218 protein-coding genes, 3 tRNA genes, 2 pseudogenes and 1 riboswitch (1 of these 224 running past the window's edge) are annotated in these 224657 nt (G+C 62.3%); of the genes and pseudogenes, 67 read left to right on the forward strand and 156 right to left on the reverse strand.

The window, feature by feature from the left end:
- The first annotated feature begins 259 nt into the window (after window positions 1-259).
- The 6 genes from ACH2CW_RS04835 (at window position 260) to ACH2CW_RS04860 (ending at window position 5623) form a co-directional block, all read left to right on the forward strand.
- Complete coding sequence (locus tag ACH2CW_RS04835) at window positions 260-1057, forward strand: phosphatase (protein WP_395056135.1); 798 nt, start codon at window positions 260-262, stop codon at window positions 1055-1057.
- Complete coding sequence (locus tag ACH2CW_RS04840) at window positions 1054-1959, forward strand: DMT family transporter (protein WP_395055711.1); 906 nt, start codon at window positions 1054-1056, stop codon at window positions 1957-1959. The genes ACH2CW_RS04835 and ACH2CW_RS04840 overlap by 4 nt, the downstream gene beginning before the upstream one ends.
- Window positions 1960-1974: 15 nt before the next feature.
- Window positions 1975-2610, forward strand: a complete 636-nt coding sequence (locus tag ACH2CW_RS04845) for an L-threonylcarbamoyladenylate synthase (protein WP_395055712.1) — start codon at window positions 1975-1977, stop codon at window positions 2608-2610.
- Between the two features lie 159 nt (window positions 2611-2769).
- Window positions 2770-3438, forward strand: coding sequence for a site-2 protease family protein (locus ACH2CW_RS04850; RefSeq protein ID WP_395055713.1), 669 nt, complete (start codon window positions 2770-2772; stop codon window positions 3436-3438).
- A 5-nt stretch (window positions 3439-3443) separates the two neighbouring features.
- Window positions 3444-4760 carry a tryptophan--tRNA ligase gene (locus ACH2CW_RS04855; RefSeq protein ID WP_395055714.1) on the forward strand — a complete coding sequence of 439 codons (1317 nt, stop codon included), beginning with the start codon at window positions 3444-3446 and terminating at the stop codon, window positions 4758-4760.
- Window positions 4761-5038: 278 nt separating this feature from the next.
- Window positions 5039-5623, forward strand: coding sequence for a LuxR C-terminal-related transcriptional regulator (locus ACH2CW_RS04860; RefSeq protein WP_395055715.1), 585 nt, complete (start codon window positions 5039-5041; stop codon window positions 5621-5623).
- Here the strand turns inward: ACH2CW_RS04860 and ACH2CW_RS04865 are convergent.
- The 17 genes from ACH2CW_RS04865 to ACH2CW_RS04945 form a co-directional block, all read right to left on the reverse strand.
- Window positions 5620-7041 carry a sensor histidine kinase gene (locus ACH2CW_RS04865; protein WP_395055716.1) on the reverse strand — a complete coding sequence of 474 codons (1422 nt, stop codon included), beginning with the start codon at window positions 7039-7041 and terminating at the stop codon, window positions 5620-5622. The two genes, ACH2CW_RS04860 and ACH2CW_RS04865, sit on opposite strands and share 4 nt — an antisense overlap.
- A gap of 932 nt (window positions 7042-7973) precedes the next feature.
- A complete protein-coding gene (locus tag ACH2CW_RS04870) occupies window positions 7974-8507 on the reverse strand; it encodes a hypothetical protein (protein ID WP_395055717.1) in 534 nt (177 codons plus the stop codon).
- Window positions 8508-8517: 10 nt separating this feature from the next.
- Window positions 8518-8799, reverse strand: a complete 282-nt coding sequence (locus ACH2CW_RS04875) for a hypothetical protein (RefSeq protein ID WP_395055718.1) — start codon at window positions 8797-8799, stop codon at window positions 8518-8520.
- 5 nt (window positions 8800-8804) lie between these two features.
- On the reverse strand, window positions 8805-9311 hold the full coding sequence (locus ACH2CW_RS04880; RefSeq protein WP_395055719.1) for a hypothetical protein: 507 nt from the start codon (window positions 9309-9311) through the stop codon (window positions 8805-8807).
- A 41-nt stretch (window positions 9312-9352) separates the two neighbouring features.
- Window positions 9353-9811 carry a hypothetical protein gene (locus ACH2CW_RS04885; RefSeq protein ID WP_395055720.1) on the reverse strand — a complete coding sequence of 153 codons (459 nt, stop codon included), beginning with the start codon at window positions 9809-9811 and terminating at the stop codon, window positions 9353-9355.
- Between the two features lie 28 nt (window positions 9812-9839).
- Window positions 9840-12737 (reverse strand): DUF927 domain-containing protein, encoded by a 2898-nt coding sequence (locus tag ACH2CW_RS04890; RefSeq protein WP_395055721.1) that lies wholly within the window; start codon window positions 12735-12737, stop codon window positions 9840-9842.
- A gap of 13 nt (window positions 12738-12750) precedes the next feature.
- Window positions 12751-13038: a hypothetical protein gene (locus ACH2CW_RS04895; protein ID WP_395055722.1), complete on the reverse strand. Its 288-nt coding sequence runs from the start codon at window positions 13036-13038 to the stop codon at window positions 12751-12753.
- 47 nt (window positions 13039-13085) lie between these two features.
- On the reverse strand, window positions 13086-13301 hold the full coding sequence (locus tag ACH2CW_RS04900; protein ID WP_395055723.1) for a helix-turn-helix transcriptional regulator: 216 nt from the start codon (window positions 13299-13301) through the stop codon (window positions 13086-13088).
- Window positions 13302-13546: 245 nt separating this feature from the next.
- Window positions 13547-14017: a hypothetical protein gene (locus ACH2CW_RS04905; RefSeq protein ID WP_395055724.1), complete on the reverse strand. Its 471-nt coding sequence runs from the start codon at window positions 14015-14017 to the stop codon at window positions 13547-13549.
- Between the two features lie 2 nt (window positions 14018-14019).
- On the reverse strand, window positions 14020-14331 hold the full coding sequence (locus tag ACH2CW_RS04910) for a hypothetical protein (protein ID WP_395055725.1): 312 nt from the start codon (window positions 14329-14331) through the stop codon (window positions 14020-14022).
- 2 nt (window positions 14332-14333) lie between these two features.
- Window positions 14334-14564: a hypothetical protein gene (locus ACH2CW_RS04915; RefSeq protein ID WP_395055726.1), complete on the reverse strand. Its 231-nt coding sequence runs from the start codon at window positions 14562-14564 to the stop codon at window positions 14334-14336.
- Window positions 14565-14879: 315 nt separating this feature from the next.
- Window positions 14880-15323 carry a hypothetical protein gene (locus ACH2CW_RS04920; RefSeq protein WP_395055727.1) on the reverse strand — a complete coding sequence of 148 codons (444 nt, stop codon included), beginning with the start codon at window positions 15321-15323 and terminating at the stop codon, window positions 14880-14882.
- Between the two features lie 777 nt (window positions 15324-16100).
- Window positions 16101-17324 carry a tyrosine-type recombinase/integrase gene (locus tag ACH2CW_RS04925; protein ID WP_395055728.1) on the reverse strand — a complete coding sequence of 408 codons (1224 nt, stop codon included), beginning with the start codon at window positions 17322-17324 and terminating at the stop codon, window positions 16101-16103.
- Window positions 17325-17508: 184 nt separating this feature from the next.
- Window positions 17509-17596, reverse strand: a tRNA-Ser gene (locus ACH2CW_RS04930).
- A 17-nt stretch (window positions 17597-17613) separates the two neighbouring features.
- Window positions 17614-18954, reverse strand: a complete 1341-nt coding sequence (serS, locus tag ACH2CW_RS04935) for a serine--tRNA ligase (RefSeq protein WP_395055729.1) — start codon at window positions 18952-18954, stop codon at window positions 17614-17616.
- A gap of 132 nt (window positions 18955-19086) precedes the next feature.
- Window positions 19087-20073, reverse strand: a complete 987-nt coding sequence (ispH, locus tag ACH2CW_RS04940; protein WP_395055730.1) for a 4-hydroxy-3-methylbut-2-enyl diphosphate reductase — start codon at window positions 20071-20073, stop codon at window positions 19087-19089.
- The gene (locus ACH2CW_RS04945) at window positions 20070-20543 is read right to left on the reverse strand and encodes a peptidylprolyl isomerase (RefSeq protein ID WP_395055731.1); all 474 of its coding nucleotides are present in this window, start codon (window positions 20541-20543) and stop codon (window positions 20070-20072) included. Before ACH2CW_RS04945 ends, ispH begins: the two co-directional genes overlap by 4 nt.
- A 138-nt stretch (window positions 20544-20681) precedes the next feature.
- Here ACH2CW_RS04945 and radC point away from each other — a divergent pair, with 138 nt between their 5' ends.
- Together radC and ACH2CW_RS04955 are read left to right on the forward strand one after the other, a co-directional pair.
- Entirely contained in the window at window positions 20682-21356 is a 675-nt protein-coding gene (gene radC / locus ACH2CW_RS04950) for a DNA repair protein RadC (protein WP_395055732.1), read from the forward strand.
- 5 nt (window positions 21357-21361) lie between these two features.
- Complete coding sequence (locus ACH2CW_RS04955; protein WP_395055733.1) at window positions 21362-22105, forward strand: Smr/MutS family protein; 744 nt, start codon at window positions 21362-21364, stop codon at window positions 22103-22105.
- Window positions 22106-22292: 187 nt separating this feature from the next.
- On the opposite strand, the gene ACH2CW_RS04960 is transcribed toward ACH2CW_RS04955, so the two are convergent.
- The 14 genes from ACH2CW_RS04960 to apbC form a co-directional block, all read right to left on the reverse strand.
- Window positions 22293-22709 (reverse strand): group II truncated hemoglobin, encoded by a 417-nt coding sequence (locus tag ACH2CW_RS04960; RefSeq protein ID WP_395055734.1) that lies wholly within the window; start codon window positions 22707-22709, stop codon window positions 22293-22295.
- Window positions 22710-22840: 131 nt separating this feature from the next.
- Window positions 22841-25387 carry an ABC transporter permease gene (locus ACH2CW_RS04965; RefSeq protein WP_395055735.1) on the reverse strand — a complete coding sequence of 849 codons (2547 nt, stop codon included), beginning with the start codon at window positions 25385-25387 and terminating at the stop codon, window positions 22841-22843.
- 58 nt (window positions 25388-25445) lie between these two features.
- On the reverse strand, window positions 25446-26327 hold the full coding sequence (locus tag ACH2CW_RS04970) for a formate dehydrogenase accessory sulfurtransferase FdhD (protein ID WP_395055736.1): 882 nt from the start codon (window positions 26325-26327) through the stop codon (window positions 25446-25448).
- 71 nt (window positions 26328-26398) lie between these two features.
- Complete coding sequence (locus ACH2CW_RS04975) at window positions 26399-26788, reverse strand: hypothetical protein (RefSeq protein ID WP_395056137.1); 390 nt, start codon at window positions 26786-26788, stop codon at window positions 26399-26401.
- A gap of 21 nt (window positions 26789-26809) precedes the next feature.
- Entirely contained in the window at window positions 26810-27994 is a 1185-nt protein-coding gene (locus tag ACH2CW_RS04980; protein ID WP_395055737.1) for a formate dehydrogenase subunit gamma, read from the reverse strand.
- Window positions 27995-28004: 10 nt separating this feature from the next.
- The gene (locus ACH2CW_RS04985; RefSeq protein ID WP_395055738.1) at window positions 28005-28235 is read right to left on the reverse strand and encodes a hypothetical protein; all 231 of its coding nucleotides are present in this window, start codon (window positions 28233-28235) and stop codon (window positions 28005-28007) included.
- Window positions 28232-28855, reverse strand: a complete 624-nt coding sequence (fdh3B, locus tag ACH2CW_RS04990) for a formate dehydrogenase FDH3 subunit beta (RefSeq protein ID WP_188707243.1) — start codon at window positions 28853-28855, stop codon at window positions 28232-28234. The genes ACH2CW_RS04985 and fdh3B overlap by 4 nt, the downstream gene beginning before the upstream one ends.
- Window positions 28856-28857: 2 nt before the next feature.
- Window positions 28858-31833 (reverse strand): formate dehydrogenase subunit alpha, encoded by a 2976-nt coding sequence (locus tag ACH2CW_RS04995; RefSeq protein WP_395055739.1) that lies wholly within the window; start codon window positions 31831-31833, stop codon window positions 28858-28860.
- 39 nt (window positions 31834-31872) lie between these two features.
- Window positions 31873-32079, reverse strand: a complete 207-nt coding sequence (locus tag ACH2CW_RS05000; RefSeq protein WP_395055740.1) for a formate dehydrogenase — start codon at window positions 32077-32079, stop codon at window positions 31873-31875.
- A 200-nt stretch (window positions 32080-32279) separates the two neighbouring features.
- Window positions 32280-32900: a molecular chaperone gene (locus tag ACH2CW_RS05005; protein ID WP_395055741.1), complete on the reverse strand. Its 621-nt coding sequence runs from the start codon at window positions 32898-32900 to the stop codon at window positions 32280-32282.
- Window positions 32901-32915: 15 nt separating this feature from the next.
- The gene (locus ACH2CW_RS05010) at window positions 32916-35054 is read right to left on the reverse strand and encodes a 4Fe-4S binding protein (protein ID WP_395055742.1); all 2139 of its coding nucleotides are present in this window, start codon (window positions 35052-35054) and stop codon (window positions 32916-32918) included.
- Complete coding sequence (locus tag ACH2CW_RS05015; RefSeq protein WP_395055743.1) at window positions 34984-35697, reverse strand: DUF3306 domain-containing protein; 714 nt, start codon at window positions 35695-35697, stop codon at window positions 34984-34986. The genes ACH2CW_RS05010 and ACH2CW_RS05015 overlap by 71 nt, the downstream gene beginning before the upstream one ends.
- Complete coding sequence (locus tag ACH2CW_RS05020; protein ID WP_395056139.1) at window positions 35690-36202, reverse strand: DUF3305 domain-containing protein; 513 nt, start codon at window positions 36200-36202, stop codon at window positions 35690-35692. Before ACH2CW_RS05020 ends, ACH2CW_RS05015 begins: the two co-directional genes overlap by 8 nt.
- A gap of 91 nt (window positions 36203-36293) precedes the next feature.
- The gene (apbC, locus tag ACH2CW_RS05025) at window positions 36294-37385 is read right to left on the reverse strand and encodes an iron-sulfur cluster carrier protein ApbC (RefSeq protein WP_395055744.1); all 1092 of its coding nucleotides are present in this window, start codon (window positions 37383-37385) and stop codon (window positions 36294-36296) included.
- 165 nt (window positions 37386-37550) lie between these two features.
- Here apbC and metG point away from each other — a divergent pair, with 165 nt between their 5' ends.
- Complete coding sequence (gene metG, locus ACH2CW_RS05030; protein ID WP_395055745.1) at window positions 37551-39638, forward strand: methionine--tRNA ligase; 2088 nt, start codon at window positions 37551-37553, stop codon at window positions 39636-39638.
- Window positions 39639-39645: 7 nt separating this feature from the next.
- Here the strand turns inward: metG and ACH2CW_RS05035 are convergent, their stop codons facing one another.
- Complete coding sequence (locus ACH2CW_RS05035) at window positions 39646-41406, reverse strand: 7TM diverse intracellular signaling domain-containing protein (RefSeq protein WP_395055746.1); 1761 nt, start codon at window positions 41404-41406, stop codon at window positions 39646-39648.
- 143 nt (window positions 41407-41549) lie between these two features.
- On the opposite strand from ACH2CW_RS05035, the gene ACH2CW_RS05040 reads away from it, so the two are divergent.
- Window positions 41550-43220, forward strand: a complete 1671-nt coding sequence (locus tag ACH2CW_RS05040) for a SulP family inorganic anion transporter (RefSeq protein ID WP_395055747.1) — start codon at window positions 41550-41552, stop codon at window positions 43218-43220.
- 73 nt (window positions 43221-43293) lie between these two features.
- Here the strand turns inward: ACH2CW_RS05040 and bamE are convergent, their stop codons facing one another.
- Window positions 43294-43818 (reverse strand): outer membrane protein assembly factor BamE, encoded by a 525-nt coding sequence (gene bamE, locus ACH2CW_RS05045; protein WP_395056141.1) that lies wholly within the window; start codon window positions 43816-43818, stop codon window positions 43294-43296.
- A 125-nt stretch (window positions 43819-43943) separates the two neighbouring features.
- Here bamE and ACH2CW_RS05050 point away from each other — a divergent pair, with 125 nt between their 5' ends.
- From ACH2CW_RS05050 to panC, 14 genes and pseudogenes are all read left to right on the forward strand, one after another.
- A complete protein-coding gene (locus ACH2CW_RS05050) occupies window positions 43944-44162 on the forward strand; it encodes a DUF3460 family protein (RefSeq protein ID WP_395055748.1) in 219 nt (72 codons plus the stop codon).
- 93 nt (window positions 44163-44255) lie between these two features.
- Window positions 44256-45128 (forward strand): segregation and condensation protein A, encoded by an 873-nt coding sequence (locus ACH2CW_RS05055; RefSeq protein WP_395055749.1) that lies wholly within the window; start codon window positions 44256-44258, stop codon window positions 45126-45128.
- 241 nt (window positions 45129-45369) lie between these two features.
- On the forward strand, window positions 45370-47121 hold the full coding sequence (locus ACH2CW_RS05060; RefSeq protein ID WP_395055750.1) for a ShlB/FhaC/HecB family hemolysin secretion/activation protein: 1752 nt from the start codon (window positions 45370-45372) through the stop codon (window positions 47119-47121).
- Between the two features lie 46 nt (window positions 47122-47167).
- Entirely contained in the window at window positions 47168-49366 is a 2199-nt protein-coding gene (locus tag ACH2CW_RS05065) for a filamentous hemagglutinin N-terminal domain-containing protein (protein WP_395055751.1), read from the forward strand.
- A 15-nt stretch (window positions 49367-49381) separates the two neighbouring features.
- The gene (locus ACH2CW_RS05070; protein WP_395055752.1) at window positions 49382-50179 is read left to right on the forward strand and encodes a hypothetical protein; all 798 of its coding nucleotides are present in this window, start codon (window positions 49382-49384) and stop codon (window positions 50177-50179) included.
- 69 nt (window positions 50180-50248) lie between these two features.
- Window positions 50249-50362, forward strand: a riboswitch (TPP riboswitch).
- Window positions 50363-50456: 94 nt separating this feature from the next.
- Window positions 50457-52358: a phosphomethylpyrimidine synthase ThiC gene (thiC, locus tag ACH2CW_RS05075; RefSeq protein WP_395055753.1), complete on the forward strand. Its 1902-nt coding sequence runs from the start codon at window positions 50457-50459 to the stop codon at window positions 52356-52358.
- A gap of 28 nt (window positions 52359-52386) precedes the next feature.
- On the forward strand, window positions 52387-53451 hold the full coding sequence (thiO, locus tag ACH2CW_RS05080) for a glycine oxidase ThiO (protein WP_395055754.1): 1065 nt from the start codon (window positions 52387-52389) through the stop codon (window positions 53449-53451).
- 125 nt (window positions 53452-53576) lie between these two features.
- Window positions 53577-53786: a sulfur carrier protein ThiS gene (thiS, locus tag ACH2CW_RS05085; RefSeq protein ID WP_395055755.1), complete on the forward strand. Its 210-nt coding sequence runs from the start codon at window positions 53577-53579 to the stop codon at window positions 53784-53786.
- A 2-nt stretch (window positions 53787-53788) separates the two neighbouring features.
- Window positions 53789-54571, forward strand: coding sequence for a thiazole synthase (locus ACH2CW_RS05090; RefSeq protein ID WP_395055756.1), 783 nt, complete (start codon window positions 53789-53791; stop codon window positions 54569-54571).
- Window positions 54572-54579: 8 nt separating this feature from the next.
- Complete coding sequence (locus tag ACH2CW_RS05095; protein ID WP_395055757.1) at window positions 54580-55767, forward strand: thiamine phosphate synthase; 1188 nt, start codon at window positions 54580-54582, stop codon at window positions 55765-55767.
- Between the two features lie 14 nt (window positions 55768-55781).
- Window positions 55782-56195: pseudogene (gene panD, locus ACH2CW_RS05100) on the forward strand (aspartate 1-decarboxylase).
- A gap of 11 nt (window positions 56196-56206) precedes the next feature.
- The gene (bioB, locus tag ACH2CW_RS05105) at window positions 56207-57223 is read left to right on the forward strand and encodes a biotin synthase BioB (RefSeq protein ID WP_395055758.1); all 1017 of its coding nucleotides are present in this window, start codon (window positions 56207-56209) and stop codon (window positions 57221-57223) included.
- Window positions 57220-58092 carry a 3-methyl-2-oxobutanoate hydroxymethyltransferase gene (panB, locus tag ACH2CW_RS05110; RefSeq protein ID WP_395055759.1) on the forward strand — a complete coding sequence of 291 codons (873 nt, stop codon included), beginning with the start codon at window positions 57220-57222 and terminating at the stop codon, window positions 58090-58092. The genes bioB and panB overlap by 4 nt, the downstream gene beginning before the upstream one ends.
- Before the next feature lie 65 nt (window positions 58093-58157).
- Window positions 58158-59003, forward strand: coding sequence for a pantoate--beta-alanine ligase (gene panC, locus ACH2CW_RS05115; RefSeq protein ID WP_395055760.1), 846 nt, complete (start codon window positions 58158-58160; stop codon window positions 59001-59003).
- A gap of 66 nt (window positions 59004-59069) precedes the next feature.
- Here the strand turns inward: panC and ACH2CW_RS05120 are convergent, their stop codons facing one another.
- From ACH2CW_RS05120 to ACH2CW_RS05170, 11 genes are all read right to left on the reverse strand, one after another.
- Complete coding sequence (locus ACH2CW_RS05120; RefSeq protein WP_395055761.1) at window positions 59070-59414, reverse strand: hypothetical protein; 345 nt, start codon at window positions 59412-59414, stop codon at window positions 59070-59072.
- Between the two features lie 19 nt (window positions 59415-59433).
- Window positions 59434-59862, reverse strand: coding sequence for a phage holin family protein (locus ACH2CW_RS05125; protein ID WP_395055762.1), 429 nt, complete (start codon window positions 59860-59862; stop codon window positions 59434-59436).
- A 27-nt stretch (window positions 59863-59889) separates the two neighbouring features.
- Window positions 59890-60192 (reverse strand): YqjD family protein, encoded by a 303-nt coding sequence (locus ACH2CW_RS05130; protein WP_395055763.1) that lies wholly within the window; start codon window positions 60190-60192, stop codon window positions 59890-59892.
- A gap of 126 nt (window positions 60193-60318) precedes the next feature.
- Complete coding sequence (locus ACH2CW_RS05135; protein WP_395055764.1) at window positions 60319-61092, reverse strand: type III pantothenate kinase; 774 nt, start codon at window positions 61090-61092, stop codon at window positions 60319-60321.
- A gap of 65 nt (window positions 61093-61157) precedes the next feature.
- A complete protein-coding gene (locus tag ACH2CW_RS05140) occupies window positions 61158-62600 on the reverse strand; it encodes an amidase (RefSeq protein WP_395055765.1) in 1443 nt (480 codons plus the stop codon).
- A gap of 28 nt (window positions 62601-62628) precedes the next feature.
- Window positions 62629-64128, reverse strand: coding sequence for a M81 family metallopeptidase (locus ACH2CW_RS05145; protein ID WP_395055766.1), 1500 nt, complete (start codon window positions 64126-64128; stop codon window positions 62629-62631).
- On the reverse strand, window positions 64125-65771 hold the full coding sequence (locus tag ACH2CW_RS05150; RefSeq protein ID WP_395055767.1) for a dipeptide ABC transporter ATP-binding protein: 1647 nt from the start codon (window positions 65769-65771) through the stop codon (window positions 64125-64127). The genes ACH2CW_RS05145 and ACH2CW_RS05150 overlap by 4 nt, the downstream gene beginning before the upstream one ends.
- Window positions 65768-66655 (reverse strand): ABC transporter permease, encoded by an 888-nt coding sequence (locus tag ACH2CW_RS05155; protein ID WP_395055768.1) that lies wholly within the window; start codon window positions 66653-66655, stop codon window positions 65768-65770. Before ACH2CW_RS05155 ends, ACH2CW_RS05150 begins: the two co-directional genes overlap by 4 nt.
- Complete coding sequence (locus ACH2CW_RS05160) at window positions 66655-67608, reverse strand: ABC transporter permease (RefSeq protein WP_395055769.1); 954 nt, start codon at window positions 67606-67608, stop codon at window positions 66655-66657. Before ACH2CW_RS05160 ends, ACH2CW_RS05155 begins: the two co-directional genes overlap by 1 nt.
- Window positions 67609-67725: 117 nt before the next feature.
- Window positions 67726-69309 (reverse strand): ABC transporter substrate-binding protein, encoded by a 1584-nt coding sequence (locus ACH2CW_RS05165; RefSeq protein WP_395055771.1) that lies wholly within the window; start codon window positions 69307-69309, stop codon window positions 67726-67728.
- Window positions 69310-69441: 132 nt separating this feature from the next.
- Window positions 69442-70107: a LuxR C-terminal-related transcriptional regulator gene (locus tag ACH2CW_RS05170; protein ID WP_395055773.1), complete on the reverse strand. Its 666-nt coding sequence runs from the start codon at window positions 70105-70107 to the stop codon at window positions 69442-69444.
- A 379-nt stretch (window positions 70108-70486) separates the two neighbouring features.
- Here ACH2CW_RS05170 and ACH2CW_RS05175 point away from each other — a divergent pair, with 379 nt between their 5' ends.
- Window positions 70487-71839, forward strand: a complete 1353-nt coding sequence (locus ACH2CW_RS05175) for a sensor histidine kinase (RefSeq protein ID WP_395055775.1) — start codon at window positions 70487-70489, stop codon at window positions 71837-71839.
- A 15-nt stretch (window positions 71840-71854) separates the two neighbouring features.
- Window positions 71855-72832, forward strand: coding sequence for a response regulator (locus ACH2CW_RS05180; RefSeq protein ID WP_395055777.1), 978 nt, complete (start codon window positions 71855-71857; stop codon window positions 72830-72832).
- Here ACH2CW_RS05180 and cqsA read toward each other — a convergent pair.
- From cqsA to ACH2CW_RS05200, 4 genes and pseudogenes are all read right to left on the reverse strand, one after another.
- A complete protein-coding gene (gene cqsA / locus ACH2CW_RS05185; RefSeq protein ID WP_395055779.1) occupies window positions 72829-74115 on the reverse strand; it encodes an alpha-hydroxyketone-type quorum-sensing autoinducer synthase in 1287 nt (428 codons plus the stop codon). The genes ACH2CW_RS05180 and cqsA overlap by 4 nt on opposite strands.
- Window positions 74116-74262: 147 nt before the next feature.
- Window positions 74263-75573 (reverse strand): acetylornithine deacetylase/succinyl-diaminopimelate desuccinylase family protein, encoded by a 1311-nt coding sequence (locus tag ACH2CW_RS05190; protein ID WP_395055781.1) that lies wholly within the window; start codon window positions 75571-75573, stop codon window positions 74263-74265.
- Window positions 75574-75806: 233 nt separating this feature from the next.
- On the reverse strand, window positions 75807-76253 hold the full coding sequence (locus ACH2CW_RS05195) for a rhodanese-like domain-containing protein (protein WP_395056143.1): 447 nt from the start codon (window positions 76251-76253) through the stop codon (window positions 75807-75809).
- A gap of 174 nt (window positions 76254-76427) precedes the next feature.
- Window positions 76428-76928, reverse strand: a pseudogene (locus tag ACH2CW_RS05200) (MBL fold metallo-hydrolase); the annotation flags it as partial.
- 426 nt (window positions 76929-77354) lie between these two features.
- On the opposite strand from ACH2CW_RS05200, the gene ACH2CW_RS05205 reads away from it, so the two are divergent.
- The 5 genes from ACH2CW_RS05205 to icmF all read left to right on the forward strand — a co-directional run bounded on the left by ACH2CW_RS05205 (window position 77355) and on the right by icmF (window position 85438).
- Window positions 77355-78476, forward strand: a complete 1122-nt coding sequence (locus ACH2CW_RS05205) for a TRAP transporter substrate-binding protein (RefSeq protein ID WP_395055783.1) — start codon at window positions 77355-77357, stop codon at window positions 78474-78476.
- Between the two features lie 82 nt (window positions 78477-78558).
- The gene (locus ACH2CW_RS05210; RefSeq protein WP_395055785.1) at window positions 78559-79179 is read left to right on the forward strand and encodes a TRAP transporter small permease subunit; all 621 of its coding nucleotides are present in this window, start codon (window positions 78559-78561) and stop codon (window positions 79177-79179) included.
- Window positions 79176-81146 carry a TRAP transporter large permease subunit gene (locus ACH2CW_RS05215; RefSeq protein ID WP_395055787.1) on the forward strand — a complete coding sequence of 657 codons (1971 nt, stop codon included), beginning with the start codon at window positions 79176-79178 and terminating at the stop codon, window positions 81144-81146. Before ACH2CW_RS05210 ends, ACH2CW_RS05215 begins: the two co-directional genes overlap by 4 nt.
- 134 nt (window positions 81147-81280) lie before the next feature.
- A complete protein-coding gene (locus tag ACH2CW_RS05220; protein WP_395055789.1) occupies window positions 81281-82123 on the forward strand; it encodes a PPK2 family polyphosphate kinase in 843 nt (280 codons plus the stop codon).
- A 21-nt stretch (window positions 82124-82144) separates the two neighbouring features.
- Window positions 82145-85438 (forward strand): fused isobutyryl-CoA mutase/GTPase IcmF, encoded by a 3294-nt coding sequence (gene icmF / locus ACH2CW_RS05225; RefSeq protein ID WP_395055791.1) that lies wholly within the window; start codon window positions 82145-82147, stop codon window positions 85436-85438.
- Window positions 85439-86025: 587 nt separating this feature from the next.
- Here icmF and ACH2CW_RS05230 read toward each other — a convergent pair.
- The 3 genes from ACH2CW_RS05230 to ACH2CW_RS05240 form a co-directional block, all read right to left on the reverse strand.
- Window positions 86026-86751: a sulfite exporter TauE/SafE family protein gene (locus ACH2CW_RS05230; protein ID WP_395055793.1), complete on the reverse strand. Its 726-nt coding sequence runs from the start codon at window positions 86749-86751 to the stop codon at window positions 86026-86028.
- 106 nt (window positions 86752-86857) lie between these two features.
- Window positions 86858-87022, reverse strand: coding sequence for a hypothetical protein (locus tag ACH2CW_RS05235; RefSeq protein ID WP_296920454.1), 165 nt, complete (start codon window positions 87020-87022; stop codon window positions 86858-86860).
- Between the two features lie 254 nt (window positions 87023-87276).
- Window positions 87277-88338: a DUF6352 family protein gene (locus tag ACH2CW_RS05240; RefSeq protein ID WP_395055795.1), complete on the reverse strand. Its 1062-nt coding sequence runs from the start codon at window positions 88336-88338 to the stop codon at window positions 87277-87279.
- A gap of 208 nt (window positions 88339-88546) precedes the next feature.
- Between ACH2CW_RS05240 and ACH2CW_RS05245 the strand changes: the two genes are divergently transcribed.
- On the forward strand, window positions 88547-89065 hold the full coding sequence (locus ACH2CW_RS05245) for a hypothetical protein (protein ID WP_395055797.1): 519 nt from the start codon (window positions 88547-88549) through the stop codon (window positions 89063-89065).
- Window positions 89066-89072: 7 nt separating this feature from the next.
- Here ACH2CW_RS05245 and ACH2CW_RS05250 read toward each other — a convergent pair whose 3' ends face one another.
- Window positions 89073-89984 carry a LysR substrate-binding domain-containing protein gene (locus ACH2CW_RS05250; protein ID WP_395055799.1) on the reverse strand — a complete coding sequence of 304 codons (912 nt, stop codon included), beginning with the start codon at window positions 89982-89984 and terminating at the stop codon, window positions 89073-89075.
- Window positions 89985-90156: 172 nt separating this feature from the next.
- Between ACH2CW_RS05250 and ACH2CW_RS05255 the strand changes: the two genes are divergently transcribed.
- The gene (locus tag ACH2CW_RS05255; RefSeq protein ID WP_395055801.1) at window positions 90157-91347 is read left to right on the forward strand and encodes an acyl-CoA dehydrogenase; all 1191 of its coding nucleotides are present in this window, start codon (window positions 90157-90159) and stop codon (window positions 91345-91347) included.
- 4 nt (window positions 91348-91351) lie between these two features.
- Window positions 91352-92563: a CaiB/BaiF CoA transferase family protein gene (locus ACH2CW_RS05260; protein ID WP_395055803.1), complete on the forward strand. Its 1212-nt coding sequence runs from the start codon at window positions 91352-91354 to the stop codon at window positions 92561-92563.
- A gap of 69 nt (window positions 92564-92632) precedes the next feature.
- Here the strand turns inward: ACH2CW_RS05260 and ACH2CW_RS05265 are convergent, their stop codons facing one another.
- The 11 genes from ACH2CW_RS05265 to ACH2CW_RS05315 all read right to left on the reverse strand — a co-directional run bounded on the left by ACH2CW_RS05265 (window position 92633) and on the right by ACH2CW_RS05315 (window position 105741).
- Window positions 92633-96448 carry a molybdopterin cofactor-binding domain-containing protein gene (locus ACH2CW_RS05265; protein WP_395055805.1) on the reverse strand — a complete coding sequence of 1272 codons (3816 nt, stop codon included), beginning with the start codon at window positions 96446-96448 and terminating at the stop codon, window positions 92633-92635.
- Window positions 96445-96936 (reverse strand): (2Fe-2S)-binding protein, encoded by a 492-nt coding sequence (locus ACH2CW_RS05270; protein WP_395055807.1) that lies wholly within the window; start codon window positions 96934-96936, stop codon window positions 96445-96447. Before ACH2CW_RS05270 ends, ACH2CW_RS05265 begins: the two co-directional genes overlap by 4 nt.
- Before the next feature lie 42 nt (window positions 96937-96978).
- Window positions 96979-97710 carry an ABC transporter ATP-binding protein gene (locus ACH2CW_RS05275; protein WP_395055809.1) on the reverse strand — a complete coding sequence of 244 codons (732 nt, stop codon included), beginning with the start codon at window positions 97708-97710 and terminating at the stop codon, window positions 96979-96981.
- Entirely contained in the window at window positions 97710-98498 is a 789-nt protein-coding gene (locus ACH2CW_RS05280; protein WP_395055811.1) for an ABC transporter ATP-binding protein, read from the reverse strand. Before ACH2CW_RS05280 ends, ACH2CW_RS05275 begins: the two co-directional genes overlap by 1 nt.
- Window positions 98495-100411, reverse strand: a complete 1917-nt coding sequence (locus tag ACH2CW_RS05285) for an ABC transporter permease (protein WP_395055813.1) — start codon at window positions 100409-100411, stop codon at window positions 98495-98497. The genes ACH2CW_RS05280 and ACH2CW_RS05285 overlap by 4 nt, the downstream gene beginning before the upstream one ends.
- 73 nt (window positions 100412-100484) lie before the next feature.
- Complete coding sequence (locus ACH2CW_RS05290; protein ID WP_395056145.1) at window positions 100485-101660, reverse strand: ABC transporter substrate-binding protein; 1176 nt, start codon at window positions 101658-101660, stop codon at window positions 100485-100487.
- Window positions 101661-101734: 74 nt separating this feature from the next.
- On the reverse strand, window positions 101735-102319 hold the full coding sequence (locus ACH2CW_RS05295) for an amino acid synthesis family protein (protein ID WP_395055815.1): 585 nt from the start codon (window positions 102317-102319) through the stop codon (window positions 101735-101737).
- Between the two features lie 37 nt (window positions 102320-102356).
- Window positions 102357-102998 carry an amino acid synthesis family protein gene (locus ACH2CW_RS05300; RefSeq protein WP_395055817.1) on the reverse strand — a complete coding sequence of 214 codons (642 nt, stop codon included), beginning with the start codon at window positions 102996-102998 and terminating at the stop codon, window positions 102357-102359.
- 22 nt (window positions 102999-103020) lie between these two features.
- The gene (locus tag ACH2CW_RS05305) at window positions 103021-103929 is read right to left on the reverse strand and encodes a UPF0280 family protein (protein WP_395055819.1); all 909 of its coding nucleotides are present in this window, start codon (window positions 103927-103929) and stop codon (window positions 103021-103023) included.
- A 17-nt stretch (window positions 103930-103946) separates the two neighbouring features.
- On the reverse strand, window positions 103947-105560 hold the full coding sequence (locus tag ACH2CW_RS05310; RefSeq protein ID WP_395055821.1) for a 6-hydroxynicotinate reductase: 1614 nt from the start codon (window positions 105558-105560) through the stop codon (window positions 103947-103949).
- 19 nt (window positions 105561-105579) lie between these two features.
- On the reverse strand, window positions 105580-105741 hold the full coding sequence (locus ACH2CW_RS05315) for a hypothetical protein (protein WP_395055823.1): 162 nt from the start codon (window positions 105739-105741) through the stop codon (window positions 105580-105582).
- A 273-nt stretch (window positions 105742-106014) separates the two neighbouring features.
- Here ACH2CW_RS05315 and ACH2CW_RS05320 point away from each other — a divergent pair, with 273 nt between their 5' ends.
- Genes ACH2CW_RS05320 through ACH2CW_RS05335 form a run of 4 tightly spaced genes read left to right on the forward strand, consistent with a single transcriptional unit; the run spans window position 106015 to window position 109388 of the window.
- Complete coding sequence (locus ACH2CW_RS05320) at window positions 106015-106788, forward strand: ferredoxin--NADP reductase (protein ID WP_395055825.1); 774 nt, start codon at window positions 106015-106017, stop codon at window positions 106786-106788.
- Between the two features lie 38 nt (window positions 106789-106826).
- Window positions 106827-107546: a TetR/AcrR family transcriptional regulator gene (locus ACH2CW_RS05325; RefSeq protein WP_395055827.1), complete on the forward strand. Its 720-nt coding sequence runs from the start codon at window positions 106827-106829 to the stop codon at window positions 107544-107546.
- 20 nt (window positions 107547-107566) lie between these two features.
- Complete coding sequence (locus ACH2CW_RS05330; protein ID WP_395055829.1) at window positions 107567-108763, forward strand: amidohydrolase family protein; 1197 nt, start codon at window positions 107567-107569, stop codon at window positions 108761-108763.
- 10 nt (window positions 108764-108773) lie between these two features.
- On the forward strand, window positions 108774-109388 hold the full coding sequence (locus ACH2CW_RS05335) for a 3'-5' exonuclease (protein WP_395055831.1): 615 nt from the start codon (window positions 108774-108776) through the stop codon (window positions 109386-109388).
- A 108-nt stretch (window positions 109389-109496) separates the two neighbouring features.
- Here the strand turns inward: ACH2CW_RS05335 and ACH2CW_RS05340 are convergent, their stop codons facing one another.
- From ACH2CW_RS05340 to ACH2CW_RS05350, 3 genes are all read right to left on the reverse strand, one after another.
- The gene (locus ACH2CW_RS05340; RefSeq protein ID WP_395055833.1) at window positions 109497-109979 is read right to left on the reverse strand and encodes an RcnB family protein; all 483 of its coding nucleotides are present in this window, start codon (window positions 109977-109979) and stop codon (window positions 109497-109499) included.
- Window positions 109980-110216: 237 nt separating this feature from the next.
- Complete coding sequence (locus tag ACH2CW_RS05345; protein ID WP_395055835.1) at window positions 110217-110522, reverse strand: hypothetical protein; 306 nt, start codon at window positions 110520-110522, stop codon at window positions 110217-110219.
- Complete coding sequence (locus tag ACH2CW_RS05350) at window positions 110519-110869, reverse strand: DUF6172 family protein (RefSeq protein ID WP_395055837.1); 351 nt, start codon at window positions 110867-110869, stop codon at window positions 110519-110521. The genes ACH2CW_RS05345 and ACH2CW_RS05350 overlap by 4 nt, the downstream gene beginning before the upstream one ends.
- Window positions 110870-111025: 156 nt before the next feature.
- Here ACH2CW_RS05350 and ACH2CW_RS05355 point away from each other — a divergent pair, with 156 nt between their 5' ends.
- On the forward strand, window positions 111026-112291 hold the full coding sequence (locus ACH2CW_RS05355; protein WP_395055839.1) for a DEAD/DEAH box helicase: 1266 nt from the start codon (window positions 111026-111028) through the stop codon (window positions 112289-112291).
- Window positions 112292-112299: 8 nt separating this feature from the next.
- Here the strand turns inward: ACH2CW_RS05355 and ACH2CW_RS05360 are convergent, their stop codons facing one another.
- Complete coding sequence (locus ACH2CW_RS05360; protein ID WP_395055840.1) at window positions 112300-112545, reverse strand: DUF6139 family protein; 246 nt, start codon at window positions 112543-112545, stop codon at window positions 112300-112302.
- Between the two features lie 311 nt (window positions 112546-112856).
- Between ACH2CW_RS05360 and ACH2CW_RS05365 the strand changes: the two genes are divergently transcribed.
- The 6 genes from ACH2CW_RS05365 (at window position 112857) to ACH2CW_RS05390 (ending at window position 118509) form a co-directional block, all read left to right on the forward strand.
- Window positions 112857-113621, forward strand: a complete 765-nt coding sequence (locus ACH2CW_RS05365; protein WP_395055842.1) for an SDR family oxidoreductase — start codon at window positions 112857-112859, stop codon at window positions 113619-113621.
- 170 nt (window positions 113622-113791) lie between these two features.
- Complete coding sequence (locus ACH2CW_RS05370) at window positions 113792-114565, forward strand: ABC transporter ATP-binding protein (RefSeq protein WP_395055844.1); 774 nt, start codon at window positions 113792-113794, stop codon at window positions 114563-114565.
- Window positions 114565-115269 carry an ABC transporter ATP-binding protein gene (locus ACH2CW_RS05375; protein ID WP_395055846.1) on the forward strand — a complete coding sequence of 235 codons (705 nt, stop codon included), beginning with the start codon at window positions 114565-114567 and terminating at the stop codon, window positions 115267-115269. The genes ACH2CW_RS05370 and ACH2CW_RS05375 overlap by 1 nt, the downstream gene beginning before the upstream one ends.
- A gap of 61 nt (window positions 115270-115330) precedes the next feature.
- Entirely contained in the window at window positions 115331-116524 is a 1194-nt protein-coding gene (locus ACH2CW_RS05380; protein ID WP_395055847.1) for an ABC transporter substrate-binding protein, read from the forward strand.
- A gap of 96 nt (window positions 116525-116620) precedes the next feature.
- On the forward strand, window positions 116621-117505 hold the full coding sequence (locus ACH2CW_RS05385) for a branched-chain amino acid ABC transporter permease (protein WP_395055849.1): 885 nt from the start codon (window positions 116621-116623) through the stop codon (window positions 117503-117505).
- Between the two features lie 41 nt (window positions 117506-117546).
- On the forward strand, window positions 117547-118509 hold the full coding sequence (locus tag ACH2CW_RS05390; RefSeq protein WP_395056147.1) for a branched-chain amino acid ABC transporter permease: 963 nt from the start codon (window positions 117547-117549) through the stop codon (window positions 118507-118509).
- Between the two features lie 138 nt (window positions 118510-118647).
- On the opposite strand, the gene ACH2CW_RS05395 is transcribed toward ACH2CW_RS05390, so the two are convergent.
- The 3 genes from ACH2CW_RS05395 to dbpA form a co-directional block, all read right to left on the reverse strand.
- Window positions 118648-119520 (reverse strand): transglutaminase family protein, encoded by an 873-nt coding sequence (locus ACH2CW_RS05395; RefSeq protein WP_395055851.1) that lies wholly within the window; start codon window positions 119518-119520, stop codon window positions 118648-118650.
- A gap of 318 nt (window positions 119521-119838) precedes the next feature.
- Window positions 119839-120576 (reverse strand): SDR family NAD(P)-dependent oxidoreductase, encoded by a 738-nt coding sequence (locus tag ACH2CW_RS05400; RefSeq protein ID WP_395055853.1) that lies wholly within the window; start codon window positions 120574-120576, stop codon window positions 119839-119841.
- Window positions 120573-122012, reverse strand: a complete 1440-nt coding sequence (gene dbpA, locus ACH2CW_RS05405) for an ATP-dependent RNA helicase DbpA (protein WP_395055855.1) — start codon at window positions 122010-122012, stop codon at window positions 120573-120575. Before dbpA ends, ACH2CW_RS05400 begins: the two co-directional genes overlap by 4 nt.
- Window positions 122013-122284: 272 nt before the next feature.
- Between dbpA and ACH2CW_RS05410 the strand changes: the two genes are divergently transcribed.
- The gene (locus ACH2CW_RS05410; RefSeq protein ID WP_395055857.1) at window positions 122285-123121 is read left to right on the forward strand and encodes a phosphatase PAP2 family protein; all 837 of its coding nucleotides are present in this window, start codon (window positions 122285-122287) and stop codon (window positions 123119-123121) included.
- Here ACH2CW_RS05410 and ACH2CW_RS05415 read toward each other — a convergent pair.
- From ACH2CW_RS05415 to ACH2CW_RS05425, 3 genes are read right to left on the reverse strand one after another with little or no spacing between them, the layout of a single operon-like run.
- Window positions 123094-124065, reverse strand: a complete 972-nt coding sequence (locus ACH2CW_RS05415; protein WP_395055859.1) for a pyridoxamine 5'-phosphate oxidase family protein — start codon at window positions 124063-124065, stop codon at window positions 123094-123096. The two genes, ACH2CW_RS05410 and ACH2CW_RS05415, sit on opposite strands and share 28 nt — an antisense overlap.
- Window positions 124066-124075: 10 nt before the next feature.
- On the reverse strand, window positions 124076-125299 hold the full coding sequence (locus tag ACH2CW_RS05420; RefSeq protein WP_395055861.1) for an MFS transporter: 1224 nt from the start codon (window positions 125297-125299) through the stop codon (window positions 124076-124078).
- A 32-nt stretch (window positions 125300-125331) separates the two neighbouring features.
- Window positions 125332-126198 (reverse strand): alpha/beta fold hydrolase, encoded by an 867-nt coding sequence (locus tag ACH2CW_RS05425; protein ID WP_395055863.1) that lies wholly within the window; start codon window positions 126196-126198, stop codon window positions 125332-125334.
- A 145-nt stretch (window positions 126199-126343) separates the two neighbouring features.
- Here ACH2CW_RS05425 and ACH2CW_RS05430 point away from each other — a divergent pair, with 145 nt between their 5' ends.
- Window positions 126344-127234, forward strand: coding sequence for a LysR family transcriptional regulator (locus tag ACH2CW_RS05430; RefSeq protein ID WP_395055865.1), 891 nt, complete (start codon window positions 126344-126346; stop codon window positions 127232-127234).
- A gap of 164 nt (window positions 127235-127398) precedes the next feature.
- Complete coding sequence (gorA, locus tag ACH2CW_RS05435) at window positions 127399-128787, forward strand: glutathione-disulfide reductase (protein ID WP_395055867.1); 1389 nt, start codon at window positions 127399-127401, stop codon at window positions 128785-128787.
- Here gorA and ACH2CW_RS05440 read toward each other — a convergent pair.
- From ACH2CW_RS05440 to phnG, 8 genes are all read right to left on the reverse strand, one after another.
- A complete protein-coding gene (locus tag ACH2CW_RS05440) occupies window positions 128784-129011 on the reverse strand; it encodes a hypothetical protein (RefSeq protein ID WP_395055869.1) in 228 nt (75 codons plus the stop codon). The genes gorA and ACH2CW_RS05440 overlap by 4 nt on opposite strands.
- 145 nt (window positions 129012-129156) lie before the next feature.
- Window positions 129157-130296, reverse strand: coding sequence for an alpha-D-ribose 1-methylphosphonate 5-triphosphate diphosphatase (locus ACH2CW_RS05445; protein ID WP_395055871.1), 1140 nt, complete (start codon window positions 130294-130296; stop codon window positions 129157-129159).
- Between the two features lie 13 nt (window positions 130297-130309).
- Window positions 130310-131008, reverse strand: coding sequence for a phosphonate C-P lyase system protein PhnL (phnL, locus tag ACH2CW_RS05450; RefSeq protein WP_395055873.1), 699 nt, complete (start codon window positions 131006-131008; stop codon window positions 130310-130312).
- Between the two features lie 32 nt (window positions 131009-131040).
- Window positions 131041-131820 carry a phosphonate C-P lyase system protein PhnK gene (phnK, locus tag ACH2CW_RS05455; RefSeq protein WP_395056149.1) on the reverse strand — a complete coding sequence of 260 codons (780 nt, stop codon included), beginning with the start codon at window positions 131818-131820 and terminating at the stop codon, window positions 131041-131043.
- Between the two features lie 44 nt (window positions 131821-131864).
- Window positions 131865-132770 (reverse strand): alpha-D-ribose 1-methylphosphonate 5-phosphate C-P-lyase PhnJ, encoded by a 906-nt coding sequence (locus ACH2CW_RS05460; RefSeq protein ID WP_395055875.1) that lies wholly within the window; start codon window positions 132768-132770, stop codon window positions 131865-131867.
- Window positions 132767-133912, reverse strand: coding sequence for a carbon-phosphorus lyase complex subunit PhnI (locus tag ACH2CW_RS05465; RefSeq protein WP_395055877.1), 1146 nt, complete (start codon window positions 133910-133912; stop codon window positions 132767-132769). The genes ACH2CW_RS05460 and ACH2CW_RS05465 overlap by 4 nt, the downstream gene beginning before the upstream one ends.
- Window positions 133913-133914: 2 nt before the next feature.
- The gene (gene phnH / locus ACH2CW_RS05470) at window positions 133915-134508 is read right to left on the reverse strand and encodes a phosphonate C-P lyase system protein PhnH (RefSeq protein WP_395055879.1); all 594 of its coding nucleotides are present in this window, start codon (window positions 134506-134508) and stop codon (window positions 133915-133917) included.
- Window positions 134505-134969, reverse strand: a complete 465-nt coding sequence (phnG, locus tag ACH2CW_RS05475) for a phosphonate C-P lyase system protein PhnG (protein ID WP_395055881.1) — start codon at window positions 134967-134969, stop codon at window positions 134505-134507. The genes phnH and phnG overlap by 4 nt, the downstream gene beginning before the upstream one ends.
- Window positions 134970-135066: 97 nt before the next feature.
- Between phnG and phnF the strand changes: the two genes are divergently transcribed.
- Genes phnF through phnN form a run of 3 tightly spaced genes read left to right on the forward strand, consistent with a single transcriptional unit; the run spans window position 135067 to window position 137098 of the window.
- Entirely contained in the window at window positions 135067-135837 is a 771-nt protein-coding gene (gene phnF / locus ACH2CW_RS05480; RefSeq protein ID WP_395055883.1) for a phosphonate metabolism transcriptional regulator PhnF, read from the forward strand.
- A complete protein-coding gene (locus tag ACH2CW_RS05485) occupies window positions 135834-136529 on the forward strand; it encodes a DUF1045 domain-containing protein (RefSeq protein ID WP_395055885.1) in 696 nt (231 codons plus the stop codon). The genes phnF and ACH2CW_RS05485 overlap by 4 nt, the downstream gene beginning before the upstream one ends.
- Entirely contained in the window at window positions 136526-137098 is a 573-nt protein-coding gene (phnN, locus tag ACH2CW_RS05490) for a phosphonate metabolism protein/1,5-bisphosphokinase (PRPP-forming) PhnN (protein ID WP_395055887.1), read from the forward strand. Before ACH2CW_RS05485 ends, phnN begins: the two co-directional genes overlap by 4 nt.
- On the opposite strand, the gene ACH2CW_RS05495 is transcribed toward phnN, so the two are convergent.
- The 4 genes from ACH2CW_RS05495 to phnC are packed head-to-tail and all read right to left on the reverse strand — an operon-like array spanning window position 137059 to window position 140316.
- Window positions 137059-137619, reverse strand: a complete 561-nt coding sequence (locus tag ACH2CW_RS05495; protein WP_395055889.1) for a phosphonate degradation HD-domain oxygenase — start codon at window positions 137617-137619, stop codon at window positions 137059-137061. The genes phnN and ACH2CW_RS05495 overlap by 40 nt on opposite strands.
- Window positions 137620-137629: 10 nt before the next feature.
- On the reverse strand, window positions 137630-138388 hold the full coding sequence (gene phnE / locus ACH2CW_RS05500; protein WP_395056151.1) for a phosphonate ABC transporter, permease protein PhnE: 759 nt from the start codon (window positions 138386-138388) through the stop codon (window positions 137630-137632).
- Window positions 138389-138447: 59 nt separating this feature from the next.
- Entirely contained in the window at window positions 138448-139413 is a 966-nt protein-coding gene (phnD, locus tag ACH2CW_RS05505; RefSeq protein ID WP_395055891.1) for a phosphonate ABC transporter substrate-binding protein, read from the reverse strand.
- A gap of 39 nt (window positions 139414-139452) precedes the next feature.
- On the reverse strand, window positions 139453-140316 hold the full coding sequence (gene phnC / locus ACH2CW_RS05510; RefSeq protein WP_395055893.1) for a phosphonate ABC transporter ATP-binding protein: 864 nt from the start codon (window positions 140314-140316) through the stop codon (window positions 139453-139455).
- Window positions 140317-140442: 126 nt separating this feature from the next.
- On the opposite strand from phnC, the gene ACH2CW_RS05515 reads away from it, so the two are divergent.
- Entirely contained in the window at window positions 140443-141942 is a 1500-nt protein-coding gene (locus ACH2CW_RS05515) for an AMP nucleosidase (protein WP_395056153.1), read from the forward strand.
- Window positions 141943-142031: 89 nt separating this feature from the next.
- On the opposite strand, the gene ACH2CW_RS05520 is transcribed toward ACH2CW_RS05515, so the two are convergent.
- The 10 genes from ACH2CW_RS05520 to purT form a co-directional block, all read right to left on the reverse strand.
- On the reverse strand, window positions 142032-143033 hold the full coding sequence (locus tag ACH2CW_RS05520) for a D-2-hydroxyacid dehydrogenase (RefSeq protein WP_395055895.1): 1002 nt from the start codon (window positions 143031-143033) through the stop codon (window positions 142032-142034).
- Window positions 143034-143037: 4 nt separating this feature from the next.
- The gene (locus ACH2CW_RS05525; RefSeq protein WP_395055897.1) at window positions 143038-144069 is read right to left on the reverse strand and encodes a Bug family tripartite tricarboxylate transporter substrate binding protein; all 1032 of its coding nucleotides are present in this window, start codon (window positions 144067-144069) and stop codon (window positions 143038-143040) included.
- A 50-nt stretch (window positions 144070-144119) separates the two neighbouring features.
- Window positions 144120-144908: a class II aldolase/adducin family protein gene (locus ACH2CW_RS05530; protein WP_395055899.1), complete on the reverse strand. Its 789-nt coding sequence runs from the start codon at window positions 144906-144908 to the stop codon at window positions 144120-144122.
- Window positions 144909-144935: 27 nt separating this feature from the next.
- Window positions 144936-146096, reverse strand: coding sequence for a tricarballylate utilization 4Fe-4S protein TcuB (gene tcuB / locus ACH2CW_RS05535; protein ID WP_395055901.1), 1161 nt, complete (start codon window positions 146094-146096; stop codon window positions 144936-144938).
- Complete coding sequence (tcuA, locus tag ACH2CW_RS05540; protein WP_395055903.1) at window positions 146083-147492, reverse strand: FAD-dependent tricarballylate dehydrogenase TcuA; 1410 nt, start codon at window positions 147490-147492, stop codon at window positions 146083-146085. The genes tcuB and tcuA overlap by 14 nt, the downstream gene beginning before the upstream one ends.
- Window positions 147493-147662: 170 nt before the next feature.
- Window positions 147663-148655 (reverse strand): Bug family tripartite tricarboxylate transporter substrate binding protein, encoded by a 993-nt coding sequence (locus ACH2CW_RS05545; protein ID WP_395055905.1) that lies wholly within the window; start codon window positions 148653-148655, stop codon window positions 147663-147665.
- A gap of 46 nt (window positions 148656-148701) precedes the next feature.
- A complete protein-coding gene (locus tag ACH2CW_RS05550) occupies window positions 148702-149457 on the reverse strand; it encodes an SDR family NAD(P)-dependent oxidoreductase (protein WP_395055907.1) in 756 nt (251 codons plus the stop codon).
- A gap of 116 nt (window positions 149458-149573) precedes the next feature.
- On the reverse strand, window positions 149574-150506 hold the full coding sequence (locus tag ACH2CW_RS05555) for a LysR substrate-binding domain-containing protein (RefSeq protein WP_395055909.1): 933 nt from the start codon (window positions 150504-150506) through the stop codon (window positions 149574-149576).
- Between the two features lie 78 nt (window positions 150507-150584).
- Window positions 150585-151652, reverse strand: coding sequence for a mechanosensitive ion channel family protein (locus tag ACH2CW_RS05560; RefSeq protein ID WP_395056155.1), 1068 nt, complete (start codon window positions 151650-151652; stop codon window positions 150585-150587).
- 34 nt (window positions 151653-151686) lie between these two features.
- On the reverse strand, window positions 151687-152913 hold the full coding sequence (gene purT / locus ACH2CW_RS05565) for a formate-dependent phosphoribosylglycinamide formyltransferase (protein ID WP_395055911.1): 1227 nt from the start codon (window positions 152911-152913) through the stop codon (window positions 151687-151689).
- 192 nt (window positions 152914-153105) lie between these two features.
- On the opposite strand from purT, the gene ACH2CW_RS05570 reads away from it, so the two are divergent.
- Window positions 153106-153933 carry a siderophore-interacting protein gene (locus tag ACH2CW_RS05570; protein ID WP_395055913.1) on the forward strand — a complete coding sequence of 276 codons (828 nt, stop codon included), beginning with the start codon at window positions 153106-153108 and terminating at the stop codon, window positions 153931-153933.
- An 18-nt stretch (window positions 153934-153951) separates the two neighbouring features.
- On the opposite strand, the gene ACH2CW_RS05575 is transcribed toward ACH2CW_RS05570, so the two are convergent.
- The gene (locus ACH2CW_RS05575) at window positions 153952-154242 is read right to left on the reverse strand and encodes a hypothetical protein (RefSeq protein WP_395055915.1); all 291 of its coding nucleotides are present in this window, start codon (window positions 154240-154242) and stop codon (window positions 153952-153954) included.
- Window positions 154243-154336: 94 nt separating this feature from the next.
- On the opposite strand from ACH2CW_RS05575, the gene hemA reads away from it, so the two are divergent.
- The 4 genes from hemA (at window position 154337) to grxD (ending at window position 158218) form a co-directional block, all read left to right on the forward strand.
- A complete protein-coding gene (hemA, locus tag ACH2CW_RS05580) occupies window positions 154337-155617 on the forward strand; it encodes a glutamyl-tRNA reductase (protein ID WP_395055917.1) in 1281 nt (426 codons plus the stop codon).
- A 101-nt stretch (window positions 155618-155718) separates the two neighbouring features.
- Window positions 155719-156837 carry a peptide chain release factor 1 gene (gene prfA / locus ACH2CW_RS05585; protein WP_395055919.1) on the forward strand — a complete coding sequence of 373 codons (1119 nt, stop codon included), beginning with the start codon at window positions 155719-155721 and terminating at the stop codon, window positions 156835-156837.
- Between the two features lie 78 nt (window positions 156838-156915).
- Window positions 156916-157794 carry a peptide chain release factor N(5)-glutamine methyltransferase gene (gene prmC / locus ACH2CW_RS05590; protein ID WP_395055921.1) on the forward strand — a complete coding sequence of 293 codons (879 nt, stop codon included), beginning with the start codon at window positions 156916-156918 and terminating at the stop codon, window positions 157792-157794.
- A gap of 103 nt (window positions 157795-157897) precedes the next feature.
- Window positions 157898-158218, forward strand: a complete 321-nt coding sequence (gene grxD / locus ACH2CW_RS05595; protein WP_395055923.1) for a Grx4 family monothiol glutaredoxin — start codon at window positions 157898-157900, stop codon at window positions 158216-158218.
- 40 nt (window positions 158219-158258) lie between these two features.
- Here grxD and ACH2CW_RS05600 read toward each other — a convergent pair whose 3' ends face one another.
- The 9 genes from ACH2CW_RS05600 to ACH2CW_RS05640 all read right to left on the reverse strand — a co-directional run bounded on the left by ACH2CW_RS05600 (window position 158259) and on the right by ACH2CW_RS05640 (window position 165311).
- Window positions 158259-158507, reverse strand: a complete 249-nt coding sequence (locus ACH2CW_RS05600) for a hypothetical protein (protein WP_395055925.1) — start codon at window positions 158505-158507, stop codon at window positions 158259-158261.
- A 55-nt stretch (window positions 158508-158562) separates the two neighbouring features.
- The gene (locus ACH2CW_RS05605; protein ID WP_395055927.1) at window positions 158563-158769 is read right to left on the reverse strand and encodes a DNA gyrase inhibitor YacG; all 207 of its coding nucleotides are present in this window, start codon (window positions 158767-158769) and stop codon (window positions 158563-158565) included.
- A gap of 28 nt (window positions 158770-158797) precedes the next feature.
- Window positions 158798-159553: a cell division protein ZapD gene (gene zapD / locus ACH2CW_RS05610; RefSeq protein ID WP_395055929.1), complete on the reverse strand. Its 756-nt coding sequence runs from the start codon at window positions 159551-159553 to the stop codon at window positions 158798-158800.
- A 34-nt stretch (window positions 159554-159587) separates the two neighbouring features.
- A complete protein-coding gene (gene coaE, locus ACH2CW_RS05615) occupies window positions 159588-160196 on the reverse strand; it encodes a dephospho-CoA kinase (RefSeq protein ID WP_395055931.1) in 609 nt (202 codons plus the stop codon).
- Between the two features lie 4 nt (window positions 160197-160200).
- Entirely contained in the window at window positions 160201-161061 is an 861-nt protein-coding gene (locus ACH2CW_RS05620; protein WP_395055933.1) for a prepilin peptidase, read from the reverse strand.
- Window positions 161061-162278: a type II secretion system F family protein gene (locus ACH2CW_RS05625; protein ID WP_395055935.1), complete on the reverse strand. Its 1218-nt coding sequence runs from the start codon at window positions 162276-162278 to the stop codon at window positions 161061-161063. The genes ACH2CW_RS05620 and ACH2CW_RS05625 overlap by 1 nt, the downstream gene beginning before the upstream one ends.
- An 82-nt stretch (window positions 162279-162360) precedes the next feature.
- Window positions 162361-164088 carry a type IV-A pilus assembly ATPase PilB gene (gene pilB / locus ACH2CW_RS05630; protein ID WP_395055937.1) on the reverse strand — a complete coding sequence of 576 codons (1728 nt, stop codon included), beginning with the start codon at window positions 164086-164088 and terminating at the stop codon, window positions 162361-162363.
- A 142-nt stretch (window positions 164089-164230) separates the two neighbouring features.
- Window positions 164231-164307: transfer RNA gene (locus tag ACH2CW_RS05635), tRNA-Pro, on the reverse strand.
- 20 nt (window positions 164308-164327) lie between these two features.
- The gene (locus ACH2CW_RS05640) at window positions 164328-165311 is read right to left on the reverse strand and encodes a polyprenyl synthetase family protein (RefSeq protein WP_395055939.1); all 984 of its coding nucleotides are present in this window, start codon (window positions 165309-165311) and stop codon (window positions 164328-164330) included.
- Between the two features lie 161 nt (window positions 165312-165472).
- On the opposite strand from ACH2CW_RS05640, the gene rplU reads away from it, so the two are divergent.
- The 4 genes from rplU (at window position 165473) to proB (ending at window position 168502) form a co-directional block, all read left to right on the forward strand.
- Window positions 165473-165784 (forward strand): 50S ribosomal protein L21, encoded by a 312-nt coding sequence (gene rplU / locus ACH2CW_RS05645; protein WP_077593996.1) that lies wholly within the window; start codon window positions 165473-165475, stop codon window positions 165782-165784.
- 27 nt (window positions 165785-165811) lie between these two features.
- Window positions 165812-166069 (forward strand): 50S ribosomal protein L27, encoded by a 258-nt coding sequence (rpmA, locus tag ACH2CW_RS05650; protein ID WP_188707393.1) that lies wholly within the window; start codon window positions 165812-165814, stop codon window positions 166067-166069.
- A 130-nt stretch (window positions 166070-166199) separates the two neighbouring features.
- The gene (gene cgtA / locus ACH2CW_RS05655) at window positions 166200-167282 is read left to right on the forward strand and encodes an Obg family GTPase CgtA (protein WP_395055942.1); all 1083 of its coding nucleotides are present in this window, start codon (window positions 166200-166202) and stop codon (window positions 167280-167282) included.
- 83 nt (window positions 167283-167365) lie between these two features.
- Window positions 167366-168502, forward strand: a complete 1137-nt coding sequence (proB, locus tag ACH2CW_RS05660; RefSeq protein ID WP_395055944.1) for a glutamate 5-kinase — start codon at window positions 167366-167368, stop codon at window positions 168500-168502.
- Here proB and ACH2CW_RS05665 read toward each other — a convergent pair.
- The gene (locus tag ACH2CW_RS05665; RefSeq protein ID WP_395055946.1) at window positions 168492-168995 is read right to left on the reverse strand and encodes a CNP1-like family protein; all 504 of its coding nucleotides are present in this window, start codon (window positions 168993-168995) and stop codon (window positions 168492-168494) included. The genes proB and ACH2CW_RS05665 overlap by 11 nt on opposite strands.
- The gene (locus ACH2CW_RS05670) at window positions 168985-169674 is read right to left on the reverse strand and encodes an RNA pyrophosphohydrolase (RefSeq protein WP_395055948.1); all 690 of its coding nucleotides are present in this window, start codon (window positions 169672-169674) and stop codon (window positions 168985-168987) included. The genes ACH2CW_RS05665 and ACH2CW_RS05670 overlap by 11 nt, the downstream gene beginning before the upstream one ends.
- A 114-nt stretch (window positions 169675-169788) precedes the next feature.
- Here ACH2CW_RS05670 and ACH2CW_RS05675 point away from each other — a divergent pair, with 114 nt between their 5' ends.
- Both ACH2CW_RS05675 and ACH2CW_RS05680 read left to right on the forward strand, forming a co-directional pair.
- Window positions 169789-171531, forward strand: coding sequence for a proline--tRNA ligase (locus ACH2CW_RS05675; RefSeq protein ID WP_395055950.1), 1743 nt, complete (start codon window positions 169789-169791; stop codon window positions 171529-171531).
- Window positions 171528-172169 (forward strand): lytic transglycosylase domain-containing protein, encoded by a 642-nt coding sequence (locus ACH2CW_RS05680; RefSeq protein ID WP_395055952.1) that lies wholly within the window; start codon window positions 171528-171530, stop codon window positions 172167-172169. The genes ACH2CW_RS05675 and ACH2CW_RS05680 overlap by 4 nt, the downstream gene beginning before the upstream one ends.
- Here the strand turns inward: ACH2CW_RS05680 and eutC are convergent.
- From eutC to ACH2CW_RS05715, 7 genes are all read right to left on the reverse strand, one after another.
- Window positions 172162-172992, reverse strand: a complete 831-nt coding sequence (eutC, locus tag ACH2CW_RS05685) for an ethanolamine ammonia-lyase subunit EutC (protein WP_395055954.1) — start codon at window positions 172990-172992, stop codon at window positions 172162-172164. The genes ACH2CW_RS05680 and eutC overlap by 8 nt on opposite strands.
- A gap of 13 nt (window positions 172993-173005) precedes the next feature.
- On the reverse strand, window positions 173006-174412 hold the full coding sequence (locus tag ACH2CW_RS05690) for an ethanolamine ammonia-lyase subunit EutB (protein WP_395055956.1): 1407 nt from the start codon (window positions 174410-174412) through the stop codon (window positions 173006-173008).
- 179 nt (window positions 174413-174591) lie between these two features.
- Window positions 174592-175062 (reverse strand): NUDIX domain-containing protein, encoded by a 471-nt coding sequence (locus tag ACH2CW_RS05695; protein ID WP_395055958.1) that lies wholly within the window; start codon window positions 175060-175062, stop codon window positions 174592-174594.
- Window positions 175059-176021, reverse strand: coding sequence for an ATP-binding protein (locus ACH2CW_RS05700; protein ID WP_395055959.1), 963 nt, complete (start codon window positions 176019-176021; stop codon window positions 175059-175061). The genes ACH2CW_RS05695 and ACH2CW_RS05700 overlap by 4 nt, the downstream gene beginning before the upstream one ends.
- Window positions 176022-176037: 16 nt before the next feature.
- A complete protein-coding gene (gene argJ, locus ACH2CW_RS05705; protein ID WP_395055961.1) occupies window positions 176038-177279 on the reverse strand; it encodes a bifunctional glutamate N-acetyltransferase/amino-acid acetyltransferase ArgJ in 1242 nt (413 codons plus the stop codon).
- A gap of 118 nt (window positions 177280-177397) precedes the next feature.
- Entirely contained in the window at window positions 177398-180163 is a 2766-nt protein-coding gene (gene secA, locus ACH2CW_RS05710) for a preprotein translocase subunit SecA (RefSeq protein ID WP_395055963.1), read from the reverse strand.
- 134 nt (window positions 180164-180297) lie between these two features.
- A complete protein-coding gene (locus ACH2CW_RS05715) occupies window positions 180298-181278 on the reverse strand; it encodes a M23 family metallopeptidase (protein WP_395055965.1) in 981 nt (326 codons plus the stop codon).
- Window positions 181279-181311: 33 nt separating this feature from the next.
- On the opposite strand from ACH2CW_RS05715, the gene ACH2CW_RS05720 reads away from it, so the two are divergent.
- A complete protein-coding gene (locus ACH2CW_RS05720) occupies window positions 181312-181629 on the forward strand; it encodes a hypothetical protein (protein WP_395055967.1) in 318 nt (105 codons plus the stop codon).
- A gap of 107 nt (window positions 181630-181736) precedes the next feature.
- Here the strand turns inward: ACH2CW_RS05720 and ACH2CW_RS05725 are convergent.
- The 6 genes from ACH2CW_RS05725 to petA form a co-directional block, all read right to left on the reverse strand.
- Window positions 181737-181812, reverse strand: a tRNA-Thr gene (locus tag ACH2CW_RS05725).
- Window positions 181813-181837: 25 nt separating this feature from the next.
- A complete protein-coding gene (locus ACH2CW_RS05730) occupies window positions 181838-182392 on the reverse strand; it encodes a ClpXP protease specificity-enhancing factor (protein ID WP_395055969.1) in 555 nt (184 codons plus the stop codon).
- A 45-nt stretch (window positions 182393-182437) separates the two neighbouring features.
- Window positions 182438-183049, reverse strand: coding sequence for a glutathione S-transferase N-terminal domain-containing protein (locus ACH2CW_RS05735; RefSeq protein ID WP_077594012.1), 612 nt, complete (start codon window positions 183047-183049; stop codon window positions 182438-182440).
- An 87-nt stretch (window positions 183050-183136) separates the two neighbouring features.
- Window positions 183137-183907 (reverse strand): cytochrome c1, encoded by a 771-nt coding sequence (locus ACH2CW_RS05740; RefSeq protein WP_395055971.1) that lies wholly within the window; start codon window positions 183905-183907, stop codon window positions 183137-183139.
- 19 nt (window positions 183908-183926) lie between these two features.
- On the reverse strand, window positions 183927-185327 hold the full coding sequence (locus tag ACH2CW_RS05745; RefSeq protein ID WP_395055973.1) for a cytochrome bc complex cytochrome b subunit: 1401 nt from the start codon (window positions 185325-185327) through the stop codon (window positions 183927-183929).
- Between the two features lie 76 nt (window positions 185328-185403).
- The gene (gene petA, locus ACH2CW_RS05750; protein WP_188707412.1) at window positions 185404-186027 is read right to left on the reverse strand and encodes a ubiquinol-cytochrome c reductase iron-sulfur subunit; all 624 of its coding nucleotides are present in this window, start codon (window positions 186025-186027) and stop codon (window positions 185404-185406) included.
- A 279-nt stretch (window positions 186028-186306) separates the two neighbouring features.
- On the opposite strand from petA, the gene mscL reads away from it, so the two are divergent.
- Entirely contained in the window at window positions 186307-186735 is a 429-nt protein-coding gene (mscL, locus tag ACH2CW_RS05755; protein WP_395055975.1) for a large conductance mechanosensitive channel protein MscL, read from the forward strand.
- Between the two features lie 184 nt (window positions 186736-186919).
- On the opposite strand, the gene pdxA is transcribed toward mscL, so the two are convergent.
- Complete coding sequence (gene pdxA / locus ACH2CW_RS05760) at window positions 186920-187966, reverse strand: 4-hydroxythreonine-4-phosphate dehydrogenase PdxA (RefSeq protein ID WP_395055977.1); 1047 nt, start codon at window positions 187964-187966, stop codon at window positions 186920-186922.
- Between the two features lie 219 nt (window positions 187967-188185).
- Here pdxA and ACH2CW_RS05765 point away from each other — a divergent pair, with 219 nt between their 5' ends.
- Window positions 188186-189478 carry a diguanylate cyclase domain-containing protein gene (locus ACH2CW_RS05765; RefSeq protein ID WP_395055979.1) on the forward strand — a complete coding sequence of 431 codons (1293 nt, stop codon included), beginning with the start codon at window positions 188186-188188 and terminating at the stop codon, window positions 189476-189478.
- A gap of 36 nt (window positions 189479-189514) precedes the next feature.
- Here the strand turns inward: ACH2CW_RS05765 and ACH2CW_RS05770 are convergent, their stop codons facing one another.
- Together ACH2CW_RS05770 and cysK are read right to left on the reverse strand one after the other, a co-directional pair.
- Complete coding sequence (locus ACH2CW_RS05770; RefSeq protein ID WP_395055981.1) at window positions 189515-190297, reverse strand: Nif3-like dinuclear metal center hexameric protein; 783 nt, start codon at window positions 190295-190297, stop codon at window positions 189515-189517.
- On the reverse strand, window positions 190294-191217 hold the full coding sequence (gene cysK / locus ACH2CW_RS05775; protein WP_395055983.1) for a cysteine synthase A: 924 nt from the start codon (window positions 191215-191217) through the stop codon (window positions 190294-190296). The genes ACH2CW_RS05770 and cysK overlap by 4 nt, the downstream gene beginning before the upstream one ends.
- Window positions 191218-191366: 149 nt before the next feature.
- Between cysK and ACH2CW_RS05780 the strand changes: the two genes are divergently transcribed.
- The gene (locus ACH2CW_RS05780; protein WP_395055985.1) at window positions 191367-192527 is read left to right on the forward strand and encodes a S1C family serine protease; all 1161 of its coding nucleotides are present in this window, start codon (window positions 191367-191369) and stop codon (window positions 192525-192527) included.
- A gap of 73 nt (window positions 192528-192600) precedes the next feature.
- On the opposite strand, the gene tatC is transcribed toward ACH2CW_RS05780, so the two are convergent.
- The 33 genes from tatC to pilQ form a co-directional block, all read right to left on the reverse strand.
- Window positions 192601-193395: a twin-arginine translocase subunit TatC gene (gene tatC, locus ACH2CW_RS05785; RefSeq protein ID WP_395055987.1), complete on the reverse strand. Its 795-nt coding sequence runs from the start codon at window positions 193393-193395 to the stop codon at window positions 192601-192603.
- 61 nt (window positions 193396-193456) lie between these two features.
- Window positions 193457-193936: a Sec-independent protein translocase protein TatB gene (tatB, locus tag ACH2CW_RS05790; RefSeq protein WP_395055989.1), complete on the reverse strand. Its 480-nt coding sequence runs from the start codon at window positions 193934-193936 to the stop codon at window positions 193457-193459.
- Window positions 193937-194021: 85 nt separating this feature from the next.
- Window positions 194022-194270: a Sec-independent protein translocase subunit TatA gene (tatA, locus tag ACH2CW_RS05795; RefSeq protein ID WP_395055991.1), complete on the reverse strand. Its 249-nt coding sequence runs from the start codon at window positions 194268-194270 to the stop codon at window positions 194022-194024.
- 281 nt (window positions 194271-194551) lie between these two features.
- Window positions 194552-194926, reverse strand: coding sequence for an HIT domain-containing protein (locus tag ACH2CW_RS05800; RefSeq protein WP_395055996.1), 375 nt, complete (start codon window positions 194924-194926; stop codon window positions 194552-194554).
- A 23-nt stretch (window positions 194927-194949) separates the two neighbouring features.
- Window positions 194950-195321 (reverse strand): DUF4870 family protein, encoded by a 372-nt coding sequence (locus ACH2CW_RS05805; RefSeq protein WP_395055998.1) that lies wholly within the window; start codon window positions 195319-195321, stop codon window positions 194950-194952.
- Window positions 195322-195352: 31 nt separating this feature from the next.
- Window positions 195353-195733 (reverse strand): phosphoribosyl-ATP diphosphatase, encoded by a 381-nt coding sequence (locus tag ACH2CW_RS05810; protein WP_395056000.1) that lies wholly within the window; start codon window positions 195731-195733, stop codon window positions 195353-195355.
- 4 nt (window positions 195734-195737) lie between these two features.
- Window positions 195738-196133 (reverse strand): phosphoribosyl-AMP cyclohydrolase, encoded by a 396-nt coding sequence (gene hisI / locus ACH2CW_RS05815; RefSeq protein ID WP_395056002.1) that lies wholly within the window; start codon window positions 196131-196133, stop codon window positions 195738-195740.
- A 132-nt stretch (window positions 196134-196265) separates the two neighbouring features.
- A complete protein-coding gene (hisF, locus tag ACH2CW_RS05820; RefSeq protein ID WP_395056004.1) occupies window positions 196266-197045 on the reverse strand; it encodes an imidazole glycerol phosphate synthase subunit HisF in 780 nt (259 codons plus the stop codon).
- 165 nt (window positions 197046-197210) lie between these two features.
- Window positions 197211-197951 carry a 1-(5-phosphoribosyl)-5-[(5-phosphoribosylamino)methylideneamino]imidazole-4-carboxamide isomerase gene (gene hisA, locus ACH2CW_RS05825; protein WP_395056006.1) on the reverse strand — a complete coding sequence of 247 codons (741 nt, stop codon included), beginning with the start codon at window positions 197949-197951 and terminating at the stop codon, window positions 197211-197213.
- A gap of 77 nt (window positions 197952-198028) precedes the next feature.
- Complete coding sequence (gene hisH, locus ACH2CW_RS05830; protein ID WP_395056008.1) at window positions 198029-198718, reverse strand: imidazole glycerol phosphate synthase subunit HisH; 690 nt, start codon at window positions 198716-198718, stop codon at window positions 198029-198031.
- A gap of 90 nt (window positions 198719-198808) precedes the next feature.
- Window positions 198809-199429 carry an imidazoleglycerol-phosphate dehydratase HisB gene (gene hisB / locus ACH2CW_RS05835; protein ID WP_395056010.1) on the reverse strand — a complete coding sequence of 207 codons (621 nt, stop codon included), beginning with the start codon at window positions 199427-199429 and terminating at the stop codon, window positions 198809-198811.
- A complete protein-coding gene (gene hisC / locus ACH2CW_RS05840) occupies window positions 199426-200496 on the reverse strand; it encodes a histidinol-phosphate transaminase (RefSeq protein ID WP_395056012.1) in 1071 nt (356 codons plus the stop codon). Before hisC ends, hisB begins: the two co-directional genes overlap by 4 nt.
- Before the next feature lie 116 nt (window positions 200497-200612).
- Window positions 200613-201932 (reverse strand): histidinol dehydrogenase, encoded by a 1320-nt coding sequence (gene hisD / locus ACH2CW_RS05845; RefSeq protein WP_395056014.1) that lies wholly within the window; start codon window positions 201930-201932, stop codon window positions 200613-200615.
- 7 nt (window positions 201933-201939) lie between these two features.
- Window positions 201940-202587, reverse strand: coding sequence for an ATP phosphoribosyltransferase (gene hisG, locus ACH2CW_RS05850; protein WP_395056016.1), 648 nt, complete (start codon window positions 202585-202587; stop codon window positions 201940-201942).
- Window positions 202584-203858, reverse strand: a complete 1275-nt coding sequence (gene murA / locus ACH2CW_RS05855) for a UDP-N-acetylglucosamine 1-carboxyvinyltransferase (RefSeq protein WP_395056018.1) — start codon at window positions 203856-203858, stop codon at window positions 202584-202586. The genes hisG and murA overlap by 4 nt, the downstream gene beginning before the upstream one ends.
- Before the next feature lie 4 nt (window positions 203859-203862).
- The gene (locus ACH2CW_RS05860; RefSeq protein WP_395056020.1) at window positions 203863-204108 is read right to left on the reverse strand and encodes a BolA family protein; all 246 of its coding nucleotides are present in this window, start codon (window positions 204106-204108) and stop codon (window positions 203863-203865) included.
- 18 nt (window positions 204109-204126) lie between these two features.
- Window positions 204127-204882 (reverse strand): ABC transporter permease, encoded by a 756-nt coding sequence (locus ACH2CW_RS05865; protein ID WP_395056022.1) that lies wholly within the window; start codon window positions 204880-204882, stop codon window positions 204127-204129.
- The gene (locus tag ACH2CW_RS05870) at window positions 204879-205808 is read right to left on the reverse strand and encodes an ABC transporter ATP-binding protein (RefSeq protein WP_395056024.1); all 930 of its coding nucleotides are present in this window, start codon (window positions 205806-205808) and stop codon (window positions 204879-204881) included. Before ACH2CW_RS05870 ends, ACH2CW_RS05865 begins: the two co-directional genes overlap by 4 nt.
- Window positions 205809-205890: 82 nt before the next feature.
- Window positions 205891-206160, reverse strand: a complete 270-nt coding sequence (locus tag ACH2CW_RS05875) for a lipid asymmetry maintenance protein MlaB (protein WP_395056025.1) — start codon at window positions 206158-206160, stop codon at window positions 205891-205893.
- A gap of 13 nt (window positions 206161-206173) precedes the next feature.
- Window positions 206174-206806, reverse strand: coding sequence for a phospholipid-binding protein MlaC (locus ACH2CW_RS05880; RefSeq protein ID WP_395056027.1), 633 nt, complete (start codon window positions 206804-206806; stop codon window positions 206174-206176).
- Window positions 206807-206944: 138 nt separating this feature from the next.
- A complete protein-coding gene (locus ACH2CW_RS05885) occupies window positions 206945-207694 on the reverse strand; it encodes a VacJ family lipoprotein (RefSeq protein ID WP_395056029.1) in 750 nt (249 codons plus the stop codon).
- Window positions 207691-208197 (reverse strand): outer membrane lipid asymmetry maintenance protein MlaD, encoded by a 507-nt coding sequence (gene mlaD, locus ACH2CW_RS05890; RefSeq protein WP_395056031.1) that lies wholly within the window; start codon window positions 208195-208197, stop codon window positions 207691-207693. Before mlaD ends, ACH2CW_RS05885 begins: the two co-directional genes overlap by 4 nt.
- 96 nt (window positions 208198-208293) lie before the next feature.
- Entirely contained in the window at window positions 208294-209079 is a 786-nt protein-coding gene (gene mlaE / locus ACH2CW_RS05895) for a lipid asymmetry maintenance ABC transporter permease subunit MlaE (RefSeq protein WP_395056033.1), read from the reverse strand.
- Window positions 209076-209924, reverse strand: a complete 849-nt coding sequence (locus ACH2CW_RS05900; protein ID WP_395056035.1) for an ABC transporter ATP-binding protein — start codon at window positions 209922-209924, stop codon at window positions 209076-209078. The genes mlaE and ACH2CW_RS05900 overlap by 4 nt, the downstream gene beginning before the upstream one ends.
- A gap of 544 nt (window positions 209925-210468) precedes the next feature.
- Window positions 210469-211947, reverse strand: coding sequence for a glutamate synthase subunit beta (locus ACH2CW_RS05905; protein WP_395056037.1), 1479 nt, complete (start codon window positions 211945-211947; stop codon window positions 210469-210471).
- 26 nt (window positions 211948-211973) lie between these two features.
- Window positions 211974-216764, reverse strand: coding sequence for a glutamate synthase-related protein (locus tag ACH2CW_RS05910; protein ID WP_395056039.1), 4791 nt, complete (start codon window positions 216762-216764; stop codon window positions 211974-211976).
- A 227-nt stretch (window positions 216765-216991) separates the two neighbouring features.
- Complete coding sequence (locus ACH2CW_RS05915) at window positions 216992-217690, reverse strand: REP-associated tyrosine transposase (RefSeq protein WP_395056041.1); 699 nt, start codon at window positions 217688-217690, stop codon at window positions 216992-216994.
- A gap of 68 nt (window positions 217691-217758) precedes the next feature.
- A complete protein-coding gene (locus tag ACH2CW_RS05920; protein WP_395056043.1) occupies window positions 217759-218907 on the reverse strand; it encodes an ABC transporter substrate-binding protein in 1149 nt (382 codons plus the stop codon).
- Window positions 218908-219091: 184 nt separating this feature from the next.
- Window positions 219092-220294 carry a CynX/NimT family MFS transporter gene (locus ACH2CW_RS05925; protein WP_395056045.1) on the reverse strand — a complete coding sequence of 401 codons (1203 nt, stop codon included), beginning with the start codon at window positions 220292-220294 and terminating at the stop codon, window positions 219092-219094.
- Between the two features lie 5 nt (window positions 220295-220299).
- On the reverse strand, window positions 220300-221511 hold the full coding sequence (locus ACH2CW_RS05930) for a deoxyguanosinetriphosphate triphosphohydrolase (RefSeq protein ID WP_395056047.1): 1212 nt from the start codon (window positions 221509-221511) through the stop codon (window positions 220300-220302).
- A 79-nt stretch (window positions 221512-221590) separates the two neighbouring features.
- Window positions 221591-222706 carry a 3-dehydroquinate synthase gene (gene aroB, locus ACH2CW_RS05935; RefSeq protein ID WP_395056049.1) on the reverse strand — a complete coding sequence of 372 codons (1116 nt, stop codon included), beginning with the start codon at window positions 222704-222706 and terminating at the stop codon, window positions 221591-221593.
- 49 nt (window positions 222707-222755) lie between these two features.
- Window positions 222756-223289 (reverse strand): shikimate kinase, encoded by a 534-nt coding sequence (locus ACH2CW_RS05940; RefSeq protein ID WP_395056051.1) that lies wholly within the window; start codon window positions 223287-223289, stop codon window positions 222756-222758.
- Window positions 223290-223447: 158 nt separating this feature from the next.
- Window positions 223448-224657: the 3' portion of a type IV pilus secretin PilQ gene (pilQ, locus tag ACH2CW_RS05945; RefSeq protein ID WP_395056053.1), read on the reverse strand. 938 nt of this gene lie beyond the right edge of the window; the window shows 1210 of its 2148 coding nt (coding positions 939-2148); its start codon lies off the right edge, out of view; it ends in the stop codon at window positions 223448-223450.

A 224657-nucleotide genomic window follows, 5' to 3' on the forward strand; every position in this document is an offset into this window, starting at 1 on the left:
TTATTCCGACTGTTGCACTTGGGGTTTGAATTCGCCGTGACTTTCTTTTGGCGAAGCAAAAGAAAGTTACTTGCCGCCGGGCAACCCCCGGCCAACAGGTGATGGCTAACCTAACGGTACGAAGAAGCAAAAGATGAATCCCGGATCAAGTCCGGGATGACAAGCAGCGAACAGGCATCCCGCCTAAAATGGGTCAGTGATCTCCAAAAACATCCTGAACGCCGACCTGCATTGCCACTCCGTGGTGTCCGACGGCACCATGACGCCGGAAGGGCTGGCCGAACGCGCCAAAAGCAACGGTGTCGAACTCTGGGCCCTGACCGACCATGACGAAGTCGGCGGCCAGCACCGCGCGGCTGCCGCCGCCAAAGCCCAGGGCCTGAACTACCTGACCGGTACCGAAATTTCTGTCACCTTTGCCAACGAGACCGTGCACATTGTCGGGCTCGGGTTTGACCCCGACGACGCGGCCATGAAGCAGGGCCTGTACGACACGCGCGGCGGCCGGGAGCAGCGCGCCATGGAAATGTCGGACGGCCTGGCCAAGGTGGGCATCAAGGGCGCGTATGAAGGCGCACTCAAGTTTGTGGGCAACCCGGAGCTGATCTCGCGCACCCACTTTGCCCGCTTTTTGGTGGAGTCCGGCGTCTGCCGGGAAACCTCCGAGGTATTCCGTAAATACCTGACCGAAGGCAAGCCCGGTTATGTGCCGCACCGCTGGGCCAATCTGCGGGATGCCATCCAGTGGATCACCAGCGCCAAAGGGGTGGCGGTGATTGCGCACCCGGGCCGCTACAAGTTCACGCCCAATGAGGAATACGCGCTGTTCACCGAGTTCAAAACCCACGGCGGCCAAGGCGTCGAAGTGGTCACCGGCAGCCACACCACGCAGGAGTATGTGAAATACGCCGAAACCGCCAAAGAGTTTGGCCTGGCCGCCTCGCGCGGCAGCGACTTCCACAGCCCCGATGAAAGCCACACCGATCTGGGCACCCTGCCCTTTCTGCCCGGCGACCTGACACCCGTCTGGGCGCTGCTGGAAGACCGTATCCAGTGAGCCGTACGCCGTCTGCGCTGGCGGGCATCGCGCTGGTGATCGCGGCGGTCGCCTGTTTTGCGACGCTGGACACCACCACCAAATTTGTCAGCGCCAGCGTGCCTCTCTTGATGGCGTTGTGGTTTCGCTACTTCTTCCAGGCGGTGGCCACCACCGCCGTGGTGTTGCCGCTGCGGGGTCTGAGCGTGCTGCGCACCGCACACCCGAAGTTCCAGTGCCTGCGCGGCCTGCTGCTGCTGATGAGCAGCCTGTTTGCCTTTTTGAGCCTCAAGTACATGCCGGTGGCCGAGTTCACCGCCATCGGCGCCATCGTGCCGCTGTTGATCACGCTGCTGGCGGCCACCGCACTCGGCGAAAAAGTTTCGGCCTTGCGCTGGTTGCTGGTCGTTGGCGGTTTTGTCGGCACGCTGACCATCATCCGGCCGGGCGGGGAGGACTTTACCTGGGCCCTGCTGCTGCCGCTGGGCATGGTGGCCACCAACACCGGCTTCCAGGTGCTGACCAGCAAACTGGCCAAAACCGAAGACCCGATCACCATGCACCTGTACACCGGCTGGGTCGGCACCGTGCTGGCCGCGCTGGCGCTGCCCTTTGTCTGGGTCTCGCTGCCCGCCTGGTCGCTGTGGGGCTGGCTGGTGCTGATGGGTGTGGCCGCCACGGTCGGGCACTTCTTGCTGATCCTCGGCTACATGCGTGCACCAGCCGCCACCCTGACGCCTTACCTTTATGCGCAGATTGCCTTTGCGATGGTCGGGGGCTGGATTGCTTTTTCGCACGTGCCGGACGGCTGGTCCCTGCTGGGCATGCTGCTGATTGCCATCTGCGGCGCGCTGGGGGCCTGGCTGACGGCGCGTGAAAGCCGCGCGCTCAAAGAGTTTCGGGTCCTGCCCGCCGAGTCCTGAACCAGCATCACCGCCATGGCCCAGTTTTTCGACATCCACCCCGAGAATCCGCAAGTGCGACTGCTCAGGCAGGCCGCAGCGCTGCTGGAGCGTGGCGCCATTGTGGCCGTGCCCACCGACTCCAGCTACGCGCTGGTCTGCCACCTGGACGACAAGACCGCCGCCGACAAGCTGCGCAGCATCCGCGGTGTGGATGACAAACACCACCTGACCCTGCTGTGCCGTGACCTCAGCGAACTGGCCAATTACGCGCGCGTCGACAACAAGCAGTTCCGCCTGATCAAGGCGGCCACGCCGGGGCCCTACACCTTCATTCTTGAAGCCAGCAAGGAAGTGCCGCGGCGCCTGAGCCACCCGTCGCGCAAGACCATCGGTCTGCGCGTGCCCGACCACAAAACCCTGCAGTGCCTGCTGGAGATTCACGGCGCGCCCCTGCTGGCCACCACGCTGATCCCGCGCGGGCAGACCGAACCGCTGAACGACGCGCAGGACATCCGCGCGCAGCTTGAGCATGAACTGGCCGCCGTGATCGACGCCGGCGCCTGCCCGCTGGCGCCGACCACGGTGATTGACCTGACCGCCATGGGCCAGGGCGGCGAGCCGGTCGTGGTGCGGCAGGGGCGCGGTGACCTGGCCACTGTGGGACTCTGAGTCGTCTTGTCATCCCGGACCCCGGATCAAGTCCGAGGCAGGCTCTGATCCGGGATCCATGCCACATGAACCACCACCTCAGGTCCGCGTCACATGGATTGCGGGTCAAGCCCGCAATGACAGGCCAGGCGTGGGGACCAGTCTGAGACAATTGCCAGCATGGACTTTGCCAATCTGATTCAGACCGTCGCCATCTACGCGCTTCCCGTGCTGTTTGCCATCACCGTGCACGAGGCCGCACACGGCTATGTGGCGCGCTACTTTGGCGACAACACCGCCTGGTCACTGGGTCGCGTCACCCTCAACCCGGTCAGACACATCGACCCGCTGGGCACCATCGCGATGCCACTGCTGCTGTATCTGGCCACCTCGGGCGCCTTTTTATTCGGATATGCCAAACCGGTGCCGGTCCAGTTTGGCAACCTGCGCAACCCCAAGCGCGACATGATCTGGGTGGCGCTGGCCGGACCGGGCGCCAACTTGATCCAGGCGGTGTTCTGGGGCATCGCTTTTTACCTGCTGCAGGGCGCTGCGGTAACGGAGCCATTTTTCATCAAGATGTGCCAGGCTGGCATCCTGGTCAACATCGTGATGATGGTTTTCAACCTGTTTCCCCTGCCGCCCCTGGACGGTGGCCGCGTGCTGGTCGGCCTGCTGCCCTGGCGCCAGGCCGAGCTGGTGTCGCGTATCGAGCCCTGGGGCTTTTTTGTGGTGATGGCGCTGGTGATCGCCGGTGTGTTGACCGACTGGTGGATGAAGCCCCTGATGACCTTGTCTTACGCCCTTCTTGAAATTGTGTTGATGCCGCTGGCCATGCTGGTTCGATGATGATCATGACAAACAAACAAAACTCCGCGCCACAGCGCTTCCTGACCGGCATCACCACCACTGGCACGCCGCACCTGGGCAACTATGTCGGCTCCATCCGGCCATCGGTTGCCGCGAGCCAAGGCGCCGGCGCGGAAAGCTTTTACTTTCTGGCCGACTACCATGCGCTGATCAAGTGCGACGAGCCGGCGCGCATTCAGCAGTCCACGCTTGAAATCGCCGCGAGCTGGCTGGCCGCCGGTCTGGACCCGGAGCGCGTGACCTTTTACCGGCAGTCGGACATTCCGGAGATTCCCGAACTGACCTGGCTGCTGACCTGCGTGACGGCCAAAGGCGTGCTCAATCGCGCGCATGCCTACAAGGCCTCGGTTGACAAAAACAACGCCGCCGGCAACGACCCGGACGCCGACGTCAGCGCCGGCCTCTTCATGTACCCGGTGCTGATGGGTGCGGACATTTTGATGTTCAAAGCGCACCAGGTGCCGGTCGGGCGCGACCAGATCCAGCACATCGAGATGGCGCGCGACATGGCGCAGCGTTTCAACCATCTCTACGGTGAACACTTTGTGCTTCCGCAGGCCTTGATCGAGGAATCGGTCGCCCTGCTGCCGGGACTGGACGGCCGCAAGATGAGCAAGAGTTATGACAACACCATCCCGCTGTTCACGCCGCGCGACCAGCTCAAGAAACTGATTGCCGGCATCGTGACCGATTCGCGCGCACCGGGCGAGCCCAAGGACACCGAAGGCTCGGCGCTGTTCCAGATCTACCAGGCCTTTGCCAGCGCGCCGGAAACGGCCGCGCTGCGCCAGGCCTTTGCCGAGGGCATCGCCTGGGGTGACGCGAAACAGACGCTGTTCGAACGTATTGACCAGGAAGTCGCGCCCATGCGCGCGCGTTACCAGGCCTTGATGCAGGACCCCGCGAAGATCGAGGCCAGTTTGCTGGCGGGCGCAGACAAGGCGCGACGGCTGGCCACACCGTTCATCCGCGAACTGCGTCAGGCCGTCGGCCTGCGAAAACTGGTGGCCGCGCCGGCAGCAGCCAAATCGAAAGCCACCAAAACCAGCGAGCCCGTCTTCAAACAATACCGCGAAGCCGACGGCAAATTTCACTTCAAGCTGCTCGATGGCCAAGGGCAGTTGTTGCTGCAGAGCTATGGCTTCGAGTCGCCCAAAGACGCCGGCAAAGCGATTGCGTTGCTGCAAGCTCAGGGGGAAGCTGCACTGCCGACCCTGCAGCAAAGTCTGCAGCCCGTGCCGGGGGTCACGGCCGACGCCATCGCGGCGGCGCTGCAGCAATGGAGTGCAGCCACGCCGTAAAACGACCGTCCGGGGCTTTTGCAGGCCACACGACACCGAATCGGGTTGCGCTTTCCATTGCACGGGGGATGCCGGTTCGGGCGAAGCACGGCGCTTTCCAGTTGGCGGGCATTTGAAACGCTACATGGAAGTATTAAGTATTACGACATCTTTTGACATAGTTCGGCTGTGAATGAATTCCGAACTTAATGTGCGCCCTTGGTGCACCAAGCCGACACTCAAAGGGTATGCTTACTTGTCAAGCCGAACTCACCCTGGCTCTCACCTCACAACAGCCCATGCGCATTTTTGTCATTGACGACCATCCCCTCATGCGGGAAGCCGTGGTCATGTTGATCCGCCGCCTGCACAGCAGGGCCAGCGTGATTGAGCTGGACCGGCTGGCCGCCGTCGGCCCGGCGGTGGAGCAACACGGCATCCCGGACTTTGTCTGCCTGGACCTCAAGCTGCCCGACACCCACGGTGTCTCCGGCGTGCGTGAGCTGCGCCACCAGTTTGCCGAAGTGCCCATCGTGGTGCTGTCTGCGGCGCCTGCTCAGGACTATCAGGCGTTGTCACTGGAAGCGGGCGCCGACATCTACATTGAAAAATCGGCCGGTGCCACCGAAATTTCCAGGGTCCTGAAAACCCTGCTGGACGACAGCCCCGACTCCGAAGGCGGCCCCGAACCCGAAAGGCTCTCCAAGCGCCAGAAACAGTTGCTGGTGATGCTGGACAAGGGCATGAGCAACCGCGACATTGCCGCCGAACTGCAAATCAGCGAACACACGGTCAAGGTGCATCTGTGGCGCCTGTTTCGCAGACTCAATGTCAAAAGCAGATCGCAAGCCAGTCACCTGGCCCGCACGCAGGGCCTGCTCTAAACCGGCTGAACAGATGGCTGCGGCACGCCCGCCGCGTCATCAAACGGTTGCAGCACCAGCCTGAACACCGTGCCTTTGCCGGGCCGGGAATGCATGGTCAGCGGGTGATTCAAGGACTCGCAAAGCCGCGAGACAATCGACAGGCCCAGACCGAAGCCCTCTTCCGTGCCGTTGTGCGCAGTCACCCGGTAAAACTCCTGAAAGATCGCCTGCTGGTGCTCAGGCGCCACCCCGACGCCCGTGTCCCAAATTTCGATGCACAGGCCACTGCGTCTGCGGCGCACGGCAATCAACACGCCGCCCCTGACCGTATGCCGTACGGCATTGGAAAGCAGGTTGCCCAGCAAACGCTTGAGCAACACCCTGTCCGATATCGCCCTGGCCTGCACCACACGGGTCCGCAGTTGCAGACCTTTTTCGCGAGCCATCGGGGCGTACTGCAGCTCCAGTTCGGCGACCACCTCCGACAGCTCCACCGCCTGCCAACCCACCTCGACGGCACCCGAATCCAGCTTGGCCAGGTCAAACAGGGAATTGAACAACTCATTGACTGCCCGCGTGGACTGCACAATTTTCGGCGTGATCTGCGCCACCAGTTCAGGCTCGGCCCGCAACCAGTCGGCATACAGGCTCAGGGCATGCACCGGTTGGCGCAAATCGTGCGCAGCACTGGCCATGAATCGGTTTTTGGTTTGCACCGCCTCCAGTGCCGTGCGGGTTTTTTCAGTCAGCGACGCGATCAGGATCTTGTTGGCGAACTGCAGCTCCAGCGTTTTGCGCTGCCCCTGGTGAAACCGCCTGCCCGCCATGCGTATGGCGCCCCAGTAAATCAGCACCAACACCACCAGGCTATAGGTTTGTACCGTTCCGGTGAACGGGCGCTCCAGCCCCACGCTGTAGATCACGGCCACCAGCGTGCTGCCCACCAGCCCATTGATGTAGCCCACAAAACAGCGCCAGGAGGCGGAAAAGGCACCCACCGCGAACCCGGCCATGCCGGCCAGCACCAGCAGGCAGATGAACTGGTCGTACACCGGCGCCTTGCGAAAGTAAAGAAACATGGAGGCGCCCCATATCGCGGCACTCATGGTCCAGGTCCAGCTGTAACGCACCATGAATTCGCGCAACCGCGCGGCGTCGGCATTGGCATAGGCGCGGTGATAGATGTTGATCACCCGGTAGCGCGCCAGCGTCATCACCACCGCCGCCAGTCCCCAGCACAACAGGGCGGTGTTGTTGACATCGTTATAGAGAATCGCCAGGAAGACCGGAATCACCATCGAGGCCGAATGCAAGGCCAGCCGGCCATTGCGCATGAAACTGCGCGTCAGCTTGACCTCTACCCAGTCGTCTCGCGCCACCAGATCCGGGTCGACATGCGGGCTGTCGCGGGAAGGAAGAAGGACAGCGGAAGTCATGGCCGCGAGTTTAGCCTTCGCTCCAATACCCATCAGCCTATTGAGCTTGCACCACCACTTTCGCCAGACGCAAAAAAGCCCCGGCTGGCGGGGCTTTCAGGGGCTTGTCGATACACGATGAGGTGATGTGAAGCCGGTTTTTGGCGGGAGGGTGTCGTACTAATCATTGGCCGCAACCCGCATGGATGCTGGAGGTCGTCATTGTATGGGTGGAAATATGCCCCCAAATGTGCCCCCACACGTAGCGAGCTGCCAAGCTGTCAACCTATCCACAAACCTTCTGTCCGCCGCCGTGCGCTGAGGGTCGTCAAGTCGAAAACCCGTCCAGAATGCGGCGCATGTCAACCTGTCTGTCAACATTTATTGAGCTGGTCGGCTAGCGCTTTTTCGCGCTCGTTTCGCCCCGTGTGGGAGGTGGCGCTCCAAGGACCCCGCTAGGGGCGGCCTCGGGGTGTCGATATTTTGACTGCGACAAGTGAGGACACTGCGACAACCGCATGGATAAAGGGTTTGCGTGTTCTCAGTGCATCCTGATTCACTGCGACAAGTGAAGACAAATTTTTCCAGCCTAGTCCATCGGAGTGCGGCGCTCCAAAACCGACCCAGCCAAGTGCAGCCGCTGAGTCTTTCGGGAGCGCCTCTTTGTTGGTGGAAGTTGGCATCATGTATGGCATTTTTCGCGCGAAAGAGACTCCGCCACGCCGCCACCCATGGCGGCCCGGCAATTAAAGTTGGCAGCGTCACATTGTCTTGCCCCTTGACGTAAAGGTTACCGTCGGCAAGAAGCGAATGCCTCGAGCTGCCCCGAGCGGCCCGGTGTGGCCGTGCGCCAGTCGATACCCATCAAGACCTAGAACTACCGTACTAAGTACACACGCCTATGGGCACCGACTCTCGGCATGTGGTTCGATTCACGTTGTGGCAGGGCTGTATCAGGCCACCAGATCGATGCTTACCCCGGCATCGGACGCAGCAGCGGTCATTTGTTTTTCGCTCTCAACCAGTTCAGCCAGGCGAGCGTCGATCTCATCGAGTTTCTTTTTGCGCTGAACAACAGAAAGCGCACCGCTAGGCCACTCCATTTGTTCAAGCACGCTGTCAAACGCCTTCACCATGGCATCACCCATCAGCGCGCAGATAGCTAGATCGACAGGCCCGTCTGCCGGCCCGTACACCCGCTTATGAACCAGGGGCAAGCGGGCGGCCAATTCCCCGAAGCGCTTAGGATCTTCAAGCGCCACACGATTAAGAGCCAGCTCGGTCACACCGGCAGAAATCGAAGCGCGATATGCAGCCGCTTGAGAGGTTACCCACTGGGCCATTGCAGCTCTCGCGTCGTCACGCGTAGTAGGGGCAAACAGCACGTCTTCACGCTGACGATGTAGCGCCTCAATCTCGGCTTGCAGCCGCTTCAGTGTGTCGCCATAGTTGGCCAGAGACTTTTTGAGAATTCCAAAATCAAACATATGAAGCCTTTTAAGTTGATGGGTACCGGCCAGCGCGTGGCCCGCGCCCGAGAAACTCTGTTTTTGGAATCGCCCGTTCGTTCACTTCTGCCATCCACGCGTCATGACGCTTCTGTGCAGCGAGATCAGACGCAACATGGGCAGCCCAGCAGTCGATGGCGGTACGCCCAACTGGTTCTGCAGCCTTCGCGCGAAACAAGGCCAGCGCCTCGCTATCTGGAAGTGAAATCATTGCGCCAGGTTGAAGTAGCAAGCCTGAAGCATGTACCGGAGAAAGAATTTTGAGTCGCATTTTCTCTATCCTTTCAGCTGGGCGGTGACGATACGAAAAGCCGTGTATGCGCGCTGGTTCTCATCAAACGCCATGCGCAGCGCAGGGTTCGAATCCCAATCCGCTTTCGCCTCGCGCTGAATTTTCAGACGGTCAAGGGTTGCGTCGCTAAAGTTTTCTGGCTGACGCATTGCCACCGCTGCCTTGGCCAGGTCCGCACCCGTGTATCGGCCATCGGCCTTCATGGCGCGAACTAGTGAGGCGTGGCCGGGACCAAGGTCGGCCGCAACTGCCTCGATACCGCGGAATCGCTCGCGCTCTTGTTCGGCACCCAGCGCCAAAGCTTCGGCATCTACCATTGCCTGCCCGTCGCTTTTTCCCGCCTGCTTGGCCTCCATGTAGTGATGGTCATAGCTGGCCATATAGGCCTGGTCATAACCGACAGATCGGTGCTCCTTTTCGTGTGCCGGGTCAGTCGTCAAAAGTTGTCGAAGTCTGGGCGATACAACGCCCGATAAATTCAGAGTTCCCATGTTTAACCTTAGATAGGACCACCAATCGTGGTAACTAAGAATCACGCATCGTGGAGGACACTTCCACTGCAATTGGCGTCCCGCAGCACTCTGTAAAACGTTTTGTATGACAACGATTGACCGCATCGGTTTTCGCGTGCGATATGAAATAGGGCAGCCCTGAGCTTGCTCGCTTCGGTGGGCGGCTCTCCAATATCTCGCCACTCCCTCCAGGGCCCACGCGATAGAAAATTATTGAACTCTCTTTCCAGCTCTTTTGCCTGCGCGAATTCACTCGACGCGGGCATCTGAGCAGCAGCTTTTGCAATCCAAAAATTGCGTAACATGCGCTTTCTTTCTGCCTCAGTGCTGGGCAGGTGCAAGCAACGTTCAAGCGATTTGGTACAGCCACCGCGCAGCCATGCCTCAAGGCCATTGCGCAGCCACCGCGCCTCGCTTTCACCATCGCGGCCGCCAGCGCAGCGTGTGGCAAATTCGATAGCCTGTAGTTCACTGGTCATGGCCTGCTGTTGAGTCGATTCGAATCGCTCAAACATCAAGATTGAAAATGGCCGGCGTGATGCGGTAGCACGTCGCGTGCCCCACGCCAGGCAGGCGCGGCCTGCAGTCGAACGGTCGGCCAGCGTCAGGGATAAGGCAGCCATGATCTAGCAGCACACGGCACACCGCCTGGTATTCGAATCCTTGGCACACTTCCACCCTGAAGGCTTCGGCCAGAATAAAGTATTCATGGCTCAGACGCTCACCGTCAATGGGTAGCATTTTTTCGCCGAATTCCTGCCCGAATTGGCCATTTGTTTTTATCGGCTCGCCATTGGCATTCAACAGGCGCCGCACACCGGCCCGTTGCAAGGTCTTGGGTGCATGATCGTCGCTGCCTCTGTGCCACATGGCAAACCGGCCTTCACCATGCGTTTCCAGAAAGCGCCGCACTTGCCGCAGCATGGCAACCACCTCACCATTGCCAATGCCACCACGCGCCGCCAGCCACGCATTGAAACAGGCACGGGCTGCCCGCTCACTCTCGCCGACTGGCCAGCCCGTCAGGCCTGCCGCTGTGGCCAGCTCGCCTGCCGCACCCACCAGGGCAAACCGTGCGCCCACCCGCTCAACCTGCCCGCTTGCGGCTTCGGGGATCAATTGCAAAGCCAGCGCGTCCGATGCGGCACGCGTGCTGGCCTTGAGCGTCTCTGCATGGGCCGACAACCACGCCAGCCAAGCGCGGCCTGCCGCACCGTAAACCGCTTGCGCCTGGTACGTGATGTGCTTGGCAAATGCTGCGCCGCCCTCATGCCCGTGCAAATTCTCAAAAGCTCCCATGCCCGCGCCAGCATCTGCCGGAATGTCGGCCATGCGCACTTCCTGCCCAGTGCGCGTGCGCTTCATGCCCTCTGCCATATGGTCGGCAAGGCCAAGCTCACCAGCACTCAGGAAGAGCAGCCGCCAAGCCTGCCGGGCACGTGGCGTGCCGTTGCGAGTAGCTCGGGCCTTGCCCTGTTCATTGGCCAGCATATAAGCGCATTCGCCCGCCGTCTTGGGGTCGATCTGCGCCAGCTCGTCAAGGATAAGCAGGCAGTCGCTGTGCTGTGCCGCCGTCGCCTCCAGGGCGTTGTCGGTACTTCGCCAGCGCTGCAGGTAGCTCGCGCCCCCGTACACGCTCGCGGCCAGCTTCAATGCTGTCGTCTTGCCGCTTGAACTGTCGCCCCGGTAATGAAAGCCACCGCTTTCCATGCCAGCGGGGCGTAGCAGCGGCCCCGCAAAGGCGCAGGCCACTGCAAACACCAGACGCGAATTACCAGCACACACCGCCCCCACGCGGTCGCGCCACGCCTCGGCTGTCCCCTTGCTTCGAAAAGTGTTTTCCACGGCGTTATCAGTCTGAAAAACGATGCGCTCTGCATCGTCTCCGATGGTTTCCCGGGGCAGCACAAAGGCGTGGCCATGCCAGCCGATGCGGTCGGTGCAGCTTGCAAATTCATCGGGCGTGCGCGTCTGTATGTACTGCGTGAGCAGGTTGCGTGCGCGTGGTGTCGTGGCAATGCGCAGCCCCATGTTCAAAAGCGTGGCACGGTATTCTCCGCCATCACCAGACAACATTCGGGCGGGCATGGCCCATTGCTTCGGGTTGCCCAGCGGGTCGGCAAAAGTCAACAGGTAACCCCAGCCACCGCCGTCCTGGTCACGGGTCAGGGCCTCCACATTCAAGCGGCTGCATATCCACTCGGGGGGCTTGCGCTTGCCGTCCTGGTCAATACCCTCGTGCCATACGCCATGGTCGTTCACTGCGAACACATCAAAAGCGCGGCCATTGTCAGCGTCTGCAGCGCTGGGGGCTTGGCGGGCCGTCCGGCTGGGCTTGCCCGTCCTGTCAGTTTGCGCAGCGTGAGCGGGTGGCTGGCCTGCCTGGTGTGCATCAATGGCGGTTTGGATGATTGCCCGCACGGCATCAAGCCCCGCCGCCTGGTGCAGGTCGTTAAAGTCGCTGCCATTGTCAGGCAGAGGCTCTGGAAATACAGCAAGCCCCCGCACCGCACGGGCCGCCGCCGTGGCCTTGTCTCGTCCGGGGTTGTTGCCCGTTCGTGCAAACGTCTGCACATCATCATCACCGCACAGAACCAGCAGTGCAGAGGGATAAAGCTTGCGCAGGGCCTTGGCCACGTGTGGCAGGTTGCCCGCATCAAAGGCTACAGCGGTCGGGTAGCCCGTGGCCTCATGCACGCTCGCGGCTGTTGCGTAGCCCTCTGCCACCAGCATCACAGCAGGCTCAGTAGCGTCGGCGGCCACATCACCTACCGTGTGCCAAAGACCTGACTTACGCCCGCCCTTCAAAAACAGCTTGTCGGGGCCATCGTCTGCAGGCGTGGCAGGCGCAATGCGTTGCAGGTTGCACAGGCTGCCCGCCGCATCACGCAAGGGCACCAGCAGCCAGCCGGCAGCCGCAAAGCGCACGCCGTGAGGCTGCACGCCCTTGCGGGTCAGGTAGGGGCTGTCGCCTGTCTCGCCGGCCATTTCCCACAGCGCCGCCGCTTCACTGGCTGCGTCGGCGTGTGCCGCTTCAATGCGGGCCTGTTCGTTCCGCTGACTTTCCGCCCTGTCACGCTCACGGCGGGCCAGCACCTTTGGGTCAGGCTTCGCAGCGGTTTGCGCCCCCTTCGGTAACTCGAATCCGTGTTCTTTTGCCAGGTGCAGCAGCGTGCCAATGCCCACGCCGCCGCCCGCCTTGATGCTTCGCCAAGTGCTGCGCGTGGCCTTTGTGTCGGAGCCTTCGGCTGACGCGCTCCAGTCGGAGAACAGGTCTAACCCCGTGCCGTCTGGGAATTCGCTTTTGATCGCCATGCCCAGCCGCGCCCAGTCATCGCGGGGTAGGTTGGCCGGTATGTATGCCAGAGCTGCACGGATCAGCTCGGGCGTGACGTTGTTTTGCATGCAGGCGTTCTATTCAATGCGCTGGCGTATGCCCAAAACTAGTGGTACTGCCACCCAGCCCGGTGATCAGTGGGCGGGCCGTAGCGGGGCTGTCGAACACTTCAAATCGCGCCAGGCCAATCGAGCAGCGCAGCCAGTACGTGCGGCCTTCATACTCAAACTTCGTCGGTGTGGCCACTGCTACGGCCTCTTTTGCCGCACCCAGCAAGGCTGCAAGCGCCGGCGTTTCATCTGCATCACGCAGCGTGGCGGTCGGCCCTTCGCGGGTTTGCCGGGCTTCAGCCTGAATGTGACTGTGCACGTTGTCTGGCTGTGCGTTTTCTCGCTTGCGTCTCGCGGCTTTTCCCATCACTTCCCGCCCGCATTGATGCGCTCATTTACCCACGCATTAATTGCCGAGGATGACCAGCCAACAGTGCGGCATGACAGCCTCACCCGAGAAGGGAAAGTTCCGTTTTTCTCGCGTTCGTAGATGCTCGTTTTTTTGAGCCCCACAATGGATTCGACCTCAGGCAGTCTGAGAAGGCGCTCAGTCTGTGGGCCTGCATTTTGGTTTGTTTGCATGCTGTGATCCTAAAAAAAGTGGAACATCGATTTCAACTGAAATGAGCTGAGACAAATAGGGGCAACTTGAGACGACTTTGAACTCACACGGATTCGAGCGCCTCCGTGCGAGTCCATTGCAGCAGAAAAAGGTTGTCGCAAATAGGGCAAATTGCGACAACTTCGGCCTTGTCTGCGTTCTTGATTCGATCATCGACTGATCGACCTACACGCCCTGCGTCGTGCTCACTGGCAACGTGAATTTTTCAGGCATGCCCGACCGCCTCGCCCTCGAAACTCTGAATCATCGAATCGAGCAGATCAATCGCAACCTGTGCAACGGTCACCAGTTCGACCATATCCAGCGCCTCCGAAGGCGCACAGGAATTGCCATGCCACAGAGCAGCACCAATTGCCTCCAACAAACCAAGTGGCGTCAACCAGTCAGTAGGGGGCGCACCCCCAGTCTCCATCAGCACATCACGCACAACCATCAACTTTGCGCACGCCGCATCTATTGCGGGCTGCCAGCGCTCCGTGTCGTTGTTCTCGTATTCAACTGATCCGTCAATTTGTGCTGCAACAGCCAACGCTACGGTTCGGAGCACGGCACGGGCGGCTTTCACGTGCCGGATGATCAGCGCCGCATCGCGCGGGCCAAATGGGTGGGGCGAATTTGCAGGCGTTGCACGCGATGTGGTTTCTGCTGCACGTTCTTTGCTTTCTTGCTTGTCCACGTTCAAACCCCTTCCGCATCGGAGTCACGGGCAGCCATCAGTTCGTCTACTGCAACACGCATGACGCTTGCCAGGGGCGTGATACGGTGCTGAAAAATTGCCTCCAAATCGCTGGGTTCTATTTCGAACTGTCGGCCAGATATCGCATTCATAGTTGCCTGTAAGGCCACGATCTCCGCCCAGCACCAGGCCAGCATGTCTAGAGGCGTTGCCTCGGGGTTCAGGATCAGCGTCGGATTTTTATCGTTTGCACCCACCCAGTTGCTGGCTAGGTAGCCCATGACGTGCACAGGTTTACGTTGTGTGGTGCTCATCTTCAGCCCCTCACTTCCGTGCTAGCCTGCTTCATCAGGGTCAGGGCGCGATTGGTGCGAGCCGTTGCGGCCCACAAATCGGCCTTGGTGTTGCCCGGCTGGCGCATGAAGTACAGCGCCATGGATAGCGCGTTCTCAATGGCTGCCTGGTGGGCTGCGGGATCGGGGTTAAGTGCAAGCGCGTGCACTGTGGGGGCGACGCGTGCGCGTGCCAGGGGAATGACCTTGGTCATGGTTCGATGCTCCTTATTGAGACTTCAAACCACCAGTTGCGTTCTTACGCGCAAAAGGTGGACGGGATGTTAAGAACACGCAATAAGACGTGCGCCAGGCGTTGCCGCTTTGGCCATCCCGCCCAAAACCGTGAACGTCCCAAGACGGGGCATTCTTAATTCAGACGTGACAAAACCTCACTGTCGGGGAGGTTGCGCCGCTCATTGAAAGGTGTTCTTACGCACCGGGCCATTGCTGGCTTGGGGGGATTATGGTCGCGGACTGGCGCGGCTGTCAAATAACAAGCAGACGCGTGCCCGTTGCGGGCAGGGTGCTTATTTTTGCGGCTTTGGCGTTACCTCATAGCCAAGTGCGTTCCCCACCGCGGGAACAACCTCAACTTGACTGAGATAAAACATCACCAGGGCTAATGTCACCAGCCCGGCCGCGACCAGGTTGGCCAAAACGTTTTCACCCACGGCCCGCCAAAAATTCTTTGGTGTCTTGAGCTCAGACAACAGCCTGGCCTGGAAGTCTTTTTGCATTTCTTGGAGAGCCTCTTCCAGGACAACTTCGGAAACTTGCTCCAGCAAGGTCGCGGACCGTGTGCGCAAGGCTTCAATTTGGTCAGGCATGTTGACCAGCTGGTAGAAAACCCTCAGCTCGTCTGCCGTGGGTTTGCAGCCGTGCTCTGATTGGTGTGCATCGACAAAGTCGAGTTTTTGTCTTTTGTAGAGTGAGTAAGCAATCAAGCCCACCAGGTCGTGCGGATCCTGCACGATTGATGAATAGGTCTTGTGAACGGCAACGGTCTCAGCTGGCGCTGCAGACTCCCCTTGCACCGTCAGGCCCGTTTCTTCGTCAATTCGGAAGAAAGCGCCCTTCGGCCAGCAGCCTCAAGCTCTACGCGTGTTGGCTTGACCACACGCCTGCCACTCGAAAGGTACATCCCAGTGGTAGCGTGCCGCGCCGTTCCATTTTCTTGGACGCGTCGATTTGCCGCCAGCACGGTGCCGACAGTGACGTAACGTTTAACAGCTGTTTCAGACATTGAGATCACAGTCTACCGTAATCAGAACCCTTGACAAGTGGTCAACATTGAGAACATCCGCCGGACGCATGGCGCCAAGGAGGGCCCTTCAGCGCTCATTTCCGGCGAGGTTCGCTGCAGCCCGTCAAGGTTCGCATCGAAAGCGAAGTGAGCGTCCAATCATCCAACCGGACCAATTCCCATTCGTTCGGACTTGCTTCCGGACTTTTCCCCAAGGGCACTGCTAGCGCTTTTTCGCGCTCGTTTCGCCCCGTATGGGCAGGGGCGCTGGAAGGACCCATGACTGGCGGTGAGGGGACTGGCAGCATGAATATGAGAGAGAGAGAGAGAGAGACAATTTCATCATATAAAAGTGTCCTCACTTTGTTCTCACTTTGTCCCCACTTTGTCCTCAGTCCCTCTAAGCCTGTAAACCCGCATGGATACTGGCTTTTTCTGGTTTGTCCTCAGTGTCCTCAGTGTTTTGCCAGATTAGCAACCGGAGTGCGCGTCCAGATTGCCAGTTTCAGGCTGCACGCTGGCCGATCTTGATGACGTCTGCCCCCTTGCGCAGCTTGTCCAGGTGGTTGGCCCACTGGATCATCATGGCCCGGCGCTCCGCCAGGTAGGTTGCGTGGTTGTATGCAGCCGACACCGCGTCACGCTCCTGGTGCGCAAGCTGCAGCTCAATGATGTGGTGCGGGTAGCCCTGTTCGTGGAGGATGGTCGACGCCACCCCCCGGAAACCGTGACCAGTCATGCGGCCTGCGTACCCCATGCGCTTCAGCGCTGCCAGGATGGTGTTGTTGCTCATAGGCTTTTCGTGTTCACGCTCACCGGGGAACAGCAGCGCACCGGTGCCGCTGGCCGTCTGCAGCGCCTGCAGCACCTCCACAGTTTGCGGCGCCAGGGCCACGATATGCGGGGTGCGCATCTTCATGCGCTCTGCAGGTATGCGCCACTCAGCCGCCTCCAGGTCGAACTCTGCCCACCGCGCCCCGATCAGTTCGCCCGTTCGCACAAAGGTCAGCGCAATCAACTTCATGGCCAGGCGGGTGTAAACGCTGCCCTGGTACGCCTCGATCTTGCGCAGCAGCTCGGGCATTTCGCGGGCATCGAGCCGGGCGTAATTCTCTTTTCGGTGCGGTTTCAGGGCGTCAGCGGGCTTCACGTCAGCGGCTGGGTTACGTTCAATGAGGCCGTGCGCCACCGCGTAGCGCATGATCTGCCCGCACGTCTGCAGGGACCGCTTGGCAATGTCCACGGCCCCGCGTGCCTCGATTGCCTTTGCCATCGCCAAAAGCTGGGGTGCGGTAACGCTGGCCACCGGGCGTGCACCGAAGGCCGGGAACACGTCTGCCTCCAGCCGGCGCAAAACGTAGTCGGCATGCCGGGCGCTCTTTGGGCCGCGCCAATGTGCCCACCATAGGCGGGCCACTGACTCGAAGGTGTTGGTATCGCCCGCTGCCTTGGTCAATTTGGCATCGCGTTTGAGCTGGGCGGGGTCATTGCCGGCGGCCAGGGCCTCGCGTGCCTGGTCGCGGTCTTTGCGAGCCTGTGCCAGGGAAACAGCGGGATACACCCCCAACGCCAGGCGTTTTTCCTTGCCGCCGTAGCGGTACTTCATGCGCCAGTACTTGCCCCCGGCCTGCGTGACTTCCATGTACATGCCCTTTTCATCAGCCAGGCGGACAGAGGTTCGGCCAGCTGGGCAAGCGGCGCGGTCACATTCGATCTTGGTGAGGGGCATTGGGGGCACTTTTCGTGGGGGCACCGGAAAATCCCGATTTATGCCCCCAAATATGCCCCCTGCTGATACCGGCTGTCAACGAACCTTGGCGAACTTCTACGAACAAAAAAGCCCCGTAGACTATTGATCTACGAGGCTTTTTGCTGATTTTCTGAACTTCCACGGAAGTCTACGAACTCATAACTGGCGGAGAGGGTGGGATTCGAACCCACGGTACCTTGCGGTACGCCTGATTTCGAGTCAGGTACATTCGGCCACTCTGCCACCTCTCCTGAGTGAAGACGAGATTCTAGCAGGGCGCCAGAACCGTCATCCCGCCCATGTAGGGCTGCAAAACAGCCGGCACCGCAACGCTGCCGTCTTCGCGCTGGTAATTTTCCAGCACTGCCACCAGCGTGCGGCCGACTGCCAGGCCGGAGCCGTTGAGGGTGTGCACGAATTCGTTTTTGCCTTGGGCGTTCTTGAAGCGGGCCTGCATGCGGCGCGCCTGGAAGGCTTCGCAGTTGGAGACCGAACTGATCTCGCGGTAGGTGTTTTGTGCGGGCAGCCAGACTTCGAGGTCGTAGGTCTTGGTCGCGCCAAAACCCATGTCGCCGGTACACAGCAGCATCACGCGGTAAGGCAGGCCCAGCTTCTGCAAAATCGCCTCGGCGTGGCCGGTCATGGCCTCCAGCGCGTCGTAGCTGTGGTCGGGGTGCACGATCTGCACCATCTCGACCTTGTCGAACTGGTGCTGGCGGATCATGCCGCGGGTGTCGCGGCCGTAGCTGCCGGCCTCCGACCTGAAACACGGTGTGTGCGCAGTGAACTTGAGCGGCAGCCTGGCCTCGGGCACGATCTCGTCGCGCATGAAGTTGGTCAGCGGCACTTCGGATGTGGGAATCAAATAGAGCGCGGCGTTTTCGCTCACCTCGTCATTTCCGCCCTCCTGCCCGCCCTTGTTGGCGGCGAACAGGTCTTCTTCGAACTTGGGCAACTGGCCGGTACCGCGCAGCGAATCGGCGTTGACGATGTAAGGCACATAACACTCGGTGTAGCCGTGTTCGGCCGTTTGCACGTCGAGCATGAAGGCGGCCAGCGCACGGTGCAGGCGCGCCAGCGGCCCCTGCATCACGGTAAAACGCGAGCCGGTCAGTTTGGTGCCGAGTTCGAAGTCCAGCCCCAGCGGCTGGCCGACATCGACATGGTCTTTCACCTCAAACGCAAATGCCGGTGGCTCGCCGCCTGGACCTTCGACCGGGCTCCACTTGCGCACCTCGACATTGCCGTCTTCACCCGTGCCAGGCGGCACGCTCTCATGCGGCAGATTCGGCACCGCGAGCAGCAGGGACAACATTTCACTCTGGATCACTTCCAGCCGCACGGCGCAACTGTCGAGCTCGGCCTTGAAGGCCGTGACCTGCGCCATCACCGGCGCGGCGTCTTCGCCTTTGGCCTTGAGCTGGCCAATCTGTTTGGACAGCGTGTTGCGCTGGTTCTGCAGTTCTTCAGTGCGCATCTGCTGCGTCTTGCGTTCGGCCTCCAGTGCCTGGAAGGCTTCCACATTCAGGAAGGCTTGCGGGTTCTTGCGGGCTTGCAGGCGGGTGACGACCGAGGGCAGGTCTTTTCGGAGCAGGTTGATGTCTAACATGGCTTGATTGTATTTGTGCGGCGGCAGACCCAGGCATTGCGGCCACATGCCGGATTTTATGAATGAAAAAAGCCTCTAGCCCATACCGAACGTGCGCAAGCAGCTATCGATTCAGGAGCAAAATCCTCAGGCCTACGCGTGCAAGTCGCTGTCCAGCGCATCAAGCGCCGTGCCATCCATCCTCAGGCCCTTGGGCAAAGGAAACTTGATGGTTTCCTCGATACCACTCATCTTGCGCACCGACACGGCGCCCAGCGCCTTGATGCGGTCTATCACCTGTTTGACCAGGATTTCGGGTGCAGACGCGCCGGCGGTCAGGCCAACGCGGCTTTTTCCCTCAAACCATTCGGGTTTCAGCTCACTGGCGTCATCGACCATATAGGACTCGGTGCCCAGCTTGACGGCCAGCTCGCGCAGGCGGTTGCTGTTGGAGCTGGTCGGGCTGCCGACCACGATCAGGATGTCAACCTGCGGGCTCATCACCTTGACGGCGTCCTGCCGGTTCTGCGTGGCGTAACAAATGTCCTGCTGCTTGGGTTCGCGCACATTCGGAAAGCGCGCTTTCACGGCGGCGCTGATCTCTGCGGCGTCGTCCACACTCAGCGTGGTCTGCGTGACCACCGCCAGTTTGTCGGTCTGCGCTGGCGAGATACGCGCCACATCGGCCACGTCTTCCACCAGGTGGATGCCGCTGTCGAGCTGGCCCATGGTGCCTTCGACCTCGGGATGGCCCTTGTGGCCGATCATGATGAACTCGTAGCCTTCCTTGTTGAGCTTGGCCACTTCCACATGCACCTTGGTCACCAGCGGGCAGGTGGCGTCAAAAATCCGGAATCCGCGCCTTTCGGCTTCGCGTTCGGTCGCCTTGCTGACGCCATGGGCACTGAACACCAGCGTCGCGCCGGGCGGCACGTCGTCGAGGTCTTCGATAAAAATCGCGCCTTTGTCCTTGAGCTCGTTGACGACGTAGGTGTTATGCACGATCTCGTGGCGCACGTAGATCGGCGCGCCGAACTTGCCGAGCGCGCGTTCGACGATTTCAATCGCTCGGTCGACACCGGCACAAAAGCCGCGCGGCTCCGCCAAAATGATTTCTTGCGGAGAGGCTTTGTCAGTCATAAAACGCCGATCAACTGCACTTCAAACGCCACCGGCTGCCCTGCCAGCGGGTGGTTGAAGTCAAACTGCACCGCATCGCCGCCCTCCTTGACCTGCTGCACCGAACCGGCGTATTGGCCCATCCCGTCAGGCGTCGGAAACTGCACCACGTCACCGACGCTGTATTTCTCGTGCGGGTCACCGAGCTCGTTGAGCAGCTTGCGCGCCACCCATTGCAGCAGATCGGGGTTGCGCTCGCCAAAGGCCTCACCGGCCGGCAACGCAAAGCTGGTGCGGGTGCCCTCGGGCAGGCCGAGCAGGCGCTGCTCGATGGCCGGAGACAGCTCGCCCGTGCCCAGGCTCAAGGTGGCGGGTTTGCCACCAAAGGTGTTGATGATGTCGGCCCCGTCCGGGCCAGCCATGCGGTAATGCAGGGTCAAAAACGAGCCGGGCTGGACCAGGGCGGGGGCGGATGTTTCCACGGTGGACATAAAACTTTCGGGCAACAACTGTTTTGTAAACTGCCCCTATTGTAGAAAGTGCTGTCCGGGCACGGAAAACCGGCCCCCTTTAGCCCTGATACTGCTGCTGTCACCGCGTTTTACCCACCGGATAGGCTGAACCTCCCCATGTTGCTCAAAGACCTGCCTGAAGACGCCCGCCCCCGCGAAAAGCTGCTGGCCCGCGGCCCCGGCGCGCTCAGCGACGCCGAACTGCTGGCCCTGCTGCTGCGCACCGGGCTGCCCGGCAAAAACGCGCTGCAGATGGGCCAGGAGCTGGTGGACACCTTTGATGGTGTGGCTGGGCTGCTGCACACCAGCGCAGAAGATCTGAAACGCATCAAGGGCCTGGGGCCGGCCAAACGCGCCGAGCTCGTCGCGGTGCTGGAGCTGGCCCGCCGCGCACTGGCCCGGCAACTGCAGGACAAACCCCTGTTCAGCACTCCGCAGGCGGTGCGCGACTACCTGCAGTTGCAGCTCGGCAGCCGGCCACATGAAATTTTTGCGGTGCTGTTTCTCGACAGCCAGCACCGGCTGATTGCGCTGGAGGAGCTGTTTCGCGGCACGCTGACGCAAACTTCAGTCTACCCGCGCGAGGTGGTGGTGCGTGCGCTGGCGCTACACGCCAGCAGCGTGGTGTTGGCGCACAACCACCCGAGCGGGGAAGCCAGGCCATCGCGCGCCGATGAGGCGCTGACGCAAACCCTCAAGGCCGCCCTGGGCCTGGTCGATGTGCGCGTGCTGGACCATTTCGTCGTGACCAGCACGCAGGCGGTGTCCATGGCCGAACTCGGATTGCTCTGACACCCATGCCCGCCAAAGCCGCCACCATCAAGGACCTGCAAGGGCTCAAGGCCGTCAAGCTCGAAATTGAGACGCGGGCGCGCCAGGAAGCCGAACTCAAGGCGGCGCGCGCGGCAGCGGCTGCCAAGGCGAAAGCTGAAAAAGAGCTGTTCTCGCGCGCCATCGGCCCCGTCAAGGCCCTGCCCGCCAAACACCTGCCGGGTCAGCGTGCAAAACTTCCGCAGGTGCAAGCCGCGCCAATTCCGGTGCAGCATCAGCGCGACGAACTGGCGGTGATGCGCGAGGCCATCTCCGACGGCTTCGATGTCGAAAGCCTGCTCGACACCGACGAGGCGCTGAGTTTTCGCCGTCCCGGCATGGGACCGGACGTGGTGCGCAAGCTGCGGCGTGGCGGCTGGAGCATCCAGCGCCAGCTCGACCTGCACGGCCTGCGCCGCGAGGACGCACGCGATGCGCTGTCGGTCTTCATCCGCGAAGCGCACAAGGCGGGGCTGCGCTGCGTGCGGGTGGTGCACGGCAAGGGCCTGGGCTCACCCGGCAAGACCCCGGTGCTCAAGGGCCGGGTGCAGAGCTGGCTGATCCAGAAAGCCGAAGTGATTGCCTTTGTGCAGGCACGGCCGGCCGAAGGGGGCGCGGGCGCGCTGGTGGTGTTGCTGGCGCAGAGCCGAAACCGCCAATTCGCTATTAATTCAGGAGCTGCTTGCGCCCACTGGCCGTGGGCTAGAGGCCGATTTCATCTATCAAACTGAATCCGCTGCTGATTGAAGGCTGTTTTTGACTCGCTATTTATATGCAAAAAGTGCCTACAGCCCTTAGCGGGCAAGCATGAGACGCTCCTGAATCAATAGCAATTTGTGCGCACGGCTTCGACAGGCTCAGCCCGAACGGGAGAGGCTGTGGTGCTCAAACGGGGGCGGGTGGAGTGCCCGAACGAGCTTAGGCCAGGGTGTTGCGCATCCAGTCGGCCGTCTGGAAAAACGAGGCGCGCAGCCGCGTGCGCAACTCTTCATCGACCCCGGTCTCGCCCATGGCCTGGTCCATGCAGGCCAGCCACTGGTCGCGCTCCAGGATGCCGATCGCAAACGGCATGTGGCGCAGGCGCAGTTTGGGGTGACCAAACTTCTGGGTGTAGTGCTGCGGCCCGCCAAGCCAGCCGCACAAAAACCAGAACAGGCGCTGCCTGGCATTGACCAGCTCACTGCCGTGCGCGGCACGCAGTGCGCTGTAGCCGGGCTCCAGGTCCATCAGGTCGTAAAAGCGTTCCACCAGCGCTTTGACTTTGTCTTCGCCGCCTATCCAGGCGAAGGGGGTATCGAACGGCGGTGTGCCAGGTGGTTTTTCTTCGATTTGCATGTTGCTGAGAAGGAAGTTCAAAAAGGACTTGTCATTGCGGACTTGATCCGCAATCCATGCGCCGGGAACTGGGCTGGTGGTTCATGCGGCATGGATCCTGGATCGAGTCCGGGATGACAGGCAGGGAAAACTTATTGTGCTTTACGCAGCGTCTCGACCACCGGCGTGGTCAGCACCGAGCGCAAGCCCCACCACCCCGCCGCCAGCGCCAGCGCAGCGCCAGCCAGGCTGCCGAGAAGCGGAACGGTCCAGGAGCCGGTCCAGTTGAAGTTGAAGACAAAACGCGCCAGGCCCCAGCCCACCGCCAGCGCCACGAGGGACGCGAGAAAGCCCGCCAGCAGGCCGACACCGGCAAGCTCGGCACGCTGCACCTGACGCAGCAGCGAAGCGCGCGCACCCACGGCGCGCATGATGGCGAACTCGCGCGCGCGCTCCTCACGTGTCGCCGTGATGGCCGCAAACAGCACCACCAGACCGGCAGCCAGCGTGAAGCCGAACAAAAATTCGACCGCGCGAATCACCTGGTCGAGCACGCGCTGCACCTGCGCAATGGTGCTGCTCATGTCAACATTGGTGATGTTGGGGAAAGCCTTGACCAGCTCATTGTCGAAGCTGCGCGGAGTGGGCTGGCCAGCCACTGCGGCCACCCGCTCGGGTGCGCGAAAGGCGCTGATGTAGGACACCGGCACGTCGGTCAGTTGCGCCACCGGGTACATTGCAAAAAAGTTGACGCGCATCGAGCCCCAGTCGACTTCGCGCAGGCTGCTGATCTTGGTGACCTTGACCTGCCCACCGATGTCAAAGCTGAGGGCATCACCGAGCTTCAGACCCAGCGTTTTGGCGATCCCGTCTTCCACACTGATGGCGTCTTGTTCATCGGCTGTCCAGCGCCCGGCCACCACCTGGTTGTGCGAAGGCATGTCGCTGCTGTTGGACAGGTTGAACTCGCGGTCCACCAGGCGTTTGGCGCGGTCATCTGTAAAGTCGTCGGGCGAGACGGGCTTGCCGTTGACCGCCACCAGGCGGCCGCGAATCATGGGGTACCAGTCGAACTTGCTCACGCCGCCATCACGCAAGGCCTTCTGGAAAGCCTCGCCCTGCTCCGGCTGCACGTTGATGACAAAACGGTTGGGTGCATCGGGCGGCGTGGCATTGCGCCAACTGCTGATCAGGTCGGTGCGCAGCAGCACCAGCAGCATCAGCGCCAGCAGGCCAACCGCCAGCGCGCTGACCTGCACCACCGCATAGGCCGGGCGCGCCGAGAGCTGGCGCGTGGCCAGCACCAGCCAGCGCGGTGCGGTGGCTTCATTGACGCTGGCGCGCAGCAGCCGCACCGCCAGGTAGCTGCTGCCTGCAAACACCAGAACGGCGCCGGCAAACCCGCCGACGGCGATCAAGCCGAGTTTGAGGTCGCTGCTGGCCGCCACCAGCAAGGCCGCAAAACCCAGCATGCCAACCACCAACACCGCCAGCGATGCCGGCCGCAGGTTGCCGACATCGCGGCGGATCACGCGCAGCGGCGGCACCTGCGCCAGTTGGAGCACCGGCGGTAGGCCAAAAGCCAGCAGCAAGGTCAGCCCCATGCCCATGCCAAAGGCCACGGGCCAGAGGGTGGCGGCCGGCAGCACGGTTTCAACCAGGCCGGCCAGCAGCAGGACAAAGCCGTAATGCACGCCGTAACCAATCAGCACGCCCAGCGCGCTGGCCATCATGCCGGCCAGCACAAACTCGAAGGTGTAGGCCAGCGCGATGGTGCGTTGCGGCTGGCCCAACACACGCAGCATGGCGCAGTCGTCGAGGTGTTTGGCGGCAAAACCGCGCGCCACGATGGCCACCGCCACGGCGCTGAGCAAGGCCGCCAGCAAGGCCACCAGGTTGAGAAATTTCTCGGCGCGGTCCAGCGTCTCGCGCATCTCGGGACTGCCGCTTTCGAGCGACTCCAGGCGCACGCCGCGCATGTCGGCTTTTTTGATTTCCTGCGTGGCCCATTGCACATAGGTTTTCACCGCCGCCTGGTTGCCCGCTACCGCGAAGCGGTAGTTGGTGCGGCTGGCCGGCTGAATCAGTTTGGTGGCGGCCAGATCGGCGCTGTTGACCATGACACGCGGCGAAAAGTTGATGAAACCCGCACCCCGGTCCGGCTCCTGCACGATCACGCGTGTGAGCTTGAAGCTGGCGTCGCCCATCAGCAGGGTCTGGCCCACGCGCAGGCCCAGCGCATCGAGTAAAGAGGCATCGGCCCAGGCCGTGCCCGAGGCCGGAATCTCGCGCGTGGCTGCGCCGGCACCCTCGACGCTGTCGGCGACGGTGACATTGCCACGCAGGGGGTAACCTTCAGGCACAGCCTTGAACGCCACCAGCTTGCTGGCGCCGCCGTCGGCTTCGAGAGCGCGGCCCATGGTCGGGAAGGTCACGGTCGAGATCGCCTGCAGGCCCAGACTGCGCGCCTTGGCCACAAACACCTCGGGCGTCACCCCATCGCTGCGCAGCACGGCATCGCCACCGAGCAACTGACGGGCATCACGCTGCAGGCCACCCTTGAGGCGGTCAGCAAAAAAACCGACGGCAGTCAGCGCAGCCACCGCCAGCGTTACCGCCACGATCAGTAGACGCAGCTCGCCTGCACGCAGGTCACGCAGCAGGGTGCGCCAGCCGAGTTTGAGGAAAAGGGGATTCATGAACAGACCATACCGCAAAGTTCACAGCCCTGAACCGGGGCTGGACTTGTTGCTTTTGTCAGGGCTCTGATGCCGCTGCGCGCGGCTTGGGACCCGCCAGCGCAGGTTCCAGCTGGAGCCGCTGCGCGCTGGAATAACAGACAAAGCGCTTGTTGGTGGCGCGGCCAATGGCGCACAGCCCGACCGCCTGCGCGACCTGGTGGCCCATCTGGGTGATACCGCTGCGCGAAACCACAATCGGCACGCCCATCTGCGCCGACTTGATGACCATCTCGCTGGTCAGGCGGCCGGTGGTGTAGAAAATTTTGTTCGCTTCGCTCACCGCCGGACTGTCCTGCATGGACATCCAGCCGGCGATGGTGTCGATCGCGTTATGGCGCCCCACATCTTCCACAAATAAAAGCATTTCAGGATCACCGCCCGTCAGGGCAAACAACGCACACGCGTGCACCGATCCGGCAGATTTGTAGGTTGTCTCCTTGAGCCGTATGGTGTTGACCAGGGAATACAACTGACCCTGCGTGATGTGGGCACCTGCCGGCAGGGCGATCTGGTCAACCTCGTCCATCAGCCCGCCAAACACACTGCCCTGCCCGCAGCCTGTGGTGACCACCCGTTTGGCGGTCTTTTCCTCAATGTCGGCGATGCCATGCCGCGTCTTGACAGCAGCAGCGCCCACATCCCAGTCGACCGTGATGGACTCGATGTCGCCCACCTCCCGCACCAGGCGCTGGTTGCGCAGGTAACCGAGCACCAGCAGTTCGGGATGAGCGCCCAAAGTCATCAAGGTCACGAGCTCCCGTTTGTCGACGTAAACCGTCAAGGCGCGCTCGGCCGGGATCGCGACCTTCTGCGCCTCGCCGTATTCGTTGACGGCATCGATCTCGCAGGTCAGCGGCGCCCGCGCGCGCGTGAGGTGGGGCAATGAAGAAAGAGGCATCGCAGAAGACTACAGCAAAAAGAAAAGGCCGACACCTTGCGGGTCGGCCTGGGTCAAACGCCAAGAAATTTTCAGGATTTTTTGGCTGGATTGACCACCGCGTCAGGCTGCCTGGTGCTGGGAGGGCTCACCGCGGTAGCAGCCGGAGAATGCGCGCCAGCCGCTTCGATCGGCTTGGCCGCCTCCGGCGGTTTGTACGCAAATGCACCGGGGTCGGCGCACGGTGGCGTTGCTGTCGGCGGCTTGGTTTCCTTGCCGGCCGCTTTGGCATTTTTGTAATACCCGGCAGCGACCTTGTCCAGCGATTTGCAGAGCAGGTAGCCGTCCACCTTGCCGGCCCAAGCCGCCTTGGCTGCAGCCTCGGCAGCTTTGGCCTTGGCTTCGTCGCTGAGGGCTGGCAATTTGGCCAAAGACAACAGGGGCAGGCCTGCGAGGCAAGCAGTAATCAGGATTTTTTTCATGCGCTTCATCGAATTGACTCCTTAAACCTGAACAGTCTGACCGGGAGGGGCAGACTCGCTGCGCTGGGCGGGAATCTTGCCAGCCTTCACGTCGTCGTACCAATACTCATGGTGTTGCTGAGCCCAAGCCTCATCGACGTAGCCATGACGCATACCGTCGTAGGCGCCGTCCATTCCAATCGATCCCAGATAGCCATGGGCCAAAAACATGGCCAGCATCAAAACGCTGACAACGCCATGAACCATGTGGGCAATCTGCATGGTGCCGCGCTCGTAAATCAGTCCAGGTACGATTTTGTCCAGAACGAATCCTGATGCGATGATGATGATGCCGAGGAAGAAAACACCACCCCAGAAAATAATCTTTGATCCAGGATTGAAGCGGTTGGTAGGAGGTGCGTGCCCGCCACCCAACATGCCACCACCTTTCAGCACCCACTGCAAATCCCCCTTTTCAGGCCAGTTGTCTTTCACAAAAGTGAAAAACACCACCACCAGCGACACCGCAAAAAGAGGCCCTGCGAAATTGTGCAAGTTCTTCAAGGCGTAAGCCAACCACCCAAAAAGGGTTGTACCCATGATCGGTAGCAGGAAAAATTTGCCGTAGGCCATCACGACACCAGACACACCCAACACAACGAATGCGATCGCATTCGCCCAGTGCGCGGCACGTTCAAAGGGCGTGAAACGCTCGATTTTCCGACCTGTTGCAGGCAACGTCGTCTTCATCGGGCCCTTGGCGAAATAGGCGAACGCCAGCGCACCTATCACGATCAGCAGCAGCGAACCGCCATAAGGAATCAGCCAGTTGTTGCGCACTTGCCGCCAAGCTTCACCGGCGTTGGTCAGGCGTGAGCCGGGGTACTGCACAAAGGGCTGGATCAGGTTGCCAGCTTCAGGGGCCTCGCTTTTGGGCAGGCTGCTGAGACCCGTGACACCGGCGCCGACCTGACGCCACATGGGCGCGTTATTGCCCGGCTGGACTTTGGCGCGCTCGCCATTGGTCTGGCTGGCGTAGTTGGGGTCGGCACTGGCGTCTGGCTTGACTTGAAAAATATTCTGGCTCTGGATGCCGCCGGTAGCTGCGACTGGTGCGGGGGCTACTGCCGCAGCCGCCGGTGCGGCCGCCGTTTGGGCCGAAACGCCAGCCGACCACCCGAGGGCGATGAAAACCAGAGCTGCAAGGACTCGCGATGGGCGTTGCATGAGAACTCCCTTACTTCACGCGGTTGTATTCGTTTTGCCCGTTCTGCAAGCGGGTCGTGAGCTGCTGCTCCCAGGCGGTCTTGTCGCCCGCCTTCCAGCCGGGCGCATTGTAGGCATTGCCGGGGCCGGTAACGCTCTGAAATGCCGGGGCATCGCTTTTGACGCCAGCAGAGGTCTGGGGCTTGTCGCCACAGGCAGCCAGACCCAGCGCGGCAGCGGTCATCAATACGAGGCGCATCATGATTTGGCTCCATTGGCTGGTGGCTGTCCGGCCTGCTTGGCACCGTAGGCTGTGCCCCAACCCCAGACTTCGGCGCCCTTGCCGCGCTGTACCACGCGGTTACGGAAGATGTCGGCGACGACATCGCCGTCACCAGCGATCAGGGCCTTGGTCGAGCACTGCTCGGCACAGGCTGGCAACTTGCCTTCCGCAAGACGGTTGCGGCCATACTTTTCAAACTCGGCCTGGCTGCCATTGACTTCGGGGCCGCCGGCGCAGAAAGTGCACTTGTCCATTTTGCCGCGCACACCAAAAGTGCCCTGCGACGGGAACTGCGGTGCACCGAAGGGGCAGGCGTAAGAGCAGTAGCCACAGCCAATGCAGACATCCTTGTCATGCAAGACCACACCTTCTTCGGTACGGTAAAAGCAGTTGACCGGGCACACCGCCATGCAGGGTGCATCGCTGCAATGCATGCAAGCCACCGAGATCGACTTTTCACCGGGCACACCGTCGTTCAATGTGACCACGCGGCGTCGGTTGACACCCCAAGGGACTTCGTTTTCGTTTTTGCAGGCGGTAACGCAACCGTTGCATTCAATACAACGCTCTGCATCACAAACAAATTTCATGCGTGCCATGGTTATGCCCTCTCCACATTACATACCGTTGTCTTGGTCTCTTGCATCATCGTCACGCTGTCATAACCATAGGTCGTCGCCGTGTTGATGGCTTCGCCGCGCACCACAGGTGCCGCGCCGTTCGGGTAATAGGCCAACATGTCGGCACCTTGCCACCGGCCTGAAAAGTGGAACGGCAGGAAGACGGTGTCTGGCCCCACCCGCTCGGTCACCATGGCCTGCACATTGATGCGCGCGCCGGTCGGCGTGCTGACCCAGGCGCGCTCACCATTGCGGATGCCTTTTTCTGCCGCCACTTTCGGATTGATCTCGATGAACATCTCCTGCTGCAACTCGGCCAGCCAGGGGTTGGAGCGGGTTTCCTCGCCACCGCCCTCGTACTCCACCAGACGACCCGAGGTCATGACCAGCGGGTACTTCTCGTGCACCTTGTCCGCAAGGTTCTTCTGCTGGATGGTCTTGTACAGCGTCGGCAGGCGCCAGAAGGCTTTCTTGTCATCGTGTGTCGGGTACTTGACCATCAGATCCGGACGGTTGCCGTACAAAGGCTCACGGTGCTGCGGAATCGCGTCGGGGAAATTCCAGACCACAGCCCGCGCCTTGGCATTGCCAAAAGGATGGCAGCCATGGCCCTTCATGAACACACGGATCATGCCGCCCGACGGGTCGGTCTTCCAGTTCTTGCCTTCGGCCGCCGCTTTTTCCGGCTCGGTCAGTTCGTCCCACCAGCCGAGCTTTTTCAGCAGCAGATGGTCCAGTTCCGGATAGCCGGTTTGGAGGTCCGCCCCTTTCGAGTGGGAGCCGTCTTCTGCCAGCAAACTCTTGCCCTCGCGCTCCACGCCAAAGTTGGCGCGGAAGTTACCACCGCCGTCCATCACATGTTTGGAGGTGTCATACAGGTTGGGTGAGCCGGGATGTTTCATCTCGGGTGTGCCGTAACACGGCCAAGGCAGACCGAAGTAGTCGCCGGTGGTGTCATAGCCGGTTTCCTTGTCCTTGCCGCCTTTGGACCTGAGGGTCTTGACGTCGAACAGGTGCATGTTGCGCATGTGCGCTTTCAGACGCTCTGGGCTCTGACCGGTGTAGCCAATGGTCCAGCAGGTCTTGTTGATCTCGCGCAGGATGTCCTCAGGCACGGGCTCGTCCATGCCCTTGACCTTTTGCATCTTGTAATTCTTCGACAGTTCCTTGGCAAAGCCGAGTTTCTCGGCCAACTGATGCATGATCATGTGGTCGCTGCGGCTTTCCCACAGCGGCTCAATCACTTTTTCGCGCCACTGGATCGAGCGGTTGGAGGCCGTCACCGAACCACTGGTTTCAAACTGGGTGGCCGCTGGCAGCAAATAGACCGCCCGATTAGGATTGAGGTCTTCAGCCTTGCCGGGCATGGCCGCCATGGCCGCAGTGGCCGACGGATAAGGATCAATCACCACCAGCAGGTCCAGCATGTCCATCGCGCGCTTCATTTCCAGACCGCGGGTCTGTGAATTCGGTGCATGGCCCCAGAACACCACACCACGCAGGTTGGCATCCTGATCAATGAACTCATTTTTCTCCAATATGCCATCAATCCAGCGCGATACCGTGATGCCGGGTTTGCCCATCATGGCCGGCGAGGCGTAGCGGCCCTTGATCCAGTCGAAGTCCACGCCCCAGGTCTTGGCGAAGTGTTTCCACGAACCCTCGGCCAGACCGTAATAGCCAGGCAGCGAATCGGGATTGGGGCCGACGTCGGTCGCGCCCTGCACGTTGTCGTGGCCACGGAAAATATTGGTGCCGCCACCGGAAACGCCGACGTTGCCCAGCGCCAGTTGCAGGATGCACGACGCGCGCACCATGGCGTTGCCAATCGTGTGCTGGGTCTGACCCATGCACCAGACGATGGTGGATGGCCGGTTTTTGGCCATCATTTCTGCAGCCATGTAGACCTTGGCTTCGGGCACACCGCAGGCTTCTTCAACCTTATCGGGTGTCCACTTGGCCATCACGTCTTCCTTGACCTTGTCCATGCCATAAACGCGGTCGTTGATGTACTTGGTGTCTTCCCAGCCGTTCTTGAAGATGTGATACAGCATGCCGAACAGGAAGGGGATGTCGGAGCCGGAACGGATGCGGATATATTCATCGGCCTTGGCGGCGGTACGGGTGAAACGCGGGTCCACCACGACCATCTTGCAGCCAGTCTCTTTGGAGTGCAGCATGTGCAGCAGACTGACCGGATGCGCCTCTGCGGCGTTGGAGCCGATGTACAACGCGCATTTGCTGTTCTGCATGTCGTTGTAGGAATTGGTCATGGCGCCGTAGCCCCAGGTGTTGGCAACCCCGGCCACGGTTGTGGAGTGGCAGATGCGCGCCTGGTGGTCGCAGTTGTTGCTGCCCCAGAAGCTGACGAACTTGCGCATCAGATACGCCTGCTCATTGTTGTGCTTGGACGAACCCACCCAGTACACCGAGTCCGGGCCGCTGGCCTTGCGCAGCTCCTGCATGCGGGCGGTGATCTCGTTGAGCGCCACGTCCCAGCTGATGCGTTCGTACTTGCCGTTGACCAGCTTCATCGGATAACGCAGGCGGTATTCGCCATGACCGTGCTCGCGCAAGGCGGCCCCTTTGGCACAATGCGCGCCGAGATTGATCGGCGAGTCGAACACCGGCTCCTGACGCACCCAGACGCCGTTTTCGACCACAGCATCGACCGCACAGCCCACCGAGCAATGGGTGCAGACCGTGCGTTTGACCTCAATTTTCCCGGTGCCGTCACCGGCGCCGGGCGTCGCGGCCTTGGCTTTTTTGACAAGGGTTAGCTGCGTGGCAGCCAGGCCCACGCCGACACCCAAACCGGAGCGGCGCAGGAAGGCGCGACGGTCCATGGTGGGCAGCGCATTGGACAGGCCGCGCGAAAGGCTTTGAATAAAACGTGCAGATCCTGCGCGCTGCGCCTGATCGCCATGGACACCGTGGGATTTTTTCGTGAGCAGCATGAAGCTCTCCGTAAGAATGAGGCCGGGATGGGCTTGAGACTAGATGCGGGTGGTGCGGTAGTAGTGCTTGACGTGCTCCGACAAGCTGTAACCGCCGCCTTTTTCAGGCGCGGGCTTGGGCTCCGGAATTGAAACTTCCTGAACCTGCATGCGCGGGAGCGCGACCACCGCTGCTGCAGCCGCACCCGTGGCGGCGGCGCCGAAAAAGAAACCCCGGCGCGAGGGTTTTGGCTGGCTGTCCTGCATGTATGTCTCCAAAGGAAGCTTGCTATGAAATGATTTGCATGCCTACTTTACGTCACTCCTACTTACAGATCAATGACGGCGCACCAATCAAGCGCATGCTTAAGGGAAAACGATAGGAGAAGATAAGTAGACTTAGTTTTTACCCTGACCACAGCAGTCGGGCAAAACTGTTTCATTTTGAGAAAAATGAACTTCCATTTTCAGACCAGCATGTCAAAGCCCTGCGCTTCAACGCTGACAAAGACCTGCGTAAATCCAGCCACGCTGCGATAAAAATCTGCCTTCGGGTGGGCGGCAACCGCGTCGCACACCATGCTGACCCAGGGCTGGAGATGACGCGCAAAAAATTCCCGTTGGCGCGTCAGATTGGCAACCTCCACATCCTCGCCCGCAATCAGGTAACGCATGACCTCGCACACATAGGCAATATGGTCTTCGGTTTCGGACATGGCGTCGTCGCGCGCCAGCCCCAGCGCTTCGAGGTCGGTGCGCAGGGCCGCCAGCGGTTTCTCGTTGAGGAAGCCGCTGAGGTAGTGGGAGCCGAACAGGTAGACCTCGGGCTTGCCCACGCCGCCGAACAGCGCATCGTATTCCCTGGCAATGGCCTCATGCGACAAGTTGCGTGCGGCTTTTACAAGTTCACCCCACGGGGCTTCGAGCAGGGCCCCCGCGGCGGGCGCCTCCGTCACAGCCACCCGCAGGTTGTCAAGCAAGGCTGCGGAAGGCGGCGCGTAATACAGCGCCGCCAGCAGGCCATAAACTTCGGCGCGGGCGGTTTCTTCGTCAAGGCTGGACGACAGGAGTTGGGCTGGCAGGGTCATGGCAATACGGTGTTATCAGATATCGGTGATCTTGACTTCGTTGTCGGCCGAATAGATGTCAATGACGCGGCAGTCGCTGCACATCTTCAAGCGCTCGGCCGCCGCGCCCTGGAACATGGCGTGACCCGCAAGTTTGCCCAGCATGGACTCAATCGCTTTCAGGGTGCCGAAGGGTTTGCTGCAGCGTATGCACTGGTAAGGCTGGCTCTCGTTGAGCACGCGCGCTTCCTTTCTCTGCGGTGTGAGCAACAAGCGTGGCACCAGCGTGATGGCATCTTCCGGGCAAGTCGTGGCGCACAAGCCACACTGCACGCAATTTTTCTCGATGAACCTGAGTTGCGGCCGCTCCGGGTTGTCCTGCAGCGCACTGGACGGGCAGGCACTGACGCAACTCAGGCACAAGGTGCAGGCGTCCTTGTTGACCAGCAGGCTGCCAAACGGCGAGCCCTTCGCAGGAAGCTCAATCCACTCCGGCAAAGACGCTGGCGCCTGCGTCATCAAATGGTCCAGCGCCATGTCCAGCGTGCTGCGCTTTTCCTGGGCCACCGCAAACCGGGCCGCCGCTGCCGGGACCAGCGGCTGATTGCCGGCGAGCTTTTTCAGGCTGGCATCCAGCGCGGCCAGCGCCCCGGCGCCGGACGCATCAGGCCCTTTGAGCAAGTGAAAGTGCTGGCCGGTATAGCCCATGCCGTGAAGCACGGCCTGGGCCACCGCCATTTGCTCAGCCAGTCCCGCCAGATAGCCGGGCGCCTCTTCGTCGGTCACCAGCACGGCCACCTGGGACGCGCCAAATGTTATGGCGCTGAGCCAGAGGTCCAGTCCCACACTCGCGGTGTGCCACAAAGCCTGGGGAATGATGTTGGCAGGCATGCCTTGCAGGTTTTTGTCCAATTGCGCGGCGCGGCCCAGCGCTTCGACTGCCTGGTGACCGCTGCCCTGGCTGTGAAACAACACCACCGCCTGGCGGCCACCGGCCTTGGCATAGGTGGTCAGCAAGGTCTTGAGGCGCACGCCCTGCTCGCTGGCGCGCGGGTAGGCATAGGTCAGCGCGCCGGTGGGGCATACCGTGGTGCAGGCGCCGCAACCGATGCACAGGTTGGGATTGACAACAATCTGCTGGCGTTCCTTCTGGCTGCTGACCGCGCCCGCCGAACAGATGTCCACGCAGGCATTGCAGCCTATGGTTTCGTTACGGCTGTGGGCACACAGTGACTGCTTGTAGGCGAAAAATTTGGGTTTTTCGAACTCGCCCACCATGTCACGCAGCTTGACCACTGTCGCCAGCAAGCCAGGCGAAGCCAGGCCCTGCGAGCCGTCCAGGGCAAAGTAGCCCTGCGGCGGCGCATGCAGCGCCACCAGCGGCTTGGCACCCAGGTCCAGCACCAGGTCGAAGGTCTCACTGAGCGGCTGGGCCTCGCGGCTGAAGTCGATGGCGCCGGCCACCTTGCAGACAGCCACACAATCGCGGTGCGAGGTGCACTTGTTGCTGTCGATCTGGTAGCTGAGGTCTATCGCACCTTCGGGACACACGGCCACGCAGGCATTGCAGCGGGTGCACAGGTCCAGATCAATCGGATTGCTTTTTTCCCATTTGGCTTCAAAGGCACCGAGCCAGCCCGCAAGCGTGAGCTTGTCGCCGCTGATGACCGGGTACTTGCGCTCCTGGCCCGGAAAACCGGGCTGGGGCTGGGGGGAAACGCCGCGCGCAAAAATGGTTACGTCCAGTGTGTCGGCGACCAGCGCCGCGACCTGTTCCGCCTGGTCCAGCGCGCCAACGATGAGCAGCCGGCCCGCGCTTTTGTAGGTCACCGTGGCCACAGGCTCGGCGTCCGGAAGATGTGCCGCCGCCAGCAAGGCCGCGATCTTGGGCATGGCGCGCGAAGCGTCCGCGCCCCAGCCGCCGGTTTCGCGAATGTTGACGAACTTGACCACCGAACTGGCGCCAGTCGTTTGCTGCCCCACCTCGGCGAACAGGCGCTTTTCCTGGGTGCAGGCGACGATCACGTCATCGCCCGTTTGAACCGCCTTCTGGAAGGCCCCGGCCTCGCGCCTGCACAGCGCCGAATGGAGGGTCAGGGTTTCGTTAAGTGCTGCACCCAGCGTCTGGGGCTGGAGCGGCATCGTCTGGTTGCAGTCGCAAATCAGTGTGGGCATGGTCTTCTTGGCTGGCGCCGGAGCCAGGCAATGGCTCGGGTTGGCTCGAATGTTCGGGGTGGGGCAGGTCCGGACGGTTGAGATCCGAATCTTCAGAGGACTGTGCCACGGATTGGTCCGAAGGCTCATTCGCATTATCCCGCGGTAATGCAGCCTCCGGGGCTTTCTGTGCCTCCGCATCTTCTTCTTCAGCGTCGAACAGCTTGAGAAACTTCGAACTGGTCATCTGCCGCAGCATGGACTCGGGAATGGGATCAGATTTCGAATAGTCGTCGATGTAGATATCGAGGCCATCCATGATGTTGAAATGCGGGTCGGCAAACAGTTTCTTCATGGCCGCGTTGCGCACTTCAGGGCCAACGTTGCCAGCCATGAACGGCTTGAAGTCCGAGTCCTTGGTGAGCAGCTTCACATCGTCAAGCGACAGGATTTTTTCGGGTTCGCTGGCTGCGTCAGTCGCCGGGGCTGGCGCCGACGACACCGCGCCCGGCGTCGGAACTGCCGGTGAAACTGCGGCCGGCAAAGGAACAGGCGCGACCGGCGAAGGCACAGGCGCCACCGGCTCGGCAACCGGCTTGCCCTGCGCCACGGCGGTCTTGCGGCGGGCCCAGCGGCCCAGAAATCCAGGGGACTCTTCAGCCATGGCCACCGCGTCCAGACTTCTTGTCGGTGCTCACACGCGCTGGATTGCCAAACCTGTCCTGCAGTGGCTTGAAGCTTTGCGGGCGTTGACGGCGCTTGGCCTCCAGCACGTAGTGGGCATCGACAAAGGCCTGCACCCACTCCACCACATCGCGCGGCGCGGCCACCTGTTCCACCGTTTCCTGCGCATCCAGCCAGCGTCCGGCATCGTGATAACTGAGCGTCACGGTCTGGGGCACGGCGACCGGCTCATCGGCCAAACCAGGCTCTTCCTCCATGCGCCAGACCACCCAGAAACAGGGCTGAGGCGTGGAAACATTGAGGTAGTAACCTTCTGCGTCGTCGGTGAATAGCTGGACCCTGAAGCCGGGGTGCAGCCAGCGCTCTTCGTGCTCGTCCTTGAGCAACAGGCGCGGTTGCGACCCGAAGCCATCTTCCTGGGGCACGATGTCGGCCAGTGACCAGCGCCATGGTTGCCAGCGGTTGTCGATACGCTCGCGGCGCATCAGCACCGCAACACCAACGCAGGGTCGCTGCACCCCCGCCTCGGGGGGCGACTGCAGGAGAAAGCCGGAAGAAGTCATGGCAGGCCCGGACTCAGGTATCTTTCGAAATCTTGATGCTGGGGAATTTGCTGGAAAAATCTTTGGCCTTGGCGGCAATGGTGATCGCCACCTGACGCGCCACGGCCTTGTAGATGCCGGCGACCTCGCCGTCCGGGTCGGCCACCACCGTCGGCCGGCCGTTGTCGGCCTGCAAGCGGATCTGCATGTCCAGTGGCAACGCACCCAGGTAGCTCATGCCGTAGTCGGCCGCCATCTTCCGGCCACCGTCCTGGCCAAAAATATGTTCGGTGTGGCCGCAGTTGCTGCAGATGTGGACCGCCATGTTCTCGACAATGCCCAGAATCGGCACGCCCACTTTTTCGAACATCTTGATGCCTTTTTTGGCATCGAGCAGCGCAATGTCCTGCGGCGTGGTGACAATCACCGCGCCGGTCATGGGCACGCGCTGGCTCAGCGTCAACTGGATGTCGCCGGTGCCGGGCGGCATGTCGACAATCAGGTAGTCGAGGTCGCGCCAGTTGGTCTGGCGCAGCAACTGCTCCAGCGCCTGGGTCGCCATCGGGCCGCGCCAGATCATGGCTTCGTCCTGCGCCACCAGAAAACCAATCGACATCACCTGGATGCCGTAGTTTTCCATCGGCTCTATGTTTTTGCCATCCACACTTTCAGGCCGGCCTTCGATGCCCATCATCATGGGCTGGCTAGGACCGTAAATATCGGCGTCGAGCAGGCCCACGCTGGCACCCTCGGCGGCCAAGGCCAGCGCCAGGTTGACGGCTGTCGTGCTTTTGCCCACGCCGCCCTTGCCGGACGCCACCGCCACGATGTTTTTGACATTGGGCAGCAACTGTACGCCGCGCTGCACGCTGTGGCTGGCGATCTTGAAGCTGACGTTGACCGAGACGTTGCCGACACCGGCCACACCCTTGACTGCCGCGATCAGCAGCTTGCGGATGCCGGCGAGCTGGCTCTTGGCGGGGTAGCCGAGCTCGACGTCAAAAGCCACGTCGTCACCGCTGATCTGCAGGTTCTTGAGCGCCTTGGTGCTGACAAAATCCTTGCCGGTATTGGGGTCCAGCACGCCTTGCAGGGCGTTCAGGATGGCTTGTTGTTCTACTGCCATGGGGGAAAGTCTCCGATTGATGCTGACAAGGCCGGGTCGGCCTGCGTACTTGTCGCCAAGTCTAACGCCGCGCACCCAACCGGCCGGGCATGGGGGATTGAGCCGGCTTTTGCGCGCGCCCGACTTAAAATCGCCGGTTAGCCTCCAAAGCCACAAAGCCCCCTTATGACCCAGCGCCGCCTTTTCGTCACCACCGCCCTGCCCTACGCCAACGGCAACTTTCACGTCGGCCACATCATGGAGTACATCCAGGCCGACATCTGGGTGCGTTTCCAGCGCATGCAGCGCCACGCGGTCAATTTTGTCGGCGCTGACGACGCCCACGGCGCGCCCATCATGATCGCCGCGGAAAAGGCCGGCAAGACGCCACAGCAATTCGTGGCCGACATTGCCGCGGGCCGCAAGCCTTACCTGGATGGCTTTCACATCAGTTTTGACAACTGGCACTCGACCGACGCGCCGGAGAACCATGAACTGGCACGACAGATCTACCGCGACCTGCGTGACAACCCCGAAGGCTCGCTGATCGAGACAAAAGTCATTGAGCAGTTTTTTGATGCCGAAAAGAACATGTTTCTTCCTGACCGCTACATCAAGGGCACCTGCCCCAAGTGCGGCACAAAAGACCAGTATGGCGACAACTGCGAAAACTGCGGCGCGGTGTATGCGCCCACCGACCTGATCAACCCGTATTCGGCCTTGTCGGGCGCAACACCCGTTCTCAAAAATTCAGAGCACTTTTTCTTCAAGCTGTCTGACCAGCGCTGCGTGGATTTTCTTGAAAGGTGGACGCAAGACGGCAAGCTGCAGCCCGAGGTCGCCAACAAGGTCAAGGAGTGGTTCAGTGTTCGCACCAATCCCGACGGCACGCAGAGCGAAGGCCTGGGCGACTGGGACATCTCCAGGGACGCGCCTTACTTTGGCATTGAGATCCCCGATGCACCGGGCAAGTATTTTTATGTGTGGCTGGACGCGCCAGTCGGTTACCTCGCCTCGCTGAAAAACCTGCTCGACAAGCGTGGTGAGAGTTACGACGATTACATGGCCGCGCCAGGCCTGGAGCAGTACCACTTCATCGGCAAGGACATCGTCACCTTCCACACCCTGTTCTGGCCGGCCATGCTGCACTTCAGCGGCCGCAAGACACCCGACAACATCTTTGTGCACGGTTTCCTGACCGTGAACAACGGCGAGAAGATGAGCAAAAGTCGCGGCACCGGCCTGGACCCGCTCAAGTACCTGAGCCTGGGCATGAACCCGGAGTGGCTGCGTTATTACCTGGCGGCCAAGCTCAATGCGAAGAACGAGGACATCGACTTCAATGCCGATGACTTCATGGCGCGGGTCAACAGCGACCTGGTCGGCAAATACATCAACATCGCCAGCCGTTCCGCGGGCTTTTTGAACACCCGTTTTAATGGCGACGTTTTACCCACTCAGGATATTGACGACGAAGGCCAGCGCCTTTACGCCGAAATTGTCAGCGCTCAAGTTTCGGTGGGCATCCTTTTTGATTCCCGTGAGTTTGGCAAGGCCACCAGGGAAATCATGCTCTTGACTGACAAAGTCAATGCATATGTCGACAGAAACAAGCCTTGGGTATTGGCAAAGAGCGAAGGTGCATCACTTGAGCTGCACAAGGTGTGCAGCAGCCTGATCCGTTGTTTTGAAGTGTTGACCAGAATGCTGGCGCCTGTCCTTCCTGCAACGGCGGCCAGTGCAGCCGCACTGCTCGACATATCGCTCGATTCATGGGCTGGCCATTCTGAGACGGTGCGTATCAAGAAATTTGAACACCTCATGCAACGCGTCGACATCAAGCAACTTGATGCACTGTTTGAACCTCCAGCCCAGACGGAACAACCGCAAGCAGCTATCGAATCCATAGCGCCGGGCGGCGAAGCGCTGGCCCCCGTTATCAGCATCGACGACTTCAGCAAGATCGACCTGCGCATCGCGCTGATCGTCAACTGCGAAGCCGTCGAAGGCTCAACCAAGCTGCTGCGCCTGACGCTGGACGTGGGCGAAGAAAAAATGCGCAATGTCTTCAGCGGCATCGCCAGCGCCTATAAACCGGCTGACCTGATTGGCAAACACACGGTCATGGTCGCCAACCTGGCGCCGCGCAAGATGAAGTTTGGCATCAGCGAAGGCATGGTGCTGGCCGCCAGCCACGCCGACGACAAGGCGCAGCCCGGCATTTACGTGCTGGAGCCGGTGGCGGGCGCTTTGCCCGGCATGCGGGTCAGATAAGCGCCGCTCAGCCCACAAAACGCAGGGCTTTACCCGGCCGCGCGGCGAGTTCGCTGACGGCCGCTTCCAGCGTCTGCAGCAGCGGTGCCACCCCCTGAGCCTGGAAGGGATGGCCAGCGACCGCGACCTTGAGTTGCAGCACGGTGCCTGGCGGCAGAATGTCGCTGGGCGCCAGACCACGTGCAATCAGGCGCTGCCCCACCTCGGCGACCTGGTCGCGCGTGAAATGGCCCTCAAGAATGACCACAAAATCCCCGTCGCGGTGACGCGCGACCGTGTCGCCCTCGCGTACCACCTGCATGACGCAGGCGCCTGCATGCACCAGCGCCGTTTGCGCGACCTGCAGGCCATACTCGGCGCGTATCTCCTGAATATTGCCGATTCGCACACGCAACACCACGCCGGCCTGCGGATCGCGCTGTTGATGCTGCAGCAGATGCTCCAGCCGCGCCAGCATCACCCGGTGGTTGGCCATACCGGTCAGCGGATCGACCCGCGACAAGGCACCCACCCGCATCTGGTTGTCACGGCGCTCGCGGCTGCGCAGGTACAGCGCAATCAGCAGCAGCGGTATCTCGACTGCCGCGCCCAATTGCGCCCCGTACTGCGTCCAGAACGACAAAGGCACCAGTTGCATGTTGCGCAGGATGGGAAATACCGAGCCGGCCAGCACCGCCAGAATACCGGCGAGTAGCCACAGGCCGACGCGCGGGATGCGCCAGGCATACCAGAGCGCCACGCCGAGATAAATCACAAAACTGCCGATGTAATACGGGCCGGTGATGGCAAAAAACGGATCGCGCCCTAAAAAAATGAAACAGAGGGCCAGAACACCACCGGCCGCAGCCATGGCCAGCATCAGGTGGGTCGCCCAGCGCTCGCCACGGTCCACCACCAGTTCGCGCATAAACAGGTGTCCCAGTGCCGCGCCTGCAATCGGCAGCACATTGGAGGCCACATCGTTCCACCAGGGGTTGTGCGGCCAGAAATACTCACCCGCCAGGCCGGTCAGCGACAACTGGCCGATGGCCACCACCACCACATAGGCCGCATAGTAGGCATGGATGGAGTCACGCCAGCTCCAGGCATTGACCATGCACAGCAAAATCACCAGGGCCACCAGCCCCAGGTAAGCGCCCAGCAGCAAATGCCAGCGCTTGCTGGACTCCTGGAAATCACGCATGTGCCAGAGGGTCCAGCGCACATTGATGGGGTGGCTGTGCTGAACGCGCAGGTAAGTCGGGCGGACCTCGCCCGGCTGCTGCACAAACTCGAAGGCCGGGTGCAAATAACGCAGCGGCCAGCTCGCTACCGCAATCGAGTCGCCTGAATATTGGGCAAACCAGTTGCCTTCCTCGGCGGGGCGGTACAACTCGACCCGGTTCATGCCAGGGTGTGGAACCGCCAACACGCGCGTGGTAGGCACAGTCACTTCCGGCAAACTGAGCTGGTACCACATCGAAGCCGGTCCACCGGTCGGCATGATCCGGTCGGGCTGCACCGGCGAACCCTCGCCGCGCTCAAAGCGCTGCCATATTTCAGGGACGGTCTGCTGGCCGGAGGCATCAATGAGGACCAGGCCATTGCCGTGCGGGCCCAGCCATTGCCAGGTGGCCGGGCCGCTGTCGCGCGATGCCTGAATCGGCCCGGTCAGCACCAGCAGCACGGCTACCAGGAGCGTCAGCACCGCGCTGCGGCGGCCGGCTGAGCCGCCGCGCAGTTCAGGACAGGCAAAAGCCAGTATCAGCCGATGGAGAAAAAGGTGCATGTAAAGCGGGAGCAGCGGCTTAAGATAGTCATCGACAGTATGAGTGGCCTGTAACTCCAAGCCTGACCGCACTTTACCAAGGGGCTTGCCGCCTGACATCCCGCAATTGCAGGACACACGGCGCAAACGATCTGCATTTTTCGATGAATCTGCCTGCATACCTGGCCCCTTTCCGTCCCCGCCTGCTGACTGCCCTGAAAGCTTACACACGGGAGCGCTTCGGCAAAGACCTGGGCGCGGGCCTGACCGTCGGAATTGTCGCGCTGCCGCTGGCCATGGCGTTCGCGATTGCCTCGGGGCTGTCGCCGCAGGCCGGCATCTGGACCGCCATCATTGCCGGTGGCCTGATTGCGCTGCTGGGCGGCTCGGCGGTGCAGATCGGCGGGCCGGCCGGCGCCTTTATCGTGATTGTCTACGGCATTGTCGAGCGTTACGGGCTGCCAAACCTCTTGATTTCAACCGCCTGCGCCGGGGTCCTGCTGTTTTTGCTGGGCCTGCTCAAGATGGGCACGCTGGTGCGTTATGTGCCGGTCAGCATTGTGGTGGGATTTACCAACGGCATTGCAGTGCTGATCGCGCTGTCGCAGCTCAAGGAGCTGCTGGGCCTGCAAATCGTAAAAATGCCGGCGGATTTTTTCTCGCAGATCAAGGCGATCAGCCGCAACCTTGACTCCTTCAACGCCTACGCGCTGGGCCTGGGGCTGGTGTGTTTTCTGGGGCTGATTCTGTGGCCCAAGCTGTTTGCGCCGCGCGATGCGGCAGGCAAGGGTCTGGCAGCGCGCCTGGTCAAGGTGGTACAGGCCGTGGAAGGGGTGCAACTGGTGCGCGCCACCCGCGCAGCGTCTCGCGTGCCGGGGCCGATTGTGGCGCTGGTCACGCTGACCGCGTTTGCGTTTTTCCTGGACTTGCCGGTCGAAACCATCGGCTCGCGCTTCGGCGGCATCCCGCGCGCGTTGCCGGCGTTTGCGTTGCCCGACTTTTCATGGGACACGGTCCGTCTGCTGTTTGCGCCCACGCTGACGATTGCCATGCTGGGCGCGGTGGAGTCACTGCTGTGCGCGCGCGTGGCCGACCAGCTCTCAGGCCTGCCCAAACATGACCCGAATCAGGAATTGATGGCCCAGGGCGTGGCCAATTTTGTCGTGCCCTTTTTCGGCGGCATGCCGGCCACCGGCACGATTGCCCGCACCGTGACCAATGTGCGTGCCGGCGCAACATCCCCCGTCGCCGGGCTGGTGCATGCGCTGATACTGGTGGTGATTGTGCTGGTGGCCGCACCGCTGGCCATGCATGTGCCGCTGGCGGTGCTGGCAGGCATCCTGCTCTATGTCGCCTGGAACATGGGTGAATGGCACGAATTTGTGCTGATGCGCCAGTACAGCAGCCATTACCGCCTGCTGATGCTGGGTACCTTTTTCCTCACGGTGGTTTTTGACCTGACGGTGGCGCTGCAGGTCGGGTTGCTGCTGGCCTGCGTGCTGTTTGTGCGGCGCATGAGCACTTTGTTCCAGGTGGTGGAGACGGCGCGCAGTGACGATGCCATCTGCTTCCAGCTCTACGGCTCGCTGTTTTTCGGCGCGGTCGCCAAGATCGACCCGATCCTGTCGGCGGTCGAAAGTGCGCCGCGCGGCCTGCTGGTGCGGCTTGATGCCCAGTCGCTGCAGTCGCTGGACGCCTCGGGGCTGGACGTGCTGGGACAGTTGCACAAGGCCATCGTGCTGCGCGAAGGCCGCCTGGTGATGGCTGGCCTGAACGCCCAGCCGCGCCGGGTGATGGAGCGATCCGGCTTTTTGGCCAAAATCGAGGAAGCCTGAAACACTATCAATTCGATAGCTGCTTGCGCACGTGCGCAAAGGGCTGGGGGCCGATTTGTCTCTTATTTCCGACTCAGGTTACATTGCCGTTGACACCGGGCTGGCTTTCGTCGGGGACCGAGCCGGTGCGCAGCACCTTCAGGTCGCTGTCAAACTCGACCCTGAAAATCCGCGGCGTGTTCGGTCCGTCGCTGTAGCGCCACTCGTAATGGGTCTCGCGCTTGAGCGCCATCGGCGTGATTTTCATGGGCTTGCCGAGCATCTTGCGGACCTGCTCCATGGACATGCCGGGCAGCACCAGCGCGAAGTTCTGCGGCGTGAGCACCTGTCGCAGGGCACTCATTTTTCCGTCTGCGGCGATGGTGATCATGTAGTTGACCTGGCCCTGGGGCTGGCGGTTGTACTCGAAGGTCCGGGCGCCGGGCTGGGCCGCCGCGCCGGGAAAGGGGTTGCCGGAGAGGTCGGCGGCGCTCCAGATCTTTTCAGGCTCGCCGAACTTCGTGCGCACGTCGGCCTCGGTGGCCACGCCCTCCTCCAATTGGGCAATACGCTGGGGGTCACAGCCCACCAGGCCCAGCAGGGCCGACAACAGTCCCATGATCAGCAGCCACCTTCCGGAAACAGGAACTACCGGCGCCGCCTTCTCCAGAAGCGCAAAAAAAGGCAGGTGCATGGCGGTCCCCGGTAAAATCAGTCAACTTTAGCTTCAGGCAGTTTAATCCCATGTCCCTCTTCGCCCGGCCGCACTACACCTCGGAAGTCACCAGCTTCATCGAAGAACTCAAGGCCAACAAGCCCACGCTGGAGGCCGAGCAGCGCCAGGGGCGCGCCATCTGGTGGGACAAGAAGCTGGACCTGTCCGAGCAGGCCGACTACCTGGACGCCGCCGTGCCGCAGCAGCCCTATGTTTACGGCACCAGCGGCCACCCGAACAGCAAATAAGCCTTTATTCATGGTAAAAAAGGCCTCCAGCCCATGCTGGGCGTGTGCCGATAGCTACTTTTTTTATAGCAAGTGAGCGCGACTGCATCTCCCATGTCCAGCATCACCGAATTGCCCCCCGCCCCTTCCGACTCCGGCCAGCCCACGGGGATGCTGACGCTGCCCGGCATGCCGGGCGTGATTGACCAGGTGGCGCTGGCCAAACTGTATGGCGAGCCGCTGTTTGCGATGCCGCAGGACCTGTACATCCCGCCGGATGCGCTGCAGGTCTTTCTGGAAGCTTTTGAAGGTCCGTTGGACTTGCTGCTGTACCTGATCCGCAAGCAGAACTTCAACATTCTCGACATCCCGATGGCGGCGGTCACGCGCCAGTACCTGGTGTATGTCGATGAAATCCGGACCACCAATCTGGAACTGGCCGCCGAATACCTCTTGATGGCGGCGATGCTGATCGAGATCAAGTCGCGCATGCTGCTGCCGCCGAAAAAAATGGCCGGCGGCCAGGAAGCGGAGGACCCGCGTGCCGAGCTGGTACGGCGCCTGCTGGAGTACGAGCAGATCAAGCTGGCCGCGCAAAAGCTCAATGAAATTCCGCAATATGGCCGCGACTTCCTGCGTGCGCAGGTTTATGTGGAGCAGGCGCTGCAGCCGCGTTTTCCCGATGTCACGGTGGTGGACCTGCAGGAGGCCTGGCGCGACATTGTCAAACGCGCCAAACTGGTCCAGCACCATGTGATCAGCCGTGAAGAGCTTTCGGTGCGCGAACACATGAGCATTGTGCTCCGCAAGCTGCAAGGTCAGAAGTTTGTCGAGTTCGAGCACCTGTTCGAGCCGTCGCGCGGCATGCCGGTGTTGGTGGTCACTTTCATCGCCCTGCTCGAACTGTCCAAGGAAGGCCTGGTCGACGTGACCCAGGCCGAGGCCTACGCGCCGATTTACGTGCGGCTGGCATACACACCCGCTTGAGCCCGCCGCCTCGGCTTGACGGCGAGCCGAGTCAGCCATCGCGCGCCGTTTTCTCCTTGCTTCGGCTTTCCCCGAACAAACAGCGATCGTGAAAATTTGATAAAATATCAAATTTATCAAAGTTACTGATTGGTAACAAAATAGTGATTTTAGTTATTCAACCACGAATCCGCAGCGAGTTGTCCTACTTTTTTTAACAAAGATTACGCACACCATGGGGTTGAACTTCCGGGCAACCACCATGACCACCCTAACTTTCCCACCCGCCTCTTCCAGCCCTGCACCACGTCCCCGCACGCTCTGCCCAGGTCGCACCCCGCTGCCCACCTTGCTGGCACGGGGAGCTCTCCCCTTCGCGCTGCTGGCACTGAGCCAGGGCATCCTGGCGCAACAGCTTCCGGGTGCTGGAAGCCAGATCCAGCAGCTTCCACCCACGCCTGTTCCGCAAAAAGCGGCGCCCGAAATCCGTATTCAGGAAGGCACGGCGCCGGTCAGATCAGCACCCAGCACCGCAAAAATTCTGGTGAAAAGCCTGCAAATCACGGGCTCCCGCGTTTTTTCCGAGACCGAGCTTCTCGCGCTCACAGGTTTTGTGCCCAACTCCGAGCTGACACTGGCAGAGCTGCAGGCCATGGCCACGCGCATCACCGACCATTACCGGAAAAACGGCTACTTTGTCGCCCGTGCCTACCTGCCTGCGCAAAACGTCAAGGACAACGCCCTGACCATTGCGGTCAGCGAAGGGCAGTACGGAAAAATCGTCCTGAACAACCAGACCAACTTGTCCGACGCCCTGGTCCGCGACATCCTGGGCGGCGTCAACAGCGGCGACGCCATCACCAATGACACGCTGGAAAACCGGCTGCTGCTGCTCTCCGACCTTCAAGGTGTCAACGTCAAGTCCACACTGGTGCCCGGCGATACGCCCGGCAGTTCGGACCTGGTGGTCGACATCACGCCGGGCAAACGTATCAGCGGCAGCGTCGACGTGGACAACGCCGGTAACCGCTACACCGGGGAATACCGCCTGGGTGGCACGCTGAATGTGAACAACCTGCTGGGACGCGGTGACGTCTTCAGCCTGCGCGCAGTGAGCTCAGGGTCGGGGCTCAACTACGGCCGCGCTTCCTACCAGATGCAGTTCGGCAAAGCCACCGCAGGTGTGGCTTACAGCCGCCTGGCCTATGAACTCGGCAAGGAATTTGCGCCGCTGCAGGCCAACGGCACGGCAGAAGTCGCCAGCGTTTACGGCAGCTACCCGCTGATCCGCTCACGCAACACCAACCTCAACGCCGGACTCAACTACGACCACCGGACCTTCCAGGACCGCATCGACGTGATTCCCTCGGTGGTTGACAAAAAGGCCAATGTTGTCACCGGCAGCCTGTACGGCAATCACAGTGACCAACTGGGCGGCGGCGGGGTCAGCGCTTTTTCGCTCGGGCTGTCTGCGGGCAACCTGGACATTGAAACACCTGTCGCACTTGCGGCCGATGCGGCCAGTGCCCGCACCAATGGCTCTTACGGCAAGCTCGCCTTCAGTGCCAGCAGGTTGCAGCGCATGACGGACACCTTGTCCCTGTATGCCGGTGTCAATGGGCAACTGGCCTCAAAAAACCTGGACGCATCCGAGAAGATGGTGCTGGGCGGCATGGATGGTGTCAGAGCCTATCCGCAGGGCGAGGCCTTTGGCGACCAGGGCTATCTGATCACCTTGGAGGCCCGTTTGCGCCTGCCCAAACCGGAAAATTTACCGGGTCAGGTTCATCTGATCGGCTTCCTGGATGGCGGAACGGTGACCATCAACAAGAAGCCCTGGGCCGCGGGCAACAACCACCGCAGCCTGGGCGCTTACGGCCTGGGATTGACCTGGGGCGATCCCGGCAACTTTGCGATCAGGACCTATTACGCACGCAAGCTCGGAGACTCGGCCGCCACCTCGGCACCCGACAAATCCGGACGTTTCTGGATCCAGGCCGTCAAGTATTTCTGACCCGCGTAGCAGCCAATTCCTACTGACAAGTTTTGAAGGACACCCCATGAACCACATTTACCGAACCGTCTGGAGCACCAGATCCGGCACCTGCGTCGCCGTCGCCGAGAACGCAGCAGGCAAGGGCCGCGGGAAGTCGTCCGGCGCCGGCAGTGGCGCGAGCCGATCGCGCTTTGCGTTGAGTCTCTTGCCGGCCTGTCTGATGCTCACATTCGGGAGCATCGCTCACGCCCTGCCCGCCAACGGTGTGGTTGCAGCCGGCTCCGCCACTATTTCCAGCACCGCCTCCACCATGACCGTCCAGCAATCCACCGCCAACGCGGTGATCAACTGGCAAAGTTTCGGCATTGCCGCCGGCCAAACGGTGCAGTTTGTGCAGCCCGGCAGCACCTCCGTCGCCCTGAACCGCGTGCTGGGCGCCGACGCCTCCAGCATCCTCGGCAACCTGTCGGCCAACGGCAAGGTTTTTTTACTCAACCCGAACGGCATCATGTTTGGCAGCGGCGCACAAGTCAACGTCGGTGGCCTGGTGGCAACCACCATGAGTCTCAGCGACGCAAAATTCATGTCCGGCGACTACAGTTTTGCCAACGCCGGCAACGGTACGGTAGTGAATCAGGGCACGATCAATGCAGCCGACGGGGGTTATGTGGCACTGATGGGCAAAACTGTCATCAACCGGGGCGTGATCAGCGCGCACCTGGGAACCGTGGCGCTGGTCGGCGGCCAGGCGGCGACACTCGATCTCGCCGGCGACGGGCTGCTCCGGGTGTCGGTGACACAAGGCGCAGTCAACGCGCTGGTGGACAACGGTGGCATCATCCGCGCCGATGGCGGCAAGGTGCTGATGACCGCGCAAGCGGCGGGCAGCCTGTTGCACACGGCGGTCAACAACACCGGGGTGGTTCAGGCCCAGACCATTGGAAGCCGCAACGGCACCATCCTGCTGTTGGGCGACATGAGCACCGGCACCATGGACGTGGGCGGGACACTGGACGCCAGCGCACCGAACGGCGGCAACGGCGGGTTTATCGAGACATCGGCGGCAAACGTCACCATCAGGGACGGCGTTCGGGTCACCACCCATGCGCCGCAGGGGCTGATGGGCACCTGGCTGATCGACCCGCAGGACTTCATCATCGGTGCGGGCGGCAACATCTCGGGTGCCACCCTCTCTGCCCAGTTGGTCAACAACAACGTCAACATCACCACGGCACCCGGGCCCGGCAATGGCGATATTTTCGTTAATGAAGTGGTGAGCTGGGTGGCTGCCGGTACCCCGACGACCCTCACACTGAACGCCGACCGGGATGTGAACATCAACGCGGCCGTGACGGCGGTGGACGGGAATTTTGTGGTCTGTTGCGGTAGGGACATCAATGTGAACGCTGCCATCACCACCACCCGAGGCAGCGTTTCCCTGAGCGCTGGCCGCAATGTCAACCAAAACGCAGCCATCACGGTCACCGACGGCAATCTGATGATGTGTGCTGCCAACGATGTCAACGTCAACGCCAAGATCACCCTGACCCGGGGCACCAGCATTCCTTCCCGCAGTCTGGGCATACCGCTGGGCCTGACGCTCACGTCAGATACCGACGGCACCGGTCCCGGCGTAGCCGGTGGCACGGTCATCATCAATGTCAGCGGTGCAGATCGTCCAACCGTCACAGGACCGAATGCACCGGTCACCATCAACTACAACCCGACTTCGTACACAACACCAACGGACTACGCGCCCAAGTTCATCCTCACGGACAGCATCCTGACCCAACGTATGCTGGTGTTTCCTGAAGTCACGAAAACGTTCGACGGCACCACCACGGCCACGCTGGTCTCCCTGAAGGGCAACCCGGCAGGTGTCAGCCTGATCGCGGACCCCGGCAGCACCGCCACCTTCAGCACCGCAGCGCCGGGCATAGGCAAAACCGTGAGCTTTACCGGTTACCGCCTGGGCGGCCCCAATGCCAATCAATTTGCGCTGGCGACGGCGTGTTGCGGCCCGATTGTGAGCAAGACCACAGGCACCATTACCCCGGCGCTTCCTTTCATGAGCCTGGCTGCCATTGCTCTGGCCAGCTTTGCCCGCTTCCCCTCCAACTTGATGCCAGCACCCTTTGCCGACACCAGTGGTGTGTTTGTCGCGCTGGCGGAAGAAGAAGAGGTGGTGCCTACCGCCATTCCCTTCCTTCCGCCAAGGCCTTATATCGCACCGCGTTACGCACCCCGGCCCGTTCGCAACTAGAAGCCGACATTCGCTGTGAACCGTCGCGCAAACCCCGAACATGTCGCCCGGCCGCACCACGTGGCTTACAAGCTGATCGCGCTTGCCCTCAGCGGCGGCTCGGCCTGGGCGAGCGACCGGGCGCCCAAAGTTGAAATGGAGGGCGAACGGCAGGAGATCAGTGTGCCAGCCGTACTCCCGCAAAGTTTGCCAACGGGTCCGCCGCGACGAGCCGGCCTTGGGCAAGAGCAGGCATCTGCCCCAGCGGTACAGCTTGCCGACTGGGTGGTCGACTCGCGCGACAACCAGGACATGCCCTTCATGATCATCGACAAGGTCAACGCTCGGGTGCTGCTGTTCGATCCTTCAGGACGCCTGCGCGGTGCGGCAGCCGCGCTGCTGGGCCAGGCACGCGGCGACGACTCCACCCCCGGCATCGGCGAGCGACCGCTCTCCAGCATCCTGCCTGCCGAACGGACCACCCCCGCCGGCCGGTTTGTGGCCTCGCTGGACCGCGACACGCGCGGCCAGGAGTTGCTCTGGGTGGACTACAACACCGCGCTTGCCTTGCATCGTGTGGTCAAGGGCAAGCCCTCGGAGCAGCGTGCAGAGCGGCTGGAGAGCGCCACACCTTTGGACAACCGGATCTCCTACGGCTGCATCAATGTCCCAGCGGCTTTCTACGACAAATTTGTAGGTCCAACCTTCTCCGGAACCAGCGGCGTGGTCTACATCCTCCCGGAAACTCGCAGTGCTCGAGAGGTATTCGGGTCCTATGAGGTCACCAGGCAGCGACCTCAGCTTGCAGCATCAGCCTCCAGCGGCGTCAGATAAAAAGAGCCCGCGCCGATCTGACATCCAGAAACACGCGCAGCTTGACCGGATCGGTTCAGGCACTAGAATGGCTTTGCTCCGGGGTGCAGCCCGACCATGGTGGTCGGGCTGCTGAGATGGCCAACCCAAACCCGTGAACTTGAATCGGTTCGTACCGACGTAAGAAGAGCTGACTGCCACCGCTTCCCGGCTGACCAGTCAACGACCACCACCCGCGCGGGTGCCTGGCCACACCTTCGGAGCATTTTGTGTCAAGTGACACGTGAAGGATGCTCCGATGAACGCTCCCGACAAGTTCGCCCAACTGCTCTCGCAAACCCGCGAGCCGTTTCCGGCCTCACGCAAGATTTACGTGCCCGGCCTGTTGCACCCGGACCTGCAGGTACCGATGCGCGAAGTCAGCTTGAGCAACGGCGAATCGGCGACGCTTTACGACACCTCCGGGCCCTACACCGACCCGACCGCCGACATCGATGTGCGCCGTGGGCTGGCAGCCTTGCGCACACCGTGGATAGCCGCGCGCGCCGACACCGAGATTTACACCGGCCGCGCAGCTCAGGCGGTGGACGACGGCACGCGCCGCGAAGACCGCACCGATCCGTCGGACCCGGAAACCCAGCGCATTGCCGCCCTGCGCGCCCAGGCTGCCGGCCTACAGCGCACACCGCGCCGTGCCAAGGCTGGCGCCAACGTCAGCCAGATGCACTACGCGCGGCGCGGCATCATCACGCCCGAGATGGAATACATCGCGCTGCGCGAAAATACGAAACGCGAATGGATGGCCGAGTACCTCGGTGATGCCGAACGCGCCACCCGCGTGCGCGGCAACCCGATGGGGGCGCAGTTGCCCGAATTCGTCACGCCCGAGTTTGTGCGCGACGAGGTGGCGCGCGGCCGCGCCATCATCCCGGCCAATATCAACCATCCCGAGCTGGAGCCGATGATCATTGGCCGCAACTTCCTGGTGAAGATCAACGCCAACATCGGCAACTCGGCCGTCACCTCCAGCATTGAGGAAGAAGTTGAAAAACTGGTCTGGGCGATTCGCTGGGGTGCCGACAACGTGATGGATTTGTCCACCGGCAAAAACATCCACACCACGCGCGACTGGATCATCCGCAACTCGCCGGTGCCCATCGGCACGGTGCCGATCTACCAGGCGCTGGAAAAAGTCGGCGGTGTCGCCGAAGACCTGAGCTGGGAGATTTACCGCGACACCTTGATCGAGCAGGCCGAACAGGGTGTGGACTACTTCACCATCCACGCCGGCGTGCGCCTGCCCTTCATCCCGATGACGGCCAATCGCCGCACCGGCATCGTCTCGCGCGGCGGCTCCATCCTGGCCAAGTGGTGCATGTCGCACCACCGGGAAAACTTTCTGTACACGCACTTCGAAGACATCTGCGACATCATGAAGGCCTACGACGTGAGTTTTTCGCTGGGCGACGGCTTGCGGCCCGGCTCGGGCGCAGATGCCAACGACGAAGCCCAGTTTGCCGAGCTGCGCACCCTGGGCGAGCTCACAAAAATCGCGTGGAAACACGATGTACAAACCATGATCGAAGGCCCCGGCCATGTGCCCATGCACATGATCCAGGCCAACATGGACGAGCAGCTCAAGCATTGCCACGAAGCGCCGTTTTACACCCTGGGCCCGCTGACCATCGACATCGCGCCGGGTTATGACCATATCTCCAGCGCCATCGGCGCGGCCATGATCGGCTGGTACGGCACGGCCATGCTGTGTTACGTCACACCCAAGGAACACCTGGGCCTGCCGGACCGCGAGGACGTCAAGCAGGGCATCATTGCCTACAAGATCGCCGCGCACGCGGCCGACGTGGCCAAGGGCCACCCGGGCTCGCGCGCACGCGACGAGGCGCTGTCGAAGGCGCGCTTCGAATTCCGCTGGCACGACCAGTTCAACCTGTCGCTGGACCCGGACACAGCGCGCGAATTTCACGACGAAACCCTGCCCAAGGAAGTCAGCAAGGTGGCGCATTTCTGCTCCATGTGCGGGCCGAAATTCTGCTCGATGAAAATCAGCCAGGAAGTACGCGCGTTTGCGGCGCAACAGGGCTTGGACGAGGCCGCGGCGCTGGCGCAGGGAATGCAGGCAAAATCGGCCGAGTTCCGCGACGGCGGCAGCGAAATCTACATCCCCATCCAGAAACTTTGAACCCACGCTGACAAGGGCGGACACATCCATGCACATCGGTATCGCAGGCGCAGGCCTGTTGGGGCGGCTGCTGGCTTTCGAGCTGGCCAGGACCGGCCATTCGGTCGAGGTTTTTGACCCGGCGTCCGGACCGCAGGCCCCTGGCGCAGGTGTGTACGCCGCCGGCTGGACGGCGGCAGGCATGCTCAGCCCCACAGCCGAGCTGGAGTCGGCCGACGAAAACGTCTTCGCGCTCGGCTTGCGTTCCCTGGAACTCTGGCCAGGCATCGTGGCGGCGCTGGACCAGCCGGTGGAGTTGCACCGGCGCGGCAGCCTGCTGCTCGCGCACCGCGGCGACGAAGGCGCGGCCCGCCGCGTGGTGGACCTGCTGCTGCACAAGGCGCCGGCAGGCCACGCGCCGCAGCCACTCGATGCGGCGGCGCTGCGTCAACTCGAACCGTCCATCCACGGCGCGGTCCAGGCCTGGCTGCTGCCGCACGAAGGGCAGATCCACAGCGTTCAGGCCATGGCGGCGCTCGCCCATGGGGCCCATGCAGCCGGTGCGATTTTCCACTGGGGTGTCACGGTGCAGCGCCTGCAGGCCGGAGAAATCCACACGCACCGGGGTCTGAAAAAATTCGACTGTGTGTTTGATGTGCGCGGCACTGGGGCTCGGCCCGCGCTGACAGAGCGCTCGCCCAGCGATGGCTTCACACCAGAGGTGCGTGGCGTGCGTGGCGAAATCTTCTGGCTGCATGCGCCCGGTGTGACACTGCAGCGCCCGGTGCGTTTGCTGCACCCGCGCCACCGCGTTTACCTGGTGCCGCGCGAAGGCGATCACATCGTCGTCGGCGCCAGCGAAATCGAGAGCGAGGACCGTTCGCCGATCTCGCTGCGCAGCACGGTCGAGTTGCTGGCGGCCGCGCACAGCATCATCCCGGAACTCGCCGAGGCACGCGTGGTTCATTCCGAAACCAATCTGCGCCCCGCGCTGCCCGATAATCTGCCGCGCGTGGAACAGTCTCCCGGCCTGGTACGCATCAACGGCCTGTTCCGCCACGGCTGGCTGATCGCACCGGCGCTGGTAGAACAAACGCTTAATAACCTGGCATGACACGCTACGATGGAATCACCACCCCTGTCTGTCATCCCGAACGCGATCCGGCTCCATCCCACAGGAACCACTGTGCTGGCTCGCACGCATGGATTGCGGGTCAAGCCCGCAATGACAAATAAAACATGATCTCCATCACCATCACCGTCAACGGCGAAGCGCGGCAGTTGCCGACTGGCAGCACGCTGGCCGACGCACTGGCGGCCAACGGCCAGCCAGCCGCCTCCTTCGCGAGCGCTGTCAACGGCGAATTTGTGGCGCGGGATGCGCGCGCCACCCAGACGCTCGCCGACGGCGACGCCGTTTTCACATTTCAGGCCATCACGGGAGGCTAGACATGAATTTCCAGATCGCGGGCGTTGAACTCGAGAGCCGCTTTTTCCTTGGCACTGCCAGCTACCCCTCACCGCAGGTGCTGCAGGCGGCGATTGCCGCCTCCGGCGCGGAAGTGGTGACTGTCGGACTCAAGCGTCAGATGGCGTCTGGCGGCGCCAGTACACAAAACGATTTCTATTCGATGATCCGCGCCAGCGGCGCCCGCCTGTTGCCCAACACCGCCGGCTGTCGCAGCGCGCGCGAAGCCGTCACCCTGTCGCAGATGGCGCGCGAGCTGTTCGGCACGAACTGGATCAAGCTCGAAGTGGTCGGCGACGAACACACGCTGCAGCCCGACCCCTTTGAGCTGATCACTGCTGCGACCGAACTGGTCCGCGACGGCTTTGAGGTGTTCCCCTACTGCACCGACGATTTGGTCAGTTGCCAACGCCTGCTGGACGCGGGCTGCCGCATCCTGATGCCCTGGGGCGCACCGATCGGTTCGGGCCAGGGCCTGATCAACCCCTATGCCTTGCGCACACTGCGCGCGCGCCTGCCCGATGTGCCGCTGATCGTCGATGCCGGCATCGGCTCTCCGGCCGATGCGGTGCAGGCCATGGAACTGGGTTACGACGCCGTGCTGCTCAACTCGGCCGTGGCCCATGCGCGCGACCCGGTACAAATGGCGCGCGCGTTCAAACTCGGCATTGAGTCCGGACGGCTGGCCTGGGAGGCCGGAATCATGGCCCAGCAGGACATGGCGGTTGCATCCACCCCGGTGACTGGCCGGCCTTTTGTACTGTGAGCGTCGCCATGAATTCCACGGTCTGGACTTTTGTTACCAACGCGCAGCAGATTCAACAACGCATCTTGCAGATCAGCGCGTCGCCGGGCCCAGTCCTGCTGTGCCTGAATCGCCACGAAGCCGCCACTTTGCTGGGTCTTCCCACACTGGGCCAGCCGGAGATCGTGGCGCAGGCTGCTGCGCGTTTGCGCTCCGCCCTTGGCGCATCGGTCGTGATCACCGGCGAGGACGGTGACTATGCCGACACGCCGCAAGCCAGCGGCTGGCTGAGCTACCCCTCACGCCGCCTCACCCATGCCGGCGGGGACAACGTGTTCGTCGACGCTGTCACGCGAGCGCTGACCCAGGGTTTTGTGGTCATCGACGCTCTGGTGATCGCCTGCATGGCAAGAAGCGACGCCCTGAGCCAAACTGCTGGAACGATCTCGCTGCAGCCACGCCCCGACTTTGCGCAGCGCAGCGACAATCTGCCGTTTTTCAGCCTGCCCCAGGCGACAACCGTCAGCGGTTTCGCGGCGCTCAGCGACGCGGACCTGGACCTGTACGCCGTGGTCGACAGCGCCGACTGGGTGGCGCGTGTGGTAGCCGCCGGCGTGCGCACGGTGCAACTGCGTATCAAGGACGCAGAGGGTGAACAGCACAGCGCAATGGTGCGCGAGGAAATTCGCCAGAGCATTCGGGCCACCACCGCCACTGGCGCCCAGCTGTTCATCAACGACCACTGGCAGCTCGCCATCGAGGAGGGCGCTTACGGCGTGCACCTGGGCCAGGAAGACCTGCACATTGCCGACCTGGCCGCGATCAGCCAAGCCGGCCTGCGGCTGGGCATCAGCACCCATGCCTACTGGGAAGTCTGCCGCGCCTGGGCGCTGCAGCCGAGTTACATCGCCTGCGGGCCGATCCACCCGACCCAGGCCAAGGCCATGCCCTGGATCCCGCAGGGCAATGACAACCTGGCCTACTGGTGCAAGCTGCTGCCTGTGCCGGTGGTCGGCATCGCCGGCATGGACGTGGCACGCACGGAAGAGGCTGCCGCGTGCGGCGCCGCCGGTGTGGCGGTGATCAGCGGCATTACCGCGGCCGCTTCGCCGGAGACAGCCATCGACCAACTGCAAGAAGCCCTGCGGCGTGGTCGCAGCGGGCCGTCAGCCAGCGCGCCGCTGCTACCCAAATCCACCCTTTCACCCTCTGTTTGACAATAGAAAACACCATGCAACGCACTTTATTGGCCGGCAAAATCCACCGTGCGACCGTGACCCAATGCGAGCTGCACTACGAAGGCTCCTGTGCCATCGACGACGACCTTCAGGAAGCTTCCGGCATTGCCGAGTTTGAGCAAATCCACATCTGAACCATCAACAACGGCGCGCCTTTTGAGACCTATACGATACGCGCCCAGCGCGGCAGTGGCACCATCTCGGTCAACGGTTCGGCGGCTCGCCAGACGGCTGTTAGCGACCTGGTCATCATTGCAGCGGTTGTTCAGTTGCCGGCAGACCAGATGGCCGGCTTCCAGCCCAAACTGGTGTTTGTCGATGAGGCCAATCGTATCGGGGGAGAACGCCCACAATTGCAATGCAGGGTTTGTAGCCGACCGCAGCCCTGTCCCATGTCCGTCGTTTGAAAGAATCAACCATGTCCAGCGTTATTGAACAACCCGTCACCCTGCACCCGCCGCGCCAGACCGCCCCCACCCGCCCCAGCTCACGCTGGAGCATCGACGCCATCGAAGCGCTGTTCAACCTGCCCTTCCCCGAGCTGATGCACCAGGCGCAAACCGTGCACCGTGAAAATTTCGATCCGTCGCGGGTCGAATTTGCCACCCTGCTGTCTGTCAAAACCGGGGGTTGCCCGGAAGACTGCAACTACTGCCCGCAAGCGGCCCGTTTCGACACCGGCGTGGAGGCCACCAAGCTGATGGAGCCGGAGGAGGTGAAGCTGGCGGCGCAACGCGCCAAGGACGCCGGCGCCACGCGTTTTTGCATGGGCGCGGCCTGGCGCGCGCCGAAAGACCGCGACATTGAAAAAATCGCCGAACTGGTGCGCACGGTGAAGGCGCTGGGCCTGGAAACCTGCGCCACCCTGGGCATGCTGGAAGACGGCCATGCGCAAACGCTACAAAGCGCAGGCCTGGACTACTACAACCACAACCTCGACAGCGCGCCCGACTTCTACGGCGACATCATCACCACACGCGACTACCAGGACCGCCTCGACACCCTGGCGCGCGTGCGCAGCGCAGGCGTCAAGGTCTGCTGCGGCGGCATTGTCGGCATGGGCGAAACCCGGCGCCAGCGCGCCGGCCTGGTCGCCGAGCTGGCGAATCTGACGCCATACCCCGAATCGGTGCCCATCAACAACCTGGTCAAGGTGGAAGGCACCCCGCTGGCGGATCAGGCCGATCTGGACCCGTTTGAATTCGTGCGCACCATCGCGGTCGCACGCATTACCATGCCGAAGGCGCGCGTGCGCCTGTCAGCAGGCCGCCAGCAAATGGGTGACGCGGTGCAGGCCCTGTGTTTCCTCGCCGGCGCCAACTCCATCTTTTATGGCGACAAGCTGCTGACCACCGGCAACCCGGACACCGGTGCCGATGTGGCCTTGCTGGAGCGACTCGGCATGACGCGTTCAGCCCCCGAAGCACAGCCATGACACAACCGTCGGCCAGCCCCTACGGTACGCTGCCCGCCGCACCGCCCGCGGCGATGCGCAAGCCCATCAGCCTGCCGCGCCTGCGCGAGATGCATGCACGGGGCGAAAAAATCACCATGCTGACGGCTTACGACGCGACCTTCGCCGCAGTGGCGGACGCGGCTGGTGTCGAATGTATTCTGGTTGGCGATTCGCTGGGCATGGTCTGCCAGGGACTGAGCAACACGGTCGGCGTCACGCTCGAAGCCATGCGGCACCACACCGAGTGTGTGGCGCGCGGCCTGCGTCGCGCCCAGGGCACAGCCTGGCTGATCGCCGATCTGCCCTTTGGCAGTTATCACGAATCGAAAGAACAGGCCCTGCACAGCGCCACCGTGTTGATGCAGGCCGGCGCGCACATGGTCAAGCTCGAAGGCGGCGGCTGGACCACCGACACCGTGTTTTTCCTGGTGGAGCGCGGCATTCCAGTCTGCGCGCATCTGGGCCTCACACCGCAAACCGTACATGCCTTGGGCGGTTATCGCGTACAGGGCCGGGGCGATGAAGCGGCAGCCACCCTGCGCAGCCAGGCGCACGCGCTGCAGGATGCCGGCGCGGCCATGCTGGTGCTGGAGATGGTGCCGGCCGCCCTCTCCGCAGCGCTGACGAAGGAACTCACGCACTGCGCGACCATCGGTATAGGCGCCGGCGTGGGCACCGCTGGCCAGGTGCTGGTCTTGCACGACATGCTGGGCATGAATCTCGGAAAAATGCCGAAGTTCGTCCGCAACTTCATGGCCGAGGCCCACAGCGTGCAGGGCGCGATGCAGGCTTATGTGCAGGCTGTCAAGGAGGGCTGCTTTCCGGTCGACGCTGTCCACGCGTGGTGAAATTAAGGCCGCCACGCTGTCACTTGTATAGTCGCCCCTTCTGAACTGCAACCCTCCCGAACCGCATGAAAATCGTCCACACCATCGCCGACCTACGCGCCGCACTCGCACCTTTCCAGCGCCCTGCCTTTGTAGCCACCATGGGCAATCTGCATGATGGCCACATCGCGCTGGTGGACCAGGCCAAGCCGTTGGGCGACGTGACGGTGGCCAGCATTTTTGTGAATCGCCTGCAGTTTGCACCGCACGAGGACTTCGACAGTTACCCGCGCACTTGGGAGGCCGACTGCGACCGGCTGCGCGCCGCCGGCTGTGATGTGCTGTTTGCGCCGCGCGAGACCGACCTCTACCCCGAGCCGCAGACCTACAAGGTGCACCCGCCGGCAGAACTCGCCGACATCCTCGAAGGCCACTTCCGTCCCGGATTTTTTGTCGGCGTCAGCACCGTGGTGATGAAGCTGTTTTCCTGCGTGTTCGCCGGCAAGCCCGAAGGCGTCGCGATGTTTGGCAAGAAGGACTACCAGCAGGTGATGATCGTGCGGCGCATGGTGCAGCAGTTTGCCCTGCCGATCAGCATCGTCCCCGGAGAGACGCTGCGTGCGGCCGACGGCCTGGCGCTGTCCTCGCGCAACGGCTACCTCAATGCGCAAGAGCGCAGCGAAGCAGTGGAGTTGTCGCGCGCATTACAAGCGCTGGGCCAAGCCGTGAAGACGCAGGGCATGGCGCAACGCGAAACGCTGGAAATCGAAGCGATGCTGGCCCTGAGCGCGCGCGGCTGGAAGCCTGACTACCTGACCGTGCGCCGCCGCGCCGATCTGCTGCCGCCCAACGAGGGCGACACCACCACACTTGTGGTGCTGGGCGCGGCCAAGCTGGGGACAACGCGCCTGATCGATAATCTTGAAGTTTGAGGCCGTGCATCGATTTTATGCATCGAATCGGCCTCCAGCCCATGTCCTGCGGGCGTGAGCTGCTATCTATTCAGGAGCGTCCGAAGTTGACTGCGGAGCGACATGTTGAGAGGCCTGCGCACCCTGCCCGGCCAGCCACTGCCAGGCTTTCCACGCCACAAAGACGGCGCCTGCAGCCAAGGCCCCGTAACGCAGCACCGGCCTGCGCGCGCCCGCAAGAGCCAGCGAGAGCAAAGGGCTGAGCAACGGAGCGCGTTTGAGCAAGCCGAGCACCAGTGGCACACCCCGGCCCATCGCCAGAGCCGGCGCCGCCTTGCCAAACACAGTTACCGACTGCCTCACTGCGGTCAGGGCGTAGGCCAGTTCAGCACGCTCAGTGGCCGAGCGCAGCAGCAGCAACTGCTTTCTCATGGCCCTCTGTTTCGCGGCCTCACGCATGGGTATCTTTGCCAAGCGGCACGTCGCCGGTCGAGGCGGACTGCAACGCCTCGCGGTCCCGCTCCATTTCGGCCAGCGTGGCTTGCAGAAATGGCGGCCGCGTGGCCAGCATGCGCTGCACGCGCCACACGAACCAAGCCGCCAGGCCCAGGTAGCCGACCGCAAAACAAGCCAGCACGGTCACACGCTGGTCCGCATCGACAGCCAGCACCACCAGCAGGGTCGCTGTCAGCACACCGACCAGGCCGAACACCAGCAAGCCCAGCAGGCTCATCAACAGTCCGACCAGCCGCTGCAACTCTTCTTCCAGCTCGACACCCGCCAAGGCCAGGCGGGTATGGGCCATGGCCAGCGCAGTCAATGCGAGCTGACGCAATGAAGCCAGCAGGCGCGGCGGTGTGCCGGTTTCAGAGGTGTTCATGCGGCAGGGTCCCGGTGTTTGCCGGGACTACTTGCGGTTGACCAGCAAGCCGATCACAAAGCCGGCCGCAGCGGCGATACCGACAGCTTTCCACGGGTTGGCGTGGACATACTCATCCGTGGCCTTCGCGGCTTCCTTGCCTTTGAGCAACGCCGCCTCCTGCAGACCGGTGAGCTTTTCGGTCGCGAGCTTGAGCTTGCCGGCCGCTTTTTCACGCAAGGCGGCAGCAGTCTCGCCTGTGGCGGCGGTGGCGGCCTTGAGCAAATCCTCCACATCGGCGAGAACGAGCTTCATGTCGGTGATCAGTTTGTCTTTGCTGGTGTTGTCCATGGCGGGCTCCAAAAGAGGTGGAAAAACAGGTGGTGATCATCAGACCGGGCATGACCCCGCTTGCAAAAATCAGTTTATCCCAGCTGCAAAGCTGCAGCGCAAACCGCTTTCATGCAGTCTCGGATATCAATGCTCGACCGGAAACCGCCGTGACGCAATCTCCAGCAAACCATCAAAAATCAGGCCTTCCACCAACTCGAACTTCACCGACATGCTGGGCCCCATCTTCCATCCCGCGCCGCCGGTCATGATGCATTCGGGCGCCTCGCCGCAATGCCGCGTGACGTTCTCCACCATGCGTTGAACGGCGCCAGCAATGGCAAAGGTGCCGCCACTGGTCAGCGCGTCGCTGGTGTTGGTAGGGAAATCTTTCACGTCACCGGTCGGGACATGCAGACCGGCGGTGCCGGACTCCAGCGCGCGCAGCATGATGCCGTGGCCGGGCAGAATGATGCCGCCAAGAAATTTTCCTGACGCATCAATGGCCTCGACCGTGACTGCGGTGCCCACCATCACCACCACGCAGGGCTTTTGAATGTCCCGTGCCAGCAGGCGGTGCCGGGCACCTATCATGGCCACCCAGCGGTCGGCACCGAGGCGCGCCGGGTGGTCATACCCATTGGTCACGCCGGCTTCCTGGGCACTCGGGATGACCCAGCGCGGAGCCACATCCCAGAGTTCCATCTGTTCGATGACACGCCGCTTGACCGCGTCGCCGGCCACGATACAGCCGAGGATGCGCGACGGCGGGGGCAGACCGCTCCACTCGTCGTCGGCAAGTTTGTCGATATTCTCGAGAAATACGGCGCCGTGGGCCAGCACCCGCGCTCCCGAAACCGGGGCCTCGTACTGGGCCCACTTCAGGCGGGTATTGCCCACGTCAAGTGCTAGAAAAGTCATGTGACAGGATTATGAACAGGTTCTGGCCTGTCAACGGGAAGGGCTTACCTGAAGGACCCTGTCACTCAGTGCGGCGTCACCGGCCGCGCAAAGTCCACCGTGCCAGCTCGTGCAGCTTCATAGGCCCGCGAGGCCCGCAGCACCAGTGCATCACCAAACATGGGGCCGACAAACTGCAGGCCGATCGGCAAACCATCGGTGGTCATCCCGCAAGGCACGGTGCTGGCGGGTTGCTGGGTCAGGTTGAAGGGGTAGGAAAACGGCGTCCAGCCCAGCATGGTCACCGGGTCCATGGGGGAGTGCCCGGCCGGCCGCGCCTCAAAGGCCGGCACCGCCACGCTGGGCGTGACCAGCAGGTCGAAGCGCTGCATGAACTGGCGCATCTGCGAGCCCAGCGCGCCGCGCTGCAAATGCAGGCGCTGGATATCGAGCAGGCTGAGCTTTTCGCCCAGCAGCGCCTCAGCGCGGAAGTCCGGGTCGGTCAGCGCCTGCTGCGCTGGGCTCAAGGTGTTCCAGACGGTCCAGGCGCCCGCAAACCACAGGCCAGTGGTGATCTCCAGCGGATCGTCGAAACCGGGGTCGATCTGTTCAACGTGCGCGCCCAGCTCCGACAGTTGCGCAACGGCCTGCGCGACTGAACGCGCCACCTCGGGATGCACGTTTTTGGCAAAGCCCAGTGTCGGCGACCAGGCGATGCGCAAGCCGCGGATGCCGTCTTCCAGTCCCAGCAGGTAGTCGCTGCTGTCCGGCGGCAACGAGGTCCAGTCGCGCGCGTCGGGCTTTTTCAGCACGTTCATCATCAGCGCCGCATCTGGCACGCTGCGGCTGTGTGGCCCCAGGTGCGCGACCGATCCAAACGGTGACAGCGGATAGGCCGGCACCCGGCCGAAACTCGGCTTGAGGCCCACGTTCCCGCAAAAGGCCGCCGGGATGCGCACCGAACCGGCGCCGTCGGTGCCCACGGCGAGCGGCCCCATGCCGGAGGCCACAGCGGCGGCAGCGCCACCCGAGGACCCGCCCGGTGTTTTTGACAGATCCCACGGATTGCGCGTGATGCCGGTACGCGGTGAGTTGGTCTCGCCCTTGCACCCAAACTCTGGCGTGTTGGTCTTGCCGAGGATGACGGCGCCGGCTTCACGCAGGCGCGCCGTGGCCGGCGCATCCACGTCCCAGGGCTGGTCGGGATCAACCGTCTGGCTGCCACGCAGCGTGGGCATGCCGCGCGTCAGGATGATGTCCTTGATGGATACGGGCACACCGTCGAGTTCACCGCAGGGGGCGCCGCCTTTGCGAAATTTCTGCCAGCGCGTTTCGCTGCCACGGGCAGCCTGCAGCGCCGTCTCGTGCGCCACCAGGCAAAACGCATTGAGTTGTGGATTCAGCGCGTCAATCCGGGCCAGCACCGCACGGGTGGCGTCCACTGGTGAGGCCTCACCTGTTTGATAAAGCTGCAGCAGTTCAGTGGCGGTGTAGTCGGAAAGATCGGTGCGGGGGGCGGAGAGCGTCATCGGATACTCCAAAAACTGGAATTTCGAGCTAAGGCTTGCGCCGCATCGAAGCAGGCAAGTTCTTCCACGGCAAATCGGCCGGATCGGCCGCCATCGGGCCAGCGGCCTTGGCCACAATGATGTCGGTTTTTGCATCAGCCACCAGCGGCGTAAAGTCCGCGCGGAAGTGGTTGGAGCTTTTGACCACGATGATTTTCATGGCTTCGGGTGTTATGCCGACCATGCGGAACAATTCTCGGTCCAGCATCTGCATCTGGCCACTGGCCACGGCCACCAGCACACCGTCGATCTCAAGGCAGGCGCAAGGCCCGAGCGTCGCGGCCATGCCGGTCATCATCGGGCCCTTGAGAGTCACCTGGCCGTCGCAAAGTGCGCGCACCCGGAAATCGCCGGTCACCGGCGGATCGCTGCGCTGGCCGGTGAAGGTCGGCACCGCCTGCCCCAGGCTGAGCGACACGGTCGCGCCCACGCCAGCAGCAAACGCGGCTTGCGCAGCGGCGGGGTCAAACATCAATCCCAACGCCACCTGACCGGGGAACTGCCGGCCTGCGCCTTGCGCGAGCAGCGCATGCAAGAGGCCGGTGGTGTTGCTGCTGCCGCCGGCGCCGGGATTGTCCTGGGTGTCGGCGATCACCAGCGGCGTGTGCATGGATGCCGCGCGAGTCAGCACATGCGCGACCGCATCTCGCGCCGGCAAAAAATCCAGCGTCCATTGGCTGGGCTCGGCGACGCGCGCATACAGGTGCTCCAACGCCTCCTGCGCACGTTCGCCATGGGCCCAGACCATGGGGCCGCACTCGTCGAAATCCGAGGCCGGAAAACCCATGCAAAAACTCAGTCGGACATTGAACTCTTCATCTGCCGCCGTCAGCGCCTCGTACAGCCCCTGCGCAGGCGCCATCCAGGTGCTTTGTGCGTTGAGCGGGATCAGAAAAGGCAGGCGCCGGAACTGGACCTCTTCCTTGCGGCCTCCTGCTATCCTGCGCGCCAGCAATTCGGCGGCCAGCGCACCGGTCGACGCCATGTCAACGTGCGGGTAGGTGCGGTAGGCGACCAGGGCGTCCGCTTGCGTCAGCATGGTTTTGGTCACATTGGCGTGCAGGTCCAGGCTGGCGACAATCGGAAGGTCTGGTCCGACCAGCTTGCGAATGCGGTCTATCAGTTCACCTTCGGTATCGGCCACGTGTTCCGCCACACCGGCGCCGTGCAGGTCAAGATAGACCGCATCAAAACCGCCCCTGGCGACATCGGCCAACACGGCAGCGCTGATCCGTTCAAAAGCATCCTGCGTCACGTAGGAAGATGGCGAGGCCCCGCACCAGCTTCCCGGCAGCACCTGCCAGCCGCGCGCCCGGGCTGCGACGATAAAGCCGCTGGCCGGCAGGTTCACGCCGCTGAGCTGGTCCAGCATGGCCTGGCCTTGCATGAAGGCCGGAAACACATCACCGCGGTTGAACGCGTCCCAGTCGGCTTTCAGGGGTGCAAAGGTGTTGGTTTCGTGCTGGTAGCCGGCGACAAGGATTTTCAAAAAGCAGCTCCGGGCGCGGCAGCCAGCAGCCGGCGCGTGTAGTCATGTTGGGGGTGGGCATAGAGCTCGGTCGTCGGCCCTTCTTCGACAATTTGTCCCTGGTGCATCACGATGACCCGGTCGCACAACTGGGCAGCGACACGCAGGTCATGGGTAATGAACAGTAGACCCAGGCCGAGCTCGGCCTGGATCTCACGCAGCAGGCTCAGAATTTGTGCCTGTACGCTGACGTCAAGCGCACTGACGGCCTCGTCCGCCACCAGCACACGCGGCCGGCAGGCCAGCGCGCGCGCGATCGCGATGCGCTGGCGCTGGCCGCCCGAGAACTGGCTGGGGTAGCGCTGCAAGCCTTCGACAGGCAAACGCACCTTGTCCATCAGGCTGGCGGCCAGCGCCAGGGCCTCCGCGCGGCTGGCCCCGAAATTGATCGCGCCTTCAATGATGGAATCGCCCACTTTGCGGCGCGGATTGAGCGAACGGTTCGGGTCCTGGAACACCACCTGGACCTGGCTGCGCAGTGGCCGGAGCCGACCTTCGGTGAAACTGGCGACATCGGTCAGCGCGCCGTCCGCATCCTTGCCAGGGGCGCGCCACAACACCTGGCCGGCGGTCGGGTCGATCAGGCGGATCAGGCAACGCGCCAGCGTCGATTTGCCGGACCCGGACTCGCCGACCACCCCCACCGTTTCGCCGGCCGACACCGCCACCGAGGCAGCCTGCAAGGCCTGCGTGAGGCGCTGGCGGCCCAGCCAGTCGCGCGCGACATAGGTCTTGCTGACGTCCTGCCCGCGCAGCAACGGCGGCCCCTGAGGCGCCGGGCGCGCCGGCGGTGGTGTCATGCCAGGCACTGCGGCAAGAAGCATTTTTGTGTAGTCAGCCTGCGGGTTGCGCAGCACGGCGTCACGCGTGCCGTACTCCACGGCCCGCCCCTGGTTCATCACCAGCACCTCGTCGGCAATGTCGGCCACCACACCCATGTCGTGCGTGATGAACAACACGGCGCAGCGGTGGCCGCCCGACAGGTCGGCCTGCAACTCCTCGATCAACTTGAGGATTTCCTTTTGCGTGGTGACATCGAGCGCCGTGGTCGGCTCGTCGCAGATCAGCAGGGCCGGCTGCAGGATCACCGCCATGGCGATCACGATGCGCTGACGCTGGCCGCCCGAGAGCTGATGCGGGTAGCTGCGCAGCATGCGCTCCGGCTCGGGCAGTTTGACCCGCTGCAGGATGTTCAGCACCGCTTCGCCGCGCCGCCTGGCGTTCCAGTCGGTGTGCTGCCTGAGCAGCTCGTCAATCTGGTCGCCGCAGCGCATCACCGGATTCAGCGCCGTCATCGGCTCCTGGAACACCATGCCCATGGCCTGGCCGCGCAAGGCGCGCAGGCGCTGCGGGCTGGCATCGAGCAGGGATTCCCCCTGCAGCACGATACCGCCCGGACCAGGTTTGAGCTCGCGCGCCAGCAGGCCCATGACAGCCGTAGCCATGACTGATTTCCCAGATCCCGATTCGCCGACCACACACAGGGTCTGGCCGGCGTGGATGCGCAAGCTGATGTCTTCCACCGCATACGCGCGGTCGCTGCCGCTTGGGAGGGCCACATGCAGCTTGTCGATGACGAGAACGGGTGCGACAGCTGTGCTCATGGACTGCGCTTTGAAAACTTCGGATCGAGCACATCGCGCAGCCCATCGCCCAGCAGGTTGATGGCCAGTACGGTGGGCACCAGGAACAGCGCCGGGAACAGCACATTGCCAGGGTACTGGGTGAACTGCACCCGGCCCTCGGCCATGATGTTGCCCCAGGTCGGGATGTCGGCGGGCAGCCCCAAACCGAGAAAACTCAGGATCGCCTCGGTCAACACGGCCGATGCGGCCACAAACGTGCCCTGGACAATCAGTGGCGCCATGGCGTTCGGCAGGATGTGCCGCCACAGAATCACCGGGGTCGGCGTCGCCAGCGCGCGTGCGGCTTCCACAAACGGCTCCTCACGCAGCGTCAGCACCATCGAACGCACCAGGCGCGTGACACGCGGAATCTCCGGGATCGCGATCGCCACCACCACGGTCCAAAGTTGCGCGCCCAACGCGGCCACCAGCGCGATCGCCAGCAGGATCGCCGGAATCGCCATCAGCCCGTCCATGAAACGCATCAGCACGGCGTCGACAATACGAAAGTAACCCGCCAGCATGCCCAGCAGAGCGCCGACCCCAATCGCCACAACAGCGGTGAAAGCCGCCACCAGCAGCGACGTGCGCGTGCCGTAGATCACCCGGCTGAAAATGTCGCGGCCAAAGTTGTCGGCGCCCATCCAGAAAGTGTGTGGGACCACCGTGCCGTCGCGTTGCGCAAAGTCGCCGCGCACGCCTGCAGCGGTATTGATGTGGGCCGAATCCATGGCAGCAGGGTCTACCGTCCCCAGCACTGGCGCCAGCGCGGCCAGCAGCAATAGCACGCCAATCACACCGGCGCCGAAGCGAAACGCACTGTTGCCCCAGAGCCTTCGCCAGAGAAGTAGCCCGGCGCCCATCAGTAACGGATCCTCGGGTCCAGAAACAGGTAACTGACGTCCACCAGCAGATTCACCCCGACATACAGCAAGCTGAAAAACAGCACCAGCCCCTGGATCACCGGAAAGTCGCGGTTCAGCACCGCGTCGACGGTCAGAGAGCCCAGGCCGGGAATCGAATAAACCGTCTCGGTCACCACCACGCCCCCGATCAGCAGAGCCACACCGATACCGACCACCGTGACGATGGGCACCGCCGCATTGGCCAGCGCATGGCGCATCAGCACCGCTGATTCGGCCAGGCCTTTGGCGCGCGCGGTGCGGATGTAGTCTTCCGTCAGAGCCTCCGACACGCTGGCGCGCGTGACACGGGCAATCAGCGCCACATAAATCATGGCCAGCGTGATCCAGGGCAGCACCAGCTGGCGCGCCCAGGCCCAGATCCCCTGCCCGTCGCCACCGAACAGACGCCGGTAGCCTTGCACCGGAAACCACTCCAACTGCACGGCAAACACGTAAATCAGAAGGTAGCCGGTAACAAACACCGGAATCGAGAAACCCGCCACTGAAAAACCCGACAGCAGCCGGTCCAGCCAGCCGCCCATGCGCCAGGCAGCGATGGTGCCCAGCGGCACCGCCACCAGCACCGCCATCACCAGGGTGCCGGCAGCCAGGCTCAGCGTGGGCTCCAAGCGCTGCGTGATCAATTCGGTGACGGGGCGATTCAGGTAGAAGGAGTACCCGAGATCGCCCTGCAATACACCGCCGAACCAGATCCAGAACTGGGTCAGCAGCGGCTTGCTCAACCCCAGGGTCTCACGGATTCTTTCGATGTCTTCATTGGTCGAGTTGTTACCGGCAATCACAGCCGCAGGATCACCCGGCGTGAGCCGCAGGATCAGGAACACGACGATGGCCACCACCAGCAACACCGGGATGGTCGCCAGCAGGCGTTGCAGCAGGAATCTCAGCATGGGGATTTGTTGGCGGACGGTATCTTGGTTGTCATGCCGGATCTGATCCGGCATCGATGACGCGCGAGCCTAGATTGCAGGTCAAGCCCGCAATGACAATTCAACCAGCCCACAGGCTTAGTTCTTCTTAATATTCCAGTACACCTGCGCGCCGCCTGGCACCAGGCCGGAGATGTTGCTGCGCAGTGCCGCCGGATTGTTGTACTGGCCCAGATGTACATGCGAGGCGGTTTCAATCGCGCGTGTCTGCAGTTGCTCTGCAAGCTTCTTCTTCTCGGCCTCGGTGCCGGCCTGGGCGAATTTGACCTTCAGTTCCTCGATGACCTTGTCATCCTGCCAGCCAAACCAGCCCTTGTCGCCGGTGGCATTGAGCATGGCCATGGTCAGCGGGTTCTGGATGTCGCCGGCGGTCCAGGCTGTCATGAAGGCGTTCCAGCCACCCTTGTCCGGCGCATCTTTCTTGGCGCGGCGTGCCAGCAGCGTGGCCCAGTCGGACTGCTGCATGTCCACCTTGAAGCCAGCGGCTTCAAGCTGCTGCTTGGCCACCAGCGGCAGCTTGGCGATCGAGGCCAGGTCGGTCGGCCGCATCAGCACAATCGGCTCACCCTTGTAACCGGCATCGGCCAGCATCTGCTTGGCCTTGACCGGATTGGCCATGCCGGTATAAATACCGGTGTTGTCACTGGCGTAAGGCGTGCCGCAAGGAAAAATGCTTTTGCAGTACTTGTACATGCCGGGTGCGCCGACCTGGGTTTTCAGGAAGGCCTCCTGACCCATGGCCACCATGGCGGCCTGGCGGATCTTCACATTGTCAAACGGCGCGTGCAGGTGGTTGAAGCGGAAGATGTATTGCAGACCGGCTGGCTGCGCATCGACAATCTGCACATCCTTGGCGGCCTTGAGGGAGGCGTACTGCTCAAAAGCTGGCTGCTCAATGATGTCCACCTCCCCGGCGATCAGCGCATTGAACTGGGTCTGCGGATCACGGATGATGATCCACTCGACCCGGTCCAGATAGACGTTTTTGCCGCCGGTTGTACCGTTGGGCGCTTCGCTGCGCGGCTTGTATTTGTCGTTCTTGACATAGACCAGTTTTTCACCGGGCTTGTACTCGGCCGTGACAAACTTGTAGGGGCCCGAGCCGATGTTCTCCTTGATCTGCTCACTGCCAGGCGTGGCCGCGATACGCGCCGGCATGATGAAGGGCACATTTGACGAAGGTTTGCCGAGTGCTTCGAGCATCACACCAAACGGCTGGTTGAATTTGATGATGAAGGTCTTCGCATTGGGCGTCTCATAACTGGCCAGACTTTTGGCCATGACGCCGCCAAAACTGTCGCGGCTGGCCCAGCGCTTGAGCGAGGCCACCACATCCTCGCTGGTGACCGGTTTTCCATCATGGAACTCAAGCCCGTCGCGCAGGGTAAAGGACCAGACCTTGTTGTCCTTGGACGCGCTGTAGGTGTCCACCATCTGCGGCTTGACCTTGCCTTCCAGATCGGTGCCGAACAAGGTGTCGTAAATCATGTAACCGTGGTTGCGGGTCACAAACGCCGTGGTCCAGACCGGGTCCAGAATGGTGATGTTCGCGTGCGGCACCACTTTGAGGGTTTTGGCCTGGGCCTGGACGGCAGCGGGCAGCAGCAAGGAGGACAGCAGCGCGGCAGAAGTGGCCAGAGCGACAAGGGAACGACGTTTCATGACAAATTTTCCTTAGAAACAAGGGGTGGAACAGTCAGGCCGGAAGCACTGGGGCCCCCTGGGTAATGTAACCATAGTTCAGATGCAATATTCAAGCCACCGGGAAACCACCGTGACAGCGTCCGGTCGGCCTCAGATCACACCCAGCCAGCAGGCGCGTTGAATCGCCGACATCTTGTTGTCCACTCTGAGTTTGGCCATGGCGTTGGCCATGTGGTAATTGACCGTGCGCTCGGTGCAGCGCAGGCGCTCGCCGGTCTGTCGGGCGGTCAGGCCTTCGAAAGCAAGCGCCAGGCATTCGCTCTCGCGCGGACTGAGCGGACTGCTGGCAGCGGCCAAGGTGCGTTTGAACAGGGGCCAGATGTTGAGCGCCGACCAGACCAGCGCGGCAGCTTCAGCCCGGTCATGGAACTGGCGAGGACTGAACATGAAACATTCGAAGGCGCGTCCAGAAGGCAGGGGAAACTCAACCCGCACCACGCTCTGAAACCCGTGGGCCAGCCACAACAGACGCCAGCGGTCGCCCCCCGTGTCTGAATTGCCAATGTGCTGCCAGGCCACCATCGGTGCATCGGACTCCCGCCAGGGCGCGCCAAAGTCCTGGCTTTCGGCGAGGGCCAGCGCTGGCTCCTGCAGGCGCGGGGGGTGGACCGCTGCCACCACCCGGTCCTGGCGCTGCCCGAAAGGGTCAGGCCCCAGGACAACGACGGCCTCGACCGCATAGTCGCGCAGGGCAGAAATCCAGTCGGCCAGCATGCTGTCCAGCGCAAGACTGTCAAAGTTGACAGGTTGGCGCACTTTCAGTTTTCCCCCAGAATTGCGCCCATGTGTGGAGAACTGTCCCAAAATTTATTCATGATCCAGAATTTCAGATTGCCGGGCAGAACCAGATGACAAATTCATTGGCCTTGGCGCTTGACGGACATAGTGACGCGAGGAAAGGGCCGGTTTACAGCTTGACCCCATCGGAAACAAGCGCGTCCTATTTTGCACCCGCCACAGTATCGTCGCCGGTAGCCGAAACAGAAACGCTGCATGCATTCGCGAAAGCGGGTGTTCGTACAAGATTGATCATTGACCGAGCGTCCGTGCCGTGGTCTCGGCGAAGGGGATGCCGGGCGGGCAGCGCCCCCACAACGATGACAATTCGCCAGCAAAGCCTAGCCCGACCGCCTGTGTGAACAAACCCGCATCCTCCTGCCCCGGCACCACCCATACTCTGCGGGAGGTCCAGACGTCAACGACGCTGCGGGGATCGGCCTGGAGCCGCGTCGTGCGCTGGCTCAGGGAAGAAGTCATCACCTCGCCGCTGGTGCCGGTACTTCATCCCACGCCCCTGCGTATCAAGGGTCTGGGCTTGTTCACATTGATCGGGCACCCGCTGTTCTGGTGGGTCTGGTCCGTGTTGCTGCCCCAGCCCTATGAAAATCTGGGTCTCCGGATTTTTACGAGCTCATTGGGACTGCTTTTAATCAGCAACCGGATCAGCCGCCAGCCGTCGAGTGCTCTTGCCGGCCATGTCTTCAGTGCGGTGATCTGGTTTGAGTTGCCATTTCTTTTTTCCTACATGTACCTTTGCAATGGGGGCAACACGGCATGGCTGTCGAGCATGGCGGCAATGATCCTGATCTACTATTTTGTGACGGACTGGCGCATTGCCACCTTGGGTCTGGCTGCAGCAGCCCTGCTGGCAGGCGCCGTCTTCTGGTTATGGGGTCCCGCCGTGCCACCCATGACGACAACCACCCTGCTGACTGGCGCGATGGTGATTTTTTTCTGTGTGAGCATGGGCCTCCTGCTGGGCTTGTCTTCGGCCAACCTCCGGCGCGAGCAGTTGAACCACACGCTGACGACCATGGGTATCATGGCGCACGAATTGCGTACCCCCCTGGCCACCATGTCGCTGATAGGAGACGCTTTGAGAAATGAAGCCCGGCAGCCCAGGAACGCAGGGAGCGATCAACGGTTTGAGCAACTCGTGATCAGACTGCACAGTATGGTGCGTACCATGAACCAGCAAATCGACACTCAAATCGTCAACGCGGGCCTGCAGCGCCTGCCGACCCATAAGGAAACAGTGACGGCCTCTGAACTGCTGCGCAATGTGGTCAGGGACTATCCCTACCGCAATTCGCGGGAACGGGACAGCGTCGTGCTGGTGCTTCGCAAGGACTTTTCCTTCGAGTCGTCCGGTCGGCTTTTTACCCAGGTCATCAACAACCTCCTGAAGAATGCTTTTCGTTCTCTGGCGGCAGGCAGTTCTTCCCCCAATCCGGGCGATTTGCGTATCGAAGTCGGCGTTCTCAACGGCTCCGGTCGAATTTTCATCGAGGATCAGGGGGTTGGCATCGCACCTGAATTGCAGACCCGGATTTTTGAGCCCTTTTTTTCCACCGATTACGGTACCGGTCACGGTCTGGGACTGGCCTTTTGCCAGCAGGTCGTGCAAAGCGCTCATGGGAGCATCCGGGTCAAATCGGAACCCGGCCGCGGCGCCCTGTTCATCATTGAGCTTCCAGTCCTGACCTAGAAGAATGCGCTTCCTATGAGTTTTCCTCTTTTTCGCCGTCCGGGGACGGTCGTTTTTCTGGATGATGATCAGGCCTATCTGGAAATGCTGGCCATGGTGCTGCCGGAGCAATGGCATATCCGGTTCTATCTGCGGCCACAGGTTTGCATCAACCAGTTGCAGCAGGAGCCTCCGCTGTGGGAGGCAGACGCCTGGGCGCAGCAGGAGATCATTGACAACTGGCGCGCAGGCAGGCCGCTGATACCGCAAATCCTGCGCTACTGGGCGACCGAGCCGGGGCGTTTTGGGCTGACCCAGGTATGTGTCTTTGACTACGCGATGCCCGGTATGGACGGCCTGCAGGCACTGGGCGAACTCACCGACTGGCCAGGGGGACGGGTGCTGCTGACGGGTCAAGCCGACGAACATGTAGCGGTCAGTGCCTTCAACCGGGGACTGATTGACCAGTTCATCGCCAAGCAGACGCCCGATATTTCCCAGTACCTCATCGCGGTGGTCCAACGCATGATTGACAGGCCGCAAATGCGCCATTCCCAAATCTGGCGAACCGCGCTCAGTCAACCGCAGCACGCCTTGCTACAGGTGCCCTCGGTCGCGCGACAACTTGGCAGTCTGGCCAGCGCCCACTGGGTGGAGCATGTGGTTATTGGCCAGCCTTTCGGCATTTTGGGCATGGATGCAGAAGGGCGTGTCAGCTGGCTGCAACTGGAATCTGCTGCAGACCTGGCGGAACTGGCGGAGCTGGCTGAAATCCAGGGCGTGGGCGCTGCGGAGGCGGCAGATATCCGGGATGGCCGGACACTGGTGGATCTGGAGCTCCAGCAGGCCTTGGGGCAGTTAGGCCCTGCCCGGCGGGCTCAGGCGTTTTCAATCGGCCATGAAGGTTCGTTGCTGGCCGCATTGTTCCCGGTTGACTCCTCCGCAAACCCACCCGGACTGACAGGCTACGGCCAGTGGCTCAGACAACACGGCCACCGCACAGTCCAGGACTAGGATTTTCTGCCGCCATCCTGATTGCCAGCCACTTCGGCAGCTCGTGCACGTCGGGCGATTGGCCAGTCCCAGGGCTTCACCACAAGCGCCACCTCACGCGTTGCTGCCTCGACGTGGTCGAGTTCGGCGTCGGTCAGGGCCGCGTGCAGCGTGAGCCGCACCATCGCGCGGTTGCGGCTGGTGGCGGGCGCGCAGAAGATCGAACCGACCACACCGCGTGATTCCAACTCGTCGCGCAACACCATGGCGGCCGCCTCCGTGCCTGCTTCGAGCGCAATGATCTGTTCGGTGCCGTGGTGAATGGGAAAACCCGAATCGGCAAGACTCTGGCGCAAACGCGCGGTGTTCGCATGCAGGCGCTGGCGCGCCTCGTCACTGTCGCGGATCACGCCCAGGGTCGCTGACAAACCCGCGATCTCGTGGGGCAGCAGGGAAGAACTGAAAATATTCGGAAAACTTGAAATGAGCGTGTAGTAGCGCATGCTGGCCGGCGCCGTAAAAAACCCGGCCCTGCCGGCGAAAGCCTTGGCAAGACTTGCGGTAATGAAGTGCACCCGATGCGTCACGCCAAGCTCCGCGCACAATCCGGCACCCCGAGGTCCATGCGTGCCCAGCGAATGCGACTCATCGACCACGATCATACTGTGATGACGCTCCACCACCTCCAGGATGTCCAGCAACGGGCACAAGGCCCCCGTGGTGCTGTACACCGAGTCGACCACAACAACACCGGGGCCGTGACGCTGCAACATGCGGTCCAGGTGTTCGGGGTCGTTGTGGCGGAACGCGTGGGCTGGCGCCTTTGCGGCACGGGCGCCTTCCCACAAGGACATGTGCGCCAATCCGTCGAGGTAGACCGGCGTGTCCTCGTCCGCGATGATCTGCAGCAACCCCATGTTGGCCGTGTAGCCAGACTGGCAGAGGTAGCCGTCCTCCTTGCCAAGCCAATGCGACAGATCAGCCTCAAACGCATGCACAGGATGGCCGCCCAGAAGAAATACGCCGGACTGCACAACAGCCTCGCTGTCCTGGCGCAGCGCAGTAATCTGCGCCCCAACAATATCCGGATGACCGGTGACGTTGAGGTAGTCGTTTCCGTCCAGACGCACCGCATCAGGTCCCACTGCACGGCCGTGCAGCACAAATTTGCCGCCCCACTGGTGCTCCCATCGGGGGGCAAAGTCGCGAGTGATACGTTGCTGCAAATGTGCGGACAACGCGGGCTCGACCGCTGGTTTTATTGAAACATCCTGGGCAGAGTGATCAAGAAGAGGTGTTGGCATGGTGTTACCGTGTGAAGAAGTAACACCATTGAAAAGGAAATTGACAATTTCGCCTCCGTGACCCCTGTCAACATTAACAGGGGTCCAGCACAGAAATGCAGATCAGAGGCGACTCTTTACCAAATTAAGACCTTTTGTACTACCGCGTCAGGCGGTTTGTGTGCCTCGGGTCAGACTCAAAGCGGCCAACGCCATGATTTTTGCGCTGTCCACCAGTTCCTGTATGCCCACATATTCGTCCGGCTGATGCGCCAGATCCAGGATGCCGGGACCGTAGGCAATACAGGCGTCAAGCTTACCGGTGCGCACAATGTGTTTCTGATCGTAAGTGCCGGGGCTGGAGATGTAGCTGGCCTCGCGGCCCAGCACGCGGGCAATCGCTCGGGCAGTCGCCAGCACCACCGGCGCATCCTTTGGCGTGGCGGTTGGCACAAAACTCATGATGTCCTTGATGCCGTAGTTGAAACCCGGCCGACTGCGCTTGAGCTCTTCGAGCATGGCGACGATTTCAGCTTTCACGGCCTCCAGGTTTTCTTCGGCAATGAAACGCCGATCCAGCACCGCGCGGCAGGAGTGCGCGACCACGGGTGAGGGCAGGTCGCCGGTTGGTCGGTTCAGGGCGTCCATGGCGAACCGTTGTTCGACCTGGCCACCATGCAGGCTGTTGATGTTAAGTGTGCTGACCCGAGCGCCGGAGGGCTCCACCGGCTCGGCGGTGTGGCGCTGCGACAGACGCGGCTGCAGTTGCGTTTCCAGCAGATGGATGAAAGCACTCATGTGGTTGATGGCGCTGTCGCCCAGAAAAGGCATGGAGCCGTGGGCGATCCGCCCCAGGGTTTCAACCTCGCCCCACCAGACGCCGCGATGGCCCAGGCAGATGCGGTCCACACCGAGCGGCTCGGGAATGATCACGTGATGCACACGTGGTTTGGAGAAGTAGCCACGCTCGGCCAGGTAACCGACGCCGGCAAACCCGCCCGACTCCTCATCCACCGTGCCGGAAATTTCCAGTGCACCGGCAAACGGCAGGCCCTCTTCCAAAATCGCCTCGCAGGCAATCACGCTGGAGGCCAGCCCGCCTTTCATGTCGCAGGTGCCGCGTCCAAAGATCTTGCCGTCCCGGATGTCGGCGCCGAAGGGGTCGCTGCTCCAGCCGGAGCCTGCTTCGACCACATCGATGTGGCTGTTGAAATGCACACACTCGCCGCCGGGCTGGCCTTCATAACGCGCCACCACATTGATGCGTGGGTGCGAATCGCGGTCACCCGGCGCGCCAGTGGCGCGTATGTATTCGACGGCAAAGCCGCGCCTGGCAAGCCGTTCACCAAGCAAGCGGGCACAGGCTTCGTAGGCGTCGCCGGGCGGATTCGTTGTAGGGATGCGCACCAGGTCTTGCGTGAGGGCCACCACCTCATCGCGTTTGGACTCGATGCGTTTGAGCAGGCTGTCGTTGTTCATGCAGTCAGTTTATGTGAACCGCGCTTCGCTGTCTCGCGGTCTCGGAACTCGTATTTTCAAGCCAGGGCCGCAGGTCCGGCTCTGCCGGCCCGCAGGCGCAGCGCCCCATCGGGTGGCAGCGACCACACGCAGTGGGGAGCGTGGGGGTTGATGTTTTTTCGCAGGGTGACCCGAGAAAAAATGCGCCCCCTCGGGGGGCAGAGAGCTACACGAGGTGAGCGAACGTGGGGGCTCTAACCCTGACGCCACGGCAACCCGCGAAACCGCCAGCCACCGCGCGTGCCGCGATGGGCTTCAGCGTCCGGGTCACCTTCAAAGCCCTCAAGGATGTTGTAGGCCTCCAGCCCCAGTTCGGTGGCGCGTTTGGCCGCAGCAATCGAGCGCACCCCGCTTCTGCACAACATCACGGCCTTGCCGCCGGCAGGCACGGCGGCCTGCAGGCCTTCGTCGAACTGCGGATTCATGGCCATGCCCGGCCACTGCTTCCAGGCCAGCGCCACCGCACCCGGCACAAAACCGACCCATTCGCGCTCGGCATCGCTGCGTACGTCAATCAGCACGGCCTGGCCGGCCTGCCACCACTGGCAGGCCAGTTCGGGCGACACATTGCCGGCATAGCCCTGGGCGGGTTGGACCTGCAGCAAACACGCACCGTCGGCATCCTGACGGCCACTGCCCAGGCCTGAGTTCAGATTCGCCGGCAGCGCCTCGTCGATACGCGCTGGCCGCGGCAGCTTGAGCTCGGCCATGGTGGCCACGAACTCCGCCAGGCTTTTGCCGGCAATCCGCGGATTGCCGGCCCTCTCCGCAGCGATCGTCGAATGACTCCGGCCCTGATAATCGTGTCCGGGCCAGACCACGGTGTGGTCTGGCAGTGTGAACAGCCGCTGCGTGATGCTGTGATACAGCGCCTCGGCGCTGCCGGACTGGAAATCGGTACGGCCACAACCCTTGATGAGCAAGGTGTCGCCGGTAAAAAGATGCTCGCGCCAAAGATAACTGACACTTCCGGCGGTGTGGCCCGGCGTATGTATCACCGTGATCTGCTCGCCGCCCACCCGCAGCACGTCGCCCTCCTTGAGCTGACGTGCAGCGCTTGCGATGCCGCAAGCCTCAGGCGCCGCCGTTTGCGCCCCGGTGTGCTCGGCCAGTTGCCCGGCGCTGGTGATGTGGTCGGCATGGGCGTGGGTTTCAACCGTCCACCGCAGCTTGAGCCCATGGCCTCGAAGGACGGCGAGATCGCGCTCAAGTTGTTGATCCACCGGGTCGATGATGAGCGCCTCGTGTGTTGCTGGATCGAACAGCACATAGGTGTAGGTGCTGGAAGCAGGGTCGAAGAGTTGAAGCGGTTTCATGGCAATTCCGGGTTCGGGCAACGGACACTGACCATCGGCCAATGCATCAGCGCAGCGCCAAGTTTAGACCTGTGGCACGCGTTCAATCGCAGCGGCTGACCGAGCGCGCAGGTGCAATCACTGAAGCAACAAATTGCTCCTTTTTTTATAGCTGCTCGCCCATGTCGGGCAGGGGCTAGAGACCAGAAAGGCTGAAAATCAAGGCTGCAGCAACAACCCCGCGCCCTGCCGGGAGGTCAGCATGCGTTTGGGTCGCCGAATCTTGACGAAAAGCTGACAGCCGCAACGCAAATGGCGCGTTGATAAACAGTTTCACCCCATTTGGGTGCAATCATCGGCATCTCGTTGGTAAAAACCCTCTTTCAAGCCAAGCGGCAATCGCGAAAGATAGCTTGCTAACTTTCAATCACCATCAGGAGACACGCCATGACAGATATCAAAACACCTCGCCGCCGCAGCCTGCTCAAGGGCGCCGCTGTCGCAGCGGGCGCCGGAGCCATGTCCGCACCGATGCTGGCCACTGCCCAGACCGCGACCACTCTGCGCTTCCAGAGCACCTGGCCATCGAAAGACATCTTCCATGAGTACGCGTCCGATTTCGCCAAAAAAGTAAATGACATGGCGAGTGGCAAGCTGAAAATCGAGGTGCTGCCTGCGGGCGCTGTTGTGCCTGCTTTCCAGCTGCTTGAGGCCGTCAACAAGGGCACGCTCGACGGCGGCCACGGCGTGGTGGCTTACCACTACGGCAAGAATTCAGCGCTCGCGCTGTGGGGTTCCGGTCCGTCCTTCGGCATGGACCCCAACATGCTGCTGGCCTGGCACAACTACGGCGGCGGCAAGGCGCTGCTGGAGGAGATCTACAAATCGATCAACATGGACGTGGTGTCCTACCTGTATGGCCCCATGCCGACCCAGCCGTTCGGCTGGTTCAAGAAACCCATCTCCAAGGTCGAAGACATCAAGGGCATAAAGTTCCGTACCGTGGGACTGGCCGTTGACATGTACACCGACATGGGCGCGGCGGTGAACCCGCTGCCCGGTGGTGAGATCGTGCCCGCGCTGGACCGCGGCCTGATCGATGGCGCCGAGTTCAACAACGCTTCGTCGGACAGGTTGCTGGGCTTCCCCGACGTGGTCAAGAACTGCATGCTGCAGAGCTTCCACCAGAGCGGCGAGCAGTTCGAGATTCTGTTCAACAAAGGCAAGCTCAACGCCCTGCCTGCCGAACTCAAGTCCATCATCGACTACGCCGTTCAGGCGGCCAGCGCCGACATGAGCTGGAAGGCCACCGAGCGCAATTCACAAGACTACATCGAGCTCAAAAAGGCTGGCGTCAAGTTTTACAAAACGCCCGACGCGATCCTGCGCGCCCAGCTCGCGTCCTGGGACAAGATCATGGTCAAGAAGGGCGGAGAGAACGCACTGTTCAAGAAGGTGCTCGACTCGCAAAAAGCCTTTGCCGCACGCGCGGGCCAGTGGCACAACGATTACACCGTGGACTTCAAGATGGCCTACAACCATTATTTCGGCAAGGGCAAAAAAGCCTGAGTTGAGCCACGGCCTCTGAGGGGCACCTGAGGGTGCCCTTTTTGTTTTTTTCTGGGACCGCTGGGCGGCGCAAGGAGTTGTGATGCAATCGTTTTTACTGGCGGTGGACCGCTTTTCAACCTGGATCGGCAAGGCCTGCGCCTGGAGCGTGGTCGTGCTGACTTTGCTGATCAGTTGGGAAGTGTTCAACCGCTACGTACTCAACAATCCACACGCCTGGGTACTGGATGCGCAGATCATGCTGTATGGCCTGTTGTTCATGATGGCCGGCGCCTACACCCTGAGCAAGAACGGCCATGTGCGCGGTGACGTGCTGTATGGCTTTCTCCAGCCACGCACGCAGGCGATTGTGGATCTGACGCTCTACATCATCTTCTTCCTGCCGGGCGTGATTGCACTGACCTGGGCCGGTTGGACCTACGCCAATGAGTCACTGGCGATCCGGGAGCAGACGTTCAATGCTGATCCGCTCCCGCTGTATCCCTTCAAATTCGTCATCCCGGTGTCGGGATTTATCTTGCTGCTACAGGGCATCGTGGAAATCATCCGCTGTATCCAGTGCATACAGACCGGCGCCTGGCCGGCGCGCGAGGGCGATGTGGAGGAAGTGGACGTGGAAAAACTCAAGGAGATGGTGCACGTGAAAGACGAAGACATGGCCGCGCTGGAGCGCGACCTGGCCCTCAAGGGGAACCAGAAATGAAGATTCGCAAGGAACTCTGGTTCGGCCTGTCCTTCATGGCGCTGGTGGTGATTGGCCTCGCCGCACTGCTGCTGAGCGTTGAGAAAATCACCAACGGGCACCTGGGCCTGCTGATGTTGGGCCTGGTGGTGACGGCCATCATGCTGGGTTTTCCGACGGCTTTCACGCTGATGGGCATGGGCATGATTTTTACCTGGCTGGCCTATGACAGGAACAGCACAAAAACGCTGGACCTGATGGTCCAGGCCGCCTTCAAGACCATGTCCAGTGACGTGTTGATCGCGATTCCGCTGTTTGTGTTCATGGGTTATCTGGTTGAACGGGCCAACCTGATCGAAAAACTCTTCAAGAGTCTGCACTTGGCGCTGGCCAGGGTTCCAGGTTCGCTGGCTGTGGCCACGCTGGTGACCTGCGCGATTTTTGCGACAGCCACCGGTATCGTGGGGGCGGTGGTTACGCTGATGGGCCTGCTGGCGCTGCCAGCCATGCTGCGCGCCGGTTATAGCGTGCCGCTTGCTGCAGGCGCCATCACGGCGGGCGGCTGCCTGGGCATCCTGATCCCCCCTTCCGTGTTGCTGATTGTTTACGGCGCCACGGCCGGGGTGTCCGTCGTGCAGTTGTACGCAGGCGCGTTTTTTCCGGGCCTGATGCTCACGGGTCTTTACATCATTTATGTGATCATCATCGCCAAGATCAAGCCGCAGTGGGCGCCCCCCCTGTCGGCTGCAGACCGCATGGTGACGCTGCCGCCGCAGACGCAGCAGTTGACCACCAGCACAGCCGCACATGCCCTGACTGGCCTGTTCAACGCGCTCAAGGGCAAACGCAATGCCGGGGTGCCCTTGGGACACATCCTGCGGCAGTTGGCGGTTGTGATCCTGCCGGGCCTGCTCTTTCTGCTGGTGCTTGTCACCAGCTACCGGGCGGTCACCACGGTTGAGGCCGATGCTGTCTACGACATCCAGCAGATAGGCGCCTCCAGCGCGTCCGTCGCCCCAGGCGCTGATTCTGGCGGTTTGCAGGAGCCTCCCCAGGAGGGCAGCTTGAAGGAGCCGCCTGCCGAAGGCGGCCTTCAGGAGCCCCCGTCAGGCGATGTCAAGGAGCCACCACCCGGCGCTGAAACTCCCGCTGCGCCCGCAGCCGCAGCTGTGGCAGAACCGCCCGCAGCAGCCACCGCCAGCGCCGACACAACAACTGCTGGCGCAACCACACGCGATGCGCCGACCTGGTGGTGGGTCTGCTTTGCCATTCTCGGCGCGCTGGTCACCCTCTTCTATCTTTTCCTGAGTTTTGCGCGGCTGGAAATCTTCAAGATGCTCCTGACCTCGTTCTTCCCGCTGATGATTCTCATCATCTCGGTGCTTGGGTCCATCGTGATGGGGCTGGCCACACCGACGGAAGCCGCGGCCATGGGCGCCTTGGGTGGATTTGTTCTGGCCATCGCCTACAAACGCCTGACACTGTCGGTGCTTCAGGAGTCGGTTTTCCTGACTGCCAAGACCTCCGCCATGGTGTGCTGGCTGTTCGTTGGCTCGGCCATTTTCTCGGCGGCCTTTGCACTGCTGGGCGGCCAGGAACTGGTGGAGACCTGGGTGCTCAGCATGAACCTGAGCAAGACCCAGTTTCTGGTGTTGAGCCAGGCGATTATTTTCATTCTGGGCTGGCCGCTGGAATGGACCGAAATCATCGTGATCTTCATGCCCATCTTCATCCCGTTGCTCGACAACTTCGGGGTCGATCCCTTGTTTTTCGGCCTGCTGGTGGCGCTGAATTTGCAAACGGCTTTCCTGAGCCCGCCGGTGGCCATGGCCGCCTTCTACCTCAAAGGCGTGGCACCGAAACACGTCACCTTGAACCAGATTTTCCTGGGCATGCTGCCGTTCATGGGCATCCAGATTCTGGCCATCATCCTTCTGTACCAGTTTCCCGCGATCGGCCTGTGGCTACCGCAACTGCTGTACAAATAAGCAGCCTCGTTACCTGTTTCACACATCAGGGGCGCGAAAGCGCCCCTTTTTCATTGTCAAACACGCTAAGATTGACGTTTACGTAAACGTCAATAAGACCGGCAGTCCGTGCTGCCGGCTGAACGGAGACAGTCATGGCGAAAAAAAACCTGTCCTCACCCCTGCTGGCCAGTTGGCAGCCGCCGGTCGGAAACCGCGCGACGGCCTTTTCGCTGGCCGCGCTGGACCCAGCCGCCAAGCCCTGGTCCAGCGGTGACAAGGAAGCCGACAAGGCACGCGTCGATGCGCTGGCCATGGAGCTCGACACGCTGCAGGACCAGTTCTACGCCGACCGGCGCTTCAAGCTGCTGGTGGTGCTGCAGGGCACGGACACCTCGGGCAAGGACGGCACGCTGCGCAGCGTGTTCAGCCGCACCAGCCCACTCGGCGTGCACACCATCGGCTGGAAAGCGCCCTCTGCCGCCGACAAGGCCCATGACTACCTGTGGCGCATCCACCAGGCGGTGCCGGGTGCTGGCGAAATGGTGATCTTCAACCGCAGCCACTACGAAGACGTCCTAGTGCCCGTGGTCAACGGCTGGATCACGCCGGCGCAAACCAGACAGCGTTACCAGCAGATCAACGACTTCGAGCGCATGCTCAGTGAGACCGGCACGGTGATCCTGAAGTTCATGCTGCACATCGGCTTTGAGGAGCAGCGCGAGCGCCTGCAGGAGCGCGTCGACGACCCGGCCAAACACTGGAAATTCAGCATGGACGACCTCACCGTGCGCAAGCAGTGGGGCGACTACCAGAAGGCCTACCAGGCGCTGCTGCGCGCGACCAGCACCGCGCACGCACCCTGGACCATCGTTCCCGCCAATTCCAAGACACACCGCAACCTGATGATCGCCACCGTCGTGCGCGATACCCTGAAAAAACTCAAGCTGCGTTATCCCCCCAGCGACCCCCGGCTTGCCGGCCTGAAGATCCGCTGAAGCCCCCCGAGAAAGAGCACCATGACCGATCTGTCCGCCGAATACAAAGCCCTCGCCAGCTACCGTCCCACGCACAAAGTGCGTTTTGTCACCGCCGCATCGCTGTTTGACGGGCATGACGCTGCCATCAACATCATGCGGCGCATCTTGCAGGGCATGGGCGCCGAGGTGATTCACCTGGGGCACAACCGCAGTGTTGACGAGGTCGTGACCGCCGCGCTACAGGAAGACGCGCAGGGCATTGCCATCAGTTCCTACCAGGGCGGCCATGTAGAGTACTTCAAGTACATGGTGGACCTGCTCAAAAGCCGCGGCGGCGAACACATCCAGGTCTTTGGCGGTGGCGGCGGCGTGATTGTGCCGCCGGAAATTCGCGAACTGCAGGCCTACGGCGTGACGCGCATCTACAGCCCCGAAGACGGCCAGAAAATGGGCCTGGCAGGCATGATCGGCGAGATGGTGATGCGCTGCGACAAGGACCTGACCGGCTTTGCGCCGGCGGACATCCAGGCCATCCAGGGCCATGGCGAAATGGCCTGGCGGGCGCTGGCCCAGCTCATCACTGCTCTGGAAAACGGCCAGGCAGATACGAGCCTGGTGCAAACCTTGGGAATACAGGCCCTGGATAAAAAGATACCGGTGCTTGGCATCACCGGCACCGGCGGCGCCGGCAAGTCCTCGCTGACCGACGAGCTGATCCGACGCCTGCGGCTGGACCAGAACGACCAGTTGCGCGTGGCCATCATCAGCATCGATCCCTCGCGGCGCAAGAGCGGCGGCGCGCTGCTCGGCGACCGCATCCGCATGAACGCCATCAATCCGTGGGCTGGCGGACAACGGGTGTTTATGCGATCTCTGGCCACGCGCGACTTCGGCTCCGAAATCAGCAAGGCACTGCCCGACGTGATCGCTGCCTGCAAGGTCGCGGGCTTCGACCTGATTGTGGTCGAGACCTCGGGCATCGGCCAAGGCGACGCGGCCATCGTGCCGCATGTGGACGTGCCGCTGTACGTGATGACGCCCGAGTTCGGCGCGGCCAGCCAGCTTGAAAAAATCGACATGCTGGACTTTGCCGAGTTCATCGCGATCAACAAGTTCGACCGCAAGGGCTCGCTCGACGCCCTGCGCGATGTGGCCAAGCAGGTGCAGCGCAACAAGGAGGCCTGGACCACGCCAGCCGACCAGATGCCGGTGTTCGGTACCATGGCGGCGCGCTTCAACGATGACGGCGTCACCGCGCTCTACCAGGCGCTGAAACCGCGTCTCGCCGGGCTGGGCCTGACGCTGTCCGCAGGCACCCTGCCGATGGCCGAGGTGCGCCACAGCACTAACCAGACACCGGTGGTGCCTGCGGCGCGCACGCGTTACCTGGCCGAAATCAGCGACACGGTGCGCGGGTACAAGAAGCGCGCCCGCGCCCAGGCACAGCTCGCGCGTGAAGTGCAACAGCTCAAGGCCGCTGCTGCCATGCTCAAGATCGACAAACCTGGCCGCGCCCCCGCCGCCGAAGCCGCGCTGGACCTGGCCGGTCACCGCAAGGCGCGCATGGATGGCGACGCGCGTGCCCTGCTGGCCCAGTGGCCCGACATGCAGGCCGCCTATGCCGGCGATGAATACGTCGTCAAAATTCGCGACAGGGAAATCCGCACGGCACTGACCACCAAATCACTGTCGGGCACCACCATCCGCAAGGTGGCGCTGCCGCAGTACGAGGACCACGGCGAAATCCTCAAGTGGCTGATGCTCGACAACGTGCCGGGCAGCTACCCCTACACCGCCGGCACCTTCGCCTTCAAGCGCGAGGGCGAGGACCCGACCCGCATGTTTGCCGGCGAGGGCGACGCCTTCCGGACCAACACACGTTTCAAGCTGCTGTCCGAAGGCATGGCCGCCAAGCGCCTGTCCACCGCGTTCGACTCGGTCACGCTGTATGGCAACGACCCGGCCCTGCGGCCCGACATCTACGGCAAGGTCGGCAACTCCGGCGTATCGATTGCCACGCTGGACGACATGAAGGTGCTGTACGACGGTTTTGATTTGTGCAACCCGTCGACCTCCGTGTCCATGACCATCAACGGGCCGGCGCCCAGCATCCTCGCGATGTTCATGAACACCGCCATCGACCAGAATCTCGACAAGTTCAAGAAGGACAATGGCCGGGACCCGACGCCGACCGAGACCGAAAAAATCCGCGAGTGGGTGCAGGAAAACGTGCGCGGTACCGTGCAGGCGGACATCCTGAAAGAAGACCAGGGCCAGAACACCTGTATTTTTTCGACCGAATTCAGCCTCAAGGTGATGGGGGACATTGCGCAGTATTTTGTGCACAACCGGGTGCGCAACTTCTACAGCGTCTCCATCAGCGGTTATCACATTGCCGAAGCCGGCGCCAATCCGATCAGCCAGCTGGCTTTCACGCTGTCCAACGGTTTCACCTTTGTCGAAGCCTACCTCGCGCGTGGCATGCACATCGACGACTTCGCGCCGAATTTGAGTTTTTTCTTCAGCAACGGCATGGACCCGGAATACACCGTGATGGGCCGCGTCGCGCGCCGTATCTGGGCCGTCGCCATGAAGGAAAAATACGGCGCGAACGAACGCAGCCAGAAGCTCAAGTACCACATCCAGACCTCGGGCCGCAGCCTGCATGCGCAGGAAATCCAGTTCAACGACATCCGCACCACCCTGCAGGCGCTGATCGCGATTTACGACAACTGCAACAGCCTGCATACCAACGCCTTTGACGAAGCCATCACCACGCCGACCGAAGAATCGGTGCGCCGCGCGATGGCAATACAGCTCATCATCAACCGCGAGTGGGGCCTTGCAAAAAACGAGAACCCCTCACAGGGCGCTTTCATCATCGAGGAACTGACTGAATTGCTCGAAGAAGCCGTGCTGCTGGAGTTCGAACGTATTGCCGAACGCGGCGGCGTGCTGGGCGCCATGGAAACCGGCTACCAGCGCGGCCGCATCCAGGACGAGTCCATGCATTACGAGATGCTCAAACACACCGGCGAACTGCCCATCATCGGCGTCAACACCTTTCGCAATCCGCACGGCGACGCGGTGCAGGACAAGCTGGAACTGGCCCGCTCCACCGACGAGGAAAAGCAAAATCAGCTCCAGCGCCTGAATGACTTCCGTGCCCAACACGCCGCCGAATCCCCGGCGATGCTCAAGCGCTTGCAGCAGGCGGTGATTGAAAACGCCAATGTGTTTGAAGTGCTGATGGACGCGGTGCGTGTCTGCTCACTGGGGCAGATCACCAATGCCCTGTTCGAAGTGGGTGGGCAATACCGGCGGAATATGTAGAGTTGCTATTTATTTGATAGCTGGTGGCGCTTGTTGCATATCGGTCAGAAGCACTTTTTACCAAAAATCCAGCGTCACGCTGCTGCTGTGGCTTGCTACGAGCAGCAGTTTCAACTCCCCACTCCCATCCCCCCGCCCTTCCCTCGCCCCGCTGGGCGAGAGAAGGGAGCCTCATTTGGCCGCGTGTGCGGCGCTCACGTGCAGACATGACGGTCTGTTGGGATTCCCGTGCTTAAAGCGCTTCGCGCTTCCTGCACTCCGGATTTGGTATTGGTATTCAGCCTTCTCTGCCACCCGTCGGGCTGGGCCGAGGAGCGCAGCCGAAAACGGATCAGGACGGGCGATTGTCTGAGTGCAGCGAGTTCGAGCCCGGCCCCGGTTTCGGCGAGCACCGCAGGTTGCCCCGAAGCGCAGCGCAGGGGACCCAGACCATCGGGTCGCCTTCTCTTTGCTTACTTTCTCTTGGCGAAGCAAGAGAAAGTGAGTCGCCCGCCGGGGCGAGACCCGGCTTGCTGGCCTATCCAACTGCACGAGTTGTCCAACATGGATCCCGAATCAAGTCCGGGATGACAAGTCCAATCCAACATTCAATTCAGAGCCGTCCACAACAAAGCCACCCCCGAACACAACAACAAACCATCCAGCACATACCCATGTGCCGCAGCACTCATGCGCAGCACCAGCGCCTTGCCCGCAAAGGTGCCTGCCATCAGCGAGGCGCCAACGATCAGCCCTTGCAGCAGCACGTCGACCGGCAGCGCGCCAAACTCGCGGAAGGTCAGCGCTTTGCTGATGTAGATGAACAGCGAACTGGCAGCTTCCGTCGCCAGGAAAGCGCCCTTGACCAAACCATAGGCCAGGAACACCGGAACACTGAGCGGGCCGGTGGACAACACGACGCCGGTGAGAAACCCGATCACTGCGCCGGCAGTCGCCAGATGCCACAGCCTGGCCTTCCATTGCAGGCGCATCAACAGGTGGCGGACGGGAATCATGGCCAGAAAAAACACGCCCAGCGAAACTTCAATGAGGCGCGGTGGCAGGGCCAGCAAGGTGCGGGCACCCAGGGCCGCTGCCGGCACGCCGGTGACGGCGTAGGCAGCCACCGCTTTCCAGTCCACCTCGCGCCACCAGGCCAGCACCCGCGCCAGGTTGGCCATCAGCGCAGCTATCGCCATGATGGGCACAGCCTGCTTCGGCCCAAAGCTGTGGACAAGCACCGGCAACAACATGATGGAGGAACCAGCGCCAATGATGCCGCTGAGGCAGCCGGCGGCAAAACCGGCGAGCAGGACGAAGATGTAGACCGCCATGTGTCAGGCGGGTCCGTCTGACGCGCAGCAAAAAGCCCCGCAGGACGGGGCTTGCTGCAAAGACACCCCCATCAGTCAGTCACGATGGAAGTGGGCGCCTGAGGGCTTAACCGCCTTTGTGCGGGCGCTTGCCAGGGTTCTTTTTGCTGCGGGTCCAGGTGCCACGCTCCAGGCTGACCTTCTGGCCACGGCCAGCGGTGCGGGTCATGCCAGGTGCGGGAACGGGTTTGGGGGCGCAGATGTCGGCTTCGACGCGGATTTTTTTGGGCATGGAGGGCTCCGGGTTGGAAAAATGGCAGAACCCGGTATTTTAAGCCACCGGGAGGGCTCCTGGGCCAGGGCTTGATTCGGCCCATGGGTCTGCCCGGAAATTCAGATCATTTCCAGCGCAGAGGGCCCCAATCGAGGCGGGAGCAGCAGGTCGAGATCAGTCCGTTGCGCCGTATCCAGCAAAAGATCTGCGGCCGCGACGCCCAGCGCGGAGGAGCGACTCACCGCAAGGCCATCGCACGGTTTTCATGGCACTCACACCGGCGCGCGCAGCGGCAGATTGACCAGCAGGTTCTGCGGCTTGACCCGAAGCACCCGGTCGGCATTCATCATCAGGCCCAGGTAGACCGGTTTGCCGGCCACGTCGGCGCGCATCTCCTGCGGATCGGCGAAATCCAGCCGGAACAGGCTGACCAGGCGCTGCATACGTTCGGGCGCGACGTCGCTGCCTTCGTACAAATCATTGAGCAGCGCGGTCGCATCAATGTCCAGACCCACATGCCAGCGCCAGGCCTCGTCATCCACTTTTTGCAGCGGCCGGATGGTGACAGCCACGCCGAGGAAATGCTGCACCCATTTCTCCAGCACACGGGCCAGCGCCTTCAGACCGGAGCGCGCGCGTGTCAGGGTGAACACCAGGCCGTGGCTCAGGTCGTTGTTGATTTCGTGCGTCAGATCCAGCAGGAAGCTGTGGCGCTCGCTGTTGGCCCAGTAATCGGGGGCGTTGCTGTCTGACAGCACCTGCATCTCGATGCTGCGCAGCGGCGCCTTGGCTTCCGCGAGGAAGCGCCCGAAGTCGCCGAGTCCGCCGTGGTCCTTGAGCATGTCGAGCCGGTCGCGGTCGCCCGCCAGCACCTGCCCGTCCTCGGTGGAGATGCGCTGCGGCCGAAACAACATCTCGGCAGCACGCACTTCATAGGCATCGGTCACGTCGTCGAGCAGGTTGCGGACGATGGCCTGCGCGAGCAGGTCAAGAAACAGCGGCGGGATGCTGATGCTGCCAGCGCGGAACAGGCCCAGGTAATAGGCCTCCAGGGTGCCGGCGTCCAGCAGCCCATCGCGAAAACGCAGGAACAGGCCGTAACTCTCACGTGCGTCAGGGTCCTGCAGGGCCTGCAATTCGGCCTCGCTCACCGGCCGCGCCGGAGCGGTCTGCAAGGCTGCATGCAGCGCCTGCTCGGCCGCGCAGGACTCGGGCAGCAAGGCCAGCTCAGGGCGGCCCAGGAACAGGCGCAGGTAATCGTCGGAGGGCTGCAACCAGCCGCGCGGGTTGCGCTGGAGCTGGGTGAAACCGCTGGAAGGCCAGAAATCTTGCATGGTGCAATCGTCGCATATTGGCAGAGGCATCAATTTGCTATGTTTTTAATAGCTGCTTGCGCTTGCTGGCTATGGGCTGGGGTCCGATTTGATGCTTAAAACCCGACGCAGAGGTGGTTTCTGGAGGGAAATCGACCTGCAGCCAATGTCTTCCGCTTTGCGTACAGTAAGGCATCGTGCGTTGCCGCGCGCCAGATGGAGAACAGCCATGCACCCCGTCCCGAACATCAATCGCCCCACTTTTGTCACACTGCTGCTCGCCGGCCTGTCGGCAGGCGTGATGCTGCCGGCCTACGCCCAGTTTCCAACAGTCACCACCCGCACCGAGATCTGGCGCGGCAACGCCCAGCCACTGGATCAGCATACGGAGCGTTTGCAATGGGAGCAATGGCAACTGCAGCGCGAACAACAGCGCCGCCAGCTTGAGCTGACGCGCCTGCAAGACACCCAATTGAGCCAGAGCCAGGAGTCGCTGGGCCAGCGCGCGCTGCGTGAGCAGGCCCAGCGCAACGGCACATGGGCGCCTCCTCCGCCCGGTCTCAGCGACCAGGAGCGTGTCTGGCGCGACCAGCAGCAATTGCAGCGCGAACAATGGCGCCAGCAACGCGACCAGATCCGCCAGGACGACCAGCGCATCCGCCAGGAAAGCGAATCACCGGGCCAGCGCGCGCTGCGTGAACAGGCGCAGAACCGGCGTGAGCAGGGCCGCATGGCCACACCCCGCTGAACGCCTCTTAACCGGCAGGCGCAGCGCTTCGGTACCGCAGCGCTTCTTCTTCCAGCCAGGCGCGAAACAGCGCAAGCGCGGTGTTGTCCGACTTCTGCTCTGGATAAATGAAGTAATAACGGCGGTCACTGACGAATTCATGTTTCACAAGTTCGACCAGCCGGCCCTGCTTCAAATCGTCCTCGATCAGAAAACGCGGAATCAGCGCCAGCCCCTGGCCATGGATCGCCGCTTCGGTGGTGATGGAAAACAGCTCCATGCGCGCGCCGGCCAGGTCGCCCTCGACCGTCAGCCCCAGCGAGGTGAACCACTGGCGCCAGGCATAAGGCCGGGTACTCATCTGCAGCAAGGGCACGCCGTTCAGGTCGCCAGCCTTCAGCGAGCGCTTTGGTTTGACCAGCGCCGGGCTGCCGACGGCGACGATGCTTTCGTCCATCAGGAAGCAGGACTCGGTGCCGGGCCAGCCGGCCTCCACCGCGCAAATGGCCGCATCGAGCGCGGTATCGGCAAACAAAAACGGCCGGGTGCGCGAAGACAGATGCACCGTGATGTCGGGATGCCCTTGGTGAAAACGCGCCAGCCGCGGTACCAGCCAGCGCGCAGCAAAAGTCGGCACTACACCAAGTTCCAGCGCACCGCCGGCGCCGCCACGCGCCATCATGTCCAGCGTGTCGCGCTCCACATCGTCGAGCCGGGAGCGCACATTGCGCGCATAACTGGCACCGGCCTCGGTCAGCAACACGCCGCGTTTGGTACGCCGGAACAGCTTGACGCTGAGAAAGTCCTCCAGACCCGCGATTTGCCGGCAGACCGCGCTTTGCGTCACCGAATGCTCCTCAGCGGCCTGGGTGAAGCTCTGATGGCGCGCGGCGGATTCAAACAAGGCCAATGCCGTGGTAGAAGGGATGTTGCGACGCATGGCATCTCCTGGTGTCAGGTTTCGGAATTCGTTTTAAGCACAGATCTGTGACAAATCATGGTTTGCGCAGACGACCTGCACAACGTATGCTCAGGGCTGCCGCAAAAATAATTGCCCGCCCGAGTTGCGATTTTCGCACACAGAGCCCCTACCCCCACCTTTGGAGACCTTCATGAGCACTTCCACCAAAAAAGCCAGCTTTCACTGGGCCGACCCGCTGCTGCTGGACCAGCAACTGAGCGACGACGAACGCATGGTGCGTGAATCGGCTGCCGCCTACTGCCAGGACAAACTGGCGCCGCGTGTGCTCGAAGCCTTCCGCCATGAAAAAACCGACACCGCGATTTTTCGCGAAATGGGTGAGCTCGGCCTGCTGGGCGCAACGATTCCCGAAGCCTACGGCGGCGCCGGCCTGAACTACGTCTGTTACGGGCTGGTGGCGCGCGAGGTCGAACGGGTCGACTCCGGCTACCGCTCCATGATGAGTGTGCAGTCCTCGCTGGTGATGGTGCCGATCAACGAATTCGGCAACGAAGCGACCAAGCAAAAATACCTGCCGAAACTTGCCAGCGGCGAATGGATTGGCTGCTTCGGTCTGACCGAGCCGAATCACGGCTCCGACCCGGCCGGCATGCTGACGCGCGCGCGCAAGGTCGCCGGCGGTTATTCGCTGACCGGCAACAAGATGTGGATCACCAACAGCCCGATCGCTGACGTGTTTGTGGTCTGGGCCAAGGACGACGAAGGCGCGATCCGCGGCTTTGTGCTCGACAAGGGCAGCAAGGGCCTGAGCACGCCAGCCATTCACAGCAAGGTCGGCCTGCGCGCCTCGGTGACCGGCGAAATTGTCATGGACGGGGTGTTCTGCCCCGAAGAAAACGCCTTTCCCGAAGTGCGCGGTCTCAAAGGCCCGTTCACCTGCCTGAACTCGGCCCGTTACGGCATCGCCTGGGGCGCGCTGGGCGCCGCCGAAGACTGCTTCGACAAGGCACGCCAGTACACCATGGACCGCAAGCAGTTCGGCCGCCCGCTGGCCGCCAACCAGTTGATCCAGAAAAAACTCGCCGACATGCAGACCGAAATCGCGCTGGGCCTGCAGGGCTGCCTGCGCCTGGGTCGCATGAAGGACGAAGGCACGGCAGCGGTCGAAATCACTTCGATCATGAAACGCAACTCCTGCGGCAAGGCGCTCGACATTGCACGCATGGCGCGTGACATGCTGGGCGGCAACGGTATCAGCGACGAGTTTGGCGTGGCACGGCACCTGGTCAACCTGGAAGTCGTCAACACCTACGAAGGTACGCACGACGTGCACGCGCTGATCCTGGGCCGCGGCATCACAGGCATCTCGGCCTTCTCCTGAAGCCATGAGTAGCACTGACGTGCGCCCGCCGCCGCTGACCGGCGTGCGGGTGCTCGATCTGTCGCGCGTGCTCGCCGGTCCCTGGGCCGGCCAGTTGCTGGCGGATTTGGGCGCCGACGTGGTCAAGGTCGAAAAACCCGACACCGGCGACGACACCCGCGCCTGGGGCCCGCCCTATTTGAAGGACGCCTCCGGCCGCGACACCAGCGAGGCGACCTATTTCCTCTGCGCCAACCGCAACAAACGCTCGGTTGCCATCGACATGGGCACAGCCGAAGGCCAGACGCAGATACGCGCACTGGCGCAACAAGCAGACGTTGTTCTGGAGAACTTCAAGGTTGGCGGGCTCAAGCGTTACGGTCTGGACTACGCGAGCCTGAAACAAGCGAACCCGCGCCTGGTGTATTGCTCGATCACCGGCTTCGGCCAGACCGGGCCCTATGCGGCGCGCGCCGGTTACGACTTTTTGATCCAGGGCATGGGCGGGCTCATGAGTGTGACCGGCCAGCCCGACGGTGAACCCGGCGCCGGACCGCAAAAGGTCGGCGTCGCGCTGACCGACATCATGACCGGCCTCTACGCGACGATTGCGGTGCAGGCGGCGCTGGCCGAACGTGAAAAGTCAGGTCTGGGACAACACATCGATCTTGCGCTGCTCGACGTGCAGATCGCCTGTCTGGCGAATCAGGCCTCTAACTACCTGGCAGGCGGACTGGTGCCGCGCCGCATGGGCAATGCGCATCCGAACATCGTGCCCTACCAGGCTTTTCCGACGGCTGACGGCGACATCATCCTGGCGGTTGGCAACGACGGCCAGTTCGCGAAATTCTGCGCTGTAGCTGGCCACCCGGAATGGTCAAGCGATGCGCGTTTTGCAAGCAACGCCCAGCGTGTATCGAACCGTGCGGTGCTGGTGCCTTTGCTGCGCCAGGCGACAGTGATGCGAACCTCCGCTGACTGGATTGCGGCGCTGGAGGCCGCCGGTGTCCCCTGCGGCCCGATCAATCGCATCGACAAAGTGTTTGCGGACCCGCAGGTGATTGCACGCGGCCTGAAGATCGACCTGCCGCACGCGCTGGCGGGCAGCGTGCCGCTGGTGGCAAATCCGATCCGCCTGTCCGGCTCGCCGGTGGCCTACCAGCGCCCGCCGCCACTGCTGGGTGAACACACCGACGAAGTGCTGGCGCAGTGGCTGGGTGCGGCAGCCGCGGCCTGATCCGCTGCAGCGGCCCGAAGTCAAGCCAAATGCACCTCTAGCCCATGTCCCACATGGGTAATACGCTATTTATTTAGTAGCGTCCTGGCGCAGGCGAGCCACCGCAGCCGGCAGCGCGTCCCAGGCCGCACGCCCCGGCGCATACCGGCTGCGCATGTAGGCCGCCAACTCGGCGATTTGCGCATCACTGAGGCTGTGGCGAAACGCCGGCATGAACCCCACCTGTGCCGACACTGGCTCGCGGATGCCGTCCAGAATCACCCGCACCAGGTTGTCGGGCCGCGCACTGTGTAGCTTGCTGTTAAGCGCCAGCGGCACATTGGCGCCCAGCAGCGTCGGGCCTTCGCCGTCGTGGTGGCAGGAGGCGCAGGCGCCGGTAAACAGGCGCTGGCCGGGGCCCGGCAGGGCCAGGGTGGTTTGCTGCGCAGCGAGTACCGCCTGGCTGGCGCGCAAGGCACTGTAAGGTTCGGTCAGCGGCTGGTTGTACGAGGCCAGGTAGGTCGCCATGGCGCGGATGTCGGCGTCGGGCAAAGCAGCCAACTCCTTCACCACCGGCGCCATCGGTCCGGCGGCGATGCCGTGTTGTGGCGAATGGCCGGTACGCAGGTAGCTGTAGAGCTGTTCGCGGGTCCAGGGCACCGGCGCACGCGACAGCGCGGTCAGCGCCGGCGCTTCCCAGCCATCGACCATCGCACCGCTTAAAAAGGCCTTGCCGCCACGTTCGGCGCCGACGGCATTGCGCGGCGTGTGGCAGGCGCCGCAGTGGCCCAGGCCGTTGACCAGGTAGGCGCCGCGGTTCCATTCGACGGTTTGCGTGACATCCGGCTGGTAGGGCGCGGCATCGTGAAAGAGTGCGTTCCAGCCGGCCATCAATGGCCGCACGCTGAACGGAAAGGCCAACTGTGTGGCCGGAACTTCTGAACGCACCGCTGGCTGCGCCATAAGGTAGGCATACAGCGCGGTCAGGTCCTCGTCACTGGTTTTGGCAAAGGCTGTGTAGGGAAAGGCCGGGTACAGATGGTGGCCGTCGCGCGAGATGCCTTCGCGCATGGCGCGCTGGAAAGCACTGAAGGACCAGAGGCCGATACCGGTCTGGGCATCGGGGGTGATGTTGGTGGTCACTACCTTGCCGAAGGGCGTGTCCATGGCCAGACCACCCGTATTGGGCACACCGCCGGGGGCGGTGTGGCAAACCACGCAATCACCCGCAGCGGCGAGCTGGCGGCCGCGCTCGATGGTGGCAGCGGTGTAGATGGCCCCGCTGCTGGCGGCCACCGGCGCGATGGCCGGACGCCAGCCCAGCAGCGCGGTCGCGATGCCAAACACGCTGGCGAGGACGGCGCCACCGCGCACCCAGGCTTTGCGCTTGCGTGGCCAGACTGCCGTTGTGGGTAGTGGGTTGTCGATGGGTTCAGGCGTCGACTGCAGACGCGCTGTCTCGCCGTCCGGCGCCGGGTTCAGCGCCGCGCGAATCACTTCGGGCGTGAACGGCGGCTGGCGGAAACGCACACCGGTTGCATCAAAAATCGCATTCGCAATCGCTGCCGTGCCAGGCACCGAGGCCGACTCGCCAGCGCCCAAAGGCGGCTCGCCCGGCCGCGCCATGGTCACCACCTCGATCACAGGCACATCGCGGAAATTGAGGATAGGGTAAGCGCCCCATTCAAGCGCAGCGACCGTGTTGTTCACCGGATTCAACGCCACCTGCTCGGTCAGCGCACGGCTGGTGGTTTGCACCACGTTGCCGTGGATCTGATGCTGCACACCGGCCGGGTTGATCAGCGTGCCGGCGTCGTGACCGACCACGACGCGCCGCACATGGACTTCGCCAGTTTTACGATTGACTTCCACGTCGGCGACCCAGGCGGCCCAGGCGGCGCCAAAACCCGGCCACTTGCTGTGCACATAACGCGCGTAGGCCACGCCCTGGCCTGTCACGATGTCCGATGCGCCCTCCCCAGCCGCGTCACGATCCGGCGTCTGTTGCGGCTGGGTGTGTGCCTTCCAGCCGGCGCGCTCGGCGGTCGCGCGCACCAGCTCGGCGGCACGCGGCTCGCTGAGGTAACGCAGGCGGAACTCAACCGGATCGACACCGGCGGCGGTCGCGAGTTCGTCGATGTAGGACTCGTGCGCGAAGGAATTGGGCAGGGCCGAGACACCGCGCAGCCAGGACGCGCGCAGCATGGGCGCCATGTCGTTGACGCTGACACGCAGGTTGTCGTAATCGTAGGGCGGCCGCGCGCTGCGGTCACCCATCTCGTAGGCCTGCGCGACCGGTTCGATGGTGCGGGTCAGCAGCAACGCCAGCGTTGGCGAACCGTTGGAGGGGTAGGAGGTCTGGAAGTCATAGGCGGCGACCGAACCGTCGGCATTGAGGCCGCCGCGCACCTGCATCAGTTGCGCCGCGCCCTTGGGCTCCCAGGCGTGCTCCTGCTCGCGCGTGAGCTGCACCCGCACCGGCGCACCAACGGCGCGCGACAGCAGGGCGGCGTCAGCGGCCACGTCGTCGGCGCAATTGCGGCCATAACAACCCGCCGCTTCCATGCGGACGACGTCGATGGCTACGTCGGCCAGGCCCATCAGGCGCGACAGATCGGCGCGCAGCACATGCGGGTTTTGCGTGCCGGCCCAGACCGTGAGGTGAGGTCCCGCCGCCGGGCCGTTCCCAAGGCGGGATGCGGCCCCCTCGGGGGGCAGCGACCCACCCTCGGTGGGGGAGTGTGGGGGCACAGGCCGCCGCGAAGGGCCGCCCCGAGCAAGGCCAGCCCCCTCGGGGGGCAGCGACTCACACGCAGTGGGGGAGCGTGGGGGCCCTTCTTGCCAGTCGGCCAGCGCACAGGACGGGCCGATGGAGCCATGCATCTGGTAGGGCCAGACATAGTTGCGCGCCAAGGCCTGCGCGGCGCCGGCAATCGCCGCGTCCACATCGCCTTCATCAACCAGCCTTCGCTGGGTGGACGGGTTGCTCTTGATCGCCTGTTCGAGGTCGTCGAGCTTCTGCAAACCCGGCCAGGCTTTCCAGGCCACCTTGAGGTCGCGCAGGGCCTGCTCGGCAAATTCCTCGCGTTCGGCAACGATGCCGACAAAATCGCGGATCACCACCACCGCGCGGATACCAGGAATATGCGCGATCGACGATTCATCGACCGCCTGCAAGGTGTTGCCGATGAAGTCGCCATGGTCCGCGCCGGCATAAGGCGGTCGCACCACACGGCCATGCAGCATGCCGGGCACCCGCATGTCATGCACAAAAGTCAGCGCACCGGTGGCCTTGGCGGGAATGTCGACACGCAGCTGGGCGGTGCCGACGATGCGATAGTCTTCGGGCGCCTTGAGTAAGGTGTCCGGAGCCAATGTCAACTCGACATGCTGGCCGCTGAGCAGCGCGCCATAGGCCAGCGACCGGCCAGCGTTATCGCTGATCACGCCTTCGCGTACACCCAGGGTGGTGAGGTCAGCCGCCAACTCTGCGGCGGCACGGGCCAGCAGCCAGGCACGCGCCTGCGCTGCGGCGGCGCGCAGCGGCGCCGAATGAATCTGTATCGAGGTGCTGGCTATCGTGGCGCCCTGGTTCGGCACACTGGCCGTGTCGCCCAGCACCATGTGGACTTGATGGAGCGCCACGTCGAGTTCTTCCGCCACGATCTGGCTAAGGGCCGTGCGTATGCCGGTGCCCAGATCGACATGGCCGTTCAGGGCCGTCACCCTACCGTCATCCCAGACCGCGAGCAGAATCTCCACGCCTTCGCGCGGGTTGGCGGTAACCAGCGGCGGTTGCCCAGGCGCCGCCGGCGGGGCTGGTGGTGGCGCACGCGTGACCAGCAGCACGCCGGACGCCGCGTGAAACCCGGCGCGTGTCAGCGACGTAACGGCACGGCGCGTCATGCGTCAGCGCCGCCTGCGCTGCGCATCAATTCGGCGGCGCGCCGGACCGCCTTGAGGATTTCCAGATGGGTGCCGCAGCGGCAGAGGTTGCCGGACAGCTCGCGCCGTATTTCTTCATCCGTTGGATCAGGATTTCGCGCCAGCAGCGCTGCCGTCATCACCATCATGCCGCTCATGCAGTAGCCACATTGCGCCGCCTGTTCGTCGATGAAAGCCTGCTGCACCGGATGCAGGCGGTCCGCCCCACCCAGCCCTTCGAGCGTGGTGATGACCCGGCCGCCAGCGTGGACCGCCGGGATCACGCAGGACCTCGCCGCCACACCATCGACCAGCACGGTGCAGGCCCCGCATTCACCGAGGCCGCAGCCGTACTTGGGGCTGTTCAGGCACAGGTCGTTGCGCAGCACGGTCAGCAGGCTGGTCTGTTGTGACACAGTCATGTCCCGCAACACGCCGTTGACGCTGAGAAGGACAGGCTGCAAGGTCATGGATGCGCGCGCAAGCCGGATGAAATGACGACAAAAGACGTGCTAGACGCTGAGATAGGCACGCCTGACCTCTTCATTGGCCGACAGGTCGGCCATGGTCCCCTCATAACGGATCTGGCCTTTTTCGAGCACATAGGCCCGGTCCGACACCAGCTCCGCAAAATGCATGTTCTGTTCGGACAGCAGGATGCTGACGCCCTGCGACTTGAGCTCCAGAATCATCAGTGCCATTTGTTCGACGATGACCGGCGCCACACCTTCGGAGGGTTCATCGAGCAGCACCAGGTAGGGGTTGCCCATCAGCGTGCGGGCCACCGTCAGCATCTGCTGCTCGCCGCCACTCATGCGACCACCCGGCCGGTCGGGCATTTCACCGAGATTGGGAAACAGCTTGAACAGTCGCTCGGGCGTCCACACCGGGGCGGCAGCACCGTCCGGCCAGTGCCGCGGGGGCTGCTTGCCGACTTCGAGGTTCTCGAGCACCGTGAGGTCGGTGAACACACGTCTGTCCTCAGGCACAAAACCCAGGCCCAGCCGGGCCGCCACATGCGACTCGCTTCTGGAAATGTCCTGCCCCAGAAAGCTCACCGCGCCCTTGCGCTTGGCCAGCATGCCGATCAAGGTTTTGAGTGTGGTGGATTTTCCAGCGCCGTTGCGGCCCATCAGGGCCACCACCTCGCCGCGCCGCACCTGCAGGTCCACATCGTAAAGAATCTGTGCGGCGCCGTACCAGGCACACAGGGCTTTGGCGTCGAGCAAAACAGCTGTGCTCATTAAAAAACCTCCGCAGATTTCTGTGCCACTTTTTCGAAGGTTTTTCCGCTGCCGAAGTACACCTCCTGAACTTTAGGGTGGTCGCGGATTTCCAGCGGTTTGCCCTGAGCAATCAGCCGGCCCCGCGCCAGCACGATCATGCGGTCGGCATAGGCAAACACCACGTCCATGCTGTGTTCGGTGAACAGCACCGCCATGCCGCGGTCGACCACCAGTTGTTTGGTCAGCGCCATCAGTGCGTTGCGCTCGCGCGGCGCCATGCCGGCGGTGGGCTCGTCCATCAGCAGCAGTTTCGGGCTGTTGGCCATGGCAATCGCGAGCTCGACGCGTTTGACATCGCCATAAGCCAGTTCGCTGCAGGGCCGGTCGGCCTGCGGCGCCATGCCGACCCGCTCCAGCAAGGCGAGAGCCTCGTCGCGCTTGTAGCCGGCCGCGCTGCGCCACATCGAAAACAGCTTGCCGTCGTGCGACAGCAGGGCCATCTGCACGTTCTCGACCACCGTCAGCGAGGCGAAGGTTTCGGCGATCTGGAAGGTACGGCCGACGCCGAGGCGCCAGATCGCGCGCGGCTTGCGGCCCACCAGTTCCTGGCCGTCGAGCAGTATGGAGCCCTGACCGGCCGGCAACTGGCCGTTGACCATGTTGAAGGTGGTGGTCTTGCCGGCGCCGTTGGGGCCGATCAGCGCCAGCAATTCGCCGGCATACAGATCAAAGCTGATGCCGTCGACCGCCTTGACGCCGCCGAAGGACTTGCCGAGATTGCTGACCTGGAGCAGTGGCGCACTCATGCTTTCACCTCGCCAGTGGTTGTGGGGGAGACCTTGTTGCGAAGCCGATCAAACATCAGCTTGGCCGAACCGGCAATGCCTTGCGGGAACAGCAGCACCAGCAGCAGGATGATGGCGCCGAGCATGGCGCGCCAGTAATCGGTGTTGCGTGCCACGGTGTCATGCAGCCAGGTGAAGGTCACCGCGCCCACCACCGGGCCAGCCAGGGTCTGGATGCCGCCGAGCAGCACCATGACCAGACCGTCCACCGATTTACCCACACTCAGGCTCTCGGGCGAAATGCTGCCTTTGGAAAACGCGTAAAGGGATCCAGCCAGACCGGCAGCCGCGCCGGCGATCACAAAAGCCGTCCATTGCATGCGTTTGACATCAATCCCGATCGCGTCGGCGCGCAGCACCGAATCGCGTCCGGCACGCAGGGCATAACCGAAGGGCGAAAACAACACGCGGCGAAGCCACAACACGGCGCCGGCCACCAGCACCAGCGTGAGCCAGTAATACATGCGTTTGTCAGACAGCCATTCTGACGGCCAGACGCCGGTGAGGCCGTTGCTGCCGCCGGTGAAAGAATCCCACTGGTAGGTGATGGCCCAGGTGATCTGCGCAAACGCCAGCGTCAGCATCGCGAGATACACGCCCGACAGCCGCACCGCGAACCAGCCATAAACAAACGCGCCCACGGCCGCCACCAGCGGCGCAACAACAAGCGCGAGTTCCATCGGCATGCCGCTACTGCGCACCAGCAAAGCCGCTGCGTAGGCACCGAGTCCGAAGTAGGCCGCATGGCCGAAGGAGTGCATGCCAGCCGGGCCCATGATGAAGTGCAGACTGGCGGCAAACAGCGCAGCGATCAGCAGGTCGATCATCAATACTGTGGTGTAAGGCGAATTGACCGTGAACAAGGGCATCGCGGCCAGCACCAGACCCAGCACGGCGGCCGCCATGACATAGGTGCGGCTGCTCTTGCGCAGCGGTTCTTCCTGCATGCCCACATAGCGGCTGGGCGCCTGCGGCCGGCCGAACAGGCCCCAGGGTCGCCACACCAGCACAATGGCCATGACCAGGAAGTCAGCCACCAGCGTGAGTTTTGAAAAGGAGATGCTGTAGCCGAAGATATCGACCACACCGAGCCAGATACAAATCGCCTTGATTTCGGAGATCAGCAGCGCGGCCGCGTAAGCGCCGGGGATCGATCCCATGCCGCCTACCACCACCACCACAAAGGCCGAGCCTATGGTGTGCAGGTCCATCTCCAGCGTGGCCGGTTCACGTGGCAGTTGCAGCGCACCGCCCAGACCGGCCAGCATGGCGCCCAAGGCAAATACGGCAGTGAACAGCCAGGCTTGATTCACACCCAGCGCACTGACCATCTCGCGGTCCTGCGTGGCAGCACGCACCAGCGTGCCCCAGCGCGTGCGGGTCAGCAGCAACCACAGCAGGCCCAGAACCATCGGGCCCACCACAATCAGGAACAGGTCGTAGCTTGGAAACTGCCGGCCCAGGATTTCGACCGCACCCGACAGGCCGGGCGCGCGCGGGCCGAGCAATTCGTCAGGGCCCCACAGATAAAGAACCAGATCCTTGATCACCAGCACCAACGCAAAGGTGGCCAGCAACTGGAACAGTTCCGGCGCCTTGTAGATGCGGCGCAGCAACACCATTTCAATCAGCGCGCCAATGATGCCGGTCGCCACGGCGGCCAACAGCAAAGCGGGCCAGAAGCCCAGGCCGCCGCCCAGCTTCTCGACCAGCGTGTAGGCGATGTAGATGCCGACCATGAAAAACGAGCCGTGGGCAAAGTTGACGATACGTGTGACGCCGAAAATCAGCGACAGGCCCGCAGCCACGAGAAACAGCGACGATGCGCCGGCCAGCCCGTTGAGCAACTGAACGATGAAACCGGAAAAACTCATTCAATGATCCTCAGGAGCCCGGCACAACACACCACGCCGCGATGCGGCGCAGTGCCTTGTTGGGCAGGTTTGCTCAGTCTGTGGCGCGCGACTTCTTGACGTCGGCTGCAGGCGGCTGGAACTTGGCGCCGTCGAAATAGGTGTAGTCCACCATGACGCCCTTGCCGTTGTCGTTTTTGGTCTTGCCGACAAACGCGCCCATGGTCGACTGGTGGTCTTCCGGACGGTAGGTGATCTTGCCGAAGGGGGTCGATACCTGCAGGCCCTTGAAGGCGGCCACCATCTTGGCCGATTCCGTGCTTTTGGCCTTGGCGGCTCCGGCGGCCACAGAATGGATCATGGCGTAACCGACCACCGAACCCAGACGCGGATAGTCCTTGTACTTGGCATGGTAGGCGAGGAAAAAGGCCTTGTGCTCGGGCGTCTGGACGCCGTACCAGGGATAACCGGTGACGATCCAGCCGTTGGGCGTTTCTTCCTTGAGCGGGTCCAGGTATTCGGGTTCACCGGTCAACACACTGACCACGGTGCGGTCCTTGAACAGGCCACGCGTGTTGCCTTCACGCACAAACCTCAACAGGTCGGCGCCAAACAACACGTTGAAGATCGCATCGGGCTTGGCGTCGGACAGCGCCTGCACCACGCTACCGGCATCGACCCGGCCCAGCGGTGTGGCCTGCTCGGCCACAAACTCGACATCGGGTTGCGCCGCCTTCAGCAACTGCTTGAAGGCCGCGACCGCCGACTGGCCATATTCGTAATTGGGGTACACGATGGCCCAGCGCTTTTTCTTGAGCTTGGCCGCCTCGGGGACCAACATTGCGGCCTGCATGTAGGTGCCGGGACGCAGACGGAAGGTGTACTGGTTGCCGCCCTGCCAGGTCATCTTGTCGGTCAGCGGCTCACCAGCAAGAAAGAAAAATTTCTTCTGTTTGGCAAAATCGGCCACAGCCAGGCCGGTATTGGACAGGAACGTACCGGTCAGCACATCGATTTTTTCGCGCGAGATCAGCTCTTCGGCCACGCGCACCGCATCGCCCGGATTGGCATTGTCGTCACGCGTGATCAGCTCGATCTTCTTGCCGTTGACGCCACCGGCCGCATTGATTTCTTCAACCGCCAGTTCCATGCCCTTTTTGTAGGGCTCGAGGAAGGCGGGCTGCGCCTTGTAGCTGTTGACCTCGCCGATTTTGATCACGCCCTGCGCTTGCGCTGTCACCAGCGAAGCCAGCAGACCCAGATAGGTCATGGTGCCCAGCACTCTGTATTGCATTTTCATAAAAAACTCCTGTCGTGGATCGATTAAGCTGAAAAAACCCCGGATTAGCGGAGCCCGTCTTCGCCCCTGATTTCGTGGATCTGCAGTCCGCCCACGCGCGGTAGAGGTCGGCCACTGTCTGTCACAACGACAGCGACCACAATTTCGTTGGCACGCGGCGCATCGGCGACACGGGCCTCCATCGCGTCGAAATGGCTGCGCACAAAAGCCGCGTCCTTATGCCCCAGGGGCACATCAATCGCGGTGCCCAGTCCACCGCGTTTTTTACTTGAAGGCACCAGGGCCGCGCCTTTTTCCACGGCAAGGCGCAGCGGCGCGCCCAGCTTGGGATGCAGGATGGCCGCGGCATGTTCGAGCTCGCCGGCCTCGCCAACGATCGCCGCCTTGCCATAACTCTGCGCCCGGCCCGGTGGGATGCCCAGCGCCTGCACGCATTTTTGCCCGAGCAAGGCACCCAGTTCCTCGCCGATGCTGACCAGTTCGTCCAGGTTTTCCTGGTAAACGCCGGCCAAGGGGTTCGCGATGACCGCCATGGCCAGCGCCCTGCGCGTCGGCGGGCTCACGGGTTGACCCATTTCCAGATGGATCTCGTCGACCTGAACAATGATTTTCCGGATGTTGGCTGTCATGGATGGTCCTTGTGTTTGTTGCGATGGCGGCGGCGCTTCAGCGCAATCCGTCCCATTTGCTGATGGCGGCTGCGGCGAGGCCGCCGACACGCGCATGAATGCGCGGGCCCGTGCTCATCGCCAGGATAAAAACAATTTCATCGGCCAGCGGTGCGCCGGGAACCCGCACCTCGATCGCGTCAAAATGGCTGCGCACATAGGCGGCATTGATGTGGGTCATGGGCACGTCGAGTGCCGCGCCGGGTCCGCCCACCTTTTTGGTCGAGGGCACGATGGACAGGGCATTGCCCGCGCGTCCGGACTTTTCTTCGCCCTTGCCTTTGGCATAGGCCGCCGCATCCCCCTTCCAGCCCAGCAGTTCGCGCATGGCATAACCGCCAGGCACATGCCAGAGCGCGCCGTGTTCGAGCTCGCCGGCCGCACCGATGATGGCGCCCTTGCCATACCCCTCGATGCGCTCCGTGGGAACATCCATGGCCGCAAGCAGCTTGCGCGCCATCGTGAGCCCGACCGGGTCCAGCGCCGCCATCATCGGGAGGATCTCGGGCTCGAAGCGCCCGGCAAAGGGATTGGTAAGCACCACACCGATGGCGCCACGTAGCAGCGGCACGGGCGCGACGGGCCCGAATTCATGCCGGATCTGCTCCACATGCGTGAAGATGCGTCGTATTTCAATCATCGCTGTGCGTCCATCTGTTTCATTAAGCAAATACCGAACCAGCTTGCTGATTGGCGCGGTGGTTTTCGAGCGTTCCCATGGCCGCAGTATCGGTGCTGGCGATCTGATTCTGACAAATCAGCGCCGCCGACCAGATCAGGCGGGCGCCGCGCAGGGCCTGCGCACGTTTCAGACCGGCCCGCAAAGCCTGTTGTACCAGCGCCGGCTCCAGCGGCGGGACATCCACCGTGACCGCCAGATCTCCCAAGTCGGCGTTGTCTTTGAGCGCACACGCCGGACGGCGCTGAATCCGCGGATCGGTCAGGTTGACGGCATTGGCAATGACGGTGGCGGCCGCATCGGCCTCGGACGCCGTGCGCGCCAGCACCGTGACGCTGTCGGCGATGCCCAGTGAAAAGCTCCTGCCGCGCCAGCCGCTGGTGGCGACACCGCGTACCGGCAGCAGGCTGGATATGTCGAACTGCGCGTCCGTACGGATACCGCGTTGCAACTCGTCCAGGTTCAGACGCGCCAGATCCGCATACAGACCGATATGCACCGATTCGGATGGCGCCAGGTGCAAGGCAATATCGCCGCCGTTGTTGACCCAGGCCCGTGCCACGCCGCTGATCGAATAACAGGTAATCAGTTCCTGTGCAACGGCGCCGGCCACCGCCGCCATCGGCGTGATGAAACTGCTTTTGTAAGGCTGGCAGGCATGCCACATCCGCCGTGCAATCGGGCCCTGCAACGGGCAGTTGCCCTGCACCGGAAGCCGTAACAGGGGGAGTTCTTCCACCAGTTCCCCCAGAATGCCGCGAAAACGCAGCCATGCATCCTCGTGGGCACTGTCCACAGAATCGGGATCGCCGTTGGCACCGATCACGATATCTATGGGACCATGCTGCAGATGCCAGCGACCATCGGGCAAACGGGTACGTTGAGCGTCCATATCGGGGTCGGCCCCACTCAACCAAGCAGGGGAGGACGCGCTAGTGGCCAGGGATTGGCGGCCGGCAAGGCAGTCCATTGCAGTGACGATGGCGCACCCTCGTTGTGCCAGGCACCGCGCGAGAGCGCTTCTTCCAGCGAGCGCACATGGTCCATGTGCCCGCCCAGAGCGCGGTAGTCTTCCAGCTTCATGCTGAACTCGATCGGCGCCACAATGGCCGGCGTGGGCACGGTGCCAAAACTGTTGTCGGGCATACGCATGACATCTACCATCACCGTGATGCCGCCGCCCGGCCAGACATAGGCCGGCGCACCGCCGCAAGTGACATTGACCAGAGCGCTCTTGATGGCCCGCGTCAGCAGTACCGGGTTTTCGGTGACCCCGGCGCGCAAGCTGCCGCCGGCGCCGCCAAGGAATAACACCGTGGACAGGGAAGGCTCGCAGTTTTCGCCAATACGCTCGACCACCAGGCGCACCTCGGCCGGCATGTCCTGCTCGACGGGCACCAGGTCTTCATTGAGCACATACCAGCTCGCATGTTCCCCGGTGGTGGAGGTCATGAGCAGGCGCAAACCCGGCCAGGCGGTATCGGGGTCCCAACTCTCGATGATGGACAGCGGTTCTGCGATGTCGGTGCCGCCCCAGCCGGTTCCTGGATTGGCCACCTGAAAATAGCGGCCTGGCGTTGATTTGCGTCCGCGCATCTTGATGCCTGAGGAGCGCATGTCCAGGCACCGGCCCGCCTGGTGTTCGGTCAGCACACCCGTGATGTGGTCATCCACGACCACCACCTCGTCGAGCTTGCCGAACAGTTGTTTTGCAAAAATACCAATGGTCGCCGAGCCACAACCGACACGCATGCGCCGCTCTTCGACACCGTTGACAATCGGGGCGCGGCCGGCCTGAATCACGATCTGCGAGCCGCCGTCAATGGTGAACTCCACCGCCTTCTTGTTGCCCAGCAACTGCATCATGTCCATGGTGACTCGGCCCTCTTTCTTGCTGCCACCGGTCAGGTGGTGCACGCCACCGAGCGAAAGCATCTGCGAGCCGTATTCCGCCGTCGTCACGTGGCCAACCACCTCGCCCTTGCAGCGCACATTGGCCTGCTCGGCGCCAAGAAAACGGTCGGTATCAATCTTCACCTTGAGGCTGCAGTAGCTGAAGATGCCTTCGGTGACGACCGTGACCATGTCCACACCGTCCACCTCGGAGGACACGATGAACGGCGCTGGCTTGTAATCGGGGTAAGTGGTCGAGGAACCGACGCCGGTGACAAAGACCTCGTCGGCCAGCAGCAGATCGCCGCTCCAGGACACCGGCGGAACCTGTCCGGTCGAATCGTCAGCCCCCTGCCGGCCGGCAAACGCGAGCACCTTTGCTTCACCCTGTGCCAGCGTGCGGCGCAGCAGCAGAACAGGATCCACACGAACCAGGGTGCCGCCACGATTCGCATACCGATCACATGCGCCGGTGCGGCCATCGGAAATCTGGCACAACACGGGGCAGGCATTGCACTCGATTTTCTCGCTGTTCATGCGGTCGTTACGCGGTCGGGCTTTTTCCAGCACCTGGCCAAAGGCCGGCGTATCCATGCCTGGCAAGCCGTCCGTTTTGGTGTGTTCCGTCATCGTGTTCGCCTTTTGTCGCCTACCATCGTGGTGCATCAACACCAATGTAGTGCGCACTTAATTTAGATGTTGTATCTACTACATTTAAAATCAATGTAGCGCATGAAAATTCCCAGCGCAATAGCATTTCCACGGCAATAGCAAAATTATTTAAAAAATGTTGCGATGACTGAATTTTCATGTTGTGTTCACTACATTAGTGTGGCACATTGGCACCTGCATGAAAGATTTTCTCCGGACTTTCACCGCCAAGGACCGCTGTGACCCCCGTCGTAACCAACCCTCGTGTCGAAGATACCGACTGTGTCGAGATCTGCCCCGTAGACTGCTTCCGGGAAAGCCTCCCTTCCCCGGAGGCGGCACAATGGCAGGGTAAAACCGGTAAGCTTTCAAGCCTGGATCCGGCCCTGCTGGCCTTACCCCACTGATCACCAACTCCCAACCTGCAATTACCATGAGCGCTTTCAACGAAGAAACAGTTTTGTCCGTCCACCACTGGACCGACAAGCTGTTCACGTTCACCACCACCCGCGATACCTCCCTGCGCTTCAGCAATGGTCACTTCACCATGATCGGCCTGCGCGTCAACGACAAACCCCTGCTGCGCGCCTACAGCATCGTGAGCCCGAACCACGAGGAGCATCTGGAATTTCTCAGCATCAAGGTCGCTGACGGTCCCCTGACCTCACGCCTGCAGCACATGAAGGTCGGCGACAAGATCATCGTTGGGCGCAAGCCAACCGGCACACTGGTGATCGACTATCTGCTGCCGGGCAAACGCCTGTACCTGCTGTCGACCGGCACCGGCCTGGCGCCTTTCATGAGCATCATCCGCGACCCCGAGACCTACGAGCGTTTCGAGCAGGTGGTGCTGGTGCACGGTGTGCGTCAGGCCGACGAGCTGGCCTACCACGACCTGGTGGTCGAGCACCTGCCCCAGCATGAATTTCTCGGCGACCTGATCTCCAAACAATTGCTGTATTACCCCACCGTCACGCGCGAAAGCTACCGCAACATGGGCCGTGTCACCGACCTGATGGAAACCGGCAAGATGTTTGCCGACCTGAATCTGCCGGCGCTGGACCCGGCCACCGACCGCGTGATGATCTGCGGCAGCCCGGGCATGCTCAAGGATTTGAAACACATGCTGGAGCAAAAAGGCTTCCATGAGGGCAACACCTCCAAGCCAGGTGATTTTGTGATCGAACGGGCCTTCGCAGAGCAGTAAGACGCAGTTTTCCAGCCCTGGAAACCACTGATCACGCCATGACCGCCAAACCTGCGAAAACCGCCAGCGCCGCCAAAACTGCGAAGGCCACGCGAAACCCCGCAGCCCGCCTCGCATCCGCCAAACGACCGGGCGTGCGCGAACAGGCGGCGCAGACCACGCGCGACAACATTCTGCGGGCCGCCACCAAGGTGTTTGCACGTTACGGCTACGAAGGCGGCAGCGTGGAGAAGATCTCCCAGTCGGCCAAGTCTTTCGACCGGATGATTTATTACTACTTCGGCAGCAAGGAAGGCCTGTTCATCGAAGTACTTGAAGACATGTACCGGCGCATGAACGACGCCGAGCTGGAGCTGACGCTGGACCTGGCGCAGCCGGTGGAGTCACTCAAGGACGTGATCAATTTTGTCGTGACCTACTACAGCAAGAACCCTGAGTTCATCACGCTGCTCAACACCGAAAACCTGCACCGCGGCAAACATATCTCCAAGTCGGCGCGTGCCCGTGACTATTCGTCGCCAGCGATTGCCATCATCCGCCAGTTGCTCGAAAGCGGCGCGGCGCAGGGCGTGTTTCGCGCCGACGTGTCTGCACGCAATGTCTACCTGCTGATTGCGGCCACCGGCTACTTCTACATTTCCAACCGCCACACGCTGTCGGCCTTCCTCGGCGAGGACCTGCAGACGCCGGAAGCGCTGGCGCAGTGGCAAGCCTTCATCATCAGCACCGTGCTGCGCACCGTGATGCTGAACCCCTGACGTCTCACACGAAAGAAGCCATGGCAGAAGCAGCAGCAAGCGGCAAGTCCGGCAAAGTTGTCATCACCAACATCGGCCTGCTCTTGTCGGGCGACGTCGACCGGCCGATTCTGGACGCCGACACCATTGTTGTGAACGACGGGCTGATCGTGGCCGTGGGCAAGGCCAAGGACTGCGACATGGCGCACGCCCAGACCACCATTGACGCACATCAGACCTGCGTCGCACCTGGCCTGATCGACAGCCATGTGCACCCGGTGTTTGGCGACTGGACACCACGGCAAAACCAGATCGGCTGGATCGATTCAACCATGCACGGCGGCGTGACCACCATGATTTCGGCCGGCGAGGTGCACCTGCCTGGCCGGCCCAAGGACATCGTCGGCCTGAAGGCGCTGGCCATCACCGCCCAGCGCGCCTTCGACAACTTCAGGCCCGGCGGCGTGAAGGTGCTGGCCGGCGCGCCCATCATTGAAAAAGGCATGGTCGAGCAGGATTTCAAGGAACTGGCCGACGCGGGCGTGGGCTTGCTCGGTGAGGTCGGCCTGGGTTCCGTGAAAGCCGGCTATGAAGCCCAGCAAATGGTGGCCTGGGCGCGCAAATACGGCATCCAGAGCACCATCCACACGGGCGGCCCCTCGATTCCCGGCTCCGGCCTGATCGACAAGGATGTGGTGCTGGAGGCCGACGCCGACGTCATCGGCCACATCAACGGCGGGCACACCTCACTGTCGGAACAGCATGTTTGCGAGCTCTGCGAAAAATCCTCGCGCGCCATTGAAATCGTCCACAACGGCAACGAAAAAGTCGCGATTGCCGCTGCACAGGCCGCGCTGCAGCTTAAATGCCCGCACCGCGTGATCCTGGGCACCGACGGCCCGGCGGGATCGGGCGTGCAGCCGCTGGGCATGTTGCGCCTGATCTCATTGCTGTCCAGTCTGGGCAATATCCCGGCAGAGCTGGCCTTTTGTTTCGCCACCGGCAACACAGCACGCATCCGCAAGCTCAATTGCGGCCTGATCGAGGTCGGGCGCGACGCTGATTTTGTTTTCATGGACAAGGCACAGCACACGGCCGGTCGTGACCTGCTCGACAGCGTGCAGCGCGGCGACATCCCCGGCGTCGGTATGGTGATGATTGACGGCCTCGTGCGCTGCGGCCGCAGCCGCAACACGCCGCCAGCCACCACCATTCCCAGCGTGTCGGCGCAGGCCTGAGGCGCAGGCCATGCCGCAGTTTGCGTCACCGACGCGCGATGAACTCGCGCTACTCGAGCCGCTGGATCGACTGGGCCCGGCCGATATCGTGCTGGTCGCCACCGAAGCGCAGGCCGAAGACGCCTGGAAGGTTCTGTCGGGCTGCAGCGTGCTCGGTTTCGACACCGAGTCCAAACCCACTTTTTTCCGCGACCAGGTGTCTGAAGGCCCGCACGTGGTGCAACTGTCCACACTCGACAAGGCCTGGGTGTTTCAGCTCTTCGATGCGCGGTGCCGTGAAGTGGTGGCAGCGCTGCTGGAGGCCGAGCACATCACCAAGGTCGGTTTCGGCCTGGCTGGCGACCACACGCAGATCCGTCGCACCCTGGGCGTGGAGCCGCGCAATGTGCTGGACCTGAACGTGGTGTTCCGCAAAAAAGGGTATGCAAAAGAGATCGGCGTGCGTGGCGCGGTGGCCGTGCTGTTCAATCGCCGCTTCATGAAATCGAAAAAGGCGACCACCTCCAATTGGGCGAATCGCCAGCTCAGCGAAAGTCAGCTGGTGTATGCCGCGAACGATGCCTGGGCCGCCGCACTGGTGTTCGACGCGCTGGACTTGCCATCGGGCCGGGCGCGTGAACACTGAGCGATGACGCTCTGTACCGCAGATAACCGCTTCTCGAGGCTATCGCAGCCAGATTGGCACGCAGGGTCTGCGCACGCAGACCACCACCTGCCGGACCATCAACGGGTGTCAGCCGCCGAACAGGCCCTGGATAATGTCCACGATCAGGTTGTTCTGCTGTTGCACCAATACGATGTCCCCGCCGATGCGGGTATAGCGGTAACCGTAAGGCGCAGGCGGTAGTTGCACAATAACGGGTTGCGGCACCGCGTAGGTTGTCACACCACGCGGAATCGGCTGTCCAACAGCCCAGTTGCGTGCCTGGCCTGGGGGCATGCAGCCATTGTTCTTTTTGGCCAAGCCTGGAGGGCACTTTTTACCGCTCGCGTAATTTTGCGTGTAGTACTGACGCACAACCGTACGTTGCTGATCGTTGAAGTAGGTGCCAGCCTGGATGTCCTTGCGCTCCCGCTTGTCGGCCTTGGCGTGCTCCTTGGATTCGTGCTTCTGGGCGTATTTGCCCTTGCCTTTGCCACCATGATCGTCATCGTCCTTTCCCTTTGACAACGCGGGTCCAGCAAGCATGACGGTAGCGATAGCCAATGTCAGCATGCGGGTTTTGGATAAAAAATGAGTCATGGCGTGTTTCCTTAAAAGAAGCCGTGATTGGCTTGTGAACAGCTTGTCACGTTTTCTTACACCCTCTCGTAGGAGGTCAATCCCAGTGGAGGTAGGTCAGCGACGTCAGCAAATTCCGGGAGGCCATAAAGCAGTCAGCGACAGTCGGTGGCAGAGCATCGCGTCGTTACCCTTGGACGGATGCGTTTTGCCACGGATGGGCACCGTGTCCTAGTCCACGCCAAAACGCTGCCTGAACGCCGAGCAGAAATGGGCGCTGCCGCTGATGGACACAGTCAGCACATGCCAGGGCGGTGATGCGCCATCGGACTGCTCCTGCAGGTCGACATCCCACTCGCCACCTTCGTCCCGTGGTGCGCACTGTCCGGCAAACGCGGTGTCGGCCCAGCGCAGCACTTCCGCGATGTCAGCACGAACCGCGTCAAGCTGTGCTGGCCGCACCGAAGCCATGGCGTCGAAGCTCCCACCACCCTGCGAGTCCTCGCTGTATTCGAAGTCAAGAAACTGCAGACTCATCCGCCGGGTTCGGGGTCCTGCACGGCCGCCTCGCCGCCCTGTTGTTCCCCGTCCAGCGGGCGCGGTCGATGCGTGCGCCGGCCCGCTTTGGCCAGCATTTCCAGGTAAAAGGCTTCGGCGCCCTCTTTGGCAGCGGCATCAACCAGCGGCAGGATGGTCGCGAAGTGGACCACCTCGGCTGTGCCTTCGCTGGTGCCAAAGCGGCAGTCGAAGTCCCAGAAGTCCACGCCCTCGGGCAGCGGCACGCGGCGCTGCCGCTTGACGTATTTGCGGATGTCGTGTTTGACCGCGTCCAGCACGCGATCCCGGTTTTTGCCTTCGATATTGAGCTTGAATGTCTTTTTCACGGATGCCTTGAAGTCGATTGTTGACCGGCTCCTGAAAAGGGCCGGTTCGCCATCTGTCGATTATGCGGCTTGCCCTGCTGGGCGGCGGCGCTGGCGGGCTTAAACTGGGTGCTTGCGCGGCCTGTTCCGGCCCCTGCACCTCACAAAGCCCTGCTCATGCCATTTTCATCCCTGGGCTTGTCCCCGGCCCTGCTGCGCGCCGTCAGCGCCAGGGATTACCAAACGCCCACCGCCATCCAGGCGGCCGCCATTCCGGCCGTGCTGCAGGGTCGCGACGTGCTGGCTTCGGCGCAGACCGGCTCGGGCAAAACCGCCGCCTTTGCGCTGCCGCTGCTGCAACTGCTGCAGCAGACGCCCAGCGACAAACCACGGCGCGTTCGCCTGCTGGTGATGGTGCCAACACGCGAACTGGCTGCGCAGGTCGGCGAAGAAATACGCAACCTCGGGCAACACTTGCCGCAGGCGCTCAAGGTCGCCATTGTTTTCGGCGGCGTGTCCATCAACCCGCAGATGATGAATCTGCGCGGCGGCGCCGACATCGTGGTGGCGACACCGGGCCGGCTGCTGGACCTGGCCGACCACAACGCAGTGGTTCTCTCGGGCGTGGCGGCGCTGGTGCTTGACGAGGCCGACCGCCTGCTGGACCTCGGTTTTTCCGAGGAACTGAACCGTATCCTCGTGCTGCTGCCGGCACAGCGGCAAAACCTGTTTTTCTCGGCGACCTTTCCGCTGGCTGTACAGGCATTGGCGCAGGGCCTGCTGCGCGACCCCGTGCATATCAACGCGCCGGCCGAGCCTGAAGGCGAACCAGACATCGCGCAGCGCGCGATTGCGGTTGATCCGGGCCGGCGCACACAGTTGCTGCGGCACCTGATCACACAAAACGCCTGGCGCCGGGTGCTGGTGTTTGTGGCCACCAAACACGCCGCCGAAATCGTCGCCGACAAACTGCGCAAGGCTAGGATTTATGCCGAGCCCTTCCATGGCGAGCTGAGCCAGGGCAAACGCACGCAGGTGCTGGCTGACTTCAAGGCCTCGCGGCTCAAGGTGGTGGTCGCCACCGATGTCGCCTCACGCGGCATCGACATCGCGCAGTTGCCGGTGGTCATCAACTACGACCTGCCGCGCTCGGCGCAGGACTACATCCACCGCATCGGCCGCACCGGGCGCGCCGGCGAGAGCGGTCTGGCCGTGAGTTTTGTCAGCGCCGGCACCGAAGCGCATTTCCGGCTGATCGAAAAACGCCAGGGTGTCAGCCTGCCGCTGGAGCAGGTCGAAGGCTTTGAGCCGCTGCCAACTGCGATCAGCGTGACGCCAGCCAGCGCGGCGTCCGCCAACGGCGGCATCAAGGGCAAACGCCCGAGCAAAAAGGACAAATTGCGGGCTGCGGCTGCCGCCGCCGGCGACGGCAGCGAAGCCTGAGGGCCTGCTCAGTCGCCAGCGTCCACCCGCGCATGGACACTGGTGATGGCATACCCTTTTTCACCGATCTGCTGCTCCAGTCCGGTGATCGCGTATTTGCCGAGTTGCTCGGCATGCGCGCCACCTTCGAGTCCACGGGCTTCGGTCTCCCAGTCGGTGTTGGTGGCTTCCTCGGGAATCACCCGACCCTCGGGCACGGCCAGATACGAATAACGGTGCCCCGATTCGGCACGGCGGTAAATGTCCAATCGCATGCTTGCTCCTTTGCGCTAGCTGGGCAGCCCACCTTAGCGGACTGCGACGCCAGCGCTGTAGGAGAAACCCGCATTCGCAATTCGAGGCACCTGTGAAGCACCCGTGCCCTGTCACCCTACGCTCTGTTTTTGATAGCTGCCTACCCTTGTGGAACATGGGCCACAGGCCATTTTTATCCAGATATTGACAATACACGGCTCCGCGCACAGCTACCCACCCCAGACGCCCAGGTGACCGCTTGCCCCGGCCGTCCGCGCTAAGCTGCGCCGCATCGGGCTGAGATCCAGCCCCCCACGACAAGGAGCACAGCATGCAAGATCTTTTTTCCCTGCAGGGCCGCACCGCGTTGATCACCGGCGGATCGCGCGGCATAGGCCGCATGATTGCCGCGGGTTTTCTGGCGCAGGGCGCTCGCGTTTACATTTCGGCACGTAAAGCGGCCGCTTGCGACCAGACCGCCAAAGAACTCTCCAGCCAGGGCCACTGCGTCTCACTTCCATCCGACGTGTCCACCCAGGAAGGCATCGCCGGCCTGGTCGCCGCGTTTTCAAGGCATGAAAGTCAGCTCGACATCCTGGTCAACAACGCCGGCGCGGCCTGGGGCGCACCGTTTGCCGAGTTTCCCGAAAGCGGCTGGGACAAGGTCGTGGACCTGAACCTCAAGACGCCCTTTTTCCTGACCCAGGCGCTGGCACCGCTGCTGCGAAAGGCGGCTGCGCAGCGGCCGGCCAAGGTCATCAACATCGCCTCCATCGACGGCATTTCAGTCAATCCGATGGAAACCTATTCCTACGCGGCCAGCAAGGCCGGTCTGATCCAGCTCACGCGCCGCATGGCGCTGCGCCTGATCGAGGACAACATTGTCGTGACCGCCATCGCGCCAGGGGCTTTTGCCTCCGACATGAACAAGGACGCGCGCGACCATGGCAAGGCGGTGGCAGCCCGCGTTCCCGCCGGTCGCGTTGGTGAAGACGCCGACATGGCTGGCGCTGCGATTTACCTGGCCTCGCGTGCCGGCGACTACGTGGTCGGCTCCACGCTGGTGGTTGATGGCGGGGTCACCCACGCGCGTTGAGCCATCGTTCAGCAGCGCCCAAGGCCGTCATTTTTTGCCCTCAAAACACTGCAAGTAAAACTACCTAAGTCCTAACCCGCTGGCGCCGGCCATCGCAACTCGTTAGCATCCCCCTTTCTTGTGGCGGACCTGCGCGTTCGCTGATTCGATTTAAATAGCCGGAGAGCAATTTGCCAGCGGAGTTCATTCTTGAGACGCGGGGTTTGACCAAGGAATTCAAGGGATTCGTGGCCGTCAACCAGGTGGACCTGAAAGTCCAGCGCGGGCACATTCACGCCCTGATCGGACCCAACGGCGCCGGCAAGACGACTTTCTTCAACTTGCTGACCAAATTTCTGCACCCGACATCGGGCACCATTCTTTTCAACGGCAGCGACATCACGACCGAGCAGCCGGCCCAGACGGCGCGGCGCGGCATCGTGCGTTCGTTCCAGATTTCGGCCGTTTTTCCGCACATGACGGTGCTGGAGAACGTGCGTGCCGCGCTGCAGCGCAACCTCGGCACCTCGTTTCACTTCTGGAAAGCCGAAAGCACGCTGTTTCATCTGCATGCACGGGCGCGCCAGTTGCTGGCCGAGGTCGATTTGCAGGACTTCGCCGACGAGCTGACCGTCAACCTGCCTTACGGCCGCAAACGCGCGCTGGAGCTCGCCACCACACTGGCACTGGAGCCCGAGCTGATGCTGCTGGACGAACCGACCCAGGGCATGGGCCACGAAGACGTGGACCGCGTGACGCAACTGATCAAACAGGTATCGACCGGTCGCACCATCCTGATGGTGGAGCACAACATGAACGTGGTGGCCTCGATTGCCGACCGCATCACGGTGCTGCAGCGCGGCGCCATCATTGCCGACGGCCCCTATGCCGATGTCTCGAAAAATCCGCTGGTGATCGAGGCCTACATGGGCACAGCCAACACCGAGTTGCAAGGGGCTCATTGATGTCGAAGGAACTCCTGAAAATCGAGGACCTGCACGCCTGGTATGGTGAATCGCATGTGCTGCACGGCGTCAACCTGACCGTGCACGAAGGCGAAGTCGTCACCCTGCTGGGGCGCAACGGCGCCGGTCGCACCACCACCATGCGCGCCATCGTCGGCCTGACCGGCACCCGCAAAGGCTCAATTCGCATCCAGGGCGAAGAAACCATCAAACTGCCGCCGCACAAGGTCGCGCGTTTGGGCGTCGGCTATTGCCCTGAAGAACGCGGCATCTTCGCCAGCCTGACGGCCGAGGAGAACCTGATGCTGCCGCCGACCATTGGACCGGGGGGCATGAGCCTGGACGAGATCTACGACATGTTCCCCAACCTGAAGGAGCGCGCGTCCAGCCCCGGCACACGCCTGTCCGGCGGCGAGCAGCAGATGCTGGCGGTCGCGCGCATCCTGCGCACCGGCGCCCGCCTGCTGCTGCTTGATGAAATTTCTGAAGGCCTGGCGCCAGTCATCGTGCAAAAGCTCGGCGAGATGATTCTCACGCTCAAGGCCAAGGGTTACACCATCGTGCTGGTCGAGCAGAATTTCCGCTTTGCCGCACCGCTGGCCGACCGTTTTTATGTGATGGAGCACGGCACCATCGTCAAACAGTTTGCCCAGAATGAGTTGACCCAGAACATGGGCATGCTGCAGGAATACCTGGGTGTCTGACAAGCGTCCGCTCCACCCCTCACCCTATTTTCCGCTTTCGACCACAACCCAAGGAGACCCCATGAAACTCAAGACCCTCGTTGCCGCACTGGCCATAGGCTTCGGCGCCGCTGCTTACGCGCAGAACACCGGCCCCGTGAAGATAGGCTTCATCACCGACATGTCCAGCCTGTACGCCGATATCGACGGCCCTGCCGGCGGTGAAATGATCAAATGGGCGGCACAGGATTTCGGCGGCAAGGTGCTGGGCCGTCCGATCGAAGTGCTGACAGCCGACCACCAGAACAAAGCCGACGTCGCCAGCTCCAAGGCCCGCGAATGGATCGACAAGGACGGCCTGTCCATGCTGATGGGTGGCACCAGCTCGGGCACTGCACTGGCCATGTCCAAGGTCGCGTCCGAAAAGAAGCGCCCCTTCATCGTGATCGGTGCCGGTTCGGCCCGTCTGACCAACGAAGACTGCTCGCCTTACACCGTGCATTACGCCTACGACACCGTGGCGCTGGCCAAGGTTGCCGGCAATGCCCTGGTCAAGGCCGGCAACAAGAACTGGTTTTTCCTGACGGCTGACTATGCCTTCGGTTATTCGCTTGAAGGTGACGCCTCCACCGTGGTCAAGGCCAATGGCGGCACCGTCGCCGGCGCCGTGCGGCATCCGCTGAACGCTTCCGACTTCTCGTCCTTCCTGCTGCAGGCGCAGTCGTCCAAAGCCCAGATCCTGGGCCTGGCCAACGCCGGCGGCGACTTCACCAACGCGATGAAGGCCGCCAAGGAATTCGGCATCAACAAGACCATGAAGGTCGCCGGCCTGCTGGTGTTCATCAACGACGTGCACAGCCTGGGTCTGGCCAATACGCAGGGTCTGCAGCTCGCCGACAGCTGGTACTGGAACCAGGACGATGCCTCGCGCAAGTTTGCCAAGCGTTTCTTTGACAAGTACAAGCGCATGCCGTCCAGCCTGCAGGCAGCCGACTATTCGGCCGCAACGCAGTACCTGAACGCCGTCAAGACCGCCGGTACGACCGACGCCGACAAGGTGATGTCCACGCTCAAGGGCATGAAGATCGACGATTTTTACAACAAGGGCCAGATCCGCGCCGACGGCCGCATGATCCACGACATGTACCTGTTTGAAGTCAAGTCGAGCAAGGAATCGACCACACCGTGGGACTACTACAAGACAGTCGCCAAGATACCGGGCGACCAGGCCTTCACCACCCTGGCCGACTCCAAGTGCGCGCTGGTCAAAAAGTAAGCTAAGCCAAGGTGGCCGGTCGCGTTGCGGCCGGCCACTTCTGTTTTATTCGTTTTTAACGTCCTTATTCTCTCGCGCGTGAACTGACGGGTCTCCATGGAAATTTTCGGCATTCCCCACCAAGCCTTTCTCGGCCAGCTGATGCTGGGTCTGGTCAACGGCGCGTTCTACGCCATGCTCAGCCTGGGCCTGGCGGTTATCTTCGGCCTGTTGGACATCGTCAACTTCGCGCATGGCGCGCTCTACATGCTGGGCGCCTTTGCCGCCTGGATCATGCTCGACAAATGGGGGGTGAACTACTGGTTCGCCTTGATCCTTGCCCCGCTCGTCGTCGGCATTCTCGGCGTCGTGATCGAGCGCCTTTTTTTGAAACACCTGTACGGGCTGGACCCTTTGTACGGCCTGTTACTGACATTCGGTCTGTCACTGATTCTCGAAGGCATTTTCCGCGAACTGTACGGCGTCTCCGGCCAGTCCTACAACGTCCCCGAGCTGCTGTCGGGCGCCACCAACCTCGGCTTCATGATCCTGCCCAACTACCGCGCCTGGGTGGTGCTGGTTTCGCTGGTGGTCTGCCTGGGCACCTGGTACCTGATTGAACGCACCAGGCTGGGCGCCTACCTGCGCGCCGGCACTGAAAATGCCGCCTTGGTGCAGGCCTTCGGCATCAACGTGCCGCTGATGGTGATGCTGACCTACGGCGCCGGCGCCGCTTTGGCCGGACTGGCTGGCGTGCTGGCCGCGCCCATCATCCAGGTCAACCCGCTGATGGGTTCGAACCTGATCATCGTGGTGTTTGCCGTCGTGGTCATCGGCGGCATGGGCTCCATCATGGGTTCCATCCTGACCGGCCTCGGACTGGGCATTGTCGAAGGGCTGACACGGGTGTTCTACCCGGAAGCTTCCAGCATCGTGGTGTTCGTCGTCATGGTGATCGTACTGATGATCCGGCCAGCCGGGCTGTTCGGCAAAGAGGCATGACCATGACCACAACCATCCAACCCACCGCCTACGACAAACTGATGACCCGCGCCGCCAAGCTGACACGCATCACCTACATTGCGCTGTTGATCCTCGCGCTGATCGCGCCCATGCTGGGGCTGTACCCGGTGTTTGTCATGAAGCTGCTGTGCTTCGCGATTTTTGCCTGCGCTTTCAACCTGCTGCTGGGCTTCACCGGCCTGCTGTCTTTCGGCCATGCGGCATTTTTCGGTTCGGCCGCCTATGTCACCGGCTGGTTCATCAAGTCGCAGGCATGGACACCCGAACTGGCGATTGCAGCCGGTGTGCTGGCCTCTGGCCTGCTCGGTCTGATGGTCGGCGCCGTCGCCATCCGTCGTCAGGGGATCTACTTCGCCATGATCACACTGGCGATCGCGCAGATGATCTACTTTGTCTGCCTGCAGGCGTCCTTTACCGGGGGCGAAGACGGACTGCAGGGCGTACCGCGCGGCGCCTTGTTCGGCATGTTCTCTCTTGGATCCGACACCGCGATGTATTACCTGGTCGTTGCCGTCTTTGTGGCCTGCTTCCTGTTCATCTCGCGCGTCGTGCACTCGCCCTTCGGCCAGGTACTCAAGATGATCCGTGAAAACGAGCCGCGCGCCATCTCGCTGGGCTACAACGTCGACCGTTACAAGCTGCTGGCTTTCGTGCTGTCCGCCGCGCTGGCGGGTCTGGCCGGCTCGCTCAAAACCCTGGTGATGGGTTTTGCCACCCTGTCGGACGTGCACTGGTCCATGTCGGGCGAGGTCATCCTGATGACCCTGCTGGGCGGCGTCGGCACCTTCTTCGGACCGGTGTTCGGCGCGGGCATCGTGATCTCGCTGCAGAACCTGCTGGCCGACAAGGTCGGCTCCTGGGTCACCGTGATCATCGGCGTCATTTTCGTGATCTGCGTGCTGGCCTTCCGCAAAGGGGTGGTCGGCGAACTGCAGGCCTGGATGGAGCGGCGTCGGCGCGCTGCGATCACGCCAAGCGCCTGACAACCCGCGCGCCCTTCTCTTGCCCAGCCGGCGCAAAACTGGCTTCGGCCTGTCATGAGCTCGTCGAAGGACCGCGCCGCAGGCGCATCCTTCGAAACGCTCAGAACGAACGGAAAACTCGGTGAGCCAACGTGGGGCCTAATCGTCCACGCCTGCTGTCGACAGCGCTTCGTTGGTATGTTCGGGCAGTACCAGGTTACCGCCATCGTCGGGCAGGGCCTCGATGCTGATCACCGGCGCTGAAGAACTGACACCCCCGAACATCGTGGCAAACGCAGCCGACGCTGCGTCGCGGCCGGTGGCAAACCGGACGAACCCCATGGGAATCGCCGTGCCCGAGGGATCAAACAGGTACCAGCGATGCCCCACATACACCTCCACGTAAGCGTGGAAGTCGGTCGGGCCCAGCGCCGGGTCGGCGCCGTAGTCGATGCCGCTGACAAAACGCGCCGGGATGTTGACCGCGCGGCACAGCGCAATCATCAGGTGCGCAAAGTCGCGGCAGACGCCAGCTTCGTCGATCAGCGTGTCCACCGCCGTGGTGTAGCCGGTCGAACTGTTGGAGGTGAAGGTCACGCGCTGGTTGACCCAGTCGCGAATCGCCAGCACCCGGCTGTAACCCTGGCGCAGGTGGCCGAATTCCTTGACCGCGAGCCGGTGCAGCCGGTCGGACTGGCAATAACGGCTGGGGTAGAGGTAAGGCAAGACCTGGCCGGGCAGCTGCAACACGCCAATCTCGGACAGGTTGTCTGGCGACTCGCGGAAGTGGTGCACATCCACTGTCGCTGCGTAGTTCACCGTCAGCGCTCCCGGCGCTGCATGAAAGCGCAGGTAGCGGTTGTGGCTGACAGCGTCGGTATGGATGTCGGGCTGCAACACCTGGCTGATGCCCAGGGTCTCATACACCACGACCTGCTGGCGCGTCTGCGCCGCGTGGATGTTGAACACAAAGTCGCACCCGGCGTCGGCCACCTGGTATGCGAGTTCAATCGAAAATTTAAGCCTGACCATGGGGAGCTTCCTGAAAAGGTGCGGCAGCCAGCAGGCGCTGGGTGCAAAAATTGAGAGGGAAAAAGGGTGAGGTGCGAAAACGGCAGCAGCCGCCGCGGCCGGGCATCACCGCCCGAGATTGATTGTGAAGACAAACAATGACCCTGCCGCCAACTCGCGGCAGCGCCCCATAAAGGGCTGCCACCGCGCCTGACACGCGCGCAGCACCTCCGCCTACAGACGGTTGGAGCCCGTCCCGAGGAGCTTCTATTTACTCTCTTTTTTATAGCTACCGACTCAATCCAGGAAAGGGCTGACGCCCCATCTGGATCAGAATTCTCAAAAAGGCAAGGTCTGCCCGCGGTAGTCCACAAGAGCCCCGGTTGACGCCGGCGCCAGACCGGCAAGCACCGCCAGCAAATCGCCGGCAGCTTCCTGCGGCGGTCGCACGGTGAGCCCGGTTTTGGCGAAGGGCTGGCTCAGCGGCGTGTCCACCGTGCCGGGATGCAGCGCCACACAAATGCTTTCCCGGTTGCTGCGCGTGAGCTCGATGGCCGCGGTCTTGACCAGCTGGTTCAGCGCCGCCTTCGATGCGCGGTAGCCATACCAGCCGCCCAGCGCGTTGTCGCCGATGCTGCCAACCCGTGCCGACACAAAGCCGGCCACGCAGCGCCCCTGCCGCGGCAGCAGCGGGAAGAAATGTTTGATCAGAAGCGCCGGTCCGACCGTGTTGACCAAAAAAACATGTTGCAGGTAAGCGGCATCAAGGTGACGCCAACCGCGTTCAGGCTGACCCTGCTGCCCGTGCAGGAAACCGGTCGCAACCAGCAGCAGGCGCAAAGCGAGCCCGGACTCGGCGCAGAGGCCGGCGACGGCCTGGGCGCCAGCGGCGATGCTGCTCTCGTCTGCGTAGTCGAGGTGGATCTCGCTCGCGCGCCCCAGGCTCACAACCTGGTCGTAACGCCCCGCGTGCTGCAGTTGCGCCACCAAAGCCGCGCCCAGCCCGCCGCCGGCGCCCACCACCACGGCCAGCCCTGATCGGCCCGGCCCGTCGCTTGTGGCGGGGCTGCCGCTCACACCTCGTCCATGAAACGTACCTTCACGCTTTTGCCTTTGACGCCGCCATTGGCGAGCTTTTGCTGCGCCTGGTTGGCCAACGCGCGCTCCACTGCCACATAGGTCGAGAACTCGTTGACATTGATCTTGCCGACCTGCTCGCGCGTGAAGGGGGGAATGTTGCCGGCATCCCCGGTCAAGGCGCCCAGCACGTCGCCGGCGCGGATTTTTTCCTTGCGGCCACCAACAATCTGCAGGGTCACCATGGGCGGCAGCAGCGGCTCGTTGCTGGCAGAAGTCAGTTCGCCGAGCTTGTGCCACTCGGACTCGGCCTTCTGCAACACCTCGATTTTTCCGACGTAACCCATCTCGTCCATGCTGGCCAGGCTGATGGCCCAGCCCTCTTCATCAGCCCGGCCGGTGCGACCGATGCGGTGAATGTGCACCTCGGCGTCCGGCGTCACGTCGACATTGATCACCATCGCGAGTTGTGCGATGTCCAGCCCGCGTGCCGCCACGTCGGTGGCCACCAGCACCGAGCAACTGCGGTTGGCAAACTGCACCAGCACCTGGTCGCGCTCACGCTGCTCAAGTTCGCCGAACAGGGCCAGCGCGCTGAAACCCTGTTCCTTCAAATAAGCCACGAGCGCACGGCACTGCGACTTGGTGTTGCAAAAGGCCAGCGTGCTGGCCGGGCGGAAGTGGCGCAACACCTGGGCGACGGCACCGAGGCGGGCTTCATCATGGTCGCTGTCGGGCACCTGGTACCAGCGCTGCTGGATTTTGGTTTTTTCATGCTGGGCCTGTACCGTGATGGTCTGCGGCGTTTTCATGAATTGCTGGCTCAGTTTGGCTATACCTTCCGGGTAGGTCGCCGAGAACAGCAGGGTCTGGCGCTCTTTCGGGCATTGTTTGGCGACGGTGACGATGTCCTCGAAAAAACCCATGTCCAGCATGCGGTCGGCCTCGTCAAGCACCAGCGTGTTCATGGCTTCCAGCGTCAGGTGGCCGCGCGCCAGGTGGTCCATGATGCGGCCCGGCGTGCCGACCACGATGTGCGCGCCGTTTTCCAGGCTGGCGGTCTGGTTGCGCAGTGGCACACCGCCGCACAACACGACCACCTTGATGTTTTCCTCGGCGCGCGCGAGCCGGCGGATTTCAGTGGCGACCTGGTCGGCCAGTTCGCGCGTTGGGCACAGCACCATGGCCTGCACCGCAAAACGCCGCGCGTTGAGGTTGGCCAGCAGGGGAATCGCAAAGGCGGCGGTTTTGCCGCTGCCGGTTTTGGCCTGCGCGATGATGTCCTTGCCGGCCAGCGCCAGCGGCAGGCTGGCCGCCTGGATCGGCGTCATGGCGAGGTAGCCGAGGGTTTGCAGGTTGGCCTGCATCGCAGGGTTGAGCGGGAGCGAATTGAAGTCAGTGCTTGCTGCGCCGGAGGTCGAAGGGGAAGAAGTCATGGGTCGATTATCGGCGCTGGCGCTTTTTCGCCATCCCGAGGAAGGTCAGGAGACCTTGCACGGCGCCAGCAGCACGCCATCGCCCTGTATCGAAAATGCAGGTCAAATCGGCACCCAGCCCATAGCCAGCAAGCGCAAGAAGCTACTGTATTGATAGCATTCAGCTCTGGCACAGAGCTCTGCAGCCACCGCAAAAGTCGGGTCGGGCTCCCAAGCCTTAAGCTGGGAGCGCAAAACGGCGACACTTTTTGAAACCGCCTGAACCTGCTGCCATGCCTGCTGACGATTTTTCCACCGCGCTCGTTTCAACCCTGGGCGCCCATGCCCTGCTGCTGTTTGCCGCGCTGCTGGCGCTGCTGCTGCCGCTGACAGCCGCGCTGTGGTGGCTGGCGCAGCGTTATGCGCTGCCGCGCGAAACCAGCCCCCTGAGCCCCGGCGTCTATCTGTTGATCCGACTCGCAGCAGGCTTTGTGGTACTGGTCGGCGGTGCAACGCTGTTTGCCGGCATCGCGGAAGAACTGGGCGACGGTGAACGCGCCGGCCAGCTCGACCAGCTGTTTTCAGACGCCGTGCGCGAGCACACCGCAGCCTGGGCCGTGCAAGCCTTTGCATGGATCACCCGGCTCGGTGACACCGCCACCCTGAGCCTGGTGTGTGTCGTGGTGGCGGCCGCGCTGCTGCTGCGCAGCCAGCGCTGGCTGGCGCTGGCCTGGTTGCTGGCGGTCGGCGGCAACGCCCTGCTCAACACCACCCTCAAGGCGGTGTTTGCCCGGACCCGGCCGCTGCACGAGGGCGGCCTGATCCAGGCCGAGGGCTGGAGTTTTCCGAGCGGACACAGCTCCGGCTCGGTTGTCCTCTACGGCATGCTCGCCTATGTGCTGATACGCAGCCTGCCGCCGGCCTTGGCCTGGCGCGCCAGCCTGCCGCTGGTGCTGCTGGCCGCCGCCATCGCCTTCAGCGTGGGCTGCAGCCGGATCTTCCTGCAGGTGCATTTCGCCACCGATGTGCTGGCCGGTTTTGCCTCAGGCGCCGCCTGGCTGGCGATTTGTGTCGCCAGCATCGAATGGGCCAGCCACACCCGTCAGTCCCGGCCCGCTACCTCAAGATAAGGCGACAACTCCGCCGGACCCCAGCGCAGCGGCAACGACGCCTCGACGCGGCGCATCGACAGCACCTGCAAGCGCAGCAGGCGCTGTGCACCCTCGAACTGCTGCAGTTCATGACCGTCCCAGACCATGCTGGCTGTGACCGCCAGGTACAGCAGGTCGCCACTGTCAAAATCAATGAACAGCAGCCCGGCACGCGGATTTACCGCGATATTTCCCAGGGTGTTGAAGAAAAAGTTGCCGGCATAGTCCGGCACGGTCAGCGTGCCATCGGCTGCCACGCGCACAAAGCCGGGGCTGCCACCACGGTGCGACACATCCACCCCGCCGGCGCGGCCGGCCTGCGCGCTGTCACCGGCATAGCCAGTCGCGATGAAAAACGTATCGGCACACTTGATGATGCGGCGCGCCGCGTCGTCCAGTTGCGGTGACTCGTGCACAAGCGCAGTGGCGTCGGCGCGGTCGTTCACATACACCGGCTCACGCGCCTGGATGTATTTGGGGCAGTTGCCAAAACTCTGGCTGACTTCCACCGAAAACTCAAACGCAAAGACTTGACGCAGCACGCCATTCATTCGGATGCGCCGCCGTGTCTGCGGCTCCAAACCCAACAAGCCGATGGGCGCGCCATCGGTCAAGCTGTCATTTAAGGGATCGCCTTGCAGCGGCTGCGCCCGCACCACCAGGTGCTGCGGGTCCGGCGACGCGATAAATCCTGGTGGATTCGCCAGGACGGAAGCCCAGGGCTGGCCCCGCGCATCAACCGTTCCGGCGATTAAGAAGGGTAATTGGCTGAAAAATTCACGATGCTGCTCGGACATCAAGTCCCGAATCGCATTGCGTCCCACTGCCGCCAATTGCTCTTGCACGCCAAACCGCTCTTGCACAGCGCGTTCGCCTTCATGAAACACTTGTGCGTCTGCTGATTCGTCTCGCGATAAGGGCATGGGCGCCATCTCAGTACCCCGCCGCTGCCGGCGTCAGATGGCGGGTCAGCGCCCAGAACAAGAGAGCCAGTGTACTGATCGCTGCGCCCACCAGGCAGACGCCGTTCCAGCCGGCTAGTGCATAAACAAGCGTCGACATGATCGATCCAGCGGCAGAGCCGATGGAATAAAACATCATGTAGCCAGCGGCAAGACGACTCTGTGCCTCGGGACGCAAGCGGTAGATCAGGCTTTGGTTGGTAACGTGGACCGACTGGAGCCCGAAATCGATGGCGACGACACCCACGATCAGGCCCCACAGCGAATACGGAAGCAAAGCAATTGGCAGCCAGGACAGCAGCATGATCGCCAGGCCGACACCCGTGGTTCGCTGTGCGTAACCGCGGTCTGCCTGGCTTCCGGCGCGCGAAGCGCCAAATGCGCCGGCTGCGCCGGCAAGTCCGAACAGGCCGATCTCGGTGTGCGACAGCGAGAAAGGCGCTGCTGCCAGCGGCAACACCATTGGGGTCAGCAACACAGTGATCGCGGCAAAAACCAGCAGCGCGAGGATGGCCCGGATGCGCAGCACCGGTTCCTCGATGAACAAAGTGAAGACGGACCCAATCAACCGTGGATAGGAGACCCGCGTGTTGGGGATTATTTGTCGAGGGAGCGCCCTGTACAGCAGGCCTGAGACGAGCAAGGTTGCAACAGCAGAGACGAGATAGACCGAACGCCAGCCGAAGAGATCCGACAAGGTGCCGGCCACGGTGCGGGCCAAAAGAATGCCGGCGACTATGCCGCTGGTCACGCTGCCGACCACGCGGCCCCTTTCCGCTGGCTGCGCCAATAGGGCCGCGTAGGCCACCAGGACCTGAGTCACGACGGCGAACACCCCGACGGCCGCCATGCCGGCCAGCAGCACAGCGCCTGTTGGAGCTGACGCAACAACAAGCAGCGCGATCACCGACAGCAGCGACTGGCCGACGACGAGACGACGGCGATTCAGACGATCACCCAGCGGCACCACCAGCAGCAGCCCCAGGCCATAACCGATCTGCGTGATGGTGACGATGATGCCAACCATCGCATGGCTGATCCCAAACTCGTCCGCCATCGTGTCCAGCAGCGGCTGCGCGTAGTAGACATTGGCAACGGCAAGCCCGCAGGCTATCGCAAACAACACCACCACGGCACGGGACAGCACCAGGCCCGCTGCTGTGGGGGCCGACACAGGCGCGCGCCTCAAGCTCATTGAAATCTCCTCAGCTGGCAAGTCGTAAACCGTCAGGTGGTCAACGTATTTTTGAAAAAACGCTTGATGTGGGCCGCGATGATCTCGCCCTGCTCTTCCAGTGCGAAATGGCCTGTATCCAATAAATTGAAATCGATGTTCTTCAAGTCCTGCTGGAAGGGATAGGCGCCGGCCGCCGGAAAAATAAGGTCGTTCTTGCCCCAGACAATCAGCGTCGGTGGCTGGCTCTGGCGGAAATACGCCTGCCACTGGGGGTAGCAAGCCGGGTTGGTGCGGTAGTCATAAAGCAAGGCCAGCATGGCGTCCTTGTTGCCAGGACGGTCCAGCAAGGCACGCTGCATCAGCCAACTGTCCGGACTGATACGCTCCAAATCCTTCACGCCATGCGTGTAGTTCCACTCGAGGGTGGCTGGCGACATGCTTGCCTCGCGGATCTTTTCGAAATTGCCTGGCGACGGGTCTTGCCACAAAGCCCGAACCGGCGCCCAGAAACTATCAGGCAATCCTTCTTCGTAGGCGTTGGCGTTCTGAACCACCAGGAACGAGACTTTCTCTGGGCGTCTACTTGCGACACGAAACCCAACAGGCCCACCGAAGTCCTGCATGTAAAGGCCGTATTTCTCAAGCCCGAGCTGGTCTGTGAATTTCTCGATGACATCAGCCAAGTGGTCGAAGGTGTAGGAAAACGCTTGCGACGATGGCGCATCGCTATAACCAAAACCGGGGTAGTCCGGCGCGATTACATGGAACTGATCGGCAAGCCGTTCCATCAGCTCCCGGTACATGAATGACGATGCCGGAAAACCGTGTAACAACACAAGCGTCGGGTGACGCTTGTCGCCAGCCTCGCGATAGAAAATTTTGAGGCCGTCAAGGTCGGTACTGCGATAAAGCGTCATGAAAATCTCTCAAGGTGGTGGTTGCCAGAAAAATCGGGCCGGCTACCCGATGAGCAGCCGGTTTGCAAAGTATGTTTCAGCTGATTTATGAAATAAATGCCATAACCTGAATTTAACTATTCCGTTTTTCGGATTAATATGCCGCATGGACAAGCTCAAAGCCATGCACACATTTGTGCAAATAGCCGACCATGGCAGCCTCACCGCTGCCGCAGGCGTGCTGGGTTCGTCGCTGCCCGCAGTTGTTCGCGCGCTGGCCGGGCTGGAGTTGCAATTGGGCGTGCGTCTCTTCAATCGCACGACGCGGCGCATCTCACTGACGGAGGAAGGCCGTCATTATCTGGATCGCTGCCGCCATGTGCTGGCCGCCGTAGACGACGCGGAAAGTGTCCTGACGCGGGAAGCAGCGGAGCCGAGAGGCCTGCTCAGCATCACCGCACCCGTGTTGTTCGGTCAAATGCATGTCGCGCCCGCAGTGACGCGTTTTGTGCAAAAGTACGACGGCATGCATTGCCGCATGCTGCTGCTGGACCGCGTGGTCAATCTGCTTGAAGAGGGCATTGATGTGGGCATTCGAATTGGCGAGCTCGACGACTCCACACTGGTCGCCCAGCCGGTGGGCCGCATCCGCCGCTTGGTGGTCGCCAGCCCCGCCTGGCTGCGGCTCCACGGTGTGCCCAAACACCCCAGAGACCTGCTCAAGGCGAACTGCGTGCGTGTGACCGACCAAGGCCCCACCTGGGGGCCATTCAACGACCAGGGCCGGCAACTGCGCCTGGCCATCAATGGCAATCTGGAGTTCAACCAAATCGCCCCGGCCGTGGCCGCCTGCGTTGCCGGCATCGGTCCGGGCAGTTTTTTCTCCTACCAGGTCGCGCCTTTTCTGAAAAGCAAAGCGCTGCGCACCGTGCTAGAGGACTTTGAGCCGCCGTCCCAGCCGATCAACCTGGTCTACCCGCATGCCAGGATGCTGCCCATGCGAGCGCGGATCTTCATCGACTGGACCAGACACGCGCTCAGGGAATTTCGGCCCTGATACACGGCCGCCCGGCGATTTTATGACTCAAATCGGCCTCCAGCCCATATGTACCCAGCGCAAGCAGCTATCATTTTGATATCAAAACCCCTGCACAGTGCAGGTTCAAGGCGCTGCGGGCATGCTCAGCTACTTCACGGCAAGAATTCCCCAAAAAGAAATCCATGCAAAATTTTGACTACGACTTGTTTGTTATCGGCGGCGGCAGCGGCGGTGTGCGGGCCGCGCGCATGGCGGCGCAACGTGGTGCGCGGGTGGCGCTGGCCGAGGTGGCGGCCATGGGCGGCACCTGCGTCAACGTCGGCTGCATCCCGAAAAAACTCTACAGTTATGCCGCGCACTACGCCGAAGCCTTTGAGGAGTCACACGGTTTTGGCTGGGCCGGCGAAGCCCCTGTGTTCAACTGGGAGGTGCTCAAGGCGAATCGCGCCAAAGAGATCACGCGCCTGAATGGTATTTACCAGGGTCTGCTGGCTGGCGCGGGCGTGACCATCATCACCGGCTGGGCCACGCTGGTGGACGGCCACACGGTGAAGGTCGATGAAAAAACATTCACTGCCAAAAACATCCTGATAGCCACCGGCGGCACACCGACCGTGCCGGCCGTGAACGGTCGCGAACATGTCCTGACCTCGGACCAGATGTTCGACCTGACGCCCTTCCCGAAGCGCCTGCTGGTGGTTGGTGGTGGCTACATTGCCTGCGAGTTTGCCTCCATCTTTAACGGCCTGGGCGCCGAGGTCATCCAGGTGCACCGCGGCGACAAGCTGCTCACCGGTTTTGACGACGACGTGCGCAGTTTTGTCGCCGCCGAGATGGCCAAAACCGGCGTGCGGTTGCAATTTGGCGCTGAAGTCGCCGCCATCGGCAAAGCCTCCGATGGCCTGACGGTCGAACTCAAGGGCGGCGCCTCAGCCTGTACGGTGGACGCTGTTTTGTATGCCACCGGCCGCGTGCCCAACACCAACGGTCTCGGACTGGAAGCCGCCGGTATCAAACTCAATGCCAAAGGTGCCATCGAGGTCAACCGCCACTACCAGACCTCCGTGCCTTCGGTCTATGCGCTCGGCGATGTGACAGCGCGCCTGCAACTGACGCCGGTGGCGCTGGGCGAAGCCATGGTGGTCGTCGACCATTTATTGGGCGCGGCTGCAGGCAAGAAGCCGCGCAGCATGAGTTATGAGTTTGTGCCAACGGCGGTGTTCACACACCCGAATATCGGCACGGTCGGTTTTTCAGAAGCCGATGCGCGCAAAGAGTTCGGCAAGGTCACCGTGTTCAGCGCCGACTTCAAGGCACTCAAACACACGCTAAGCGGCAGCAGTGAACGCACGCTGATGAAACTGCTGGTGGACGATGCGACCGACCGGGTGGTCGGTCTGCACATGGTGGGCCCGGATGCCGGAGAAATTGTTCAGGGTTTTGCGGTGGCGATGAAGGCCGGCGCCACCAAGGCCGTGTTCGACAGCACCATCGGCATCCACCCGACGGTGGCCGAAGAGTTTGTGACCATGCGCGAGCCGGTCAAGGCCTCGGCGGCCGCCAAAACTTAAAGGACTTCGTCGGACTCGGGCGGTAGCACAATATTGGCGCGCTCGATGGCCGCATCAAACGCCGCCAGGTCAGCATCGGCCTGAAACGCAGCACGGGTATCCAGCGGGTGAAACACCTGGTGCTGCAAGCGGCGCAGCGAATCCGACTTCTCCATCGCCTCCAGCACCTGCTGGGGCGCCATCATCAGCGCAAAGGGATTGGCGTGTGGGGTATCGATTCTCATGGCAGCTCCTGGGTGGGTGGCACAGCGGTGTGTGGATGGCTGTGACTGTAGGAGAGCCGGCAATTTTGGGCTAGTCAGCAGGCAGCCAGATCACCTGTAGGCGCCTGGCTGACACACACGTCGCTGTGTCCCACAGCCAGGGTCCCTAAAAGGCCCGTTCACCCTGGTGCCAGGCGCCACGCACGATGGGCATGCCAGCGCTTTTGCGCACGCGAATCAGGTCAGCGCGCAGGCCCGGCGCCAGCTCGCCGCGATCGGTCAGGCCGATGGCACGGGCCGGGTTGCGGGTGACGGTGTTGACGGCCTTGGGCAAACTCCAGCCAGCGCTCTCGCACAGCAAAAAAGCCGACTGCAGCAAACTGGCAGGCACGTAGTCCGACGAGAAGATGTCCAGCAGATCCAGACTGGCCAGCTCGGCGGCCGACACATTGCCCGAGTGCGAACCGCCTTTGACAAGGTTGGGGCCGCCCATCACGATCGCGATGCCCGCGTCACGTGCCGCCTGCGCAGCGGCCACCGTGGTCGGAAATTCGGAGATCGCGATGTTTTCCTCGCTGGCCTGTTCCACATGGCCGACTTCCGTGTCGTCGTGGCTGGCCAGCGGCAAGCCGCGCGCATGGCTGGCGGCAATCACGGCGGCGCGGTTGGGAATGGCATAACGCAACTGGTGCGCCGTGAGTTCCGCCACCAGCGCCTCGTACTGTGCATCATCGAAGCGGCCATACCGCTCGGAATATCGCCGGTATTTGGTCAGGTCGCGCCACTGGCGCTGGCCCGGCGTGTGGTCCATGACACTGACCAGTTCGAGCAAGGAGTCGTCGGCGTAGCGTTCAAACACCTCGACGATGTCGGGTGCCGAGATCTCGCAGCGCAGGTGCAGCAGGTGGTCGACACGCAGCAGGCCTTCGCCCCGGCACTCATGCAACGCCTGGATGGAGACATGCTGGGTCTGGCTACGGGCGCCGCCGCGGTCCATGTCACCGATCACGATGGAGTCGAGCACGGTGGTGATCCCGGCAGCCGCGCACAAAGCGTCATGCATCACGGTAGCCGAGTGGGCATTCCACAACACACCGGGACGCGGCACCAGGTGTTTTTCAAGATTGTCGGTGTGCAGCTCGACCAGGCCAGGCAGCAGCCAGTCGCCGGCCCAGTCCTCGGCCGCCGGAACCGAGGTATCGCCGCGGTCGATGGAGTGGATGTTTTGCCCCTCAATCACCAGACAACCGGTGAACTCCTCGTCGGCGGTAACGATTCTTGCGTTCTTGATGATGCGTTGTGTCATGTGGATGTCCGATTCAGTGGGAGGGGCGATGTTGTTCGACATCAAAGCAGCGGCTGGCCACCGCTTCGCGAACTTCGTCGTCGTGAAAAATGCCGATGATGGCGGCGCCACGAGCCCGAGCGGCCCGGATCAGCTCCACCACCACGGCGCGGTTGTCGGCATCCAGTGACGCGGTCGGTTCGTCGAGCAGCAAGACCGGCTGGCCGGCGATCAGGCCGTGGGCAATGTTGACGCGTTGCTGCTCACCCCCTGAAAAAGTTGCAGGTGGCAAATGCCACAGCCGCTCCTGCACGTTCAGCCGCGCCAGCCACCGCGCCGCCTCTGCGCGCGCCTCGTCGGCCGCCACACCGAGGCGGCGCAAGGGCTCGGCCACGATGTCCAGCGTCGAGACACGCGGAATCACGCGCAAGAACTGCGACACATAACCGAGGGTGCGGCGCCGCACCTCCAGAACCTCGCGCGGTTCTGCATGTGAGAGGCGGACCCAGGCCTCATCGTGGCGCACACGCACCTCACCGGCACTGGCGCCATAGTTGCCATAGAGGCAGCGCAGCAGCGAGCTTTTGCCGCTGCCGGAATGGCCAGTCAACGCCAGGCATTCGCCGGCCATGACGCTAAGGTCTATGCCAGAGAACACCGGCAGCGCCAGCCCGCCGCGGCCGTGCAGGGTGAAGGTTTTTGACAGTTGAGTGGTTTCAAGCAGGGCAGTCATGGGGGCGATCAGGGGGTTGTTGTCAACAAAGCTCAGGGCGTGAGTACCGAGGACACCAGCAATTGCGTGTAGGCATGTTGCGGGTCGTCGAGCACGCGGTCGGTCAATCCCTGCTCGACCACCTGCCCGTCTTTCATGACCAGCATGCGGTGCGCCAGCAAACGGGCGACGGCCAGGTCGTGGGTCACGATCACCGCAGCCAGTTGCAACTGGTCCACCAGCTCGCGCAGCAGGTCCAGCAGGCGCGCCTGCACCGACACATCGAGGCCGGTGGTCGGTTCGTCCATGAAGACCAGCCGTGGGTGCGTGACCAGGTTGCGCGCGATCTGCAGACGCTGCTGCATGCCGCCCGAGTAGGTGCCCGGCAGGTCGTCGATGCGGTCCACGTCAAGCTCGACACGCTGCATCCAGTCCAGCGCCTGTCCGCGCAGCTTGCCGTAGTGGCGGCTGCCCAGGGCCATCATGCGTTCACCGATGTTGGCGCCACCCGAGACGTTCATGCGCAGGCCGTCGCGTGCGTGCTGCTCGACAAACCCCCAGTCGGTGCGGGCCAACCAGCGCAGGCGGGCTTCAGACAAATCAGCGAGATTGACCAGACCAGCTTCACCGCGGGCTGGCGCGGCGCCAGCGGCACCGGCCTCATCGCGCAGGTCATAGTGCACCGAGCCCGCATCGCAGGCCAGACGCGCGGCCAGCAAACGCAGCAAGGTGGATTTGCCGGACCCGGATTCACCGACCACTGCCAGCACCTCGCCGGGGTAAAGATCAAAACTCACATCTCGGCAGGCCCACCGCATGCGGTTAGCCTGCATGAACTGTTTGCCAGCGCCGCGCACCGAAAGCAACAAATCATTTTTCATCGCGCGCCCTCCGCGCCGGCGCGCGCCAGCACATCGGGCATCTGCACCGCCTGCTGCGTGCCGGTATGGCCGGCATCGCGGCGCTCGCCGCAGTAGTCGCTGTCCGAACAGACAAACAGCCGGCTGCCAGCGTCATCCACAATCATTTCGTCGAGAAAGCTGTCGGCCGCGCCGCACAGCGCGCAGGCATGGTCCCACCGTTGCACCTCAAACGGGTGGTCTTCAAAGTCCAGACTGCGCACCTCGGTATAGGGCGGAATCGCATAGATGCGCTTTTCCCGCCCCGCCCCGAACAGTTGCAGCGCTGGATTCATGTTCATCTTGGGGTTGTCGAATTTCGGTATTGGCGACGGCGAGGTCAGGTAACGCCCGTTGACCAGCACCGGGTAGTCGTAGGTCTTGGAGATCGCGCCGAGCTGCGCAATGTCCTCGTAAAGTTTCACGTTCATCAGGCCGTATTCGGCCAGTGCATGCATGGTGATGGTTTCGCGGCGGCGCGGCTCCAGGCGAAACAGCGGCTCCGGCATCGGCACCTGATAAACAATGGTCTGGCCTTCCTTCAATGCCAGCTCGGGGATGCGGTGCCGGGTCTGGATGATGCTGGCCGCTGTGGTTCTTTCGGTGGTTTTCACCCCGGTGGTGCGCGCAAAAAATCGCCGGATATTGACCGCATTGGTGGTGTCGTCGGCACCCTGGTCGATCACCTTGAGCACATCGCCCTGCCCGATGATGCTGGCGGTCACCTGCACGCCGCCGGTGCCCCAGCCATAGGCAAACGGCATCTCGCGCGAGCCGAAGGGCACCTGGTAGCCGGGAATGGCCACGGCCTTGAGCATGGCCCGGCGAATCATCTTCTTGGTGCGCTCGTCGAGAAAGCCGAAGTTGTAGTTCTCGTCCATCATGCGGCCTTCTGTATCGTGGTGGCGGCCTGACCCGGACCGGGTTCGCCTTGAACGGCCAGTTTTTCCTGTGCGTGGGCAGCACGCAGCTTGCGTACCAGCTCCAGTTCGGACTGAAAATCGACGTAGTGCGGCAGCTTCAGGTGCTGCACAAAGCCCGAGGCCTCGAGGCTGTCGGCATGCGATAGCACAAACTCCTCGTCCTGTGCGGGTGAGGTCGCCAGCTCGCCGAGCTCACGCGCGCGCAGCGACCGGTCCACCAGCGCCATCGCCATGCTTTTTCGCTCGGCGCCGCCGAAGGCCAGACCGTAGCCCTGGGTGAACTGGGGCGGATGCTCGCGGTTGCCGGCAAACTGGTTGATCATCTGGCACTCGGTCAGCTCGACCTCACCGATGTCGATGGGAAATCCGAGCTCGTCGGCCTGGATTTCCACCGCAACCCTGCCGCGCCGGATTTCACCGGCAAACGGATGGCTGTTGGCGTAACCGCGCTGGGTCGAATAACCGAGTGCCAGCAGCCAGCCCTCGTCGCCACGTGCCAGCGCCTGCAGGCGCAGCGGGCGGTCCGCCGGGAACATCAGCGGATCGCGTGTCAGGTCGCCGGGCGGCTCCTGGGCGCCGGGCTGCGGTATTTCCATCAAACCCTCGCGCGCCATCAGTTCATTGATGCGCGGCATGTGGTCGGGCAAGACCTGCGCTGCTTCCGCCGGCGTGCCTGACACATCATCGCCGTCCCCATCGGCCAGCAGCGCGAAGTCCAGCAGGCGCTGGGTGTAGTCGTAGGTCGCGCCGAGCACCTGGCCACCGGGCACATCCTTGAAGGTCGCAGACACACGCCGCGTCAGCGCCATGCGGGCGGTGTCCAGCGGAAGGCTGTAGCCGAAACGTGGCAAGGTGGTGCGGTAGGCACGCAGCAGAAAAATCGCCTCGATCAGATCGCCGCCGGCCTGCTTGATCGCAAGTGCCGCCAACTCCGGGTCGTACAGAGATCCTTCCGACATCACGCGGTCCACCGCCAGCGGCAACTGCTCGCGGATCTGCCCCACCGAGAGGACAGGCAGAGAAGTGTCCCCGCGGCGCTGCGCGGCCAGCAGGCGCCAGGAGGCTTCGATGGCGGCAGTGCCGCCCTTGACTGCGACATACATGACTAAATTCCCTCCAACCGCCGCACACGGGTGGTGCGCGGCAAACCCAGCACGGCATCCGCGCAGGTAAAAACAATGTCCACCCCTTGCGGGAAGGCCGCATGGTTGGCCTGCCACTGGGTCCAGAAGCTGTCGGGCAGGCCGGCGAGGCGGACCGTCTGCATGTCGCGGATGCCGGGTCCGTGCCACTCCACCGGCGGGCCTTCGCTCAGCGACGGGACCTCGACCAGCAGGGTGGCCGCCTGTTCCGGCGATTCCGCCGAACCAGCCGCAAAAGCCTCCAGCGCTGACATCGCGGCCACATCGCCGATGACTGCAAAAGCCGCGTGCGCAGGCGCCGCCGCAACACGCGCGCCGGTATGAAAACGCAGCCAGTCCGCCGCGCTGCCCGGCTGCTGCCACCAGACCGGCGTATCGTCATCGGTCAGGGCAAGCAGCAGGTGGGCCATCGCAGGGCCGAGGCCCAGACCGGGGACGGGCCGGCCGATGGCCATGCGCTGCCCTGGCCGGGAGAGCGCTTCCAGCACGGCACGGAAGGCCGCCTGGGCCTCATGCACCGGATCACCAAAACCCGCGCTTATCGCTTGTGGATTCATGCCTCACCCCGGACAAAGGTAAAAAATTCGACTTTCGAAGCGGCGGCTGCACGGCTGGTGGCTTCGCGCTGTATCGCCTGCCGTTGATGCATGGGCGCAATCACTTCCCGCTGAAGCCGGGCCTGCCGCGTCTCGTCCTGCAGCAAGGCGTCGAACAAGGCCACCAGCTCGGCCTTGCGGCGGTCGCGCCCCAGCGTGTAGCCCACGCCCAGCGCGCTGGTCCCCACCCGCAGCGCGCAGCGCGTGACGGTGGCTTCGCCGAGGTTAAAGGCATCACCGGTGCCACCGACCCGGCCGCGCAGCATGACCATGCCAGGCTCGGGCGGTCGCACCTGTTCGATGGGCGGCAGATCGGCGAGCGTCGTCAGCGCCTGCTCCAGCTCGGCCCGGCCAGCGCGCGATAACACGCCCAGCCAGCGCTGGCGGGCACGCTGGTTTTCATGAATGTCCTGGTTTGTCATACAGATGTCTAAATCAGTCACTAGAGTTGAAGGCAGTGCAAGAGGCAGCACGCAAATGCAAGAGAACCCTAGTTCAACCGGACAACATGACCAAATGATGACAAGCGAACGAGCTCTTTCAAGTGCGCCCGGCCGGCGCAGCGGCGTGGCGGTGTGGAAGCAGATTGCAGACACACTGAGCACGGAAATCCGTAACCGCGCATTCACCGCCAGCGGTCGCCTCCCCAGTGAAAACGAGTTGTCGCAGCGTTTCAGTGTGAACCGACACACCGTGCGCCAGGCCGTCGCCGCGCTGCAACTCGACGGGCTGGTGCGTATCGAACCGGGACGCGGAACCTTTGTCCAGCACGAGTTGCTCGACTACGTGTTGTCGCGTCGGACCCGCTTCAGCGAAAACCTGCAGCGCCAGGGCCTACTTCCAAGCAAACAGTTGCTGACCGCCCGGGAAATCCCTGCGCCCGAACGCGCCGCCGAGGAACTCCAGCTGACAAAAAACGCCAAGGTACTGATGGTGGAGATGCTCGACGAAGCCAACAACCAGCCCATCGCCCTGGCCACCGCGTATTACCCCGCCGCGCGTTTTACCGGGCTGCTGGAAATGCTGAACGACGGAACCGGCACCACCGACATCCTGCGCCACTTCGGGGTGGTCGATTACCTGCGCGCTGAAAGTCGCATCACCACGCAAATGCCCTCCGATGAAACCGCACGCCTGCTCAAGCAGGCCACCAACCGGCCGGTGCTCTGCGTCGAATGCCTGGACGTGGACATGGACGGTCGGCCCATCAAATACGGCGAGACGGTTTTCTGCGGTGATCGGGTGCAACTGGTGGTCAGCGCCGGTCAGGACGGGGGAGAAGGCGCATGAGCCCGCGTTATGCGATTTATTTCTCGCCGGCCAAACACTCCGCCTGGTGGACCTTCGGTGCGCATTGGCTGGGACGCGATGAACACGACAACAGGACACTGTCCCAGCCCGAGGCAGCCGGTATCGCCCCGGCAGAGTTGCAAACGATCACGGCCGAGCCGCGCCGTTATGGCTTTCACGCCACGCTCAAAGCCCCGTTCCACCTGTCTGACGGCCACAACGAGGCCGACCTGGTCGCGCGCCTCGGGCGTCTCGCGCAGGCACTGTCGCCAGTTGCGCTGGGACCGCTGCAGCTTGCCACGCTGGGCAACTTTGTGGCCCTGGTTCCCGAGGCGGCGCCTGCAGGCTTGCATACCCTGGCCACCGCCTGCGTCGCCGGACTCGACGATCTGCGCGCGCCGCTGAGCGAGGCCGATCTGGCGCGGCGCCGCAGTGCCGGTCTTGATGCCCGTGAAGCCGAATTGCTGGCCCTGTATGGGTATCCCTACGTGCTGGAGCGCTTCCGCTTTCACATGACGCTGACCGGCCCGGTCGATGACGCGATGGCCCAGCGCGTGCGCCTGGCCACTGCCGCCAACCTTGCAGCCCTGAACGCTCAGGCGCCGCTGGCACTGGACCGGCTCTGCCTGTTTGTCGAGCACGATTCGGGCGCGCCGTTTCGGCGTGTCATCGACCTTCGGCTGTCAGCATGAGCGCCCATCAGCAAAGTGGTGCCTGGGTGTTTGTCTGCGGCCCCTCGGGTTCAGGTAAAGATAGCGTGATGGCCTATGCGCAACAGGCCCTGGCAGTGCGCAGAGACATCGTCTTCGCCCGGCGATTTGTCACCCGGCCGGTGCATGCGGGCTCGGACCACGACGCGCTGACGTCTGCGGCTTTTGCCACGTTGTTGCAAACCGGCGGCCTGAGCTGGCACTGGCGGGCCCACGACTATTCCTACGGCATCGCCAGAGCGTACGGCGAGGCGGTCGGTGCCGGACGACGGGTGGTGGTCAATGGATCGCGCGAACATGTCAGGGATATGCCGGTCTCGACCGATGTGCGGGTGGTTCACATCACCGCAGACCCCGAAGCACTGGCACAGCGCCTGCACAAACGCGGCCGCGACAGCGCCGAAGCGGTGGCACGGCGCATGGAGCGCAACGCGGATTTCCATGGTCTGTCCGCCGACTGTGTGATCGTCAATAACGGCGAGCTGGCCGACGCTGGCCGGCAGCTGGCGAACTACCTTGCCGAGGCCGACTCCGCGCAGCTCGCGCGCTGAAGCACAGCGGCATAGTGCGTCCAGCTGGGCGTTGAGGCCTCCGGGCTTTTAGCGCTATCGTCCCAGCGCCTGAGCGCCACCGCATCGGCTGCAAACGCCTGGGCCATGAAGGCATGCGCCTGATTCGCCGAGAACGGCCCGCCTTGCAACACCAGACTTCTTCTGGAAGCCAGCGACAGACCGGACCAGTAGCTTGGGTCCACGCGGCACAGATAACGCTTGGCATCGACGTGCATGCGAATGGGTGCCAATACCGCCTCCGGAAACACACCCCGCAAAAACGGCAAGGCCATGAACTGGTGAAGGTCGTCCGCGCTGGCAGCTTTGGGGCGCTGTTCGGGTGCGAGCAGGTGCCCCAGGTCATGCAGCAGCGCGGCCGCGATCAACGCCGGCGTAGCGCCGGCCTGCTCAGCCAGGTGTGCGCACTGCAGCGCATGCTGCTGCTGGGTAACGGCCTCGGCCCCGTACTGAACCGCACCGTTTGCATGGAACAGCTCGGTGATCTCGTCAAGGGTCAGCACAGCTTTTTTCCTAAACGAGGGCTTTGCGGATACGTGCCGAGATCAGGTCGATGACACTGACAGTGACCACGATGATGATCATCACGGCGCAGGTTTCGGCGTACTGGAAACCGCGGATGATTTCCCACAACACCACACCGATGCCGCCAGCCCCCACCATACCGACCACCGAGGCCGAGCGCACATTCGACTCGAAGCGATACAGCGTGTAGGAAATCCACAGCGGCAACACCTGCGGGATCACGCCGTAGAGGATTTCCTCCAGCGCATTGGCGCCGGTGGCGCGTATGCCTTCGACCGGCTGCGGATCGATGGACTCCACCGCCTCCGAAAACAGCTTGGCCAGGATGCCGGTGGTATGGATCCAGAGCGCGAGCACGCCGGCAAAAGGGCCCAGACCCACAGCCACGATGAACAACATGGCAAACACCATCTCGTTGATGGCGCGGGCCGCGTCCATCAGCCGGCGCACCGGCTGGCGCACCCAGACCGGCGCAATGTTGGCGGATGACAGCAGTGCCAGTGGCACGGCGCAGACCACCGCCAGCGCCGTCCCCCACAGCGCAATCTGCACCGTGATGATCATCTCGGTCAGATAGTTGCGCCACTCCTTGAAGTTGGGCGGGAAAAAACTGGCCGCGTATTCGGCCATGTTGCCGGAGTCACGCAGCAGGTCCAGCGGGCGCATGTCGGCGCCTTTCCAGGACAGGGCCAGCAAGGCCAGCAACACGCCCCAGGCCATCATGCCCAGCAGGCTGGTGCGCGGCATGTCAGGCAGCGCGGGTGGCGTTGGCACCGGCAGGCGCGCAGTGGTACTCACGGCCGGGCTCAGTTCTTGCCCAGCTCGGCGAGCTTGCGGTCAATCTCGGCGACCTTGGCCTGCTTTTCGGCGCCAGGCAGATTCGCGTCAGCCTCGAACTTGTTGCGCTCCTTGAACAGCTCAAGCTGACGGATGGGAATCAGCTGCGCATTGGTGGACGGCTTGAAGGCCGACAGCTTGGAGATCTTCATCATGACGTCCTTTTCCTGCTGGCTTCCCTGGCCGTAGCTGTAGAAAAAGTCCTTCAGCTTTTGTTTGGTGACCTCTGGCAGGTCCTTGCGCATCACCAGGGGGTCCAGAGGAATCAGCGGCGAAGTCCAGACCACGCGAATGTCCTTGAATTTTTCGGGCAATTTATCCTTGACCTTGTCCAGATTTTCGCTGTTGTTGGTGGCCACATCGACTTGCTTGTTGGCGACCGCCAGCGCGTTGCTTTCGTGGTTGGCGCCGCGCGACACCCTGAAAGCGGTCTTGGCGTCGATCTTGTTTTGCGCAAAAACGTAATAGCTGGGCACCAGGAATCCTGAGGTGGAGTTGGGGTCACCATTGCCGAAGGACAGGTTTTTCGAATTTTTCAGCACATCGTCAAGGCTCTTGAGCGGGCTGTCCTTGTGCACGATCAGATGTGAGTAATAGCCCTGGGTACCGTCGGCGTTGACCATCTGGGCGAACACCTCACCATTGGCGCGGTCCACGGCCTCCATGGCTGACTTGTTGCCATACCAGGCCACATGCACTTTGTTGAAACGCATGCCTTCGATGATGCCGGCATAGTCGGGCGCGAAGAAAGCCGTGACCTTGTAACCGGTCTTTTTCTGCATATCCTCGATCAGGGGTTGCCAATCGTTCTTGAGATTTTGCGACGATTCCGTGGAAATGATGCCGAAGTTGATTTCCTTGAGGTCCTGCGCATGAACCGGCGCCAACGCGAGCAGCGTTGTGGCGGCCAGTCCTGACAATAGAGTTTTGATCATGGTGATTTCCTTGAGTGTGTTTGTGGAGAGCGGGCGAATTCAGGCAGCCTGCGCCATCGGCGTCGGCCAGGCGAGATGGGGAACGGGTTTGACCTTGTCTTCCAGGCTGGAGATGGCATCACCCAGAGACAGGATGTCGTCGGCTTCAGCGCCGTACAGATCGCGCAGCACGGAAGGGGTCAGACCGACCGAGGGACCGTCGTACACCACCTTGCCCTGGTGCAGGGCGATGGTGCGGGCGCAGTACTTCATGGCCACATTGACCTGGTGCAGCGATACCACCACGGTGCAGCGGTCTTCACGGTTGATGCGCGCCAGAATGTCCATGACCTTGCGCGAGGACTCCGGGTCCAGCGATGCAATCGGCTCATCGGCCAGCACCACCTTGGCGCCCTGCACCATGGCGCGCGCAATGGCGGCACGCTGCTGCTGGCCGCCTGACAGGGTGGAGGCGCGCTGCGCACAACACTCGGCAATACCAACGCGCCGCAGGGCTTCGATGCCCCTGGCTTTTTCCTCCGGCGTGAACCAGCGGATCAGGCTACGCCACATCGGCACCCGGTGCAAGGTGCCGGCCAGTACATTGACCAGCACCGGCAGGCGACCCACCAGGTTGAACTGCTGGAACACAAAACCGATGCCGGAGCGTACGGAGCGGATATTCGCCGCAATCTTCCCATTGCTCTGCACCGTGCGGCCATGAATCACGATGGAGCCCTGGCCGGCCGAATCACCGGCCATCAGGCCCGCCATGTGTCGCAGCAGCGTGGATTTCCCGGAGCCGGAAGCGCCGATCAGCGCAACCATTTCGCCGGGCGCAATGCTCAGGTCGATCTGTTGCAGTGCCTTGCGGCCATTGCCAAATGTCTTGCTCAGTGTGTTGATCCGGATGGCAGCTTCCATGGTCTCTCCAGGTGGTGTTGCCATTGAATCTAGGGTCGCAATGTGTCGGTTTCGTGTCAGTTCGGCGCGAAATCCGGGTTTCGGCGAGCGGGGCACAATGAGAACTTGTCCGAAAGTTCCACGCCCATGCCCTACCTGCCCGCCTTCATCGCGCCCACCCGTTACACCGACCCCGCCGCTGCGCTGGCGCAGGTCCGCCTGATTTATGACCAGCAAATTGCCCACCTGCGCGGCGCCATGCACCGTTACGTGGCCGGCGAAACCTTGCCTGGCCATGTGCGTGCCTGTTACCCCTTTGTGCGCATACACACCGATACCGTGGCCCGCGCCATCCTGGAAACGCCCGATATCGCGCAGCTCAGTTACGGTTTTGTCGCCGGCCCCGGCCGCTACGAAACCACGCTGACCCGGCCCGACCTCTACGGCAACTACTACCTGGAGCAGTTCCGCCTGCTGTTGCAAAACCATTCGGTGGAACTGGAAGTGGGCACCAGCACCCAGCCGATTCCAGTGCACTTCTCGTTTGCCGAACACGACCACATCGAAGGCAGTCTGAGCGCCGCGCGCCGCATGCTCATGCGTGACGTGTTCGACCTGCCAGACCTGGCTGCGATGGACGACGGCATCGCCAACGGTACCTACGAGGTCAGTCCGGGCGAGCCGCAACCGCTGTCGCTGTTCACCGCCGCGCGCGTCGACTATTCACTGCAGCGCCTGCGTCACTACACCGGCACCTCGCCGCATTGGTTCCAGAACTTCGTGCTGTACACCAACTATCAGTTCTATATTGACGAGTTTGTGCGCCTGGGCCACGAGGAGATGGCCAGGTCCGACAGCGAGTACATTGCTTTTGTCGAACCCGGCAACGTGGTGACACGCCGCGCCGGCCTGCCACCCGTGGCTGGCGACGAACTCGGCATGGCGCCACCACGGCTGCCGCAGATGCCGGCCTATCACCTGATGCGCGCCGACCGCAGCGGCATCACCATGGTCAACATCGGTGTCGGACCGGCCAACGCCAAAAACATCACCGACCACATCGCGGTGCTGCGCCCGCATGCCTGGATCATGCTGGGCCACTGCGCTGGCCTGCGCAACAGCCAGCAGCTCGGCGACTACGTGCTCGCGCACGGGTATGTGCGCGAAGACCATGTGCTCGACGAGGAACTGCCGCTGTGGGTGCCGATCCCGGCGCTGGCCGAAATCCAGGTGGCGCTGGAGCGGGCCGTCAAGGATGTCACACGGCTGGAGGGGCCGGACCTCAAGCGCATCATGCGCACTGGCACGGTGGCTTCGACCGACAACCGCAACTGGGAACTGCTGCCCGGCAATCAGCCGCAACGCCGTTTCAGCCAGAGCCGCGCGGTGGCACTGGACATGGAAAGCGCCACCATCGCCGCCAACGGTTTTCGCTTCCGCGTGCCCTACGGCACCCTGCTGTGTGTCAGCGACAAGCCCTTACACGGCGAGATCAAGCTGCCGGGCATGGCCAACCACTTCTACCGCGAACGTGTGGACCAGCACCTGCGCATCGGCATGCGCGCCATCGAGCTGCTGCGCGAACAGGGCTCGACCCAGTTGCACAGCCGCAAGCTGCGCAGTTTTTCGGAAGTGGCGTTCCAGTAACCGGCCTCAGCGGCCCCTGACTTGCTATTGTTTGTAGAGCTGCTTGCGCCCGTCCAGCATGGGCTGGAGGCCTTTTTTACTTGCAAACATCAGGGAATGGCATGTTGCAGCGGCTGGCCCGCCTGCCAGCGCGCCAGATTCGCCAGAAACAGCGCGCAGACGCGCCGGTGGTTGCCGTCGGAATGACCTGCCGAGTGCGGCGTGACGATGACCTGGGGCAAGGCCCACAGCGGCGACGCACTGTCCAGCGGCTCATGCTCAAACACATCGAGGTAAGCGCCTCCCAGCTGCCCGGCCTGAAGGGCCGAGATCAGGGCAGCCTCGACCACCACCTCGCCGCGTGCGACGTTGATCAGGCAGGCGCCGGCTGGCAGCAAGGCCAGCGAGCGGGCGTCCACCAGCGCCCGCGTCTGCGGCGTCAGCGGGCAAGCCAGCACCAGCCAGTCGGCGCGCGGCAGCACGGCGGGCAGTTGCGCCAGACCCACCATCTCGACACCCTCCTCGGGCGCAGGCGCGGGACTGTGGCGTGCCACCACGACCTGCAGGCCGAGCAGGCGCAAAAAGGCGGCGATACGCCTGCCTATCGGTCCCCAGCCGACGATCACCGCAGTCTGGCCAGCCAGATCGCGCGGCAGTGGCCCGCTCACCAGAGGCGCCCAGGTGCGCGCTTGCTGCGCGGCCATGAGCTGCGGAAAGCGCCGGGCCAGCGAAAGCAAGCCGGCCAGAGCGGTCTGCGCGACCACCTCTGCATTGGCGCCGGACGAGGTGGTCACCTGCACACCGCGCGCCCGCAGTTCAGCGAAAATCGGCCTGTCGGCGCCGGCAGAATGGATATGCACCCAACGCAAGCCATCTGACCGGCGCAGCAGCGCATAAAAATCCTGCAGACCCTGCGTCAGTTCGTGTTTGGTCGACAGACCGGTCACGTCGCGGGAAACGAAGGCAATGTCCACGCCGGCCTGCGCGGTATTGGCGGCCTCGCCCATGCTCACGAGCTCAACCGCGCCCTCGCCCATCACCTGCATGATCGCCCGTGCCAGTTCCTGCCGGACCGCAGGCGACAGCAGGATGCGAAGTGGCCGCAGCGTCAAGCCCTCACTCCGCGCGTGCGCCGGACTCGACCACGATGACTTTCCACTTTTCGAACTCACGCTGAACAAACTGGGAAAACTGTGCGGGCGTTCCACCCATCGGGTCAGCGCCAGCGGTGATGAGTTGCTGTTCAATGGCTGGAATGGCAATGATCTCATTGACGTGTTTGTTCAGGACACTGATCACGGCATCCGGCGTGCCTTTGGGTGCAAAAAAACCGAACCAGGAGCCGGCCTCAAAGCCAGGGAACCCTTTCTCCGCAATGGTCGGCACCTCAGGCATGGAACGCGAGCGTTTTGCACTGCTCACGGCAATCGGTCGAATTTTGCCGGCCTGAATGTGCGGCATCACTGAGGGGATGGTGGCAAACATGAACTGGATGCGTCCGGCCAGCAGGTCACGCACCGCGTCGGCACCCTTGTAGGCAATGTGTGTCGCCTCAAAGCCAGCGCGTTTGGCCAACATGTAGCCTGACAGGTGCGAGGAGGTTCCCACACCGGTGGAGCCGTAATTCAGTTTGCCCGGGTTGGCCTTGGCGTAAGCAATGAACTCCTCCACGGTAGTGGCACTGACCGAAGGATGGACCACCAGCACGTTGGGCACTTCGGCAATCTGCACCACCGGCACCAGATCGGTCAGCGGGTTATAGGACAGCTTGCTGTACAGCGTGGGATTGACCGCAATCGGACCGACGGAGTTGACGATCAGGGTGTAGCCATCAGGCGCCGCACGCACCACCATCTCGGTGCCGATGTTGCCACCCGCACCGGGCTTGTTATCGATCACGAACTGCTGCTTCAGGCGTTCCGACAGCTGTTGTGATACCAGGCGTGTCAGGATGTCGGTTGTCCCTCCCGCGGTGAAGGCCACCACCACCCGCACCGGTTTGACCGGGTAGGTCTGGGCATACGCGCCCAGGGCAGTTGCGCCCAACAGCACGGCAGCGGCGAAGCGCGCGGCCCGGCGCCGAATGCGCAAGCCACTGCTGCTCTGTCGTGGGGGAAGGGCAGGTGATTCAAAAGCGCTTGTCGGCATGGTTTGTCTCCAGTTGTTATTCGGGATTGCGCGGAAGGAGTCGAAGTTTTTCAGCTCTTGTAGTCGGGCTGGCTGCGATCAAGTTTGCGCAGCAGCGCGGGCCACTCCATCAGGCCATAAGGACGGCGGGTGCCGGGCTGGTAATTGCTCCAGGTTTCCTCGAGCACCGGCTGCGCCACCGGTACAAAGGGGGTGTTGCAGGCCATGGCCGCAAGCTGGGAACGGCAAGCCAGCTCCAGCCGGTGCATCCAGTTGAAGGCCTCGCCAATGCTGCGGCCCACCGTCAGCACGCCGTGGTTGCGCAGGATCAACGCCTCGCCGTCACCGAGGTCCCGCACCAGCGATTCCTGCTCGTCGAGGTTGAGCACCACACCGCAGTAGTCGTGGTAGCCGATCTTGAGAAAACGCATCGCGGTCTGCGTCAGCGGCAGCAGCCCGCACTGCAGCGAGGACACCGCCATCGATGCCCAGCTGTGCGTGTGGATCACGCAGGCCAACTCCGGCCTGGCCTCATGCACCGCGCTGTGGATCACATAACCCGCCTTGTTGATGCCATAGTTGAGCGCGCCGAAATCCGGCTGGGCCAGGATGTTGCCGTCGTGGTCGATCTTGACCAGGCTGGACGCGGTGATCTCCTCGTACATCATGCCGTAGGCATTGATGAGGAAAGCCCCGTCTTCGTCAGGTACCCGCGCCGAAATGTGGTTGGCCATCATGTCGGACATGCCATAAATCTCTACCAGCCGGTAGCAGGCCGCCAGGTCCACGCGGGCCTGCCACTCGGCGGGCGAGCAGCGGCCCTTCATCGATTCAATCTTCAGTCTGCCGTCGTCTTGCATGCCTATTCTCCAGGGCGTATGTCGTGTTCAGTCGTCACCGAGCTTCAGGGTGCCGGGCTGCCGTTTTTCAATCGCCCACTTGAGCAGGGCGGCGCTGCGAAAAATGCCGTGGGCGAATTTCCCATAAGGCAGGGTCAGGAACAAGGCCATCACCACGCCGAGATGGATGGCCAGCAGCAGCGCCATGGCGCCAGTGTCGCGCCAGGCCAGCAGGGCCAGACCGGTCAGGCTGGTAAAAAACAGCAGCGCGATGAATCCTCGGTCCATCGGCTTTTGCGCAGCATCACCATGCATGGGATGGCGCCGGAGATTCAGCCAGAACAGGCCGGCAGGGCCGATCAGCAGGCCGATGCCCCCTGCCGTTCCCAGCAGCACCGGCAGGCTGGTCAAGGCATACGGCGCCGGCAAACCCAGCAGGTAGTGGTACAGCGTGGCCACCGAGGTCGCGGCGAAACACAGCATGAAGCCATAGAAGGTGAGGTGGTGAAACCGCCGGCGCCACAGCGTGAAGGCGTCGTCGCTTTCATTGCAGCCCTCGCCGTGGCCGCCATCCAGATACTTGAGGCGCAGCACATTGAGACTGGCCTCGGTGACAGCGGCACCTGTGGCCTGGCCGGGCGAGACGTCGCGCCAGAACTTGCGCACCCCCAGTCCCAAGGCCAGCACGGCGAACAAAAAGATGGGCGCAAACATCAGCACCAGCAGGTTGTGCGGAAAAATCGCGTAGAAGTTGCCGGCCAGCGGCGCGTGCAACAGGGTGCCGTTGAGCCCCAGCGCCAGCACCAGAAACAGCGCCAGCCCGGCGGCCAGCGCCATGGCCATGGTCAGGCCGTTGCGCTTGTACAGCGCGCCCAGGGCGGGTGGCCAGGCATAGTCTGCGTAGGTCTGACCGCGCACCTGGGCCATGGCTTGCGGCACGTTGACCGCAAACGCGTGGGGCGGCGCGTACTGGCAGGCATGGAAACAGGCGCCGCAGTTGTGGCACAGGTTGGCCAGGTAGTGGATGTCAGCCTTGCCGAACTCCAGCCGGCGGGTCATGGCCGGAAACACGGCGCAAAAACCTTCGCAATAACGGCACGCATTGCAAATTTGCAGTTGCCGGCCGACCTCGGTTTCGTAAGGTGTGAGCGGCATTTCGCCCAGCGCCAGGGCGCGGGCGTCGCGGGTCAGGGCGTCAAGCTGCTGCACGGCGCGCCCCCTGATCCATCGCTGCCTGTGCGGCCTGCGTGCCGGCAATGCGGCCGAAAGCCGTGCCTATCGACATGCCCACACCGGCCGTATACCCCTTGCCAAGCACGTTGCCGGCCATCATCTCGCCGGCGACAAACAGGTTGTCACTGGGCTGGCCGCCAAAATGCACGGCGGCCTGGTCGTTGACCTTCAGGCCCAGGTAGGTAAAGGTGACGCCAGGCTTGAGCGCGTAGCCGTAGAAGGGCGCGGTATCCAGCGGCCGCGCCCAGTGGGTTTTGGCTGGCAAGACGCCGTCGGTGTGGCAGTCGTCCAGCGTGGTGTGGTCGAAAGTGCCAAGGCGGCAGGCCGCGTTGTAGTCGTCGAGGGTTTGCATGAAAGTGCTTTCGTCCAGGCCGAGCTTGCGGGCCAGCTCGGGCAGCGAGTCAGCTTTGACGCCAGGAAATACCGGCGGCATGAAGCGGCCAATGGCCTTGGCATCGATGATGGAAAAAGCGGTCTGGCCGGGCTGCTGCGCCACCAGGCGACCCCAGATCGCATAACGCTTGGGCCAGAAATCCTCGCCCTCGTCGTAAAAGCGCCGAGCCTGTGTGTTGACCACCACACCCAGCGAGACGCAATCGATACGTGTACAGATGCCACCGTCGTACAACGGCGCGCGCGCGTCGATCGCCACCATGTGGGCCTGTGTGGCGTCACCAATGCTGTCGGCGCCGTGTTCGTCCAGCATGTGTTTGAGCAGCACACCCTTGTTGAAGGCGGTGCCACGGATCAGGAAGTTGTCGGCCGGCCATTCGCCGTCGGCATTCTGGCCCCAGGCCTCGCGCAACCATTCGCGGTTGGACTCGAAACCGCCGGCAGCCAGCACGCAGGACCGGGCTTCAAGCCGTTCATGGCCAATATGCGCAGCGACGAAGCGGCCATCGCGCATGTCGAGCCGATCCACTTCGGCGTTGTAGCGGATTTGCACGCCGAGTTTTTCCGCGCTGCGGTAGTAGGCATTGACCAACGCCTTGCCGCCGCCCATGAAAAATGCGTTGGTGCGCGCCACATGCAGCGCACCGGACAAGGGCGGCTGAAAATGCACGCCATGGCTGCGCATCCAGTCGCGGCAGTCGGACGAGGCGCGAATGGTCAGGCGCGCCAGGTGTTCGTTGGTCAGCCCGCCAGTCACCTTCAGCAGGTCCTGCCAGTATTCCTCTTCCGGATAGGCTTCGACCAGCACATCCTGCGGCGCATCGTGCATGCAGCGCAGGTTTCGCGTGTGTTGCGAGTTGCCGCCGCGCCACTCGGGCGGGGCCGACTCCAGCAACAGCACCGAAGCCCCCGCCTCGCGCGCCATCAAGGCCGCACACAGGGCCGCGTTGCCGCCACCTATGACCAGAACATCAACCATCGGGAAAACATCTCCATCACACAAACCACTGCATCGAACACCTGACCGCCTCAAGTCTTGAATGTAAGGACGCTCGGAGGCGGCGCACAGGGGGCCGACGGCATACGGGCATCACGAATCGTGATGCCATACCCCCAACCCCTTCGCGGGTGGGATGGGCGCAGCAGGTATCAGTCGGCCTTGATATTGGCGCGCCTGACGATATCGCTCCAGATCTTCTGCTCACGGGTGATGAAAGATGCGAACTCTGCAGAAGGCCCGCCACCGCCGACAGCATTGTCGGCAGCAAAACGCTCTGTCACGGCCGAAGACTTGAGTGCCTTGAGCGACTCCTCCTGCACACGCTTCACGATGTCCGGGGGGGTTCCCGCCGGCACCAGAATGCCATACCACTGTGAAGTCTCGAAGTCTTTGAAACCCATCTCGGCCACAGTGGGCACATCGGGCAGTTGGCTGATGCGTTGCTGGGTTCCCACGGCAATCGCGCGCAGCTTGCCGCTGCGAATGTGCGCGCCCAGCGCGGGCATGCCTGCCGACGAAGCCTGTGTGCGCCCTGCCAGCAAATCGGTCAATTGGGGACCGGTGCCGCGGTAAGGGATGTGGGTGATGAACATGCCGGTCACCAGCTTGAGGTATTCCATGGCGAGATGGCCTGCGCTGGCATTGCCGGCGGAGCCGTAGTTGAGCTGACCGGGGTTCTTCTTGGCATAAGCCACAAACTCCTGAAAGTTTTTGGCCGGCACATCGGGATGAATCACGAAGACATTGGGCACCTTGGCCAGCAGCGTCACGGGGATGAAGTCCTTGTTGACGTCGTAGGTCTGGCTTTTGAGCATGTAGGGGTTGACCGCCAGTGTGCCCACATGGCCGAGGATGAGGGTGTGGCCATCCGGCGCCGACTTGGCCACATCCTGCATCGCGACGGTGCCGGCGCCGCCCGGCTTGTTCTCGACATAAACGCTTTGCCCGAGCTGCTTGCTGAGCTCTGCAGCCACCGAACGGGCAACAATTTCAGAGGTGCCACCGGGCGCAAAGGGAACGACAAACCGCACGGCCTTGGATGGCCAGCCGGATTGCGCAAACAGCGAGGGCATGGCCACCATGGAGGCGGCCAGTCCCGCCGTCTGAAGGGCCCGACGCCGGGTCGGGAAAGTAATGGTCATGACAAAAACTCCAATCGGTAAGGTGGCCCAGACTAGTCCGTGCGATTCAGAATTGGTATCGGCGCAAACCCCCATCGACTGGAATCACCGCGCCGGTGATATAGCTGGCCAGCGGCGAGGACAGAAAACACACCAGGTTGGCCAAATCTTCCGGTTCGCCGTAGCGGCCCACCGGAATTTCGTTGTCGCACTGCCACTGGCGGTACTCGGGCGTGTAGTTACGGAGGATCTGCTCCGAATGAATTCGCCCCGGCGGAATGCTGTTGACCGTGATGCCATTCTTGCCGACCATGCGGCTCAGGCCTTTGGCCCAGCTGTGAATACCCGCCTTGGCGCAGAACGCGCCATTGACGTGGTCAGGTTCGCTTTTGCCGGTGATGTTGATGATGCGGCCCCAACTGCGGGCAATCATCTGGTCCAGCAGCGCCTGCGCCACCTGGCGGGGGCGGTGAAAATTCAGGGTGATCGCTTCCTGCCAGCGGTCTTCGCTGACATGCAGCTCGGCAAAGGAACGCGAACCGCCGGCATTGTTGACCAGGATGTCCACCCGGCCCAGGCCGGCCAGGGCGGCATCGGTCAGGTTTTTGGCGGCGTCTTCGGCATACAGGTCGGACTCGATGACCACGGGCCGATGCCCTCCCCGGCCCACAATTTCATCGGCCACTTCATTGAGCAAGGCGACCCGGCGTGCCGAAATGGCCAGTTTCACACCCTCGGCGGCCAACGCCAGCGCGATGCCCCGTCCTATGCCGGTGCTGGCGCCGGTGACCAGCGCCGTTTTGTCTCTCAATTGCAAATCCATGGTGTGTCCTCGTCGCGGTGTCTGAAGGGAAGAACCCCGGAATCTAGCGCTGAAACGCCTTCTGTGAAAGACGCCGGTCAGCATACGGCCATCACGAAGCGTGATGGCCCGGAGATTCAGGCGCTGACCAGCCGGGCCCCGACCCAGCGGCCGGAGCGCACCGCCTCGGTTGCGCAATCGGCCAGCACCACACGTGCCGCCAGGCCTGCGGGCGAAAGCTCGTCGTCCGACAGGCTGCACAGCGAGTTGGCGCGGCGCGCCAGCGTATCGGTGATTCTCGTGAGGTGGAAGCGCTCCTGGGCGTCTGCGAAGCGGCTGACGGCCGCCCACGGCTGCAGCGTACAGCCCAGTCCCCCATCGACCGCGTCCATCAGCATGGCCAGCGAATCGATTTCAGCCACCAGCGTGGGTTTGCATTTGGCACGGGCAAACGCGCTTTCCAGTGTGCTGCGCAGGCCATGTACGCCGGTGGGGAGTATCAGCGGGATACCGGCCAGCTGCGCGATGCTGATGCGCGCAGCTGGCTTGCCGACCATGGCCCGCCGGGACTGGATCAGATACAGCTTTTCCTCCAGCAAGGGCATCACACTCCAGCGGCGCCCGGCGCGGGGGTCGAACAACACGGCCAGGTCGAGCTGGCGCGCGTTGAGCATGCCCGTCAGATGACCCGACAAGCTTTCCACCATGTGCAGGCGTACATCGGGATAACGCTCGCGCATGGCCCGGATCAGCGGCAGGCCCAGCACGGCAGAGGTGGTGGGCGCCATGCCCACACTGACGCTGCCGGACAAGCGCGACTGCTGCGCAGCGCGAGCCGCCTGTTCGGCGTGGCGCAGCACCAGTTGCGCCTCGCGGAAAAACGCCAGTCCGGCCTCGGTGGGCGTGACACCTTTGGGGCTGCGCTGAAGCAGGCGGGTGGACAGCTCGCTTTCCAGCCGGCTGATCTGCTGGCTCAGTGCCGACTGCACCAGGTCGAGGTCCAGCGCAGCGCGGCTGATGCTACCGAGTTCGATCACCCGGACCAGGTAACGCAGCTGGCGCAGTTCCATGCAACTCCTCCTGGGGTTTAAGCATCACGTTTTGTGATGCCCGCCATCATCGCATGAGACGATCCCGAGCAGAGAGGGTCAATCCAGTAGAGAAAGTGCGTCGGATCGGGGTACGCTCAACTCCGCGCGTGTCAACGGCAAATACTGCGGGTACTCGCGTTGCATGAAGTCCACCAGGGCCTCGCGCACGCTACACCGCAGGTCCCAGTTCTGGCCTGAACTTGCCGAGGTGACCAGCAAGCGGAGCTGGATCGCACTTTCGCCGGCTTCGGTCACCTGCAGCTTGCACAGGCGCTGGTCCCAGTCGGACGAGGCTTCGCAGGCGCGCTGGGCTTCGGCGCGCAGCGGTGCCAGCGACATGCGGTAGTCCACCCAGAGGAACACCGTGCCGATGATGCTGGCGCTTTTGCGGGTCCAGTTCTCGAACGGATTCTCGATAAACCACTGCAGCGGAATGATGAGCCGGCGTTCGTCCCAGATCTTGAGCACCACGTAGGTTCCGGTGATCTCCTCCACGCGTCCCCATTCACCCTGCACAACCAGCACATCGTCCATCCGGATCGGCTGGGCCAGCGCGATCTGCAGCCCCGCAATCAGGTTGCTGAAGATGGGCCGCGCCGCAATACCCACGACCAGCCCCACCACGCCGGCCGAAGCCAGCAGGCTGGCGCCGAACTGGCGTGCGCCCGGAATGGTCATCAGCATCAGCGCCAGGCCCGCCAGCAGCACCACAAACATGGCGGTGCGCGCCAGCATGCGGGTCTGGGTGTGGATGCGGCGTGCCTGCAGGTTGTCCTCGACATCGACCGGGTGCCGGGCGATCACACCCTGGGCCAGGCCACGGATGGCGCGCAAGCCCAGCCAGGTCAGCGCCAGCAGAAGCAGCAGCGCATTGCCATGGCGAATGCCGGAGATCATCGGAAAATCATCGGGCGCACCCTGCCACACCGCCTGCAAGCCGATCATCGGCAGCAGCAACTGGGCCGGCGCCCGGCAATGCCCGGCCACCACTGCCGCCACCGGCATGAAACGCGTCAGGCGCAGCACCAGCGCCGAACCTGCGGTGTGCACCAGCAGGGCCAGCACCACGGCCACGGCAGCGACCAGCAGGATACGCAGGGTGGAGTCGTCGGCCCAGCCGAGCAGGTTGACGAGTTCCGGGAAATACACGCGTTTGTCCTCAGGCGACGTGCGGCTTGACGCGCGAAGCCGCCAGCTTGGCGTTGTTGCGCGCGGTGTTCACATCGGCATCAAAGGCCAGCGCCACACCCATGCGGCGTTTGACAAAACTCTCGGGCTTGCCGAACAGGCGGATATCGCTGTTGGGCACTTGCAGGGCGTCGGCAACGCCGTCGAACACAATGCCCTGCGCATCGACACCGCCGTAAATCACCGCGCTGGCGCCGGGGCTCTTGAGTGCGGTGTTGACCGGCAGGCCGAGGATGGCGCGGGCATGGAGTTCGAACTCGTTTTGCCACTGTGTGCACATCGTCACCATGCCGGTGTCATGCGGCCTCGGGCTGACCTCGCTGAACCAGACCTCTTCGCCTTTGACAAACAGCTCCACGCCGAACAGGCCCAGCCCACCGGGCTGGCCGTCATGGCCGATACCGAGGTTGTCGGTCACCGCCTTGCAGATGTCGCGGCTTTTTTGCAGCGCGGCGGCGGCCATGGGCTGCGGCTGCCAGCTTTCCACGTAGTCGCCGCTGACCTGCACGTGGCCGATGGGTTCGCAGAAATGGGTCTCGATGTCCCCCTTGGCGCCCCTGGCGCGCACCGTGAGCTGGGTGATCTCGTAGTCGAAGTCGATGAAGCCTTCAACAATCACGCGGCCGTGGCTGACACGGCCACCGGCCATGGCGTGGTCCCAGGCCTTTTTGACGTCGTCCGGACCGGCGATCTTGCTCTGGCCCTTGCCCGACGAACTCATTACCGGCTTGACAACGCAGGGATAACCGATCTTCGTGTCGATGGCGGCCTGCAACTCGTCCAGCGAATCGCAGAACACATACGGGCTGGTCGGCAAGCCCAGCGTTTCGGCCGCCAGTCGGCGGATGCCTTCTCGGTCCATGGTCAGGCGCGCAGCACGCGCGGTGGGCACCACGCGCACGATGCCGGCCGCTTCAAGTTCCTCCAGCATCGGTGTGGCAATCGCCTCGATCTCGGGCACCACCAGATGCGGCCTCTCCTTTTCAATCAGCGCCTTGAGTTGCGCCGGGTCACTCATGGTGATGGTGCGCGCATGGTGGGCGACCTGCTGGCCAGGTGCGTTGTCGTAGCGATCGGTGGCGATGGTTTCCACGCCCAGGCGCTGCAGCGCAATCAGCACCTCCTTGCCGAGTTCGCCGGAGCCAAGCAGCAAAACTTTGGTTGCGTGGGGGGACAGGGGTGTGCCGAAGGTGGTCATGGGGTCGGGTGGGAGTAAAAAGATGGAGGAGCTTGACGGGGAAGGACGCTTGGCGTCCGCGCAGCCTGACACTTTACTGCACCCGAAAAATCGCACGGACCTAGCGTTTTTGTGCCTTGTCCCTACAGCCCGGCGGCCGACCTGTTCTGGATGACAATCATTCTCATCACCTTCTTTTGTCGAAAGCCCTTCTTGACGACGACACCGCCCCTGCCAGACACCGCCCCGGCTGAAACATCTGCACCCGCGCCACGCAAGCGCCGCCCGCCCCGCCGTGTCGAGGTCAGCCGCATCGAGGTACTGAGCCCGGCCATGCGCCGCATCACGCTGACCGGCACCGAGCTCGAAGGCTTCGCCGCGCCTGGTCCGGCCAGCTACATCAAGCTGATTTTTCCGGAGCCGGGGCAGACCGAACCGGTCCGGCCTTTGCCAGACGGGCCGCGCGCGGTATCCATGCGCACCTACACGCCCTTGGCCGTTCGGCCAGAAGCCCTTAAAGTGGATGTGGACTTTGTGCTGCACGGCGAAGGCCCCGCCTCAAGCTGGGCGGCGCAGGCAAGCGTCGGCCAGGTGCTGTTTTTGATGGGGCCCGGTCCCGGCTATACGCTCGATGCCGACGCCCCACACCACCTGTTGATTGCCGACGACAGCGCGTTACCGGCGGTGGAGACGATTCTGGCGGCCCTGCCAGCCACAGCGCGTGTACAGGTGCTGCTGGAAGTGATCGCTGCCGCTGAAGAACGTACGCTGCACAGCCCGGCGCAACTGGACGTGACCTGGCTGGCACGCGGCACCGACCATCGTGCGGCCGGCCTGCCCACAGAAAAGGCCTTGCGCGCCTTGCCGGCCATCGCCCCGGACACCCAAATTTACCTGGCCTGCGAAGCGGCGGCCATGCGGCGCATTCGCACGCTACTGACCGGCGAGCTGGGCGTCAGCCGCCAGCAGATCGTGGGCCGGGGTTATTGGAAACTCGACGTGATGAATCACCCCGACCATGACTACGGCGAGGATGCCTGAGCACGGGCCGGCGGCCCCTCAGCCCTTCCAGCCGCGCAGCAGGACCCACTGGCAGCTGGCCGCACCCACGGCCAGCAAGGCATAACTGGCCATCTTGCCGTCCCGGCCGAACAGCACCAGACCGGTCAGCAACAACACGGCGCCCGCTATAAAAATAATAGCTGCCTGCGACCACAGGGTATGGGTCAGGGGCCTTTTTGACCCTAAAAATCCAGGAAAAATTCGCGCCAGCAGCACCAACACCAGCGCCACACAGGCGGCTGGCGCGACAAAATTGAACAACTGGTTGATCAGATTGAGGGCGGTCATGGCCTGTGGGCGGATTTTCGGCCGGCTTGCCGTGTATCAAGGGGATTGAAAGAAAGTGGGCACCTGCTCATGCCTTCAATTTTATAATCGGGAGATGTCAGTCTGGGCCCTCGGCATCAACCATACCACCGCACCGCTGGATTTACGCGGCAGGTTTGCGTTCGCCATTGACCAGGTCGAGCCCACCCTGAAGGGTCTGCGTGGGTCGCTGGCGCGTCAACCCGAAGCCACCTTGCTGTCGACCTGCAACCGCACCGAGATTTATTGCGCCAGCGACCGCGCCGACCTCGACCACACGCTCGACTGGCTGGCGCACCACGGCGGGGTCTCGCCGGCGCTGCTGCGCTCCCATGCCTACACGCTGGAAAATGATCAGGCCGCGCGCCATGCCTTTCGCGTCGCTAGCGGACTGGACTCGATGGTGCTGGGCGAGCCACAAATCCTTGGTCAGATGAAGGAAGCCGTACGCGCGGCTGAAGACGCCGGCGCCATGGGCAGCACCTTGCACCAGTTGTTCCAGCGCTCTTTTTCAGTGGCCAAGGAAGTGCGCAGCAGCACTGAAATTGGCGCGCACAGCATCAGCCTGGCGGCTGCCTCGGTGCGGCTGGCCGGCCAACTGTTCGAGGACCTCGGCGACATCCGCGTGTTGTTTGTTGGCGCCGGTGAAATGATCGACCTCGCCGCGACCCACTTCGCGGCGAAAAGCCCCAAATCCATGACGGTGGCCAACCGCACGCTCGAGCGTGGTGAAAAACTCGCCAGCCGTTTCGGCGCCGAGGTCATGCGCCTGGCCGACCTGCCGAGTCGCCTTCACGAGTTCGACGCGGTGATCAGCTGCACCGCCAGCACCCTGCCCATCATTGGCCTGGGCGCCGTGGAGCGCGCCGTCAAGCTGCGCAAACATCGGCCCATGTTCATGGTGGACCTGGCGGTGCCGCGCGACATCGAGCCCGAAGTCAAGGCCCTGCCCGACATCTACCTCTACACCGTGGACGACCTGGCCCATGTGGTGCAGACCGGCAAGGACAGCCGGCAGGCCGCCGTGGCGCAGGCCGAGGTCATCATCGACGCCGGGGTGCAGAACTTCATGCACTGGCTTGGCCAGCGTCAAACGGTGCCGCTGATCCAGCAACTCAATGCACAAACCGACGCCTGGCGCGCGGCCGAGATCGCTCGCGCGAAAAAACTGCTGGCCCGCGGCGAGTCGGTCGACACCGTGCTGGACGCGCTGTCGCGCGGCCTGACGCAAAAAATGCTGCATGGCACGCTGGCCGAGTTGCATGCGGGCGACGCCGGCAGCCGCGAAGCCACGGCGCAAACCGTATCCCGCCTGTTTTTGCGCGGAAGCCTGCCCACCGAAGACAAAGAGCGTTAGCGGCGCCGCGCCGCACTGCGGCCAGCACGCGCTGCACCGCCCCCAGCCGGCCCCGCCGGATGCCTGTTCCCCCTTGTTGATGCCCACCGGCGTTTTTCGCTATGAAACCCTTTCTCCGCCAGACCCTGGACCGCCAGATCTTCCGCCTGCATGAACTCGACGCGCTGCTGTCGGCCAGCGACGTGGTCAGCAACATGGAGCGCTTTCGCAGTCTGACGCGCGAACACGCCGAGCTCAGCATCGTGGTCGGCCAGTACCAGCGCATGACGACGCGTGAGGCCGACCTGGCCAGCGCCCAGGCCATGCTGGCCGAGGCCAAGGACGACCCCGAAATAGCGGTCATGGCGGAAGAGGAAATCAGCGCCGCCCAAACCGACATCGCCAGCCTGGACGCGGACCTGCAACTGATGCTGATCCCGAAAGACCCGGACGATGCGCGACCGGCCTTCATCGAAATCCGCGCCGGCACAGGGGGCGACGAGTCAGCGCTGTTCGCCGGCGACCTGCTGCGCATGTACTCGCGTTTTGCCGAGCGCAAGCGCTGGACGGTCGAGATCATCAGCGAATCGCCGAGCGAACTCGGTGGCTACAAGGAAGTCGTGATTCGTATCGATGGCGCGACCGACGCTTTGGGCGTGGGTGTCTACGGCAAGCTGCGTTTCGAGTCCGGCGGCCACCGCGTGCAGCGCGTTCCCGTCACCGAAACCCAGGGCCGCATCCACACCAGTGCCTGCACCGTCGCCGTGCTGCCCGAGCCCGACGAAGCGGTGGCCATCCAGATCAACCCGTCGGACCTGCGCATCGACACCTACCGCGCCAGCGGCGCCGGCGGCCAGCACATCAACAAGACCGACTCGGCCGTACGTATCACGCATTTACCCACCGGCATCGTCGCCGAATGCCAGGACGGCCGCAGCCAGCACAGCAACAAGGCGCAGGCGCTCAAGGTGCTGACCGCGCGCATCCATGAAAAAGACCGCTCCGAACGCGCAGCCAAGGACGCTGCCACGCGCAAGGGCCTGATCGGAAGCGGCGACCGCAGCGACCGCATCCGGACCTACAACTTCCCGCAGGGGCGGCTCACCGACCACCGCATCAACCTGACGCTGTACAAGCTGCTGTCCATCATGGAGGGCGACATGGATGATGTGGTCACCGCGCTGCAGGTGGCGCGCGGCGCAGAGCTGCTCGCCGAGCTGGAATCGGCATCGAATGGCTGAGCCGTGAAATTTCCGATCAAAACCGGCCTCCAGCCCATGTCCGACATGGGCGGGAAGCTCCTGATTTAATAGCAAGCCATGACCCCACCGGTCGTCCCCCATATGCTCGGCCAGGCGCTGGCGGTCGCGCAGGCGCGGGGCCTGGCGCGCCTGGATGCCCAGCTGCTGCTGCTGCATGCGCTGGGCCGGCCCGACAGCGACCGGGGCTGGCTGCTGGCGCATGACGGCGACAAGCTGCCGGAGGAGGCGGCCCGCCTGTTCCGGCAACTGAGCCTGCGCCGCGCGGCCGGCGAACCGCTGGCCTACCTCGTGGGCCGCAAGGAGTTTTTTGGTTTGCAACTCCAGGTGGATGCCCGCGTGCTGGTGCCGCGCTCGGACACTGAGACCCTGGTCGACTGGGGGCTGGAGACACTAGCGGCACCCGGCATGCCGGCCGGCGCGCGGGTACTGGACCTGGGCACCGGCAGCGGCGCGATTGCGCTGGCACTCAAGGCAACACGGCCGGCACTGGATGTCACCGCCCTCGATGCCAGCACTGCTGCCCTGGCGGTGGCGCGTGGCAATGCCGACCGCCTGGACCTGGCGCTTCAATTCATCGAAAGCAGCTGGCTTGACAATGTGAGCGGGCACTTTCACTTGATCGTCAGTAATCCGCCCTATGTCGCTGAGGGTGATGCCCATCTGGCTGCCCTGACCGATGAACCCCAAAGCGCCCTGACCGCCGGGCCGGACGGCCTGGACGACATCCGGACCATCATTGCCAAGGCACCCGCGCACCTGCACGCAGGAGGCTGGCTGCAACTTGAGCATGGTTACGACCAGGCCGCAGCCGTGCGCGAATTGCTGGTCCAGCGCGGCTTTGATCAGGTGCAGAGCCGAACCGACCTGGCCGGTGTGGAACGCTGTTCCGGCGGTTGCTGGCCGACTGAAAGCGGCCCGCAACAAACAGCGGGATAATCAGGCATTGTTTTTCAGCCGTTGAAATCCATCTGCAGTCGGATGACCGCCAGATCAGCCTGATCCGTGCGGCATCGGCGAGCCCCCTTCCAAGGACACAAATATGAGTGATACCCAGCAACGCATAGACCAGATCGTGAAATCCAGCGACGTGGTGCTTTTCATGAAAGGCACGGCGCAGTTTCCTCAGTGCGGCTTCTCCGGTCGGGCCATTCAGGTGCTCAAGGCCTGTGGCGTGAGCAAACCCGCCACCGTCAACGTTCTGGAGGACCCGGACATCCGCAACGGCATCAAGGAATACAGCAACTGGCCGACAATTCCCCAGCTCTACGTGAAGGGTGAATTCATCGGCGGCTCGGACATCATGATGGAGATGTACGAAAACGGCGAGTTGCAGCAGGTTCTCGGCACACCGGCTCCCTGAGCCGGGTCAAGGCAAGTTGCGGGTCACCTGGCCGGCAACCTCAGTGTGTGTAACCTTCGCAGGCGCCGGCGTTGACCCGGCCCTTGCACTCCCGCTTGAGCCGCTCGCTGCGCTCCTTGCGGGTTTCCTGAGACCCAGGGATAAATTTGGTGCTGCCCTGTTTCTTGACAGGAGAAGCTTTGTTGGCCTTCTCACCGGCCGCCAGGCTGGGCCCGGCTGACAGTCCCAGACAAAAAGTCGCAGCCGCCGCGATCAGCAAGCCGCGCCGGAAAAACGCTGTTCCCCTCATTGGATGCTCCCTGAAAATGGCGGTCGACTGCCGCCTGCCTGCACAAAGCCGTGTTTTACTGCAGTTTGGCGTCGCCGTACACCTGATCGTCCGGCGGCGCGTCGGCCGGCATACGAAAACTCTCGCTGGCCCAGGCACCCAGATCGACATTTTTACAACGCTCGCTGCAAAAAGGGCGGAAGCGGTTGTCAGGTGCGTACACGCTGGGCCCGTTACAGGTCGGGCAGACCACGATCTTGGGGGTTGGTATTTCCGACGTCATCGCTATCAAGCCTGGGTGCCGGCGCCGTTCAGGAACAGAGCGTCAATTCAAAAGCCGCATCGTCGGTCGAAGAATGCAGGCGGTCGTCGCTTTCATGACGCATCAGGCGGACGGAAACAATCAGCCGGTTGCCGCTGATTTCGGGAATCAGCCCCAGACTCGGATCGATACGCAAACGCAGCAACTGGAAAGTCCTTCCTTGCGGCAGGGTCTGCTGGAACTGCCCGCCAGTCGCCACCACCTTTTGCGGCAAGCCGGAGTCGCGCAACAGCTTGAGCAACATGCGAATCGACTCGGCCAGCGGCACCAGGGTCGCGATCCAGCGCTGCAAATCCTTCTGGCGCGTGGCTGCATCAAAATGCTGCCAGGCAAAATAGGCTGGCAGATCAAATTCGCAGGTGCCACCGGGGATGCCAATGCGGCTGCGTATGCTCATCAGCCAGTCGTTTTCGGTCAGCGACTGGCCCGCCTTGCCGGGCAGGCCGGTCAAGGTGACAAAACACGCGTCAAGCTGGCCAGTCACTTCATCAAGCACCGCTTCGGAAATCGCCGGGTTGCCGCGGTAACCATTGAGCAGGTGTTTTTGCCGGTCCAGATCCTTGAGCACGTCGGTTTTCAGGTCGGCGCGGGCCGCCACATCCATCACTTCAAAAATGGTGGTGATCGCGTAGTGGTGGTCGGTCGGATGGTCCCGCGCGGCCAGTTCGCCAAGGCGGTGAAAGAGGTGCTCAAGCCGCAAATACGTGCGAATGCGTTCGTTGAAGGGATATTCGTAAAGAATCACTGCGATATATCTTTTTCAGCGGAAGGGTCAGCCATCATAGCCCGAAGCGCCGCGCCGCCTGCCGGACCCGCAGCGTCAGCGCTTCCAGCGAGACCGTCCCGTCGTTGTCAATACAAACGTCTGCCGCAGCGAGCCGCTGCAGACGGCTGGCCTGCCCTGCCATCACCTGTTTAACCATCTGCCGCGTCCAGCCACTGCGGGCCATCACGCGGCTGATCTGCGTTTCCTCGCCGCAGTCCACCACCAGTACGCGGTCAAGCTGCTGACGCCAACGGTCGGACTCCACCAGCAGGGGCACGTCAAACACGATGCAGACCCGCCCCGCTTGCAGCGCCTGCGCTGCCTGGCGAGCGGTCTCCGCACCGACCAGCGGGTGGATGATGGCTTCGAGCCGGCGTTTTGCGTCAGGATCACTGAAAACCAGCGCACGCATGTGATCCCGGTCCAGCGCGCCGTCGGCCGTCACGAAATCGGCACCAAACGTCTGGGTGATCAGGGCAACAGCCGCGCCACCCGGCGCAGTGGTCTGGCGCGATATCGCATCGGCATCGATGATGGCCGCGCCGCACTCTGCGAGCATCCCGGCCACCGTGCTTTTACCGCTGCCAATGCCGCCAGTCAGTCCCACGCGCAATGCTGGCATGCCGCTACAGGCCAATCACACGCAAAATGGCCTGGGGTCCAAACACCATCGCCGTCAGGCCGGCGCCTGCCAGAAACGGACCAAAGGGCACGTAACCTCCTTCGCGCAGGCCACTGGAAAATTTCATCGCAATCCCGACCAGCGCGCCTATGACCGAGGCCATCAAAATGATGGGCACCAGGGCCGACCAGCCCATCCAGGCCCCCAGCGCTGCAAACAGCTTGAAGTCCCCGTAGCCCATGCCTTCTTTTCCGGTCACCAGCTTGAACGCCCAGTACACCAGCCACAGCGACAGGTAGCCGGCCACCGCACCCCACAAGGCCTGGCTCAGGCTGAGGACCGGGTTCCAACCCAGCGCGACCACAATCAGGCCAGCCCAAAGCAAAGGCAAGGTGATGTCATCGGGAAGCAAGGTGGTGTCCCAGTCGATCAGCGCAAGCGTCACCAGCGCTGCCGCAAAGCCGCTCCAGGCCAGACCGGTCCAGCTCAAACCCCATCGCCAGGCGCAGAAAAAAAACAAACCGCCGGTTGCGAGCTCCACCAGGGGATAACGCAAGCCGAACTTGGTACCGCAAACCGAACATTGCCCCTTGAGAAAGAGGTAACTCACCACGGGAATGTTTTCGTACCAGGCAATCACATGGCCACAACTCGAACACCGGGAACGGGGCACCAGCAGATTGAAAGTTACCGTGTTGTTCGCCGGGACACCCGACATTTCGGCACATTCAAGGGCCCACTGGCGCTCCATGATTTTCGGCAGGCGGTAAATGACGACGTTCAGGAAACTGCCAATCAGCAGCCCGAAAATCCCGGCAAAAGCGGCGTCGAAACCCGCAGGCCAACCGGACACCAGTCCCGACATCAAACCACTTGGCCGAGCTTGAAGATCGGCAGGTACATGGACACCACGATGCCGCCGATCAGACCGCCCAAAAACACGATGATGATGGGCTCCATCAGACTGGACAGGCCAGCGACCATTTCATCGACTTCGGCTTCATAAAAGTCAGCGGCCTTTCCAAGCATGTGATCGACTGAGCCAGATTCTTCGCCAATCGCACACATCTGCAACACCATGGTCGGGAACAGGTTGGCATTGCCCATGGCGGCCGTCAAGCTGGTGCCGGTGGACACTTCCTGCTGGATTCTTTCTGTGGCGTCGGCATACAGCGAGTTACCGGAAGCACCGCCCACCGAATCGAGCGCCTCGACCAAGGGCACACCGGCAGCAAACATGGTGGACAAGGTGCGGGTCCAGCGGGCGATACACGATTTTTCGATCAGCACCCCAAACACCGGCACCTTCAGCAGGACGCGGTCCATCACGCGCTGCATTTTTTCGTTGCGCCGCCAGGCTTGCATGAAAAAGTAAATGCCACCACCGATACCGCCAAAAATCAGCCACCAGTAAGCCACAAAAAATTCGCTGATAGCCATCACAAACAGAGTAGGGGCCGGCAGATCCGCGCCGAACGAGGAGAACACCTCCTTGAACGCGGGGATCACAAAAATCATGATCACGGCGACCACCACAAAGGCCACAACCACCACCGAAGCCGGGTACATCAAAGCGGATTTGATCTTGGATTTGATGGCCTCGGTTTTCTCCATGTAAACCGCCAGGCGATCCAGCAGCGCCTCCAGGATACCGGCAGCCTCACCGGCTTCCACCAGATTGCAGTACAGCGCATTGAAATACAGGGGGTACTTGCGGAAAGCAGCGCTGAGCGACGTGCCGGTTTCGACATCGGTGCGCACATCGTTGAGAAGTTTGGTGACACTGGCATTGGCGTTGCCGCGTCCGACAATGTCGAACGACTGCAGAAGCGGCACACCCGCTTTCATCATGGTCGCCAGCTGCCGCGTGAAAATGGCAATGTCCTTGGGCTTGATGGACTTGCCCGAGCGCATGCTGCGCTTCTTGATTTTTGTCGGGAACACGCCTTGACGACGCAGTGAAGCCTTGACCTGGTTTTCGCCAACGGCACGGGTTTCCCCCCGGACCTGCTTGCCATTGCGGTCTTTTCCTTCCCACTCGAAGACAAATTCCTTGACGTCCCTGGATGTTGCAGTTGCCATGTTGCCTTCTTGCTAGTGCGTGCAGGATGATGGAAGCCCGGAGCGAGTGCCGCGCCCGACGGGCCGGTGTGGCGAGGCGTGGCTAGACATTGGTGCACCCCAAAATCTCTTCAAGCGAGGTCATCCCCGTCTTGACCTTTTGCAAACCCGCCCCCCGAAGGCTTTTCACGCCTTCGGTGGCAGCCTGTTCGGCAATTTCGAGGGCGCTGCCATCGCGCAGGATGATGCGCTGGATTTCATCCGTGATCGGCATGACCTGGTAGATGCCCACACGACCCTTGTAGCCGCTGTTGCACATGGAGCAGCCGACAGGGCGGTAAGGCGTCCACGTGCCGTCAACATCATCTTCTTCGAAGCCGGCATCAAGCAGGGTCTCGCGCGGGATGTCCGCCGGCGCCTTGCAGGCGGGACACAGGCGCCGCGCCAGGCGCTGGGCAGTGATCAGAATCACGCTGGACGCAATATTGAAGGGCGCAATGCCCATATTGCGCAGCCGGGTCAGCGTGGCAGGCGCGTCGTTGGTATGCAAGGTAGACAACACGAGGTGGCCGGTTTGCGCTGCCTTGATGGAAATCTCCGCAGTTTCCAGGTCGCGGATCTCGCCAACCATGATGATGTCCGGATCCTGGCGCAAAAACGCCTTCAGGGCCACTGAAAAAGTCAGACCGGCCTTGTCGTTCATGCTGACCTGGTTAACACCCGGCAGGTTGATCTCGGCCGGATCTTCAGCCGTCGATATGTTCACGCCGGGTTTGTTCAGGATGTTCAGGCAGGTGTAGAGCGACACGGTCTTTCCCGAACCGGTCGGGCCCGTCACCAGCACCATGCCGTAGGGACGCTGAACTGCGTTGAGCAGGCGTTCCTTCTCGATCGGCTCATAGCCGAGCGCATCAATGCCCAGCTTGGCACTGCTCGGGTCCAGGATACGGATCACGATTTTCTCGCCGAACATCGTGGGCAAGGTGCTGACCCGGAAATCGATCACCCGGTCAGGCCCGATCTTGAGCTTCATCTTTCCGTCTTGCGGTACCCGCTTTTCGGAGATGTCCATCTTGGAGATCACCTTGATGCGGGAAGCCAGCTTTTCCTTGATGGCAACCGGCGGCGACGCGATCTCGCGCAGCTCGCCGTCAACCCGGAAACGCACCCGGTAGGTATGCTCATAGGGCTCGAAATGCAGGTCCGAGGCGCGCATGCTGAACGCATCGAGCAGCATCTTGTGCAGGAACTTGACGACGGGCGCATCCTCAACCTCCGACACGCTGGTATCGCTGGTGTCGACGCTGGCCGCCTCTGCGGTGGATTCGTCAAACTCGAAGTCATCGCCGATGATGCTGTCCATGGCTTCAGACGCGGTGGTGGCCGATGCCTCTACCAACTTGGACAGCTTGTCGTACTCGGCAATGACCCAGTCCACGCCCATCTGGGTCGAAAACTTGATTTTTTCAGCCGCCTCCTGATCGGAGGGGTCGGCGGTCGCAACAATCAGACGGTTGCTGCGCTTGCTCAAGACAACAATTCGATAGGCCTGGCAGATTTTGACGTCCAGCAGGCCCTTGGGCAGGCGCTGGGTGTCGATGGCACTGAGATCCAGCAGGGGCGCCGCAAATGCAGTCGACATGGTGTGCGCCAGATCCGACGCTGAAACGACACCCGAGCCGGTCAGTTCCGCAATAAAGCTGGTGCGGCTGCTTAAAGCCTTGCGAAAAATGTCTTCTGCGGCCTTTTGCCCGAGCTTGCCGGCCATCACCAGCGCCCGTCCCAGACCGGGCAAAGCGGGAGCATTGATCACGGAATCGACAGCGGCCATAATTTTCGAATCTACCTCAAATTGACAAAATTGACATCATCGTTGATAGCTCAGGTGATGTAAATCGAAATGGCAGCCGCCCCGACCTGGTGTTGGAACAACAACAACGAAACCAGAAGAGTGGACGGAAACAGGCGATGAATGGTCGGGGTGAGAGGATTCGAACCTCCGGCCTCTACGTCCCGAACGTAGCGCTCTACCAGGCTAAGCTACACCCCGACAGGTGCACCGATCCGGCGTCAGGACCGACGCTGCAGAAGCTGGGAAGCCAATTCTAGCAAGGCCTTGCTGTAGGTACTGCGCCCGAGTTGAGCCAGCGCCTGGATCGCCCGTTGCGCCTCCAGCGCTGCCGCGTCGCGGGTCGCCTGCAGGGCGCCGGTGTGCCGGACGATGGCCACAATCTCGGCCAGGCGCTCGGTTCCGCCGGTCTCAATGGCGTGGCGGATCATGCCCTGCTCCGCCCCTGTGCCGCGCTGCATGGCAATGATCAGCGGCAACGTGGCCTTGCCCTCCCGCAGGTCGTCGCCCAGGTTTTTTCCCATTTCGGCGGCATCACCGTCGTAGTCCAGCAAGTCGTCAATCACCTGGAAAGCCGTACCCAGCGCCTGTCCATAGTCCGCGCAGGCCTGCTCGACTGCCGCCGGAGCCCCTGCCAGCAAGGCTGCCAGCCGCGCACTGGCCTCGAACAACTTGGCCGTCTTGGAGCGAATCACCCGCAAATAGCCGTCCTCCGACAAGCTGGCGTCGTGCATGTTCATCAGTTGCAGCACCTCGCCCTCGGCAATCACGTTGGTGGCTTCAGCCAGGGTCTGCATGATGCGCATGTCGCCAGCATCGACCATCATCTGAAACGCCCGGGAGTACAGGAAGTCGCCCACCAGCACGCTGGCCGGGTTGCCAAACGAGGCATTGGCCGTGGCGCGGCCCCTGCGCAGGGTGGACTCGTCGACCACATCGTCGTGCAGCAGCGTTGCGGTGTGTATGAATTCCACCACAGCCGCCAGGTTGAAGCGCTGATCGCCACGGTAGTCCAGCGCGCCGCACATCAGCAGCAGCAGCGCGGGGCGCAGGCGCTTGCCGCCGGCGGCGATGATGTACTGCGACACCTGGCTGACCAGCGGCACATCAGAGCTGAGGCGGCGGGCGATCACCGCGTCCATGGCCTGCATGTCGCCGGCAATCAGGGCCAGCGCAGCGGTCGTGCTAGAGGAATTGGCAGTCAAGGCGATCCAGACAAGAGATTGGCCAGATTATAGGAAGGCCGCGACCGCCTTGCGGCCGCTGGTCGGGCCGGACAGGCGGCGAGGCGGGTTTTTCGCTTCCCATGCTAGAATCGAGGGCTCTGTGGAAATTCGTCCGCAGAACTCATTTCAAGAGGTCTTACATGTACGCGGTCATAAAAACCGGTGGCAAACAATACAAAGTTGCTACGGGTGAAAAAATTAAAGTAGAACAGATTGCTGCGGACGTAGGCCAAGAGATCGTTATTGACCAGGTGTTGGCTGTCGGAACCGGCAGCACAATCACGGTTGGTACGCCCTTGGTGTCCGGCGCTACTGTTACGGTTACTGTCCTTTCACAAGGCAGGCACGACAAGGTTCGCATTTTCAAGATGCGCCGTCGCAAACATTACCAAAAACGCCAGGGTCACCGGCAAAACTTCACTGAACTGCAAATCGGCGCCATCGTCGGTTAAGCAGGAAGTACCAAGGAGTAGTAGAAAATGGCACAGAAAAAAGGCGGCGGCTCTACGCGAAATGGCCGTGACTCACAGCCAAAAATGCTGGGCGTCAAGAAGTTCGGCGGCGAAGTGATCAACGCAGGCAGCATCATCGTGCGCCAGCGTGGCACCAAGTTCCATCCGGGCGTCAATGTCGGCATCGGCAAGGACCACACCCTGTTTGCACTGGTGGACGGTTCAGTCTCGTTTGCCATCAAGGGCGCGCTGAGCAAGCACACCGTCAATGTGACGCCAGCGTAAGCTGATCACTTCGATGGCATCGAAGCCCCGCTTGGTCGGGGCTTTGTTGTTTTGGCCTTTCCTGTTTGTGTATTTGTAAACTATCCTTGTGTTGTCCGGCTGCGCCTAAGACCGGATCACCCCTCACACCATGAAATTTGTTGACGAAGCCTTTATTGACATCGCCGCCGGCGATGGCGGGAGCGGCTGCGTCTCGTTTCGCCACGAAAAGTACAAGGAATTTGGCGGCCCCAACGGCGGTGACGGCGGACGCGGCGGCCATGTTTATGCAGTGGCCGATGTCAATCTGAACACGCTGGTGGACTTCCGTTTTTCGCGCCGCCACGAAGCGCGCAATGGTGAACACGGCATGGGCTCGGACATGTTTGGCGCGAAGGGCGACGACATCATGCTCAAGATGCCGGTGGGCACCATCCTGACCGACGCCGAGACCGGCGAGGTGTTGTACGAGTTGCTGGTGCCTGGCGAGGAGTTGCTGATTGCCAAGGGCGGCGACGGCGGCTTCGGCAACCTGCGCTTCAAAAGCTCGACCAACCGCGCGCCGCGCAGCAAGACACCCGGCTGGCCCGGTGAGCGTAAAAGCCTCAAGCTTGAACTCAAGGTGCTGGCCGATGTCGGCCTGCTGGGCATGCCCAACGCGGGCAAGTCCACCTTCATCACGGCTGTTTCCAACGCGCGGCCACGTATTGCCGACTATCCCTTCACCACCCTGCACCCGAATCTGGGCGTGGTGCGCGTAGGGCCAGAGCAGAGTTTTGTGGTTGCCGACCTGCCCGGTCTGATTGAAGGCGCCTCTGAAGGCGCCGGCCTGGGTCACCTCTTTTTGCGCCACCTGCAGCGCACGCGGCTGTTGCTGCACATCGTCGATATGGCGCCGTTTGACGACAGCGTGGACCCGGTCGCGCAAGCCAAGGCGATTGTCGGCGAGCTCAAGAAGTACGATGCGGCGCTTTTCGACAAACCGCGCTGGCTGGTGCTCAACAAGCTTGACATGGTCGACGACGACAAACGCGCGGCGCTGGTCAAGGATTTTGTCAAACGCTTCAAGTTCAAGGGACCGGTGTTCGAGATTTCCGCCTTGACGCGCGAAGGCTGCGAGCAGTTGGTCAAGACGATCTACCAGCACGTCAAAAGCGTACAGAAAAGCGAGCAGGAACCGGAGGAGATCGACCCCCGATTTGCCGATCTGCGCGGTGAGCCTGACGCAACCTGAGACGGCGCCGGCCTCAGTTGCTACAATAATCATAGCTACTCACGCCCACCCGACATGGGCTGGGGCGCTAAAACAACCAGAACATGCAAGAAAAAACAGGTTCACAGGTTCTTCTCAATGCCCGCCGCATCGTGGTCAAGGTCGGCTCCAGCCTGGTCACCGATGAGGGACGTGGTCTGGACGCTGCGGCCATCGGCCAGTGGTGCCAGCAACTGGCGGTACTGGTCAAAAGCGGCCGTGAGGTCATCATGGTCAGCAGCGGAGCCATCGCCGAAGGCATGAAACGCCTGGGCTGGGCCGCACGGCCCAAAGCCATCCACGAGTTGCAGGCTGCCGCCGCCGTCGGGCAGATGGGCCTGGTGCAGGTTTATGAGAGCCAGTTGCGCGACAACGGTGTCGGCAGCGCCCAGGTGCTGCTGACCCATGCCGACCTGACCGACCGCGAGCGTTATCTCAACGCCCGCTCCACCTTGCTGACCTTGCTGCAACTCGGCGTGGTGCCGGTGATCAATGAAAACGACACCGTCGTGACCGACGAAATCAAATTCGGCGACAACGACACCCTGGGCGCGCTGGTCGCCAACCTGGTCGACGCCGACGCACTGATCATCCTTACAGACCAGAAAGGCCTGTACAGCGCCGATCCCCGCAAGGACCCGCAAGCGCGCTTCATCCATGAGGCCATTGCAGGCGACGCCGCGCTGGAGGCGATGGCCGGCGGCGCCGGCTCCAGCATCGGCAAGGGCGGCATGATCACCAAAATATTGGCGGCCAAACGTGCTGCCGGTTCAGGCGCCTCCACGGTGATTGCCTGGGGCCGCGAGCCCCATGCGCTGATCCGGCTGACCCAGGGAGAGTCCATCGGCACCCTGTTGGTGGCCCAGACGCCGAAAAACCAGGCGCGCAAACAGTGGATGGCAGATCACCTGCAATTGCGCGGCTCGGTGAGCGTCGACGCGGGCGCCGCCGTGAAGGTGCGTGACGAAGGCAAAAGCCTGCTGCCCATCGGTATGACCTCGGTGCAGGGTGAGTTCTCGCGCGGCGATGTGATCGCGGTGCATGACGCCACAGGCAGCGAGATTGCGCGCGGCCTGGCCAACTACTCGAGTGCCGAGGCCCGCATGATTTGCCGCAAACCTTCAGCGGACTTTGAAAAGCTGCTGGGCTATACCGGTGAGGCCGAAATGGTCCACCGGACCAACCTGGTGCTTACCAGTTGAAGCGGCTGAAACGATTGAGTTTGAGCTGACGGATCAGCTCGTTGACCGATGAGGCCTGCGCCGCGTTGTCGCAGGCACCGGCCCGGGCGAAAGCCAGCGCATGTTTGGACGGCATGTTGTCGAACATCGAACGCCACTCCGGCTGCGCCACCGGCGACCAGACACCCGAGGGGCTGGAACGCGCATAGGTCTTGACCTCGCCAGTAACGCAGCGTATGCCTTCGTACAGGACGTTGCGCGCACCGCTGGCGCTGGTGGCGACCATCACATAACTGAGCACGCCGTCTTTTGAAATCCGCAGGGTGGCCGGATCCACGCCGTAAGTCAAAGACGAAGCTTGGGACACATCAAAAATCAGCAGTTTGCCGGCATCAAATGCCGGCGGCGGCGGGACCGCCTCTTCCTTCCAGTCCGCCAGTTCGACGTCCCGTTGCGCCCACGCCCCGACCGACAGGCTCAGCAGGCACGTTATCAACAAGGATTTAAAGATCATGTTTTTCATTTCTGGAGGCGGCCGCCAAACTGGTTTGCGGATCCGGTTCAAAAGTGGCGCCTGGCGGCAGCTCAAACGAGCCACCCGGTAACCCGGACGAATGCAAACTGTGCTCACCGCTGCCGGCTTCGCCAGGATCGCGCTGGCGCATGCCGCCCCGCAAATAGCGGTTGCGGTGGTCGTTCCGGGCATCAAACCGGTTGTCGACACGCGGCACAAAACGCGACAACTCGGTCAATGCCATTTCGTAGACCCCGCGCTTGAATTCGACGACCACATCCAGCGGAACCCAGTAGTCGTTCCAGCGCCAGGCGTCAAACTCCGGATGGTCGGTGGCGCGCAGGTTAAGGTCCCAGTCGTGGCCAACCAGCTGCAGCAGGAACCAGATCTGTTTCTGGCCTTTGTAATGTCCGCGCGCATCGCGGCGGATAAACCGGTCAGGCACCTCATAGCGCAACCAGTCCCGGGTCCGGGCAAGCACCTGCACATGTTGCGGCATCAGCCCCACTTCTTCGTGCAATTCGCGGAACATGGCCTGCTCGGGATTTTCGCCCCGGTCAATGCCACCCTGCGGAAACTGCCAGGAGTGGGTGCGGATGCGCTTGCCCCAAAATACCTGACTTCTCTGGTTGAGCAAGATGATGCCGACGTTGGGCCGAAAGCCGTCCCGGTCAAGCATAATCAAACCTCAAATTTTTTAAACTGAGTCCATTATGCACAGCAGAATGCTCAGAGCCAAGCGCGCCTCGGGACCCTCGTCCCAAAAACTTCACGAAGCCCAAAAAAACAAGCCATGAAAGCATCCCAGTTCTTCATTTCCACGCTCAAGGAAGCGCCTGCGGACGCGGAGGTGGTCAGCCATCAGCTCATGATGCGTGCCGGGATGATCAAAAAACTGGGCGCCGGGATTTACAACTACATGCCCATGGGCCTGCGCGTGATCCGCAAGGTCGAAGCCATCGTGCGCGAGGAAATGAACCGCGCCGGCGCCGTCGAAATGACCATGCCGGTGATTCAGCCGGCTGAACTCTGGCAGGAAACCGGCCGCTTTGAAAAAATGGGTCCGGAACTGTTACGCATCAAGGACCGCCACGGCCGGGATTTTGTGGTTCAGCCGACCAGCGAGGAAGTCATCACCGACGTGATGCGGCAGGACATCAAGAGCTACAAACAGCTGCCGAAAAACCTGTACCAGATCCAGACCAAATTCCGCGATGAACGCCGTCCGCGCTTCGGCCTGATGCGCGGGCGCGAGTTCATCATGAAGGACGCCTACAGCTTTGACCGCGACCAGACTGCCGCCAAAGCCAGCTACCAGGTGATGGCCGCCGCCTACCGCCGCATCTTCGACCGCTTCGGCCTCAGTTACCGCGCCGTGGCGGCCGACAGCGGCGCCATCGGCGGGGACCTCAGCGAAGAGTTTCAGGTGATAGCGGCCACTGGAGAAGACGCCATCGTTTATTGCCCGGACAGCGATTACGCGGCCAACATGGAGAAGGCGGAAGCCTTGGCGCCCCAGGGCGAACGCAAGGCGGCCACCCAGGCTCTGACCAAAACCGCTACGCCGGGCAAGGCGACCTGCGGCGATGTGGCCGAACTCCTCGGTATCCTGCTGCAAACCACGGTCAAGTCGCTGGTGTTGGCCACCGACGAACTTGACGAGGCCGGCAAGGTCAAGAAAACCCAGGTCTGGCTTCTGCTGCTGCGCGGTGACCACGACATGAATGAAGTCAAGGTCGGCAAGGTCCCCGGCCTGGCCGGTTTCCGTTTTGCCACCCTGCCCGAGATTGAAGACCACTTCGGCTGCAAGCCCGGTTACCTCGGCCCGCTGAATTTGAAAAAGCCGGTCACGCTGGTGGCCGACCGTGAAGTCGCCGCCATGAGCGACTGGGTTTGCGGCGCCAACGAAGCTGACTTTCATATGACCGGCGTCAACTGGGGCCGCGACCTGCCTGAAGCTGAACTTGTTGCGGACCTGCGCAACGTGGTCGCCGGCGATGCCTCACCCGACGGCAAGGGCGTGCTGGCCATCGAGCGCGGCATCGAGGTCGGCCATGTGTTTTACCTCGGCACCAAGTACAGCCAGGCCATGAACGCGACTTTTCTTGGCGAAAACGGCAAGCCGCAGTTTCTCGAAATGGGTTGTTACGGTATCGGCATCACGCGCCTGCCGGCCGCTGCCATCGAGCAAAACCATGACGAGCGCGGGATCATCTGGCCCGACGCGATTGCGCCTTTCACTGTGGTGCTGTGCCCGATCAGTCCGGACCGTTTCCCCGATGTGAAAGCCGCAGCCGAGAAGCTGCATGACGAACTGGTCGCTGCCGGCGTGGATGTGATTCTCGATGATCGCGGCGAACGTCCCGGTGCGATGTTTGCCGACTGGGAGCTGATCGGTGTGCCGCACCGTGTCACCATCGGCGACCGTGGTCTCAAGGAAGGACAAGTCGAGTACCAGCATCGGCGTGACACGGCCGCCAGCAGCGTGGCCAGCAGCGACATCTTCACCTTCCTGCAAGGCAAATTGGCCGCATGAGGGCAGCGACGCCCGACCCTGCCAGCCTTGCGAGGAGAACATGCCTCCAGGCCACGTCGGTCGGCGCTTTATTGCTATTTATTTCAGAGCAAGCCAGCGCTGGCGCGCAGATCGAGGAACCGCTGATCGACTCGGTACGCACGGCGCTGAGTTCGGCCATTGCCAGCCAGGCGCCGCCGGTGCCCGAGTTTCGTGATACCGAAAGCCGGCTGGCCTATCTGCGCTGGCTGGGCGCCATGAGTGACCGGCTGCACAAGAAAAAGCCGGAGTGGCAGATCCGAAAGGAATTCCTGCAGACCGTCTGGTACGAAAGCAAACGCGCCGGGCTCGACGTGGCGCTGGTGCTGGGCCTGATCCAGGTCGAAAGCAATTTCCGAAAATTCGCCGTCAGCCGCGTCGGCGCGCGCGGCTACATGCAGGTCATGCCCTTCTGGACGCGCGTGATTGGCGACGGCGATGCCGGCAAGCTGTTCCACATGCAGACCAACCTGCGTTTCGGTTGCGTGATTCTGCGCCACTACCTAGACCGGGAAAAAGGTGACCTGTTCATGGGCCTGGGCCGCTACAACGGCTCGCGCGGCAAGGCGCCCTACCCCGACGCGGTACTGGGCGCAAAAAAACAATGGGACTTCAGCTAGAGCTGTCGATCAGGAAGTTGCCGCGTGGTGCGTTCATCAAGCCCAAATCGGTGTTGCTGTCGTCCTTGAGTTGCACACCCGACACCTGCCGCCGGTGCATCTGCGACACCAGGTAAACCACTTTGGCTGCCGCATCCTCATGCGACAGACCAGCGGGATGCACATTGGAGATGCAGTTGCGGCGCTCATCTGTCAGCCCTATCCTCGGCATCCATGTCAGGTAGATGCCCAGGCTGTCGGGCGAACTCAGCCCCGGACGCTCGCCAATCAACAGCACCACGAGCCGGGCGCCCAGCAGTCCGCCCACCTCGTCGCCCACCGCCACCCGCCCCTGTTTGACAATCGTCAGCGGCGCCAGCACCCAGTTCTCTTCCGCGATACGCCGCATCACGGCGGCCAGCAGGGGCACGGCATGTTGCGCAATCGCCAATGCTGACAAACCATCCGCGATCACAAAAGCAATATCACAGCCCCTTCCCGCTGGTGGCTGCGGCAAAGCCCGCAGGCGCTCACGCGAGGCACCGTCCAGACGCCGTCCCTTGTCGGGATGCTGCAGATACTGCAGGCGGTCGCCCGCCGCACTGTCCAGCACCAGGCAAATATCGGAAGGGGCGATCTGCGCGGTTTCGAGATCCTTCAGCAATTGCGGCACATCCAGCGTCCGGTGCACCGCGTCCCTGGCCCGCGCATGGGCCAGTTGAAACCCCAATTGCGGCTGGGTCGGCAGGCTGACACCCGTACGCCCCAGTGCGATTCGCGCGGTTGTGAACTGGCGCAGCACTTGCCAGGGATTGGCAATCACGGGCTTGGGCGGAGGCTTCATGTATTGATCCGGTTCAGCCCAAGCGCCGCAACGCGTCTCGAAATGCCTGTGGAACCTGCTGCGCCAGCTGCAGCGGTCCAGCGCCCTCGCCTGCAACGGTGATCTGCATTTTTTCCAGCCAGGTTTCAAACTCTGGCGCGGGGCGCAAGCCCAGCACCCGGCGTGTGTACAAGGCATCGTGAAAGGAGGTACTCTGGTAGTTGAGCATGATGTCGTCCGAGCCCGGCACACCCATGATAAAGGTGCAGCCGGCCACGCCGAGCAAGGTCAGCAGCACATCCATGTCGTTCTGGTCGGCTTCGGCGTGGTTGGTATAACAAACGTCGCAGCCCATGGGCAAGCCCAGCAACTTGCCACAAAAATGATCTTCGAGCCCGGCGCGAATGATTTGTTTGCCGTTGTACAGATATTCCGGACCGATGAACCCCACCACACTGTTGACCAGCAACGGTTTGAAGTGGCGGGCCACCGCATAAGCCCGCACTTCACAGGTTTGCTGGTCCAGGCCGTGATGCGCCTGGGCCGACAGGGCACTGCCCTGGCCGGTTTCAAAATACATCACGTTGTTGCCCACCGTGCCGCGCCCCAGGGACAAGGCGGCGCTTTGCGCCTCGGCCAGCAGTGTCAGATCAATGCCAAAACTGCGGTTGGCGGCCTCGGTGCCGGCAATCGACTGAAACACCAGGTCCACCGGCGCGCCGCGCTCCATCGCGGCCAGCGTGTTCGTCACATGCGTCAGCACACAGGACTGCGCCGGAATGGCATACCGCTGGATGATCTCGTCCAGCATGCCGACCAGCTTGACGACTTGCGGCACATTGTCGGTGGCCGGGTTGATACCGATCACCGCATCGCCACTGCCGTAGAGCAGGCCATCGAGCAAACTGGCTGCGATACCGGCCGCGTCATCGGTCGGGTGGTTGGGTTGCAGCCGCGTGGACAGCCGCCCCGGCAAGCCGATGGTGTTGCGAAAGCCCGTGACCACACGGCATTTTTGCGCCACCAGAATCAGGTCCTGGTTGCGCATGAGTTTGGAGACGGCCGCCGCCATTTCTGGCGTGATACCGGCCGCGACAGCCGCCAGAGCAACGCCGTCGACAGCATCACTGAGCAGCCAGTCGCGGAAGTCACCCACCGTCAGGTGGCGGATGGGCGCAAAGGCGACCGTGTCATGGCTGTCGATGACAAGACGGGTGATTTCATCGTCTTCGTAGGGAATCACGGTGTCATGGAGAAACCGGGCCAGCGGCACCTCGGCCAGCGTCATCTGCGCCACGACGCGCTCCTCGTCGGTGCTGGCGGCCACCCCAGCCAGAACGTCCCCGGACCGGAGCGGCGAGGCTTTCGCCAGCACATCTTTCAGGTCATGAAAGTGGTAAGTGGCCGTGCCGGCGGTGTGACTGAAAACAGGAACAGGCATGGCGACAAATCCTCAAAGACAGCGACAGGCAGATCGGGCAGCAAGGCTATCTTGAGGCCATTTGTACGACGCAGCAACACGGGACGCTCAAATTCAGTCGTCTCAGCCAAATTTATGGTGAAAAATCCATCCAGCCCATATCCAGCGGTCTTAAGCAGCTATCAATATCAGAGCATGCTTCAGGCCGCAGCGTGGGTCGGCCCGGAAAATTTGCGCTCCTCGGCAAACCACTGCAGCACCGGCAGCGTGCCTGGCAGCACTGGCTTGACGTCCACCGGCAAGCGCTGCCAGGCAAACAACTGGCCTTCGCGCATGTGCAAGTCCCCGGTCCAATCGAACACCTTGCAGAAATTTAGCCGCACCAGCGCGTGCGGGTAGTCCACCAGTTCCACCTTCCAGGGCTCGGCCGCACCTAGGGTGATGCCGATTTCTTCATGCAGTTCGCGGCGCAGCGCCTGCTCCACTGTCTCGCCGGCCTCCAGCTTGCCGCCGGGAAACTCCCAATAACCTTCGTAGACCTTACCGGGCGGTCGTGAGGTCAGCAGGAAATCGCCATCCGGACGCAGCAGCACCCCCACCGCGACATCCACCACCTTGCGATTTGCGCCGCCCTCGCGCGGGCGCTGGCTGTCGGCCACCAGCACAGTCATGTGGCGTGGTCAGCCGCCTGGTCGCCGGGGTCGGACGCCACAGCCGGACGTTCATACGCGGCGATGGGTGCTGCGCTGACAGGCCGGCTCTCGCTGTCACGACCCGCGTAGTCACGCGCGAACTGGAAGGCCACGCGTCCGCTGCGCGAGCCGCGCTCCAGCGCCCAGACCAGCGATGCCGGTTTGGCGGCACTGATGGCGTCAGGCGTCACGCCGAAAGACGACAGCCACTGCGCGACGATGGTCAGGTACTCTTCCTGGCTGAACGGGTAGAAACTGACCCACAGGCCGAAGCGTTCGGACAGCGAAATCTTTTCTTCCACCACCTCGCCCGGATGGACCTCGCCATCCTCGCTGCGGGAGTAGGTCAGGTTTTCGGTCATGTACTCGGGCAGCAGGTGGCGCCGGTTGCTGGTCGCGTAGATCAACACGTTGGGCGTGGCCGCCGCAATGGAGCCGTCAAGAATGGACTTGAGCGCCTTGTAGCCGGGCTCGCCCTCCTCAAAACTGAGGTCATCACAAAACACAATGAATTTTTCGCTCAAGCCGGACACCACATCAACAATGTCGGGCAAGTCCACCAGGTCGGCCTTGTCCACCTCGATCAGGCGCAGGCCACGCGCTGAATACGCATTGAGGCAGGCCTTGATCAGCGAGGACTTGCCGGTGCCGCGCGCACCGGTCAGCAGCACGTTGTTGGCGGGTTTTCCGCTGACGAACTGCTCGGTGTTGCGCCGGATCTTTTCTTTCTGGTCCTCGATTTCCTTGAGGTCAGTCAGGCTCATGCTGCCGATGTGGCGCACCGGCTCCAGCGCACCATGGCCGGAACTGCGCTTGCGGTAGCGGTAGGCCACCGAGGCGCTCCAGTCTGGCGCCGACAGCGGCTGCGGCAGCACGGATTCAATGCGCGCCAGCAGGGATTCCGCGCGAACCATCAGGCGTTCAAATTGCTCGTTCATGGGTCGATGGCGCAGCTTAACTGCGATAGTCAGCGTTGATCTTGACGTAGTCGTACGACAAGTCGCAGGTCCAGACGGTGTCGGCCGCGTCGCCGCGACCGAGCAACACACGCACGGTGATTTCGCTTTGTTTCATCACGCGCTGGCCGTCAGCCTCGACATAAGCCGTATGCCGGCCGCCGTTTTTGGCGACCAGCACCTCATCCAGATAGAGATCGATTTTTGCCTGATCCAGATCAGCGATGCCGGCATAACCCACCGCGGCGAGGATGCGACCCAGGTTGGGGTCGCTGGCAAAAAATGCCGTCTTCACCAGCGGCGAATGCGCAATCGCATACGCCACCAGGCGGCATTCCGCTGCAGTTTTACCGCCTTCGACCTGGACCGTGATGAACTTGGTGGCGCCTTCACCGTCGCGCACAATGGCTTGCGCGAGCCGGCGCGCGATGTCCAGCATCGCCGCCTTCAGCGTCTGTCCGTCAGCGCTGTCCAGCGAGGTGATGGCCGCATGTTTCGCGCGGTTGGTGGCCATCACCACGAAAGAGTCGTTGGTCGAGGTGTCACCGTCGACCGTCGCGCGGTTGAACGAACCTTCCGCCAGCTCGGTGGCCAGCTGCGTCATCAGATCCTGCGCCACACAGGCGTCGGTCGCGAGAAAGCCCAGCATGGTCGCCATGTTGGGCCGGATCATGCCGGCGCCCTTGGCTATGCCGGTGATGGTGATGCTTGCTCCGCCCAGGGTGATGCGGCGGGAGAAGGCCTTGGCCACGGTATCCGTGGTCATGATGGCTTCGGCCGCCTTGCCCCAGTGGCTCTCATGCGCATCGGCCACGGCGGCAGGCAGGCCGGCGGCAATACGGTCATGCGGCAAAGGCTCCATGATCACGCCGGTCGAAAACGGCAGGATCTGCTCAGGTGCAATGTTCAGTTCGCGCGCCAGGGCGATGCAGCTCGCCTGCGCGCGGTGCAGGCCGTCCACGCCCGTACCGGCATTGGCGTTACCCGTGTTGATCAGCATGGCACGTATGCCCAGGCTCTTGCCGCCATTTTTGGCCAGGTGCTCACGGCAGATTTGCACCGGTGCCGCGCAAAAGCGGTTCTGCGTGAAGACTGCGCTGACCGAGGTACCTTCATCGAGCAACAGCACCGACAGGTCCTTGCGCCCGGCCTTGCGTATGCCCGCTTCAGTGATGCCCCAGCGCACGCCGGCCACGGGATAGAGGTCGGCAGGGAGTGTGGCGAGCAGATTGACAGGCATGTTCTCTTGACTCTGAAGAAACGGTGGGGTGGAAAGGTTTTTCCGAAGGGCCGCCCCTAGGAAAAATGCGCCCCCCTGGGGGGCAGAGAGTTACACGCAGTGAACGAACGTGGGGGCATCAGTTCAGCTTGCCGTGGCAGAGCTTGTATTTTTTTCCGGAGCCGCAGGGGCAGGGATCGTTGCGGCCCACACGCGGCACCGCACCAGCCGGCAGGGCCTGCTTGTAACGCAGCGATTCCTCGTCGACCGTGGTCTCGACTTCGCCGGTTTCTGTCGGCGCCGTGTAGGTGACATTGGCGATGCGTTCTGCGCGGTCTTCCATTTCCTCGGCGGCCTGGCCAAGCTGCTCGCCCGACTGCACCTGAACCGTCATGAGAATTTTGGTGACTTCATTCTTGACGCTGTCGAGCAACTGGCCGAACAGCTCGAAGGCTTCGCGTTTGTACTCCTGCTTGGGCTGCTTCTGGGCATAACCCCGCAGGTGGATGCCCTGGCGCAGGTGGTCGAGCGCGCTCAGATGGTCGCGCCAGTGCTTGTCGATGCTTTGCAGCAGCACAATGCGCTCGAACTGGGTAAAACTTTCTTCACCAATTTTCTCGACCTTGCCGGCAAATGCCGCATCGGCTGCAGCAATCACCTTTTCCAGCAGGTCTTCGTCGGTGATTGCACTGGCATCCTGCACTTCTTGCTGCAGTGACAGCTCGATCTGCCATTCATCGCGAAGCACTTTTTCGAGGCCTGGAATATCCCATTGCTCCTCAACACTTTCCACCGGAATGTATTGCCGGGTCAGGTCAGTGAAGCAGCCTGCGCGCAGCGAGGCAATTTGTTCGGCCAGGCTGGCCGCGTCCATGATGTCGTTGCGCTGCTGATAAATCACCTTGCGCTGGTCATTGGCCACATCATCGTATTCGAGCAACTGCTTGCGAATGTCGAAGTTGCGGGCCTCCACCTTGCGCTGCGCCGACTCGATGCTGCGCGTCACGATACCGGCCTCAATCGCTTCGCCGTCCGGCATTTTGAGCCGCTCCATGATGGCGCGAACCCGGTCGCCGGCAAAAATACGCATCAGCGGATCGTCCAGGCTCAGGTAAAACCGCGACGACCCCGGGTCTCCCTGCCGGCCGGAACGGCCGCGCAGCTGGTTGTCGATGCGGCGCGACTCATGGCGTTCCGTCGCAATAATGCGCAGACCGCCCAGCCCCTTGACCTTTTCATGCTCCTGCGACCATTCAGCGCGCAGGCGCGCTATCTCCGCATCCTTGCCCTCTTTGGGGATGCTCTCAGAAGCCTCAACCATTTCGATGCGTTTTTCCACGTTGCCGCCCAGCACGATGTCGGTGCCGCGGCCGGCCATGTTGGTCGCGATCGTGATCATGCCGGGACGGCCGGCCTGGGCCACGATCTCGGCCTCGCGCGCATGCTGCTTGGCGTTGAGCACCTGGTGCGGCAGCTTCTCCGCCTCCAGCAGCTTGTCGATGATCTCGGAATTTTCAATCGAGGTGGTGCCCACCAGCACCGGCTGGCCACGCTCGTGGCATTCGCGGATGTCCTTGATGGCCGCTTCGTATTTTTCGCGCGTGGTTTTGTAGACCCGATCCAGCTGGTCGTCGCGGCGGCTCGGCCGGTTCGGTGGAATCACGGTGGTCTCCAGGCCGTAGATTTCCTGGAATTCGTAGGCCTCGGTATCAGCGGTGCCGGTCATGCCGGACAACTTGCCGTAGAGGCGGAAGTAGTTCTGGAAAGTGATCGACGCCATGGTCTGGTTTTCAGCCTGGATCTGCACACCTTCCTTGGCCTCCACCGCCTGATGCAGGCCTTCACTCCAGCGGCGGCCCGACATCAGGCGACCGGTGAACTCGTCAACGATGACAATTTCACCTTCCTGCACCACATAGTGCTGGTCACGGTGATACAGGTTGTTGGCGCGCAAGGCCGCATACAGATGGTGCATCAGCGAAATGTTCGCCGGGTCATACAGTGTGGCGCCTTCCGGAATCAGCCCCAGGCTGAACAGGATACGTTCGGCGTTTTCATGACCCTGCTCGGTCAGGAACACCTGCTGGGTCTTCTCGTCAAGCGTGAAGTCGCCAGGCTTGATGACACCTTCACCGGTGCGCGGGTCGGCCTCACCTTCCTGACGGGTCAACAGGGGAACGACCTTGTTCATCGCCAGATACATTTCGGTGTGGTCTTCGGCCTGGCCGCTGATGATCAGCGGCGTACGGGCCTCATCGATCAGGATCGAGTCCACCTCATCGACGATCGCAAAGTTCAGGCCGCGCTGCACGCGGTCGGCCACCTCGTAGACCATGTTGTCGCGCAGGTAGTCAAAGCCGTATTCGTTGTTGGTGCCGTAAGTGATGTCGCAGCGGTAGGCCTCCTGCTTTTCCTCGCGCGGCATATTGGGCAGGTTGATGCCGACGGTCAGGCCAAGGAAGTTGTAGAGCCGGCCCATCCAGCGCGCATCGCGGCTGGCCAGGTAATCGTTCACCGTCACGACATGTACACCCTTGCCGGTCAGCGCGTTCAGGTAAACCGGCAGGGTGGCCGTCAGCGTTTTGCCTTCGCCCGTGCCCATCTCCGAGATCTTGCCGTTGTGCAGCGCCATGCCGCCCAGCATCTGGACGTCGAAGTGGCGCATCTTCATCACCCGTTTGCTGCCTTCGCGGACCACGGCAAAGGCCTCGGGGAGAATCGCATCCAGGGTTTCTCCGGCGGCCACGCGGTCTATGAATTCGCGGGTTTTGGCGCGCAGCTCAATATCATCGAGCTTTTCCAGCGGTGCTTCCAGCGCATTGATGCGCTCTATGGATTTGCGGTAGGTTTTGAGCAGCCTGTCGTTGCGGCTACCGAAGAATTTGGTCAGGATATTGGAAGCCATACATGCGAGGCCGCGCTGGCAGCCCGATGAGCTGGCAGTGCGGCCGAAATCCCTTATTGAGTATCGACGTAGATGTGGGCGCCTGCAGTTTGTTCAACTGCGCGCCAAACGAAGATTTTACCTCTGCCGCGCTGCTACTTCGGGCGCGGCATCTGGGCGGCTTGCGCGGCCGTCGGCTGGACGATGGCCACTGTGGGCACCTGGGGCAGTTTCTGGCCCGCGGTCAGAAACTTCTGCGGGTCCTGGTACACGCCCTGCACCAGCACCTCAAAGTGCAGATGCGGCCCGGTCGAACGCCCGGTGGTGCCGACTTCGGCGATTTTCTGGCCACGCTTGATCAGGTCACCCTTTTTGACCAGCACCCGTGAGGCATGGGCATAACGCGTCACCAGGTCGTTGCCATGATCGACCTCGACCATGTTGCCGTAAGCGGAATGGTATTCCTGTGTGACCACAACGCCGCCCGCGGCGGCCAGGATGGCAGTGCCGGGCTCGGCCGGAAAGTCCAGGCCCGTATGCAGTGCCGAACGGCCGTTCAGGGGATCGATGCGCCAGCCAAAAGAGGAGCCGAGCGTGCCCGCCAGCACCGGCTGCTGGGTGGGCACCATCATCTTCTTGATCTTCTGGTCGAAAAGACGCGACTCCATCACGGTCATCAGATCGACACGCTGATCGGTCAGCTTGTCGAGGTCGGCCAGCGTGGCCTGCAGTTCCTCCATGGTGAGGGAGCGGCCCGTCACCAGTACACCGCCGCGACCGGGCTGCGACTTGATGTCATTGGGATTAACGCCCGCCAGGCCGGATACCCGCTCGCCGAGCGCCTCCAGCTGCATCATCTTGGCCTGCATTTCGCCCAGGCGTTTTGCCATGACGTCGAGGTTTTCCCGCATGAAACGATCGCGCTGTTCGAACTCGTCCTTGACCACGAGTTTGACCAGGGAGCCAACTACCGGCCAGCCTTCACGTGCGCCCTTGAGAAAAACCCAGTGATACATACCGGCAGCCACCAGCATCAATGCCAGTGCCGCGACAAAACCCACCACCACAAGTCGGGTGCCACTTAAATAAACGGCGCGGCTTTTGGCAAGCCACGCATCCGTGATAATCAAATGCACGTATCCAACTCCTTGAAACCGGGCTTACCTGCCATGGATTCCAGCCATCGCCCGCTTCGGGCCATCACCTTCAGCCAGGCTGTCGAGAACTCACCATCTCTGGCACGGCTGGCCCATCTTGTCCAGGATTCCAACGACAGGCTCAAGGCCATCGAATCCCTGATCCCGGAGACCCTGCGCTCGGCGGTTCAGGCCGGCCCGATTGACGAGGGCATCTGGTGCCTGCTGGTCAGCAGCAATGCTGCCGCCGCCAAAGTCCGCCAGTTGTTGCCGCTGATCCAGTCCCGCCTGATTGACAAAGGTTGGAAGGTTACCTCAATTCGGCTGAAGATACTAATCACCCGAAAGTAGCAGAAGACCGGGCGCCGGCCCGGCCAAACAGGCATGCCATCTGCGCGTTCCGCTGTCGAACTGAGGGGTCTGCGCGCAAGCGGCGAGGGCCGCGGAATGCAGAAAAATGGTGCCGCTTGTCGGATTCGAACTGACGACCTACCGCTTACAAGGCGGTTGCTCTACCAACTGAGCTAAAGCGGCACAAACTCTATTGTAGATGGCCCGTTTATTTCACCCGTTTGAGCGAAGGCCGTTTGCCCTGCGCTGGTTTGGGTGGCTCGGGCGGCGCCGGATCGTCTTCACGGGCCGACGCGGTATTGTTTGCAGGCACCAATTGTACGATCTTCGCCTCGGGTCCTGGACCTGCTGCGGGCTCTTCGACCGCTTTATTGGCAGGCAGCAGGCTCTGGGAAGAATGCCCTGCGGGATCCGGGGCCGACTGCGGAACAGCCGACGCGGGCGCGGTCAGTGGAAACGCCATGCCCTGACCGTTTTCCCGTGCATAAATGGCAATCACGCGAGCAATGGGAACCATGATTTCGCGGGCACTGCCGGCGAAACGCGCCTTGAATTCGATGAAGTCGTTGCCCAGCTTCAACGAACTGGTGGCGTCAAAACTGATATTGAGCACGATCTCGTTGTTCTTGACATATTCACGCGGTACCTGAACGGTATCGTCCACGGCCACTGCCACATAAGGCGTCAGCCCGTTGTCGGTACACCAGTCGTACAGCGCCCGTATCAGGTACGGGCGTGTCGATGTGGAGTCGAGGGCGTTCATCAAATCAGTCAACGCTTGCGATCATTCCGTTGTTGTCACGCGTAATTATTTACGCATCACTTTCTCGGACGGCGTCAGCGCCTCAATGTAGGCTGGGCGCGAGAAGATCCGCTCGGCGTACTTGAGCAGCGGTGCGGCATTTTTCGACAGGTCAATGTCGTAGTAGTCCAGGCGCCACAGCAGTGGCGCAATCGCCACGTCGAGCATGGAAAAATTGTCGCCCAACATGAACTTGTTCTTCAGGAACACCGGGGCCAGTTGCGTCAGGCGGTCACGGATGTGCGAGCGGGCTTTTTCCAGCGCCTTTTCATTGCCCTTGGAAGCACGCGCTTCAAGCGTATTCACATGCACGAACAGTTCTTTTTCAAAGTTCAGCAAAAACAGGCGCACGCGCGCGCGGTCCACCGGGTCACCGGGCATCAGTTGCGGGTGCGGGAAACGCTCGTCGATGTATTCATTGATGATGTTCGACTCATACAGAATCAGGTCACGCTCGACCAGGATAGGCACCTGGCCATAGGGGTTCATGACATTGATGTCCTCGGGCTTGTTGTACAAGTCCACATCGCGGATTTCGAAGTCCATGCCCTTTTCAAACAGCACAAAACGGCAGCGGTGCGAGAACGGGCAGGTCGTGCCTGAATAAAGGACCATCATGGTTGCGAACTCCTAAATGCAAAGGAGTGGATACGGTGAAGGCATCCACTCCAGAAGGTGCCGGGAAACAAGTCCCGGCGAAAAATATTACTTGATGTCTTTCCAGAACGAGGCGTTCAGGCGCCACGCAATGAAGGTGAACATCAGCAGGAACAGCAACACCCAGACGCCAACCCGGACACGGGTATTTTGCGCTGGCTCGCCCATCCATTGCATGTACCCGACCAGATCGGCCATGGCCTGGTCATACTGCAGCGGACTCATGGAGCCGGGCGTGACCTGTTGCCAGCCCTTGAAGACCTGCACCTTCTGGCCGTGATTTTCCTTCTCTTCGAAAAGCGGCTTGCGTTCGCCCGACAATTCCCAGAGCACATGCGGCATGGCCACGCTCGGGAAAGCCAGGTTGTTCCAGCCGGTCGCCTTGGTGTCGTCGCGGTAGTAGGTGCGCAGATAGGTGTAGAGGTAGTCCGCGCCTGAGCCGCCTGCACCGGCGCGCGAGCGGGCGATCACCGTCAGGTCAGGCGGGTTGCCGCCAAACCATTCCTTGGCCTGCTTCGGATCGATCGAGGCCTTCATGGTTTCGCCGACCTTGTCGGTGGCAAACAGCAGGTTGTCCTTGATCTGTTGCTCGGTCAGGCCGATGTCGGTCAGGCGGTTGTAACGCATGAAGGCGGCGGAGTGACAGTTCAGGCAGTAGTTGACAAACAGCTTGGCGCCGTTTTGCAGGGCTACCAGGTCGTTGGTCTTGTTGGGCGCCTTGTCCCAGGCGATGCCTTCACTTGCTGCAAATGCGCCATTGCCCGCAGCCAGTGCCAGCACAGCCAGTCCACCGATGGCCAGTTTTTTCAATGTTTTCATCATGGTCTGAATCTCCGGCTCAGTGGGCAGCGAAAGTCACGCGATCAGGCGGTGTCTTGAAGGTCCCCAGGCGGCTCCACCAAGGCATCAGCAAAAAGAACCCGAAGTAAAACAAGGTTCCGATCTGCGACACGCGCTCATTGATCAGCGAAGGCGGCTTGATGCCGAGGTAGCCGAGCACCACAAAATTGATCACAAAAACAGCGTACATGTATTTGTGCCAGCCGGGACGGTAGCGAATCGACTTGACCGGGCTGTGGTCCAGCCAGGGCAGGAAAAACAGGATGATGACCGCGCCTCCCATGACGACCACGCCCCAGAACTTCGGATCGAACATCAGCATGGCGACACTCAGCACCACGGCGCCGACGACGATGATCGCTTTGAACAAGCCGGCGATTTTGGCCTTGAGCACACCGAGCACGGCCCCCAGCACCACACAGGCGACCAGCACATACATCATTTGGGTGGTGATGGCGCGTAGCATGGAGTAATACGGCGTGAAGTACCAGACCGGGGCGATGTGCGAAGGTGTTTTCAGCGAATCGGCCGGGATGAAGTTGTTGTACTCCAGGAAGTAACCCCCCGCTTCAGGCGCAAAGAAAACGATCGCCGAGAACACCATCAGGAACACACTGACGGCAAAGATGTCGTGCACCGTGTAGTAGGGGTGAAACGCAATGCCGTCCAGCGGCTTGCCACTGGCATCCTTGTACTTCTTGATCTCGACGCCGTCGGGGTTGTTGGAGCCGACTTCGTGCAGCGCAATCAGGTGGGCGACCACCAGGCCCAGCAGCACCAGCGGAACGGCAATCACGTGGAAGGCGAAGAAGCGGTTCAGCGTCGCGTCACCGACCACGTAGTCACCGCGGATGAGCAGCGCCAGATCCGGACCGATGAAGGGAATCGCAGCAAACAGGTTGACGATCACCTGGGCGCCCCAGTAGCTCATCTGGCCCCAGGGCAGCAGGTAGCCCATGAAGGCTTCGGCCATCAGGCACAGGAAAATTGCGCAGCCGAAAATCCAGATCAGCTCGCGCGGCTTGCGGTAGCTGCCATACATCAGGCCGCGGAACATGTGCATGTAGACCACCACAAAAAACGCGGAGGCCCCGGTGGAGTGCATGTAACGCACCAGCCAGCCCCAGGGCACGTCGCGCATGATGTATTCGACCGAGCCGAAAGCCAGTGCGGCATCGGGCTTGTAATGCATGGTCAGGAAGATGCCGGTGACGATCTGGATCACCAGCACCAGCAGTGCCAGCGAGCCAAACACGTACCAGAAGTTGAAGTTCTTGGGCGCGTAGTACTCGGTTACATGCTCCTTGAGGAGCTTGCTCGCCGGGAAACGGTTGTCAACCCAGTTCATCAACTTGGTAGCAGCCGGCGCATCGGGGGATAGTTCTTTGAATTCAGCCATATGGGATCCTATTTGCTAGTCGGTGGAGGACCTGGGCGGGCGCATCAATCGGGCGGCCGCCTGGTCCAGCAAAGCTTCAGGCTTTTTTGTCCTCACCAATCAGCAGCTTGGCATCTGACAGGTACATGTGGGGCGGCACTTCCAGGTTGTCCGGTGCAGGCTTGTTTTTATAAACGCGGCCGGCAATGTCGAAGGTTGAACCATGGCAGGGGCACAGAAAGCCGCCGGCCCAGTCGTCGGGCAGCGAAGGCTGTCCACCGATCTGGAATTTGTCGATGGGCGAGCAGCCCAGATGCGAGCAGATACCGACCGCCACAAATATCTCTGGCTTGATCGAACGGCCCTCGTTGCGCGCATATTCGGGCGTGAGGTCGCCGGGATTACGCTCCGATTTGGGGTCGGCAAGTTGTGAATCCAGCTTGGGCAAGCCGGCCAGTTGCTCGGGCGTGCGCTTGACGATCCAGACCGGCTTGCCGCGCCATTCAACGGTCAGTTTTTCGCCCGGCTTCATTGCCGAGATATCCACCTCGACGGCGGCGCCAGCGGCCTTGGCGCGCTCGGACGGCTGGAAGGTGCTGACAAAGGGCACAGCGACAGCCGCCACACCCGCGCCACCAACGGCACAAGTCGTGACGATCCAGTTTCTTTTATCTTTATCAATGGGCGCACTGAGCGGCGCCTTGAGGCTAGCTTCGGTCATGGGTGTCCTACAAGAACAGGGCTTGAAAACCTAAAAAGGAGTGCATTGGGGTCAACCCGGCATTGTAACGGAGCGCGCAATGCAATTTCAAGCCGAAAGCCGCCTTCGGCCATCCTTGTTTTGACTTGGTGCATCGTTCGCCCCGCCAGAACAAGGCACAACCCAAGTACCAAGGGGCTGGCGTGAAAGCCGGGGTAGCGAAGATAATCTGCGTGCTGGTCCCGCATCCGGCGTGGCAGTTAAAAAAGTATTCATTTGGCAACAACAAAGGAGCAAGCCATGGGCATGATGCAGGAATTCAAGGAGTTTGCGATCAAGGGCAGCGTCGTCGACCTTGCGGTCGGTGTGATCATCGGCGCGGCCTTCGGCAAAATCGTCGATTCTGTGGTTAGTGACCTGATCCTGCCGCTGGTCGGTGCAGTGATCGGCAAGATTGACTTTTCCAACCTGTTCATTGTGCTGGGCAATGTGCCGGCAGGAACCGCCACCACGCTGGATGCGCTGAAAAAAGCCGGCGTTCCGGTGTTTGCCTATGGCAATTTCATCACCGTCGCTGTCAACTTCGCCATCCTGGCTTTCATCATTTTCCTGATGATCAAGCAAATCAACCGCCTGAAAAAAGAAACCCCGGTCGCCCCGCCCGCGCCTGCGGCCACGCCCGAAGACGTGGTGCTGCTGCGGGAGATTCGCGACAGCTTGAGGAAGTAAGTTCACCCTGTCGGACGCTCGCTGCGTGTAGCGCCTTCCACCTTCCAGGGGCGGCGCCTGAGCGCCGGCAAAGCCGGACGCGCGGCCCCTTTTTGCGAAGACAGGGAGTTGCTACTGATTTAATAGCTGTTTACGCCCGTTGGAAAAGGGCTGCAGGCCTTTTTTGCACTTGATCGCGGGCGATTCAGACGGCCAGCCGGCGCGCCATGCGTACAGCGGCGATCAGGCTGGACGCGTCCGCCCTGCCCGTACCGGCAATGTCAAAGGCTGTGCCGTGGTCGGGGCTGGTTCGCACCAGGGGCAGGCCCAGGGTCACATTGACGCCCTGCTCCACGCCGAGGTATTTGACCGGGATCAGGCCCTGGTCGTGGTACATGGCCACCACCACGTCGAACTCGCCGGCCTGTCCCGCAGGCGCTCGCGCCCTCATGAACACAGTGTCAGGCGCGAAGGGGCCGCTCACGTTCAGACCCTGCGCGCGGGCCGCGGCCATCGCCGGCGCAATGATGTCAATTTCTTCGCGCCCGAACAGGCCGCCTTCGCCCGCATGCGGGTTCAGACCCGCCACCGCAATGCGCGGCGCGCCGCCCGCAGCGCCGCGCACCGTGCGGTGTGCAATCTGCAGCGTCTGCAACACCCTGTCGAAAGTCACCGCATCCAGCGCATCACGCAAGGACAGGTGAATGCTGACCAGCACGGTCTTGAGTTCGTCATTGGCCAGCATCATGCGCACCGGCATGTCGGCCACGGTTTTGCCGGCAAACGCCGCCGCTTCGGCCTGCAGCAGTTCGGTGTGGCCGGGAAAACGCGCAAAACCTGGACCAGCCAGGGCCAGCGCCTCCTTGTGAATCGGTGCGGTCACCATGGCCGCCACTTCGCCGGCCAGCGCAGCGCGGGCGGCCCAGACAATGCAGTCGGCCGCCGCCTTGCCAGCCGCGGCGCTGACCTGCCCGAAGGCAGCCAGGGCCGGCAACACACAGGTCTGCAGTACCGGAATACAGCGCGGCGGCACTGCCTGCCAACCGGCGATACCCGCAAGCTGCACCACCGGCAGCGCCAGCGCGCTGTCACCGGCGATCAACTGCGCGGCGCGGCGCAGCGTGGCCACATCGCCCGCCACCACGCAGCCGGCCAGATCGGCAGACGCATCGCGATAGGCCTTGGCAATGATTTCCGGGCCGATGCCGGCCGGATCGCCCATCGTGATGGCCAGCGGCCGGATTTTCACCATGGGAGACCCGCAGCTCCAGCGGGCAGGCACTTGGTGTTTTTCATAACTTCCCCTGACCCTTTGAACGGCCCATAATTAATTGAATGTCTGCCCGCCCCAGCCCCGCATCCACGGGACAAGGCAAAGGGCAGGCAGTCTGATGGAAGGGAGCAGCAACATGCATTCTGTCGGTATTTTCGCGCAAATGGCGCCGCCGACGGATGGGCTGCCTGCAGCGCCATGAACCCGACCGAGACCATCATCTGGAGCGCCGCCGCAGGCTCCATGAGCCTGATTGTGTTGCTGGCTGCTGCCGAGGCCGCCTACACCCGCAGCCGCCCCAGCGTGCAAAGCCTGATCTACCTCGGCATGTACTGGCTGTTTTTTGCCCTGCTTTGTGGCTTGCCGGAAATCCTGCTACCGCAGGTCAGTGCGCCCTGGATTCACATCGGGCAGGTGCTGATCGGGCCCCTGCGCAGTGCCATGGGCATTTACGGGGGCAGACAATGGCTGGGGTCCGCCAGGCGCGACCGGTTGACAGATATCAGTTTGCGGGCCATGGCCTGGTTGTGTCTGGTCAGCGGTCCCCTGTGCCTGTTGTTGCCGTCACCACAGCAACTGCCCGTGTCGGCCACACTGACCATGGTGACGGTCAGCGCCATGCTGTGGTTGACCATGCGCGCGGCCCGCCACGGCGACCGGTTGGCCTGGGGCCTGGCTTGTGCCAGCTTGCTCACATTGCCCTTGCAACTGGGTTTGTACTGGCGGGCGCTGGACCTCAGCCCCCTGTCCACAGCCAGCCAGGCCGGGGTGGCCCTGCTGGGTCTGGTCAGCATGTCCCTGATCGCCGGACTGTTATGGCTGCGCAACCACCAGAGTCGCCAGATACACCCTCGCTCCCGTTCGCGGCGCGACCCGGTCACCCAGCTCTATAGCAGCGCGGTCACGGTACGGAAAATCGTGCGTGCCCAGCGCCGTCTGGCGCGCACCCGGCGCGACGGGGCGCTGATGGCGGTGCAACTGTTCGACCCCGAGCGGCTGCTGGCCCAGGTCGGCCACTACGGCCTCAACGAAATTTACAGCCAGCTTGCGCGGCGCATGCAGCGTCACACCGGCGTGGTGAATCCGGCAGGGCGCTACTACGACCGCTGCTTCATCGTGCTGATCGAAACCCTGCACTCGCCGCGCTGGATTCGCACCATGGGGCTGCGCGTGGCCTCCAGCCTGCGCAAGCCGCTGGAAGTCACGGCCCTCAATGGCGAGCGCATCAAGCTCAGCGCCGACATTGGCGTCGGCCTGGTGCATCTGTCCGGCGCGGGCAAAGACGTGGACGAACTCCTGCATGAAGTGCAAGGCGTGGCTGCGGCCGCGCGTGCCATGCGTTCGCGCGCCGCGCTGCTTGACGACATCAGCCACCTGGCGGTGCCGGTGGAAAACGCCGAGCTTGGCACCAGCTGGCGCGCCATGCGCACCGCCCGCTCGCACCCGGCACGTGCGCTGCAACCGCCGCGGCAGCGCCGTACCGCCGTCTGATCGCGTGCCCGCCCCGGCGCCGGGCTCAGGCCACATTCAGGCCGGGTTGTCGATGTCGATGAACTCGTGGGCCAGGCCGAACTGCGCCGCCACATGCGCCGCCACCGCCGGCGCGCCGTAGCGCTCGGACGCATGATGGCCGCAGGCGATGAAAACCACGCCCATCTCGCGCGCATAGTGCGCCTGCGGCTCGGAGATCTCGCCGGTGATGAAGGCGTCCGCCCCGGCGGCAATCGCGTCCTCGAAGTAGCCCTGCGCGCCGCCGCTGCACCACGCTATGTTTTTAATAGCTGTTTGCGCCCGTCCGACAAGGGTTACGGGTCGATTTAATGCATTTTTGACGTGTTCGGCGAGTTGTTCGGCGCTGTCAAAGCCGCCGGCCCCGCCGCTGCGCGCGCCCAGGAACCCCAGCTTGTTGTCCCCGAAATAACGCTCGGCCTTCAGTCCGAGCTGCACGCCCAGTTGCGCGTTGTTGCCGAGCTCGGGGTGCGCGTCAAGCGGCAAGTGATAGGCGTAGAGGTTGATGTCATGCGCCAGCAGTAGCGCCAGCCGCTGCTTCATCCAGCCGGTCACACGGCCGTCCTGGCCGCGCCAGAACAGGCCGTGGTGCACAAAAATCGCATCGGCCTGCGCAGCGACGGCGGCCTCGATCAGCGCGAGGCTGGCGGTAACGCCTGAGACGATCTTGCGCACTTCGGCCTTGCCCTCGACCTGCAGCCCATTGGGGCCGTAGTCCTTGAAAGCCTCGGGCTGCAACAGCTGGTCGAAGGCGCTCAGCAACAAGGCGCGCGGTGCAACCACCGCGTCCTGAACGGTCACGGTAAAAAGCCTTCGACCGACAGGTACCTCTCGCCGGTGTCGTAGTTGAACCCCAACACTGTGCTGCCTGCGGGAATCTCGGGCAGCTTCCGGGCAATCGCCGCCAGCGTCGCGCCTGAGGAGATACCCACCAGCAGGCCCTCTTCGGCGGCGCAGCGGCGCGCATAGTCCTTGGCAGCGTCGCCCTCGACCGGGATCACACCGTCAAGCAAGGCCGTCCGCAGGTTGGCCGGGATAAAGCCCGCGCCTATGCCCTGAATCGGATGCGGCGAAGGTTTGCCGCCGCTGATGACGGGTGAGGCCGCGGGCTCCACCGCAAACACTTTGGTCGCCGGGAATTTGGCTTTGAGCACCTGCGCCACGCCGCTCAGGTGGCCGCCGGTGCCAACACCGGTGATGAGATAGTCCACGCCTTGGGGAAAGTCGGCAAGAATCTCCTGCGCAGTGGTGCGCACATGGATCTCGATGTTGGCGGGGTTGTCGAACTGCTGCGGCATCCAGCCGCCGGGTGTGTTGGCGAGCAGTTCTTTGGCATGCGCAATGGCGCCGTTCATGCCTTTTTCACGCGGCGTCAGCTCGAAGCTGGCGCCGTAGGCCAGCATCAGGCGGCGGCGTTCTATGCTCATGCTGTCGGGCATGACCAGCACCAGCTTGTAACCCTTGACGGCAGCCACCATCGCCAGGCCGACGCCGGTGTTGCCCGAAGTCGGCTCAATGATGGTGCCGCCGGGCTGCAGCGCGCCGGACTGCTCGGCGGCCTCGACCATGGCGAGAGCGATGCGGTCCTTGATCGAGCCGCCGGGATTGCTGCGCTCGGACTTCACATAAATCTGGTGGGTCTGGCTGGCCGGCCCGAACAGGCGGTTGATGCGAATGTGCGGGGTGTTGCCGATGGTGGCGAGAACGCTGGGGGCTTTCATGGCAAATCCTTGAGGTTGTCCTGCAAATTATGGCCGTTCCCATCTGCAAGGCCGATGGAAAGACCCGTAAATTGGGCGAAAATTGCGACTGTGCCTTGCCATCACGCCTGAACTCCCAGGCCTCTGGCGCTTTATCTCCTGGACCTACCATGCGCAAATCCTGGCTTCTCTTTTCACAAACCGTCACGGTTCTGCTGGCCGCCTACTTTGTGGTCGCCACGCTGCAACCGCAATGGGTCAACCGGCAAGCGCTGGGAAATGGCATTTCTGTCATTGAAGCACCTGCAGGCGCGGGCGGCAGCGTGGCACCGGCCGGCAGTTTTGCCGCTGCGGCCAAGGCCGCTTCGGCCGCAGTCGTCAGCATCAACACCAGCAAGGCAGCGGCGCGCCACCCCAACATGGACGACCCCTGGTTCAAGTTTTTTTTCGGCGACCAGGGTGGTCGCAATGAGCCACAGGTCGGCCTGGGCAGTGGCGTCATCGTCAGCCCGAATGGCTACATCCTGACCAACAACCATGTGGTCGAAGGCGCAGACGACATCGAGGTCATCCTCAACGACACCCGCAGGGCCAAGGCCAAGATCATTGGCACCGACCCCGAAACCGACCTGGCCATCCTGAAAATCGAACTCGACAAACTGCCCATCATCGTGCTGGGCAGCTCCGACACCGCCCAGGTCGGCGACCCGGTGCTGGCCATCGGCAACCCCTTCGGCGTCGGCCAGACCGTGACCAGCGGCATCGTCAGCGCGCTGGGCCGCAACCAGCTCGGCATCAACACCTTCGAGAACTTCATCCAGACCGATGCGGCCATCAACCCCGGCAACTCCGGCGGCGCGCTGGTCGACACGCAGGGCCGGCTGCTGGGCATCAACACCGCGATTTATTCACGCTCCGGCGGCTCCATGGGCATCGGTTTTGCCATTCCGGTGTCCACCGGCAAACAGGTGCTGGAGAGCATTCTGAAAGACGGCCAGGTCACGCGCGGATGGATCGGGGTGGAACCACAAGACCTGAGCCCGGAACTGGCCGAAACCTTCGGCCTCAAACCGGATGCACTGAACGGCGGCGGCGTGATCATCACCGGCGTGTTGCAAAACGGCCCGGCCGCGCAAGCCGGCATCATGCCCGGCGACGTGATTCTGAACGTCGCCGGCCAACCGGTGCGCACTGTGTCCGAACTGCTGACCGCTGTGGCCGCGCTCAAGCCCGGCGTTTCCGCACCAGTGGGCCTGCTGCGCAAGGACAAGAAAAACGAAGTAAAGGTGGTGCCGGGCACCCGGCAACGACCGCAGGTTCGCCGGCCCTGAGCATATTTGCTCTATTTTTTATAGCTGCTGACGCCCACTGGGTATGGGCTGGAGCCATATTTCGCTCTGAATTTCAGGGCTTGGCGGCTTCGGCGTCGTCATCGGGCGCCTGGGTGTGTTTGATGAAAATCTGCGCTGCCCAGATGCCGACCTCGTACAGGATACACATCGGAATCGCCAGCGCCAGTTGCGACACCACGTCGGGCGGGGTGACGATGGCGGCCACCACAAAGGCCAGCACGATGAAATAGCCGCGAAAGTTTTTGAGCTTTTCGATGCTGACGATGTTCATGCGCGCGAGCACCACCACCGCAATCGGCACCTCAAACGCCATGCCAAACGCCAGAAACATGCTCAGCACAAAACCGAGGTAGGCCTCGATGTCGGGCGCGGCCACAATCGATTTGGGCGCAAAACTCTGGATGAACTTGAACACCTGGCCGAAAACAAAGAAGTAGCAAAACGCCACGCCGACAAAAAACAGCAGCGTGCTGGACACCACCAGCGGCATCACGAGCTTTTTCTCGTGGGTGTAGAGGCCGGGCGCCACAAAAGCCCAGACCTGGTACAGCACCACCGGCAGGGCCAGCATGAAAGCGGCCATCAGCAAAATCTTGAGCGGCACCAGAAACGGGGAAATGACCGAGGTGGCGATCAGCGATGCGCCTGCCGGCAGGGTGGCCACCAGCGGCGCGGCCAACAGGTCAAACAACACGGCAGGGCCGGGCCAGATGGCCAGCAGGCCGGCGGCGACACCGATGGCGATGACGACCCGTATCATCCGGTCGCGCAGCTCCATCAGGTGCTGCACAAAAGGCTGCTCGGTGCCCGCGAGTTCGTCGGGCTTGTCGGTGGTGGGATCGCTCATGAAGGTGTTTGCGCTGAAAAAGAGGCGCCGGGCTGCGCGTGAATAGCGGTTAAGGGAAAGTTCAGCCGTTTCGACCGGAGGACGTGCTGGGACGGGGACGATAACGCGCCACACGGGCCGCACCCGACAAGGCCTTGGTACGCACGCCGGAACGGGCCTTGTACCACTGCGGCGTGGCACCGGCCTTGAGCCGCCAGTTTTTCTTCGGGTGTTTGTATTCGGGCAGTGTGATCATGCCCGGCAGCTCGTCGCTGGAAGCGGTGCCGGTGGTTTCAGCCCAGGATTTTTCAAAGTCGCTGGCATTGGTCTGGATGGAGTTTTCAACGTCGCGCGCCGCGCCCTCCATCGACTCCTTCATTTTCTTGAGCTCGTCAAGTTCCATCGAGCGGCTGACCTCCTGCTTGACGTCGGACACATAACGCTGTGCCTTGCCCAACAACATGCCGACGGTGCGCGCGAGACGCGGCAGCTTTTCAGGGCCGATCACGATCAGCGCCACTGCGCCAATCAGCGCAATTTTGGACAGGCCAATGTCAATCATGCGGGCTCAGCAGGCGAGTGCAAGACGAGCCAAGGCTCGGGCAGCAACGCAGCACACGCAGTGGCAAGCGTGGGAGCGAACATTCTCAAGACTTTTGCTTGGCTTCCACGTCGATCGTGGTTTTGTCGGCGGTCTGCGCATGGCTGACCTGACCGGCAGGTGCCGCAGCAGCGGTTTTTTCTTCGTCGGTCTTGCCGCCCTCTTTCATGCCGTCCTTGAAGCCCTTGACGGCGCCACCGAGATCGCCACCCATGTTTCTGAGTTTTTTGGTGCCGAACACCATCACAACGATCAACAGCACAACCAGCCAGTGCCAAATGGAAAATGAGCCCATGTTTCTCTCCTAAACTTTAATTGCAATGTTGCACAAGGTTAGAGCCATTCTAAAGGCCTTGCGTCCTGCTGCGCCCGAATAGCCCTGCATAAACCGGATTGCTTTATCTGGGGGCGATGCCAGCGCTGCAAGTGGGGATTTACCCTGCGAAGAGGCGGTATTCTCTTCCGGTCCAGCAGGGGCCGCGGGTCCGGCTCTGCAGGCCCGCAGGCGCAGCGGCCCCTTTTTTCAGTGCAAGGGGCAGGGAGCTGCCGCAGGCTCGAAGCGAGCAACCGTGGGGGTCAACCCTTGATCCAGGGCCTGGGGCCGCCCATCACATGGATGTGCAAATGATGCACTTCCTGGCCGCCCTCAGCGCCGGTGTTGGTGACGATGCGAAATCCACCTTCAGGGTAGGGCTTGCAGCCTTTTTCAAGGGCCAAGCGGGGCGCCAGCGCCATCATGCGGCCGAGCAGCGCCTCGTGCGCCGGCCCGACCTGCGCCATTGATGCGATGTGCGCCTTCGGAATCATCAAAAAATGCACCGGCGCCCACGGGTTGATGTCGTCAAAGACAAAGATGTCATCGTCTTCATAGACCTTTCGGCTGGGGATTTTTCCAGTGGCGATCTTGCAGAAAATACAGTTGTCGTCGTGGGCGTGGCTGGGCTGGCTCATGGTGGGTTGAGGTCGAAAGTGGCTCAAAGTCCAGGGTGGAAGGTGGCCGGGCGCTGGCTGTTGAAACGCATCCAGCCGCGGATGCAGCGGTACAGGTACCAGAGCCAGACGATGCCGTAGGCAATGGCGCCGGGCAGCACCAACAACAGCCACAGCGGCGACAGCAGCACCAGCCACATCAGCGTCCACCAGAAGGTCTGGATCATGTAGTTGTGGTGGTCGATGTAGAGCACATCCGACTCCTCGCCACGGCGCACGTAGTTGACGATCAACGCGACCACCGCGAAAATGCCGCCGCTGAACCAGGCCAGCGTGTGCAAACCGTACAACACATGCATGACGATGCGGTCGTTCGGACTTTTGGTGTCGAACTCAGCCAGATTGGTTTCGCTCATGGTCTCTCCTTCTTGCCGGTGGGAACGGGTGTTATTTCTCAGCGTCTTCTCGTAGCTGCGCCTTGCGCAGCGCTTTTTCCTCGATGCCGCTGGTGCCCTCGCGGCGCTCCAGCTCGGCAATCACGTCGGCTGGCGACAGGCCGTAGTGGGCCAGCGCAATCAGGCTGTGAAACCACAGATCCGCAACCTCACCGATCAGTTTGGCATGCAGCTCAGGGGTCGCGCCACCGTGGTCGATGTCTTTGGCGGCCATCACGGTTTCGGTGGCTTCCTCGCCGATTTTTTTCAGGAAGGCATCGGGGCCCTTGTGCAGCAGGCGCGCGACGTAGCTGGTCTCGGGGTCGCCTCCCTGGGCCGGTTTTCGGCTTTCGATGGTACGCGCCAGGCGCTGCAGGGAGTCATTGGAGGTCATGGTTTTACTTGTAGATGTGGGTCGGGTCTTTCAAGACCGGCTCGGTCACCACCCACTGGCCGTCTTTGTAAAGACTGAAAAAGCAGCTGTGGCGGCCGGTGTGGCAGGCGATGCCCGGTTCGTGGCCGAGCTGCGTCACTCTCAAAAGTATCACGTCGTTGTCGCAGTCCAGACGGATCTCGTGCACTGTCTGCAAATGGCCCGACTCCTCGCCCTTGTGCCAGAGCCGCCCCCGCGAGCGGCTGTAATACACGGCCTGGCCGAGTTCGGCGGTTTTCTGCAGCGCCGCGCGGTTCATCCAGGCGAACATCAGCACGTCGCCGCTGAAGGCTTCCTGGGCGATGACCGGGATCAGGCCCTTGTCGTCCCATTGGATCTCGTCCAGCCAATTTTGAGTCATATCCCAATTGTCATGGATTTGCAGGCCTCCGCGATCTCCCAGACCAGGATATCGCGGGACCGGCTCCGCCGGACCGCAGATATCGCCCCAGCAGGGGGGAAGGCGCTACACGCAGTGAGCGTCCGACGGGGGTTACAACCTTACCGGTATGCCGCGCGCCGCCATGTGGGCCTTGGCCTGCTGCACCGTGTATTCGCCGTAATGAAAAATGCTGGCGGCCAGCACCGCATCGGCGCCACCGATCTGGATGCCGTCGGCCAGGTGCTCCAGGTTGCCGACACCGCCCGAAGCGATCACCGGCACACTGACCGCGTCGCTGACAGCGCGGGTCAGCGCCAGGTCGAAACCGGCCTTGGTGCCGTCGCGGTCCATGCTGGTCAGCAAAATCTCGCCGGCGCCGCGCTGCGCCATCTCGCTGGCCCAGGCCACCGCGTCCAGCCCGGTGTTCTTGCGCCCGCCGTGGCTGTACACGTCCCATCCCGGCCCGCGCGTCAGGGCTTCTTCATCGGAACGGCGCTTGGCGTCGATGGCCACCACGATACACTGCGCACCGTATTTGGCCGAGGCGTCTTCAATCACCTGAGGATTGGCCAGCGCGGCCGAATTAAAACTGGTTTTGTCGGCGCCGGCATTGAGCAGGCGCCGCACGTCTTCCACCGTGCGCACACCCCCTCCCACCGTCAGCGGAATGAAAACCTGGGAAGCCACCGCCTCGATGATGTGCAGGATCAGGTCGCGCCCGTCGCTGGTGGCGGTGATGTCCAGAAAGGTCAGCTCGTCGGCGCCCTGCTCGTTGTAACGCGCGGCAATCTCGACCGGATCGCCAGCGTCGCGCAGCTCGACAAAGTTGACGCCCTTGACCACGCGGCCGCCGGTCACATCGAGGCAGGGAATGATTCTTTTCGCGAGCATGGTTCAGGTGACAGGTAGGGGACTGTAGAGGTTGCCAGAAATTCGATCATCGGGATGCAGGGCGAGGCGCACGGCGCGCAGGAACAGGAGTGCACTTCGGTGCATGAGGATTCCGAGCACCGCGCAACGAAGCCATGCGCCCGAGAATCGGATATATAGGGGCCTCTAGCCGTTGAGTTCGTCGGCTCTGGCTTGCGCCGCTGCGAAATCGAGGTCACCGCTGTAAATCGAGCGGCCACAGATCACACCCTCGACGCCTTCGTCCTCGACCGCACACAGCGCATCAATGTCGGCCATGTTGGACAACCCGCCGGACGCAATCACTGGAATCGTCAGCGCCTGGGCCAGCTTGACGGTGGCCTCGATGTTGATGCCGGTGAGCATGCCGTCGCGGCCGATGTCGGTGTAGATGATGCCCTCGACGCCGTAGTCCTGAAATTTCTTGCCGAGGTCGATCACCTCGTGACCGGTCATCTTGCTCCAGCCGTCGGTGGCGACCTTGCCGTCCTTGGCATCGAGGCCAACGATGATGTGACCGCCGAACGCGGTACAGGCGTCCTGCAAAAAGCCGGGATTTTTCACCGCTGCCGTGCCGATGATGACGTAACGCAGACCCGAGTCGAGGTAACGCTCGATGGTGTCCAGGTCACGGATGCCGCCGCCGAGCTGCACGTCGATCTCACTGCCGACTTCAGCCAGGATCTTGCGGATCGCGGCCTCGTTTTTTGGCTTGCCGGCAAAGGCCCCGTTCAGGTCCACCAGATGCAGGCGGCGCGCGCCCTTGTCGACCCAGCTGCGCGCCATGGCCGCCGGGTCTTCGCTGAAGATGGTGGACTGGTCCATGTCGCCCTGTTTGAGGCGAACGCAGTGGCCGTCTTTCAAGTCAATCGCGGGGATGAGTAACATGGGCAGTGGGGCTGGCGGTGGATGGAGAGGGGGAAGCGATGGGCGAAAAAAAGTGTGCAGCAGCAGGCGTGGAGACGTCAGGGGTTCCAGTGCAGAAAGTTGCGGTACAGGGCCAGGCCGTGGTCTGCGCTTTTTTCGGGGTGAAATTGAGTGGCAAAAATATTATCGCGCGCCAGTGCTGCCGTAAAGCGGCCGCCGTAGTCGGCAAAACCCGCAGTGTGGCGCGTATCCGACGGCCTGGCGTGGAAGCTGTGGACGAAATAGAAGTAAGCGCCGTCGGGCACGCCATCCCACACCGGGTGCGGCGTTGCGCCATCGGCAGCCGCCTGGTCAACCTGGTTCCAGCCCATTTGCGGCACCTTGAAACGGCTGCCGTCGGGCTGGGTACGGCCAGCCAGGTCGAACTTCAGGACCTCGCCGGGAATCAGGTCCAGGCCGGCAGTGCCCACGCCGCCATCACCGGGCTGGCCTTCCTGGCTGTGGGTGAGCAGCATCTGCATGCCGACGCAGACCCCGAACAGCGGCTTGTTTGCGGCCGCATGCAAAACGGCCGGCAACATGCCAGAGTCGGCCAACTCGCGCATGCAGTCGGCAATCGCACCCTGCCCCGGCAGCACCACACGCCCGGCTTTCATGACATCCTCGGCCCGCGAGGTGACGATGACTTCGACGCCACTGCCTTTGGCCACATGCTGGACCGCCTGCGATACCGAGCGCAGGTTGCCCATGCCGTAATCGACCACGGCGACTGAGTTGGGTTGTGCCATCAAAACAGGGTTGCTACGAAATTAATAGCTTTCCACGCAAGCAAGCAATGGGCCAGAGGCCAAAACAATGCATAAAGCCATGGTGTTGCCTTACAACAAGCCCTTGGTCGAGGGAATCACGCCGGCAGCGCGCGGGTCGATCTCCAGCGCCATGCGCAGGGCGCGCGCAAAGGCCTTGAACACGGTCTCGGCCTGGTGGTGAGCGTTGTCGCCGCGCAGGTTGTCGATGTGCAGGGTCACAAACGCATGGTTGGCAAAGCCCTGGAAAAACTCATAAGCGAGCTGGCTGTCGAAGGTCCCGATCATGCCGCTCTTGAAAGGTACGTGCATCTCCAGGCCCGGCCGGCCGGAAAAATCAATCACCACACGCGACAGCGCCTCGTCCAGCGGTACATAAGCATGGCCGTAACGGCGCAGGCCTTTTTTGTCGCCCACCGCCTGCGCCACCGCCTGGCCGAAGGTGATGCCCACATCTTCCACCGTGTGGTGGCCGTCGATGTGCAGGTCGCCGTCCGCCTGGATGTCCAGATCGATCAGGCCGTGGCGGGCGATCTGGTCCAGCATGTGGTCGAAAAAACCGATGCCGGTGGACAAGCGCGACTGCCCGGTGCCGTCGAGGTTGAGCTTGACGGAGATTTTGGTCTCGGCGGTATTGCGCGAGATCTCGGCAGTTCTCGGTGCGAGAGGAGCCAGGGCGGTCGGGGTGGTCATAGGGATTTTTTGAGCGCTGCCAGCATCTGCGCATTCTCGTCAGCGGTGCCGACGGTCAGGCGCAAACAATCTGTCAGCAGAGGGTGCATTTTAGAAACATTTTTGACCAGCACGCCGCATGAGCGCATGCCTTCAAAGATTTTTGCCGCATCGACCACACGGATCAGCACCATGTTGGCGTCGCTTTTCCAGGTTTTGACGCCCGGCAAGGCACGCAATGCGTCCACCAGCAGCGTGCGTTGGGCGCGTATGTCCTGCGCCTGTTCGGCAAACACCGCAGCATGCTCCAGCGCAAACAGCGCGCACTCGTAATTGAGCACACTGATGTTGTAGGGTGGGCGCACCTTGTCGATTTCGGCGATCAGCGCCTTCGGGCCCATCATGTAACCCAACCGCACGCCGGCCAAACCGAACTTGCTCATGGTGCGCATCAGCAGCACGTGGCTGTAACGCCCAGGCTGTTCGGCCATGCGGGTGATGTAGCTGCGGCTGGCGAAAGGCTGGTAGGCCTCGTCCATCACCACCAGGCCTGGCGCTGCGGCAATGATCTTGTCGATGACCGCGTCGTCCCACAGGTTGGCGGTCGGGTTGTTGGGGTAGGCGATGTAGATGATGGACGGCTGGTGTTCGGCAATTGCAGCCAGCATCGCGGCTTCGTCAAGCTCGAATTCGGTCGTCAAGGGCACGCCGATGAACTTCAGGCCCTGCAACTGGGCGCTCATGCCGTACATCACAAAACCGGGCAGCGGCGCCAGGATGGAAGCTCCGGGCACATCGCAGGCCATGGCCAGCAGCGAGATCAGTTCGTCCGAGCCGTTGCCCAGCATGATGTCAAAACCTTCAGGCATGCCAGCGTGTTCGGCCAGCGCCTTGCGCAGATCATTGATACGGCCGTCGGGATAACGGTTCAGCGCCAACGCGCCCAGGCGCTGGCCCAGATGCGCCTGCAGCGCCACGGGCAGCCGATGCGGGTTTTCCATCGCGTCGAGCTTGACCAGGCCGCTTGACTCCTGGATGGCGTAGGCGTGCATGGACTGCACGTCTTGCCGAAAAATGTGCGCCCCCACGCTTGTCACTTCGCGTACTGCGCTGCCCCCCGAGGGGGCGCTGCGCCTGCGGCCCGGCAAAGCCGGTTCCGCGGCCCCGGCTGGTAGGGAAATCTCTGACTTGTCGGTGGCTGCGCTCACTTCTTCATCCTCATTTCGGCGGCTTGGGCGTGCGCCTGCAGGCCTTCGCCATAAGCCAGCTCGGCGGCGATCTGGCCCAGCGTCTGCGCGCCGGCCTCGCTGACCTCGATGAGGCTGGAGCGTTTCTGGAAGTCGTAAACACCCAGCGGGCTGGAGAAACGTGCGGTCCCGCTGGTCGGCAACACATGGTTGGGGCCGGCACAGTAGTCGCCCAGCGATTCACTGGTGTAAGCGCCGAGAAAAATCGCACCGGCGTGTTTGAGCAGGGGTTCCCATCGGTGCGGGTCGCGACTGCTGACCTCAAGATGTTCGGGCGCGATGCGGTTGCTGATGGCGCAGGCTTCTTCCATGCTACGCGTCTGGATGAGTGCGCCTCGGTCGGTCAATGACTTGGCGATGATGGCGGCTCTTGGCATGGAGGGGAGCAGTCGGTTGATGGCTTCTTGTACCGCGTCAATGTAGGCTGCGTCCGGGCACAGCAGAATGCTTTGCGCCAGCTCGTCATGTTCGGCCTGGCTAAACAAATCCATGGCTACCCAGTCGGCGGGCGTGGTGCCATCGGCCAACACCAGAATTTCGCTAGGGCCGGCAATCATGTCGATGCCAACGGTGCCGAAGACACGCTTTTTGGCACTGGCCACGTAGGCATTGCCGGGGCCGGTGATCTTGTCAACCTTGGGTATCGACTGTGTGCCGTAGGCGAGAGCCGCTACCGCCTGCGCGCCACCCACCGTGAAGGCGCGTGTGACACCAGCCACATAGGCAGCGGCCAGCACCAGCGCGTTTTTTTCGCCGCGCGGGGTGGGCACCACCATGATGATCTCGCCAACACCGGCCACATGGGCGGGGATCGCGTTCATCAATACCGAGGAGGGATAAGCCGCCTTGCCGCCCGGCACGTAAATACCAGCGCGGTCCAGCGGCGTGACCTTCTGACCCAGCAGTGTGCCGTCCGCATCGCGGTAACTCCAGCTTTCGCCAGAAGCCTCCTTCTGGGCTTCGTGGTAGCTGCGCACACGGGCAGCGGCGGCCTGCAGGGCCTCGCGCTGCGCTTTGGGTATCGCGTCGAAGGCCACCTTGAGTTCGGCCTGCGTCAGCTCCAGCGCCTGCAGCGAAGCCACGTCGAGGTGGTCAAACCGGCGTGTGTAGTCAAGCACCGCCGCATCGCCGCGCTGCCGCACGTCGGCCAGGATGTCGGCAACGACTTTTTCGATGGCCGCATCGGTGTCGGCCGACCAGTGCAGCCGCGCCGTGAGTTGGGCATCAAAGGCCGCGTCAGCCGTTGACAAATGGGCGGGAGAAGCTATCAATTTCATAGCGTTTTCAGGCGGTGGGTTTGCCGATGGCGGAAGCGAAAGCGTCGATGATGCCCCTCAGCGGCGCCTGCTTGAGCTTGAGCGCCACCTGGTTGACCACCAGGTGCGAGCTGATGTCCATGATGCGTTCGACCTCGACCAGGTGGTTGGCCTTGAGCGTGTTGCCGCTGCTGACCAGATCGACAATCGCGTCAGCCAGGCCGGTCAGCGGCGCCAGCTCCATGCTGCCGTAGAGCTTGATCAGGTCCACGTGCACGCCCTTGGTGGCAAAAAAATCGCGCGCGATGCTGACAAATTTGGTCGCGACTTTCAGGCGCGAGCCCTGCTTGACTGCTGCTTCGTAGTCGAAGCCGTCGCGCACGGCCACACTCATACGGCATTTGGCGATCTGCAGATCCAGCGGTTGGTACAGACCCTGACCGCCGTGTTCGATCAGCGTGTCTTTGCCAGTCACGCCGATGTCGGCGCCGCCATACTGCACATAGGTCGGCACGTCGGTGGCCCGCACCAGCACCACCCGCACATCGGGCCGGTTGGTGTCAATGATCAGCTTGCGCGATTTTTCCGGGTCTTCCAGAACCTCAATGCCTGCGGCCTTGAGCAGCGGCAGGGTCTCGTCGAAAATGCGTCCTTTGGACAGGGCCAGGGTGATCATGATTTGATCCGCTCAATGTCCGCACCAATGCCGCGCAGCTTGGCTTCCATCTGGTCGTAGCCACGATCCAGGTGGTAGATGCGGTCGATCAGGGTCTCGCCTTCGGCCACCAGACCGGCAATCACCAGGCTGGCCGACGCGCGCAGATCGGTCGCCATCACGGTGGCGCCCGAGAGTTTCTCCACGCCTTCAATGATTGCAAACTTGCCATCGATCTGGATATTTGCACCCAGACGCACCATCTCATTGACGTGCATGAAACGGTTCTCAAAAATCGTTTCCGTGACCTTGCTAGCGCCTTCGGCAATCGCGTTGAGCGCCATGAACTGGGCTTGCATGTCGGTCGGAAAGCCCGGGTATTCGGTGGTGCGGAAGGACTGGGCCTGCATGCGCCCCGAGGCCTGGACGCGGATGAAGCCGTCTCCTTCAGTGACCACGGCGCCGGCGGCACGCAGCAGGTCGATCACAGCGTCCAGGTGGTCGGCGCGGCCGTGGCGCAGCACCACATCGCCGCCTGCCGCCGCAACGGCACACAGGAAGGTACCGGTTTCGATGCGGTCGGCCACCACCTGATGCGTGCAGCCGTGCAGTCGCTCCACACCCTGGATGCGGATGCGGCTGCTGCCATGGCCCTCAATCTTCGCCCCCATCTTGATCAGCATCTCGGCAAGATCGCCGATCTCCGGCTCCTGCGCGGCGTTTTCAAGAATGGTTTCGCCCTCTGCCAGGCTGGCGGCCATCATGAAGTTCTCGGTACCGGTGACGGTGACCATGTCGGTCGTGATGCTGCAGCCCTTCAGGCGTTTTTGACCCGCTGGCAGTTTGGCAATCATGTAGCCATGTTCGACCACGATGTCAGCGCCCATGGCCTGCATGCCCTTGATGTGCTGGTCCACCGGGCGCGAACCGATCGCGCAGCCGCCGGGCAGCGAGACCGTGGCCTCGCCGAAACGGGCCAGCAGCGGTCCCAGCGCCAGCACCGAGGCCCGCATGGTCTTGACCAGCTCGTAGGGCGCCTCTGGCGAGCTCAGACCGCCAGCGTTGATCAGCACGGCGCCCGCACTGCCTTCGACCCGCTCGGCGCTCACGCCCATGTTGCGTATCAGCTTGAGCATGGTCGCCACGTCCTGCAGGCGCGGGACATTTTCCAGCGTGACGGGTTCGGCCGTCAGCAGCGCTGCGCACAGCTCGGGCAGGGCTGCGTTTTTGGCGCCGGAAATATCGACGGTGCCGGCCAGCGTCCGGCCACCCTTGATCAGTAGTTTGTCCATGTGCTTATTCTGCGGGATGGTTGGCCCATTCGGCGGGCGTGTAGGTTTTCATGGAGAGGGCATGCACCTCGTCGGTCTGCAAGCGCCCGCCCAGCGTGGCATACACCCGCTGGTGGCGCTGGATCAGGCGCTGGCCTTCAAATGCACTGGAGACCACGGTGGCATACCAATGCCGGCCGTCGCCTGTGAGTTCAATGTGTTCGCAGGGCAGGCCGGAGGCAATGATGGCTTGGAGTTCTTCGCTGGTCATGGTGTTTCGTGAATTCGGTCAGTGTCTTATTTTGTAGCCGATGCGGAGCAGGTGGATGGCAATTCCACTGACCACCAGCCAGGCCGTGCCCACAATGGCCAGGCTCAACCACGGTGAGACGTCGCTGACACCAAAAAAACCGTATCGGAAACCGTCGATCATGTAGAAAAACGGGTTCAGGTGGCTGACGGTCTGCCAGAACGGCGGCAGCGAATGGATAGAGTAAAACACACCACTCAGAAAGGTCATGGGCATGATCACGAAGTTCTGGAACACCGCCATCTGGTCGAACTTCTCCGACCACAGACCGGCGATCAGACCCAGCGCGCCGAGCAGGCCGGCGCCCAGCAGGGCAAACACGATGATCCACAGCGGCGCCGCAAAGTCCGGCCGGCCAAAATAGACCGTGACGGCAAATACGCCCAGGCCCACGACCAGCCCACGCACGATGGACGAGCCCACATAGGCACAAAACCAGGCCCAGTGTGACAGCGGTGTCAGAAGCACAAACACCAGACTGCCCATGATCTTGCTCTGGATCAGCGAGGATGACGTGTTGGCAAAGGCGTTTTGCAACACGCTCATCATCACCAGGCCGGGCACCAGGAAGGCGGTGTAGCTGACCGTGCCGTACACCTTGACCTGGTCCTGCAACACATGGCCGAAGATCAGCATGTACATGACAGCAGTGAGAATCGGCGCGCCGACGGTCTGGAAGCCGACTTTCCAGAAGCGCATGACTTCCTTGTAAAACAGCGTCTGCCAACCGGTCATGCCGTCACCCCGACCTTCTCTGCCATCACTTCCAGAAACACATCTTCCAGGTCAGCCTTGCGGATCTCGACATCCTCGGCCACCAGGCCGGCCTCACGGATGGCGCTGAGGTAGTGCTCGATCTCGTTGGCATTGTGCGCAGGCAGTTGCACGATGCGGCCGGTGATGCGCGCCTTGTCGGCCAGCGCTTTCGGCAATTCGCTGTCGATCTTGAAACGCAGCACGTTCGAGGACGCGGACTTGAGCAGCTCCGACGTGGAGGCCAGGGCTACCACGCGCCCCTGCTTGAGCATGGCAATGCGGCTGCACAGGGCCTCGGCCTCTTCCAGGTAGTGCGTCGTGAGCAACACGGTGCTTCCCTGCTTGTTGAGTTTGGCAATGAATTGCCAGAGCGTTTGGCGCAGTTCCACATCCACGCCGGCGGTAGGCTCGTCGAGCACGATCACCTGCGGCTTGTGTACCAGCGCCTGGGCCACCAGCATGCGTCGCTTCATCCCGCCTGACAGCTGCCGCATGTTGGCGCCGGCCTTGTCGGCCAGGCCCAGGCTGGCCAGCAGTTCGTCGATCCAGTCGTCGTTGTTTCTGACTCCGAAGTAGCCGGACTGGATACGCAGCGCCTCGCGCACTGTGAAAAAGGGGTCGAACACGAGCTCCTGCGGCACCACGCCCAACTTGCGGCGCGCGGCGGCATAGTCCGTCACCACATTGCTGCCATGGACCGTCACGGTGCCGCTGCTGGCACGGGACAGACCCGCCAGAATGCTGATCAGCGAAGTTTTGCCGGCGCCATTGGGCCCGAGCAGGCCAAAAAATTCGCCCGGCTGGATGTCGAAGCTGACAGCGTCCAGCGCCCTGATACCTGGAGCGGAGCGGCTGTTTGTAGAAGGGTAATTTTTAGAGACCGACTGGAAGGAGATGGCTGGCATGAGCCAGCTATTTTACGGCGCAAGCCGACACCTTCGCCGCAGCTTGCCCGGAAAAGGGCATTGCGGACCTTCCAGAGGATACTCAGGCGGCCGGAAGCAACGCCTCAACGCCGTACAGGCCGGCGAGGCGGCGCAGGCGTTCAGGCAAGCCCAGCACCGAAAACGTCTTGCCGCCCGCCAGCGCCTGGCGACGGCAGGCCAGCAAGACAGCCAGCGCGGAGGAGTCAAACTCCTGCAGCGCCCGGGCGTCCGCAACCACCTCGGCGCCGGCCTCACCTGCCTGATGGGCGCTCAGCGCGCGCACCGTCGAAACGGCAAGGTCATGCCTGAGAACGGCAGGAAGGGTCAGCACCGCAGCCACCCAGTCAGGACTTCTTGCCCGTGTTGGACTTGTTGCGCTCGGCCAGTGCGGCAATCAGGCCATCGACGCCCTTGGCGGAGATTTCCTGCGCGAACTGGGTCCGGTAGGTTTCGACCAGCCAGATGCCGAGCACATTCAGGTCATAAATTTTCCAGCCAGTGGGCGTCTTTTCCATGCGGTAGTCGAGCTGGATCGGGTCGCCGCGGCCAATCACTTCAGTACGTACCTGCACTTCAGTGTCGGCCGCCGCAGCGCGCAGCGGTTTGACACTAACGGTCTGGTCCTTGACCTGCGCCAATGCGCCCGAATAGGTGCGAATCAGCAAGGTCTTGAACTCATCCTGTAGCCGTTTTTGCTGCTCCGGCGTCGCCTGGCGCCAGTTCCGACCAACAGCCGCAGCGGTCATACGCGTGAAATTGACATGGGGCATGACCTTGCCATCCACCAGCGCAATGATCTTTCCGGTATCGCCGGACTGAATCGACTTGTCCGCCTTGATGGCATCCAGCACTTCAGTGGAAGTCCTCTTGATCAGGGCATCGGGCGCTTCGTCAGCCGCGCGCACAGCAGGGCCTGCGGCCAGCAGTACCAAGGCAAGGGAGGCGCCAACAACATGGCTAAAAATACGACGGTTCATGGCTTCTCTTTCATGTCAGATCAAAAGCAGGCGGAATCGCGTGGGGCGCACAAGACCTTCAGACTTCATTGGACAGCAGCTTGCCTGCTTTGGTTCATGCGTCCGGTGAAGTTCCGGCAATGAACTTGTAAAGCTTCTTTACCGGGCCGGCGCCCGCGCGGGCGTCTTTTCAGGCAGGTCGTAGCGCTCTTCCACGTCGCCATTGGATTCCAGCACGGCGCCGCGCCGCTGCAGGTAGGAATCACGCGTGAAGCTGTATTTGTCCAGCGCAGCCTGGTCCAGCACCTCGCCCGCGCGCAGCAGGCTGGCGCGCAAATCCACAGCACGCAGCACGTACAGCGAGTTTCTGGCCGAAACATCATGCACATGGTTCACCAGGTCGCCCTTGGCGTCCACCACCAGGGCGGCGGTATCGCGAACCGTCGATGGGCCAAGAAGAGGCAGCACCAGGTACGGGCCCGTATCTACACCCCAGCGTCCCAGCGTCTTGCCGAAATCCTGGCGATGCCGCTCAATACCCATCTCGGTGGCCCAGTCCAGCACACCACCCAGCCCCATGGTGGTGTTGATACTGAAACGCATCAGGCTGTCGCCCGCCGCCTGGGGGCGCCCCTGCAGCAAGTTGTTGACCATGGACCAGACATCGGTCAGGTTGGCAAAAAAGTTGTTGACGCCGGTACGCACGGGCGAGGGCAGCACATCCTGGTAAACCTGCGCAACGGGCTTGACGATGGCCTCGTCCAGGCCTTCGTTAAAGCGGCTCACGCTGCGGTTGAAAGGTTCAAACGGGTCCCGTGGATTGGGTCCGGTGGCGCAGCCCTGCAGCAATGCAAGAACAAGCAGGCCGGCACCCAGGCTGGCAAGTTTCGTGGTGGTGAGTGTTTTCATTTTTTATCGTTGGTCCCTGTCGGCGCCGCAGTCGTTGATGTTGAACTGCTGTCCGCCGCCTTGCTGTACAAAAACTGGCTGATCAGGTTTTCCAGCACCACGGCCGACTGGGTCTGCTTGACCACGTCACCCGCTGCCAGATTTTTCACGTCAGCGCCCGCCTCAATCCCGATATATTGCTCCCCCAGCAGGCCACTGGTGAGTATTTTCAGAGAGCTGTCCTTGGGGAAAACGTACCGGCTCTCCATCGCCAGATTAACACTGGCTTGATAGGATTTGTCATCAAATGTAATATTTTCCACGCGTCCGACGATGACGCCCGCACTTTTGACCGCAGCGCGTGGTTTTAATCCACCAATGTTGTCAAATTTCGCCACCACCGCATAAGACTTGTCGAAATTCAAGGTCAGCAAATTGGCCGCCTTGAGGGCAAGAAACAGCAAAGCTGCCGCGCCAGCCAGCACAAACAGCCCGACCCACAGATCATTTTTGGAGCGTTGCATCAAGGTTCCTTAAAAAGACCGCCGGCGGCCTGCGCCAGACAGTGGGGACAGAGAGGATTTTCGCATCGGAAGACGGTCTTTCGGGGTGGTAAAAAGTCACACGCTGAACATCAGGGCCGTCAGGATGAAGTCAAGTCCAAGCACCGCCAGGGAGGCCAGCACCACGGTACGCGTGGTGGCGCGAGCCACTCCTTCCGGCGTGGCCTGGGCTTCAAAGCCCTGAAAAAGTGCGATGAAAGTCACCGTGACGCCAAACACCACGCTTTTCACCACGCCGTTGCCAACATCGCGCCAGACATCGACGCCGGACTGCATCTGGCTCCAGAAAGCACCCGCATCCACCCCAATCATCAACACGCCGACCACCCAGCCGCCAAGAATGCCGACAGCGCTGAACACCGCGGCCAGCAAGGGCATGGCGATCACGCCGCCCCAAAAACGCGGCGCGAGAATCCGGCGCACCGGATCGACCGCCATCATCTCCATCGCCGAGAGTTGCTCGCCGGCCTTCATCAAACCGATTTCCGCCGTCAGCGCAGTGCCGGCGCGTCCTGCAAACAGCAAGGCCGTCACCACCGGACCCAGTTCGCGAACCAGGCTCAGCGCCACCAGCAAGCCTAGCGCCTCTGAGGAACCATAACGCTGCAACGCGTAATAACTCTGCAGGCCGAGCACAAACCCGACAAACAGCCCCGACACCGTGATGATGGCCAGCGAATAATTGCCCAGGAAAAAAATCTGGTCGCGAACCAGCCCAAAGCGCGCAAACACCGGGCCGGTCAGCGCAAGCAGGCGCGCCATCATGCGGGCGCCGTAACCGAGCTCCCGCAGCTTGCCGCGCACGGCAAAACCCAGGTCGGACAACAAGTTGGCGATGCTCATGGCCGCTTTCCCTTGCCCACCGCAGCCTGCGACCCGAAGTCGTCAGCCTCACTCGGCCCCGGATAATGAAACCGGACCGGGCCTTCAGCCAGCGCATTGACAAACTGGTGCACCAGCGGATCGGCGGAGTGACGCACTTCTTCAGGGGTCCCCTGGGCCGCAATACCCCCGTTGGCCAGAATGATGACCTTGTCGGCGATACGAAAGGTTTCTTCCAGGTCATGCGACACCACGATGCTGGTGATGCCCAGCGTGTCGTTTAGCTGGCGTATCAGCTGCGCAGCGGTGCCCAGCGAAATCGGGTCCAGGCCGGCAAAGGGCTCGTCGTACATGATGAGCTCCGGGTCCAGCACGATGGCGCGCGCCAGCGCCACCCGCCTGGCCATGCCGCCGGAGATTTCACTGGGCATGAGATCGCGCGCACCGCGCAGGCCAACCGCGTTAAGTTTCATCAACACGATGTCGCGGATCAACTCCTGCGTCAAGGATGTGTGTTCACGCAACGGAAAAGCCACGTTGTCGAACACGCTCAGATCGGTAAACAGGGCGCCAAACTGGAACAACATGCCCATGCGGCGACGCGCGGCGTACAGTTCGGCCTGGCTCAGCCGCCCGATGTCGCGGCCGTCGAACAACACCTCGCCCTGGTTGGCTTTCTGTTGGCCGCCGATCAATCGCAACACCGTGGTTTTACCGCCGCCCGAGGCGCCCATCAGCGCCGTGACCTTGCCGCGCGGCACCGACAAGGTGACGTCGTTCAGGATCAAACGATCACCAGTGGCGCCAGGGTAGGCAAAGGTGACGTGCTTGAATTCGAGCAGTGGAGAAGGCGCGCTGTCGGACATGAGGGGAAAGAAAAAGCCGGCGAAAGCACCGGCTTCGATTGCAATGGCCCCAATGATAAAGGGTTTGCCCTGATGAGGTTGCAGGAATAAAGAGCTTGTCCCTCTAAAGCTACGCACTGGAACAGGGGGAGACCACGGCGCAACGCGTCCTGGCGCACCGATCAACGCCTGTGACGCAGGTTATATGCAGCAAATCAGACCCCAGCCCGTGGCTCATGGGCGTGAGTAGCTATAGTTTTTATAGCGCACCGACAACCACCGCGAGATTGATCCTGCAGTGGCAGGTCGCTGTAGCCCATCAGGAATTCGTCCACCGAACATGCGGACTGGCGGCCCTCGAGCCGCGCGGGCGCCAGCCCGCGCGATTGTCAAGCCGCCCACCGGGCGATTTGCGAGGGCCAGTGCTGTTTCAGCGTGGCAGGTCGCTGTAGCCCATCAGGAATTCGTCCACCGAACACGCGAACTGGCGGCCCTCGCGCCGCGCGGGCACCGGCCTGCGCGACTGTCAAGCCGCCCACAGGGCGATTTGCGAGGGCCAGTGTTTTCAGCGTGGCAGGTCGCTGTACCCCATCAGGAATTCGTCCACCGAACGTGCGGCTTGGCGGCCCTCGCGAATCGCCCACACCACCAGGCTTTGCCCGCGGCGGATGTCTCCCGCCGCAAACACCTTGGGGACGTTGGTGGCATAACCGCCGGTGAAGTCGGTGCTGGCCTTGGCGTTGCCACGCGCATCTTTCTCAACACCAAACGCGTCCAGTACGGCAGAGACCGGGGCCACAAAACCCATGGCCAGCAGCACCAGGTCGGCCTTGAGCGTCTGCTCCGAGCCGGCGACTTCGACCATCTTGCCGTCCTTCCATTCGACACGCACGGTCTTCAGGCCGGTGACCTTGCCGCCGTCGCCGATCAGTTCCTTGGTGGAAATGGCAAATTCACGATCACATCCCTCTTCGTGCGAGGACGAGGTGCGCAGCTTGATCGGCCAGTAGGGCCAGGTCATGGGGCGGTTTTCCTCTTCGGGCGGCTGAGGCATCAGCTCGAACTGGGTCACGCTGGCAGCGCCGTGACGGTTGCTGGTGCCGACGCAGTCAGAGCCGGTGTCACCACCACCGATGACGATCACATGTTTGCCCTCGGCGCGCAACTGGTCCTTGACCTTGTCGCCCGCATTGACCTTGTTTTGCTGCGGCAAAAATTCCATCGCGTAATGCACGCCGGCCAGGTCGCGGCCGGGAACCGGCAAATCGCGCGACTGCTCGGCGCCGCCGGTCAGCAGGACCGCATCGAAATCCTTTTGCAACTGCTCGGGTGTGATGGTTTCCCTGGCCCAGTTGGTGACTTTGGAGTCCTTGCCGAGCGGGTCCTGAGCCTTGCCAACCATCACGCCAGTGCGGAAGGTCACGCCCTCGGCCTGCATCTGCGCGACGCGCCGGTCGATATGGATCTTCTCCATCTTGAAGTCAGGGATGCCGTAACGCAGCAGGCCGCCAACACGGTCGTTCTTCTCGAACAGGGTCACGTCATGGCCCACACGCGCGAGCTGCTGAGCGGCTGCCATGCCGGCCGGGCCGGAGCCAACCACCGCCACCTTTTTGCCGGTCTTGTGCTGTGGCGGCTGCGGCTGCACCCAGCCTTCGGCCCAGGCGCGGTCGATGATGGCGTGTTCGATGGACTTGATACCCACCGCATCGTCATTCACATTGAGCGTGCAAGCAGCCTCGCAGGGCGCCGGACAGATGCGGCCAGTGAACTCCGGGAAGTTGTTGGTGCTGTGCAGCGTGTCGATGGCACTTTTCCAGTCGGCCCGGAACACCATGTCGTTGAAGTCCGGAATGATGTTGTTGACCGGGCAGCCGCTGTTGCAAAACGGCGTGCCGCAGTCCATGCAGCGCGCGGCCTGCTTGTTGGCCTGTGCGTCGTCCAGGCCAATCACAAACTCCCTGTAGTTTTTCAGGCGCTCGGGGACCGGCTTGTAGCCCTCCTCGATGCGTTCGTATTCCATGAAACCGGTGACTTTTCCCATGTGGCTACTCCAGATACTTCTTGTGTTCAGGCTGCGGTCTTGGCAGCTTTGACCGCCGGTTTACCGGCCGTTTTGGCAGGGACGGCGGCTGCCTTTTTGGCGGCCATCTCGCCGAGCGCGCGTTTGTATTCCAGCGGGAACACCTTGATGAACTTGCCTCTGGCCTCGGCCCAGTTGTCCAGCAGTTCGCGCGCGCGTTTGCTGCCAGTCCAGCGGTTGTGGTCTTCCAGCAGCTTGCGCAGTTGCGCCTCGTCGGTCTGGCCGCCGTGCCAGAGGCCCTGCTCGCCGCCGGCCTCCTGCTGGGCTGCCGGTTGGACTTTTTCCAGCGACACCATGGCAGTGTTGCATCGCTTGGCAAAGTGGCCGTCTTCGTCGTACACGTACGCGATGCCGCCGCTCATGCCGGCCGCGAAGTTGCGCCCGGTTTTTCCGAGCACGGCCACGGTTCCGCCAGTCATGTATTCGCAGCCATGGTCGCCGGTGCCTTCCACAACCGCGGTCGCGCCCGACAGACGCACCGCAAAACGCTCACCTGCAACGCCGCTGAAGAAGGCCTCGCCGGTGGTCGCGCCGTAGAGCACGGTGTTGCCAACGATGGTGTTCTTGACCGCGTCGCCACGGAAGTCGATGCTTGGACGCACCACAATGCGGCCGCCCGACAGGCCCTTGCCGGTGTAATCGTTGGCATCGCCAATCAGGTACAGGGTGATGCCTTTGGCCAGGAAAGCGCCGAAGGACTGGCCGCCTGTGCCCTCAAGCTGGATGCGCAGCGTGTCGTCCGGCAGACCCTCCGGATGGCGCCGCGTCAATTCGCCCGACAGCATGGCACCGACGGTGCGGTTGACGTTGCGCGCGACCTCGATGAACTGGACTTTTTCCCCCTTTTCCAGCGCGGCCTTCGATTTTTCGATAAGACGCACGTCCAGCGCTTTTTCCAGCGCGTGGTCCTGCGTCATCACATGCAGGCGCGGAACGTCTGCCGGCACATTCGGCTGGTAAAACAGGCGCGAGAAATCCAGACCACCGGCCTTCCAGTGTTCAATGCCCTTCTGGGTGTCGAGCAGGTCGGCGCGACCAATCAGTTCGTCGAAGGTGCGAATACCCAACTGCGCCATCAACTGGCGCGCCTCTTCGGCGACGAAGAAGAAATAGTTGACGACATGTTCGGGCTTGCCGCTGAATTTCTGGCGCAGAACCGGGTCTTGTGTGGCCACGCCTACCGGGCAGGTGTTCAGGTGGCATTTGCGCATCATGATGCAACCCTCAACCACCAGCGGGGCGGTCGCAAAACCGAATTCGTCGGCGCCCAGCAAGGCGCCAATGACCACGTCGCGCCCGGTTTTCATCTGGCCGTCGGCCTGCACCCGGATGCGGCCGCGCAGGCGGTTGAGCACCAGCGTCTGCTGGGTTTCGGCGAGGCCAATCTCCCAGGGTGAGCCTGCATGTTTGATCGACGACCAGGGCGACGCACCGGTGCCGCCGTCATGGCCGGCAATCACCACGTGGTCGGACTTGGCTTTCGCCACGCCCGCGGCAATCGTGCCCACGCCCACCTCGCTGACCAGCTTGACGCTGATGCTGGCGCGCGGGTTGACGTTTTTCAGATCGTGGATCAGCTGCGCCAGATCCTCGATCGAATAGATGTCGTGGTGCGGCGGTGGCGAAATCAGGCCGACACCAGGCACCGAATAACGCAACTGGCCAATGTAGTCGCTGACCTTGCCGCCAGGCAGCTGACCGCCCTCGCCCGGCTTGGCGCCCTGCGCCATCTTGATCTGTATCTGGTCCGCCGACACCAGGTATTCGGCGGTGACGCCAAATCGGCCGGAGGCCACCTGCTTGATACGCGAACGCAGTGAATCGCCGTCCTGCAGCGGCAGATCGACCTCAACCACACCTTCGCCGATCACACTTTTGAGCGTTTCGCCCTGCTTGATCGGGATGCCCTTGAGTTCCTGACGGTAGCGCCTGGGATCTTCGCCGCCCTCACCGGTGTTGCTCTTGCCGCCAATGCGGTTCATGGCAACGGCCAGCGTCGCATGCGCCTCGGTGCTGATCGAACCCAGCGACATCGCGCCTGTCGCAAACCGCTTGACGATCTCCTTGGCCGGCTCGACCTCATCAATCGGAATGGCCTTGGCGGGATCGATGCGGAACTCGAACAGACCGCGCAAGGTCATGTGGCGGCGGTTCTGGTCGTTGATCAGCTGGGCGTATTCCTTGTAGGTGTTCCAGTTGTTTGACCGCGTTGAATGCTGCAGCTTGGCAATCGCGTCGGGCGTCCACATGTGGTCCTCGCCGCGCACGCGCCAGGCATATTCCCCGCCAGCGTCCAGCATGTTGGCCAGCACCGGGTCGTTGCCAAAAGCGGCCTTGTGCATGCGCAGGGCTTCTTCAGCGATCTCGAACACGCCCATGCCCTCGACCTGGCTGGCGGTGCCTGTGAAAAACTTGTCGATGGTCGCGCGGTTCAGCCCGATGGCCTCGAACAACTGCGCGCCGCAGTAACTCATGTAGGTGGACACGCCCATCTTGGACATGATCTTTGACAGGCCCTTGCCGATGGCCTTGACGTAGTTGTAAATCGCCTTGTCAGTACTGAGCTCACCTGGCAGGTCTTTCGACAGCTCGGCCAGGGTTTCCATGGCGAGGTAGGGATGGACGGCTTCCGCGCCGTAACCCGCGAGTACGGCAAAGTGATGCACTTCACGGGCCGAGCCGGTCTCGACCACCAGGCCAGCGGTGGTGCGCAGGCCTTCCTTGACCAGGTGCTGGTGGATGGCCGACAGCGCCAGCAGGGCCGGAATCGCCACCTGCGCCGGGCTGATCGCGCGGTCGCTGACGATCAATATGTTTTTCCCGCTCTTGATCGCGTCGACCGCTTCCGCGCACAGCGAGGCCAGTTTGGCTTCCACCCCTTCGCGGCCCCAGGCCAGCGGATAGGTGATGTCCAGCGTGTAGCTGCGGAACTTGCCCTGCGTGTAGGTCTCGATGTCGCGCAGCTTGCGCATATCGGCAACATTGAGCACCGGCTGGCTGACTTCCAGCCGCATCGGCGGATTGACCTGGTTGATGTCCAGCAGATTCGGCTTGGGGCCGACGAAGGACACCAGCGACATCACAATCGCCTCGCGAATCGGGTCAATCGGCGGATTGGTGACCTGCGCGAACAATTGTTTGAAGTAGTTGTACAGCGACTTGTTCTTGTTGGACAACACGGCCAGCGGGCTGTCATTGCCCATGGAGCCCGTGCCCTCCTCGCCATTGACGGCCATTGGCGACATCAGGAACTTGATGTCTTCCTGGGTGTAGCCAAAGGCCTGTTGACGGTCCAGCAGCGAATGGGATTCGGTCAGGCCAGAGCTCGATGCCGAGGTGGCGCTGGCTTCGTCGGCGCCCATCTTCATTCCGTCGGTTGGTGCGGGCACGGCGGTCGTCTGCACATCGTCGAGGCGAATACGCAGGTTTTCAATCCACTGCTTGTAGGGCTTGCTGTGCGCCAGCGTGGCCTTGATTTCTTCGTCATCGACCATGCGACCCTGTTCCAGGTCAATCAGGAACATCTTGCCGGGCTGCAGCCGCCACTTGCGCACGATCTTGTTTTCGGGAATTGGCAACACGCCCGATTCCGAAGCCATGATGACCAGATCGTCGTCAGTCACGCAGTATCGCGAGGGACGCAGGCCATTGCGGTCCAGTGTGGCGCCGATCTGGCGGCCGTCGGTGAAGACGATGGAAGCCGGGCCGTCCCAGGGCTCCAGCATGGCTGCGTGGTACTCGTAGAAGGCCTTGCGGCGTTCGTCCATGGTGGTGTGTTGCTCCCAGGGCTCGGGAATCATCATCATCACGGCCTGGCTGATCGGGTAACCGGCCATGGTCAGCAATTCCAGGCAGTTGTCGAAGGTTGCTGTGTCGGACTGGTCGGCAAAACTGATGGGGTAGAGCTTTTGCAAGTCGGCGCCCAGCACCGGCGAGGACATCACGCCCTCACGCGCCTTCATCCAGTTGTAGTTGCCCTTGACGGTGTTGATCTCTCCGTTGTGCGCGACGTAGCGATAGGGGTGGGCCAGCGGCCACTCGGGGAAGGTGTTGGTCGAAAAACGCTGGTGCACCAGGCCCAGGGCCGACACACAACGCGGGTCGGTCAGGTCCAGGTAATAGGTGCCGACCTGGTCGGCCAGCAGCAGGCCCTTGTAGACCACCGTGCGGCTGGACATGCTCGGAACGTAATACTCTTTGCTGTGCGTGAGCTTCAGACGCTGGATGGCGGCACTCGCGGTTTTGCGGATCACGTAGAGCTTGCGCTCCAGCGCGTCCTGCACGATGACGTCGTTGCCGCGGCCGATAAAAATCTGGCGCAGGATGGGTTCTTTCTTGCGCACCGTCGGCGACATTGGCATGTCGCGGTTGACCGGGACGTCGCGCCAGCCCAGCAGGACCTGGCCCTCCACACGCACCGCTCGTTCGAGCGCCTGTTCGCAGGCCAGGCGGGAGGCATGCTCTTTCGGCAGGAATACCATGCCCACGCCATATTCGCCAGGTGGCGGCAATGTCACGCCCTGTTTGGCCATTTCCTCGCGGTAGAGCGCATCGGGCAGCTGGATCAGGATACCGGCACCGTCACCCATGAGTTTGTCCGCGCCGACCGCACCCCGGTGATCGAGGTTTTCAAGAATCTTCAGACCCTGCTGGACAATCGCATGGCTTTTCTGGCCCTTGATGTGTGCCACAAAACCCACACCGCAAGCGTCGTGTTCGTTGGCCGGGCTGTAAAGACCGTTTTCTTGAAAATGCCTGATTTCAGCAGCCGTGGTCATGGCGCACTCCTGGTCAATGGAAAGACAGCGGCGGCAGAAATGCACAACCAACCTTGTCCTGCCTGGGTTCTTAATATGTCGCGGGGATGGAGAGCATAGTGCAGTGCAACAACAATGCCAAGTCAAATAATTGGGGTCAGATTCCGATTAAATTTCGGATTAAATAGGAACAATTAATTGGGGACAAATCAATATTCAGCGAATTTATCAATTAAATCGGGCAACTATCATCTGGCGCGCGGTGTACCCTGAGGCCGGCCCGCCGACGTCTTGCTGACGCGTCGCTGTGTTCGGGTTTGCAAATCGGCCACAAAACCGGTGTCGCCGAGTGCCCAGCCACTGAGTGTCGATTGCGTCAGCGCCAGTTGCCGATCGACCGTCACACCTCCGTGCACCATGTCTGCGTAAGCCGCTTCGCGTGCAAAAGGCGTGTTGCCGAGCGTCCAGAACAGCGGATGCGGTGTCACCAGCCTGTCCAGCCGTAGACCGGCGTAGTGGCCATGGCTGGACCACGGATAGTCGCGCGCCTGGGCCACCAGCCCATGGCGCACCGGATTGAGATCGATGTAGGCCATACACGCCAGCAGATAGGCTTCGGGCTGGATCACGGTGGACCGGTAGCGTCCTTCCCACAAGGTGCCGGAGCGCGCCTGCCGATCATTGAAATAGCGCACGTAGCGGCGGCCTATGGCCTGCATCAATTGCGGCACGCCATCTGCCGTTTCCGGGGTCGCCAGCAGATGGAAGTGGTTGTCCATCAACACATAGGCGTGGATGGCCACTGCGAACTTTCGGGCGTTGTCATCTATCAGGGCAAGCAGCGTCTGGTAGTCAGCGGCGGATGCGGCTATCGCCTGCCGGTTGTTGCCGCGCTGGATGATGTGCTGCGGGTAACCCGGGAGACTGAGACGGGGAAGACGGGCCATGGGGGTGATGCGCTGGAGTGCTGCGCATCATAAGACGGATCTGTCCCCGATTTCCGGAAACCTTCGATCTAACGCACCACCTTGCCGTCAGGCGTGATGGTGACCAGGTCGACCAATCGCACGGATTCATACTTTTTTGCGCGCAGATTCACGCGGAATCCACCCACGTCGTAGTCGGTCACGGATTCGAAGGCTTTCTGCAGCCCCGCACGGTCCACCTTGCCGCTCGCCGCGCTGCGCCGCACGCCTTCTGCGAAGGTGCGGGCGGCAATGTACCCCTCCACACTTTCATAACTCGGGTTCTGGTCGGTCTGGTTTAGCACGTCCAGGTATTCCTTGATGATGGGCGTGCCGGCACTGCGCGGCGACGGCACCACCTGAGAGATAACAACGCCGCCGATTTCCTTGCCAAGTGCCGTGAACAGCGGATCGATGCCGACCACCGAAAAGTTCAGAAACTGGCCGGCAAAGCCGGTCTTGCGCATGGCCCGGATGAAGGCGGCTGAGGTGTTGAACAGGCTGACCTGGATGATGGCCTGGGCGTTGGACTTGGCCAGCAGGGCCACGGCCGGACCGACCTTGTCGCTGTTGACCGGGGAAAAGACGCTCGCCACGAGCGGCGGCAATTTCAGGTCCATCAGCGCCTGATTGACGGCAGCCAGTCCGGCGCGTCCCATGGCGTCGTCCTCGGCGAACACCGCGATACGGCTCTGGTTCAGCGTGGCGCAATGGCGCACCATCTTGTAGGCTTCGTCGGCCAGCGCCGGCCGGATGTGGAAGGCGTTGCTCAAGGAGGCCTCACGCAGGCTGTCCGACGCCGCAAAAGGTGCAAAAAACAGGGTGTTGGCCGGTTTGGCCAGGGCAAAAGCTGCATCGCAACTGGCGGTACCCACGAAACCAAACAAGGCATCGACCTCGTCATCGATCAGTTGTTTTGCATTCGTGGCAGCTTTGCCGGGGTTGTAGCCGTCGTCGAGTGTTCTGACCTCGATTTTGTAACCGCCCGCACCGTTTTTGGCATTGATCGCATCAAAATAGAGCTTGGCACCGTTGAGGTAGGCCAGGCCGATCTGGTCTGCCGCACCGGTCAACGGTACGGACTGTCCGATCACAAGCTTGCGGCCGCCCCTGCCCGATTGCGACCAGATGGCAGGACTCCAGACCGCTGCGCCTGCCGACAGGGCGCTCGCAATAAGTGCACGACGATGAATTTTCATACTAGCCTTGGTTGAGTTGGTGCTGCTTACGCAAGATGGGTGCCGTACGCCCTATCGGGGCTTTTGTAAGCAAATGAACAATGACCAAAGGTTAGTGGTTTCGTCCCCAAAAAAGGGCCGTGCCGGATGCCGCTACGTCATAAGGCTATGCCGACCCTGCGGCAGGCCACGGCTCGGCGGCCAATCAGACGCGCCTGAGCAGCGCGTGGATCTGCCAGGCCAGCAGCAGCCCGGCCACAGAGCAGGCCCCGGTCACCAGCCCGGTCCATTGCCAGTGGCCGGCCTGGGCCGCCACCCCTGCCACCAGGGGCGGTCCGACAAATTGCCCCAGCGCGGACCACTGCTGAACCCAGCCCACAGTGGTCGGCACCGCCTGCGGGCCTGGCGCAAGCCGAACCGAGAGGCTGAACAGCGTTCCGGGGATCAGACCACCGAACATGGAAAAAACCAGTACGGCGAGGTATTGCAGCCGGGGCAAGCCATCCACGCCGAAAGCAAGCCCGGCACCCAGCGCCATCGCCACAAACCCCGCTGACAGCAGGGCGACGGGCGCCACGCCGCGATGCAGCAGACGGCCTGCCGCCAGGTTGCCAATGATGTTGACTGCAGCGGCCAGCGCCGTCAGCCAGGCCGTGGCGCCCGCCGCCACACCGGCCTGAGCGTAAATCGACGGAAGAAACCCGACCACAGCCATCCACTGGCCTGAATACATGACAAAACTCAGGGCCACCACCCAGGCGCCGCGCGAACGCAAGGTAAGTTGCAGCAAGCTACGCCAACCGGAGGAAGTTAGCGCGGCCTGCTGCGGCTCCGCGGGCAAACCTGGCGCCTCCACGTCTGCCGGCACCCGTACAAAGACCAGCCATGCCAGCAACACTGCCAGGGCAGACAAGCCCCACCACCACAGCCGCCAGCCCCAGGCAGCACTACCCAGCGCCATGACTGCAGGGCCGGCCAGCAGGGCCAGCGACGCACCCAGCGGCATGTAGGCGCCCCACCCGCCCAGCACCCGGCTCAACTGTGCGGACGGCACCAGCGCACGCAACAGTCCGGGCGCAGGCAGCACCACACACAGGAACCCCAGTCCCTCCAGCACGCGGGACAAGAGCAACCCGGCGGCAGTCTGGGCGGCGCCGCCCATGGCGCTGCCTGCTGCCAGCAGCAGCAGGCCGCTCAGCAGGCTACGGCGCGGACCCCAGCGCGGGATCAGCAAGCCGGCCGGCAGACCCAGCGTCATGCCCGCGAGCTGGACCAGCGACAACAGAAAGCCAGCCTGCAACAACGACACACCCATGACCTGCTGCAATACCGGCAGCGCTGGCGGCAACTTGGCGACATGCAGTGCGGCCACCACCCCGGCGGCAATCACACAGGCGGCGGGACGCATCAGCTTCAAACCGGAAAGGCCACGCGGCCGATCAGGCGTTCATGTTCCTTTGCCGCAAAACGGTCGGTCATGCCGGCAATGTAGTCGGCCACCACGCGTTCGGGCTTGGGCGGCGAGCCGGCGCCGGCCAGCGGGCCGCTTTCCAGCCGGTCGAAACGGTCGGTATGCGCCTGCGGCATTTCGGCCGGATCAGCCATGTAAGCGGCAAACAGCTCGCGCACCACCTGCTGTGCGGTTTGTGTGGTCTCGACCACCTGCGGATGGCGGTACAGGTTTTGCAACAGGAAGCGCTTGAGGGACGAGGACTTCGCGGCCATGTGCGGGCTGAAACACACCAGCGGCGGGCTCAGCCGCACCGCCTGCACGCTGTCCACGACAGCGGCGTCCAGCGCCGCCCGCGTGGCGTCCATGACGTCGTAGACCTGGGCGCTGAGCATGCGGCGAATGGTTTCGAAGAGGAGGCGCCGCCCCTGCAGGCCCGGATGCTGCAGCAGGGTGTCGCGGCGGTACTGCGCGAACAGTTCCACCTGCTCCAGTTGCTCCAGGCGAAGCAGGCCGGAACGCACGCCGTCGTCGATGTCATGCGCGTTATAGGCGATCTCGTCGGCCAGGTTGGCGAGTTGGGCCTCCAGGCCCGGCTGCTGCGCAGGCTGCTCCTCTGCCGTGGCCAGAAAGCGCTGCGCCACACCGCCCGGCTCTCGCGCCTCGATGCGCCTGGCGTTGCGTCGCGAGCAGTGCTTGAGGATGCCTTCGCGGGTCTCAAACGACAGGTTCAGGCCGTTGTAGTCGGGGTAACGCTCTTCCAGCGTGTCCACCACGCGCAGGCTCTGCAGGTTGTGTTCAAACCCGGCACTGTCCGGATGGTGGTTTTTCAGGCAGGCATTGAGCGCATCCTGACCGGCATGGCCAAACGGCGTGTGGCCCAGGTCATGCGCCAGCGCAATGGCCTCGACCAGGTCCTCGTTGAGGTGCAGCGTGCGCGCGATGGAGCGGCCGAGTTGCGCAACCTCCAGCGAATGCGTAAGCCGGGTGCGGAACAGGTCACCCTCGTGGTTCAGGAACACCTGGGTCTTGTAGACCAGCCGGCGAAAGGCGGTGGAATGCACGATGCGGTCACGGTCGCGCTGGAAGGCGGAGCGCGTGGGCGCAGCCGGCTCAACATGGCGGCGCCCGCGCGAATCGGCGGGATCACAGGCGTAGGGGGCCAGCAGGGTCATGGTTTACGAATCAAATCGGCACTCAGCCCATGTCAGACATGGCCTAACTGCTACTGTTTTTATAGTGACGCAGCCTGTCTCAGTTGCAGCTTGCATCAATCACTTGGCGCACCAGGGCGTCCGGGGCCGTGCGCACGGCGGCGCTACCCGGCGCGGTGATCACCACAAACTTGATTTCGCCAGCCTCGGCCTTTTTGTCCACCCGCATCAGCTCCAGGTAGCGCCCGGCACTGTCGGACGGCGACAGGCGCGGTCCGGCGACCGGCAGCCCCGCGCGCAGGATCAGCGCACGCAGACGCTCCACAAAAGCATCATCGACCCCGCCCAGGCGCTGCGACAAGCGCGCCGCCATCACCATGCCGCAGCCCACGCCCTCGCCGTGCAGCCAACGGCCGTAACCCAGTCCTGACTCGATCGCATGACCAAAGGTGTGGCCGAAATTGAGGATGGCGCGCAGCCCGCTTTCACGCTCATCCTGCCCCACCACCTCAGCCTTGATTTCACAGCTGCGCCGGATCGCATGTGCGAGCGCTTGAGGGTCGCGTGCCAGCAAGGCGTCAATGTTGTCCTCGATCCAGCTGAAAAAAACCATGTCGGCAATCGGCCCGTATTTGATGATTTCAGCCAGGCCGGCGCTGAGTTCGCGCGGCGGCAGGCTTTTCAGCACATCAAGGTCGCAGATCACACGCTCGGGTTGGTAAAAAGCGCCCACCATGTTCTTGCCCAGCGGGTGGTTGATCGCAGTTTTGCCACCGACGGACGAGTCCACCTGCGCCAGCAACGTGGTTGGCACCTGCACAAACGGCACACCCCGCATGTAACACGCTGCAGCAAACCCGGTCATGTCCCCCACCACCCCGCCGCCCAAAGCAAACAACACGGTTTTGCGGTCACAACCATTTTCCAGCAGCGCGTCAAAAATCAGCTGCAGCGTGGGCCAGTCCTTGTGGACCTCACCATCGGGCAGCGCGACCAGCAAAATGCGCTTGTAATGCGGCTGCAATGCGGTACGCAACAACTCGCCATACAGGGGCGCTACGGTACCGTTCGACACGATCAGGGCCGTGCTCGCAGCCGGAAGGTTCTGATAAGTCGCCGGATCGCCCAGCAGGCCAGCGCCAATGCTGATGGGATAGCTGCGATCGCCCAGGTCGATGCTTACCTGCTGCGTCGCTGGAGATGAATTTGCATGCATGCTTGAAGTGTAGAGGCTTCGCTTGGAAGCTTGCCCGCTCGCCTGCGCCTCAGTCAGGCGCTGCAGGCAACAGACCTGCCGCTTTGAGCTGGTCTGCGATCAGGTGGACCAGGGCCGGCACAGAGGGCCGCCCGGTCTCGACCACCAGTCGCGCGCTCTCCCGGTACAGCGGGTCGCGCAACGCATACAGTTCACGCAGACGTGCCAGCGGATCGGCTACCTGGAGCAGCGGGCGGTTCTGGTCGTGGCGCAAGCGGCGAAAAACATCATCCGGCGACGAGTGCAGGTAGATCGTATGACAGCGCTGCTTGAGGTGGTCGCGGTTGGTTGGCCTGAGCACCGCACCGCCGCCCGTGGCCAAGACACAGGGCGGCCCCCCGGTCAACTCATCGATCACCGTCTGCTCCAGATCACGAAAAGGCTCTTCGCCCTCGCGTTCGAAAAACGCGCGGATGGACAGCCCCATGCGCTTTTCAATGACCTGGTCCGAGTCAACAAAAGGCCAGTCCAGGCGCCGTGCAAGCTGGCGTCCGACGGTGGACTTGCCGGAGCCGGGAAGACCGACAAAGGCAACAGGAGCCATTAAATTCGATGGAGCACCCATGTCAAGGTCTGATCTGGTCGGTGAAAAAAATTTGAAGCCGCGAGGGCAACAACGGGGCCACCAGGCCTCAACACGCCGAGCGTCGCCCGCGAACGCAGTTTAGGTCTGGGGCCACGCCCTCAGCCCATCGGCAGGCGTCACCGCAAAGCAGCACCGTTGCTGATCATTTTCGGCGAGATAAAAACCAGCAATTCTGACTTGTTGGCAGTGCGTGTTCTGGTCTTGAACAAGTTGCCGACGCCCGGCAGATCTCCCAGGAAGGGAACCTTGGTCTCGTCCTCACGCTCGGTCTGCTCGAAGATGCCGCCGATGACCACCGTGCCGCCATTTTCGACCAGTACCTGGGTCTGGATGTGTTTCGTGTCAATCGCAAAACCGTTGGCAGTGGCCCTGCCCACGCTGTCCTTGTTCACGTCGACGTTCAAAATGATGTTGCCTTCGGGTGTGATCTGGGGCGTGACCTCAAGCTTCAAACTGGCCTTCCGGAAGGCGATAGACGTCGCGCCACTTGAGGTTGCCTGTTGAAAAGGCAATTCCGTACCCTGCTCGATCAATGCCTTGACCTGGTCGGCGGTCACAATGCGGGGGCTGGAAACAATTTTGCCCCTGCCATCGGCTTCCATGGCAGAAATTTCCAGATTCAGCAACCTGGTCAACGATGAATTGAAGAGGGAGACGGCGAAAGTTGCTGCAGGAAAACCGTTTTGACCGACACCGGGCAGGTTGATAAAATCGCCCGCAGTCGTTCCAAAATTTGTCCCCAGTTGGGGCGCTGTACCGGCCGGAATGTTCGGTGTGATGTAGGTCGCGCCAAACTGGGTGTTCTGGCTGCCGTTCAGGGTGAAGGGGCGTCCTCCCAGCCTCACGCCCAGGGACTTGCCAAAGGTATCTGACGCTTCCACGATTCGCGCCTCGATCAGTACTTGCCGGACGGGAATATCCAGCTTGGCAATCAGGCTTTGAACCTGCTCCAGCTTGGACGGGATGTCGGTCACAAACAACTGGTTGGTTCGCGATTCCGAAATCACACTGCCGCGAGCCGACAATATCTTGGTTGCACCCGGCGCCCCGCTACCCAACAAGCCCCTGGCAATCTCCTCCGCCTTCGCATAGTTGAGCTTGAAGTCCTGGGTTCGAACCTGCTCCAGGCTTTGAATCGCATTGCGCGACTCCAGATCGAGCTTGTCCTTTGCAGCCAATTCATCCTTGGGCGCAATCAGCAGCACATTGCCAGTTTTACGCATACCCAGGCCCCGCGCTTGCAAAATGATGTCCAGCGCCTGGTCCCAAGGGACGTCCTTGAGGCGCAGTGTCACCGCGCCAGTGACGCTGTCCGATGTCACGATG

Origin of the sequence: Polaromonas sp. (genome assembly GCF_043778355.1) — a bacterium.
GTDB lineage: Bacteria > Pseudomonadota > Gammaproteobacteria > Burkholderiales > Burkholderiaceae_C > Polaromonas.

Excerpts from the sequence above, each read along its gene's own strand:
- ACH2CW_RS05295 (WP_395055815.1), bottom strand. The coding sequence starts at position 102,319 with ATGACAGCCAACATCCGGAAAATCATTGTTCAGGTCGACGAGATCCAT.
- hisA (WP_395056006.1), bottom strand. The coding sequence starts at position 197,951 with ATGTTACTCATCCCCGCGATTGACTTGAAAGACGGCCACTGCGTTCGC.
- ACH2CW_RS04975 (WP_395056137.1), bottom strand. The coding sequence starts at position 26,788 with ATGAAAAAAATCCTGATTACTGCTTGCCTCGCAGGCCTGCCCCTGTTG.
- phnD (WP_395055891.1), bottom strand. The coding sequence starts at position 139,413 with ATGATCAAAACTCTATTGTCAGGACTGGCCGCCACAACGCTGCTCGCG.
- petA (WP_188707412.1), bottom strand. The coding sequence starts at position 186,027 with ATGACCGAAGCTAGCCTCAAGGCGCCGCTCAGTGCGCCCATTGATAAA.
- ACH2CW_RS05515 (WP_395056153.1), top strand. The coding sequence starts at position 140,443 with ATGCCCTACCTGCCCGCCTTCATCGCGCCCACCCGTTACACCGACCCC.
- proB (WP_395055944.1), top strand. The coding sequence starts at position 167,366 with ATGCAAGAAAAAACAGGTTCACAGGTTCTTCTCAATGCCCGCCGCATC.
- ACH2CW_RS05015 (WP_395055743.1), bottom strand. The coding sequence starts at position 35,697 with ATGGCTGAAGAGTCCCCTGGATTTCTGGGCCGCTGGGCCCGCCGCAAG.
- panC (WP_395055760.1), top strand. The coding sequence starts at position 58,158 with ATGAAAATCGTCCACACCATCGCCGACCTACGCGCCGCACTCGCACCT.
- ACH2CW_RS05730 (WP_395055969.1), bottom strand. The coding sequence starts at position 182,392 with ATGAACGCCCTCGACTCCACATCGACACGCCCGTACCTGATACGGGCG.
- ACH2CW_RS05310 (WP_395055821.1), bottom strand. The coding sequence starts at position 105,560 with ATGACGGAACACACCAAAACGGACGGCTTGCCAGGCATGGATACGCCG.
- ACH2CW_RS05250 (WP_395055799.1), bottom strand. The coding sequence starts at position 89,984 with ATGCGTCGCAACATCCCTTCTACCACGGCATTGGCCTTGTTTGAATCC.
- ACH2CW_RS05940 (WP_395056051.1), bottom strand. The coding sequence starts at position 223,289 with ATGGCTCCTGTTGCCTTTGTCGGTCTTCCCGGCTCCGGCAAGTCCACC.
- ACH2CW_RS04970 (WP_395055736.1), bottom strand. The coding sequence starts at position 26,327 with ATGCCTCTTTCTTCATTGCCCCACCTCACGCGCGCGCGGGCGCCGCTG.
- ACH2CW_RS04890 (WP_395055721.1), bottom strand. The coding sequence starts at position 12,737 with ATGCAAAACAACGTCACGCCCGAGCTGATCCGTGCAGCTCTGGCATAC.
- ACH2CW_RS05440 (WP_395055869.1), bottom strand. The coding sequence starts at position 129,011 with ATGAGAATCGATACCCCACACGCCAATCCCTTTGCGCTGATGATGGCG.
- ACH2CW_RS05690 (WP_395055956.1), bottom strand. The coding sequence starts at position 174,412 with ATGCCTGTTCCTGTTTTCAGTCACACCGCCGGCACGGCCACTTACCAC.
- ACH2CW_RS05355 (WP_395055839.1), top strand. The coding sequence starts at position 111,026 with ATGCCATTTTCATCCCTGGGCTTGTCCCCGGCCCTGCTGCGCGCCGTC.
- ACH2CW_RS05900 (WP_395056035.1), bottom strand. The coding sequence starts at position 209,924 with ATGTCCGACAGCGCGCCTTCTCCACTGCTCGAATTCAAGCACGTCACC.
- ACH2CW_RS05700 (WP_395055959.1), bottom strand. The coding sequence starts at position 176,021 with ATGAACGAGCAATTTGAACGCCTGATGGTTCGCGCGGAATCCCTGCTG.
- ACH2CW_RS05260 (WP_395055803.1), top strand. The coding sequence starts at position 91,352 with ATGAGTAGCACTGACGTGCGCCCGCCGCCGCTGACCGGCGTGCGGGTG.
- phnF (WP_395055883.1), top strand. The coding sequence starts at position 135,067 with ATGACAAGCGAACGAGCTCTTTCAAGTGCGCCCGGCCGGCGCAGCGGC.
- bamE (WP_395056141.1), bottom strand. The coding sequence starts at position 43,818 with ATGGGACTGTTGTCGGCCCTGCTGGGCCTGGTGGGCTGTGACCCCCAG.
- ACH2CW_RS04845 (WP_395055712.1), top strand. The coding sequence starts at position 1,975 with ATGGCCCAGTTTTTCGACATCCACCCCGAGAATCCGCAAGTGCGACTG.
- tatB (WP_395055989.1), bottom strand. The coding sequence starts at position 193,936 with ATGATTGACATTGGCCTGTCCAAAATTGCGCTGATTGGCGCAGTGGCG.
- ACH2CW_RS05555 (WP_395055909.1), bottom strand. The coding sequence starts at position 150,506 with ATGGAACTGCGCCAGCTGCGTTACCTGGTCCGGGTGATCGAACTCGGT.
- ACH2CW_RS05325 (WP_395055827.1), top strand. The coding sequence starts at position 106,827 with ATGACCGCCAAACCTGCGAAAACCGCCAGCGCCGCCAAAACTGCGAAG.
- ACH2CW_RS05040 (WP_395055747.1), top strand. The coding sequence starts at position 41,550 with ATGAATCTGCCTGCATACCTGGCCCCTTTCCGTCCCCGCCTGCTGACT.
- tatC (WP_395055987.1), bottom strand. The coding sequence starts at position 193,395 with ATGAGCGATCCCACCACCGACAAGCCCGACGAACTCGCGGGCACCGAG.
- ACH2CW_RS05465 (WP_395055877.1), bottom strand. The coding sequence starts at position 133,912 with ATGTATGTCGCAGTCAAGGGCGGCACTGCCGCCATCGAAGCCTCCTGG.
- ACH2CW_RS04985 (WP_395055738.1), bottom strand. The coding sequence starts at position 28,235 with ATGATGCGCCTCGTATTGATGACCGCTGCCGCGCTGGGTCTGGCTGCC.
- ACH2CW_RS05280 (WP_395055811.1), bottom strand. The coding sequence starts at position 98,498 with ATGAGTGCGCCACTGCTCCAGGTCAGCAATCTCGGCAAGTCCTTCGGC.
- phnC (WP_395055893.1), bottom strand. The coding sequence starts at position 140,316 with ATGGAAGCTGCCATCCGGATCAACACACTGAGCAAGACATTTGGCAAT.
- ACH2CW_RS05285 (WP_395055813.1), bottom strand. The coding sequence starts at position 100,411 with ATGAGTTTTTCCGGTTTCATCGTTCAGTTGCTCAACGGGCTGGCCGGC.
- ACH2CW_RS04965 (WP_395055735.1), bottom strand. The coding sequence starts at position 25,387 with ATGAATCCCCTTTTCCTCAAACTCGGCTGGCGCACCCTGCTGCGTGAC.
- cgtA (WP_395055942.1), top strand. The coding sequence starts at position 166,200 with ATGAAATTTGTTGACGAAGCCTTTATTGACATCGCCGCCGGCGATGGC.
- ACH2CW_RS05055 (WP_395055749.1), top strand. The coding sequence starts at position 44,256 with ATGTCCAGCATCACCGAATTGCCCCCCGCCCCTTCCGACTCCGGCCAG.
- tcuA (WP_395055903.1), bottom strand. The coding sequence starts at position 147,492 with ATGGTTGATGTTCTGGTCATAGGTGGCGGCAACGCGGCCCTGTGTGCG.
- ACH2CW_RS05335 (WP_395055831.1), top strand. The coding sequence starts at position 108,774 with ATGCCGCAGTTTGCGTCACCGACGCGCGATGAACTCGCGCTACTCGAG.
- mlaE (WP_395056033.1), bottom strand. The coding sequence starts at position 209,079 with ATGAGCATCGCCAACTTGTTGTCCGACCTGGGTTTTGCCGTGCGCGGC.
- ACH2CW_RS05410 (WP_395055857.1), top strand. The coding sequence starts at position 122,285 with ATGCCTGCTGACGATTTTTCCACCGCGCTCGTTTCAACCCTGGGCGCC.
- ACH2CW_RS05305 (WP_395055819.1), bottom strand. The coding sequence starts at position 103,929 with ATGGACGCTCAACGTACCCGTTTGCCCGATGGTCGCTGGCATCTGCAG.
- hisG (WP_395056016.1), bottom strand. The coding sequence starts at position 202,587 with ATGATCACCCTGGCCCTGTCCAAAGGACGCATTTTCGACGAGACCCTG.
- murA (WP_395056018.1), bottom strand. The coding sequence starts at position 203,858 with ATGGACAAACTACTGATCAAGGGTGGCCGGACGCTGGCCGGCACCGTC.
- ACH2CW_RS04910 (WP_395055725.1), bottom strand. The coding sequence starts at position 14,331 with ATGAGCACCACACAACGTAAACCTGTGCACGTCATGGGCTACCTAGCC.
- mlaD (WP_395056031.1), bottom strand. The coding sequence starts at position 208,197 with ATGCAACGCTCCAAAAATGATCTGTGGGTCGGGCTGTTTGTGCTGGCT.
- serS (WP_395055729.1), bottom strand. The coding sequence starts at position 18,954 with ATGTTAGACATCAACCTGCTCCGAAAAGACCTGCCCTCGGTCGTCACC.
- ACH2CW_RS05240 (WP_395055795.1), bottom strand. The coding sequence starts at position 88,338 with ATGCAAGATTTCTGGCCTTCCAGCGGTTTCACCCAGCTCCAGCGCAAC.
- ACH2CW_RS05885 (WP_395056029.1), bottom strand. The coding sequence starts at position 207,694 with ATGAAAACACTCACCACCACGAAACTTGCCAGCCTGGGTGCCGGCCTG.
- ACH2CW_RS05525 (WP_395055897.1), bottom strand. The coding sequence starts at position 144,069 with ATGCCGACAAGCGCTTTTGAATCACCTGCCCTTCCCCCACGACAGAGC.
- ACH2CW_RS04850 (WP_395055713.1), top strand. The coding sequence starts at position 2,770 with ATGGACTTTGCCAATCTGATTCAGACCGTCGCCATCTACGCGCTTCCC.
- ACH2CW_RS05330 (WP_395055829.1), top strand. The coding sequence starts at position 107,567 with ATGGCAGAAGCAGCAGCAAGCGGCAAGTCCGGCAAAGTTGTCATCACC.
- ACH2CW_RS04960 (WP_395055734.1), bottom strand. The coding sequence starts at position 22,709 with ATGCAAATCGAAGAAAAACCACCTGGCACACCGCCGTTCGATACCCCC.
- phnE (WP_395056151.1), bottom strand. The coding sequence starts at position 138,388 with ATGCCGCGCACCAGCCTGCTGGGCATGATGGCCTGGGGCGTGTTGCTG.
- pdxA (WP_395055977.1), bottom strand. The coding sequence starts at position 187,966 with ATGGTGAAAATCCGGCCGCTGGCCATCACGATGGGCGATCCGGCCGGC.
- ACH2CW_RS05275 (WP_395055809.1), bottom strand. The coding sequence starts at position 97,710 with ATGAGCACAGCTGTTTTGCTCGACGCCAAAGCCCTGTGTGCCTGGTAC.
- ACH2CW_RS05780 (WP_395055985.1), top strand. The coding sequence starts at position 191,367 with ATGCGCAAATCCTGGCTTCTCTTTTCACAAACCGTCACGGTTCTGCTG.
- ACH2CW_RS05360 (WP_395055840.1), bottom strand. The coding sequence starts at position 112,545 with ATGCGATTGGACATTTACCGCCGTGCCGAATCGGGGCACCGTTATTCG.
- ACH2CW_RS05155 (WP_395055768.1), bottom strand. The coding sequence starts at position 66,655 with ATGGGCGCCGGGCTACTTCTCTGGCGAAGGCTCTGGGGCAACAGTGCG.
- ACH2CW_RS05215 (WP_395055787.1), top strand. The coding sequence starts at position 79,176 with ATGAAGATTCGCAAGGAACTCTGGTTCGGCCTGTCCTTCATGGCGCTG.
- ACH2CW_RS04955 (WP_395055733.1), top strand. The coding sequence starts at position 21,362 with ATGCCCGCCAAAGCCGCCACCATCAAGGACCTGCAAGGGCTCAAGGCC.
- ACH2CW_RS05390 (WP_395056147.1), top strand. The coding sequence starts at position 117,547 with ATGACCCGCGCCGCCAAGCTGACACGCATCACCTACATTGCGCTGTTG.
- ACH2CW_RS05060 (WP_395055750.1), top strand. The coding sequence starts at position 45,370 with ATGACCACCCTAACTTTCCCACCCGCCTCTTCCAGCCCTGCACCACGT.
- ACH2CW_RS05925 (WP_395056045.1), bottom strand. The coding sequence starts at position 220,294 with ATGCGTCCCGCCGCCTGTGTGATTGCCGCCGGGGTGGTGGCCGCACTG.
- fdh3B (WP_188707243.1), bottom strand. The coding sequence starts at position 28,855 with ATGGCACGCATGAAATTTGTTTGTGATGCAGAGCGTTGTATTGAATGC.
- ACH2CW_RS05035 (WP_395055746.1), bottom strand. The coding sequence starts at position 41,406 with ATGCACCTTTTTCTCCATCGGCTGATACTGGCTTTTGCCTGTCCTGAA.
- ACH2CW_RS05230 (WP_395055793.1), bottom strand. The coding sequence starts at position 86,751 with ATGGCGGTCTACATCTTCGTCCTGCTCGCCGGTTTTGCCGCCGGCTGC.
- ACH2CW_RS05020 (WP_395056139.1), bottom strand. The coding sequence starts at position 36,202 with ATGCGCCGCGAGCGTATCGACAACCGCTGGCAACCATGGCGCTGGTCA.
- bioB (WP_395055758.1), top strand. The coding sequence starts at position 56,207 with ATGTCCAGCGTTATTGAACAACCCGTCACCCTGCACCCGCCGCGCCAG.
- ACH2CW_RS04835 (WP_395056135.1), top strand. The coding sequence starts at position 260 with ATGACGCCGGAAGGGCTGGCCGAACGCGCCAAAAGCAACGGTGTCGAA.
- ACH2CW_RS05125 (WP_395055762.1), bottom strand. The coding sequence starts at position 59,862 with ATGAACACCTCTGAAACCGGCACACCGCCGCGCCTGCTGGCTTCATTG.
- rpmA (WP_188707393.1), top strand. The coding sequence starts at position 165,812 with ATGGCACAGAAAAAAGGCGGCGGCTCTACGCGAAATGGCCGTGACTCA.
- ACH2CW_RS05545 (WP_395055905.1), bottom strand. The coding sequence starts at position 148,655 with ATGACCATTACTTTCCCGACCCGGCGTCGGGCCCTTCAGACGGCGGGA.
- phnN (WP_395055887.1), top strand. The coding sequence starts at position 136,526 with ATGAGCGCCCATCAGCAAAGTGGTGCCTGGGTGTTTGTCTGCGGCCCC.
- eutC (WP_395055954.1), bottom strand. The coding sequence starts at position 172,992 with ATGAAGCCTCCGCCCAAGCCCGTGATTGCCAATCCCTGGCAAGTGCTG.
- ACH2CW_RS05220 (WP_395055789.1), top strand. The coding sequence starts at position 81,281 with ATGGCGAAAAAAAACCTGTCCTCACCCCTGCTGGCCAGTTGGCAGCCG.
- ACH2CW_RS05010 (WP_395055742.1), bottom strand. The coding sequence starts at position 35,054 with ATGCCCACACTGATTTGCGACTGCAACCAGACGATGCCGCTCCAGCCC.
- ACH2CW_RS05800 (WP_395055996.1), bottom strand. The coding sequence starts at position 194,926 with ATGAGCCAGCCCAGCCACGCCCACGACGACAACTGTATTTTCTGCAAG.
- ACH2CW_RS05860 (WP_395056020.1), bottom strand. The coding sequence starts at position 204,108 with ATGACCAGCGAAGAACTCCAAGCCATCATTGCCTCCGGCCTGCCCTGC.
- ACH2CW_RS05000 (WP_395055740.1), bottom strand. The coding sequence starts at position 32,079 with ATGCAGGACAGCCAGCCAAAACCCTCGCGCCGGGGTTTCTTTTTCGGC.
- ACH2CW_RS05345 (WP_395055835.1), bottom strand. The coding sequence starts at position 110,522 with ATGAGTCTGCAGTTTCTTGACTTCGAATACAGCGAGGACTCGCAGGGT.
- ACH2CW_RS05680 (WP_395055952.1), top strand. The coding sequence starts at position 171,528 with ATGAGGGCAGCGACGCCCGACCCTGCCAGCCTTGCGAGGAGAACATGC.
- ACH2CW_RS05065 (WP_395055751.1), top strand. The coding sequence starts at position 47,168 with ATGAACCACATTTACCGAACCGTCTGGAGCACCAGATCCGGCACCTGC.
- gorA (WP_395055867.1), top strand. The coding sequence starts at position 127,399 with ATGCAAAATTTTGACTACGACTTGTTTGTTATCGGCGGCGGCAGCGGC.
- ACH2CW_RS05905 (WP_395056037.1), bottom strand. The coding sequence starts at position 211,947 with ATGGGAAAAGTCACCGGTTTCATGGAATACGAACGCATCGAGGAGGGC.
- ACH2CW_RS05430 (WP_395055865.1), top strand. The coding sequence starts at position 126,344 with ATGGACAAGCTCAAAGCCATGCACACATTTGTGCAAATAGCCGACCAT.
- ACH2CW_RS05315 (WP_395055823.1), bottom strand. The coding sequence starts at position 105,741 with ATGAAAATTCAGTCATCGCAACATTTTTTAAATAATTTTGCTATTGCC.
- ACH2CW_RS05300 (WP_395055817.1), bottom strand. The coding sequence starts at position 102,998 with ATGATTGAAATACGACGCATCTTCACGCATGTGGAGCAGATCCGGCAT.
- hisI (WP_395056002.1), bottom strand. The coding sequence starts at position 196,133 with ATGACTCAAAATTGGCTGGACGAGATCCAATGGGACGACAAGGGCCTG.
- ACH2CW_RS05745 (WP_395055973.1), bottom strand. The coding sequence starts at position 185,327 with ATGGCTGAATTCAAAGAACTATCCCCCGATGCGCCGGCTGCTACCAAG.
- ACH2CW_RS05805 (WP_395055998.1), bottom strand. The coding sequence starts at position 195,321 with ATGAGCGAAACCAATCTGGCTGAGTTCGACACCAAAAGTCCGAACGAC.
- cqsA (WP_395055779.1), bottom strand. The coding sequence starts at position 74,115 with ATGCCAACACCTCTTCTTGATCACTCTGCCCAGGATGTTTCAATAAAA.
- ACH2CW_RS05605 (WP_395055927.1), bottom strand. The coding sequence starts at position 158,769 with ATGACGTCGGAAATACCAACCCCCAAGATCGTGGTCTGCCCGACCTGT.
- metG (WP_395055745.1), top strand. The coding sequence starts at position 37,551 with ATGACCCAGCGCCGCCTTTTCGTCACCACCGCCCTGCCCTACGCCAAC.
- panB (WP_395055759.1), top strand. The coding sequence starts at position 57,220 with ATGACACAACCGTCGGCCAGCCCCTACGGTACGCTGCCCGCCGCACCG.
- thiO (WP_395055754.1), top strand. The coding sequence starts at position 52,387 with ATGCACATCGGTATCGCAGGCGCAGGCCTGTTGGGGCGGCTGCTGGCT.
- ACH2CW_RS05930 (WP_395056047.1), bottom strand. The coding sequence starts at position 221,511 with ATGACCCTGCTGGCCCCCTACGCCTGTGATCCCGCCGATTCGCGCGGG.
- ACH2CW_RS05625 (WP_395055935.1), bottom strand. The coding sequence starts at position 162,278 with ATGGCAACTGCAACATCCAGGGACGTCAAGGAATTTGTCTTCGAGTGG.
- ACH2CW_RS05425 (WP_395055863.1), bottom strand. The coding sequence starts at position 126,198 with ATGACGCTTTATCGCAGTACCGACCTTGACGGCCTCAAAATTTTCTAT.
- phnH (WP_395055879.1), bottom strand. The coding sequence starts at position 134,508 with ATGAATCCACAAGCGATAAGCGCGGGTTTTGGTGATCCGGTGCATGAG.
- ACH2CW_RS05460 (WP_395055875.1), bottom strand. The coding sequence starts at position 132,770 with ATGATGGACGAGAACTACAACTTCGGCTTTCTCGACGAGCGCACCAAG.
- ACH2CW_RS04980 (WP_395055737.1), bottom strand. The coding sequence starts at position 27,994 with ATGCAACGCCCATCGCGAGTCCTTGCAGCTCTGGTTTTCATCGCCCTC.
- ACH2CW_RS05205 (WP_395055783.1), top strand. The coding sequence starts at position 77,355 with ATGACAGATATCAAAACACCTCGCCGCCGCAGCCTGCTCAAGGGCGCC.
- ACH2CW_RS05210 (WP_395055785.1), top strand. The coding sequence starts at position 78,559 with ATGCAATCGTTTTTACTGGCGGTGGACCGCTTTTCAACCTGGATCGGC.
- grxD (WP_395055923.1), top strand. The coding sequence starts at position 157,898 with ATGAGTGATACCCAGCAACGCATAGACCAGATCGTGAAATCCAGCGAC.
- coaE (WP_395055931.1), bottom strand. The coding sequence starts at position 160,196 with ATGCCAGCATTGCGCGTGGGACTGACTGGCGGCATTGGCAGCGGTAAA.
- ACH2CW_RS05270 (WP_395055807.1), bottom strand. The coding sequence starts at position 96,936 with ATGACCTTGCAGCCTGTCCTTCTCAGCGTCAACGGCGTGTTGCGGGAC.
- ACH2CW_RS04900 (WP_395055723.1), bottom strand. The coding sequence starts at position 13,301 with ATGCAAACAAACCAAAATGCAGGCCCACAGACTGAGCGCCTTCTCAGA.
- ACH2CW_RS05180 (WP_395055777.1), top strand. The coding sequence starts at position 71,855 with ATGAGTTTTCCTCTTTTTCGCCGTCCGGGGACGGTCGTTTTTCTGGAT.
- ACH2CW_RS05550 (WP_395055907.1), bottom strand. The coding sequence starts at position 149,457 with ATGGATTTGCAATTGAGAGACAAAACGGCGCTGGTCACCGGCGCCAGC.
- ACH2CW_RS05120 (WP_395055761.1), bottom strand. The coding sequence starts at position 59,414 with ATGAGAAAGCAGTTGCTGCTGCTGCGCTCGGCCACTGAGCGTGCTGAA.
- ACH2CW_RS04945 (WP_395055731.1), bottom strand. The coding sequence starts at position 20,543 with ATGTCCACCGTGGAAACATCCGCCCCCGCCCTGGTCCAGCCCGGCTCG.
- argJ (WP_395055961.1), bottom strand. The coding sequence starts at position 177,279 with ATGCCTGTCAATCTGCTCGCCACACTCCCTGCCGACCTCTATCCCGTG.
- ACH2CW_RS05265 (WP_395055805.1), bottom strand. The coding sequence starts at position 96,448 with ATGACGCGCCGTGCCGTTACGTCGCTGACACGCGCCGGGTTTCACGCG.
- ACH2CW_RS05380 (WP_395055847.1), top strand. The coding sequence starts at position 115,331 with ATGAAACTCAAGACCCTCGTTGCCGCACTGGCCATAGGCTTCGGCGCC.
- ACH2CW_RS05140 (WP_395055765.1), bottom strand. The coding sequence starts at position 62,600 with ATGACGCTCTCCGCCCCCCGCACCGATCTTTCCGACTACACCGCCACT.
- ACH2CW_RS05445 (WP_395055871.1), bottom strand. The coding sequence starts at position 130,296 with ATGACACAACGCATCATCAAGAACGCAAGAATCGTTACCGCCGACGAG.
- thiC (WP_395055753.1), top strand. The coding sequence starts at position 50,457 with ATGAACGCTCCCGACAAGTTCGCCCAACTGCTCTCGCAAACCCGCGAG.
- tatA (WP_395055991.1), bottom strand. The coding sequence starts at position 194,270 with ATGGGCTCATTTTCCATTTGGCACTGGCTGGTTGTGCTGTTGATCGTT.
- icmF (WP_395055791.1), top strand. The coding sequence starts at position 82,145 with ATGACCGATCTGTCCGCCGAATACAAAGCCCTCGCCAGCTACCGTCCC.
- ACH2CW_RS05915 (WP_395056041.1), bottom strand. The coding sequence starts at position 217,690 with ATGGCCCGTCTTCCCCGTCTCAGTCTCCCGGGTTACCCGCAGCACATC.
- ACH2CW_RS05530 (WP_395055899.1), bottom strand. The coding sequence starts at position 144,908 with ATGCAAGACGACGGCAGACTGAAGATTGAATCGATGAAGGGCCGCTGC.
- ACH2CW_RS05870 (WP_395056024.1), bottom strand. The coding sequence starts at position 205,808 with ATGCCAGCCATCTCCTTCCAGTCGGTCTCTAAAAATTACCCTTCTACA.
- ACH2CW_RS05050 (WP_395055748.1), top strand. The coding sequence starts at position 43,944 with ATGTCCCTCTTCGCCCGGCCGCACTACACCTCGGAAGTCACCAGCTTC.
- phnK (WP_395056149.1), bottom strand. The coding sequence starts at position 131,820 with ATGCAGGCTAACCGCATGCGGTGGGCCTGCCGAGATGTGAGTTTTGAT.
- ACH2CW_RS05095 (WP_395055757.1), top strand. The coding sequence starts at position 54,580 with ATGAATTCCACGGTCTGGACTTTTGTTACCAACGCGCAGCAGATTCAA.
- secA (WP_395055963.1), bottom strand. The coding sequence starts at position 180,163 with ATGGCTTCCAATATCCTGACCAAATTCTTCGGTAGCCGCAACGACAGG.
- prmC (WP_395055921.1), top strand. The coding sequence starts at position 156,916 with ATGACCCCACCGGTCGTCCCCCATATGCTCGGCCAGGCGCTGGCGGTC.
- ACH2CW_RS05235 (WP_296920454.1), bottom strand. The coding sequence starts at position 87,022 with ATGCCCAAAAAAATCCGCGTCGAAGCCGACATCTGCGCCCCCAAACCC.
- ACH2CW_RS05910 (WP_395056039.1), bottom strand. The coding sequence starts at position 216,764 with ATGACCACGGCTGCTGAAATCAGGCATTTTCAAGAAAACGGTCTTTAC.
- ACH2CW_RS05005 (WP_395055741.1), bottom strand. The coding sequence starts at position 32,900 with ATGACCCTGCCAGCCCAACTCCTGTCGTCCAGCCTTGACGAAGAAACC.
- ACH2CW_RS04885 (WP_395055720.1), bottom strand. The coding sequence starts at position 9,811 with ATGACCAGTGAACTACAGGCTATCGAATTTGCCACACGCTGCGCTGGC.
- hisD (WP_395056014.1), bottom strand. The coding sequence starts at position 201,932 with ATGAAATTGATAGCTTCTCCCGCCCATTTGTCAACGGCTGACGCGGCC.
- hisB (WP_395056010.1), bottom strand. The coding sequence starts at position 199,429 with ATGACCACCCCGACCGCCCTGGCTCCTCTCGCACCGAGAACTGCCGAG.
- cysK (WP_395055983.1), bottom strand. The coding sequence starts at position 191,217 with ATGAAAGCCCCCAGCGTTCTCGCCACCATCGGCAACACCCCGCACATT.
- ACH2CW_RS05150 (WP_395055767.1), bottom strand. The coding sequence starts at position 65,771 with ATGAGCACAGCTGTCGCACCCGTTCTCGTCATCGACAAGCTGCATGTG.
- ACH2CW_RS05880 (WP_395056027.1), bottom strand. The coding sequence starts at position 206,806 with ATGAACCGTCGTATTTTTAGCCATGTTGTTGGCGCCTCCCTTGCCTTG.
- phnL (WP_395055873.1), bottom strand. The coding sequence starts at position 131,008 with ATGACTGCCCTGCTTGAAACCACTCAACTGTCAAAAACCTTCACCCTG.
- ACH2CW_RS05865 (WP_395056022.1), bottom strand. The coding sequence starts at position 204,882 with ATGACCGGTTGGCAGACGCTGTTTTACAAGGAAGTCATGCGCTTCTGG.
- ACH2CW_RS05575 (WP_395055915.1), bottom strand. The coding sequence starts at position 154,242 with ATGACCGCCCTCAATCTGATCAACCAGTTGTTCAATTTTGTCGCGCCA.
- ACH2CW_RS05160 (WP_395055769.1), bottom strand. The coding sequence starts at position 67,608 with ATGCTGAGATTCCTGCTGCAACGCCTGCTGGCGACCATCCCGGTGTTG.
- hemA (WP_395055917.1), top strand. The coding sequence starts at position 154,337 with ATGTCAGTCTGGGCCCTCGGCATCAACCATACCACCGCACCGCTGGAT.
- ACH2CW_RS05245 (WP_395055797.1), top strand. The coding sequence starts at position 88,547 with ATGCACCCCGTCCCGAACATCAATCGCCCCACTTTTGTCACACTGCTG.
- ACH2CW_RS04925 (WP_395055728.1), bottom strand. The coding sequence starts at position 17,324 with ATGCCCCTCACCAAGATCGAATGTGACCGCGCCGCTTGCCCAGCTGGC.
- ACH2CW_RS05130 (WP_395055763.1), bottom strand. The coding sequence starts at position 60,192 with ATGGACAACACCAGCAAAGACAAACTGATCACCGACATGAAGCTCGTT.
- ACH2CW_RS05485 (WP_395055885.1), top strand. The coding sequence starts at position 135,834 with ATGAGCCCGCGTTATGCGATTTATTTCTCGCCGGCCAAACACTCCGCC.
- ACH2CW_RS05620 (WP_395055933.1), bottom strand. The coding sequence starts at position 161,061 with ATGTCGGGACTGGTGTCCGGTTGGCCTGCGGGTTTCGACGCCGCTTTT.
- ACH2CW_RS05420 (WP_395055861.1), bottom strand. The coding sequence starts at position 125,299 with ATGAGCTTGAGGCGCGCGCCTGTGTCGGCCCCCACAGCAGCGGGCCTG.
- ACH2CW_RS05385 (WP_395055849.1), top strand. The coding sequence starts at position 116,621 with ATGGAAATTTTCGGCATTCCCCACCAAGCCTTTCTCGGCCAGCTGATG.
- ACH2CW_RS05190 (WP_395055781.1), bottom strand. The coding sequence starts at position 75,573 with ATGAACAACGACAGCCTGCTCAAACGCATCGAGTCCAAACGCGATGAG.
- rplU (WP_077593996.1), top strand. The coding sequence starts at position 165,473 with ATGTACGCGGTCATAAAAACCGGTGGCAAACAATACAAAGTTGCTACG.
- ACH2CW_RS05670 (WP_395055948.1), bottom strand. The coding sequence starts at position 169,674 with ATGCTTGACCGGGACGGCTTTCGGCCCAACGTCGGCATCATCTTGCTC.
- dbpA (WP_395055855.1), bottom strand. The coding sequence starts at position 122,012 with ATGACTTCTTCCCCTTCGACCTCCGGCGCAGCAAGCACTGACTTCAAT.
- ACH2CW_RS05740 (WP_395055971.1), bottom strand. The coding sequence starts at position 183,907 with ATGAAAACATTGAAAAAACTGGCCATCGGTGGACTGGCTGTGCTGGCA.
- ACH2CW_RS05340 (WP_395055833.1), bottom strand. The coding sequence starts at position 109,979 with ATGCTGACATTGGCTATCGCTACCGTCATGCTTGCTGGACCCGCGTTG.
- radC (WP_395055732.1), top strand. The coding sequence starts at position 20,682 with ATGTTGCTCAAAGACCTGCCTGAAGACGCCCGCCCCCGCGAAAAGCTG.
- ACH2CW_RS05920 (WP_395056043.1), bottom strand. The coding sequence starts at position 218,907 with ATGAAAATTCATCGTCGTGCACTTATTGCGAGCGCCCTGTCGGCAGGC.
- ACH2CW_RS04870 (WP_395055717.1), bottom strand. The coding sequence starts at position 8,507 with ATGTTTGATTTTGGAATTCTCAAAAAGTCTCTGGCCAACTATGGCGAC.
- ACH2CW_RS04880 (WP_395055719.1), bottom strand. The coding sequence starts at position 9,311 with ATGGGAACTCTGAATTTATCGGGCGTTGTATCGCCCAGACTTCGACAA.
- ACH2CW_RS05395 (WP_395055851.1), bottom strand. The coding sequence starts at position 119,520 with ATGGTCAGGCTTAAATTTTCGATTGAACTCGCATACCAGGTGGCCGAC.
- ACH2CW_RS05320 (WP_395055825.1), top strand. The coding sequence starts at position 106,015 with ATGAGCGCTTTCAACGAAGAAACAGTTTTGTCCGTCCACCACTGGACC.
- ACH2CW_RS05165 (WP_395055771.1), bottom strand. The coding sequence starts at position 69,309 with ATGAAACGTCGTTCCCTTGTCGCTCTGGCCACTTCTGCCGCGCTGCTG.
- phnG (WP_395055881.1), bottom strand. The coding sequence starts at position 134,969 with ATGACAAACCAGGACATTCATGAAAACCAGCGTGCCCGCCAGCGCTGG.
- prfA (WP_395055919.1), top strand. The coding sequence starts at position 155,719 with ATGAAACCCTTTCTCCGCCAGACCCTGGACCGCCAGATCTTCCGCCTG.
- ACH2CW_RS05720 (WP_395055967.1), top strand. The coding sequence starts at position 181,312 with ATGGATTCCAGCCATCGCCCGCTTCGGGCCATCACCTTCAGCCAGGCT.
- hisF (WP_395056004.1), bottom strand. The coding sequence starts at position 197,045 with ATGCTCGCGAAAAGAATCATTCCCTGCCTCGATGTGACCGGCGGCCGC.
- ACH2CW_RS04915 (WP_395055726.1), bottom strand. The coding sequence starts at position 14,564 with ATGACCAAGGTCATTCCCCTGGCACGCGCACGCGTCGCCCCCACAGTG.
- mscL (WP_395055975.1), top strand. The coding sequence starts at position 186,307 with ATGGGCATGATGCAGGAATTCAAGGAGTTTGCGATCAAGGGCAGCGTC.
- ACH2CW_RS05135 (WP_395055764.1), bottom strand. The coding sequence starts at position 61,092 with ATGACTTTTCTAGCACTTGACGTGGGCAATACCCGCCTGAAGTGGGCC.
- aroB (WP_395056049.1), bottom strand. The coding sequence starts at position 222,706 with ATGCATGCAAATTCATCTCCAGCGACGCAGCAGGTAAGCATCGACCTG.
- ACH2CW_RS05665 (WP_395055946.1), bottom strand. The coding sequence starts at position 168,995 with ATGATCTTTAAATCCTTGTTGATAACGTGCCTGCTGAGCCTGTCGGTC.
- hisH (WP_395056008.1), bottom strand. The coding sequence starts at position 198,718 with ATGGCACAACCCAACTCAGTCGCCGTGGTCGATTACGGCATGGGCAAC.
- ACH2CW_RS05365 (WP_395055842.1), top strand. The coding sequence starts at position 112,857 with ATGCAAGATCTTTTTTCCCTGCAGGGCCGCACCGCGTTGATCACCGGC.
- ACH2CW_RS04860 (WP_395055715.1), top strand. The coding sequence starts at position 5,039 with ATGCGCATTTTTGTCATTGACGACCATCCCCTCATGCGGGAAGCCGTG.
- thiS (WP_395055755.1), top strand. The coding sequence starts at position 53,577 with ATGATCTCCATCACCATCACCGTCAACGGCGAAGCGCGGCAGTTGCCG.
- ACH2CW_RS04865 (WP_395055716.1), bottom strand. The coding sequence starts at position 7,041 with ATGACTTCCGCTGTCCTTCTTCCTTCCCGCGACAGCCCGCATGTCGAC.
- apbC (WP_395055744.1), bottom strand. The coding sequence starts at position 37,385 with ATGGCAGTAGAACAACAAGCCATCCTGAACGCCCTGCAAGGCGTGCTG.
- ACH2CW_RS04855 (WP_395055714.1), top strand. The coding sequence starts at position 3,444 with ATGACAAACAAACAAAACTCCGCGCCACAGCGCTTCCTGACCGGCATC.
- pilB (WP_395055937.1), bottom strand. The coding sequence starts at position 164,088 with ATGGCCGCTGTCGATTCCGTGATCAATGCTCCCGCTTTGCCCGGTCTG.
- ACH2CW_RS05735 (WP_077594012.1), bottom strand. The coding sequence starts at position 183,049 with ATGATGGTCCTTTATTCAGGCACGACCTGCCCGTTCTCGCACCGCTGC.
- ACH2CW_RS05255 (WP_395055801.1), top strand. The coding sequence starts at position 90,157 with ATGAGCACTTCCACCAAAAAAGCCAGCTTTCACTGGGCCGACCCGCTG.
- ACH2CW_RS04995 (WP_395055739.1), bottom strand. The coding sequence starts at position 31,833 with ATGCTGCTCACGAAAAAATCCCACGGTGTCCATGGCGATCAGGCGCAG.
- ACH2CW_RS05765 (WP_395055979.1), top strand. The coding sequence starts at position 188,186 with ATGAACCCGACCGAGACCATCATCTGGAGCGCCGCCGCAGGCTCCATG.
- ACH2CW_RS05375 (WP_395055846.1), top strand. The coding sequence starts at position 114,565 with ATGTCGAAGGAACTCCTGAAAATCGAGGACCTGCACGCCTGGTATGGT.
- ACH2CW_RS05675 (WP_395055950.1), top strand. The coding sequence starts at position 169,789 with ATGAAAGCATCCCAGTTCTTCATTTCCACGCTCAAGGAAGCGCCTGCG.
- ACH2CW_RS05695 (WP_395055958.1), bottom strand. The coding sequence starts at position 175,062 with ATGACTGTGCTGGTGGCCGACAGCCAGCGCCCGCGCGAGGGCGGCGCA.
- ACH2CW_RS04875 (WP_395055718.1), bottom strand. The coding sequence starts at position 8,799 with ATGCGACTCAAAATTCTTTCTCCGGTACATGCTTCAGGCTTGCTACTT.
- ACH2CW_RS05600 (WP_395055925.1), bottom strand. The coding sequence starts at position 158,507 with ATGAGGGGAACAGCGTTTTTCCGGCGCGGCTTGCTGATCGCGGCGGCT.
- ACH2CW_RS05810 (WP_395056000.1), bottom strand. The coding sequence starts at position 195,733 with ATGACCTCCAATGACTCCCTGCAGCGCCTGGCGCGTACCATCGAAAGC.
- ACH2CW_RS05290 (WP_395056145.1), bottom strand. The coding sequence starts at position 101,660 with ATGACCTATCTGGGTCTGCTGGCTTCGCTGGTGACAGCGCAAGCGCAG.
- ispH (WP_395055730.1), bottom strand. The coding sequence starts at position 20,073 with ATGACTGACAAAGCCTCTCCGCAAGAAATCATTTTGGCGGAGCCGCGC.
- ACH2CW_RS05415 (WP_395055859.1), bottom strand. The coding sequence starts at position 124,065 with ATGCCCTTATCGCGAGACGAATCAGCAGACGCACAAGTGTTTCATGAA.
- purT (WP_395055911.1), bottom strand. The coding sequence starts at position 152,913 with ATGACCACCTTCGGCACACCCCTGTCCCCCCACGCAACCAAAGTTTTG.
- ACH2CW_RS05090 (WP_395055756.1), top strand. The coding sequence starts at position 53,789 with ATGAATTTCCAGATCGCGGGCGTTGAACTCGAGAGCCGCTTTTTCCTT.